Source organism: Allobosea sp. Leaf344 (assembly GCF_001426225.1).
Lineage (GTDB): Bacteria > Pseudomonadota > Alphaproteobacteria > Rhizobiales > Beijerinckiaceae > Allobosea.
The window spans coordinates 309,594-509,553 of sequence record NZ_LMRT01000009.1 but is presented as its reverse complement, the minus strand read 5'-3'; the positions used below and the strand labels follow the sequence as shown (position 1 = coordinate 509,553).

Below are 199,960 nucleotides of genomic sequence, written 5' to 3'. Positions count from 1 at the left end.
GGTAGCTCGTCAGGCTCATAACCTGAAGGTCGTCAGTTCAAATCTGGCCCCCGCAACCAAACAGACCAAATACCCCGTCGCACAAAGCGGCGGGGTTTTTGCGTTGGGCCAGCACGATGCCGGGATCCGCGCGAGGGCGCCACGGGGCGCCTTCAGCCGAGGCGCGAGGCGGGTCGCGCCAGCCCTAAAGCACCGGGCGGCTAACCGATCCGGCCGTCAGTTCTACGCCCCGTCAGTCGCCGGTCTCGGCCGGCGCTTGCGCCGCGAGCTGGTCCTCGTCCAGCCCGGCGCGCCAGAAGCTGACGATCAGATGCTCGTCCTTGTCGGGCCGCATGCGCTGCCGCGCCGCCTTGCGCAGCTCCCGGAAGGCCGCATATTCCGTCGCTACCCAGAGATAGGTGCGGGGCGCTTCGGCCGGCCAGTCCAGTCCCGCGAACGCCTCCTGCAGCAGCGTCGTCGATCCCGGCGCGGCGCCGTCGCGATACAACCAGTGAACCGGCAGGCCGGATGGGGCGAGAAGCGGCTGGCTCTCGCCGGCATCGGCGACCTCGACGAAGGCCTCGCCGGTCGCATCCTCGGGCAGGGTCTCCAGCATGCGCGCCAGGGCCGGCAGGCCGGTCTCGTCGCAGAAGAACAGATAGCGCCCCGCCGCCTTCAGCCCGCCGCCGTTCAGGCCGGCCATGCCGATCACCTGTCCAGGCGTCGCGCCGGCGGCGAAGGCGGAGGCTGGGCCGGCCTGCGCGTGCAGCACGAAATCGATGGCGAGCGTGCCGTCGACGGGGTCGATCGCGCGGATCGTGTATTTGCGGACCACCGGACGCTGTCCCGTCCGCGGCAGCTGCAGCAACCCGCCCTCGATCTGCGGCCAGGCCACCTCGCCCGCCCCGGCCGGCGGGATGAACAGGCTGACATGCAGGGAATCGGGCGAGGCGAAGGGCGCGAGATTCTCGCCGCTGAAGGTGAGGCGGCGCATATGCGGGGTGACGTCCCGGCTCTCTAGAACGGTGAGCAGGCGAAACTCCGGCATGGGCATCGCGTCCAGCCCATCGCCCTCCCAGCTCAGCGCCTGCAGCGCCCCCGGCGGGGCATATTCCGAGAGATGGATGACGATCCCCGCCTTCACCTGCTGGAGCTGTTCGAGGCCCGGCACCTCGACATGGAAGGTGAGCATGCCGGCGTCGATCGTGACCAGAGCCCGGCTGTCGTCATGCTGGATCTCGGTGCGGCCCTCGCCCAGCGGCGTGATCGCAGCGTCATGATGGGCCAGATGGGCGCAGAGCGACGCCACCACGGCTTCGGCCTCGGCCTGTGGCAAGGGAAGGCGAGCGGTCGTCGTATACATGGCTGTCCCTGTCAATGACCAAACGTCACAACGAGTGAAGCCGGATGGTGGGAGCCTGTCAACGGGTCCGTTTTTCGTCATGTGAGCGATGAGCGCCAGAAACTTGACATAGCTTAGTGCTCGGTCAATTCACTTCGATTTGTAATTATTCAAGTCTAAGCGCCGGACCCGGCGAATCTTCTGTCGATGCTCGTGAGAAAGCCGGCTGAATAGATCGATCGGACCCACACCATCGCATTCAAAATCTCGCGCATCGTCAGGCGCCGCCCGCGAGCTGTTGCCGCTCCCGCGCCCGCCGTAGCAAGTCCATCGGCCGGACTGAAGGCAGGACCAAACACTCGCAAGCAACTGCTTCAGCACTCGACAGAACAAGGCTGGGTTGTATCATCCGGTTCGATCTGAACAGGAGAGATCGCATGCGTGCCGGCCTGGTCGTGTTTCTGCTCGCCCTCTTCGCGCATTCCGCCGTGCTGGCCGATACGGCAATCCCGCCGAAGGATGTCGCCGGCAGCGACCTGCCATGGCTCAAGCGCTATGCCGGCGCGATCATCCTGGACTATGCGCAATCGGCCTTCGACGAGGCCGATCTCGTCGCCGGGCCGCTGAAGCCGCGGGAGGGGCGGGATCCGGTCTCCAATAATCTGCTGCGGACGCCGGAAGCGCTGACGACCTTGCAGGGCCGGCGGACGCGTTTCGTCTATCTGCTGCCGGCCGGGCGCAGCCCGCTCGAGGTGACCTCCGGCTATGAGCAGGAGCTGCAGGCGCGCAATGGGCAGACGCTGTTCCAGTGCCGCGAACAGGCCTGTGGCGGCAGCCTCGGCCGCGCGGTCGATTCAGGCGGCGGCGAACAGGGGCTGATCCATCACGTCTTCCCGCGCGACCAGCTGCCGAAAGCGCTCTATTCCGCCGGCTGGTGCGTGCTCACCGCCAGCAATGCCGGCCAGCGCTACCAGCTGATCAAGGCCGATGGCGCCCATGTCGCGATCTTTGCCGCGGAGGTGAAGGCGGCGCGCGACTGCAAGAATTTCGACGGGCGCACCTTCGCCGTGGTGACGGTCGTCGAGGACAAGCCGCGCGAGCAGCGGATGGAGCTCGTCGATGCCCGCAAGATGGCCGGCGACATCGCGGCCCAGGGGCGGGCCGTGCTCTATGGCGTGCAGTTCGACACCGACAAGGCGACGATCAAGCCGGAATCCCGGCCGCAGATCGAGCAGATCGCGGCCTTTCTCAAGGCCGGACCGGGGTCCTTCTACGTGGTCGGCCATACCGACAACCAGGGCAGCCAGGATTACAATCTCGATCTGTCGCGGCGCCGTGCGGCGGCGGTAGCCGAGACGCTGCAGAAGGGCCATGGCATTCCCGCCGCGCGCCTGACCGGGATGGGGGTGGGGATGCTGGCGCCGGTCGCCAGCAATGCCGACGAGGCCGGGCGCAGCAAGAACCGCAGGGTCGAGATCGTCGCACGCTGAGGATAGGGGCCGCGGCGACCGGTCTTTCGGGGCTCAATAGACGTCCGCCTGGTAGCGGCCGGATTTCTTGAGCTGCGCGAGATAGGCCTGCGCCGCATCGGCGGTGCGGCCGCCATGGGCGGCGACGACGTCGACCAGCGCCAGCTCGACATCCTTGGCCATGCGCCTGGCATCGCCGCAGACATAGAAATGCGCGCCCTGCTCCAGCCAGGCGAAGAGCTCGGCGCCGCGCTCGCGCATGCGATCCTGGACATAGATCTTCTCGTCGCCATCGCGCGACCAGGCCAAGGTCAGGTTCGTCAGCAGCCCCTCCTCCTTCATCGCGGTCAGCTCGTCCTCGTAGAAGAAGTCGCTGCTGCGGCGCTGATGGCCGAAGAACAGCCAGTTGCGGCCCGGTGCGCCGGTGGCGCGGCGATCGTGCAGGAAGGCGCGGAAGGGCGCGATCCCGGTGCCGGGACCGCACATGATGATCGGCGTGGCGGGATCGGCCGGGAGGCCGAAGCCATGGGCCCTCTGCACATAGACCGGCACCGCGTCGCCGGGCGCCACCCGCGCGGCGAGATAGGTCGAGGCGACGCCCCAGCGCGGTCGCGTGCCGATCTGGTAGCGCACGGCGTCGACCGTCAGCGAGACGCGCCCGGGGGTGGCGATATGGGAGGAGGAGATCGAGTAGAGCCGGGGCTGCAGCGGATCCAGCGCCTCGACGAAGGCCTCCGGCGAGAGCCGGGCCAGGCCGAATTTATGCAGCGCTCCGAGCACGTCGAGCCGGTCGAGATCGCCATCGGGATCCTCGCCCGCGGCGAGGCGGCGGGCCTTCTCGCGCAGCGCGCCGCCGGTGACATAGGAGATCAGCTGGAACAGCGCGTCAGGCGCCGGCCCGAGCGCGCGGTCAGCGAGCAGCGCCTGGCGCAAGGTGCCGCCGCCGATCTCGGCATCGGGCCGGGCACCGAGCAGGGCGATCACCGCATCGACCAGGCGCGGATCGTTTTGGGGCAGGATTCCGAAGGCGTCGCCGACGACGTAATCGAGCCCGCTCCGGCTGAGATCGAACTCGACATGCCAGGTCTCCTTCTGCGAGCCCTCCCCGTTCAGCCGGCGGCGGGAGAGGAAACGGGCCGGCACCGGCTGTTCGCGGCAGCGGCCGGGTGCGCCGGCCGCCGGAGGCGGCGAAGGCTGCGCGGATACGGTGGCGGGGGCGGCGCCGGTCTCCTCGACCAGCGTCCTGAGCATCCGCAGCGTCTCCTTGCCGCCGGGCGCGCAGAGATTGAGCCTTGTCTCCGTACCCTCGGCGATGGCGGCGGAATAGCTTTCGCAGACATAGCCGCATTGGCCGCAATCCTGCTGCGCCATCGCGGCGAAGAGCCGGCGCGGCAAAGGCTTGCCTTCGGCGAGCTGCATCCGCTCCGGCAGCGCCAGCGACGGGTCGTGCCAGGGCGCGCCATCCTCGGCCTGCGCCATCACCGCGGCGTTCTCGGCCGGGGAGAGAGCCGTCAGGCCGGCATTGTCGAGCGCCAGCAGCCCGGCGAAGAAGCCGTTCAGCCAGGAGCGCTGTTCCTCGCTGAAGGGCGCGGTCTCCGGCAGCACCTGGACGATGGGAGAGGGGGTCTGGAGCGTCATGCCGCCTCTCCGATCTCGGCGATCATCCGCTGCAGCGCCGTGATCTCGTGGCGGCGGGCGAAGGCGACGAAGCTCTCCTCCGGGGTGAGCCGATGCGCCAGCCAGCTCCGCAGGATCGATTCGACCAGAGCCGGGGCGTCCTGCGCCTTCACATCGCTGCAGAGCTCCCGCCCGATCCCGCCATCGACGCCGAAGCCGCCGCCGACGAAGACATGGTAGCCGGGGACCGTGTCGCCCTCCTCGCCGACCGGAATCTTGGCGCCGATCAGCCCGAGATCGCCGATATAATGCTGGGCGCAGGAATTATGGCAGCCGGTCAGATGAATGTTGACGGGGCTGTCCAGCGTCAGCCGCGCCTCGCAATGGGCGGCGATCGCCAGCGCATCCTCCTTGGTGTAGGCGCCGGCGAATTTGCAGCCGGTCGCGCCGGTGCAGGCGATCAGCCCGGCCCGCAGCATGGAACTCTGCGCCGACAGGCCGATCGCCTGGAGATGGGCGAGCACATCCTCGATTTTCTCGTCCGGCACGCCGGAGATCAGCAGGTTCTGCCAGACGGTGAGGCGGATATCGCCGTCGCCCGCCTGCTGCGCGATGGCGGCGAGAACACGCATCTGCGCGACGCTGAGCCTGCCGACCGGCAGCGCCACGCCGATCCAGTTGAGGCCGGGCTGGGCCTGGGCATGCACGCCGATATGGCCGAGCCGGTCATAGACGGGGCGCGGCCCGACGGAGGCGGCCTCGATCCTGACCAGCCTGCGGCCGAGCCGCTCCTCGACGGCGGCGAGGAACCGCTCGAAACCCCAGGAATCGAGCAGATATTTCAGCCGCGACCGGGCGCGATCGCCGCGGTTGCCATGGGCGATGAAGACGCGGACGATCGCATCCGCCACAGTGACGGCGTCGTCCGGCGCGACGATCACCCCGGTGTCGCGGGCGAGGTCCTTGTGGCCGGTGATGCCGCCGAGCGCGAGGCGGTACCAGATCCCCGGCGCGACCGGCCGTCCCTCGCACAAGGCGCCCTCCATCACCTCGATCGCCTGGAAGCCGATATCATTGGTATCCTCCAGCGTCGCGATCGAGCCGGCGCCGTCGAAAGCGACGTTGAACTTGCGCGGCAGCCCGTAGAGCGAGCGGTCGTTGAGGATGTGGTGGTGCCAGGCCCTCGCATGGGGCCGGGTATCCAGCAGTTCCAGCGGGTCGATCCCGGCCGTGGCCGAGCCCGTGACGTTGCGGATGTTGTCGGCGCCGGAGCCTTTCGCGGTCAGGCCGAGATCGGCCAGACCCTCGAGCAGCGCCGCCGCATTCTCCGCCGGGATCTCCCGCACCTGGAGATTGGCGCGGGTGGTGACATGGGCATAGGGCCCGCACAGGGCCTCGGTGAGATCGGCGAGGCCGGAAAACTGCCAGGATGTCAGGATGCCGTTCGGGATGCGCAGCCGGCACATATAGCTGTTCTGCGCCGGGGCGACGTAGAACAGTCCGTGATAGCGCCAGCGGAAATTATCCTCGGGCTTGGGGTAGAGCCCGGCCCGGGCCTGGTCCTTGAAGCGGGCATAGGCGTCGAAAGGATGCTCGGCCGCCTTCCATTTCTCCTGATCCGCGAGCTTGCCGCCGGCCGCGACGGTCCTGGCCTGCGCCTCCAGATGCTCCTTGTCCGGCCCCGCCGGCACGGGCTGCCCGGTGCCGGCGCCGGGCGTACCGCCCAGCGGCCCCAGCCCGCGCGCGGTGCGGGCCGATTGCATGCCGCTCATGAAGCCTTCGAGATAGCGCTTCTGGTCGGGGGTGAAATCGTCGCTCATGCCATTGTCCTTCAGCGGCGCGCATCCCGTCGCGGGGATGGGGCCGGGATCCGTTCCCTGCCGGATGCCGCGGCCGTCACGCCGCCTCGACGAAGCGGTGACGCTCGTAGAGGAATTTCAGCACCGCCTCGCGGGCCGCGATGTAGGTCCGGTCCGAGACCAGCTCGAGCCGCCGGCGCGGCCGCTCCAGCCGGATGTCGAGCACCTCGCCGATGCGGGCCGAGGGCCCGTTGGTCATCATCACGATACGGTCCGAGAGCAGCACCGCCTCGTCGACGTCATGGGTGATCATGATCATGGTGTTGCCGAGCGCGGCGTGGATCTGCATCACCGAATCCTGGAGATGGGCGCGGGTGAGCGCGTCGAGCGCGCCGAAAGGCTCGTCGAGCAGCAGGATCTTGGGTTTCATCGCCAGACCTCGCGCGATGCCGACGCGCTGCTTCATGCCGCCCGAGATCTCGGCCGGGCGCCTGTCCCGGGCATGAGCCATCTGGACGAGATCGAGATTGTGCATGACCCAATCATGCCGCTCGGACCGGGTCTTCTGCCCGGCGAAGACCTTGTTCACCGCGAGGGCGACATTGTCGTAGACCGTCAGCCAGGGCAGCAGCGAATGGTTCTGGAAGACCACGGCACGGTCAGGGCCGGGGTCGCGCACCTCCCGGCCTTCCAGCAGCACGGCGCCGGCGGAGATCGGCGTCAGCCCGGCGACGATGTTGAGCAGGGTCGACTTGCCGCAGCCGGAATGGCCGATCACCGAGACGAATTCGCCCTGGCCGATCTCGAGGCAGATATCGTCGAGCACGGCGGTCGTCTGCGCGCCGCGCTGGAAGCTTTTGTCGACATGGTCGATCTTGAGATAGCTCATGCTCGCCTCCTCAATGGGTCAGGGTGCCGCGGGTGACGATGCTGCCGACCAGCGCGACCAGCCGGTCGAGCGCGAAGCCGACGATGCCGATGTAGATGAGGGCGACGATGATGTCGGAGAGGCGCGAGGAGTTCCACGCATCCCAGATGAAGAAGCCGATGCCGACGCCGCCGGTCAGCATCTCGGCGGCGACGATGGCGAGCCAGGACAGGCCGACGCCGATCCGCAGCCCGGTGAAGATGTAGGGTGCGGCCGAAGGCACCATGATCCTGACGAAGAATTCGAGCTGGTTCAGCCGCAGGACCCGCGCGACATTGCGGTAATCCTGCGGGATGTTGCGGATTCCCACGGCGGTGTTGATGATCACCGGCCAGATCGCGGTGATGAAGATCACGAAGATCGCCGAGGGCTGGCTGTCGCGGAAGGCGGCGAGCGAGAGCGGCAGCCAGGCCAGAGGCGGCACGGTGCGCAGCACCTGGAACACAGGATCCAGCCCGCGCATCGCCCAGACCGACTGGCCGACGAGCGAGCCGAGCAGGACACCGACGATGGCGGCCAGGCTGAAGCCGATGGCGACGCGCTGCAGCGACACCAGGATGCGCCAGCCAAGCCCGATATCCTGGGAGCCGACCCAGTAGAACGGCTCGACGATCAGATCCCTCGCCTCCTCCCAGATCTTGGTCGGCGGCGGCAGCGAGGATTGCGGGCCCGATGCGGCGATCTGCCAGAACAGGGCGATCAGCGCCACCGTCACCAGCGGCGGCAGCACATTGACCAGCACCGTCCCGAGCCAGGGCAGCAGACGCCGCGTCCGGCTCCTGCCGGCGGGCGGGGGCAGCGGAACCACGCCGGGGGGCTTGGCTCCCGGCAGCGCGACGATGGCAGCGCCCGCGGGCGCGTCCTTCAGGGCAGCGTGACCCATCGGGTCCTCCTCTGGTTGGAGCCTTGGCTGGAAGGGGTCGGAGCGCCGGTCATGCTGCCGCCGTCTCCCGGCTCTGCGTGCCGATCCGGCGGATCTCGGGCAGGCAGGAGCCGCAATTGGTGCCGGCGCGGAGCTGCCGGCCGATATCCTCGGCCGTCGCCGCGCCGCTCGCGAAGGCGGCCCGGATCGCCGTCAGCCCGATGCCGAAACAGGCGCAGATCGTCGGCCCGGGATCGACCGCGCCGTCGAGCCGGCGTCCGGCGAGCAGGGCCAGCCGGTTCTCCGGCAGGGCCGCGTCCGAGGCGAAGACCTCGCGGAGCGTGTCCCAGAGCGGGGCCTGGCCCTGCGGCGCCATGAACAATGCCGCGAGCAGCCGGCCCTCGCGCAGCACGGCGCAGCGATAGACTCCGCTCCGCTCGTCGACCATCTCGCTCAGCCCGTCCTCGCCGAAGACGGCGCGGACCGCCGCCATCATCGCGGCGGGGCCCGCGGCGGTGGCGAAGAGCTTGGCCTCGCCGCCCTCGATGGCGAGCTTCGCCCACCAGCTCTCCGCGGGCAAAGCGAAGCCCTGGCGCGACAGCACGACACCCTGGAACGGATACGCCACGGGGCCGATCGAGGCGGGCGTCGCCTTCATCTCGGGCTGGCCGGAAAACGGATCGCAGACCGGCTGGACCGCTGCGCCGATGCGGGCATGGGAAGCCGTCTCGCCGGACCAGTGGATCGGCGCGAAGAGCGAGCCGCGGGGGATGCCGGGATCGAGCGTGACCTTGAGCACCACAGCGCCGAGATCGGTCTCGATCCGGGCGAAACCGCCCTCCGCCAGCTGGAAAAGGGCGGCGTCCTCCGGGTTCACCTGGACGGTGGGCTCGACGATATGCGTGGCGAGGCGCGGGCTGAGGCCTGTGCGCGTCATGCTGTGCCATTGGTCGCGGATGCGGCCGGTGTTCAGGAGCAGCGGCCGGACGGGGCTCGCGGGAGTGGCCAGCGCCGGCACCGCGAGCGCGACCATCGTCGCGCGCCCGTCGGCGGTGAAGAAGCCGCCCTCGGCGAAGAGGCGCGGCGTGCCTTTGGGCCGGCCGGCCGGCATCGGCCATTGCACGGGGTCCAGCGCGTCGTAATCGGAAGCCGACAGGCCGGCATGGGCGCCGATGTCGAAATCGCGCGAACCGTCATTCTCGAAGGCGGAGAGCGCGGCGTGCTCGGCATAGATCTGCCAGGGCCCGTCATAGCTGAAGGCGGCGCCGAAGCCGAGGCGCCTGGCGACCTCGCAGATGATCCACCAATCCGGCCGCACCTCGCCCGGCAGTTCGAGGAAGGCGCGCTGGCGCGAGATGCGGCGTTCGGAATTGGTGACGGTGCCGTCCTTCTCTCCCCAGGCGGCGGCCGGCAGGATGAGATGCGGCCGCGCGGCGATCGTGTCGTTGGAGAGCACGTTCTCGGAGACGATGAACAGGTCGAGCTGGCCGAGCGCGGCCCGGACGCGGTCGGCCTGCGGCAGCGACAGCGCCGGGTTGGTCGCCATCACCCACAAGGCCGCGAGGCGGCGCTCGGCCACCGCCTCCATCATCGCGACGGCCTTCAGCCCCTCGGCCCGCGCCATGTTCGGCGCCTGCCAGAAGCGCGCGACCCGGGCGATCTCGGCGGGTCCATAGCCCATATGGGCCGCGAGCATGTTGGCGAGGCCGCCGACCTCGCGCCCGCCCATGGCATTGGGCTGGCCCGTCAGCGAGAACGGTCCCATGCCGGGCCGGCCGATCCGGCCGCTGGCGAGATGGCAATGCAGGATCGCGGCGACCTTGTCGGTGCCCTGCGCCGATTGGTTGACGCCCTGACTCCAGGCGGTGACCACCGCCTGCGTCGCGCCCCATAGCGCGTAGAAGGCCGCGACCTGATCCGCGCTCAGCCCGGTCCGGGCAGCGACGCCGGCGATGCCGGGCGCCAGAGCGCGGGCATCGGCGAGCGCCTCGCGATAGCCGGAGACGTGCCGGGCGAGATAGGTTTCATCGGTCAGGCCCTGGTCGGCGAGATGCACCAGAAGCCCCGCGAACAGCACGGCATCAGAGCCCGGCCGGATCGCCAGCACCTGGTCGGCGTCTTCGGCGGTCGCGGTGGCGCGCGGATCGATGACGACGACGCGGGCGCCGCGCTGCGACCGGTTCTGCTGGATGCGGCGGAACAGGACCGGGTGGCACCAGGCCGTATTGGATCCGACGAGGACGATCAGATCGGCGCAGTCGAAATCCTCGTAGCTGCCCGGCACCGTGTCGGAGCCGAATACCCGCCGATGGCCCGCCACGGTCGAGGACATGCAGAGCCGCGAATTCGTATCGACATGCGGCGAGCCGATGAAACCCTTCATCAGCTTGTTGGCGACGTAATAATCCTCGGTCAGGAGCTGTCCCGAGAGGTAGAAGGCCACGGCTTCCGGGCCGCTGCGGGCGATGACCGCGCGCAGGCCGTCCGCGACCAGATCGAGCGCCGTCTCCCAGCCGATGCGCCGGTAATCGCCCTGCGGCGTCAGCTGCAGCGGATGCAGCACACGCGATCCCAGCCCCAGCGTCTCGCCCAGCGCCGAGCCCTTGGAGCAGAGGCGGCCGTGATTGGCGGGATGCGCGGGATCTCCCGCGATGGCGGCGCCGCCGCTGCCGTCCGGGCTGGCGAGGATCCCGCAGCCGACGCCGCAATAGGGGCAGGTGGTGCGCGTCGCCGCCGTGGGCGCGGGGATCTGTGCGGAGCTGGACCGGGGGAGCGGGGTGGTGCCGTCCATCTCAGGCCGCCCGTCCCAGGCAATAGGCTTCGCCGAAGGGCAGATCGCTACGGATCGCGGAGATGTCCTGGCCCGAGCGGATCAGCCCGAGATAGAACAGCGCGCCCTGGGTATCGCCGACCAGGATGCAGCCCGCGAGCCGCCCCTCGCGCATCACGAATTTTCGGTAGATGCCGGCCGCCCGGTCGCGCAGCACCAGCGTCTCGGCGCCGTCGCCGGCCTCGGTTTCGCCGGCCGAGAAGACGCCGACGCCGCTGACCTTGAGATTGGTCGCCAGGAGCGAGCCCTGATAGCTCGCCGCCTGCCCGGCCAGCCGCTGCGCCAGCACGCGCGCCTGCTCATAGGCCGGCTCGACCAGCCCATAGACCTGGCCGCGATGCTCGGCGCATTCGCCGATGGCGAAGATCGCCCCGTCGTCGCTCGCCAGCCCGTCATCGACGACGACGCCGCGATTGACGGCGAGGCCCGCCGCTCTTGCGAGATCGACATTCGGCTTCACGCCGATGGCGAGCACGGCGAGATCGGCCGGGATGACGGTGCCATCCTGCAGCGCCACGGCCTCGAGCCTGTCGCCGCCAATGAAGCCAGCCGTGCTGGCGCAAAGGCGCAGGGTGATGCCGCGGGCGGCGATGGCGGAGGCGAGCAGCGCCGCGCCTTCCGCATCGAGCTGCCTCTCCATCAGCCGGTCGACGAGATGCAGCAGCGTCACCCGCCCGCCGGCCCGGGCGAGTCCATAGGCGGCCTCGATCCCGAGCAGCCCGCCGCCGATCACGACGATGCGGCGTCCCTCCACCGCATAGCGGCGCATGGTCTCGACATCGCCGATGTCGCGGAAGGTCGCCACGCCCGGAAGCGTGCCGCCGGGCAGAGGCGGGCGCACCGGCTGCGAGCCCGTGGCCAGCACGAGCTTGCCATAGGGCAGCACGAGGCCGTCGGCGAGGGCGACCGTGCGGGCGGCGCGGTCGATCGACAGCACGGCGCGGCCATACAAGGTCGAGACGCCGCGCTCGCGCCACCAGCCGGCCGGCTTGAGCGCGAGATCGGCCTCATCGATCTCCCCGGCCAGCAGCGGCGACAGCAGCACGCGATTATAGGCCGGCCGTCGCTCCGCCCCGATCACGGCGATGGCGTGCCGCCCGAGCGCGCGCTGGCCGAGCTCCTCGACCAGCCGCGTCGCGGCCATGCCCTTGCCGATGATGATCAGCGGCTCGGCCATCGCCTCAGGCCACGCGCTTGATCTTGAGGGCCTTGAGATAATCCAGCGGGGCGGCGGGATCGAAGCTCATCCCGTCGAAGAAGCGTTCGACGCCGCGGGAATCGCCGGTCGGCGCGCCGGCGATGCCGAGCGTCTTGGCCGCCTCGCGCCAGAGATCGGCGCGGTTCGTCCGGTCGACCAGCGCCTTGATGTCCATGCTCGGGTCGAACTTGCCCCAGCGGATGTTCTCGGTGACGAACCAGCTGTCGAGCGACTTCCAGGGATAGGAGCTCGATCCGCCTTCGCCCCAGAACTTCATCTGCAGCGTGGTGCCCTTCGCCTCGCGGCCATTGCCGTAGTTGATGTCGCCGAGCAGGCGCTTGTTGATGTCGTTGACCGGCACGTTGAACCATTGCCGCCGGCCGACGATCTCGGAGAGTTCCTGGCGGTTCTCGCGCTTGTCGGCCCATTGCTGGGCCTCCATCACCGCCATCAGGATGGCCTGGGTCGCCTTCGGGTTGGCGTCGACGAAATCGGCGCGCATGCCGAGGATCTTTTCGGGGTGACGCGCCCAGAGCTCGCCGGTGGTCAGCGCGGTGTAGCCGATGTTCTGGTTGACGAGCTGCTCGTTCCAGGGCTCGCCGACGCAGAAACAATCCATGGTGCCGACCTTCATGTTCGCCACCATCTGCGGCGGCGGCACGACGATCACCTTGATGTCGGTATCGGGATCGATGCCGCCCGCGGCCAGCCAGTAGCGGATCCAGAGGTCGTGGGTGCCGCCCGGAAAGGTCATCGCCGCCGTGAGCTCCTTGCCGGCGGCCTTCTTGCGCTCGAAGGCCTGCTTCAGCGGCGAGGAATCCTTGCGGACGTCGAGGTCCTTGTATTCGTTGGAGACCGAGATGCCCTGGCCGTCCTCGTTGAGGTTCAGCAGCGTGTACATCGGCAGCGGCTGGCCGTTCTGCATCACCTTGCCGGTGCTGTAGAGATGGGTCTTGGGGCGCAGGATATGGCCGCCATCGATGCCGTTGGCCTTGAAGCCGAGCGCCATGTTGTCGCGTGTCGCACCCCAGCTGGCCTGCTTGGCGATCTCCATGTCGGGCAGGCCGTATTTGGCGTAGAGCCCCTTTTCCTTGGCGATGATCAGCGGGGCGGCGTCCGTCAGCGCGATATAGCCGAGGCGCGTGCCCTTGACCTCAGGGCCCGTCCCCTGCGCGAAGGCGCCGGAGGGCAGAGCGAGCCGGGCGGCGCCGAGCAAGGCCGCCGCGCCGGAGAGCTGCAGGAGCCGGCGCCGACCGAGCGTCCCGGTGGCGGCTTTCGGCTTGGTCTCGACTGGTTTGCGCATCGATCGCCTCTCGGTTGACAATTCGGCCCGGCCAAACGCGAAAACGCCACGCGAAACGCGCCGTGAGGCACTTTTCGACAGCGGCGTTGCTGTGGCTTCCGGTTCGGAGGATGGCGCGGGCAGCGTTGGCCGCGTCGACAGGTGACTTACAAGGATCGTGCCAGCGCCGTTCATTGCCGGGAGAAGCCAGGAATTGCAGGCGCTTGCGCGAAGCCGAGGCGGCAGGCGGGCGATTACCGGCGGCCCGGTTGCACTGCACAAAATCCCGGCAGCGCCTATTTCCGCGGCAAAGCCCTGGTCAGTCGGCGCCATCGGTCCAGGACGCGGCGCGGAACATGGCGCGCGCCTGCGCCGTCATCTCCGGCGAGCGAACGATCTGCCCGGCCTTCTCCATGCCGGAGAGGATCCAGTCGGCATGGTCGGGCCGCGGGCGCAGCGCGTCGCGGTCGAGCCGGATGAAGTTACGGACCTGGCGGGGCGGGCGCCCCGCCCCCTGGAGCAGGCTGCCGGACAGGATCGGCTCCAGCATTGCCACGGGCAGGGCCAGCCGATCGGGCGCGGCGAGGTGGCGGGCGAAGCGGGGCGCATTGGCGGGGTCGCAGGCCCAGTCGCTCGCTCGCAGAATTGCTCTGGTCAGCTTGCCGACCGCCGCGGGCCTGCGCTCGAAATCATCGGCCTGCCAGGCCAGGACCTTGTCCGGGCAGTCGCGCCGCAGATCGGTGCCGGTGTGGAGCATGCAGCCGATGCCGGCGGAGACGGCGGCGGCGTTCCAGGGCGCGCCGGCGCAGAAGCCGTCGACCCTTCCGCTGGCCAGCGCCTCGACCGTCTGCGGCGGCGGCACCACCTCGAAGCGGACGTCGGAGCCGAGGGCGAGCCCGGCCTTCGCCAGCCATTCGCAGAGCAGATAGGTATGGCTGGAGAAGCCGAACACCGCGGCGAAGGTCAGCGGCGGCAGGCCCGAGGCCCGGCGCCGGGCGACCAGCGTCGCCAGAGCGGCGGCGGAGACCGTGGTATCCGCCAGCTCGCCCTCGGCGAGGCGGGCCATTTCCTCATGCCGGCGCAGCGACAGGGTGATGGCGGCTCCGTCGAGATTGAGCGCCAGCGGCACCGCCATCGGCGCCCTGACGCCGCCGAGGCCGAGCGTGGCGGCGATGGCGGCAGGGCCGAGCATATGCGCCGCATCGAACAGGCGGACATTGAGCTTGTCGCGCAGATTCGACCAGGAGACCTCGCGCACCAGCTCGAGATTGAGCCCCTCCGCCTCGGCGAAACCCTCGTCCCTGGCCAGCACCACCAGGGCGCAATCGATCAGCGGCATGAAGCCGACACGCAGATGCAGGGTCATTTCAGCACCTCGGCGGCGGTGATGATCGAGCGGGCGATGTCGACCAGCTTGCGCTTCTCGTTCATCGCGCTGCGCCGCAGCAGCCTGTAGGCCTCGTCTTCCGGCAGGTTCTTGATCCGCATGACGATGGCCTTGGCACGGTCGATGATGCGGCGCTCCTCCAGCTGGGAGCGCGCCTCTTCCAGCTCTTCGCGCAGCTTCTTGAAGGCGTTGAACCGGCTGATGCAGGTCTGCAGGATCGGCTGCATGCGCTCCTTCTTCAGCCCGTCGACGATATAGGCGGAGACGCCCGCCTCGACCGCGGCCTCGATCGAGGCGGAATCGGACTGGTCGACGAACATGGTGATCGGCCTGCGGATGTGGCGGCTGACCAGGAACATGTCGGCCAGCGCGTCGCGGCTGGGATCCTCGAGGTCGATCACCACGACGTCGGGATCGTGCTGCTCGATCGCCGAGACCAGCCCCGTGGTCGCGGAGACGCGCACGAGATCGCGGTACCCCGCCTCGCGCAGCCCTTCCTCGATGATCGCGGCGCGCATCATATTGGCGTCGACGATCAGGATCCTCAGATTCGCCACCATGCCCCGCGCACCGGATTATCGGCTCGCGGCCCGCTATTCAGGAATTGTGCCAGCGCCGGGGCCTGCACGCAGGACGTGCCGGCACGGCGGGCGGCGGCGATCGCCGGGCCGGCCGCAGCCCGCGCCGGCGCCTCATTGCCCGAGATATGAATTGGCGACGACCTGGTCGAACAGGGCCTTCATCGCCTCGGCCAGCCCCTGGTTCGGCGCGACCTCGAAATAGAGATTGGGCGAGGCGCAGCGCTTCATGCTCGGCGCGACCTTGGAAATCCAGGGTGCGATGGTGTTGTTGTACCACCACTCGCCCGTGAGCGGCAGATAGGTGGTGTAGAGGACGGCGATGCGGACGCCACGCTTCTTGAGCACCTCGCAATAGCGCCAGTCGAGCGGTTCCTGGCAGCGATTCTCAGAGAACGGCGCGAGCGGCTCGGTACAGGAGGCGTCATTGGCGTAGTCGGCGACGCCGTCCGAGACCAGATACATCACCTTCTGGGCCTGCAAGGCCTGCAGACCGGCGCCGGGCGTGTCGATGATCTTGTTCATCGCCCGCAAGGCGCTGTTGAAGTCGGTGCAGCGGTCCTGATCGAATCTGTGACGGGGCGTCGCCATCAGTTCGATGCGGCTCGCCTCGGCCCGCACGGCGGCGAGATCGCCGGAGAGGTCCTTGACCGTCGTCAGCCGCTTGCCGGCGCAATTGGGCCCGAGCGTATAGATGCCCATGCGGTATTGCCCGGGGATCTGGGCGGTGGCGCTCGCCTTCTCGGTCAGACGCTGCGCGGCATCGCGCACGACATCGATGCGCAGGGTGACGCCGAGGCGCTTGGCGCGGCGAAACGCATCGTCGGGTTCGCTGAGGATGTGGCAAGCGAAGGCGCAGCCGGTCGCCCTATTCAGCCGGTTGATATCCTCATAGGTCGCGGCGACCCCCATCGAGGGCGAATTGTCGAGCAGCAGGTAAAAATCCATATAGGGCTGGCGGCCGCCCGTGGCGCTCGCGGTCCCGCCGACGCTGATCGCCTCGACGCCGATGAAGGGCGCGAACATGCTGGGAACCGACACCTGATAGCTCGCCTTCGCCTCGCGCGTCGTGCCGCGCTCGCTGATCTGGATCGAGCGGTTGATGCCCTTGACGTCGGCCGCGGCGGCATTGGCGTCGAACAGGGCCTCCGCGGCCCGCCGTGCGGCGGGAATCGGCAGCTTGATCTGCGAATGGCTGACCGCGGCCAGGACGGCGCTGTCGGCGGCGGCGGCGAGCACGGTGCGGACGTTGGACGCGCGGGCATAGTCGATCACGATCCCCGACAGGATCAGGATCGGTATCAGAGCGAAGGCGAAGACCAGAATGACGCTGCCGCGACTTTCAGTCCTGAATTCCCGAATATATGAAATCAGTTTTCGAAGCATCTGTCTCACCCATGTGCAAATATGACGCTACGGCATTTACTTTGCCCATGGGTTAACGGCACGGCGCCGATCGGGACGCGAGCAGGATCCTGTCGCGTTCTGGCGGGGGCGGCGCTAGGGTCGCGGCCTGGTTGGCAGGACGGGGCGAAAAACGTGGCTGTGCGTGCAGGACGGATCCGCATCGGCGTCGGCGGCTGGGTCTTCGAGCCCTGGCGCGATAATTTCTACCCGGAGGGGCTGGCGCAGAAGCAGGAGCTGGCCTTCGCCGCCAGCCGGCTCACCTCGATCGAGATCAACGGCACCTATTACGGATCGCAGAAGCCGGAGAGTTTCGCCCGCTGGCATGCGGAGACGCCGGATGATTTCGTCTTCGCGCTGAAGGGCTCGCGCTACATCACGAACCGGCGGGTGCTGGCTGAGGCCGGACCCTCGCTCGAGAAATTCCTGTCGAGCGGGATCCTCGAGCTGAAGGACAAATTGGGGCCGATCAACTGGCAGTTCATGCCGACCAAGGCCTTCGATCCCGCCGATTTCGAAGCGTTTCTCAAGCTGCTGCCGGCCGAGCGCGAGGGGCGCCCGCTGCGGCACGCCGTCGAGGTGCGCCATGACAGCTTCCGCAACCCGGATTTCGTCGCCATGCTGCGGGAATACGAGGTGGCACTGGTCACCGCCGGGGACAGCGAGTTTCCCGAAATGGCCGATGTCACCGCTGACTTCGTCTATGCCCGCATCATGGGGACGCGCGAGGACGAGCCGGAGGGCTATGCTTCGGCGGAGCTGGCGCGCTGGCTCGCGCGGGCGAAGGCCTGGGCGAAGGGCGAGCCGCCGGAGGGTCTGGATCGGATAGCCCCCGAGACCTTGCCGAAGGCGCCCCGCGATGTGTTTCTCTATGTGATCAGCGGCGCCAAGCCGCGCAACCCGGCGGCCGCGATGGCGCTGATCGAAAGGCTCGGCGCGGGCTGAGATCCGGTTTCAGACCGGATCCTGGCAGACATCGACCCATTCGGCGCCGGTCAGCGCAGCCATGCGCAGCGGCGCGATGCGGATGGCGCTGCGGGTCGAGCCGGCCGCCGGCACGACCTCGTCGAAAGCCTGCAGCGAGACGTCGCAATAGACCGGCAGCGGCCGGGCCAGGCCGAAGGGGCAGACGCCGCCGACGGGGTGGCCGGTCAGCTCCGCGACCTCCTCGGCATCGAGCATGCGGGGCTTGCCGCCGAAAGCCGCCTTGGCCTTGCGATTGTCGAGCCGCGCATCGCCGCGCGCGACCAGCAGCACGACTCGCTCTCCGATGCGCAGCGACAGCGTCTTGGCGATGCGCGCCGGGGCGACGCCATGCGCCGCGGCAGCCAGCGCCACGGTGGCGCTGCTCTCCTGCGTCTCGATGATGGCGATGTCGGGCGCATGGGCTTCGAGAAAGGCCCGGACGGATTCGAGGCTCATCGGCGGGACCCGGTGGCGTAGAGGATGAGGAGGGCGGCGGCGGCCGGCAAGGCGAAGGCGGGCGCAACCAGCCATGCCTCCTGCGCCAGCGTCCCGCCGCCGCGGCGCAGGGAGACGAGCAGCGCCGCGGCGGAGATCAGCAGCCAGAGCGGCAGGAACAGGCGGATCGCATAGGCGATCGGCTGGGGCCGCGCCGCGGCGAGGCGCGGTGCCAGCACAAGCAGCAGGCCGAGCAGAGCGAAGCCGGCGCCGATCAGCTTGAGCCCGCCCATGCCGGCCTCAATGGCGGAAATGCCGGTGGCCGGTGAAGACCATGGCGAGGCCGGCCTCGTCGGCGGCCTTGACGACCTCGTCGTCGCGCATCGAGCCGCCGGGCTGGATCACCGCCGTGGCGCCGGCCTCGGCCGCGGCGAGCAGCCCGTCGGCGAAGGGGAAGAAGGCGTCGGAAGCGACGACCGAGCCCTTGGCCAGCGTCTCGGGCAGGCCCGCCGCCTTGGCGGCCTCGGCCGCCTTCCAGGCGGCGATGCGCGAGGAATCGACGCGGCTCATCTGGCCGGCGCCGATGCCGACGGTGGCGAGGTCGCGGGCATAGACGATGGCGTTGGATTTGACGTGCTTGGCGACGCGGAAGGCGAAGCGGAGATCGGCGAGCTCGCGCTCGCTCGGCTGGCGCCGGGTCACCACCTTCAGCTCCATGTCGTCGACCACCGCATTGTCGCGCGCCTGGGCGAGGAAGCCGCCGGACACGGTGCGCAGCGACAGGCCGCCGCCGCGCGGATCCGGCAGGCCGCCGGTGAGCAGGAGCCGCAGGTTCTTCTTGGCGGCGATCAGGGCGATCGCCTCCTCGTCGGCATCCGGCGCGATGATCACCTCGGTGAAGATCTCGACGATTCTGCGCGCGGCCTCGGCATCGAGCCGGCGGTTCAGCGCGACGATGCCGCCGAAGGCGGAGACGGGGTCGCAGGCGAGGGCGCGCTCATAGGCGCCGAGCAGCGAGGTGCCGGTGGCGACGCCGCAGGGGTTGGCGTGCTTGACGATGACGCAGGCGGCCGCGGCCGCGGGGTCGAATTCCGCGACGCATTCGAAGGCCGCGTCCGTATCGTTGATGTTGTTGTAGGAGAGCTGCTTGCCCTGGACCTGGCGCGCGGTGGAGACGCCGGGCCGGGCTTCCGGCGTGCGATAGAAGGCGGCCCATTGATGCGGGTTCTCGCCATAGCGCAGCGGCTCGGCCAGGGCGCCGCCGAGCGCGCGGTAGCCGGGGGCGGTCTCGCCGAGATGGGCGGCGAACCAGTTGGAGATCGCGGCGTCATAGGCGGCGGTGCGGGCATAGGCCTTCTGCGCCAGCCGGCGCCGCAGCGTCAGGGTGGTCGTGCCCTTCTGTGCCGAGAGCTCGCTCAGCACGGCGTCGTAATCGCCCGCATCGACCACCACCGCGACGTCATGATGGTTCTTGGCGGCGGCGCGGATCATGGCCGGTCCGCCGATGTCGATATTCTCGATGCAGTCGTCATAGCCGCGGCCGGCGGCGACGGTCGCCTCGAAAGGGTAGAGATTGACGACGAGCAGATCGATCGGCGCGATGCCATGGCCGATCATCGAGGCCTGGTGCTCGGGGTCGGAGCGCACCGCGAGCAGCCCGCCATGCACCTTGGGATGCAGCGTCTTGACGCGGCCGTCCATCATCTCCGGAAAACCGGTGAGGTCCGAGACGTCGGTGACCGGCAGCCCGGCTTCGGCGAGGGCCCTGGCGGTTCCGCCGGTCGAGACGAGGGCGATGCCGAGCTTGTGCAGCGCCTGGGCGAAGGCGATCAGCCCGGTCTTGTCGGAGACGGAAAGGAGCGCGCGTTCGACGCGGCGAAGCTCAGTCGGCATCGGGATCAGGGTCCGGGCTTGCTATCGGAAAAGGATTGCGCGCGAGCTACCATGCTGCGCTGCGCAAAGCAAAGCCGGCGCGTCTCAGTGCGCCGTCGCGTCGCCATCCGCTTCGCCCGCCGCGCTCGTTTGCGGGCCCGTGCCGCGGGACGGCAGGGCCAGGCGGCGGAAGCGCCAATGCAGCTGGTGCTGGGCCACGGCGTCGAATTCCACCACCAGCTGGTCGCTGCGGCGCCGGCCGTCCGCCGAGGCGAGGAACAGGCTCTCCTCCAGCGAGATCGGCATGCCCGGCGCCTCGAACAGCCAGATCTCGCCATTGGCCAGGGCCAGCCTCGCGCTGCTCCCCTCCGGGTCCAGCTCCGGCTTCACGCCGGGATGCAGATGGAAGCGCAAGGTGGCCGGCAGCGAGGCCCGCGGCTGGGCAAGGGTGATCTCGTCCTCGCCTGACAGAGAGGCGCCGTCGCGGGCCAGGAGCAGCCGCCTCGTATGCACCGCGCCGAGGCTGCGGCGATAGCCGTCATGGCTTCCCACCCATTCCTGCCCCGCCTCGTTCTCCTGGCGCGCGGCTCTGACATCGGTCGGGCCGGAGACGATGCGCCGTTCGCCAAGGACGAGGCCGAAAACGGCGCTGGAGCGGTCGTCCAGCGTGACCGTGCTATGGGCGGCGGTGGTGCGCGTCGCCTCGCGCAGCTCCGGCGGGCCGAGGCGGCTCGCCCCGCAATTGACCAGGATCCGGCAGGCGCCGCTCGAGAATTCGAAGGAGAGGCAACCGGCATGCGCCTCCACGGAATAGGCCCCGCGCGGCGGGGCGCCGGCATCGACGATGACGACGCTGCGGCCGCAGCTCAGGCGGCTGTAGCCGGAATAGATCGCCTGCTCGACCGGACGGGCGCGGGCATCGTCATAGGCGGCGAGCGTCGCCATCAGATCGGGCGGCGTCGTGCCCATGCCGTTGAACAGAGCGAGGGCGCCGTCGCCGTGCCGGAACAGCCGGAGATGCGGCATCATCCGCTCGACGGCCAGGATCACGCCGCGCGGCGGCTCGAGCCCGCGGGCGGCGAAGGTCTCGCGCAGCGGCAGCAGGTCGAGCAGCACGTCGATCAGCAGGCGGGGGTTGCGGCTGAGATGGCCGCCATCGGGCAGGATCTGCTGGTCGAGCTCGTCCGACAGCGCGAGCTCGTAACGCCGGCGGCGGGAATCGGGGACGTCGAGGCAGATCGTGGCGAAGCAGACCGCGATCAGGCATTGCAGCCGCGCCTGACCCTCGACGGCCCCGGCGAGCATCAGCGTCAGACGGTCGGTCAGCCGCGAGACATGGCGCACGAAGCGCTCGTAGAAGGCGTGATCGGCGCCTTCCAGCAGCAGAGGCGAGTGCGAGAGCAAAGCGATCAGCCGGCGCGAGGCGACCAGCGGGCGGCGGGCGATGAGGTTGCGCTCGCGCCGGCGCGCCATGAAATCCTCGACCAGAGCGCGGGCATTGGCGCGGGCGAGGGCGGTCTCGGCCGCACGGAGATGGCGCAGCCAGCCGAAGCCGTAGAGCGCTTCCGCCCACGCCTCGCTCGGCGGCTCGGCGTCGAAGGGGCTGTCGCCATGGGTGCTCAGGGTGCGGCCGGCGAAGGCATAATAGCCGGAATAGATGTCGGCCGCCGCCGTCGGATCGGCGGTGCGCAGATCATGGGGGGCGAAGAGAAGGCGGGTGGCGGCCTTGCGCCGGAACGGCAGCAGCCTGCGCATCAGGCCGACGCATTGGCCGCGCGTCTTCAGCGCCGCGCGCGCGACGGCAGCCTGGGCCAGTCCCCCTCGCTCAGACCAGACACTCAACGTTCACGCTTGCCCCGTCCCCGGCCATGGCGTCCCCACGCCATGCGAATCCGGAACCGTCATAACCTGATCAGGCGGCTTGCGTAAAATCCGGCCCATCCGGACAGGCGGGGGCTCTCGAAGCGGAGCTGGTGGGGCAGGGTGCGCAGGTCGCCCTGCGGATCGATCGCCTCCGCGAGGCCGCCGATCTCGTCTTGCGTCACGGGCTGGCGCCTGAACTCGGGATGGCGGCCGAGGAAGGCTTCGATCTGCGCCTCACCCTCCTCGCGCTCGAGCGAGCAGGTGCAATAGACCAGCCGCCCGCCGGGGCGGGTCAACCGGGCGGCCGCGTCGAGCAGGCGCGCTTGCAGGGCGACGAGCTTGTCGCGATCCTCCGGCAGCTTGGTCCAGGCGACGTCGGGATGGCGGCGGATCGTGCCGGTCGCGCTGCACGGCGCATCCAGCAGCACCGCGTCGAAGGGTTCGGCCTGCCAGCTCGCGGCATCGGCGGTGACGATGTCGGCGGCGAGGCCGAGGCGCTCGAGATTGGCGCGCAGCCGGCGCAGGCGCGGGCCGGAGCGGTCGACGGCGGTGACATCGGCGCCCGACGCCGCGATCTGCGCGGTCTTGCCGCCCGGCGCCGCGCAGAGGTCGGCGATACGCTCGCCCGGCCGCGGCGCGAGCAGGCGCACAGGCAGGGCCGCGGCGGCGTCCTGGACCCACCAGGCGCCTTCCGCGAAGCCGGGGAGCGAGGTGATGCTTTCGCGCTCGCGCAGCCTGACCGAGCCGGTCGGCAGCAGCAGCCCGTCCAGGCGCGCGGCCCAGAGTTCGGGCTCCTGCTTCACCGAGAGGTCGAGCGGCGGCTCGTCGCGATGGCTGAGCGCGATCGCCGCGGCGACGCTCTCGCCATGTTCGTCGCGCCAGCTGTCGGCGAGCCAGTCCGGCGTGTCCAGGAAAGGATCGGCCGCCTCCGCCAGCACGGCGTCGCGCTCGCGCGCCAGGCGCCGCAGTAGCGCGTTGCCGAGCGAGACATAGCGCGCGGCCTTGGGATCCTCGTGCAATTGCCGGATGGCGAGATCGACGGCGGCATGGTCGGGGACGTCGAGGAACAGGATCTGCGCGGCGGCCGCCACCAAAATCGGCTCGAACAGGCCGGAATTGCGCGGGCTGCCGCGTTCGAGCCGCTGGTTCATGGCGTATTGGATCGTGCCGAGACGGCGGAAGGCGGTGATCGCGATGGCGCGCGCCAGCCCGGCATCGGCCGCGTCGAGCCTGTACTCCGGCGCCACGCGCTCGAAGGTCTCGTCCAGCGCCAGCCGCGCCTTCAGCACCTCGTCGATCAGCCGGGTCGCCAGCCGCCGGGCCGGCAGACCGGGCGCGTCGCTGCGCGGGGTTTCATCACCCGCGGCCGGGCCTGCGCCGCCACTCTTCGCCTGTCCCGCCATGTATCAGCCCCAGGGGCCGCGCTGGCGGCCACCCCAGGGGCCGCCCGGCTGCGGCGGCGCGGCAAAGCCGCCGGCCTGACGCCCGACACCCATGGCGCGCGCCTGCTCCATCAGCGCGGCGATGCGGTTGCCGGTGTCGGGGTGGGTCGAGAAGAGATTATCCATGCCCAGGCCGCTGAGGGGGTTGATGATGAACATATGCGCCGTAGCAGGCTTCGCCTCCGCCGTCTCGTTGGGAATGTGCTCGACCGCGCCGGCGATCTTGGCCAGCGCATCGGCCAGCCAGGCCGGATTGCCCGCGATCTCGCCGCCGAGCCGGTCCGCCTCGTATTCGCGCGAGCGCGAGATCGCCATCTGGATCACCATCGCCGCGAGCGGTGCCAGCACCGAGATCAGGATCTGGACGAGCAGCCCCGGCCGGTTCTCGCGGGAGCCGAACATCATGCCGAAGGTGGTGAGGGTGGAGATCGCGCCGGCCATGGTCGCGGTGACCGTCATCGTCAGCGTGTCGTGGTTCTTGATATGGGCGAGCTCATGCGCCATCACCCCCGCCAGCTCCTCATAGCTCAGGCTGCGCAGGATGCCGGTCGTCGCCGCGACGGCGGCGTTCTGCGGATTGCGGCCGGTGGCGAAGGCGTTGGGCTGGTCCTCCTGGATCAGATAGACCCGCGGCATCGGCATCCCGGCCCGCGCGGCGAGATCGCGCACCATCCCGTAGAGCTCCGGCGCGCTGCGCTCGTCGACCTCCTGGGCGTCATAGGCCGCGAGAGCGAGCCTGTCGGAATTCCAGTAGCTGTAGAGATTGGTCGCGGCCGCGACCGCGAGCGCGATCAGCATGCCGCCGCTGCCGCCGAGGAGATAGCCGACCGTACCAAAGAGGGCGGTCAGGCCGGCCATCAGCATGAAGGTGCGGACATAGTTCATCGAAGATCCCCGTGCTGCGCGAAGCGGGCTTCGGGTCTCCACACCCCTCCCCCCAGGCTCGTTCCGGCCTTATGTGGTGAAGACGATGCCGATCCCGCAAGAGAGCTTCACGAATGAAGGGGCCGCGATGACTTCCGAAGACGCCGAGAGCCCGGCCACCACGCCATCCCCGGAGGCCGCGGCGCCCGAGCCGCTCGTGTCCAAGCCGCCCGTGTCCAAGCCGCTCACGCCCGCGGCCCAGCGCGCCTTGGCGGAGGCTGAGGCGCGGCGCGAGGCGCTCGATGCCAAGACGGCGGAGCTCGCACGCCAGCGCGAGATCAACGGCCGCGGCGGGCTCGATCCCGCGCGCTATGATGATTGGGAGGTCAAAGGCCTCGCCAGCGACTTCTGAGTCCGGCCGCGCCGCAAGGGAGGCGGGCGAAGAGACCCGGTGCCGGCGGATCGTGCCGCCGCCCGGCCTCGCCCGTCCTGCCGATGGCTGGGGATTTATTTCTTGACGAAAAGGTCGAGCTTTCCGTAATGCTCGGCCAGGAGATAATAGAATGTCAGGCGGGATTTCGTCCTGTCGGCCTTCATATGGTCGCAGATCGCCTTGATCGACTGGTCGAGATCGGCGGTCTTCAGGCCGAGTTTCTTCTTCAGGAAGTTTTCGCGCACCCGCTCCAGTTCGCCGGCATCGCTGCAGGCGACATAGCGCGTATCCGGCTTGGCCATGACCAGGGCGTAGGCCTTGGCCATGCCGGCGAAGGCTGCGTCATTGACTGGCTTCCTGGCGAATTTCTTGATGTCGGACAGATGATCCATGGTCGAGCCCCTCTTTGCCTGCACGCTTCCGCGTGGGTGTGCCGTTCATCGCACGCAGAAACGTTAACGCCGTTTCTTGAAGGAGGCGAGGGGGCCTTCGCTCGGCAAAGCCGATTTTTTACCGGCCATCAGTTCAGTTCTGTGGCGGTGTCGCCGCTGCCTCTAGGGCATGACGATGACGGGCGTGCCGAGCCGCACACGCGCATAGAGATCGACGACGTCGTGGTTATGCATGCGGAAACAGCCATAGGAGGCGGCGGAGCCGATCGTGCCGGGTCGATTGGTGCCATGGATGGCGTATTCGCCGCCCGGGCCGAGCCCGATGACGCGCGCCCCCATCGGGTTGCGGGGCGAGCCGCCGGGGATAACGTCCGGCAGGGAGGGCATGTCGCGCTTCACCGAGGCGGGCGGGCTCCAGGCCGGGTCCACCTGCAATTCCTCGACATATTTGACGCCGCGCCATTGCTTGCCGGCCTTGCCGACGGCGACGCTGTAGCGGATCGCCAGCCCCGGAGCCTGGACGAAATAGAGCCTGCGCTCGCCGGTGCGGATGACGATGGTGCCGGGCCTGTAGGGCAGCGGCGCCTCGACCAGTTCGCGCGCCAGCGCCGGGCCGGCGGGCAGCGCCTGAGCGGCGAGCAGGATGGCGCCGGCCAGGAGCGGCGGCACAGAGCGGCGTGTCGGCATGGGACCTCCGAAGCGTCGTGGGAGGGCGATCTGGCGCCGGGCCGGTGAATCCGCGATTGAGCGACATGGTGAAGCGTGGATTCAGGATGAATCCGGGGTAAGGGCGGGGCCGCCAGCCGGCCGAGCCGGCGATGGCGCGTCCACGAGCCTCGGTTCGGCACGCTCATCCGGCGCGGCTTTTCCGGCGGCACGAGGTCTCTCGGAGAATCCGCCGAGGGGGGTATTCAAGCGCAAAAGCTTACGCTAGGTTAGTTTTGGGGCGAGAGAGAGAGGCGGGAGGCTGCCACCAGTTTTAAATTGGAGCAGTTCTCGCCGTTTTTCGGACACAGGATCATGGAGATTGGGCGCGCGATGCGGCGCCGGTTTCGCTGTTGCGCTCGCTAAGCCTTCATTAACCATGCGAGCGCACTCTTGCCCTGTCAGGCCATTGTGTCGTGACCGGCTCGAACGGTCCGATTTCGTCTGTTTACTCTCGTGGCGACAGCCGGGACTGGCGTGTCGAGAGCCTTCGTGACCTCCCGGAAGCGGATGTCGACTTGACAGCTCACGTCTTCATCGACCGGCTGGGCCTGCCGCGCGCGGCCCCGGCCGCGGCCGCGCCGGCCGAACCGCTGGACCAGGGCTGCACGCCCGGGGCCAAGGCGGGGCTGGCGGCCGGGCTGATGCTGGCGCTGCGCTTCGTGCAGGCGCGCTTCCTGTCGATCTGGGGGCTGATCGTGGCGGTGGCGCTGTGTCCGGCGCAGGCTTTCGCCGATTTCGCGGTCTATGCGACGCTCGCCAATTTCATCTCGATCGCTGCGCTGCTGCGGTTCGAGGCGGTGTTCTTCCAGACCAGCGACGGCGTCCGGCTCGGGCGCGCGGTGCGGCTCTCCATCGTGGTCGGGACGGGTTTCCTCGGCAGCGCGGCGCTCCTGCTGCTGGCCGCCGAATCCGCCGGCTGGATCCTCGCCAGCCATGCCGTGCTGTTCCTGCTGTCGCTGGCGGGGCGGACGGTGATGCGGCTCGTTTCGGCCGAAGCGACGGCGGAGGGGGATTTCGCGGCACTCGGCAACGCCAATATCCTGCAGGCGCTGGTCCAGCCGGCGATGATGCTGCTGCTGATCTGGCTGCTCGAGCCCGGCGCGCTCGCTCTGGTCTCCGCCGATGCGATCGGCCATGTCGTCGCCGCCGCCTATCTGATCTGGCGCCGGCGGGCCTCGCTGCGGCGTTTCGTAGCGGCCGCTTCCTGGTCGCTGCCGGAGCTGGCGCGCTCGGCGGGGCGCTGGCGGCTGGCGCCCGGGCTGCTGCTGCCGTCGGCGCTGCTCTCCTTCGGTTTCACGGTGACACCGCTGCTGGCGCTGCCGCTGCTCGGCAATCCGCTGCTGGTGGCGCATGTCGCGCTGGCGATGCGCCTGCTCGACGTGCCGACCCAGATGTTCAACGCGGTCTCGGTGCCGCTGGTGATGTCGCATCTGCGCCATGCTCCCAGGGCGCAACGGCAGATGCGGGTGCGGCTGATCACCCTGGCGCTGCTGGTCAGCGGCTGCGCGCTGTTCGCGGGCATCGGCGCGATGGCCTGGCTGGCCGACCCGCTGCTGGACGGGACGGAGTGGAACGGCGCGGGCTCGGTGATCGCGCTGATGGCGGTGTTCTATACCGGGATCGCGCTGGTGCTGCCGCTCCACGAGATGGCGAGCCTGTCGCGCCGGCCGCAGAGCCCGGTCGCGACCAATGCGATCGCGCTCGTGGTCGCGGCCGCGCTGATCGCCGGCATCGGCAGCTTTTCCTATCTGCTCCTGATCGGCCTCTGCGCCGTCTCGCTCGGCCGGCTGCTCGCCCATGCCTGCTTCGCATGGACGCGGCTGGCGGCGGATGAGGCGCATCAGCCGGGCGGAAGCCTCATTCGCGGCGGATGAGGCGGTCGGCGATCAGCGAGGAGATCAGCCCCGGCTTGAACTCGCGCTCGAGCTTCTCCGGATCGTAGATGCGCTCGACCCAATCGAGGAAGCCGATGCCCTGGGCCGCGCCCTCGCGGCGATAGGTCTCGAAGAAGGCGTCGAGGATCCCGGTCTTGGCGAAGCGGAAATGGCCGTAGCGCAGCGAGAGCTGGCCCATCGCCTCGTCGAGCGAGCGGTTCTCATGGACGAGCAGATAGAGCGCGGCGAAGAAGCCGGCGCGGTCGGCTCCGGATTTGCAATGCACCAGCGCCGGCTCCGGCAGGCTCTCGAAAAACGCCTTCGAGCCGAGGATCGTCTCGCGGTCCGGGGCGCCGCGCGAGCGCAGCACGTAATCGATCAGCGTGACGCCATGCCGCTCGCAGGCCTCGCGCTGCAGCGGCCAGGAGCCGTGCTCGCGCCCACCCCGCAGATTGACGATGGCCTTCACGCCCTTCCGGGCGAAATGCGCGATCTGCGTCGGGGCCGGCTGCGCCGCCCGCCAGAGCCGCGGCGTCACCTGATGCGCGTTGAGATAGGCCATGCGGAAGATGCCGTGATCGACCAGCAGCATGTTGGCCCAGGCCCGCAGGCGGTCGGCGCTGCCGGCCAGCGGCCGGTCCCAGCGCGCGATGCGGGCCATGCGCCTGGCATAGCGCTCTTCGTCAGGGCGCAGGCGGTTCAGCATGGCTGAGGCCCGGCCATGCGGATCAGGTCTGGGATCATGCGACAGCCGATAGCAGCGCGAGGCCCGCCGCGCAAACCGCCGCGGCCCGCCTTGCGCGAAGGTTGGGATTGTCGTCGTCCCGGGAACCACGCATAAGACGCCCGGATCACCAGCCCTGCAACACCCACGGATCGACACCTCATGCGCCTGGACGCCATCTCAATCGGCAAGAATCCGCCGGACGAAGTCAATGTCGTGATCGAAGTGGCGATTGGCGGCGAGCCGATCAAGTACGAGATGGACAAGGCGGCCGGGACGCTGTTCGTCGATCGCTTCCTCTATACGCCGATGCGCTATCCCGGAAATTACGGCTTCATCCCGCATACGCTCTCCGAGGATGGCGACCCCTGCGACGTGCTTGTCGCCAATACGCGGCCGCTGATTCCCGGCTCCTATATCGCCGTGCGCCCGATCGGCGTGATGATGATGCAGGACGAGGCCGGCGGCGACGAGAAGATCATCGCCGTGCCGGTTCCGAAGCTGACCAAGCGCTACGAGAACGTGCATAATTATACCGATCTGCCCAAGATCACCCTCGACCAGATCCAGCACTTCTTCGAGCATTACAAGGATCTGGAACCCGGGAAATGGGTGAAGCTGACCGGCTGGGGCGATGCCGCCCGGGCCAAGCAGCTCATTCTCGAGGCGATGGACCGGGCCAAGGCCGCGGGCTGAGCCCGGGCGCGTCCACGGCCCGGGCGAGGCCGGCTCAGGCGGCGATCGCCTGCGCCAAGGCGACGATGCGCGCCGCCATATCGGCATGCAGCCGCTCGACCATGCGGCCGTCGAGCTGGATCGCGCCCTTATCGGCGTTCTCCGGGCGGGAGAACGCCGCGATGATCGCCTGCGCCCTGGAAAGCTCCGCCTCGTCGGGCGCGAAGACGGCGTTGGCGCCGTCGACCTGGCTCGGATGGATCAGGCTCTTGCCGTCGAAACCGAGATCGCGCCCCTGCGCGCATTCGGCGGCGTAGCCCTCCTCGTCGCGGATGTCGTTGTAGACCCCGTCGACGATGTCGAGCCCATGGGCGCGCGCGGCCAGGATCGCCATGGTCAGCCAGGGCAGCATCGGGGCACGGCCGGGCAGGAACCGCGCCCGCGTCTCCTTAGCGAGATCATTGGTGCCCATGACGAAACAGGCCAACCGGGTCTGCGGGTCATGCGCGGCCGCGGCGATGGCTTCGCAGTGCAGGATCGCCAGCGGCGTCTCGATCATCGCCCAGATGCGGGTCTTCGGATCCGCCCAGAGCCCGTCGAGCTTCTGCCCGATGCGCTTCAGCGTCTCGGGATTCTGGACTTTCGGGATCAGGATCGCATCGGGCCGAGCCTCGGCGGCCGCGGCCAGATCGGCCTCGAACCAGGGGGTGTCGACGCCATTGGTGCGGATCACCAGCTCGCGCCGGCCATAGCCGCCGGTCTTGACCGCGGCGCAGACCTGGTCTCGGGCGTTCGCCTTCGCCTCCGGCGCCACGGCATCCTCGAGATCGAGGATCAGCGCGTCGGCGGGGATCTCACGGGCCTTTTCGAGGGCGCGGGCGTTGGAGCCGGGCATATAGAGGACGCTGCGGCGCGGGCGGATATCGGTCATGCTTCATCTCCTGACGGCGAGAGGGCCGTCCTTCGCTGCACTGCACACTAACAGCACGCAGATGCAACGCCATATCTGCGAAGGTTGGATGAAGGCGCCGCGGATCAGGAGGTCGCGGGCTGCCCGGGCCGCAGGACGAGGCGGACGCGGCGCGTATCCTCGCCCGGCTCGCGCGGCTGCAGCACGAAGCCCAGCTCTTCGGCCAGCCCGAGCATGGCGGTGTTCTCGCTGAAGACGTCGCCATGGATCTCGGCATAGCCGGCCCGCCTGGCATGGGCGATCATCTCGGCGAGCAGCCGATAGCCCAGTCCGCGTCCCTTCATGTCGGAGCGGACGATGATGGCGAATTCCGCCGTCGACCTCTCCGGATCGCCGGCGATGCGAACCACCCCGTAGATCGGCCCGGCGCCATAGGCGGTGCCGGCTTCCACCGCGACGAAGGCCATCTCGCGGTCATAGTCGATCTGCGAGAGTCGCGCCGCCATGTCGTGCTGGAAATGCTTGACCGGGCCGAGAAAGCGCATGCGCAGATCCTCGGGCGTGCAGAGCCTGACCATCTCGCTGATCGGCACCTCGTCCTCGGGCCTGATCGGCCGGAACATCAGCTCCTGCCCGTCGCTGAGGCGGAATTCCTGCTCCAGCTCGGCGGGATAGGGGGTGATCGCGTAGAGCGGCGCCAGCGCCTTGGTTTCCGAGATCACCACGCGGGCGTCGAGCGCGATCAGCCCCTGCGCATCGGCGAGCAGCGGGTTGATGTCGAGCTCGACGATGTCGGGCAGATGGACGGCGATTTCGGAGAGGCGCAGCAGCACCTCCACGATCTGCCCCATCGGCGCGGGCGGGACATGGCGATAGCCGGCGAGCCGCTTGGCGATCCTCGTGCCCTCGATCATGTCCTGCGCCAGCACCGAATTCAGCGGCGGCAGACCGATGCTGCGATCGGCGATCACCTCCGTCGCCGTACCGCCCTCGCCGAACAGGATGATCGGCCCGAAGGTGGGATCGCGGGCGAGGCCGAGGATCAGCTCATGCGCCTGCGGGCGCGACACCATCTGCTGGACGGTGAAGCGCAAATCGCGCGCATCCGGGCGGAGCTTGGCGATCCGCGCCAGCATCTCCTCCGCCGCCGCCCGCGCAGCGGCGCCGGAGGTCAGCCGTAGCGCCACGCCGCCGACATCGGATTTGTGGGTGATGTCCGGGGAATGGATCTTCACCGCGACGGAGCCGCCGATCTCCTCGGCGAAGCGGCCCGCCTCGGCCGGATCCGCGGCGATGCGGGTCGCGACGGTGGGAATGCCGAACAAGGCGAGCAGCCGCTTGGATTCGGGCTCGGTGAGGATGGTGCGGGCATCGCCGCGCACCGTCTCGATCATCGCCTTGGCCTCGTCCACCATGGCTTTGGGGATGGCGACGCCGGCCGAGGGTGTCTCGAGCAGCAAAGTCTGGTTGCGCCGGAATTCCGCGAGATGGCCGAAGGCGCGCACCGCCTGTTCCGGGCTTTCGAAATTCGGGATGCGGTGTTGGCCCAGGATCGCGCGCGACGCCAGGGTGGCGTCGCCGCCGAGCCAATTGGTCAGGACGGGGACCGCGCGATTGCCGTCGACCGCCGCGGCGACGGCCTCGGCCGCTTCCTCGCCCGCGGCGAGCGCGGTCGGGCAATTGAGTACCAGCACCGCGTCGCTGGCCGGGTCGGCCATCACGATCTCCAGCGCCGCGGCGTAGCGGTCGGCCTTCGCATCGCCGAGAATATCGACCGGATTGCCATGCGACCAGGCTTCGGGCAGCACCCGACTCAGGGCGGCGAGCGAGTCCGGGCTCAGCGTGGCGGCTGCGAGCCGGCGATCGGCCAAGGCGTCGACGGCGAGCACGCCGGCCCCGCCGCCATTGGTGATGATGGTCAGCCGGTCGCCATGGACCCGCATGCCGGTGGCGAGGATCGCCGAAGCGGCGAAGAGCTCGTCCAGTTCGCGCACCCGCAGCAGGCCGGCGCGGCGGAAGGCGGCGTCATAGACGGCATCGGCGCCGGTCAGCGCGCCGGTATGCGACATCGCCGCCTTGGCGCCGGCGGCGCTGCGGCCGGCCTTGACGACGAGCACGGGCTTGGTGCGCGCGGCGGCGCGCGCCGCCGACATGAATTTTCGCGCATGGGTGATCGTCTCGACATAGAGCAGGATCGCCCGGGTCGTCGGATCGGTGCAGAGATAATCGAGCATGTCGCCGAAATCGACATCGGCCATGTCGCCCAGCGAGACGACATGGGAGAAGCCGATATCGCGTTCATGGGCCCAGCCCAGCATGGCGGCGATGATCGCGCCGGACTGGCTGACCAGCGCGATATGGCCCTGTTTCGGGGTCAGATGCGCGAAGCTGCCGTTGATCGCGCGCGGCGTGGAGATCAGCCCGAGGCAATTCGGGCCGATGATCCGCATCAGATGCGGACGCGTCGCATCGAGCAGCCTCTGCTGCAGATCGCTGCCGTCGCGCCCTTCGAAGCCGGCGCTGATCACCACGGCGGCGCGGCAGCCGCGCGCGCCCAGTTCCGCGACGATGGCCGGCACACCCTGGGCCGGCGTGGCGATGACCGCGAGATCGGGCGCGACCGGCAGTTCCGCGACCGATCTGTAGCTGAGCGTCGAGCGGATCGCGGTTTCGCGCGGGTTCACGCACATCACCGGCCCGGCGAAGCCGGCCCCCAGCAGATTCGCCGCCAGCACGTCGCCGATCGAGCCGGCGCGGTTGCTGGCCCCGATCAGCGCGATCGAGCGCGGCCGGAAGAAGGCGTCGAAATTCCGGATGCTCATCGCGTGGCGTCTCGTCTGGTTGGGCCGGAAGGGATCTGGCGGGCCAGGCGCCTCGACGGCGCGCCCGCCATGATACAAGCTTTGCCGCCGAAGCCGAGGCATGCGCGATCCGGCGTGCCCCGGGATCGGCGGTCGGGTGGGATCATCGGGGATGGAGGTGACGGTTTGATCTCGTCGCCCCATTGCGGGGCGACGGCTTGGGCCCGTCCGGTGCGGCCTAGTGGCTCATCAGCACCGGCACCGGGCAATCCTTCAGCAGCGACTGGGTCACGCCGCCGAGCAGCCATTCCCGCAGGCGCGAATGTTTGAAGGCGCCGGAGACCATGAGATCGGCCCCGAAGGCCTTCGCCTCGGCCTGGATCGCTTCGGCGACGCCCGCGCTCGGCATGGGCAGCGTCTTGACCGAGACCTTGGCACCGTGGCGGGCGAGATGCGGCGCGAGCTCCGCGCCGGGGATGCGGTCCGATAGATCCTTCTCGCCGGTCACCGAGACGATCACCACCTCCTCGGCCGCGGCGATGAAGGGAATCGCATCGGCGACGGCGCGGGCGGCGGCCGCGCCGCCATCCCAGGCCACCAGCACGCGCCTCGCCGAGAAGCTCAGGCTGCTCGGCGGCACGATCAGCGCCGGGCGGCCGGTCTCGAAGATCGCGGCCTCGATCAAGCCCCGGTCGATCTCCAGCGTGTCGCGCTCGGCATCGAGGATGGCGAGGTCATGGACGCGGGCATAGGCGATGAAGCGCTGGGTCAGGCCGGGATAGAGCAATTGCGGCGCCTCGACCGTGCATGTCACGCCGGCGAGGTCGGCCGTGAAGCGCGCATCATCCGCCAGGCGCTGGGCCAGCCCGGCCATGCGGCGGTTTTCCTTGCCGACGATCTCGGCGGCGAAATCATTGATCAGGGAGGAGGGCACGGCATAGCGGACCGAGGCCGCCTGCAGCGTCAGATGCGCGGCAGCCTGCTGCGCCAGCGACATCGCATAGGGAACCGCCGCGCTGGTTTCGCCGCGGCCTTCCTCGGTGAACACGACCAGAACGCTCTTGATGCTGTCATACATGGGCTGGCTCTCCTGTGTGGGAGGACCATGTCAGATCGCCTTGTCGCAACCTTGCGCTGGATCAATTCGCCTCTGCCGGATTGGTGTGACGCTCTTTTTCAGGACGACAACGCATCGCAGACGAGGTCACCCATGCTTCAGCGCATCACGCTCCATCTCGGCCGCACCGCGGCCCATCCCGAAGGCAGCGCCCGCGACGGCTACGACATCATCGCGCCGGTCGATGCCGAGGGCCATCTCGACGCCGCCGCCTGGCGCAGCGAGCGCGAACGCTGCCGGGTGCGGCGCTTCCGCGCCGGCGAGCCCGATCGTCATGGCTGGCTGGTGCACAGGTCAGGCGGCGCCGGCGGGGCGCATTGGCAGATCGATTACGACGATGCCAGCAGCGACGATGACGAGAGCGCCTTCAAGCTCGACCGCCACCGGATCGCGGTCGGCGAATATCTGTCGATCCGCGGTGCCGACGAGGCGTTCGAGCCGTTCCGGATCGTCGCCATTCATACGCTGACGAAGGCCGCGGCGGCGGGTTGAGCATGCCTATCAAGGCAGGGAGGTCGTCATGACGGGATCGAGCCAGGCCCTGCAGGCGCGTTACGCCAGCATCATGGCGCCGGTGCATCTCGGCCCGGGCGCGGAGAGCGCGGTGGCGCTGGCGGCCGGGCTCGCCGGGCGCTTCTCCAGCCGGCTGATCGGCGTCGCCGCGGAGGATATCGTGCTGCCCTATTACGGGGACAGCGTCGCGGCGCTCGATGCGGTGCTGGTCGAGGAAGCGAAACGCGCCGCCGCCGAGCATCTCGAACAGGCCGAAGTGCTGTTTCGCCGGGCGGCCAAGGGCTGCCCGCTCCAGGAGTGGCGCGCCGCGGTCGATGCCACGCGCCAGCATATGCTGGCCCAGGCGCGCGCCGCCGATCTCGTCGTAATGGCCCGGCTCGGCGCCGCCGACCCCGACCAGGGGCCGATGTCGCTGTCCCCGGGCGATCTCGTGATGGAACTCGGGCGGCCGGTGCTCGTCGTGCCGCCGCATCTCGACCGGCTGGCGGGGCGGCGCGTGATCATCGCCTGGAAGAATACGCGCGAGGCGCGGCGCGCGGTCTGGGACGCGCTGCCCTTCCTGATGCGGGCCGAAGCGGTGATCGTGCTGACCGTCGGGCAGGAGGCGGCGGAGAGCGGCGCGCAGGATGTCTGCGGCTATCTCGCCGGGCACCATATCGCGGCGCGGGCGCTGGCGCGGCCAGGCAGCGACCAGCCGGCGATCGCGGTCCTCGCCGAGCTCGCACGGCAGGAAAATGCCGATCTGATCGTCGCCGGGGCCTTCGGCCATAGCCGCCTGCGCGAATGGATCTTCGGCGGGGTCACCCGCGACCTGCTGCAGGAGACGCCGGTCTGCTGCCTGATGTCGCATTAGCTGCCGGGGCGCCGATCAGGATGCCGTCATCCTGCTGCGCCATGGCGCAGGCGGCGTCGAGATCGGGCGCGGCATGGGCGTGGATCGCATAGAGCGGCTCGCCCGGGGTCACGGCCTCGCCGACCCCGCGCAGCAGGTCGATGCCCGCGCTCTTGTCCAGCGGCGCGCCGGCCCTGCGGGCGATGCCGGCGATGCGCCAGCCATCGATCGCCTGGATCACGCCGCTGGCGCCGGCCCGGACCAGCCGGCTCGGTGCCGCCGGCCGATGCGCCGGATCGCGCGCGCCCTGGGCCGCCACGATGCGCTGCAGCGCCTCGCGCGCCGCGCCCGAATCCAGCAACTGCAGCGCCCGCGCCCGGCCGCGCTCGGCCGTGCCGATCGCCGGGTCCCAGGCGAGGATGCGGGCGGCGAAGGACAAGGCCTTCTCGCGCAGGTCCTGCGGGGCGTCGGGATGGCCTTCCAGCACCCAGAGCACGTCGCGCACCTCCAGCGCCGGGCCGATGCCGCGGCCGATCGGCGCGTCGCCGCGCGTTGGGCAGGCCTCGAGATGCAGGCCGACGCCGCGGCCGACCCGCTCGAACAGAGCGGCGAGCTCGCCCGCCTCCTCAAGGCTGCGCAGCTTGGCCCGCCTGCCATAGGGCAGGTCGACGATGACATGGGTCGAGCCGGCTGTGAGCTTCTTCGAGATGATCGACGCCACCGACCAGCGATTGGAATCGATGCCGAGCGGGCGCGTGATGGCGTTCATCACATCGTCGACGGCGGAATGGTTGAGGCGGCCGTTCCAGGCGATGCAGGCCCGCGCCTGGCCGACGGTGCGGCGGACATCGTCCTCCGTCAGGTCGACCCGGGCCAGCACCTCCATCGCATCGGCGGTGCCAGCGGCGGAGGTGATCGCCCGCGAGGAGGTTTTCGGCATGGCGATGCCATGGGCCGCCACGATCGGCGTGACGATCAGCGTGATGCGGCTGCCCGGAATCCCGCCCATCGAATGCTTGTCGGCGACGATCGGCTCGCCCCAGCGCAGCGCGGTCGAGAAGGCGGTGCGGACGCGGGCGAGCGCCACCACCTCGGCATCGCTGAGCGAGCGGGTCGCGGCGACCAGGAAGGCGGCGATCTCGCTGTCGGGATAGCGGCCCTCGACGATGTCGCGCAGCAGCGTCTCATATTGCTCGAGGCTGAGCTCCTCGCCCCGGATCTTGGCCTGCAAGGCGTCGCGGCTGTGCTGCGGCGGGGTCCGCTTCAGCGAGACGGATGCACCTTCCGGCAGGCCCAGCGCCGAAAACGCCTCCCGCGACAGGCCGAGCTCATGCGGCGCCAGCAGGGTGCCGGCGGCCACGAGATTGACGCGGGCGCGGATGGCGCGGCCGGCGGCCGAGATCTCGACCTTGCCGGGGCCGTCATAATCCGACGCGCCGATGATGCTGTCCTCCGGCAGGAAGGCGATGCGATCGCGCCAGCCATCGATCGGCAACGGCTTCAGGGCGAGGCGGCTCGTCGCCTCCTCGAGCGCCTGCAGCAGGCGCGCCACACCCTCTTCCGGCGTGCCGTCGTTCATCACGGTGATCGCCTCGACGCCGTCCGGCAGCGCGAGCTGGCTGCGCGCCAGCCTCGCGGCGATATCCTCGGGGGTTTCGCGCCCGCGCGCCGCCAGCCGCCGCGCCAGGATCTCGGGCGAGGCGGTGACGACGAGGGCGACGAGGCGCGGGACCTGGCCGATCAGCCGCGACAGGACGGCGCGCGAGCCATTGGCGACGACATGGCGCCCGGCCGCGAGCGCGTCCCGCACATCGGCGCGCAGACCATAGCTCAAGCCATGCGCCTGCCAGGAGACGAGCAGCCCGCCGGCGCGCTCCAGCGCCGCGAAGCCCTCCGTGTCGATCGCCTCGTGAGCCTCGCCGCCCGCATCGGCCGGGCGGGTGATCAGCCGGCGGGCGAAGCTGAACCGCTCATCCTGCCGCAGCACGGCGCGGGCGCCGTCGATCAGCGTGTCCTTGCCCGCCCCGCTGGGGCCGACGATGAAGAACAGGATGCCAGACGGCGTACCACCAGCCATGCGTGCGCTTTCGCCTCAGGCCTCGTCGAGCCCGATATCGACCGCCGGGGCCGATTGGGTGATCTTGCTGGTCGAAATATAGTCCACCCCGGTCTCGGCGATGGCGCGGATCGTGTCGAAGCGGATGCCGCCCGACGCCTCGACCTTGGCGCGCCCGGCGATCAGCGCCACGGCCTCGCGCATCGTCGCGACGGGCATGTTGTCGAGCATGATCACGTCCGCCTCCGCCTCGACGGCCTGCCTGACCTGGTCGAGGCTGTCGCATTCGACCTCGATCTTGGTCAGCACCGGCAGGCTGCGCCGGGCCCGCGCTACGGCGGCCATGACGCCACCGCAGATCGCGATGTGATTATCCTTGATCATGACGCCGCCATCGAGCCCCAGGCGATGATTCAACCCGCCGCCGCAGGTCACCGCATGTTTCTCGAGCATGCGCAGGCCGGGGGTCGTCTTGCGGGTGTCTATCAGCCGCGCAGATGTCCCCTTGATGACATCGATATAGCGCGCCGTCTCGGTGGCGATGCCGGACAGGCGCTGCACGATGTTCAGCGCGGTGCGTTCGGCGGTGAGGATGCCGCGGGCCGGGCCCGACACCAGCAGCAGCGTCGCGCCTGCCTCGACGCGGTCGCCATCGGCCGCGGCGAGTTCCAGCGACAGCGCCGGCTCATAGCGCCTGAACACCGCGGCCGCGACCTCGAGCCCCGCCACGACCATCGGCTCGCGCGCATTCATCCGGAAGGCGCCGGTCTCGCTCGGCTCGATCATGACCTGCACCGTCAGATCGCAAGAGCCGATATCCTCCGCCAGCCAGAGGTCGATCAGCCGCTCGGTCGTGAAACGGTCATACATTCTGGCGCCCCGGCGGCTCCCTCGGGTGGCGGAAGGCAGGCGCAGCCGGGGAGCGATCGGATCGGGCTGGCCTGGAGCTATGTCGTTTGTATACCAACGATGATCAGGGTGGGCTGCGCTGTCAAGAGCCGTGCACGTCACGATGCCAGCGTAGCCCTCGCGCCTTCACGCCAGGACGCGCGAGATTAGGTTTTGCAGAGTTTGCCTCATTTTTCAGTGCGATGCCCAGGATTCAGGCGCAGGCTGACGCGGCCGGAGATCGCCATTGACAACTCGTTTCTACACCAACAAACTCGCCTGACGGTGCGCGATGCGACGCGCCGCCACGGGGCGGCAACGGCCTCCGGAGGTTTTGCATGCAAGAGCCTGCTACGGCTGGCCCCAGGATCGGGCGCGCCGCGGCAGCCCGGTCCGATCGGCGAGCATGGCGCGGCCGGCGCCCGAATCCTGGGGGAGAGCGTGTGATGAAGCGGTTTGCGATCGCGGCGATGCTGGCTTCGGGGCTGGCGGTGGGGACCCTGCCGGCGCTGGCGCAGAGCGGCGGGCTGAAGAAGATCACCCTCTCCGGCGGGTCGGTCGGCGGGGCCTGGAGCGCCGTCGGCACGGCGATCGGCGAGACGATCCGGCGGGAATCGCCCGGGGTGTCCTTCGGCTATGAGCCGGGGCGGGAAGCCGCCAATATCCAGCTGGTCTCGCAGGGCAAGATCGAGCTCGGCATCGCCCATGCGCAGCTCGCCAAGCGCGCCCAGGCCGGCGAGGAGCCGTTCAAGGCGCCGGTGACCAATCTGCGCGCGCTGGCGCTGATCGATCCGATGGCCGCGGTCCAGATTCTGGTGCGCGAGGATTCCGGGATCGACAGCTTCGAATCCGTCCTCGCCGCCAAGAAGCCGGTCCGGGTCGTGCTCAACCAGCGCGGCACGCTGATGGCCGTCACCGGCGAGGAGGTGTTCAAGGCCTATGGCATCACCGCCAGGGATATCGAGGGCTGGGGCGGGCGCATCCATCATGTCGACTACAATGCCGGGCTGGAGATGATGAAGAACGGCCAGGCCGACATCATCATCAACATGCTGGCCTTTCCCTCGGGTCAGATCAACGGCGCGACGCGCGAGATGAAAGTCAGGATGCTCGGCATCAGCCCGGCCGCCAGCGCCAGGCTGAACGGTCTTCTCGGCACGGCGGGGATCACCGTGCCGGCGGGCACCTACCCGTTCCAGCCGGCCGAGATCGCCACCATCACCGGCAGCGTGGTGCTGTTCGCCTCGGCGGAGATGAAGGACGAGGATGCGGCGACGATCGTCGAGGGGATGATCAAGCACTTCCCCTATCTCAAACAGGCCCATGCCATGCTCGCCAAGCTCGAGCCGGCGGATCTGGCGCGGGTCCAGCCGCTGACGCTGCATCCGGGGGCGGAACAGGCCTATCGCAAGGCGGGCCTGCTGAAATAGCGCCGCCCCGTCCCCGCCGCGAGAGCCCGATGAGGCCGCCATGCTGACGCTGCTCCGCCGGCTCGCGCCGGGCCAGTCCCGGGTCCTGCCCGCCGCCGAACAGGGTTTCGTCCATCTCGTCGGGGCGGCGACCGGGCTTCTGCTGCTGGCGATGGCCTTCGGCTGGTATGTCCCGCGCGAGATCGCGCTGTTCCTCTTCCTCGGCGCGGTGCTGAGCCTCGCCTTCCTGACCGCGACCGGACATCCGGGGCGGTCGCGCGGCCGCTCCTGGTGGGCGATCGCGCTCGCCGCCCTGTCGCTCGCGGCCTGCGCCTATTTCATCGCGATGCGGCCGGTCCACGAGCTGCGGCTGCCGATGATCGACGAGCTGACGCCGCTCGACATCGCGGCCTCGATCCTGCTGATCCTGCTGGTGCTGGAGGCGACGCGGCGCTGCATCGGCATGACGCTGGTGACGCTGGTCCTCGTCTTCCTGGCCTATGCGGTGCTCGGCAACAGGCTCACCGGCGCCTTCGCCCATCGCGGCTTCACCACCCAGGAAATGGTCGATCACCTCGTCTTCTCGACCAATGGGCTGTTCGGCCCGGCGCTGGAGGTGGCGGCCTTCCTGGTCTTCGTCTTCGTGGTGTTCGGAGCCTTGCTAGACCGGTTCGGCGGGGCGGATTTCTTCTACGAAATGGCCAACAGCCTGGTCGGCCGGCAGGTCGGCGGGGCGAGCAAGGTCGCCGTCGTCTCCTCGGGGCTCTACGGGTCGATCTCGGGCTCGCCCACCGCCGATGTCGTGACCACCGGCTCCTTCAGCATCCCGCTGATGATCCGCACCGGGACGAGCCGGACGCATGCCGGCGCGATCGAATCCGCGGCCTCGACCGGCGGGGCGCTGCTGCCGCCGGTGATGGGCTCGGCCGCCTTCCTGATGACCGATTTCACCGGCATTCCCTATGCCTCGATCGTGCTGGCGGCGCTGGTCCCGGCGCTGCTCTATTATCTCTCCGTTTTCCTCGCCGTGCATTTCAAGGCGCATCGCGACGGGCTGAAGCCGATGTCGGAGGGCGAGACGCCGCGGCTTCGCGACGTGCTGACGCGTCACTGGATCTATCTGCTGCCGATCGGCCTGCTGGTCTGGGGCGTGCTCAGCCTGAACCGGCCCTCCTTCGCCGGCGCCATCGCCTGCGCGGCGCTGCTGCCGGTCGCGATCCTGCGCGAGCGCTCGCCGCTGAAGCTGGTCAAGGCGCTGTTCTACGGGCTGAGCGACGGGATGAAGGGCATGATCGGGGTCGGTGTCGCCTGCGCGATCGCCGGGCTGGTGGTCGGGACCCTGTCGATGACCGATCTCACCGGGAAGATCAGCTCCGGCCTGTTCGTCATGGCCGATGGCAACCCGCTGCTGACGGTCGTCACCGCCGCCTTCGTGATCATCGTGCTGGGCATGGGCATGCCGACGCCGGCGGTCTACGCCCTGTCGGCGGTGCTGGCGGCGCCGGCGCTGATCGCGCTCGGCATCGAGCTCCTGCCGGCGCATCTCTTCATCGTCTATATCGCCTCGATGTCGGCGATCACCCCGCCCGTGGCCGTCGCCGCCTTCGCCGCGGCCTCGATCGCCCAGGCGAACCCGGTCAAGATCGCGGTCCTCGCCTGCCGCATCGCGATGGTCGCCTTCATCCTGCCCTTCGTCTTCATCTATCACCCGGCTTTGCTGCTGGTCGGATCGGCCGGGACGATCCTGCTGTCGGTGACGCTGGTGGTGGCCGGGGTGGTGGCGCTCAACGCGGCGCTGGAGGGCTATTGCCTGGTCAGGCTGGATGGGCTGAGGCGCGGTCTGCTGCTGGCGGCGGGGCTCGCCCTGCTGCTGCCCTCGGATGCGATGCGCATCGCCGGCATGGTGCTCTTCGCGGCGATGATGCTGTGGCTGCTGGCGAACCGTCGCGCCTCGCGCTCCGTCGCCGTGGCGGGCTGAGCGCGGAAGCCCTGCCGCCGCGAGAACCAGTTCAGCGGATCAGCTTCGACACCGGGCGGAACTGCGGATGGCTGGCGCTGCGCAGCCATTCGAACACCACCATCTCGGTGGTGACGATCTCCGCGCCGTGACGCTGCATGCGCGTGATGGCGGCGGATTTCGACTCCTCCCGGCGCGAGCCCACCGCATCCTGGACGAGATAGACCCGCCTGCGGAAGGAGAGCAGGGTGATCACCGTCTGCAGCACGCAGACATGCGCCTCGCAGCCGCAGACGACCAGGTCGCGCTCGCCCGCCAGGGCGGCGAGGAAGGCGGGTTCGGCGCAGGAATCGAAGCTCATCTTTCTGATCACCGGGCCGCTGCCGGCGAGTTCCGGCACGGTGCCGCCGAGCCCGTCCGGATTCTGCTCCGTCATCAGCAGCGGCAGGCCGAGGAGGCCGGCGGCATCGACCAGGCGGCGCGCATTCTCGAGAACGCGGCCCCCGTCATGGATCGCCGGCATCAGCCTGGCCTGGACATCGATGATGACGAGCGTCGCCTGGCTCGGGCTGATCAGCGGCATAAGCGGTGCCTTCGGCTGCGGGGACGCCATCATGGCACAGAGTGGCGGCCGCCGCACCTGGCTCCCGGCCGGCACCGCGGCGCCTCGCATGGAACCCGGGTGACGCGCGGTCGGTTACCTCCCGCCTCGGGGGTGACATGCGGTTCTTCAGACGACGATGGGTGATTGCTGGGCTCGCCGCCGTGGCCGGCGCCGCGGCCGCGCTGCTCGTCGCCAATCTGGCGCCGGAGCCGCATGAGCTGCAGGAGCCGCTGCCGCATCACCTGGCCTCTTCCGACCAGCAGTTCCGCCTCTCGATGGGAGCGCTGTTCGGCTCGAATTTCATCCCCGGCAACAGGCTGGATTCGCTCGTCAATGGCGAGGAGATCTTCCCGGCGATGCTCGATGCGATCGGCAGCGCGCGCAACACCATCACCTTCGAGACCTATATTTATTGGGCCGGCGACATCGCCAAGCGCGTCGCCGATGCGCTGGCGGCGAAGGCGCGCGAGGGGGTCAGCGTCAAGGTGCTGCTCGATTGGGTCGGCAGCCTCCCGATGGAGGAGGAGCTGGTCAAACGAATGCAGGCGGCCGGGGTCGAGGTGGTGCGCTTCCGCCCGATCCACTGGTACACGCTCGACAAGATCAACAACCGCACCCATCGCAAGCTGCTGATCGTCGATGGCCGCATCGGCTTCACCGGCGGGGTCGGGATCGGCGACGAATGGCTCGGCGATGCGCGCAACCCGCAGGAATGGCGCGATAATCACTATCGGCTGGAGGGGCCGGCGGTGGCGGAGCTGCAGGCGGCCTTCGCCGAGCACTGGATCGAGGCCACCGGCGAATTGCTGATGGGCGATCGCTTCTTCCCCGCCATCGAGCCGGTGGGAGAGACCGGCGCGCAGATCGTGGTGAGCTCGACGCATCAGCGCAACGTCATGCATCTCATGCTGATGACGGCGCTGGCGGCGGCCGAGACGCGGATCCGCATCGCCACCCCCTATTTCGTGCCGGACGAGATCGCCCGGCAGCAATTGCTGGCGGCCCGGCGGCGCGGCGTCGAGATCGAGGTGATCGTGCCCGGGCCCGAGACCGATGCGCGCCTCGTCAGCAAGGCCTCGCGGCATTACTGGGGCGAGATGCTGGAGGCCGGGATCCGTATCCATGAATTCCAGCCGACGATGTACCACGTCAAGCTCGTCACCATCGACGGGCTCTGGGCCTCCGTCGGCTCGACCAATATCGACGAGCGCGCGCTGCGGCTGAACGACGAGGCCAATATCAACCTCTACGACCGGGCCTTCACCGCGACGCAGGACCGGCTGTTCGAGGCCGATCTCGCCCGTTCGAAACCCTATTCGCTGGCGCAATGGCAGGCCCGGCCGCTCTGGCAGAAGGCCTCGGACTGGATGGCGAGCTGGCTCAGCAGCCAGATCTGATCCGCGCCGCGCGAGCGAGAGGGGGGCGGTCCCCGATCGCGGTCACCAGCGATAGGAGAGGGTCGCCTTGCCGGCATAGCCGCTGGTCTTCCTGGCGAATTCGCCGTCGAAGGAGGCGGCGAGCGAGAGCCCATTGCTCCAGGCGGTTTCGGCGGAGGCGCCGACGAGCGCCTTGTTGGCGGGGCATACGCGTTTGGAGATGCTACACAAGCCAAATCCTGGTTGACAACTTCCCCGCCAAGTCGGTCATGCTGACCATGACCACGGCGCCGCTGCGGAGCGAGGAAGGCTCCTTAACGCATCGATCGCAGTGTGCGACGGCCACGAGGAGCCGGCTATGGCAGAAACCACTATCGAATGGACCGACGCAACGTGGAACCCGGTTGCGGGCTGTACCATCGTTACTGCCGGCTGCACGAACTGCTACGCAATGCGGATGGCAGCCCGATTGGAGGCTATGGGTGTCGAGAAGTATCAGGGTCTAACTCGCAAGAGTGGCAGTCGCCGTGTGTGGACCGGCAGGCTGTTTCTCGATGAGCACGCTCTACAAGTCCCGCTGAGGTGGAAGAAACCGCGCCGCATCTTCGTAAACAGCATGTCAGACCTATTTCATCAGGACGTGCCAAGCGAATTCATACAGCGCGTCTGGCAGGTCATGAAGGCCACTCCACACCACACTTATCAGATACTGACCAAACGCCCCGGGCGGATGGCAACAGTCCTGCAGTCGGACGGCTTTTCTGTGCTACCTAACGTGTGGCTTGGCACCAGTGTCGAAGACGACCGCGTTCTTTCCCGCCTCGACGATCTACGCCGCGTACCGGCGGCGATCCGCTTCGTGTCGTTTGAACCGCTAATCGGCTCAGTCAAGAAAGCAGACCTGACCGGCATCGGTTGGGCAATAGTCGGCGGCGAAAGCGGCCCCAGCGCTCGGGTCATGCAGACCGATTGGGTCGACGAGATAGAGCATGCTTGTCGCCGTGACGGAGCGGCATTCTTCTTCAAGCAATGGGGAGGGGTCCAGAAGAAGCGGACCGGCCGTACCTATCGGGGCCGCCTCTGGGATGAACTGCCCGAATTGAGGATATGACGCGCGATCCGTGTGCCAACGGCTACAGCCTTCGGCGCCGGATTGGCCATGGCAAAAAACAGAGAGGCAAGCGGGGCTCCCCGGCCGTTGTAGATGCGGCTCGGAGGAAGTACCGCGCCTTTGAATACTGACTGGAGGCGCCGCTGCACATATGCTTCGATGGCGTTCACGTCTGCCGTCCGTACGCGCGTCGCTTCATCTTCCATCAGACCAAACATATCGGACGGCCTAGGGATGGGCTGATACCAATCCTGTTCCCAGTCCGTGGTGCCGAGCACCGAGTTGAGCATCGCGCGCTTCGTTGCGTCGATCCGAACCTGCTCGCGAGCAGCCTGGCGATACAAGCCCATTAGCGGGAAGAAGCACCACAGGTCTATGGCCTGTGTCCCCGCGACAGCCTCGATAGTCTGCCAGTTCACCTCCATGCCATACGGATCGAGGAACAACAGGCCCCGCATCCCCTTCGGCATGGTCGCCGACCCATGCCACGGCAATCCGCGACAGAGCTTCTGAACAACCTCGTTCGCATCACCTTGGGCCAGCTTCACCTGCTGATCCGGGTAGCTTTCGCGCAGACGCTCAAGAGCAGCGAACCGCCCCGCATCCTTCTCAACCAGAACCATCACCTCAAACGGAGGCTTCGTCTCAAACGCAAGGCGAGCTGATCCTGCGACGGTCACCGTCTCCGGCTCCGCACCCGGCTCCGCAAAAAGAGGAAGGGTGGGCCGAGTTTCCACGCGACCGCCCGAACCTGCAAACGCATCGATATAGGCAAGCACGAAACCCTGATCCTTCAGAGCTGTCGTGTAGGTGGCCATGTACTGGCCAAGCTTGTTCAGCTTCTCATCGGTATGGCGTCCGCCAAAACGATGTTGCTCATCTGCCGACATCGCGGTGCTCCGGCTCACGCGAGTAGAAATAGGTAGGGCACGTTTGGATTGTGCGTTCAACCCTCCGCCATGCGATGTCCACAGCACAAACCTTTGCGTCGTGCTTATGATACTTTCGGAATCTTGCTCGGAGCCGCATCCAACATGTTCCGAGCCTCGTCTTCCCCAGCGGAGGTCAGCTCTGACCGCGCATTCATCGTTTTATTCGAGCAGGATGGCGCCGACCAGCCGGGTGATGACGGCCGCGTTGGGGAAGATGTTGAGACGTCGATCCTGCGCTTGATCTCGCCGTTAAGGCGCTCCAGCGAATTGCGCAGAAATTTGGCGTCCCGGAAGGGATTCGAACCCCTGACCTACGGTTTAGGAAACCGTTGCTCTATCCTGCTGAGCTACCGGGACGCACAGCGTCGCTGTCTATCATGCCGCCTGCCGCGGTTCCAGAGGCTGGCCGCGAGGAAAGTCGGCGCTTCGGCAGCCGGGCGCGGCGGGGCGTCACCCCGCGAAACGGGTGGGGGAAGGCCGTGGGAGCGTTCCAGCCAGGCATCATCGCCAAGCGGCTCGCCACGCTGCTGCTGCTGCTGGCATGCGGGCCGGTCGCGGCTGCTCCCCCCTGTCCGGCCGGCGGAGGCGGCGCCGATGGCGAGAGCGAGGCGGTGCGGCTCGCGGGTGTCGATGCGGCCGGAGACCCGGTTCTGGCCGATGGCCGCGTGCTGCGGCTGGTCGGGATCGCGCCGCGCCAGGACGATGAGGAGGATGCGCGGTTTCGCGCGGCGGTGGAGGCGTGGCGCGGGCGCGCGTTGCGGCTCCTCGTACTCGGCCCTCCCGATCGCTGGGGCCGCCTGCCCGGGCGCCTTCTCGCCGATGCGCCGGCCGACGCTGGCGGGACGGCGGGCGAGGAGGTCGGCGCGGCGCTGGTCGCTGCCGGTGCGGCGCGGCGGCTGGCGGAGCCCGGATCCACGCCCTGTCAGGAGCCGGAGCGCAGCGCCGGGGAGCCGGCCGCGCTTCGGGCCGGCCAGGGCCGCGCGGCGGCGGCCGCGCCGGGCGATGCGGTGGATGGCCATGATATCGCCGCCTTGAAGGTGCAGGCGGGCAGGATCGTGACGCTGACCGGCCGGATCGCCTCGGTGGGGGAACGGTCGCAGCGCACCTATCTGAACCTGTCGCGGCGACGCGGAGAGGCGGCTTCGATCGTGATGTCACGCAGGCTCTGGCGGGAAATGCAGCAGGCCGGCTGGACCGCGGCCCGGCTGGACGGTAGAGCGGTCAGGGCGGAGGGCATCCTGTCCGGCCGGGACGGGCTGCTGCTCGAAATCACGGCGGTTTCGGCTTTGAATGTGATCGACTGACCCAGCATGCTGTCGTTCCAGCCTTTTGCGGTGCGAGATCTCGCCCGACGCCTGGCGGCGCTGGCGCTGCCGGCCCTGCTGCTGCTCGGCTGCACCAGCGACCAGAGCGCGCTGCTGCCGAGCTCGGCCGAGCTCGCGCCCCGCGTCAGCCCGATCCAGCGCGCCTCCGATCGCGAGCATCTGCGCCTGCTCGAGGCGTTCGGCGGGGAGTATCGCGCGCCGGTGGCGCGGGCGGCGCTGGAGACGATCGTGCAGAAGCTCGCCGCCGCCAGCGGCGGCCAGATCGGCAGCTATGAGATCACCATCCTGAATTCGCCGGTGGTCAATGCCTTCGCCCTGCCGACCGGCCGGCTCTATGTGACGCGCGGGCTTTTGGCGCTGGCCAACGACAGCTCCGAGATCGCCTCGGTGGTGGCGCATGAGATCGCCCATGTCACCGCGCAGCACGCGGTGCAGCGGGCGGAGCGCGAAGCGGAATCGGTGCTGGTCAGCCAGGTCGTGTCGCAGGTGCTGAACGATCCGGTCGCGGGCGCGGCGGTGCAGGCGGGCTCGAAGCTCTCCCTCGCCAAATTCTCGCGGCAGCAGGAGCTCGCCGCCGACCAGATCAGCGTGCAGAACATCGCGCGGGCCGGGTTCGATCCCTATGGCGCCGGGCGCTTCCTGGCGGCGCTCGGCCGCAACACCGCTTTCCGCAACGCCTCGCAGGGGCAGAGCGCCGAGGGCCGGCGGCTCGACATCCTCTCCAGCCATCCCTCGACGCCGGAGCGCGTCGCGGCCGTCACTGCCGCCGCCCGGCAGATCGGCGCGCCCGGCATCGGCGAGCGCGATCCGCTGCGCTGGCTCTCGGTGGTGGAGGGGATCGCCTATGGCGACGATCCGCGCGACGGCATCGTGCGCGGCCGGAATTATGTGAACAGCGCGCTGCGCATCGCCTTCACGGCGCCGGACGGTTTTCAGCTCGAGGCGGCCCGCGACATGGTGATCGGCGTCAGCGCCAATGGCGCCCAGGCGCTGCGCTTCGATGCCGTGACGATCAAGCCGGAGCAGACGCTGGAGGCCTATGTCGCCTCGGGCTGGATCGACGGCGTCGAGACCAGCGCGGTCGAGAAGCTCGAGATCGGTGGGCTGCCGGCGGTGGTCGCCACCGGCAAGGGCACGGATTGGAGCTTCCGCCTGGCGGCGGTGCAGGCCGGCAGCCGCGTCTATCGCTTCATCATGGCGGCGCGCAGCGGCTCGGATCCCGAGCGCCCGCTGCGCAGCGTGATCGCCAGTTTCCGCAGCCTCAGCCCCGGCGAGGCGCAGGCGGTCAGGCCGATGCAGATCAGGCTGGTCGCCGCCGCTCCGGGCGACACGCCGGCGAGCATGGCCGCGCGGATGGCCGGGCAGGAGCGCGCGCAGGAGCTGTTCATGGTGCTGAACGGGCTGGATCGCGGCCCGCTCGTCCCCGGGCAGCGCTACAAGATCGTCGCGGACTAGCGAAGACCCGCTGCGCCGCTCAGATCAGCGCGGCGGCGCCCTGGGGGTGGCGGTCGAGCAAGGCGCGCTTCAGCTTCTCCAGCGCGCGGTTCTCGATCTGGCGCACGCGCTCCTTCGAAATGCCGAGCCGGTGGCCGAGCGCGTCGAGGGTGCAGGCCTCCTCGACGAGGCGGCGCTCGCGCACGATCCGCAATTCGCGCTCCGAGAGCACGGCCAGCGCATCCTGCAGCCAGGCCAGCCGCCGGTCGCTGTCGATGCCGTTGCCGACGGTCTCGTCCTGCAGGACGCCCGTATCCGGCAGCAGATCCATGCGCTCGGCGCCGGATCCGTCATCCTCGCCGATTGGGGCGTTGAGCGAGAGGTCGGGGCCCGACAGCCGCGCATCCATCGAGGCGACATCGGCGCGGCTGACGCCGATGCGCGCCGCGATCGCCCCATAGGCGGCGTCGCTCATCCGCTCCTCGCCGCCGCGCGTCAGCCTGGCCCGGAGGCGGCGCAGATTGAAGAACAGCGCCTTCTGGGCCGAAGAGGTGCCGCCACGGACGATCGACCAGTTGCGCAGGATGTAATCCTGCATCGAGGCCCTGATCCACCAGGTCGCATAGGTCGAGAACCTCACCTCGCGTGCGGGTTCGAAGCGGGCGGCGGCCTCGAGCAGGCCGACATGCCCCTCCTGGATCAGATCCGCCAGAGGCAGGCCGTAATGCCGGAAGCGCGTCGCCATCGCGATCACCAGCCGCATATGGGCGGAGGTTAGCTTGTGCATCGCCGCCTGGTCGCCGAGGCCGCGCCAGCGCTGCGCCAGATCCTGCTCCTCCTCGCGTTCGAGGAAGGGCGCCGCCATCGCGGCCTTCACGAAATTGCGATCGACGCCTGCGATCTCACTCATGATCGCCTCCCTTGGCTATGCTGGCCTCGGCTTGTTCAGGCCTGTCTACGGCGGCGATCCGCGACCGGATCACCCGCCGCTGCGCGATGGAGGTGCGAATGGCGCTGGATCGGCGGATCGTCGAACTCTACGACGAATACACGCACAGGCCGCTCGACCGGCGGGTGTTCATGAACCGGCTGATCCTGCTGGCGGGGTCGACGGCGGCTGCGGAGGCGGCGCTGGCGCTGCTCGAGCCGAATTACGCCCAGGCGCAGCAGATAAAACCCGATGACGAGCGGCTGCTCGCCGCGCGGCTGGAGCAGAGCGTCGATGGCGTGATGCTGAAGGGCTATCTGGTCACGCCCCGTGCCCAAGGCAGGCGGGGCGGCGTGCTGGTCATCCATGAGAATCGCGGCCTCAACCCGCATATCGAGGATGTGACGCGGCGGATGGCGCTGGCGGGTTTCATGGCGCTCGGCCTGGATTTCCTGACGCCGCTCGGCGGCACGCCCGCCGATCCCGATGCGGCGCGGGCGCTGTTCGGACAATTGCCCACCGCGCAAGTTGTCGCGCAGGGGCGCGCGGCGCTGAAGCTCCTGGCACAAAGGCCGGATGCGACCGGCAAGACCGGAGCGCTCGGCTTCTGCTGGGGCGGCGGCGCGGTCAACGATCTCGCCGTGGCGGCGCCGGAGCTCGCTGCCGGCGTCGTCTTCTACGGGCGCTCGCCCGATCTCGCTCTGGTCCCGCAGATCAAGGCGCGGCTGCTGATCCAGCATGCGGCGCGCGACACCCGCCTGGTCCAGGCGCTGCCGGATTACGAGACGGCGCTGAAGGCGGCCGCGATCCGCCACGAGATCATCGTCTATCCCGATGTCGACCATGCCTTCCACAACGACACCAGCAGCGAGCGCTACAATGCCGCTGCCGCCCGCCAGGCCTGGGAGAAAGCCGTGGCGTTCCTGGCGGCCGAGATCGGAGCCGCCTGAGGGCGCCGCCCCGCCCGCTGCATCCGCGCCGGCGCGGGTTCGCCGCCGCCGCGAGTCCGGCCTCTCGTTTCCCGGGGAAAAAGCCTTACATAGGGGCTCCGGGTCCGCGCGCCCGCTGAGACTTCGTGCAAAGGGCCGCCGATGCCACCACGCCTCGTCCCGACAGAGAAATCCGCGCGGCCAGCCGCGCCGGCCCGTGAGAACGAATCCCGATTCTGTCGGAGTCAGCGATTCGGGCCCGCTTCGTTCCGGACTCGTTCTGTTCTCTGAAAGCTCTGGCGGGGCTGCTGCGCGGGGACGAGCCTCCGTCGCCTGCCGCCCTGCATGATGATCGGTCGCGTTTCGTGTCAGCACCTCCCGCCTTGCCGTTCCGTTCCCTGCCTCCCGCCGCCCGTGCCAACGGGGTCACGGCGGTGCTGGGGCCGACCAATACCGGAAAGACCCATCTCGCCATCGAGCGCATGGTCGCCCATCCCACCGGGATGATCGGGCTGCCGCTGCGCCTGCTGGCGCGCGAGGTCTATCAGCGCGTGGTCGAGAAGGTCGGCGCCGATGCCGTAGCGCTGGTCACCGGCGAGGAGAAGATCAAGCCGGCGCGGCCGCGCTTCTGGGTCTGCACCGTGGAGGCGATGCCGCGCGACCTGGCCGTCGATTTCGTGGCGATCGACGAGATCCAGCTCGGCGCCGATCTCGATCGCGGCCATGTCTTCACCGACCGGCTGCTGAACCGCCGCGGCCGCGCCGAGACGATGCTGATCGGCGCCGGCACGATGAAGCCGCTGATCGAGAAGCTGATGCCGGGCGTCAACGTGGTGACGCGTCCGCGCCTGTCGCAATTGCTCTTCGCCGGTGACAAGAAGATCACCCGGCTGCCGCGGCGCTCGGCCATCGTCGCCTTCTCGGTGGAGGAGGTCTACGCCATCGCCGAGCTGATCCGCCGGCAGAAGGGCGGCGCCGCGGTGGTGCTGGGCGCGCTCTCGCCGCGCACCCGCAATGCGCAGGTCGAGATCTACCAGTCGGGAGACGTCGATTATCTCATCGCCACCGATGCGATCGGGATGGGGCTCAATCTCGATGTCGACCACATCGCCTTCGCCGCCGACCGCAAATATGACGGCCACCAGTTCCGCCGGCTCAACCCGGCCGAGTTCGGCCAGATCGCCGGGCGGGCCGGGCGGCATCTGCGGGACGGCACCTTCGGCACCTCCGGCCGCTGCCCGCCCTTCGACGCCGAATTGACCGAGGCGATCGAGAGCCATCGCTTCGAGCCGGTGCGGCAGCTGCAATGGCGCAATACCGACCTCGATCTGCGCTCCGTCCAAGGGCTGCTCGACACGCTCAACCTGCAGCCGAGCGAGCAGGGGCTGACCCGGGCCCTGATCGCCGAGGACATGACCACGCTCGAGATCCTGGCCAAGGACCCCGACATCAAGGCTCTCGCCCAGGGCAGGCCGGCTGTGGAACGGCTCTGGGAGGTGTGCGGCCTGCCCGACTACCGCAAGATCGCGCCGATGCAGCATGCCGACCTCGCCTCCACTTTGTATCTGCGCCTGATGCGCCATGGCCGGCTGGATATCGACTGGTATGCCGCGCAATTGGCGGCGCTCGACCGCACCGATGGCGAGATCGATACGCTGTCGGCGCGCATCAGCCAGGTGCGGACCTGGACCTTCGTCGCCAACCGCCCGGACTGGTTACCTGATCCTGAGCATTGGCAGGGGGTTGCGCGTCTAGTAGAGGACAAGCTGTCGGACGCTCTGCACGAGAGGCTCGCCAGCCGGTTTGTCGATCGGCGGACGAGCGTGCTGATGCGTCGTTTGCGGGAGAATGCGATGTTGGAGGCTGAGGTCACCACGGCGGGCGATGTGCTCGTCGAGGGCCAGCACGTCGGAATGCTGCAGGGTTTTCGCTTCACCGCGGACCCGAAGGCCGGCGGGCCGGAAGCGAAGGCCTTGAACATGGCCGCGATGAAGGCGCTGACCAGCGAGATCGAATCGCGCGCGGCGCGGGTTTCGCTCGCCGGGGACGATGCTTTCGTGCTGTCGCATGACGGGCTGCTGCGCTGGGTGGGCGAGCCGGTCGCGCGGCTGGTCGCCGGCGAGAAGGCGATCGAGCCGCGCCTGCGCCTGCTGGTCGAGGAGCATCTCGCCGGCCAGGCCCGTGAACAGGTCGAGGCGCGGCTGCAGCTCTGGCTGAAGAGCCACATCACCAGGCTGCTCGGCCCGCTGCAATTGCTGGAGGCCGCGCCCAATCTGACCGGGATCGCCCGTGGCATCGCCTATCAGGCGGCCGAGGCGCTCGGCGTGCTGGAGCGCGCCAAGGTCGCGGAGGAGATGAAGGCGCTCGATCAGGAGGGCCGCTCGGCGCTGCGCCAGCTCGGCATCCGCTTCGGCGCGTTCCATCTCTACGTCCCGGCGCTGCTCAAGCCGGCGCCGCGGGCGCTCGCGGCCCAGCTCTGGACGCTGAAACATGGCGGGCCGGAGCTGGCCGGGCTGGACGACATCGCCCATCTCGCCGCCTCCGGCCGCACCTCCTTCCCGGTCGACAAGGCCATTCCGAAGGGGCTCTATCGCGCCGCCGGCTACCGCGTCTGCGGCGAGCGCGCGGTGCGCGTCGACATCCTCGAGCGGCTGGCGGATCTGATCCGGCCGGCCATCGCCTATCGTCCCGGGCTGACCCAGGGCACGCCGCCGGCCGGCGCCGCCGATCAGGACGGCTTCGTGGCAACGGGCGCCATGACCTCGCTGGTCGGTTGCGCGGGCGAGGATTTCGGCTCGATCCTGCGCTCGCTCGGCTATGTCTCGGCCAAACGGCCGGGCCCCGCGATCACCGTGCCTCTGGCCGCACCGGCCAAGCCGACCGCAGCGCCGGAGGCCGCGGCCGATCCCGCCGCGGCGCTGAACGAGGCCGGATCCGCCGAGACGGCATCGGCCGAGACGGCAACCCCCGAGGCCACGCCTGCCGAGGCCGCGCCTGCCGAAGCTAAGCCTGCCGAGGCGGGCGAGCTCGCGCCGGAAACGGCCGATGCACCGATCCTGACCGAGGCCGAGATCGCGGCCGAGGCACCTGCCGAGGCTGCTGCGGAGGCTCCTGCCGCCCCCGAGCCCGTGCCGGCCGACATGCTCTCGGCGCTGAAGCCGGCGCCGGAGGAGGCCGTGGCCGCCGAGGAGGCTGCGGTCGCGGGTGAGGCCCAGCCCGCCGCGCCCGAAGCGACCGCCGCGCCCGAAGCGGCCGCCGCGGCCGAAGCGACCGCCGATGCCGAGACCGCCTCCGTGGCGGGCGCGGCCGCCGCGCCGGCGGAGCCGGAGCTGATCGAGGTCTGGCGCCCGCACCGCCATCAGGGCGGCCGCCGTCCGGAGGCGGGCCAGCGCGGCCCGGGCCGCGACGGCGCGGCCGGCGAACGTGCGCCCGGCGGCCGTCGTGGCGATCGTCCCAATCGCGGTCCCAGGCTCGGCGGTCCGCGCCGGGATGAGACGCCTGCCGTCGCAGCCGCGCCCGGCGAGGCTGGCGCAGCCGCGCCACGGCCCGAACGCGAGCCGCGGCGCGATGAGCGGCCCCGCCAGGGCCAGCGCGGCCCGCGGCCAGATCAGGGCCAGGGCCGTCCCGAGCAGGGGCGCGGCCCGCGTCCCGATTTCAAGCGCGATGGCCGCCCCGGCGGACCCAGGCGCGACGAGCGCGGCGCCGGCGAGCGCTTCCAGCCGCCGCCGCGCCCGGTGAACCGCGAGCCGGATCCGGATTCGCCTTTCGCCAAGCTGGCGGCGCTGAAGGCGCAGCTCGAGGGCCGCAAACCTTGAGCTGTCCCGCGCGTTGAGGCGGCAGGGGCGGGGATGCGGCCCCGCTGCGGGGAAGGCAGCATTTGCGACAGGATCGTCAGCGTCTCGACAAATGGCTGTGGTTCGCGCGCTTCGCCCGCACGCGGGCAGCGGCCGTCAGGCTGATCGAGGACGGGCATGTCCGTGTCGAAGGCCGCAGGGTGGAGGCGCCCGCTCACGCGCTCAAGCCGGGCGATGTGCTGACGCTCGCTCTGCCGCACGCGACGCTTGTGGTCAGGCTCGTCGGGCTGGGAGAGCGGCGCGAGGCCTATGAGCTCGCCAGGCTGCTCTATGTGCGGCTGGATGGGCAAGACAGCGGCGATGCGTCGCTTGCGCCTGATGGGAGCGAAGCCTAAACTCGTTTGTATGCATATGAATTTGCCGAAGTGAGGCGGCAAAGTTCGGGCTTGAATCGCGAGCGGCCCGGGGCTTTATGGCAGGCTCGGGCGTGTCGGAAGGACTGGACGGCTATGACGTATGTGGTCACTGAGAACTGCATCAAGTGCAAGTACATGGACTGCGTCGAAGTGTGTCCGGTCGATTGCTTCTACGAAGGCGAGAACATGCTCGTCATCCATCCCGATGAATGCATCGATTGCGGCGTCTGCGAACCGGAATGCCCCGCCGAGGCGATCAAGCCCGACACCGAGCCGGGCCTGGAAAGCTGGCTGCAGCTCAATTCGAAATACGCCTCCTCCTGGCCGAACATCACCCAGAAGAAGGAGGCTCCCGCCGATGCCAAGGCCTTCGACGGCGTGGCCGGCAAGCTCGAAGCGCATTTCTCGCCGAATCCGGGCGAGGGCGACTGAGCCCATCATGCGGCAGGCGCAGAGCCGCCAACCGCATGATGCAGGCCGGGGCGCCGGCCTCCGCGAATCGGCTTTACCTTTGATTCGCCGCGTTTTTTGTGCTATACAATCGGCCCAGTCGCCGCTTTCCCGCATGCCCCAGCGAGGTTGTCACAAATCGGGGCTCCCTAGCTATCGCAATGCTGCAGGCCACCGGCCTTTCCGCCGGAGCGTCTCAGCCTTGTTGCGTGGCCGGAGGCAGGAGGCGCGGCTGAGGGAGCGTGGGCCGGTGGAGTCGATCCGCCTGCCCGGGCAGAGATCCCCGGGCCATCCCGGCCGGGGGGCAGAATCGTGAGGCCGCGCAAGCGGCCCGACCAGGAGTCGTAACGGCATGTCCACGGTGAAGAAAGCTGTTGTGCGCCAGGGGTTCAAGACCGGCGAATTCGTCGTCTACCCGTCCCATGGCGTCGGCCAGATCACGGCGATCGAGGAACAGGAAGTCGCTGGCTTCAAGCTCGAGCTGTTCGTGGTCAGCTTTGCCAAGGACAAGATGACCCTGCGCGTCCCCACCGCCAAGGCCGCCAGCGTCGGCCTGCGCAAGCTCGCCGATGCCGATTCCGTCACCAAGGCCCTGACCACGCTGACCGGCCGCGCCCGCGTCAAGCGCACCATGTGGTCGCGCCGTGCCCAAGAATACGAGGCGAAGATCAATTCCGGCGATCTCGTCGCCATCGCCGAGGTCGTGCGTGATCTGTATCGGTCCGAGGCGCAGCCGGAGCAGTCCTATTCCGAGCGCCAGCTCTATGAGGCCGCCGTCGACCGGATGACCCGCGAGATCGCCGTGGTCGACGACGTCACCGAGACCGAGGCGCTGAAGAAGATCGAAGGGCAGCTGGCGAAGTCGCCGCGCCGCGCCGCCAAGGGCGAGGCCTCCGAGACCGCCGATGGCGATATCGAGAGCGACAATGACGACATCGCGGAAGAGGCCGCCTGAGCGGCGCGAAGTCTTCCATTGAATGAAAAAACCCGGCGGGCGACCGCCGGGTTTTTTTGTCGCGCGCGCGGCTGCGGACCGGCCGGGGCCGAACTCTCAGCCTGTCAGGCGAAGCAGTCGGCCAGCACGTCCGCCGCCTCGTCGGGCGCCTCGACATGGACGAAATGGCCGGCGCTCTCGCAGAAGGTGACCTCGGCCTGGTCGAAATGCTCGTCGACGAAGGCCGCCCATTCGGATTTCAGGATCGGGTCGTGGCGGCCCCAATGCACCCGCGTCGGCTGATGGATCCGGACCGAGGGCGTCGGATGGCCGTCGATGGCGGCGATGCGCAGGGCGTTCTGGCTGCGATACCAGTCGAAGCCGCCGCGCAGATTGCCGGGCTTCATGAAATTATCGACCCACATCTCCAGCGCAGGGGCGAAGGCATCCTTGCGATGGCACCAATGGGTCAGGAAATGCTGGAGATAGAGGCTGCAGGTCTCGCGGCTGGCACCGACCAGCGCTTCCGCCAGCGGCAATTGCTGAAAGGCCTGGTACCAGACCTCGTTGACATGGCCGTCATGGACCCAGCGGCCGCCGACGGTCTGGGTCGGGCAGTTGAAGAAGAGCAGCCGCTCGACCAGCTGCGGATAGCGCCGCGCCATGGCCTGGGCCGCATAGGCGCCGACATCGTGCCCCACCACGCCGATGGAATCGAGGCCCAGCGTCGCGACCAGTGCCGCCATGTCGTCGGCATGGGCATGGGCGCCGACATCGGCCCGGGGCATCGGGGATTTCGCACTGTCGCCGAAGCCGCGCAGATCCGGCGCGATCAGCCGGAATTCGCCGTGGAGCCGGTTCATCAGGGGCAGCCAGGTCGCCCAGAATTCCGGCCAGCCATGCAGGAGCAGGACGGGCGGGCCATCGCCGACTTCCGCCACATGCAGCGTCGTGTCGCGCACCACGATCTGGCGATGCCGCAGTCCGGGCGGCAGGCTGAAATCGCTGGTCAATGGAGGGCACTCCGAGGCGGCTGGCTGCATCGACCGGGAGCATGCGCCCGTCGCTCGCGCTCGGAGGCGGCTCTGCTACCGGGGTCGAGGTGACGCTCCGGCAGCTACGCCCGAATCCCCCGACTCCGTCTCGAGGCTAGACCCCGACGAGTCCCCGCCGCAATCACCTGCGCGAAGCCGGCAGGCGCCGGCGGCGGGTTCTCCACAGCGAAGGGCGGGGCCGGCTCACTCCGCCGCCAGACGCGGCGGCGGATGGCCGGCCAGCGCCTTGGCACTGGCCTCCCCCGGGGATTCCTCGTGGATCGGCTCCCAGGTCGATTCATCCTCGGCCTTGCTGAAGAAGCGGCCGAACAGCCAGGCGGTCAGCTTCGAGAGATCGTCCATCACCGCGTAGAAGGACGGCACGAAGACGAGGCTGAGCACGGTCGAGACCAGAAGGCCGCCGATCACCGCGATCGCCATCGGCGAGCGGAACTCGCCGCCATCGCCGAGCCCGGCCGCGGATGGCAGCATGCCGGCCGCCATGGCGATGGTGGTCATCACGATCGGCCGCGCCCGCTTGCGCCCCGCTTCCAGCAGTGCGGTGGTGCGCGGCTTGCCGCGCGCCTCCTCCTCCACCGCGAAATCGACGAGCATGATCGCGTTCTTGGTGACGATGCCCATCAGCATCAGCAGCCCGATATAGACCGGCATCGAGACCGGCTTGTCGGTGGCCAGCAGGGCCAGCACCACGCCGCCGAAGGAGAGCGGCAGCGAGAGCAGGATGGTGATCGGCTGGAAGACCGAGCCGAACAGCAGGATCAGCACGGCGAAGACCAGCATCAGCCCCGTCGTCATCGCCGTGATGAAGCCCTGCACCACCTCGCCCTGGATCTCGGCATCGCCGGTGGCGGCGATCCAGACCCCGTCCGGCAGGCCGACCTCCTTGACGATCTCGTTGAAGGTGTTCTGCGCCGTGCCGAGCTCGAAGCCGCGCTTGAGATCGGCGCCGATCGTGGCGCGGCGGACGCGGTCATATCGGTTGATCGAGCTCGGCCCTTCGCCGAAGCCGATCTCGGCCACGGCGGTCAGCGGCACCGAGACGCCGCTGGCATTGCTGACGCGCAGCGCCGCGATGTTGCGGATATCGGTCCGAGCCGCTTCCTCGAGCTGCACGCGGATCGGCACCAGCCGGTCGCCGGCGTTGAATTTCGCGAGATTGGCGCCGACATCGCCGATGGTGGCGACGCGCACCGCTTCCGAGATCGCCTCGGGCGTGACGCCGAGATCGGCCGCGGCTTCGAGCTTCGGCGTGACCCGCAATTCCGGGCGGCTCAGCGAGCCGGAGGAGGCGACGTTGAGATAGCCGTCGACCTTGCGCATCCTGGCCTCGATCCGCGCCACCGCCTCGTCCAGCGCCGGCCCGTCCTTGGACAGGATCGAGAAGGCCATCTCGCGCTCGCCGCGCTCGTTGACATACCAGGCCCGCACATCCGGCACCGCCGCGAGCTTGTCGGCGATGACGACCTTGAGGTCCTTCTGCCGTGCCTGGCGCTCGGATTTCGGCAGAAGCTTGATGGTCACCGCGGCGCGGCGGATCTCGCGCTGGCCGGTCGGCGAGGAGCCGCCGAGCACGAAGACCTGGGTGACCTCGGGAATGGTGCGCAGCGCGTCGACGATCCGGTCGCTGGCGACGCGGGTATCCTCCAGCGTGGCGCCGGGCGGCAATTCGACGCTGGCGACGACACGGGAGGTGTCCTCGTCCGGGATGAAACCCGTGGGCAGCATCGCGGTCGCCTGGATCGAGCCCCAGAGAAAGGCGAAGCCGATCACCAGAGTGAGGTAGCGCACGCGCAGCGTGCCGCGCAGCAGGCCGACATAGCCGCGCATCACCAGCCCGTCCTTGGGGTCGGCGTGTTTTACCGGCTTCATCAGATAGGCCGCCATCATCGGCGTGATCAGCCGCGCGACCAGCAGCGAGAACAGCACGGCGACGGCGACGGTGAGGCCGAACTGCCGGAAATACTGGCCGGCGACGCCGCCCATGAAGGAGACCGGCGCGAAGATCGCCACGATCGTCAAAGTGATCGCGATGACCGCCAGGCCGATCTCGTCGGCTGCTTCCATCGCCGCGCGATAGGGCGATTTGCCCATGCGCATATGGCGCACGATGTTCTCGATCTCGACGATGGCGTCGTCGACCAGGATGCCGGTGACGAGGGTGATGCCGAGCAGGCTGACGAGGTTGAGCGAAAACCCCATCAGCTCCATCGCCCAGAAGGTCGGGATCGCCGAGAGCGGCAAGGCGATCGCGGTGATCAGCGTGGCGCGCCAGTTCTTCAGGAACAGGAACACGACGATGACGGCGAGGGCGGCGCCCTCCATCAGCGTCTTCATCGCCTCCTTGTAATTGCCATAGGTGTAGGAGACGGCGTCGTCGATCGACCGGATCTGGATGTCCGGATAGCGCTTGTTGAGATCCGCGATGCGAGCCTCGACCACCTCCTTGACCGAGAGCTCGCTCGAGCCCTTGGAGCGGAAGACGGCGAAGGTGACGACCGGCTGCTTGTCGAGCCGGCCGAAGGAGCGCGGCTCCGATGCGGCGTCCTCGACCCGGCCGAGCTCCTTCAGGCGCACCTCGCGGCCGCCCGACAGGATGATCTTGGTCTCGGCGAGGTCGGCGACGGTGCGGGCGCCGGCCAGCGTGCGGATCGCCTGCTCCTGCCCGCCGATCTCGCCGCGGCCACCGGCGAGGTCGACGTTTGTCGCGCGGATCTGGCGGTTGACCTCGCCCGCGGTGACGCCGAGCGCCAGCAGCCTGTCGGGGTCGAGCGAGATCCTGATCTCGCGGTCGACGCCGCCATAGCGGTCGATGCGGCCGACGCCCTTGAGCCCCTGCAGCTCGCGCGCGACGACGTCGTCGACATGCCAGGAGAGCTGTTCCAGCGTCAGCCCGGGCGAGGAGGCGCCATAGACCAGGATGGACTGGCCTTCGACGTCGATGCGCTGGATCACCGGCTCGTCGATGGTCCGCGGCAGGTCGGCCCGGACCTTGGCGATCGCGTCCTTGACGTCGTTGACCGCGCGGTCGGTGTTCACCTCGAGCCGGAACTCGATGACGGTCTGGGATTGGCCGTCGGTCAGCGTCGACATCACGTGCTTGACGCCCGTGATATTGGCGACGGCGTCCTCGACGCGCTTGCTGACCTGGCTTTCGAGCTCCGCCGGCGCGGCGCCCGATTGGGTGATCGTCACCGAGACCAGCGGCACGTCGATATTCGGAAAGCGGGTGACCGGCAGTTTCGAGAAGGAGAGCAGCCCGAGCACGCACAGCACGAAGAACAGCAGGATCGCGGGGACCGGCTTGCGGATCGAAAAGGCGGAGAAATTGATGTTCACGCGGCTCTCCGTCAGTTCGTCGGCACGGGCGTGATGATGTCGCCGTCGCGCACGAAGGTGCCGGCGCGCGCCACCACCACGGCGCCCTCGTCGAGCCCGGAAGCGATCTCCGCCCGGCCGTCGCCGAGCAGGCCGAGCTCGACCTTGACGGTCTCGACCCGGTTGTCGACCACGCGCTGCACCGTGGCGCCGCTGCGCGCATAGGTAATGGCCGACAGCGGCAGGGTCAGGGCCGTCTTGCGTCCGGTCTCGATCACGCCGCGGGCGAAGGAGCCGAGCGCCACCTGCGGATTGCCGTCGAGCGCGACGCGGACCCGGCCGAGCCGGGACTGGCGGTTCACCTCGGGCGAGATCAGGCGGATCTTCCCGGCCAGCGCCGTGGTGCTGCCCGCCGGGGTGACGGCGACCGGCTGGCCGACGCCGATGCGCGGCAGCTCGACCTCGGCGATGTCGGCTTCGAGCTCGATCGCGCCGTCGGCGATGATCCGGAACAGCGGTTCCGCCGCGGCCATGGCGACGATCGCGCCCAGCCTGGCATTGCGCCGGCTGATCAGCCCGGCGGCCGGGGCCTTGATCTCGGTGCGCTCGAGCTTCACCGCGAGGTCGCGGCCCTGCGAGCGGATCACCGCGAGATCGGCCGTGGCGATGGCGAGGGCCTGGTTGGCCGCGTTCAGCCGCGCTTCGGCCCCGCGCGCCGCGCTGGCGCGCAGATCGAACTGTTCGACGCTGGCATTGCCGCTGTCGCGCAGGGTCTTGGTGCGCTCGAAGGCGTTCTGGGCCTGGACGAGATTGGCCTGCGCCTCGGCGATCTGCGCCCGCGCCTGGGAAATCCCGGCCTCGGCGCGCTGCTGCTGCGCCTCGTTCTGCGTCTTCTGGACTTCCAGCGTCACGCGCGACAGCCGCGCCAGCACCTGACCCGCGGCGACGCGATCCCCCTCCTCGGCGGCGAGTTCGACGATGGCGAGACCATCCACCTCCGGCGAGACCAGCACCTCGTCGCGCGCCACCATCGAGCCCGAGACCACCACGCTCTGCACGATCTCCGTGCGGCGGGCGGGAATGACGGTGACGGAAGGGCCGGCGCTGGCGGCCGCCGGCGTCGGTGCGGGCGTCTGCGCCCGGAGAGCGGCCGTCGGGGCGATCAGGAGGGCGAGCAGGGACAGAGCGAGGCCGGCGCGGCGGGACAGGACGGACATGGAAGCAGCCTTGGCTGGCATGGAATGGGAGACGATCATTCGGCGGCGGCCGCATGGGCGGCCGGCAGGACCAGGATGCGGGCGAGCCCGCGCATGGCCCGGAACAGGGTATCGGCCCCCGCCGCCGGATCGAAATTCGGATCGGCCGCCCGGCGGCAGAAGAAGCCGTCGGCCATCATGAAGACCGCCTGCAGGAAGCTGACGTCGTCGAGATCGGCCGGCAGCTCGCCGGCCTCCTTGGCGCGGGCGATCGCCGAGGCGAGGCCGCCGGCGACGGTGCCGTCGATCGCCGCGCACATCCGCGCCATTTCGGGATTACGCGCCGCCTCGGCCCAGATCTGCAGCGCGATCACGGCCCGCGCCCGGGGCTCCTCGACGAGATGGCGGCGGCCGAGCGTCTCGAGCTGATCGAGCAGCCCGCCCTTGACCGGGTCGAGCCCGGCGAAATCGGCGGCGATCTGGGTCCGGTCGCGCTCCGCCATCCCGGCGATGATCGCGTCCTTGGAGGCGAAGTAGCGGTAGAGATTGCCGGGGCTCATCCCGGCCTCGGTAGCGACGTCGTTCATCGTCGCGGCGTGGAAGCCGGCGCGCGCGAACACCGCCTCGGCGGCATCGAGGATCCGCGTCCTTCGGTCGGCGCCGGGGCTGGCGCCTGCTGGCGGCGTGATCGGTGGCGGCACTGCGTGGTCCCAGTTGAGAATGAACGTTCATTCTCAATGCCTGCCGCAGTGCAAAAAGTCAAGGGACGGCTTCGCGTTCTGGCTTGTCGGCCAAACTCTTGCCATGGCTCACAAATTGCTTGCCTGGTTCCTTGTGGAACCGCATTGTCAGGCTCCGGCGCGTGGCCCCGCCGCCCCGGAGCAGCTCCAGCAATGGTCCTGATGGCACGATGAACGACCAGTCCTTTCGCTTGGCCCCGGCGGGCCCCTGGCGGCCCGCCAAGCCCCGGCGGCGGATGCAGCCGCCGGCGCGCAAGCCGGTGCTGATCGTCCTGCATCAGGAGCAGTCGACGCCGGGCCGGGTGGGGCGGCTGCTGATCGAGCGCGGCTACGGCCTGGATATCCGCAAGCCGCGCTATGGCGACCCGCTGCCGCAGACGATGCGCGAGCATGCCGGCGCCGTCATCTTCGGCGGGCCGATGAGCGCCAACGACCCGGATGATTTCGTCAAGGCGGAGATCGACTGGATCGAAGTCTGCCTGAAGGAGCAGGCCCCGTTCCTGGGGATCTGCCTGGGCGCGCAGATGCTGGCGCGCCAGCTCGGCGGCCGGGTCTACACCCATCCCGAAGGGCGCGCCGAGGTCGGCTATTACCGGCTCGATCTGACCGAGCACGGCCGCCGCCACGCGGGCGAGGCGGGCTTCGCCTGGCCGGAGACCGTCTATCAATGGCATCGCGAGGGGTTCGACTGCCCGCCCGGCGCGGAATGCCTCGCCACTGGGGGCGATTTCCCGGTGCAGGCGATCCGCAGCGGCCCGCGCGCCTATGGCGTCCAGTTCCATCCGGAGGTGACGCCGGCGATGATGTGCCGCTGGTCGGTGCGCGGTCATGAGCGCACGCTGATGCCCGGCGCGCAGCTCCGGCACATGCATCTCAACGGCTGGTACCAGCACGACCCGGCGATCCGGGCCTGGCTCGACGCGTTCCTCGATCATTGGCTCGCGGTTCCGTCCGAGGCGCTGCCGGGGTGAGCCCGCGCAGCGTCCTCGTGCTCGGCGCCGGCATGGTCGGCGTCTCCTGCGCCCTCGCCCTGCAGAAGCGCGGCTTCGCGGTGACGCTGATCGACCGGCGCGAGCCCGGCCGCGAGACCTCCTATGGCAATGCGGGGGTCCTGTCGCGCAGCTCGATCGTCCCGCTCAACAATCCCGCGCTGTTCAGGAGCCTGCCGGCCTATCTCGGCAATCGCAGCGCGGCTCTGCACATCGACTGGCGCCGGCTGATCGGCGAGCCCGGCTGGATGCTGCGCTTCCTGTGGGAGGCGCGCCCCGGCGTGGCGGCGGAGCGGATGGCGGCGCTGGATTCGCTGACGCGCCACACCCTGCCGCTGCATCGGGCGCTGATGCAGGAGGCCGGCATCGGCCATCGCCTGCGCGAGAACGGCACGCTGAAACTCTGGCGGTCGACGCAAGGCCTCGCCAAGGCGCAGGCCGAGCAGGCGATGCTGGCGCGGCACGGCATCGAGACCGAACTTCTGGACCGCCAGGCGCTGTCGGGGCTGGAGCCCAGCCTGCGGCCGATCTTCCCGGCCGGGCTGCTGTTCCCCGGCAATGGCTCGGTGGATTCGCCGGGCGCGGTCGTGGCCGCCTATGCCGCGCTGTTCGGCAGCCGGGGCGGGATCGTCAGGCAGGCCGGCGTCAATGGGGTTCGGCGCGGCGGCGCGGGCTGGCTGGTCGCGACCGACCAGGGCGATATCGCCGCGGAGCAGGTCGTGGTGGCGCTGGGGCCGTGGAGCGCGGATCTGCTGAAGCCGCTCGGGCTGCGCCCGCCGCTCGGGGTCGAGCGCGGCTATCACCGCCATCTCCAGCCGCGCGACGGTGCGGCGCTGCGCCGGCCGCTCTACGATGTCGAGGCCGCCTATTTCATGGCGCCGATGGAGCAGGGCATCAGGATCAGCAGCGGCGTCGAGCTGGCCCATCGCGACGCGCCGGACAATCACCGGCAGATCGACGCGGTGGTGGCGAGCGCGCGCGAAGCGCTGCCGCTGGCGGAGGGAGCCGGCGAGATCTGGCGGGGCGCGCGGCCGACCCTGCCGGATTCGCTGCCGATGATCGGCGAGGCGCCGCGACATCCGGGGCTGTGGCTCGCCTTCGGCAACCAGCATATCGGCTTCTCCACCGGTCCGGTGACCGGGGAGATCCTGGCGGCGCTGATGGCGGGCGAGGCGCCGCCGGCCGATCCCGCGCCGTTCCGGCCGGGTCGCTACCTCGCCTGAGCCGGGAGGAGGCGCCCGGTCAGACCTGGCGCGCCACCATCATCTTCTTGACCTCGGCGATCGCCTTGGCCGGGTTCAGCCCCTTCGGGCAGGCATTGGCGCAGTTCATGATGGTGTGGCAGCGATAGAGCCGGAAGGGATCTTCCAGATTGTCGAGCCGCTCGCCGGTCGCCTCGTCGCGGGAATCGATCAGCCAGCGATAGGCCTGCAGCAAGGCGGCGGGGCCGAGATAGCGGTCGCCATTCCACCAATAGCTCGGGCATGAGGTCGAGCAGCAGGCGCAGAGGATGCACTCGTAGAGCCCGTCCAGCTTCTCGCGATCGACCTTGTCCTGTGCCCATTCCTTCTCCGGCGAGGGCGTGGTCGTCTTCAGCCAGGGCTCGATCGAGGCATGCTGGGCGTAGAAGCGGGTGAGATCGGGGACGAGATCCTTGATCACCGGCATATGCGGCAGCGGGTAGATCGCGACCCGGCCCGCGGATTTGCCATGGCCGGCGCAGTCGTCGATGCCGGTGGTGCAGGCGAGGCCGTTCTTCCCGTCCATGTTCATGGCGCAGGAGCCGCAGATGCCTTCTCGGCAGGAGCGGCGGAAGGTCAAGGTCGGGTCGATCTTCGACTTGATCCAGATCAGCGCGTCCAGCACCATCGGCCCGCAATCGTCGCGATCGACGAAATAGGTGTCGGTGCGCGGATTGGCGCTGTCGTCCGGGTTCCAGCGATAGACCTTGAACTCCGTCAGCCGGGCGGCACCGGCCGGCTTCGGCCAGGTCTTGCCCTCGGTCAGGCGGGAGTTCTGCGGAAGGTTGAATTCGGCCATCTGTCAGATCGTCCTCAATACACCCGCGCCTTGGGCGCGATGTATTCGATGTCGTTCGAGAGCGTGTAGGTATGGACCGGGCGGTCGTCGAGCGTCACGCTGCGGGTCGTATCGTCGATCCAGGCGAGGGTGTGCTTCATCCAGTCCTTGTCGTCGCGGTTGGGATAATCCTCGCGGGCATGGGCGCCGCGGCTTTCCGGACGGTTCAGCGCCGAATCCATGGTGACCACGGCCTGGGTGATGAGGTTGTCGAATTCCATCGTCTCGATCAGGTCGGAATTCCAGACCAGAGACCGGTCCTTGGTGCCGATATCGTCGATGCCGGCCCAGACCTGGTGGATCAGCCTGTGGCCTTCCTCCAGCGTCTCGCCGGTGCGGTAGACGGCGCAATTATCCTGCATCGTCTTCTGCATGCGGCCACGCAGCTCGGCGGTGGAGGTGTTGCCGGCCGCGTTGCGGAATCGGTCGAGGCGGCTGAGAGCGAGATCGGCCGAGTTCTTCGGCAGTTCCGGCTGCTTCTCGCCGGGGGTGACGATCTCGGCGCAGCGCAGGCCGGCGGCCCGGCCGAAGACGACGAGGTCGATCAGCGAGTTCGAGCCCAGCCGGTTGGCGCCATGGACGGAGACGCAGGCCGCCTCGCCGATCGCCATCAGCCCGGGCACCACGGTGTCGGCATTGCCGTCGACCTTGGTGAGCACCTCGCCGTGGAAGTTCGTCGGGATGCCGCCCATGTTGTAATGGACGGTCGGCAGCACCGGGATCGGCTCGCGGGTGACGTCGACGCCGGCGAAGATCTTGGCGCTCTCGGAGATGCCGGGCAGTCGCTCATGCAGGATCTTCGGGTCGAGATGGTCGAGATGCAGGTAGATATGGTCCTTGTTCTTGCCGACGCCGCGCCCGCCGCGGATCTCCATGGTCATCGAGCGTGAGACGACGTCGCGCGAGGCGAGGTCCTTGGCGGAGGGGGCGTAGCGTTCCATGAAGCGCTCGCCCTCGGAATTGGTGAGATAGCCGCCTTCGCCGCGCGCGCCCTCGGTGATCAGGCAGCCGGCGCCGTAGATGCCGGTCGGGTGGAACTGCACGAATTCCATGTCCTGCAGCGGCAGGCCGGCGCGCAGCACCATGGCGTTGCCGTCGCCGGTGCAGGTATGGGCGGAGGTGGCGGAGAAATAGGCGCGGCCATAGCCGCCGGTCGCCATGATCGCCATCTTCGAGCGGAAGCGATGGATGGTACCGTCATCCATCTTGAGCGCGATCACGCCGCAGCAGCGGCCCTCATCGTCCATGATCAGGTCGATGGCGAAATATTCGATGAAGAACTCGGTGTTGTAGCGCAGCGCCTGGCCGTAGAGCGTGTGCAGCATGGCATGGCCGGTGCGGTCGGCGGCGGCGCAGGTGCGCTGGGCCGGCGGACCATTGCCGAAATCGGTGGTCATGCCGCCGAAGGGGCGCTGGTAGATCTTGCCGTCCTCGGTGCGCGAGAAGGGCACGCCCCAATGCTCGAGTTCGTAGACGGCGGCGGGCGCGTTGCGCACGAGATATTCGATGGCGTCCTGGTCGCCCAGCCAGTCCGACCCCTTGACGGTGTCGTACATGTGCCATTGCCAGGTGTCCTTGCCCATATTGCCGAGCGAGGCGGCGACGCCGCCCTGGGCGGCCACGGTGTGCGAGCGGGTCGGGAAGACCTTGCTGATGCAGGCCGTGCGCAGTCCGGCCTGGGAGCAGCCGACCGTGGCGCGCAAGCCCGCGCCGCCGGCGCCGACGACGACCACGTCGAAGGTGTGGTCGGTGATCGGATAGGCCTGGCCAGTATAGGCCGCGGTCGAACGGTTCCTGGTGATCGCCATCGGATCAGCCTCCAAAAGAGAGCTTCAGGATCGCGAAGACGCAGGCGCCTCCCACTGCGATCGCAAAAAACGTATTGGCCATCACGGCGGCGATCTTGAGGCCCTCGTGATGGACATAGTCCTCGATGATGACCTGCATGCCGATCCGCATGTGCACTGCTGCCGATACGGTGAAGAGCAGCATCAGGATCGCCACGAGCGGGTGCGACAGAAGCGCCACCGCCTGGAGATGCGAGCGGCCGAACAGCGAGACGACCACGCCGAGGAAGGCGATCACCAGAATGGCGTTGGCGACGGCGGTCAGCCGCTGCAGCCAGAAATGCCCGGTGCCGGATTTGGCGGAGCCCAGCCCGCGGACGCGGGACAAAGGGGTGCGCATGGTGGAGTTGGACAGCATGATCGGCTCCTCAGCGCGCCGTGAAGGCAATCAGCCAGATGAGCAGGGTCAGCCCGCCCGAGGCGACGACGCTGTACCTGGCCAGGTTCATCCGGGTCTGCGGATCATAGCCCTTGCCGAGGTCCCAGACGAAATGGCGCAGGCCGCCCATCATATGGTGCAGCAGCACGAAGCTGTAGCCGAACAGGACGAGGCGTCCGAGCCAGGAGCCGGCGATGGCCTGCGCGGTTTCGAAGGGGCCGGGGCCGGAGGCGGCGGCGACCAGCCACATCGCCACGAGGAGGCTGCCGCCATAGAGCGCCACGCCGGTGACGCGATGGGCGATCGACATCGCCATGGTCCAGGACCAGCGGTAGATCTGCAGATGCGGCGAAAGCGGACGCGCCGCCTGTTTGACCTCGGCCAAGTGTGCTCTCCGACCTCTGCCGGCCTCTGAAACGGGCCGATCCAATTGGCATCATTCTAGAGTGTAAGGCTCTGTAACGAAACCGGGCCGATGCTGCAATGCGGCGTGTTGGCGGCGGGTGACAAAGATCGGAATCTGTCAGCGCAGCTTGGCGGCGGCGTTTCAGCGCGGGATCAGCGCCCAATAGTCGAAATCCAGGATCACCCCCTCGGCATAGCCCTCGTCCTGCCTGAGCGGGAAATCGGCGCAGGGACGGTTCCGGGTGGCAACGAGACGCAGGCGCAGCGCGCCGAGATCGTCGCGCCCGCGCAGGGCGGCGGTCTCCAGCACCTCGCTCCAGGCGTAGACGGTGTCGCCGGCGAAGAGCGGCGCGACATGGCGCCCGCCATTGACGGCGGCGAGATGGAAGGCGTTGCCGAGCCCGTTGAAGGACAGGGCCCGCGCCAGGCTGATGACATGGCCGCCATAGATCAGCCGCTTGCCGAAGCGGGTCTCGCGCGCGCGATGCCCGTCGAAATGCACCTTCGCCGTATTCTGGTAGAGCCGCGTCGCCAGCTGATGCTCCGCCTCCTCGACCGTCATGCCGTCGCTGTGGTCGATGCGTTCGCCCGGCCGGTAATCGCCCCAGAGATGCGCCGAGCCGGCGAGTAGCCTGTCATAGGCGCTCGCGTCGAGGGGCGGGCAGGCCCGGCCCAACGCCTCCGGCGGCACGCTCCCGGCGAGCTCCGGCACATGCTCGGCCTGCGCCGGCGTGCCCGGGCTGCGCTTGCGCACCAGCACCCAGCGCGCGTAGCTCAGCACCGTGACGCCGTCCTGGTTGAAGCCGGTCGAGCGGACATAGACGATGCCGGCATCGCCGGACGAGGTCTGCTTCAGCCCGATCACCTCCGAGCGCGCGGTGAGCGTGTCGCCGGGGAAGACCGGGGCGAGGAAGCGGCCATCGGCATAGCCGAGATTGGCGACCGCGTTCAGCGAGATGTCCGGCACCGTCTTGCCGAAGACGATGTGGAAGACCAGGAGATCATCGACCGGCGCCGCGGGATAGCCGAGGCCGCGGGCGAAGGCATCGGAGGATTGGACGGCGAAACGCGGGCCGTAGAGCGCCGTGTAGAGCGAGACGTCGCCCGAGGTGACGGTGCGCGGCGTGGCGTGGATGATGGTCTCGCCGAGCCGGAAATCCTCGAAGAAGCGGCCATCATCGGTCTTGGGCGCGGAATCGGGCATGGCTCGTCTCGGGCTGGGCTTCGGGAACACGGGCCGCATTGTGCGTCGCAGCACCGGCCCGCGTCCAGCCTCTCACCCCCCGACGATGGGCGCAGGCGCCTTCAGCCCTGCAGGGCGGCGAGCTTGGCGAGGTCGACATTGGCGCCGCAGATCAGCACGCCCAGCCTCTCGCAGGGTTGCGGCCGGTAGGCGCCGGAGAGCAGCGCGCCGAGCGCCGCCGCGCCGCCCGGCTCCACCGCCAGCCTGAAATCCCGCCACAGCGTCACCTGCGCCGCCGTGATCGCGGCGTCCGGCACCAGCGCGACCTGCTCGACCGTGTCGCGGCAGATCTCGTGGACCAGCGGGCCGACATTGCGGGCGCCCAGCGAATCCGCGGCCACCGATTGCACGGTCACGTCGACCGGGCCGCTGGCCGCCAGCGCCGCATGCAGAGCGCGCGAATGCTCGGGCTCGACGCCGACGACCTTGACCCGGCTGCCGGCGAACCAGGCGGCGATGCCCGAGATCAGGCCGCCGCCGCCGACCGCGACCAGCACCGTGTCGAGATCGGGCTCCTGCTCATGCCACTCGCGGGCGAGCGTGCCCTGGCCGAGGATCGTCTCGATCGCCGCGAAGGGATGGATCTTGAGCGCGCCGCTTTCGGCGACGAACCGGTCGCAGGCGGCCTGGGCATCGTCATATTGCGCGCCGCCGATCCTGACATCGGCGCCGAAGCGGCGGATCGCCTCGATCTTCGCGGCCGGCGAGATCTCGGGAACGAAGATGGTGGCCTTGACCCCGCGCTCGCGCGCCGCGAAGGCCACGGCGGCGCCGTGATTGCCCCCCGAGGCGGCGGAGACGCCGGCCTCCGGCACCTGCAGCGACAGGAGATTGTTGAAGGCGCCGCGCGTCTTGAAAGAGCCGGCATGCTGGAGGGATTCGAGCTTCAGCGAGATATCCGCCTCCGAGCCGAACGCTCCGCTGCCCAGCCGCATCACCGGGGTGACGCGGGCATGGCCCGCTATGCGCGCAGCGGCTTCGGCGATCTGGTCGTGATATCGGGTCATGGGCGCAGCTCTGTGGTCGTGGCCGGGCCGGCCGTCGCGATTCGGACGGCCCGGCGGGCCGGGCAGGAGGGTTCGCCCGAAGAGGCGCCTGCCGATGCGGTCAAGTCAATGGCGCCGCGGGAAGAGGCGGCATGCGGCGCCGCGCTCAGCAGCGATAGGCGACGCCCTTGTAATCCTCGCCCTTCCATTTGATGTCGGCGACGGGCGAGAGCACATGGCTGGCGCCGAGATCGGCGCCGGCCGCCTTGAGCTGGGTCAGCGCCGCGTCGCGGGCCTTGTCGCGCAGCAGCAGGCGGTTCAGCGCGCTGGCGCCGTCGACGTCGCCGACCTTCGTGCAGCTCGCCACCACCGCCTTGTTCTCGGTGACCACGACCTTGCTGACGCGGGATGTGGTGACGGTGCAGGCGGCGAGAGCCAGCAGCGGAAGCAGGAGCAAAGGGCGCATGCGGCGGTTCCTCGATGGCGGCATGGTGGGATTTGCCGCCCATGATCCCCGGACCGGCGGCGATTTCAAGTCGCGGCCGGGGTCATCTCGCCGGCGGGATGCGCGACCGGGCCGCCGAGATGCAGCACCGCCTCCAGCAGCGTGCGCGCATAGGCGGTCCGCGGCGCGGTGAACAGGGCCTGGCTCTCGCCCTGCTCGACCACCTTTCCGTTCTGGAGAACCACCGTGCGTTCGCACATCATCCTGACGACATTGAGGTCATGGCTGACGAAGAGCAGCGCGAGATCGTCCTCGCGGCGCAGCCGGTCGAGCAATTGCAGGATCACGGCCTGGACGGAGACGTCGAGCGCCGCCGTCGGCTCGTCGAGGATCAGCAGACGCGGCCGGCAGGCGATGGCGCGGGCGATCCCGACCCGGGCCTTCTGGCCGCCGGAAAGCTGATGCGGAAAGCGCTCGAGCAGATCGAAGGGCAGCCCGGCCCGGCCGGCGCATTCGCGGACCCGCTCGGTCAGCGCCGCGCCATCCTTCATCGCGAGCAGCCGGCGCAGCGGATGGGCGATGCAGTCGAAAGCGTTGAAGCGCGGGTTCAGACTGTCGGTCGGATCCTGGAAGACGATCTGGATGTCCTTGCGCTGCGTGGAGCGGTGGAAATCGCGCGCCGGCAGCGAGCCGATCGCCTGCCCGTCGAACAGGATCTCGCCCGCGCTGCAGTCGATCAGCCGGCAGACCATGCGCGAGATGGTGCTCTTGCCGGAGCCGGATTCGCCGACCAGGCCGAGGCTCTCGCCGGCGCGGATGGCGAAGGAGACGTCGTCGACCGCGGTCAAACCGTCATAGCGCTTCACCAGATGCTGGACCTCGAGCAGCATCGGCGTGCCGGGCTGGCGGCGCCGCTCGCCGGCCGGGGCGGAGGCCGGCCGAATAGCCGGCGCGTCGCCGCCCTCGGCGGGCGGCGCGAGATCGGCGATGGTCGAGGTCGCGGTCGGCGATGCGGCGACGAGGCGCTTGGTATAGGGGTGCCGCGGGCGGCTGAACAGCTCGTGCGGCGGCGCCTCCTCCACGACCCGGCCCTGCTCCATCACGATCGCCCGCTGGCAGTAGCGGGAGGCGAGGCCGAGATCATGGGTGATCAGGATCATCGCCATGCCGCGCTCGGCAGTGATCCGGGCGACGAGGTCCATCACCGTCTTCTGGGTGGTGACGTCGAGCCCGGTCGTCGGCTCGTCGGCGATCAGCAGCGCCGGCTCGCAGGCGATCGCCATGGCGATCATCACGCGCTGGCACATGCCGCCGGAGAGCTCGTGCGGATAGGCGTCGAGCCGCTTGTCCGGCTCGCGGATCAGCACGGCCTTGAGCAGATCGAGGGCGCGGGCCCGCGCCTCCTGCCGCGAGACCGGCTCATGGGCGGTGATCGCGTCCGCGATCTGGTCGCCGACGCTGCGGATCGGGTTCAGCGCGCCGCGCGGGTTCTGGAAGATCATCGAGATCGCCGCGCCGTGCAGGCTGCGCAGCTGCTTCGAGGAGGCGCGGGTGATGTCCTCGCCCCGGAAGCGGATCGTGCCTGCGGTGATGCGACCGGCGGCATCGAGCAGCCGTGTGATGGCGAAGGCGGTGACGGATTTGCCGGAGCCGGATTCCCCGACGATGCCGAGCGTCTCGCCGCGCGCCACGGCGAGCGAAACGCCGCGGACGGCCTCGACGATGCCGCGCCGTGTCGAGAAGGCGACGTGGAGATCGTCGATGGCGAGCAGAGGGGAGGCCGTGTCGCGCATCGCCGTCACGTCCGCATGCGCGGGTCGAGGATGTCGCGCAGCCCGTCGCCCAGCAGGTTGAAGCAGAGCACGGTCAGCATCAGCGCCAGCCCCGGGAAGGTCACCAGCCACCATTTGCCGGTGGAGATGAAGCGGGCGCCCTCGGCGACCATGATGCCCCATTCCGGCGTCGGCGGCTTGACGCCGAGCCCGATGAAGGACAGCCCGGCCGCGTTCAGGATGGCCCAGCCGAGATTGAGCGAGACCTGCACCGCCATGGCCGGCAGCACGTTGGGCAGGAGGAAGCGCAGCACCACCGAGACATGGCTGTCGCCGCAGGCGCGCGCGGCCTCCACCCAGCCGGCATTGCGGCGGACATTCACCTCGGCCCGGGCGAAGCGGATGTAGAAGGGCAGGTTGATGATGGCGGTGGCGATGACGATGTTCTCGACCCTGTTGCCGAGCGCGGCGACCATCGCCATGGCCAGCACGAAGAGCGGGAAGGCCATCAGCACGTCGACGAAGCGCCCGACATAGCGGTCGAGCCGCCCGCCGGCATAGCCGCACAGCGCGCCGATGACCGCCCCGAGCACGAAGGACAGCGTCACCGCCGAGGCGGCGATCGCCAGATCGAGCCGCGCCGCGACGATCAGCCGGCTGAAGACGTCGCGGCCGAGCTGGTCGGTGCCGGCCCAGTAGCGGGCGCTCGGCGGCTGCAGCGCGTTCGAGACATCCGAGGCGATCGGGTCATAGGGCACGATCGCCGGGCCGATGATCGCCAGCAGGCAGAGGCCGAAGGCGCCGGCCGCGGCGATGGCCGTGACGGGGTTGCCGCGCAGCACCCAGGCGGCGTGGCGCAGGGTCGAGGCGGTCATGAACTCGGCCCTCCCGCGGGATGTCCGGCTCCAATCGCAGAGAGCCGAAGCCGGCCGGTCCAGGATCCCAGGGCGTCAGCGGGGTTCATTCGACGGAGACCCGCGGGTCGGCGATGCCGTAGAGCACGTCGACGGTCAGGTTCACGAGCACGAAGATCGAGGCCATCAGCAGCACGAATCCCTGGACCGGCGCGTAATCGGAGGACAAGAGCGCATCGAGCGCGTAGGAGGCGACGCCCGGCCAGGAGAACACCTTCTCGACCAGGACATTGGCACCCAGCATGGTCGAGAAGACGATGCCGGCGATGGTCAGGACCGGCAGGATCGCGTTGCGCAGCGCATAGGTCACCACGATCTTGCGGCGCGACAGGCCGAGCGAGCGGGCGGTGCGGACGAAATCGCTGCCGAGCGAGGCGAGCATCGCCGCGCGGGTGATGCGGGCGAGAGGGGCCACGACGAAGAGGGCCATGGTCAGGGCCGGGAGGACGAGCTGGCGCGCAGCGGCGCTCCAGCCCTCCCAGTCGCGCGCCAGGGCGAAGTCGATCAGCAGGAAGCCGGTGACCTGCGGTGGCGGCGAGGTGAAGATGTCGAAGCGGCCGGTCGGGTCCGGCGCCCAGCCGAGCAGGTAGTAGAAGGCGTAGATCAGCAGGAGCCCGGAGACGAAGGTCGGCACGCAGACGCCGAGCGCACAGATGAAACGGACGAGGTGATCGATCGCGGAGTTCGGCCGCAGCGCGGCGGCGACCCCGAGCGGAACCGCCGTCAGGAGCGCGATCAGCAGGGCCGAGAAGGTCAGTTCCAGCGAGGCCGGCAGGCGCGAGCGGAGATCGCTGAGAACGGGCTGGCCGGTGGTCAGCGAGCGGCCGAGATTGCCGGAGCCGATATCCCCGAGATAGCGCAGCAGCTGTTCGGGCACCGGTTTGTCCAGCCCCATCTGCTTGCGGATCAGCTCGATCTCCTCCTTGCCGGCGGTGGGGCCGGAGGCGAAGAAGACCGCGGGATCGCCCGGCAGCACGCGCATCAGCAGGAAGGTGAAGACCAGCACGCCGAACAGCGCCGGCAGCGACGAGACGAAGCGCCGGCCGGCGCGTCCGGCGATGGTGGAGAGCTGCGACATCAGTTGCAGTGACCCATGCTGACCAACGAGCCCTCATTGCCGGGAGGCTGCCGCCGGGCGTCCTTGCCCCGCGGCGCGGGCCGGCTCGCGCCGGCCCGGCCCTGCGCTATTTGCGGCTCAGATCGCGGAAGTCGATCTGGCGGTGGAACTGGTAGGTATAGCCCTCGACGCTCGGCTGCATCACTGCGTCCTGGGATGGCTGCCAGAGCGGGATCTGCGGCATCAGCTCGAAATGCCGGGTGTTCAGATCCTTGCCGAGGGCGGCATATTTCGCCTTGTCCTGCTCGAAGCGCGCGGTCTGCGCCCATTCGGTGATCTGCGGATCGTTCAGGGAGGAATAGTTCCAGCGGATCGGGCCGATGTAGAAGTTCCGGTAGAAATAATCCATCGAGGGCAGCCAGGCGACGATACCCTCGGTGAAGAAGGGCAGCTTCTTCTCGTTGATCAGCGTCGACATCTGCGCGTCCGGCAGTTTCTGGATGTCGACCTTGATGCCGATCTTGGCCAGCGATTCCTTGAGCAGCGCGGCCATCGGCTCGGCCGTGCCGGCCTGGCCGACATTGAAGCTGAAGGTGGTGGAGAAACCATCCGCCATGCCCGCCGCGGCGAGCTGCTTCTTCGCCTCCGCCAGATCGGTCTTCACCGGCTGCCTGATCGGGAAGGTCTCGCCGGTCGGCGCCTTGCCGTCGGGCCAGTTCGCGCCGTAGAGCGGCGCGCCGCGGCCGAAGAGGGCCGCCTTGAACATGTCCTCATAGGGCAAAGCGGCGGCGATGGCCTTGCGCACCTCCGGCTTGTCGAAGGGCGGCATCTGGGTGTTGAACGAGACGAAGGTGATGGCGTTGTATTGCGGGGTCGAGACGACCTTGAGCTTGCCCTTCTTCTCGAGATCGGCCGCATCCGTCGCCTGCAGGTCGATGACGATGTCGGCATCGCCCTTCTCGACCAGATTGGCGCGGGTCGCCGCCTCCGGCACCGTCTGGGTGATGATGCGCTTGAAGCCGGCGGGCTTGTCGGCGGATCCGCGGTTCCAGTCGGGATTGCGGCGCAGGATCGTGGTCTCGCCCGGCTTGAAGCTCTCGATGACATAGGCGCCGGAGCCGGCGGTATTCTCCTTGAGCCAGGCCATCGCCCAGGGATCCTCCGGCGTCGCCTTGGATTTGGCGAGCTTGGAGTTGAAGATCACGGGATAGACCACCGCGAGATTGGCGAGGGCGAGCTTGTCCGGCTTGGGCAGCGTGACCTCGAACGTGTGGGGATCGACCACCTTGAACTGGTCGGTGCTGGTCAGGGACCCCGTCAGCAGCTGGCCCTTGGCCAGGGAATTGGCGGAGACGGCGCGGTCCAGCGACCATTTCACATCCTCGGCCGTGACCGGGCTGCCATCGTGGAATTTCGCGTCCTTGCGCAGCTTGAAGGTGATCTTCAGCCCGTCCGGGCTCACCGTGTAGGATTCCGCGAGTTCGCCGTGGAAATTATCGAGGTCGAACACCCATTTCCCGTCGAGCTGCTTGCGCCCGAAGGAGAGCAGCCGGTCATAGGTCAGCAGGCTCAGGCCGAAGGCCTCGCGCGTCGAGCCGGGCATGTTCGGATCGAGCGTGTTGATCGCGGCGCCGGTGACGTGGCGCAATGTCTCCGCGCGCGTCTGTGCCAGGGCCGGCAGCGCCGTGGAGGACAACAACGCCGTGGCGAGCCAGATGGTGTGTGCGATCTTCATGAGCCGATCCCCTGTTGTTGTTGTCCGGGCATATTGGTTCCGTGCGGGACCGGATGCAAGGCGAATGCCATGCCCCTCCCGGGTGGCCTTCATGGGCTGGGTCCGAGGATCGCCTGCGGCACGTCATAGGCCTTGAACGAGGCCCAATGCCGCGCGACATCGGCGGTGAACAGCCCGCGCGTGATCCCGTTGACGAGCTTCGGCACGGCGGTGGTCATGGCGTTGATCGAGGAGCCGGAGGCCCCGAAGCTCATGGTCGAGGCGATGGTGAAGAGGTGGATGTCGGCGATCCAGGGCGTCGTGCCGGGCACCCGCTCGACCAGGGAATAATCATCGGCGAGATAGGGGAAGCGGCCGAGCCGCTCGTCCCGTTCCTCCGCAGGCGGCGTGTAGCGATCGGCCCAGCTGGCGATGTTCGCGGCGAAACGCGCCAGTTCCGGCCGCAGCGAGGCGTCGATGTCGATGCCGGTCGCGGCGATCACGAAATCGACTTCCAGCGGCCCGGACGGGGTGCCGAGCACGACACCGCCCGGCGCGTCGACCGCGCTGAGCACGGGCGCGCCGAGATGCAGGGTGAAGGCCGCGTGCCGGGCGCAGCGATCATAGGTCGCCTGCGGGAAACCCTCGCGCAGGCTCAGCACCGCCTGCATGAAGCGCCAGCGCCAGGCATCGTCGAGATCGCTGAGATGGCGCAGGAAACCCCGGAAGGTCAGCCAGCGATAGGGCTGGATGACCTGGGCCTCGGCGCGGCGGCAGAGCAGATGGACCTGCGCCGCTCCGGCCTCCAGCGCCGTGGCGGCATTGTCGAAGGCCGAGGCGCCGGCGCCGATCACCGCGACGCGCCGCCCGGCCAGCGCCTCGAAATCGATCGCCTCGGCGCAATGGGCGCGGCGCTGCGCCGGCAACGCCGCGAGGACCGGCGGCAGCGTCCAGCCGCCGAGCCCTTCCTGCCCCGTCGCCAGCACGATCTTGCGGGCATGGAGGCGTTCGAGCCCCTCCGCCGTCTTCACCGTCAGCGCGAGCAGGCCCTCGGCCGGGGCGATCTCGACGCATTCCGCCTGGTTGCGCACCGGGATCGCCAGCACATGACGATACCAGTCGAGATAATCCGCCCAATCCTCCTTGGCGATCAGCGACAGCGCAGCCCAGCTGGCGCCGCCATATCTGGCCTCGTGCCAGGATTGGTAGGTGAGGCTCGGAATATCGAGATCGGGCCCGGTAAAATCCTTCGGGCTGCGCAACGTGTGCATGCGGGCATAGCTGCGCCAGGGACCCTCCCGCCCCGGCGCCGCCTTGTCGAGGACGAGGATGTTGCCGACCTGCGAGCGCATCAGCCCGAAGGCGGTGGCGAGCCCGGATTGGCCGGCCCCGACGATGACGACGTCATGAGCCGGCTTGCCGTCGGGCCCGGTCACGGGCTCGAGCCAGGGCGCACGCGGATGGGCGATGCGCGCCAGATCGCTCGCGACGCGGCTTTCCAGCACAGCCAGACCGTCATGCTTCATGATGGGCCGATCTCCCTGTTTCCCGCCCCGCCCGATCCCGATCCCGCGCGCTCCCGAGCCCGCTCCGCGACGTTCACGCCGCCAGCCAGCCGCCATCGACCACCAGCGTCGTGCCGGTGCTGAAGGAGGAGGCATCGCTGGCGAGATAGAGGGCCGCCTCCGCCACCTCCTCGGCCCGCCCGAAACGCTTCATCGCATGGCGGTTGCGCGAGGCCTCCCGCACGGGCTGCGGATCGGCATGACGGGCGAAGCTGCGGCGCAGCATCGGCGTGTCGATCGCGCCGGGCGCGATCGCATTGACCCTGATGCCGTGCTCGGCGAAATCGAGCGCCATCGTCCGGGTCAGGCTCAGGATCGCGCCCTTGGCCGCGATATAGGCGCTGTTGCCGCGCCCGCCCGCCAGAGCCAGCTGCGAGGCGAAGGTGACGATGGCGCCGCTGCCCTGGCGCTGCATGGCCGGGATGACCGCCCGGGCGAACAGCCAGGTCCCGCCGACATTGGCGCTGAACACGGCGTTCCAATCCTCCGGCGTCGTCGTCAGCACGGTGCCGCCGCTGGAGAAGCCGGCGGCGGTGACGAGCACGTCGATGCGGCCGAAGGCTGCGAGGGCTTCGCTCGCGACGCGCTCGGCGAAGCCCGGCTTGCCGACATCCCCGGCATGGATCTGCGGGAGCGGGCCCGTTCCGGCCAACAGGCCAGCGGTCTCCTCCGCCGCGGCCCGGTCCCGGTCGACCAGCACGAGTTGCGCCCCTTCCGCGGCGAAGCGCAGCGCGGTGGCGCGGCCGATGCCGGAGCCGCCCCCGGTGATGATGGCGATCCTGCCGGCGAGTTTCATGACAGAGCTCCCGATGGCTGCCCGCTCGCGCGCCACCAGGCCGCGAGGCCGGCGGCGCTCTCGGCGCATCCGGTCGCGGCGCGCCAGCCGAGATCCTGCGCCAGCCGTGCCACCGACATGGGCGCGCGGTCGCTGTCGCCATGCAGGTCGATGGTCGGCCGCTCCCCCGGCTGCGCCAGGCGGCAGACGAAGCCGGGGAAATTTTCGGCCAGATCCTGCCCCCACTCCAAAGCGGAGAAGCGCCGGCCGGTCGAGACATTGTAGAGGCCATGCGCCAGCTGCGGCGCCGCCGCGACCTGCAGCACCGCCTGCGCGACGTCCGGCGCGTAGATCCAGTCGCGCAGCCCGGGCCGCGCCAGCACGGCCTCCCGCCCCGCGGCCGCGGCCGCCAGGATCTGGCATTGCGGGCTCAAGGTGTCGCGCACCCCCGTCGCGCGTTCCCAGGGGCCGAAGACGCCGCTGAGCCGCAGGCTGACGAGATCGAGCCCCCAGAGCCCGGCCAGCCGTCGGCCGACGCGTTCGCTCGCCCATTTCGTGATGGCATAGAGCCCGACCGGATCGCCCGGGGTCTCTTCGCTCAGCTCCGCTTCGCGGTCGCCGGCCGCACCATAGGCCGCCGCCGAGCTGAGATTGATCACCCGGCGCACGCCGGCCGCCCGCGCCGCCTCGAGGATCGGGATCTGCGCCAGCAGGTTGACGCGCAGGATGGTCTCGGGCTCGGCCGCGTCACGGGCCGAGCCCGCGGTGATCGCCGCGCCCATGATCACGACATCGACGCCCTGCGTGATCGCCTCGGCGACGGATTGCCCGTCCGTGACATCCGCGGCGATGGCGGTCAGCCGTCCGGGAAGCCCGGCGAAGGCGCGGGACGCCGCGGCGGGCAGCGCCGCCCGGTCGAAGATCACGACCTCATGGCCCTCGCGCAGGAAGGCCTCGGCGATATTCAGGCCGACGAAACCGACGCCGCCGAACAGGACAATCTTCAAGATCGCGGGCTCCCCTTTGCCGAGACGGCGAGCTAAGCCGCTGCCGCCGCGCCCGGCAAGCCCGCGGCGCGCGCCCCCATCGGGCGGCATGCAGGCTGCCATGCGGCGGGCCGACCAAGCAAATGCCGAGCCACATTGCGCAGCCGCGCTCTATGGTCTACGCGTCCCGGCCAATACTCGTGCCCGAGCCGCGCCCAGAGGGCGCGTTGCAGGGCCGCGCGGGCCCGTGAGCGGCCGCGCCCTACCCCGAGAGGATCGTCATGGCTCGCAAGAAATCAAAGCCGCTCGATGCGGAGTTCGTCATGTTCGACGTGACCTACACCAATGGGGCGCGGACCTCGAACCGGCGGGTGCCGACCGCGCTGCTCGGCGGTCTCGACGGCGACGAGCCGGCGCGCGACGCGATCATCGAACAGGATCGCGCCATCGCCGAGCGGTCGGGCAAACCGCCGCTCGAGATCGCCACCATCACCCGCTCCGGCATCGTGGAGAAGCCGCCGCGCAAAATGGCCTAAGCTGAATCGGCACAGAGGCTTAGCCTTGCTTGAACTAAATTTCTGACTTCAGCTTGACCGCTCGGCGAGCGTGCATTTTAGTCCCGCAGCCAACTGGGAGGCTGAAAGGATCTACAGAATGAAGATTGTCATCGTCGCGGGCGCACTCGCCCTTTTGGTTGCGGGCTGCCAGACGCGACAGGAATCGCTGATCGACGCGGAGATCACCTGCGAGTCGCAGGGCTTCCGGCCCGGGACCCGGGCCTATCAGCAGTGCCGCTCGGCCAACTACACCGAGAATCGCCGCGCCAATGCGGAGGCCAGCAACGCTGTCGCCGCCGGTGTCGCGGCCGGCGTCATCGGCGGCGCGATCGGCGCGGCCGCCGCGCGGCCCTATTACGGGCGCCGCTACGGCTATTACTACTGGTGATCGCCGGGCCGCAGGCGCGGCGCCGCCGCACCGAGCCAAACGAAAACCCCGCGGCGCAGGCCGCGGGGTTTTTGCTGCTGTGGCCTATGCTCAGCGACGGTTGGAGCTGAGCAGCGAGCCGAGGCAATAGACGGCGAGGCCGAGGCCGACGATCGCGGCCAGAGGCTCCTTCTCGGCGCGATGCATCAGCATGCGCGAGCCGTCCTCGGCGTAATGACGGGCCATGTCCCCATATTCCCGCGCCTGCGAGCCGTAATCGCGCGCCAGGCTGCGGCCTTCATGCGCGGCCGAGCCGGCATAATCGTTGAAGAACCGGCGGACGCGGCCGAAATCCGGCTGGTAACTCTGCCAGGAGGAGTTGCTGCGCGGCGATTCCCGCAGCGAGGCCCAGGCGATCAGCCCCATGCTGATGGCGCCGAGGCCGAAGGCCATCACCGGGTTCTTCTCGATGGCGCGCATCAGCATCTCGCCGCCTTCGCGCGCGGTCGCCATCGGATCGGCCTCGCTGATCGCGTCGCGCGCCTTGGTGTAGCTGTCCTTGACGGTCTCGGAGGCCTTGGCCGCCAGTTCGCTCGCCTTGCCCTGCAGGGTGCTGTCATCGGCGTTCTTCGGCACGTCCGGCGGGAAGGTGTTCATTGTCGCCATGGCTGTTCTCCGGTTCTGGTGGACATCGCGTCGCGCGGGGCCTCATGGAGGCCGCGTCACGACACCCTGGCCAGTGAACGAGCCACGTCCGGATGGGTTCCCAAAGGGCGGGGGAAAGCTCCCGCCGCGCGAATTCGGCGGTTTCGACATCAGCCCGACATGATTGGGTGGGAGATGGGATCGCGAGGCACCAGCTGCGCAGCTACCATCAGGCCTGCGCTGCCACCACCAAGCGGACGCAGACAACACCAAGCAGACGAGAGGGAGAGGCTCATGGACCCACAGCATTTCCAGATCGCACAAGGCCGGGTGATGTCCGATCCCGAATGGATTGCGCTGGAGAGCCTCCAGGAAGACACGAAACACTTCATCTTCGACGATTCCATGCTGGTGACGCTGAAACGGCGGGGCCTGGCCGAGCCGAGCGACGGGCGCTGGCGCGTCACCGCCCATGGCCGCCGGGCTTTGACGGAACGGGCCCGCTGCGCGCAGCGTTGAGCAGGGACCCGAATCGGATCGCCGGAGCAGCATGGCCAAGCCCGTTACCGTGACCATCTCGCATGAACTCGGCCGCGAGGGCGCCGTCGCGCGCCTGCGCGGCGGCATCGACCGCGTCCGCGACAAGCTCGGCATGGCGCGCATGCAGCTGGTCGAGGAAGAATGGCAGGGCGATACGCTGCGCTTCGGCGTCTCCGCCATCGGCTATACCATCCGCGGGACGCTCGAGGTCGAGGAGACGCTGGTCAAGGTTGAGGTGATGCTGCCCTGGCTGCTGGCCGCCTTCGCCGAGAAGCTGAAGATCGGGGTTCAGAAACAGGGTCAGATTCTTCTGGAAAAACCCAAGTCATCCGCCTGATCCGCGGGTTGAAATTGCTCGGATCAGCCGTCATGTTCGCGGCACGCTCCACCCCAATGCCTCCGGAGACTTGATGCATCACGGCCCGCTGATCGCCATTCTCGTCGCGGGCCTGTGCCTAGCCTTCGTCTTCGGAGCCATCGCGCAGCGCCTGCGCATCTCGCCGCTGGTGGGTTATCTGCTCGCCGGCGTGGCGGTGGGTCCCTTCACCCCCGGTTTCGTCGCGGACCAGGCGCTCGCCAACGAGCTGGCCGAGGTCGGCGTCATCCTCCTGATGTTCGGCGTCGGGCTGCATTTCTCGCTGAAGGACCTTCTGTCGGTGCGTGCCATCGCCGTGCCCGGGGCGCTGGTGCAGATCTCGGTGGCGACGCTGCTCGGGCTCGGGCTCGGCCTGGCGCTGGGCTGGACCGTGATCGCGGGGCTGGTCTTCGGCCTCGCGCTTTCGGTCGCCAGTACCGTGGTGCTGCTGCGCGCCCTGCAGGAGCGGCGGCTCGTGCAGACCGACAAGGGGCGGATCGCCGTCGGCTGGCTGATCGTCGAGGACCTCGCCATGGTCCTGGCGCTGGTGCTGATCCCGGTCATCGCCGATGCGATGAACGGGGCGCGGCCGGGCACCGCGGTGCCCTTCGCCGGGCGCTTCGACATCGGCATCTGGGGCGTGCTCGGGCTGACGCTGCTGAAGGTCGTCGCCTTCGTCGCCTTCATGCTGATCGTCGGCCGCAGGGTCATTCCCTGGGTGCTGCACTGGGTGGCGCATACCGGCTCGCGCGAGCTGTTCCGGCTGGCGGTGCTCGCGGTGGCGCTGGGCGTCGCCTATATCGCGGCCAGCCTGTTCGGCGTCTCCTTCGCGCTCGGCGCCTTCTTCGCCGGCATGATCCTGAACGAATCGCCGCTCAGCCAGCGCGCCGCCGAGGAATCCCTGCCGCTACGCGACGCTTTCGCGGTGCTGTTCTTCGTCTCGGTCGGGATGTTGTTCGATCCGGGCATCCTGCTGCGCGCGCCGCTGCCGCTGCTGGCGACGCTCGGCATCATCCTGTTCGGCAAATCCCTGGCGGCCTGGCTGATCGTGCGCGCCTTCGGCCGCAGCAATGGCGTGGCGCTGACGATTTCGGCCTCGCTGGCCCAGATCGGCGAGTTCTCCTTCATCCTGGCCGGGCTCGGCGTCAGCCTGGCGATCCTGCCGGAACAGGCGCGCGACCTGATCCTGGCCGGCGCCATCCTGTCGATCCTGCTCAATCCCGTCTTGTTCGCGCTGGTCGACCGCTTCGCCGCCGAGGCGGCCGCCAAGGCCCGGCCGCCGCATCAGGCGGCGGAGGCGGAGGCCGTCGCCGCCGAGCCGGAGCGCGACATCGTCCCGACCGGGCTGTCCGACCATATGGTCGTGGTCGGCTATGGCCGGGTCGGCGCGCTGCTCGGCGCGGGGCTTCTGGCGCAGAACGATCCGGTGCTGGTGATCGAGGAGCAGCCGGAGGCGGTGATGGCGGCGCAGAAGGCCGGGGCCGAGGTGCTGGTCGGCAATGCGGCCGATCCCGTCGTGCTGGCCGCGGCCGGGCTGGCGCGGGCGAAGCGGCTCTTCGTCGCCATCCCCGAGAGTTTCGAGGCCGGTCAGGTCTGCGAGCAGGCCCGTCATGATCACGCCGGGCTGCCGATCATCGCCCGCGCCCATTCCGAGGCGGCGGTCGCGCATTTGACTCGCTGCGGCGCGACGCAGACGATCATGGGCGAGGCCGAGATCGCGCGCGCCATGCTGGCGCTGTGCCGGGCTCCCGCCGGCGCCGCCGCGCCGGATGGCGGAGGCGGGGAGACGCCGGGATGAGCTGGCAGGATGGCGCAGGATTGCTCGGTTTCGTGCTGGCCTGCCTGGCGGTGGCGAGTTCGGGCGCGATCTTCCGGCCGGGCGCCTGGTATGAGAGCCTGCGCAAGCCGTGGTGGCGCCCGCCGAACTGGCTGTTCGCCCCGGCCTGGACCGTCCTCTACATCATAATCGCGGTTTCGGGCTGGCTCGTCTGGCGCAAGGCCGGGTTTGCCGGCGCCGCTCTGCCGCTCGCGGTCTATGGGGTCCAGCTGCTGCTCAACGCCGCCTGGTCCGGCTTCTTCTTCGGGCTGCGGCGGATGGATCTCGCCCTCGCCGATGTCGCCCTGCTCTGGCTGTCGATCCTCGGCCTGATCCTGCTGTTCGCGCCGATCGACGGGCTCGCGGCCTGGCTGCTGGTGCCCTATCTCGCCTGGGTCAGCTTCGCCGCCTTCCTCAACTGGACGATGCTGCGGCTGAACCCGCAGGCCGCCGCCGCCTGATCAGGCGGCGGCTCCGGCCGCCAGCGCCGCGAAGCGCCGGGCGATCACCGGATTGTCCGGCGCATGCGGGATCAGCGTCGGCGCGGGAATCGTCTCGGCGAAATGGCAGGCCACCTTGGCGCCGCTCGGCAGCGGGCGCAGCTCCGGCTGCTCGGCGGAGCAGCGCGGCTGCGCATAGGGGCAGCGCGGATGGAAGGTGCAGCCCGATGGCGGCTTCAGCGGGCTCGGCACGTCGCCCTGCAGCACCGGCCGCTCGCGCCGCAGGCCCGGGCTCGGCAGCGGCGCCGCGGCGAGCAGCGCCTGGGTGTAGGGATGGCGCGGTTGATCATAGAGCGTCGTCTTGTCGGCGATCTCGACGATGCGGCCGAGATACATCACCGCGACGCGCGTCGCGATATGCTTCACCACCGCCAGATCATGGGCGATGAACAGATAGGACAGGCCGAACTGCGCCTGCAGATCCTGCAGCAGATTGACCACCTGGGCCTGGATCGAGACGTCGAGCGCCGAGACCGGCTCGTCGCAGACCACGAGATCGGGCCGCGTCGCCAAAGCCCGGGCCACGCCGATGCGCTGGCGCTGCCCGCCCGAGAATTCATGCGGGAAACGCTCGGCATGCTGCGGACCGAGCCCGACGACCTTGAGCAGCTCCTCGACCCGCGCGGGGATCTCGGCCGGGGTCGCCAGCCTGTGGAGCAGCAGCGGCTCGGCCAGGATCTGCGAGACCGAGAGCCTGGGATTGAGCGAGGCGAAAGGGTCCTGGAAAATGATCTGCATGCGCCGGCGCAGCGCCCGCAGCTCGTGCTTGCCGAGCGCCAGAACATCCTCGCCATCGAAGCGCAGCTGGCCGGCGCTGGGCTCGATCAGCCGCAGGATCAGCCGGCCGGTGGTGGATTTGCCGCAGCCGGATTCGCCGACCAGCGCCAGGGTCTCGCCGCGCTCGACCTTGAAGCTGACTCCGTCGACGGCCTTGACCGTGCCGGTGGAGCGGCCGAACAGCCCGCCGGACAAGGTGAAATGCTTGGCGAGGCCGGAGACCTCGAGCAAGGGGGCGCTCATCGGCCGGCTCCTGCCTGCGCCGGTTCCGCGCGGGAACCGGCGAGCGTCTGTTCGATCGGGGCGCGCCAGCAGGCGGCTTCATGCCCGGGGCCGAGCGGGCGCAAGGGCGGCTCCTCCTGGTGGCAGCGGGCGATGGCGAGCGTGCAGCGCGGCGCGAAGCGGCAGCCGGCCGGCATGGCGTCCGGGGCCGGGACCATGCCCTCGATGGTCTGCAGCCGGTCGCGATCCTCGTCCAGCCGCGGGATCGAGGCGAGGAGGCCGAGCGTGTAGGGGTGCTGCGCATCGGCGAACAGCGTCCTGACATCGGCGCGCTCGACGATCCGGCCGGCATACATCACCACGACGTCGTCGGCGGTCTCGGCGATGACGCCGAGATCATGGGTGATCAGGATGATGGCGGTGCCGAGCCTGGTCTGGAGATCGCGCATCAGGTCGAGGATCTGCGCCTGGATCGTCACGTCCAGCGCCGTGGTGGGCTCGTCGGCGATCAGCAGCTGGGGGTCGCAGGCGAGCGCGAGCGCGATCATCACGCGCTGGCGCATGCCCCCCGACATTTCATGGGGGAAGGAATCGACGCGAGTCTCGGGCGAGGGGATCTTGACCAGCCGCAGCATCTCGATGGCGCGGGCCCGGGCCTCCGCCTTGCCCATGGCGCGGTGGCGGCGCAGCCCTTCGACGATCTGCTCCCCGACCCGGTAGACCGGGTTGAGCGAGGTCATCGGCTCCTGGAAGATCATCGCGATCCGGGCGCCGCGGATCTCCTCCATCTCGGTGCGGGTCTTCTTCAGCAGATCCTCGCCCTCGAACAGGATTTCACCGCCGGCCCGGATTCCCGGCGGTTCCGGCACCAGCCCCATGATCGACAGCGAGGTGACGCTCTTGCCGCAGCCGCTCTCGCCGACGACGCCCAGCGTGCGTCCGGGACGGACGGAGAAGCTGACGCCGTCGACGGCGCGGTAGAAGCCGCGCTCCGTCCTGAAATGCGTCTTGAGATCGCGCACCTCGAGGATCGGGGCGCGCGGATCGGCATCCTGCTGCACGGGCCGCTCCATTCAGGCCTTGCCCGCCGGGAAGGTGAGGGGCGAGATCTCGAGATGGTCGCGCTTGGCCCAGTCGAGCTCCTTGACCTTCGGCTCGGCGCGGCGCTGCGCCTCCTCGAGCTCGGCCGCGGCGCTGGCGTAATCCATGGTCAGGACCTTGCCGTTGTCGACCACGGTGACGCCGTCGACGATGACCGTGGTCACGGCGCGCTCGCCGGCGGCGTAGATCAGACTGCGGATCGGGTCGCGCAGCGGGCGCATCATCGGATGGGTGACGTCGACGAGCACGATGTCGGCCTTGGCGCCCTTGGCGAGCCGGCCGATATCGTCACGCCCCAGCGCCTTGGCGCTGCCGAGCGTGGCGGCGTTGAAGGCGTCGGAGGTGCGCAGGTCGAAGACGTCCTCGGCCATCATCCGCGAGCCGATGCAGACCGCGCGCAGCTCCTCGAGCATGTGGTGGGGATAGGTATCGGTGCCGATGCCGACATTGACGCCGGCGGCGACATATTGGCCGAAGCTCTGCATGGCGATGCCGCGGCGCTGGAAGACGATCGGGCAATGCGCGACATTGGTCCCGGTCTCGACCAGGCAGCCGAGATCGTCAGTGGCCGGCCATTTCACCGAGCTGTGATGGTCGAGGAAGATGCCGTGGCCGATGATCGAGAAGGGGCCGAGCACATCGAGCGATTCTAGCCATTCCACCGGGGTCATGCCGTGGCGGCGGGTGATCTCGTGGAACTCGACGACGCTCTGGGCGGCATGGATCTGGAAGGGCAGCTTGCGCGCCTCGGCCTCGGCATAGCTGGCCTGGATCAGCTCCGGCGTGCAGGTGTCGATCTGGGAGGGCGAGACCATGCCCGAGAGCCGGCCGGAATCGTCGGCCGCCACCCTGTCGAGCAGTTTCATCGCCTCGGCCATGGCCTTCTCGCCGGCCTTGGCGTCCCATTCATATTTCGCGAGATGGCCATTATCGGTGTACCAGCGGGCGGAGCGGTACATCGGCGAGAAGACGCCGCGCAGGCCCGAGGCCTTGAAGGTCTCGAACCAGCCATCCCAGGCGACCGACATGTCGACCAACGTGGTGACGCCGGACATCAGGAGCTCGGAATAGGTGACCTGGGCACAGGGCTTGATGCCCTGGGCATCGCAGCGGAACAGCGGCATGAACTCGTAGAGCGCGGTGCCGTACATTTTGGGGCTGCCGAGCTCGTCGTTCCAGCCCTTGGTCATCGCCTCGGAGGAGGGGTGGGAATGGATGTTGACGAGGCCCGGCATCACCATCTTGCCGCGCCCGTCGATGGTCGAATCCGCCTTGCCCCCGTAGCTGCCGCCGACATGGATGAGCCGGTTGTCCTCATAGGCGACGTCGCCGTCGCGGAGATAGACATGGCCCTTGGCCTTCGCGTCATAGGCGACGATCCAGCTGGCGTTCTGGATAAGCGTGATGGTCATGGCAGGCTCCGGCATCTGGCGGCAGGCGAAAGGGATCGGCGCTTCCCCTCCCCGTGCGGGAAGGGGCGAGGGATCGATGGCTGCCGCCCGGCTCTCGGCGCCGGGCGGGCTTGGTGGCGCGTGCCGGCGATAGGGTTCCGGCCTCGGCGCCTGGTCTCAGCCCCTCCCCGCGGGCGGGGAGGGAGCCGGGATCAGCGGATGAACTTCAGGTCGAGGCCCTTGTAGAGACCGCAGCCATAGATGTTGTGCGCCTTGAAGGGGGCGAGCTTGGCCGAAGCCGCGATCTTCATCGGCTCATGATAGAGCGGCAGCCAGACGGCGGCCTCATGCACCTTCTTCAGCACCTCGCCATAGGCCTGGGCACGGTCCTTCTCGTTGAGCGCGGTGATGCCCTTGTTGAGCAGCTCGTCGGTGGCCGGGTCCTTCCAGTTCATGCGGTTGGGCGTCGGGGCGTTGGCCGAGGGGAAGTAGAGGTTGAGCGCGTCGCCGGCCGAGATGTAGGGGAAGCTCATCCCGAACATGTCGAATTCCTGCGTCGCGAGCTTGCCCCAGGCGATGGTCGCGTCGAAGAGCTGGATGCGCAGATCGACGCCGATCTTGCGCAGATCGCCCTGGATCGCCTCCATCAGCTTCTGCCAGGTCGAGCCGGTGAAGCCGTAGACCACGGGCGAGAGCTTCTTGCCGTCCTTCATGCGGAAGCCGTCGGCACCCTTCACCCAGCCGGCGGCGTCCAGCACCTTGTTGGCCTCCTCGACATTGGTCTTCAGCGGCGTCACCGCCTTGTTCCAGTCCAGCGCCTCGGTGGAGATGTAGCTGTAGGCCGGCTCGACCTCGCCGAAATACAGGTTCTCGGCGATCGCCTTCTGGTCCACGGCCATCACCATGGCGCGGCGGACGGCCGGGTCGCTGACGCCTTCCTTGTCGATCTTGAAGCCGACGAAATAGGTCCAGAAGGCTTCCTTGGATTCGATCAGCTTGAGGTTCCGGTTGGCGCGCAGCTGCGCCATGCCGGAATAGGGCACGTATTGCGTCACCTGGGTCTGGCCGGTCATGGCGGCGGCGAGGCGGGTGTTCTCCTCCGGCACGATGCGCCAGACCACCTCCTCGATATGGGCCGGGCCGGTATTCTCATAGACCGGCGGGCCCCATTTATAGGCGGCGTGGCGCTTCAGCCGGAATTCGTTGCGCGGCTTCCAGTCACCCCAGCAATAGGGGCCGGTGCCGTTGAAGCCCTTGACGCCGAAATCGGCGCCGAGCGCCTCGACATTGGCCTTGTCGATGATCACGGCGAAGCTCTGGGTGAGCTGGTAGAGCAGCTCCGAGAACGGCGCCTTGAGCTTGTATTCGACGGTATAATCGTCCGTGGCGACGACATCCTCGATCTTGCCGGCGCGCCAGGCGACGGGCGAGCGGGTCGCGGGGTCGATCCAGCGCTTGATCGAATAGACCACGTCCTGCGCCGTCAGCTTCTTGCCGTCGCAGAACTGGACGTCGTTGCGCAGCTTGAAGGTATAGGTCTTGCCGTCGGGCGAGGCGGTCCAGCTGCTGGCGAGGCCGGGCTTGATCGTCGACATGTCGTGGTCGAGCGAGACCAGCGTGTCGGCCATCATGAACAGCACCTCGGAGGCGGCGCGCGCCGTCGAGCGATGCGGGTCGTAGCGGTCGCTGTCGACCTCGCGGACGATGGTGATGCTGGCATTGTTGCCCTGGGCCAGCGCCGGGCCGGACAAGGCGCCGAGCCCCAGCAGTGCGCCGGCCGCGATGGATGTCAGATGTTTCACGCTCGTTCTCCCCTTTTTTGCAGTCGTCGACGTCGTTGAAACAGCGGTTCAGGTGTTGCGCAGGCGCGGATCCAGCACGTCGCGCAGAGCATCCCCCAGCACATTGGCACAGAGCACGATCAGCACGATGGCGAGGCTCGGCAGCATCGAGATATGCGGCGCGAAGAACAGCGAATCGCGCCCGAGCGAGGCCATCATGCCCAGCTCCGCTTCCGGCGGCCGCACGCCGAGGCCGAGGAAGGAGAGCGCCGCGCCGATCAGGATGATCTGCCCGAAGCGCAGCGTCAGGAAGACGAAGACCGAGGACAGGCAGTTCAGCGCGAGATAGCGCCAGATCAGGGTGCGGTCGGAAAGGCCGACCGCCCGGCCGGCCTCCATGTAATCCTGCCCCATCACCACCACGGCGGCACTGCGGGTGATGCGGGCGACGTCTGGAATCGTCGCGATCGAGAGCGCGATGACGATGGCGGTGAGGCCCGGCCCGACCACGGCCGCCAGCGCCAGGCCGAGCAGGATGGCCGGGAACGACAGGAGGATATCGGCGAAGCGCATCAGCCAGGGGTCGAGCCGCCGGTAATAGGCGCTGATCAGCCCGACCAGCGCGCCGAGCCCGCCGCCCAGGATGACGGAGGCCAGCCCCATCAGCAGCGTCAGCCGGGTGCCGTAGAGCAGGCGCGAGACCATGTCGCGGCCCTGGCCATCGGTGCCGAGCCAGTATTGCGGCAGCGAGCCCTCGCTCCAGACCGGCGGCAGGAAGGGCCGGCGGGTGGTGTTGTAGGGGTCGAACGGCGCCAGCCACGGCGCCAGCACGGCCGCGACCGAGATCAGCGTCAGGATGATGGCGGCCGCGAAAGCCAGCCTGTCCCGGAAGATCCGCCGCAGGATCGGGGAGCCGCCGCGGCGGCGGGCCGGGGGCGCGAGGACCGGGGAGGCGACGTCAGCCATGTTTCTGCACCCGCGGATCGAGAAGCGCGTAGAGCATGTCGACGATGAGGTTGATCGTCAGGAAGGCGAGCGCCAGCACCAGGATGGCGCCCTGGGCCAGGGGAAAATCGCTCGCCAGGATGGCGCCGACGGCCAGCCGGCCGACACCCGGCCAGGAATAGATCGTCTCGGTGACGACGGCGCCGCCGAGCAGATAGCCGGCCTGCAGGCCGATCAGCGTCACCACCGGGATGAGCGCGTTGCGCAGCACGTGTTTCAGCACGACCGTGCGCTCCGCCAGGCCCTTGGCACGGGCGGTGCGGACATGGTCGGCATTCATCACCTCGAGCGCGGCGGTGCGCGTCATCCGGGCGATCGGCCCGATGAAGATCAGCCCCAAGGTCAGCGCCGGCAGCGCGATCGAGGCCAGGCCGCTCAGGCTCCAGAGCGGGCCGCCGCGGCCGATGAAGGGCAGCAGCTCCCATTGATAGCCGACATATTGCATCAGGATCAGCCCGATGAAGAACACCGGGGTGGAGACACCGGCGACCGAGATCGCGATGACGAGGCGGTCGAGGAAGCGGCCGCGGTTGACGGCGGCGATGGTGCCGAGGGCGATGCCGACGGGGATGGCCCAGACCAGGCAGGCGAACATCAGTTCCACGGTGGGGCCGATCGCCTCGCCGAGCTCCTGCGTCACGCTGGTGTTGGAGATCAGCGACAGCCCGAGATCGCCCTGCAGGACGCGGCTCATATACAGAGCGAACTGGATGAAGATCGGCCGGTCGAGGCCGAGGTCCTTGCGGATCTCGGCGACGAGCTCGGGACTCGCCGTCGGGCCGGCGATGATCGCGGCCGGATCGGCCGGCACGAGCTGGAGAAGCAGGAAGCCGAAGAGCAGCACCCCGAACAGGACGGGCACCGACAGTGCCAGGCGCGAGGCGACATGGTTCAGCATGAGGCCGGCCCGATCCCCGGCTGCGCTCGCTTCATCGGCTGCATCACCCTTCCGCCTCGTAGACGACCCTGCCGTCGATGATCGTCAGGTCGCAGCGGGTTTCATGCAAGAGCTGTTCCGGGGTCGCCTGCGAGAGATCGCGAGAAAACACCGCGATGTCGGCGGCCATGCCCGGCAGCAGCCGGCCGCGATGGTTCTCGCACCGGTTCACATAGGCGCCGAAATCCGTATAGGCGGCAATGACTTCGTCGATGGTCATGGTCTGGTTGGGCCCGACCACCGTGCCGCGCGAGGTCTTGCGGGTCAGCATGGTGTAGATGTTGGGCCAGATATTCGCGTCGCAGACCGGCGCGTCGGAGGAGGCGGCGGGCTTCATCCCGGCCTCCATCCAGTCGCGCATGGGATAGCTCGCATGCACCCGCTCCGGCTCCAGCACCGAGAGATAGAGATCGCCGAAATCATAGATGAAGACCGGCTGCGGCACGGGCTCGACGCCGAGCTTCGCCATCCGCGCGATCTGCTCGGGCGTGTTGAAGCCGCAATGCTCGATGCGGTGGCGGCGCTGCGGATCGGGATGCTGCGCCTGGGCGTGCTCCATCGCCGTCAGCGTCTGCTCGATGGCGGCGTCGCCGATGGCGTGGACGGCGAGCTGATAGCCCATCGCGTGGTAGTCGCGGGTCAGCGCATCCATCGCGCTGTCCTCGAGGCAGAAGATGCCGCTGGTCTCCGGCTCGCCCAGATAGGGTTCGCTCATCGCGGCGGTGCGACCGCCGGCCGAGCCGTCGGTGAAGATCTTGACCGGGCCGACGCTCAGCCAGTCGTCCCCGGCGCCGGTCACCAGCCCGTCGGCATAGCATTGCGCGACGATGCCGTTATGCCCGCCGAGCAGGCAGAGATTCGTGCGCACCGGCAGGCGGCCCGTGCGCTTGGCGGTGCGGTAGGCGGCGACCTCCCGGTAATGCGAGCGCATGCCGACGGCGGCGTCCATCACGCTGGTGATGCCGAACTGGTTGCAATAGCGCCCGGCCCGCTCGATGGCGGCGACGAGCTCCTCGTCGCTCGGGTCTGGGATGACCTTCTTGATCGGGTCGCGGCCATTCTCGGCCATCAGCCCGGTCAGCGAGCCGTTGACCTGCTCGATCGCGCCGCCGGCCGGGACCGGCGTGCTCTCGTCGATTCCGGCGAGCTTCAGCGCCAGCGAATTGGCGACGGAGAGGTGGCCACAGGCGCGCACGATATAGACCGGGTTGTCGGGTGCTGCACGGTCGAGCTCGGTGCGGTGCGGGTGGCGCTTCACATCCAGCTCGAAATGATCGTAGCCGCGCGCCAGAATCCATTCGCCGGGCTTGGCCTTGGCGGCGCGCTCGGAGATCATCTGCAGCAGCCCGTCGAGCGTGCGCACGAAGCGCGGGCGGATGTCGAGCTCCGCCATGCTGAGGCCGAGCGGCAGCAGGTGGAGATGCGCCTCGTAGAGACCGGGGGTGGCGGTGCGACCTTTGAGGTCGATGATGCGGGTTTGCGGGCCGATCAGCGGCTCCATCTCGGCCGGGGTGCCGGTCGCCAGCACCTTGCCCGACCACAGCGCCACGGCGCTGGCATAGCCTTCCTTCAGGCCGAGATAGACCGGGCCATTGACGAGGACCGTATCGGCCCTGGGTAGTGCGACCATGATTTGGTTCCCTCCGGGACCAAATCATGGCAGCGGCAGACAGTCACGGCAACGTGTCGATCGCGCGAAAATTCGGCAGCTTCGCGCAATGATCGATCAGGCCATCTCGAAGCGGATGTCCTGGGCGCCTTCCCACAGCGTCTTGCGACCGAGCGTGTAGAGGTTCTCCAGCCCGCCGGTCAGGGTGATGAAGTGATTGCCGGCGAGCTGGCCCATCTTGCTGGCGAAATGCACGCCGCCATAGGCGAGCAGGATCTCGGTTTCGCTGATCCCGCCGGGATAGAGGATGATCTGCCCGGGCGCGGGATAGCTGGTGTGGTTCTCGTAGCCGACGCCGAAATCGAGGTCGCCGAGCGGCATCCAGACGCCTTCGCCGCTCCAGCGCACATGCACGATCTTGCTGACGAACGGCATCTGGCGGAGGAAGGCCGCGCAGGTCTTGGGCGCCGCCTCCATTTCGAGCTTGCCCTCGAAGCTGAAGGGGCCGGCGGTGACGATGAGCTTTGGCATGGGTCCTCTCGGGTCTCGGTTCGGGGCTGCATCCGCTTCTGGCACCTTTGCGGGCGTCTCGGCAATCGCGGCGCCGCTTCAGGTGAAGGCGGTTTTCAGGTCGAGCGTCTCGCGGCTGCCGATCGCGGCGTAATGGCGCTTCAGCCAGCTCCTGGCGGCTTTGCGGCCGATGTCGCGCAGCCGCAGCAGGAAGTCCCATTCGGCGTTGAGCCGCGAGGAGGAGGTGAGCTCGCCAAGCGCCTTGCCGCCGTCGATCCGGTGCATCAGCACGCGCTTGTACTCGTCGGTCGGCAGCTTGCCGGCATCGACCAGGCGGTTGACGAAATCGATGGCGCGCAGCTCGCGCAGGAGCGAGGCGTTGAAGGTGATCTCGTTCAGCCGGTCCTGGATGTCGCGCGCCCGGGTCGGCAGCTTGCGCCGTTCGAGCGGGTTGATCTGGACCAGCAGGATGTCGTCGCAGACCGCTTCGTAGAACAGCGGGAACAGCGCCGGATTGCCCATATAGCCGCCGTCCCAATAGGCGTCCTTGCCGATCTCGACCGCCTGGAAGACCATGGGCAGGCAGGCGGAGGCCATCAGATGGTCCGCCGTCAGCTCCGGCCGCTCGAAGACGCGGATCTTGCCCGTCCGGACATTGGTGGCGGCGATGAAGAGCTTGACGCCGTCGCAGGCGCGGACCTTGTCGAAATCGATCAGGTCCGAGATCACCCCGCGCAGCGGGTTGATGTTCAGCGGGTTGACGTCATAGGGGCTGGCGACCTTCGAGAACAGCTCGAACCAGAGCATGCCCGGCGGCGTGCCGGCGCTGTTGCCCCAGGCGCCCAGCATCGTGTCGATCAGCGATCGTTCGGAACCGCCATAGTTGCCGTCGACGCTGATCGCGCGCCAGAACGCCTCGAGCTTGGTGCGGGCGCCGTCGATCCCGCCCTCGATCCAGCCCTCGCTGAGCACGACGGCGTTGATCGCCCCCGCGCTGGTGCCCGACAGCGCTTCGATGGCGAGGCGCCCATCCTCCAGCAGCGCGTCGAGCACCCCCCAGGTGAAGGCGCCATGCGCGCCTCCGCCCTGCAAGGCGAGCGAGACCGTCTTTTCCGCCTTGGGGCCGGCGAGGCCCCGGATCGGGGCGCTGCGACGGCGACCGGTCACGCCGCGGTCCAGCCGCCATCCATCGGCAGCGTCGTGCCGGTGATCGACTTGGCGGCGTCGGTGCAGAGGAAGACGGCGAGCGCCGCCACCTGCTCGACCGTGACGAATTCCTTGGTCGGCTGCGCGGTCAGCAGCACGTCGTTGATCACCTGCTCCTTGCTCAGCCCGCGGGCCTTCATGGTGTCGGGGATCTGCTTCTCGACCAGAGGCGTCCAGACATAGCCGGGCGCGATCGCGTTGACGGTGATGCCCTTGGTCGCCACCTCCAGCGCCACGGTCTTGGTGAAGCCGGCGATGCCGTGCTTGGCCGCGACATAGGCGCTCTTGAAGGGCGAGGCGACGAAGGCATGGGCGGAGGCGGTGTTGATGATCCGGCCCCAGCCCTTCGCCTTCATCTTGGGCAGCGCGGCACGGGTGGCGTGGAAGGCGGAAGACAGGTTGATCGCGATGATCTGATCCCATTTCTCCAGCGGGAATTCGTCGACGGGGGCGACGTGCTGGATCCCGGCATTGTTGACCAGGATGTCGACGGCGCCGAACTCCCGCTCGGCGAGGGCGATCATCCCGGCGATCTCGGCCGGCTTGGTCATGTCGGCGGGGGAGAAGGCGACCGCGACGCCGAACTCGCTGGCCAGGCCGGCGCGCAGCGCCTCGGCTTCAGCCTCCGGCATGATGCCGTTGATGACCAGATTGGCGCCTTCGGCGGCCAGCGCACGGGCATAGGCCAGGCCGATCCCGGAGGTGGAGCCGGTGATGGCGGCACAGCGATCTTTTAGAAACATGAGCGTCAAAGCTCCTGACAGGGGAGAGAAAAATGCTTAAGTTCCGGGCGAGCAGGCGGGCTGGCCCGCCTTCCCCAGATGGATGTCGGCAGGTTGCCCGATGTCTCATTGCAACGCAACATGAGCCGCATGCACGCCGACAGCACCGACCCTCACCGCCCCCATCAGCATCGCGAATCCGCCCGTGCGGATGCGCATCAGGGGGAGTGTCGGCACGCCCATGATCATCGTCACCATGCGGCGCAGGCGCTGGAGCGGGCGGAGCGCGTCTGCCGCGAGCGCGGCCTGAGGATGACCCCGATCCGGCGCAAGGCGCTGGAGGCGCTGCATGGCGACCACCGGCCGATCGGCGCCTATGACCTCGCCGACCGGATCTCGCCCGCCGGCGGCCGGCGCCTGGCGCCGATCTCGATCTATCGGGCGCTGGATTTCCTGGTCGAGCAGGGCTTCGTGCACCGGCTCTCCTCGCGAAACGCCTTCATCGCCTGCCTGCACGGGCATGGCGCCGATGATGTCGTCGCCTTCCTGATCTGCGAGGCCTGCGGCGGCGTCGACGAGGATTCCTCGCCGGCGATGAAGCAGGCGGTGGGGCTGATCGCGCAGGAGCGGCGCTTCGCGCCCTCGCATCAGGTGGTCGAGATCGTCGGGCTCTGCGAGCATTGCCGCAACGGCGCCAACAGCGGGAAGCGGGCATGAACGAGCGTGTCGCACCGGCCTGCCTGCCGGAGGTGGCCGGGCCGCAGCCGCGGCGGATGACGGTCCCGGTCGCGGTCGGCTCCGTCATCGTCGGCGGCGGCGCGCCGATCGTCGTGCAGTCGATGACCAATACCGACACCGCCGACATCGCAGGGACGGTGGCGCAGGTCGCGGCGCTGGCCCGCCAGGGCTCGGAGCTGGTCCGCATCACCGTCGATCGCGACGAGGCGGCGGCGGCCGTGCCGCATATCCGCGAGAGGCTGGAGCGGATCGGCGTCGAGGTGCCGCTGGTCGGCGATTTCCATTATATCGGCCACAAGCTGCTGGCGGAGCATCCGGCCTGTGCCGAGGCGCTGGCGAAATACCGCATCAACCCCGGCAATGTCGGGTTCAAGGACAAGAAGGACCGGCAATTCGGGCAGATCGTCGAGCTCGCGATCCGGCATGGCAAGGCCGTGCGCATCGGCGCAAACTGGGGCTCGCTCGACCAGGAGCTGCTGACGGTGCTGATGGACCGGAACGCGCTCTCCGCCACGCCGCTCGATGCGCGGGCGGTGATGCGCGAGGCGATGGTGCAGTCGGCGCTGCTGTCGGCGCAGCGGGCCGAAGAGATCGGGCTCGCGCGGGACCGGATCATCCTCTCGGCCAAGGTTTCCGGGGTGCAGGATCTGATCGCCGTCTACCGCATGCTGGCGGAGCGCGCCGATTACGCCATCCATCTCGGCCTCACCGAGGCGGGCATGGGCTCCAAGGGCATCGTCGCCTCCTCGGCGGCGCTCGGCATCCTGCTGCAGGAGGGGATCGGCGACACGATCCGCTTCTCGCTGACGCCGGAGCCGGGCGGCGACCGGACGCTGGAGGTCAAGGCGGCGCAGGAATTGCTGCAGACCATGGGTTTCCGCGCCTTCGTGCCGCTGGTCGCGGCCTGCCCCGGCTGCGGACGCACGACCTCGACGGTGTTCCAGGAACTGGCGCGCGACATCCAGAGCTGGATCTCCAGCTCGATGCCGGAGTGGAAGACGCGCTATCCCGGTGTCGAGACGCTGAACGTCGCGGTGATGGGCTGCATCGTCAACGGCCCCGGCGAATCCAAGCACGCCGATATCGGCATCTCCCTGCCCGGGACAGGGGAGGCGCCGGTGGCGCCGGTCTTCGTCGACGGGCGCAAGGTCGCGACCCTTCGCGGGGCGGGCATCGCCAATGAGTTCAAGGCGATGGTCGATGATTACGTGGCGCGCCGCTACGGCCTCGGCGGGGGTGCCGCATGAGACGGCTCGCCGGGCTGTGGGCAGCCCGGCTTTGCGCCGGCTTCGACACGTGATACAGCCCGCGGCCTTTCGCTGCATCGCAGCATCCTCGGAGTTCCCGCATGGGGCACGATAATCAGGATCGTCCGGACCAGACCCGTCCGGAGGATCACCGCTCCGGTCTCGACGACGGCCATGGCGGTAGCAGGCCTTCCCATTCGACCGGCAGCTATGCGGCGCTCGCGCTGGGTGCGCTGGGCGTGGTCTATGGCGATATCGGCACCAGCCCGCTCTACGCGCTGCGCGAGACCGTGCTCGCCGCGACCGGCTCCGTCGCCGGTGGCCATGGCGGCGCGGTCGACATCGCGCTGACGACGGCGGTCCCGCGCGAGGTGATCATCGGCGTGCTGTCGCTGATCCTGTGGTCGCTCGTCATCGTGGTGACGCTGAAATACGTCGTGCTGCTGCTCTCGGCCGATAATAACGGTGAGGGCGGCACGCTGACGCTGGTCGCGCTGGCGCAGCGGGCGCTGGGCCGGATGCGGGGCGGCGTGGTGCTGTTCCTCGGCATGGCCGGCGCCGCGCTGTTCTACGGCGATGCGGTGATCACCCCGGCGATCTCCGTGCTCTCGGCGGTGGAAGGCATCAAGCTGGTGACGCCGGCGCTGGAGGACTATGTCGTCACCATCGCATCCGGCATCCTGATCGCGCTGTTCCTGGTGCAGAGCCGGGGCACGGCGAAGGTCGCGAATTTCTTCGGGCCGCTGATGCTGATCTGGTTCACCGTGCTGGCCGGGCTCGGCATCTATCACATCGCCGACGATGTCGGCGTCTTCGCCTCGATCAACCCCTATTGGGGCGTGCGCTTCTTCTACGACCATCCCGGCGTCTCGCTCGCCGTGCTGGGTTCGGTCTGCCTGGCGGTGACGGGGGCGGAGGCGCTCTATGCCGATATGGGGCATTTCGGCCGCGGGCCGATCCGCAGCGCCTGGATCTTCATGGTGTTTCCGGCGCTGTGGCTCAATTATCTCGGCCAGGGCGCGCTGATCCTCTCGGACCCCACCGCGATCGACAATCCCTTCTACAAGCTCGCGCCGGAAGGCCTGATCCTGCCGCTGGTGGTGATGGCGACGATGGCGACCATCATCGCCAGCCAGGCGGTGATCACCGGGGCCTTCTCGCTGACGCGCCAGGCGATCCAGCTCGGGCTGCTGCCGCGGCTGGAGATCCGCCACACCTCGGAGACCACTTCGGGCCAGATCTACATCCCGCGGGTCAACACCCTGCTGCTCGTGGTGGTGCTGGTGCTGGTCTGGACCTTCCGCACCTCCTCCAACCTGTCGCACGCCTATGGCATCTCCGTCTTCGGCGCGATGATGGTGGATTCGCTCCTGGCCTTCATCGTGATCTGGAAGGGCTGGCGCTGGGGGCTGCTCGCTACCATCGCCGTGGTCACCCCGTTCCTGATCATCGACATCGCCTTCGTCTCGGCCAATCTGCTCAAGCTGTTCAGCGGCGGCTATGTGCCGGTGCTGCTCGCCATCATCCTGATCGCGCTGATGTGGACCTGGGTGCGCGGCACCAAGATCCTCTTCGACAAGACGCGCAAGACCGATGTGCCGCTGCTCGAGCTGGTGGGGATGCTGTCCAAGAGCCCGCCGCACCGGGTCAAGGGCATGGCCGTCTTCCTGACCAGCGATCCCGAGACCGCGCCCGCCTCGCTGCTGCATAATCTGAAGCACAACAAGGTGCTGCATGAGCGCAACGTGATCCTGACCGTGCGCTCCGCCGATACGCCGCGCGTGACGGACGAGGAGCGAGTCCGGCTGTCACGCATCACCGATGATTTCTGGCGCGTCGAAATGGTCTATGGCTACATGGAGAGCCCGAACGTGCCCAAGGGCCTCGCCATCCTGCGCAAACAGGGCTTCAAGTTCGACATCATGTCGACCTCGTTCTTCCTGTCGCGCCGCTCGATCAAGGCCTCGCCGCAATCGGGCATGCCGGTCTGGCAGGATAATTTCTACATCAGCCTGACCAAGAGCGCGACGGACGCGACGAGCTTCTTCCAGATACCGACCGGGCGCGTCGTCGAGGTCGGCACCCAGGTCACGGTCTGAGCCGCGCCTCACCGCCTGCGCCGATGCCGGCTCAGTCCAGCCGGGCCGAGCCTTCCGGCTTGGCGCGGACGCGCTCGCGATACAGGAGGTAGAGCCCCGAGGCGATAACGATGGCGGCGCCGCCGAAGGTCCAGCCATCCGGGAACTGGCCGAACACGAACCAGCCGAGCAGGATCATCCAGACGATCTGCGAATAGATGAAGGGCGCCAGCACGGTCGCCGGCGCGAGCCGGTGGGCGAGGATCAGCAGCCAATGGCCGAAGCCGCCGAAGACGCCGGTGGCGAACATCACCAGCCAGGGCAGCCAGCCCTCCGGCGTCGACCAGAACCAGGGCAGCAGCGGCAGCACCGCCAGCGTGCCGGCGACGCCCGAATAGACCATGGTGGTCTCCGGCGGATCGACCGTGGAGAGCATGCGCGTCGCCAGGGAGTAGAAGGCGTAGCAGATGCAGCCGCCGACGCTCAGAAAGGCCGCCGGATGCATGCCGCCGAGGCCCGGGCGGGTGATGACCAGCACGCCGAGGAAGCCGATGACGATCGCGACCAGCCGGCGCGGCCCCGGCCATTCGCCGAGCAGCGGGCCCGACAGCAGCGCCACCAGCAGCGGCGTCGCGAACATGATCGAGACGGTCTCGGCGAGCTGCAGATATTTCAGCGCGAAGAAATTCAGCGCGGTCGAGCCGAGCAGGAGCAGCGAGCGCAGCATCTGCAGCTTCAGCCGCCCGGTGCGCAGAATGCCGGGATGGCTGATCGGGTTGAGCAGCGCCAGGACCAGGATCATGCTGCCGGCATAGCGGGCGAAGACGACCTGGAGCGGGTCGACCACGCCGGCGAGCCATTTGGCGCTGGCGTCCAGCATAGCGAAGAGCAGGACGGCGCCGCACATCAGGCCGATGGCCAGCAACCGGTTGCGGGCGGTCTCGGGCGGAAGGGGGAGGGCGGCTGGCAAGGACCGTTCCGTCATGCGTGAGGAGTATGACGGACGAGGTTTAACCGATTATCCTGCCTGAACAGTCAAGCTGCGCATGAGCTCCATGCGCCGATCAGGAGTCGCTGTCGATCTCTTCCGCCTCGCCATCGGCCTCCTCGACCTCGGCGCCGGCCTTGGACAGACCCTTCGCCGCCTTGCGCAGGAGCTTGCGCAGCTGCTTGCGCTCTTTCGCGTCCAGCCGCTCCAGGAGTTCCTCCTCGACCTGGTTCCAGACCGCATCGAGCGTCGCAGCCGTCTTCTGCCCGCTTTCGGTCAGCGCCACCTGGACGAGGCGGCCATCGCGATTGCCGCCCTCGCGCGTGACAAGGCCCTGGAGCGACAGGCGGCCGATCGTCTTGGAGACGGTGGGCGGCTTCACCCGGAGCAGGGCCGCCAGCTCGCCCATCGTCATCGGCGCGGCCTGCAGCGCCTTCAGCGCCTGTTCCTGGCCGGGAAACAGTCCGAGCGCGTTGAGCCGCTCGCCCATGCGCGCGCGGTGAAGCCGTGCGGTGACGAGGAGGGCCCGGCCCACGCTCTTCTCCAGCGATTTGGTCATAAGCCGGTCCTCGCTAATCGTTGCCCTGTTCGTTCGCCGGCTGTCAGATTACGTGTCCGCATGACAGGCTGATGACGATAGGGCAAGAGGAGAATCATAAACTGCGCAATCGCCGGCCGATCCGGTCGAGAAAGGCGGCTCGGCTGGAAGGGGTCGAGCGGTTCATGTCGTAATGGGCGAGATAGAGCGGCCTCGCGGCGGGGTGGCAGACCGCGCGCAGCGCGCGGCGGACGATCTTGCGCGGCGGATCGCCCATCAGCCAGGCGCGCCAGCGCGTGCCGCCATAGGTGGTGACCGCGACGAGCCTGCGGATGTTCCAGAGATTGGGCCGGACCTTGCCATCGACCAGTTTGAAAGAGACGCCCGGGAGGAAGACCCTGTCGAAGAACCCCTTGAGGATCGCGGGATAGCCGAAATTCCAGACTGGGAAGCACAGCACCAGCGCCTCCGCAGCCTGCAGCCTGCGGACATACTCCGCGACCGGGGCGGTATTACCGGCGAGGTCGTGATAGCCGACGCGTTCCTGCCGGCTGAGCACGGCCTCGAAGCCCTCGGCATAGAGGTCGCAATCATCGACCTCGTGGCCGGCCTCGCGCAGGGCCCGCAGCGCGGCGGCATGCAGCGCCGCGCCATAGCTCGCTGGGTCGGGATGGGCGTAGAGCAGAAGGACCCGCATCGCCTCAGCCGATGCCCGCTTCCGACAGGCTGCGGAACAGGAAGGTCTTGCCCGAGCGGTAATCGTAATCCGGATCCTCCCAGGCGATCATCTTGCCGGGATTGAGCAGGCCCTGCGGATCGGCCTCGCGCTTGAAGGCGAGCTGCGCCGCGTCGGTCTGCTTCATGCCGCCTTCCTCGAGGGTATAGCGGTGCGGATTGAAGATCGGCGCGCCCATCTCCTCGTGGATCGCCATGATCTCCTCCAGCCGCTCTTCCGAGGTGAAGCGCACCAGAGGCAGGCCGAAACAGGTGACCTTGCCGTCGAAGCGGACGAATTCGAGATGGCAGAGCACCTCGTCGCCGAAGCGGGCATGGATCCGGTCGACGAGATCGACCTGGTCCGGGAACGGGTACAGGACCTGGAGATAGGTGATGCTCGGGTCGACGCGGAGGGCGCGCAGGGTGGTGTGGTTCCAGCCGAGCTCGTAGCCCGGCGGCAGGCCTTTGGCATCCTCGGGCGAGAGCCGGTCCGAGCGCATCAGCAAGGCGGCGCCGCTGAAGCGCCTGGCATAGGCGAGGAGAGAATCGACCGCGAAATCCGCCGCCATGACGATGACGACATGGCTGTCGCGGGGCAGGAATTTGCGGTGGCGCAGCAGGTAGTCGTGCGGGGCCGGCGCGGCGATGACGCTGAGGTTCTTGAGCGCCAGCCCGTCCTGCTCGCCGAGCCGGTTGGCGAAATCGGTCGCGGCGCGGAGCGTGTCGAAGCCCAGGATCACGTCGACCCACTCATAGGCCGGGGCGAGCGGCATCTCGACCTCGGTGATGATGCCGTTGGTGCCATAGGCATGGGCGACCTTGTGCAGATCCTCGCCCGTCAGCTCGAGGATGCGCGGCGTCGCCTCCATGGTCGCGACCTTGAGCCGGATGATGTTGCCCCAGTCGCGCAGCCCGCCCCATTTGATCGAGCCGACACCGCCGGACCCGCCGGCGATGAAGCCGCCGACGGAGGCGGTCTGGTAGGTCGAGGGATGCAGGCGCAGCTCCTGCCGGGAATGGGCGCGGGTCTGCTCGTCGATCCTCGCCATGATCGCGCCGGGCTCGGCGACATAACGGCCGGGCGCGATCGCGGTCACGGCGTTGAAGCCGGCGAGATCGAGCAGCACGCCGCCCGCGAGCGGCATGGCCTGGCCGTAATTGCCGGTGCCCGTGCCGCGCGGCGTCACCGGGATGCCGAGCGCATGGCAGGCGGCGAGCGTCTCCAGCACCTGCGCCTCGCTGGTCGGCGAGACGATGATGTCGGCGGTGACATGGTCGAGCTGGCGCTTCAGCGTCGGCGAATACCAGAAGAAGTCGCGGCTCTTCTGCTTGACCAGCGCCGGATTGTCCTCGGTGCGGATGCCGTTCAGCCGGCTCTTCAGGGCAGCGATGTCGTAGCGGGCGCTCATGCGTTCGGGCTCATCAGATGGTCGAGTTCGCGGTAATCGGGCAGGGTGCGGTCGATCGCGCGACCCCCGACCAGCACGGTCCGGTCGGATTGCGGGCGGGCGAAGAGCTCGGTCCAGTCGCGGGCGCGGGTGAGGATCAGCCCGGCCGGGCCGCCGGGCGCGAGCAGCCCCGCCTGCCCGAGCCCCATGATCGCGGCGGGGGCGCGGGCGACGCCGCAGCACCAATCGGGCCCGGCATGATCGAGCTGGAGGATGCGGGTGCCCTCGCGCAGCACCTCGATCAGGTCGAGATCGCCATAGGCGTAGAACGGGTCGCGGGTGTTGTCGGAGGCGATCATCACCGGCACCCCCGCCGCGGCGAGTTCGTGCATCGCGGTGACGCCGCGCCAGCGCGGGGTGCGGCCGGGCTGGCGATCCTGCAGATACATGTTGCACATCGGCAGCGAGACCACGGCGATCCCCGCCTCCTTGACCTTGGCGATGATGCGCGCCTCGTCCTGCGGCTCCTGCAGCGCGAGCGAGCAGCAATGCCCGCACAGGATCCTGCCCTGGAAGCGGTGGCGGCGCGCCGCATCGGCGATGTGCTCGAGCGAGCGGGCGGTGGGGTCGTTGGTCTCGTCGACGTGGAAATCGAGGTCGAAACCATTGTCGATGGCGGTACGGAAGACGATGTCGAGCGCCGCGTCGAGCTCCGGGATCATATAGGAGACGCAGCCGAAGATGCCGTCGCCATGGCGCCGCACCGCCGCCGCGACCTCGCTCACATGGGCTGCGTCCAGCGCGAACTGGATGCCGAAGAGCGGCGTCGCCTGCAGCGCGATCCGATCCGCCCATTCCGCCCTGAGCTCGGCCAGCACCGGCCAGGAAATGCCGATCTGCTTGCCGAGCGAATCGATATGGGTGCGGATCGCGCCGGTGCCATGGGCGAAGGCGCTGCGCAGCCCGAATTCCATGCGGGTGCGGACATCCCGCGCCGACCAATTGGCCTCGCGATCGGCCATCACGCTGTTCAGCGCGCCCATGAAGCTGCCGTCGGGATTGCGCCGGCGCGGCCAGATATGGCCCTTGTCGAGATGGACATGGATGTCGACCAGGCGGGGCAGCACGATGCCGCCGTCGAGATCGAGCGAGGCGGCATCGTCCGGCGCCTCCGTCCCGGCCGGCAGGACAGAGCCGATCAGCCCGTCGGCGATCGCGATATCGACCAGAGCGAAGCCGTCGCGATCGGCCGCCAGAGCGGCGGCATCGGTCAGGCAGCGCGGGATGCGGGCATTGCGGAGGCGGAAGGCGGGGTCGGGCGGGAGCGCTGCAAAACCGGTGGTCACGTCGTGCGTCTCTCGCTGCTCGGACTGAAGGACTGGCGTAACCGCCACAATGTCGGGCGGCAAGGGCGGAAGGCAAGAGCTCGGGGCAGAGCTCGCCTCGCCGCGCGGCGTGCAAGCAAGAGCGGTGCCGGCGGCCTCGCCGAAGCTTGCCCTGCCGCGCCCGATCGCGCATGAGGGCGGCGAGCAGCCGGAAGGGGTTTGGCCATGGCGGAACAGGCGCGCATCATCGACGGCAAGGCGGCGGCGGCGGCGCTGCGGGCGCAGATCGGGCAGGAGATCGCCGCGATCAAGGCCGCCACGGGCCTGGTCCCCGGCCTGCACGTCGTGCTCGTCGGGGAGGATCCGGCCAGCCGGGTCTATGTCAACTCCAAGGAAAAGCTCGCCGCCGAGATCGGCATGAATTCGGCCGTGCATCGCCTGCCGGCGGAGACCAGCGAGGCCGAGCTGCTCGCGAAAGTCGCGGCGCTGAATGCCGACGACAGCGTCGACGGGATCCTGGTGCAGCTGCCGCTGCCGCCCCAGATCGATGCCGACCGGGTGATCGACGCCATCGACCCCGCCAAGGATGTCGACGGTTTCCACTTGGTCAATGTCGGCCGGCTGGCCTCCGGCCGGGCGACGCTGATCCCCTGTACGCCTCTGGGCTCGATGCTGCTGCTGAAGCAACTGCTGCCCTCGCTGGCGGGGCTGGAAGCCGTGGTGATCGGCCGCTCGGCGATCGTCGGCAAGCCGATGGCGCAGCTGCTGCTGCAGGCCGATTGCACGGTCACCATCGCCCACTCCCGCACCAAAGACCTGCCTGGCGTGGTCCGGCGCGCCGATCTCGTGGTCGCGGCGGTGGGCCGCCCGCTCTTCGTCAAGGGCGACTGGATCAAGCCCGGCGCCACCGTCATCGATGTCGGGATCAACCGGCTGCCGGATGGCAGGCTGGTCGGCGACGTCGATTTCGCCGAGGCGGTCGCGGTGGCCGGGGCGATCACGCCGGTGCCGGGCGGCGTCGGCCCGATGACCATCGCCTGCCTGCTGCGCAACACGCTGACGGCGTTTCACGCCCGCCGCGGCGACGGCGCCCGGGCCTAGCGTCCGACCGCCGGCCCGAAGACCAGGAAGCGGCGGCGGTCGAAGCCGGCCGCCCGCAGATCCTCATCGGCGATGGTCATGGCCACATCGATCAGCGGCGGCTCGCGCCGCGTCGCCAGGAGCTCGCCGATCTGTCCCTGGGCGCGCGGCAGATCGAGCGCGTAATCGATGACCAGCACCGCGGCGGCCTCGGCCAGCGCCAGCAAATGCGGCGGGGCCGCCGCCGCGCTGCCGAAGGGGCGCAGCGACAGGCCGAGCAGAACCAAGGCGAGATCGGGTTCCGGCTCGAGCGCGACCGTCTGCAGCTTGGCGGGAATGTGACGGACCCGGCAGGGACGGCCGTTCAGCATCTCCGCGCCGAAGTCCGGGATCTTCGGGTCGATCACCGTCACGCTATCGGGCGCATGATGCAGGAAATGCGTCAGCGGCAGGCCCGCCCCGCCGATCTCGACGATGTGCCGGCAGCCGCGCACCGCATGGGCGGCGAGGACCTGGCGAAGACAGGCCGCTTGTCCCGACAGATGCGGCAGCAGCACGCCGGCCGGCGCGTCGCGCCCATCGGCCGGGCCGGGCTGCGCGCTGGCCTTTGTGCCGGCGCTTGCATATGGTCCGCCCGCTTTCATTCCCGTCCTTCCCAGCCCCGGCATGACCCAGACCACGCCCCCGGACGCCTTCTACGACATCCTGCGCGGCGTCGCAGCCCTGACCGGGAACCCGATCGTCGGCGATCTCGCGCGGCTGGTGGCGGAGGAGATGCCGGCCGAGCTGTGGATCGCCTTCAACCACAAGCAGATCGGCTCGAAGCGCTGGCTGGTCGATGCGCTGGCGCAGGTGCTGCCGCGCCCGCAGGGCCCGGTCTGGGTGCTCGGCGCCTGGTATGGCGTGCTGGGCGCGATGCTGCTCGGCGACGAGCGGCTCGCGATCGGCGAGGTCGTCAGCCTCGATCTCGATCCGGCCTGCGCGCCCGTGGCCGAGAGGCTGAACCGCCGCCACCTCGCCGCGGGACGGTTCCGGGCGCTCACCGGCGACATGATGGCGCTGGATCTCGCGCGGCAGCAGCCTGCGCCCGGCCTCGTCATCAATACCAGTTGCGAGCATCTGCCCGATGTCCCGGGCTGGCTCGCGCGGCTGCCGGCCGGGCTGCCCGTGCTGCTGCAATCCAATGATTACGTGCGCGAGCCGGACCATCTCAGCTGCGTCGCCTCGCTCGACGCCTTTACGGCGCAGGCGCGGCTGAGCGAGGTCTGGTTCGCCGGCGAGCTGGCGACCCGCAACTATACCCGCTTCATGCTGATCGGGCGGCGATGAGCGCGCCCGCCCCGCGCCTCGCCATCGCGATGAAGGGCTATCCGCGCCTGTCGGAAACCTTCATCGCGCAGGAGCTGCTCGGCCTGCAGGAGCGCGGGCTGTCCTTCGCGATCTGGTCGCTGCGCCAGCCGACCGATGCCGACCGGCACCTGATGCACAAGGCGATCACCGCGCCACTGCATTACCTCCCGGAATATCTGCGCGACGCGCCGAAGCGGGTGCTCAGGGGGGTGTTCGGCGCGCTCCTTCGCCCGGCGCTGCCCCGGCTGCTCCTGGTCTTCCTGCGCGACCTCATCCGCGACCCGACGCGCAACCGTCTGCGACGCTTCGGCCAGGCGCTGGTGATGGCGCATGAGCTGCCGCCCGGTACCGCGCATCTCCACGTGCATTTCCTGCACACGCCGGCCTCGGTGGTGCGCTATGCCGCGCTGCTGCGCGGGCTCAGCTGGTCGTTCTCGGCCCATGCCAAGGATATCTGGACGACGCCCGATTGGGAGAAGCGCGAGAAGATCGCCGCCGCCGCCTGGGGCGTGACCTGCACGCGCGACGGGCATGGCGAGCTGATGCGCCTGTCGGACGGTGCGCAAAAGGTGACGCTGCTCTATCACGGGCTCGATCTGCGGCGCTTTCCGGATCCGCCGGTGCGTCCGCCTCGCGACGGCGCCGATCCGGGCGAGCCGGTGCGCCTGCTCAGCATCGGCCGGGCCGTGGCCAAGAAGGGCTTCGACGATCTGCTGGCGGCGCTGGCGCTGCTGCCGACGGGGCTGCATTGGCGGCTGGTCCATATCGGCGGCGGCGAGCTGATGGCGTCGCTGAAGCGGCAGGCGCAGGTACTGGGCCTGGCGGATCGGATCGAATGGCGCGGGGCGCAGGCCCAGGAGGCGGTGATCGCGGCGCTGCGCGAGGCCGATCTCTTCGTGCTGCCCTCGAAGCAGGCCGGCGACGGCGATCGCGACGGGCTGCCCAATGTGGTGATGGAAGCGGCGAGCCAGGGGCTGGCGATCGTGGCGACGCGCTTCGCCGGAATCCCGGAATTCGTCACCGACGGGGTCGAGGGGCTGCTCGTGCCGCCCGGGGATCATGCGGCGCTGGCGCGGGCCCTGGCGGCGCTGATGGGCGCGCCGGCGCGCCGGCAGGCGCTCGGCGCCGCGGCGCATCGGCGGCTGGTCGACGATTTCGCGGCCGATGCCGGGCTCGACCGGGTGCATCGCGCTTTGCTGCGCGCGCTGGCGGAGGCCGGCTGATGGCGCGCATCCTGATCGCGGTGACGCATCTGCTCGGCAGCGGCCATCTGGTGCGCTCCGGCCATCTCGCGCGCGCGCTGGCCCAGGCCGGTCACGAGGTCATGGTGGCGAGCGGCGGCATGCCGTTGCGGCCGATGCGAGACGAGCCCTTCGGCTTCCTGCAGCTGCCGCCGGTGCGGATCGAGGGCGTCGCCTTCGGCACGCTGCTCGACGAGGCGGGGGCGCCGATCGACCGGCAGCGGCGGGAGAGCCGCATCGCGCAACTCGTCGCGCTGGCTACGCGCTTCCGGCCCGATTGCGTCGTCACCGAGCATTTTCCGTTCGGGCGCCGGCAATTGGCGGAGGAGTTCCTGGCGCTGATCGAGGCCGCGCGGCAGGCGAATCGCGCGGTTCTCGTACTGGCCTCGGTGCGGGATGTGCTGGTGACGCCGCGCCCGGACAGGGTGGCGCAGGCGCATGAGCGTCTGGCCGATCTCTATGATGGCGTGCTGGTCCATGGCGATCGCCGCTTCCTGCCGCTCGATCGCTCCTGGCCGGTCGCGCCGGAGCTGGCCGAGCGGCTGCATTACACCGGCTATCTCGATCAGCCCGCCCCCCGCGACGCCGCTGCCGCCACAGCCGAGAGCGGCGAGATCCTGGTATCGGGCGGCGGGTCCGGCGCCGCCTTGCCGCTCTTCGAGCTCTGTCTGGAGGCGGCGCGCCTGCTGCCCTCGCGCCGCTTTCGCCTGCTGGCCGGCCGCGGCCTCGAGGCTTCGGCCTTCGCGCGGCTGCAGAGCCGGGCGCCGGCCCATGTGCTGGTGGAGTGGGCGCGGCCGGATTTCCCCGCGCTGCTTGCCTCCTGCGCGCTGTCGATCAGCCAGGCCGGCTATAATACGGTGCTCGACCTGCTGCGCGCCGGGAGGCCGGCCATCGTCGTGCCCTTCGATGCCGGCAACGAGACCGAGCAGGCGATGCGGGCGAGGGCGATGGCGGAGGCCGGGCTCGCCTCCTGCCTGCGTCTGGACGGGCTCGACCCGGAGGCGCTGGCGGCGGAGGTGGAGCGGCAGCTGGCAATCCGCCCGACCCCGGCGAGGATCGACCGCGACGGCGCGGCGGGTGCGGTCGCCGCCATGGCGCGGCTGCTGCGAAACCGGCGGACGCCGCTCGCCGCCGAGGCCGCCACCTAGGCGCGGCCGGCGCGCCGGCAAGGCCGGTTCCGCCATGCGGGCATGCCTTGCGCGTATTGCCGCCTCCGTGCTTTGCGAATTGCCGGTGCCGGTCTTTCGCACTAATGAAGAGAAACAAGCCTCCCCTATCGGTCGGCCAAGGGACACCGGATGATCGCCCGGCTCACGGTCCTGCGCCCGGAGACAGAATGATGACGATGAAAACTGCCGCGGGCCTGCCCGACATCAAGCTGTCGGTGCGCCAGACCTTCGGGATCGATACGGATCTGGAAGTGCCGGCCTATTCGCAGCCCGAAGAGCATGTGCCCGATCTCGACCCGGATTACCGCTTTGACCGCGACACCACGATCGCGATCCTCGCCGGCTTCGCGCATAACCGCCGGGTGATGATTTCGGGCTATCACGGCACCGGCAAATCCACCCATATCGAGCAGGTCGCCGCCCGGCTGAACTGGCCCTGCGTGCGCGTCAATCTCGACAGCCACGTCTCCCGGCTCGATCTCGTCGGCAAGGATGCGATCGTCCTGAAGGAAGGCAAGCAGATCACCGAATTCCAGGACGGCATCCTGCCCTGGGCGCTGCAGAACAACATCGCGCTGGTCTTCGACGAATATGATGCCGGCCGTCCCGACGTGATGTTCGTGATCCAGCGCGTGCTGGAGCAGTCCGGCAAGCTGACGCTGCTCGACCAGAAGCGCGTCATCCGCCCGCATCCGGCCTTCCGTCTGTTCGCCACCGCCAATACGGTCGGTCTCGGCGATACGTCGGGCCTCTATCACGGCACGCAGCAGATCAACCAGGGCCAGATGGACCGCTGGTCGATCGTCACCACGCTGAACTACCTGCCGCACGACAACGAGGTGGCGATCGTGCTCGCCAAATCGAAGCACTACCAGACCGCGCCGGACGGCAAGGACATCATCAACAAGATGGTGCGCGTCGCCGATCTGACCCGCAACGCGTTCATGAACGGCGATCTCTCCACCGTGATGAGCCCGCGCACGGTGATCACCTGGGCCGAGAACGCCGCGATCTTCGGCGATATCGGCTTCGCCTTCCGCGTCACCTTCCTGAACAAATGCGATGAGATGGAGCGGACGCTGGTGGCCGAGTTCTACCAGCGCTCCTTCGGCAAGGAACTGCCGGAAAGCGCCGTGAACGTGGTGCTGAGCTGAGGTCGCATGGTTACGCTCCAGCGCGAGACCGATGTCGCCGAGACGCGCGAGGCCGTGCTGAACGGCCTTTCCGCGCATAATGCGGCGGTGGTCGGGCCGCGCAACGGCGTGCCTCTGGCGCTGAGCCTGCGCGACGATGAAGGCGCCGTCATGGGCGGGCTGGTCGGCGAGCTGAAATGGGAGTGGCTGCACATCGATCTGCTCTGGATCGACGAACGCCATCGCGGCGCCGGCCATGGCGAGGCGCTGCTGGCGATGGCGGAGCAGGCGGCGCGGGAGAATGGGGCGCGCGGCGTCTATCTCAGCACGATGAGCCTGCAGGCGCCGGGTTTCTATCCGAAGCAGGGCTATCGCGAATGCGGCGTGATGGAGGATTATCCCGTGGCCGGCCACCGCATCCATCATTTCGCGAAGGCGCTATGACCCTCTCCAACCGCAAGCCAGGCCAGCCCAAGGAAGCCCCGGTCGAGCCGCTGAAGCGGGCGATTTCGGGGGCGATGAAGGCGATCGCCCGCAAGCCGGAGATGGAGATCGTCTTCGCCGCCGACAAGCCCTCGCTGGTCGGCGAGCGGGCCCGCCTGCCCGAGCCGCCGCGCAAGCTGACGGCGCAGGACGTCGCCGTGCTGCGCGGGCATTCCGATGCGATGGCGCTGCGCCTCGCCTGCCACGACGCCGCCGTGCATCGCCGCGCCGCGCCGGAGGGGGACGCCGCCCGCGCCGTGTTCGACGCGGTGGAGCAGTCGCGGGTGGAATGCGTCGGCTCAAGGCGGATGGCGGGCATGGCCGGCAATATCACCGCCATGCTGGAGGATCGCTATCATCGCGGCGGTCGCTACGAGGAGATCACCGACCGGGCCGACGCGCCGCTGGAAGATGCGCTGGCGCTGATGGTGCGGGAGCGGCTGACCGGCCTGCAGCCGCCCAAGGCCGCGCAGAAGATCGTCGATCTCTGGCGCGAGACGATCGAGGCCAAGGCCGGTGCCGATCTCGACCGGCTGTCCGGCTCGGTCGAGGATCAGCGCGCCTTCGCCCGCACGGTGCGCGACATGCTCGCTTCGCTCGACATGGCCGAGCAGACCAGCCAGGGCCAGGATGACGAGCAGGACGAGGACGACAAGGACCAGTCCTCCGACGAAGAGCAGCAGCAGGACGGCGAGGCCGAGCAGGAAAGCGCCGGCGAGCGCTCCGAGGTCGAGGTCAGCGACGACGCCACCGAAGAGCTGCAGGAGGGCGCGTCGGAAGCCTCCGACGCCCCGGCTGGGGATTGGGACGAGGAGGACGACGCCTCCGAATCCGAGGAGGCGGGCGAGGCCCCGCGCCCGCGCGAAAGCAAGCAGAACGACCGGCCGACCACCGATTACAAGCCCTACACCGTCAAATACGACGAGGTGGTGACGGCCGAGGAGCTCTGCGACGCCGAGGAGCTGACGCGGCTTCGCGCCTATCTCGACAAGCAGCTCGCCCATCTCCAGGGCGTCGTCGCGCGGCTCGCCAACCGGCTGCAGCGCCGGCTGATGGCGCAGCAGAACCGCTCCTGGCAGTTCGACCTGGAGGAGGGCGCGCTCGATCCCTCGCGCCTGCCGCGGATCATCATCGACCCGTTCCAGCCCCTGTCCTTCCGCCAGGAATCGGACACGAATTTCCGCGACACGGTGGTGACGCTGCTGATCGACAATTCCGGCTCGATGCGCGGCCGGCCGATCACCGTGGCGGCGACCTGCGCCGACATCCTGGCCCGCACGCTGGAGCGCTGCGGCGTCAAGACCGAGCTCCTGGGCTTCACCACCCGCGCCTGGAAGGGCGGGCTCTCGCGCGAATCCTGGCTGCAATCGGGCAAGCCGGCCAATCCGGGGCGCCTCAACGATCTGCGCCACATCATCTACAAGGCCGCGGACGCACCCTGGCGCCGGGCCCGCAAGAATCTCGGGCTGATGATGCGCGAGGGGCTGCTGAAGGAGAATATCGACGGCGAGGCGCTCGACTGGGCGCATAAGCGCATCCTGGCCCGGCCGGAGCAGCGCAAGATCCTGATGGTGATCTCCGACGGCGCTCCGGTCGACGATTCCACCCTCTCGGTCAATGCCGGCAATTATCTCGAGCGCCATCTGCGCCACATCATCGCCGAGATCGAGACGCGCTCGCCGGTGGAGCTGATCGCGATCGGCATCGGCCATGACGTCACCCGCTATTACCGTCGCGCGGTCACGATCGTCGATGCGGAGGAACTGGGCGGGGTGATGACGGAGAAGCTCGCCGAGCTGTTCGAGGAGAACACCGAGGCCGGCAGCCGCAGCGCGGGCAAGCGCCGGGCTTCGTGAGCGCCGCATGCGCCTGAGCCGCCGCGCCATGCTGGGCGGGCTGGCCGCCGCGGCCGCCGGGCCGGCCCTGGCCCAGGCGCCGGAGCAGCCGGTGATCGCGCTGTCGATCGCGGCGCGGCCGATCCAACATTTCGAGGCGCGCAGCCCGGAGAAGAGCCGCTTCGGCCAGCTCGTCTTCCGCGGCGGGCTGGTGATGAGCGGCAGCCACCCGCGCTTCGGCGGGCTGTCCGGGCTCTGGCGGTCGGCGGACGGCGCCGCGCTGGTCGCGGTCACCGATAACGGCTTCTGGCTGACGGCGCGGCCGCGCTACGAGGATGGCCGGATCGCCGGGCTGGAGGAGGCGCAGCTGGCGCCGATCCTGGGCAGCTCCGGCCGGCCTCTGCACCGCTCGCGCTATTACGACACGGAATGCCTGGCGATGGCCGATGGCGTCGCCTATCTCGGCGTCGAGCGGACGCATGACATCCTGCGTTTCGACTGGGCGCGAGAGGGGATCGGCGCCCGTGCGCGGCCGATGGCGGTGCCGCGCGAATTGAAGGCGCTGCCTGGCAACCGGGGGATCGAGGCGCTGGGCGTGGTCCCGCGCGGCCACAGGCTGGCGGGGGCGCTGCTCGCCGTCTCCGAACGCTCGGGGGCGGAGGAGGCGCCGACGCTGGGCGCGCTCATCGGCGGGCGCGAGCCCGGCCTGCTGCAGCTGCGCCGGCATGACGGCTTCGACATCACCGACCTCGCCTTCCTGCCCGATGGCGATCTCCTGCTGCTCGAGCGCTGGTTCAAGCCGCTGCGCGGCGTGGGGATGCGGATCCGCCGAATCGCCGGCGAGACGGTGCAGAAGGGCGCGATGCTCGACGGCCCCTATCTGATCGAGGCGGATCTCGGCCAGGAAATCGACAATATGGAAGGGCTCAGCCTGCATCGCCGGGAGGGCCGCACCGTGATCACCCTCGTCTCCGACGATAATTTCTCTTTCCTCCAGCGCAATCTGCTGCTCGAATTCGAGTTGAGCTGAGCCGGCGACGATCGAGCCGTTCCACCCTGTCGCCTTCAGCCCGCCTTAAGCCTGCCGCATGGTCGGGCTGCGATGTTAGGACTTTGCTGCGGATTGCCAGGTGAGGCTCGCGATGGCCTGCATGGCGGGTCGAGGCGCAAGCCGGGAGAAACGCGATATGGCCAGACTGCTTCGTCTAATCCTGAAGCTCGGGGCGCTGTTGGCTCCGGTCCAGGCACGGCCTGTGCCGGTGCCGGTGCGCGTGCGGCCCCAGGACCGGCGGCCGCGCTGACGGCGCGAGGCTTTCCATCGCGTGAGCCTTCTGAGATGCTGTGGCCGGTCGGGAGGTCGCGGCATGCTCGGTCACATTTCCTTCGGCGTGCGCGATCTCGGAGCCGCGATCGGCTTCTATGACGTCGCGCTGGCGCCGCTCGGCCTGGTCAGGGTGTGGACGGCCAAGGATGCGGCCGGCTACGGGGTGCGCGGCGGCGGCGATGTGCTGGCGCTGAAGCAGCGCCCCGCCGCGGCGCCGCCCGGCGCCGGCTTCCACCTCGCCTTCAACGCCGAGACCCGCGCAGCCGTCGACGCGTTTCACGCAGCCGCGCTGGCCGCGGGCGGCAGAGACGACGGCGCTCCCGGGCTGCGCCTGCATTACGGCCCCGATTATTACGCCGCCTTCGTCCGCGACCCCGAAGGCTGGGCGCTGGAAGCCGTCTGCCGCGAAGGCGTCGACAGCGCGGACGACCCCCCGGGGGAGCCCGGAGGGTTCGATCGCGCCGACGAGGCGGGAGAGGTCGGGGACGGGTCCTGAGCCGCTCCCTCCGTCGGGTCGTGGGCCATGCCGGCGCTCAATAGATGCTGCAGACCCGGCGATGGCCGACGACCTCGCCATAGCGGTTGAAGCGCTCGACCAGTTCGCAGCGGCGCACCGGGGCATCCTCGACATAGACGGGCTCGGCATAGGCGCTGCGGCTGGCCGCGAACAGGCCGCCCAGCGCGATCCCGCCGATCACACCGGCGGCGATGGCGCCGCCATGGCCGTGCCAGCGCGGGCGGGCTTCGGCGCCGCCGGCCAGCAGCGCGGTGGAGAGGGTGAGGGCGGTGAAGGCGGCAGCGGCGGTGCGGGTAAGGCGGGTCATGATCTCTGCTCCTGGCGCTCGGCGGAGGCGAACCATTCGCGCTCCATGCCGATTGGTCGCGGCAGGCGGCAAACAGGTTCACGGCGGCAGGATTATTTTTCGCAGCGCGCTCAATATTTGAGGACGAGGCCCCGGTGTGGGGCCGGCAGCGTCCCGGCTTCGCCCGGCGCGACATGATAGCCATAGCGGCCATGGAGGCTGCGATAGCTGCCGCCGATCGGCCATTCATAGGCCGGGGCGAAGATCCAGCAGCGCAGCCGTAGCCGCTCGCTCTCGTTTTGCGCCTCGGCACAGGCGGCGAAATGCGAGCGCTGCCAGAAGGCCGCCGCCGGAGCGGGCGACAGCAGAGGCAGGCCGGCAATGGCTGTGAGCAGGATACGCAACGCGACAGAACCCGGGGCCGGGTTGGCCCGGCGCGATTGCAGCAGAAAAGCCCTGCGAAACTCCTAAGCCCGGTACCGCCCGCCCCGTACCGCGGTCAGGCGGTCGCGTCGCCGGCCGATGCCGCGATCAGCGCGGCGATCAGCTCCGGCTTTCTCACCTGCGGCGCGGGATAGGCGCGCCGGCTATGGGCGAGCCCCAGCCCGAGCAGGCTTTCCGCCCATTTGGCGCAGAGCGCGGCGGGGGTGAGCAGCGGGACCGGAAGCTGCGCCGCCAGCGCCGCGGCGCGCGGCTGCGGATGATCCGCCAGGCAGATCGCCTGGGCGCCCGCGGCGAGCACCTGTCGGCAGGCTTCCAGGAGAGTGTCATCGCTCGCGGCGGCGCAGGGGGCGATGCCGGCACATTGCGCCGACAGCCCGTAATCATGCACCAGCCGCGCCGCCCGCTCGCGGCCCTGCTCCGGCGTTACGATGCCGAAGCGGCCGCCGAGCGTCAGCGCATGCAGCATGGTGCCGCGCCCGCCCGTGACGACGGGGATGTCCAGCAGGGAGCGCAGCGCGCCGACGCCGTAATCCCCGAAAGCGGGCAGGCAGAGTGCGTCGAACCCCTGCTCCTGCGCATCCTGGCCCGCGGCCATCACGGCGAGATCGGCCAGCGACCAGTCCTGCGCGCTGGCGCGCTCGCGCGGCGCGCCGGGGATCGTGCGGATCGTCAGCTCGGTCGCGGAATCGAGACCCTGTGGCGGGTCCTCGTCCTCCAGATCCTCGAAACGCAGCATCAGGATGCGTGGCATGGCGCGCTCCTTCAGGCGCCGGCTGCCGCCGCCATGGCGCGCAGGCGTGCCAGGGCCGGCTCGGCGGGGGCGGGATGGGCGAGGCGGCTCTGGGCGAGCTTCAGCCGGATGGCGGTATCGGCCAGGCGATAGGTCAGCGGCCCCGGATTGATGATCGGCACCGGCAGCCGCGCGGCGAGATAGGCATGTGCCTCGTGCATCGTCGTGGAGCCGAGGATGATGACATCCGCCCCGTCCTCATGGATGCAGGCCTGTGCCGCCGCGAGCAGCGCGGGGAAATAGGCGTCTTCCTTGCCGGCGAGCAGGCTCTGATTATCGGGCTGCAGCCCGGCCGAGCGCAGCGAGGCGCATCGGGCGGCGAGGCCGAGTTCGGCCAGGGTCTTGGTGTAGAGATGGCGCCAGCGATCCCACATGGCCAGGATCGAGAAGCGCTCGCCCAGCATCAGCGCGGCGAGCATGGCGTGGCGGCCGGGACCGATCACCGGGATGTCGAGGATCGCGCGCAGCTGCGAGACGCCGGAATCGCTGACCGTGTCGATGCAGACGGCGTCGAAACCCTCCTCCTGCGCGGCGATCCCGGCTTCCATGATGCCGATATCGGCGAGCACCGCATCCTGCTGGCTGACGTAATTCGCCGGCGCGATGCGGACCGGGCGGAACTCGAAATCGAGCCCGTCCCCCAGCTTCACCGCGCCGAGCTGGGCGCGGCGCCTGGCGAGATTGTCCGCATCCATCGGGAAGGGGACGATCACCAGCACCTTCGGCATCGGATGCGCTCCTCTCGAAGCCGGTTCAGGCGCCGCGGATCTCGGAGATCATCTCCGCGACGCCGGCGACACGGCAGACCGGGCGCAGGGCCGCGATCGCGGTCTCATGCGTCTCCGGGGTGAAGGCGGCGCAGCCATCGGACAGGACGATGGTCTCGAAATCCCGGACATGGGCGTCGCGCACCGTGGAGGCGACGCCGCCATTGGTGACGATGCCGCCGATGATCAGCTTGTCGATGCCGCATTTGCGCAGCACCCACTCCATCCGCGTCTGGTAGAAGGCGGAATAGGCGATCTTCTCGACCGTCAGATCGGCCGGCTGCAGCTCGTCGACCAAAGCATGGCCCCAGCCGCCGGGTGCGAAGTCGCCCTTGCCGAGAAAGGGCCGCAGCTGGCGCAGATGCGGCGAGATGATCGGCTCGCCGCCCTTGGCCGGGACCAAGGTAAACTGGGTGGAGACGAACCAGCCGCCGGCCCGGCGGATCGCCTCGGCCAGCGGCGCGATGCGGGCGGGCAGCGCCGCGATTTCCGGCGCGCTTTGTCCGGCGCGGCCATAGGCGCCGTCCCTGTGCAGGAAATCATTCTGCAGATCGACCGTCAGCAGCGCCGTCCGCGCGAGAGGAATGTTCGATCCGCTCATTGACCGCGCTCCACGATGACGTTGCCGAGGGCGTCGATGCGGGCGACGAGGCCGGGATCGACCACCGTCGTCGCATCGGGCTGTTCGAGGATGGCGGGGCCTTCGAGCCTCGCTCCCACGGGCAGATCGAGCCGGGCATAGACCGTGGTCTCGTGCCAGCCGCCCGCGAACCAGACGGGCCGCGTTCCGCGCCGGGCCGTCTCCAGCGAGGCATCGGCGCCGGGTGCCAGGGCGGAGAGGTCGAAATGCGGGCGCCGGCCGATCGCCGCGGTGCGCAGATTGACGATCCGGGCCGGGACGCCCTCCAGCAGACGGCTGAACGAGGTCCTGTAGGCCTGTTCGAAGGCGCTGCGGATCACCGTCTCGCTGACGCCGGTGCTGTCGCCGGCGACCGACAGCGGCAGCGGCACGGGGACGGTGTGGGTCTGCCCGAGATAATGCATGTCGAGCTCGAAGACGAGGTCGATGCGCTCCACCGCGAGCCCCGCCTCTTCGACCACGGCGCGGGCCTGGCGCGCCTCCGCGACCATGCGGCGGTCGAGCGCGGCGGCGTCGAGCCCCTCCAGCGCGAGATTGACCGTCTGGACCTGGTCATGGCGGATATCGGCGATGACGCAGCCCAAAGCCGAGGTGACGCCGGGATAGCGCGGCACCAGCGCCGCCTTGAGCCCCACCTCATGGATCAGCGCACCGGCATGGAGCGCGCCGCCGCCGCCGAAGGGCACCGCCGCGAATTTGCCGGGGTCATGGCCGCGCTCGATCGAGACCAGCCTGATCGCGCCGGCCATTTTGGCGTTGGCGATGCGCACGATGGCCTCGGCCGCGACCATCACGTCGAGCCCGAGCGGGCCGGCGACATGGGTCGCGATCGCCCTCCGCGCCGCCTCGACGTCGAGCCGCGCCAGCTTGCCGCCGATAGGCCGCGCGGCATTGATGCGGCCGAGCACGACATTGGCGTCGGTCAAGGTCGGGCGGGTGTTGCCCTGGCCGTAGCAGACCGGGCCGGGGCGCGAGCCCGCGCTTTCGGGGCCGACCTGGAGCAGCCCGCCCGCATCGACATGGGCGATGGAGCCGCCGCCGGCGCCGATGGTGGTGATCTCGATCATCGGGGTGCGGATCACCAGCCCGAAATCGATGGTGGTCTGCGCCGCCAGCGCCGTCCGGCCGCCGACGACGAGCGAGACGTCGAACGAGGTTCCGCCGAGATCGCCGGTGATGACGTCGGGAAATCCCGCGGCCTCGGCGATCGCCGCCGCGGCGATCACCCCCGCGGCCGGGCCGGAGAGGGCGGTCCGCACCGGCAGCCGGCGCGCGGTGAGCGTCGACATCACCCCGCCATTGGATTGCACGATATGGAAGCGACCGCCGAAGCCCTCCGAGGCGAGAGCGTCGTCGAGCTTGCCGAGATAGCTGCCGACGACGGGCTGCAGATAGGCGTTGAGCGCGGTGGTGGAGGTGCGCTCGAATTCGCGGATCTCGGGCAGGATCTGGCTCGAACAGGCGATATGGGCGTTGGGCCAGACGGAGGAGGCGGCTTCGAGCGCCGCGAGTTCGTTAGCCGGATTAGCATAGGCGTTGACGAAGACGATGGCGAGGGACTCGCAGCCGGCAGCGGCCAGGCTGCGGGCGGCCTCGCGGACCTGGTCGACGTCGAGCGCCTGGCGGATCGTGCCGTCGGCGAGCGTGCGCTCATCCACCTCCAGCCGCAGGTCGCGGTCGATGACCGGCACGAAATCGCCCCAGAGACCCCAGGTATGGCGGCGATCGCGGCGGCGCATCTCCAGCACGTCGCGGAAGCCACGCGTCGTGATCAGCCCGGCGCGGGCGCCCTTGCGCTCCAGCAGCGCGTTGGTGCCGACCGTGGTGCCATGGACGACGGAGGAGAGATCGGCGATGGCCCCGAAGACCTTCAGCCCCTCCAGAAAGCCGACCGCCTCGTCGCCGCGGTTGGAGGGCACCTTGGCGGTGCGGAATTGCTTTGCCGGCTCGTCATAGAAGAAGAGGTCGGTGAAGGTGCCGCCGACATCGACGCCGACGATGCAGCCATTGCGGTTCACGAGCGGGGCGTTCATGCCGCCTGACCTTTCCGCAGGGCGGCCGTCGCCGCCGGATCGAGATGGCCGGCCTCGGTCGCGACCACGCCATACGCGGCCCGGGCCGCTTCGGCGCCGACATAGCCGAGGCGGACATCGCGCGCGACCAGCTCGGGATCACGCAGCCGCGGATCGCCCCAGCCGCCGCCGCCCGGCGTTTCCAGCCGCACGGCCCGGCCGGCCGGGACCGGGACGCCGGTCACCTTGGAGACCAGCGGCGGGGAGGAGCGGCCCTGCTCGCTCTCCCAGCTGAAGCGGTTGAGCGCCGCCGGCCCGCCGCCGGCGACGCCGAAGGGCGCGACCTTGCCGCGCTCGCCGAGCAGGAAGACCTCCGCGTCCGACAGCGCCTCGATCTCGTAGACGGCGCCGAGCCCGCCGCGATGGCGGCCGGCCCCGGCCGAATCCGGCCGCAGCGCCCATTGCCGGAACAGCACCGGATAGCTCGCCTCCAGGATCTCGGCCGGCGGGATGGTCGCGGTCGAGATCGGGTTGTTGGCGTGGTTCAGCCCGTCGCTCTCGGGATTGCCGCCGAGACCGCCGCCGAAGAAGGAGAACATCACCCAGCGCTGGCCATTGCCGCGATGGCCGGAGAAGGACAGCGCGTTGATCGTGCCGAAGGGCGCCGCCGTGGCGCGGGCCGGATCGGCCTTGGCGAGCGCGCCCAGCATCACGCCGATCAGCCGCAGGATCGTCTCGGTATAGCCCGCCATCGGCTTCGGCGCGGTGGCGCCGAGCAAAGTGGTGTCGGGGATGACGAAGCCGATCGGCCTGAGGCAGCCGGCATTGGCCGGAACATCGGTGAAGACGTGCTTCAGCGCGACATAGCAGGCGGCGACGGTGGTGGCGTAGGAGATGTTGATCGGCCCCTGCGCCGGCGGCGAGGAGCGCGAGAAATCCAGCACCATCCGGTCGCCCTCGATGGTCAGGTCGAGCGCGACGGTCAGCAGATCGTCGCTGATGCCGTCATTGTCGAGCACGTCCTCGAAGGCGTAGCGCCCATCGGGAAGGGCGCGGATGGCGCTGCGCATCAAGGCTTCGGCGCGTTCGGAAAAGGCGTCGAAGGCGGTCGCCAGCGTCGCCGCGCCGTAATCGTCGAGCAAGGCGCCGAGCCGGCGCTCGCCGAGGTCGAGGGCGTTGAGCTGGCCGTTGAGATCGCCCCAATTCGACATCGGCACGCGCGAATTGGCGGCGAGGAGATCGACGATGTCCTGGTTCAGCCGCCCGGCCGTGAACAGCTTGACGGGCGGGAAGCGCACACCCTCCTGATGGCTCTCCGTCGCCTTGGGATTGTAGCCGCCGGGGACATTGCCGCCGATGTCGAGCCAGTGGCCGACGGAGGCGAGCCAGCAGAAGAGCCGCCCGTCGCGGAAGATCGGGCGCACCAGCCGGAAATCATTGAGATGGGTGCCGCCCTGATAGGGGTCGTTGAACAGGAAGGTGTCGCCGGGTTCGAGCCCGCCGTCGCGCGCGACCTTGTCGATCACCGCCTTCACCGCGAAGGCCATCGCGCCGACGAAGATGGGCAGGCCGTTGGCGCCCTGGACCAGGGTGTCGCCGGTGACCGCGTGGTAAAGCCCGTGGCAGGCGTCGCGCGCCTCCGCGATGATCGGGTTGAAGGCCGAGCGGAACAGCGTCGCGTCCATCTCGTCGGCGATCTGCTCGAGCCGCCCCTTCAGGACGGCGAGGGTGACGGGGTCGATGTCGCTCATGCCGCGTCATCCGTCGCGGGCTTCGGCGCGGCCGTCGCATCCTCATAGCTGCGGCCGCGTTCCAGCATTTCCGGCGTGCCGATCAGGGCGTTGAGCGCGGTGAAGTCGAACATGCGCTCGCGGAAAGGCTCGTTGGTGCCGTGACGGCGCAGCGAGCGGTAATAGTCGCGGGCGGTGTGGGCGAGCGCGCGGACGATGCCGCCCGGGAAGATCACGATGCTGAAGCCGAGCGCTCCGAGTTCCTCGGCGGAGGCGAGCGGCGTGTCGCCGCCCTCGACCATATTGACCAGGAGCGGCCGCGACGCGCCGAGCGCGCCGGTGATCGCGGCGAGCTGCTGGCGCGAGCGCGGCGCCTCGACGAAGAGCACGTCTGCCCCGGCCTCGGCATAGAGCGCGGCGCGGTCGATGGCGCTGTCGAAGCCTTCCACGGCGACCGCATCGGTACGGGCGATGATCAGCGTGTCGCGGCTGTGGCGCGCGTCGACCGCAGCCCGGATCTTGCCGGCCATCTCGCCGGCGCCGATCAGGCTCTTGTCCTGGAGATGCCCGCAGCGCTTGGGCATGGTCTGGTCTTCAATCTGGATGGCGCTGGCGCCGGCGCGCTCGAAGGCGCGGACGGTGCGCTGCACGTTGAGCGCGTTGCCATAGCCGTTATCGGCGTCGACGATCATCGCCGTCGGCACACGGTCGCGGACCAGGGCGATCACCTCGGCGACCTCGCTCATCGAGACCAGCCCGATATCGGGCCGTCCGAGCCGGGTATAGGCGATGGCGGCGCCGGAGAGGTAGACCGCCTCGAAGCCGGCTTCGGCCGCCAGCGAGGCGGTCAGCGCGTCGTAGATACCCGGCGCGACGACAGGCCGGCCCTGCGTCAATCTCTGTTTCAGGCTCATCTCATCTATCCCGGAGCGGTGGCTCGGCGATCAGGGCCTCGAAACCGGAGAGGCTGTCGGCCTGCTCCAGTGTCGCGACGGCGTGGCTTAGGGCGCGGGCATGGCGCTCTCCCCAGACGGGGATGGCGAGTTCGAGGAATTTGGCCTCGATCTCCTCCGGCGCGTAGGGGTCGGAGGCGTCGCCGCGATTGGTGAAGGTCTCGCCGCGCAGCACCGTGCCGTCGGCGAGGTGGATCGCCACGCGCGCCGGGCGCCGGTCGGGCAGCATCGCGCTCAGGGCCGCGTCCTCGGCGACGCCGACCTTCAGCGCCAGGGCGCGGATCGCGGGATCGGCGAGGGCCGCGGCGCGGAAGGCCGGCACCGTCGCCGCGCCATGGACGATGGTGGTGGCGATGGCGAAGGGCAGCGAGAATTTCGCGCCGAGCATGGTGGTCGGGGCGGGCGCGTCGAGCTGCGCCGCCATGGCGTAGGATCGCACCTCGATCCGCGCGATCCCCGCGGGATCGAGCGGCCCATGCGCGGCGAGCAGAGCGGCGACGACGTCGAGCGCGCCATGGGTGAAGCGGCAGGCGGCATGGCGCTTGAAGTAGTTGCGCTGGATGTCCCAGCGGCTGCCGAGCTGCTCCAGCATCGCCTCCGGCGCGAAGCGCTCCGCCAGGACGGCGCCATAGACGCTGCGCACGCCATCGCTCTCGGCGGTGAAGCCGCAGGCGACGAGATCATGCGCGGCCAGCCCGTTGCGCGCCGCGATGCCGGCATAGGCGTTGCGCACTGTCGCCCCTTCCAGCATGGCGCGCAGGCTGGCGCCGGTGGAGAGCGGGGCGGCGAGCGAGATGGTCGAGGCGAGGGCGGCGGCGGCGGCGGCGTCGAGCTTCGCCACGGCGAGCGCGGCACCGACGGTGCCCCAGGTGCCGTGCGGATGGATCGTCGGACGCAGCCGCGAGGCGGCGCCGATACGCGCGCCGATCTCGTAGCCCAGCACGAAGGCGGAGAGGAATTCGCGGCCGGCGACATCCGCCAGAGGCCGCGCCGCCAGCAGCGCCGGCAGGACATGGATGCCGGGATGGCCGCGGGCGAAGCTGTTGCCCTCGTCGAGTTCGAGCATGGTGCCGGCGACGCCGTTGACGAAGGCGGCATCCGAGGGCTGGAGCCTCAGCCCGGCCCCGATGGCCGGGCAGGCGCCGCCGCGGCGGGCTAGCCTGGCGGACAGAGCCCGCGTCTCCGGCTCCTGCATGCCGGCAGCGATGGCGCCGAGGCAATCGAGCAGCACGAGCCGGGCCTGGGCCGAAAGCTCCGGGTCGGAGAGGGAGAAGCTTTCGGCGAATTCGCCCCAGCGCGCCAGCCAGGCGGGAGGTGGCTCGGCCAGCAGCACCGAGGCGGGGATGAGGCCCTGGGTGAGGACAGCCATGCGCTACAGCCCCAGATAGGCGCGCTTGAGGTCGGGATTGGCGGCGATGTCGGCGGCGGGGCCGGACAGGGTCACTGCGCCGTTCTCGACGATATAGGCGCGCGCCGCGATCTCGAGCGACTGCACGACATTCTGCTCGACCAGCATGATCGGCATGCCCTCGCGGTTGAGCCGCAGGATCAGCGCGAACATCTCCTCGACCAGCAGCGGCGACAGGCCGAGCGACGGCTCGTCCAGGATCAGCAGGCGCGGCTCGGCCATCATGCCGCGCCCGATCGCCAGCATCTGCTGCTCGCCGCCCGACAGCGTCCCGGCGGCCTGGGCCACGCGCTCGCGCAGACGCGGGAAGGTGGCGAAGACGCGCTCCAGATTGCGGGCCCGGTTCGGCCGGGCACGGCGATAGCTGCCGAGCTCGAGATTTTCCCGGACATTCATGTTGGGGAAGATCTTGCGGCCTTCCGGGACATGGATCAGCCCGGCCTCGACGATCGCCGCGGGCGAGGCCCCGGCGAGCTCGCGACCGTCGAAGACGATCCTGCCGGCGCTGGCGGGCAGGACCCCGGAGAGAACCTTGTTCAGCGTCGTCTTGCCGACGCCGTTGGAGCCGAGCACGGCGACGATCTCGCCCGCGCCGACCGCGAGATCGATGCCGCGCAGCACCTCGACGCCGCCATAGCCGGCCTTGAGCCCCGCGACCTCAAGCATGGGAGGCCTCCAGGCGCAGCCGCTCGGCCGCGCCGCGCCCGAGATAGGCCTCGACCACGGCGGGATCGGCGCAGACCGAGGGCGGATCGCCCTGGGCGATCAGTTTTCCCTGCGCCAGCACATGGACGTGCTCGCAGAGATTCATCACCGCCTGCATCACATGCTCGATCATCAGGATGGTGACGCCCTCGTCGCGGATGGCGCGGATCACGGGGACGATGTCGCGGATCTCGGAGGGGTTCAGCCCCGCCAGCACCTCGTCCAGCAGCAGCAGCTTCGGCTCGGTCGCCAGTGCGCGCGCCAGTTCCAGCCGCTTGCGCCCCGCGACGGTGAGGCTGGCGGCCGGCTTGTCGAGATCGGCGCCGAGCCCGACGCGCTGCGCCACCGCCTCGGCCCGCCGATGCGCCTCGCTGGCGGAAGCGTGGCGGAGATAGGCGCCAACCGCGATGTTCTCGCGGACGTCGAGCCCGGCGAAGGGCTGCACGATCTGGAAGGTGCGGGCGATGCCGCGCGCGGCGCGGCGATGGGTCGGCATCGCGGTGATGTCGTCGCCCTCGAAGCGGACGCTGCCGGCGGTGGGGGTCAGGAAGCCCGCGATCACCGCGAAAAGCGTGGTCTTGCCGGCGCCGTTGGGGCCGATCAGCCCGACGATCGCACCCTTCGGCACCGAGAAGGAGGCGCCGCCGACGGCGACGAGCCCGCCGAAGCGCATGGTGATGTCGCGGACCTCCAGCATCACGCGGTCTCCCCGCTGCGGCGGGATTTCGGCCGCAGTTTCGCGAGCAGGCCGAGCACGCCGCCCGGTGCGAAGGCGACGACGAGGACGAGCACGCCGCCATAGACCATGAGGTCGATGCCGGGCACCCGGCCGGCGAAGGCCTTGGTCGCCTCGCCGAGGCCGTGCAGGGTGAAGGCGCCGATGATCGGGCCCAGCACCAGCCCGCGGCCCCCGACCATCGCCGCCAGCAGCGCCTCGACCGAGATCCAGACGCCATAGGCGATCTGCGCGTCGATATAGAGGAAATACTGCAGATACAGCACGCCGGCCGCCGCGGTCATCGCGCCCGAAATGGCGATCGCCCGCAGCTTGACGCTGAGCACGTCGACGCCCAGCGCCTTCGCCGCATCCTCGTTCTCGCGCACCGCGACGAGCTGCGCGCCGAAGCGGGTCGCCGCGATGCGCAGCGAGATGATCAGGCCCAAAGCGACGAAGCCGAGGGCCAGCCACAGGAACTGGGCGCGGCTGGAGAATTGCAGATTGGCGAAGCCGAGATCGAGCTTGAGCAGCAGCCCGGCCGCGCCCCCGGTGAAGCCCATGGCGTTGGCGAGGATGCGCAGCACCTCCGCGAAGGCCAAAGTCACCAGCGCGAAATAGGAGCCTCGCAGCCCCGCCCGGAAGCTGAGGAAGCCGATGACCCAGCCGACCAGCGCGCCCATGGCGATGCCGGCGGCGAGCCCGGCCCAGGCATTGACGCCGAAGCGCAGCTGCAGCAGCGCCGAGACATAGGCCCCCGTGCCGAAAAACGCGGCATGGCCGAAGGAGGATTGGCCGGCGACGCCGCCGAGCAGGTTCCAGCCCTGCGCCGCGAGCGCGATGATCAGCACGAAGACGATGAAGTTCAGCGCCGCATTGGAGGCGGTGAGCAGCGGCGCCACCGCGATGGCGGCGAGCAGCAGCGCGATCCACAGGGCGGTGTGGCGGGTCATGCGCGGGCTCCGAACAGGCCGGTCGGGCGGAAGAGGAGCACCAGGATGAAGATGATGAAGATGCCGATCTGGCCCAGGCTTTCGCCCAGGAACAGTCCGCAGAGGCTCTCCACCACGCCGATCACCAGCCCGCCCGCCAGCGCGCCCGGGATCGAGCCCATGCCGCCGAGCACGACGATGGTGAAGGCGACGAGCACGAAGGCGCCGCCGACGCGCGGATTGACGTAGAAGGTCGGCATCAGCAGGCAGGCGGCGATGGCGAGCGTGGCGCAGCCGATGCCGAAGGTCACGGCATAGACATGGCGGACGTCGATGCCGACCAAGGCGGCGCCGAGCTTCTCCTTGGCGACGGCGCGGATCGCCTTGCCGATATCGGTGCGCGCCAGCAGCAGCCAGAGCAGGATGGTGACCGCGAGGGCGCCGGCGAACCCGTAGAGCCGCGCCTGCGACAGCAGCAGCGGGCCGAGCTCCACCACCTGGAAGGAGTAGTCGGTGGCGAGCGAGCGCGTATCGGAGCGGAACAGCGCGAGCAGCCCGTTCTCGATGATGATGGCGAGGCCCAGCGTCACCAGCAGAATGTTGCCGTCGTCGCCATGGCTGGCCGGGCCGATGACGTAGCGCTGCAGCCCATAGCCCAGCGCGAAGAACAGCGGCGTCAGGGGCAGGATGGCGAGATAGGGGTCGACGCCGAGGAAGGCATGGATCGCCCAGACGGCGAACATCGCCGAGGTCAGCAGCGCGCCATGCGCGAAATTGATGATGTGCAGCACGCCATAGACCAGCGTCAGCCCGAGCGCGACGAGCGCATAGACCGCGCCGGTCAAAAGCCCGTTCAGCATGGCTTCGGCGATGATGGGCAGCGGATAGGTCACGTGGAGCGTCGAGGTCCCTGGGCGCGCGCGGGAATGTCGGCCCCTGCCGCTTCCGGCGGCAGGGGTTCAGGACAATGGGACCGGCCTGGGCCGGCCGTCGTGGCGTCAGCCGCGGACCGGGAAGACCGGCTTGGCGTCGGCGAAGGCTTCCGGGAAGACGACCTTGATCTGGCCGTCCTGGACCTGGGTCGAGACCGGGGCGGCGCCCATGTTCTGGCCGTTTTCGAAGCGCGTCGGGCCATAGGGCATGAGATGCTCGGCGAAGGTCGAGCTGCCGAGCGCGGCGATGATCTTGGCGCGATCGGCCGCCCCGGCGCGCTCGATCGCATCCGCCAGCAGGCGGACGGAGGAGTAGTTCAGCGGCGTGTTGTAGTTCCAGATCTTTCCGGCCGCCTCGACCCGCTTCTGCAGCTCGGCGTTCTTCGGGTTGCGCGGATCATGCCAATGGTTGCAGTCCATGATCTTGTCGGCCGCCTCGGGGAACTCCTTGACGAAGCGCATGTTGGAGGCGGCGCCGTTCAGCACGGAATAGACCGCCTTCGGCCGCACGCGCTGCTGCTGCATGGTGCGGGCGAGCAGCACGGTCTCGCCGTAATAGGTCGAGGGGATGACGAGGTCCGGGTTCAGCGAGCGCAGCCGCAGCACGACGTTGGAGAGATCGCGCGAGGGGGTGGGGATCGCGATCGTCTCGACGATCTCGAAACCGTGCTTGGGCAGCTCGGTCGCCATCAGCTTGGCGAGGCCGGAGCCGAACAGCCCGTCCTCATGCACCAGCGCCACCGTCTTGGTCGCCTTGCCGGCGGCCTCGTTGATGCGCACCAGGTTTTCGATCGCGGATTTGGTGCAGATGCCGAAGCCGGGGGCGAAGCGGAAGGTGTTCTTCAGCCCGCGCGAGATGATCTGGTCGGAGACGCCGACATCGACGAGATAGGGCAGATCATAGCGCGAGGCGGCCTGGGAGGCGGCGAGGCAGATCGGGCTGGCGAAGCCGCCGACGATGGCGACGACGCCCTCGCCCTGCATGCGCTCGACCTCCTGGACGCCGGCTTCCGGATTGGAGCGGGCATCGCCGAAGACCATTTCCAGCTTGGCGCCGCCCAGCGATTTGATGCCGCCCGCGGCATTGACGTCGGCGATCGCCAGTTCGGCACCGGTGCGGCCGAATTCGCCATCCATCGCCAGTGCGCCGGTGACGGGCTGCAGGATGCCGATCTTGATCGTGGCCGGGGCCTGGCCCCTGACGATCGAGGGGGCGGCGATCCCGGTCAGGGCCACGGCGCCGCCCTTGAGCAGGGTGCGGCGGTCAAAGCGGGTGTTCATCTCGTTCTCCTCTGTCGCTTGGCCGGTCGTTTTGTGCCGGCGCGTTGAAGTCGTCGTCTCGTGCGGGGCTCGGGCGAGCCCCCTCGTCAGGGCTCAGCCATTGAACCCGTCACCCATGCCGCGCGCGGCCTCGAAGGCTCCGCTCTCGGACGTGCGGCCGCGGCTCGGAACCGGCGACCAGCGCCGCGCCCGCGCGCCGCCGGCCCGCTCCAGCTCCATCTGGAAGGAATAGCGATCCGGCCGGTAGAGCGCGTGGAGATGCTCGACGCCGTCACCGTCCGGACCGAAGACGACGCGCGTCAGCGAGAGCAACGGCGAGCCGATCTCGAGGCCGAGCGCCTCGGCGATATCGGGGCTAGCGAGGGAGGCGCCGATGGTCTGGCTGGCGCGCTGCACCACGACGCCGGAGCGCTCCAGCAGCGAGAGCAGCGGCATCGAGGCGAGATCGGCCTCGGAATAGGAGATGCCGATGCGCTCCGGCACATGGGTGACGAGGTAGGAGAAGGGCAGCCCGTCGATCATCCGCACGCGGATCGAGCGCTGGACGCGCTCGTCGGGCGCGAGGCGCAGCGCCTCGACCAGCGCCTCGCTCGCCTTGACATAGCTGAAGGCGAGCAGCCTGACCTCGGTGCGGCGGCCCATCTCGACGAGATGCGTCAGGACATTCGAGAAATCGGCGACCACGGGCGCGCTGGTGCCCTTGCCGCTGACGAAGGTACCCGAGCCCGGCCGGCGCTCGATCAGCCCGTCGGCCGCCAATTGATCGAGCGCGCGGCGCACCGTGACCCGCGAGACGTTGTTCTGCGCCGCCAGCATCGGTTCGCTCGGCAGGCGCGCATGCGGCCTGTCCTCCCCCGTCAGGATGCGATCCCTCAGGAGAAGATAGAGCCTGCGCGCCTTCAGGGGTTCGACGCTCGACATCGCGCTCCTTGTCTGCCTCAGGCTTGAGACAGTAACCTGTCTTATAGAAAACACAGCTTTGGTTGCTGTCAAGCGCCCTCCGGGCGCCCTGGCTGCGCCCAGGGCCGGCGCTCCCGATCGGCCGCCACGAAATCCGCGATCGCCTGGACATGGCTGAGGGTCAGGTCGATATCGTCCCAGCCATGCAGCAGCTTGGTGCGCCAGACCGGGTCGATGGCGAAGCCGCAGCTGAGATTGCCGAGGATGATGCGCTGCTCCGCCAGATCGACCACGATGTCGCGGGCGCCCTCGGCCAGAGCCGCGAGCAGGGCCTCGCCATCTTCGTCGGAGACCTGCGCCGGCAGCAGCCCGTTATTGACGGCGTTGGCGGCGAAGATGTCGCCGAAGCTCGGCGCGACGACACAGCGGAAACCGTAATCGACGAGCGCGTAGACGGCCGCCTCGCGCGAGGAACCGCTGCCGAAATTGCGGCGCGACACCAGGACCTCGGCGCCCTGGCGCTCCGGCCGGTTCAGCGCGAAGCCGGGGAGAGGCTGCCCGGCGGCATCGAAGCGCAGATCATGCAGGAGATAGCCGCCATAGCCCTCGGCGCGGGAGCGCTTCATGAAGCGGGCGGGGATGAGCTGGTCGGTATCGACCCCGGTGAGCGGCAGGGGGCAGGCGCGGCCGGAGAGGCGGGTGAAGGCCTGCATCAGCCGCGCCCTTGCATCAGCGGGCGCATATCGGTCAGCCGGCCGGTGACGGCGGCGGCCGCGGCCATGGCCGGCGACATCAGATGGGTGCGCGAGCCCGGGCCCTGCCTGCCGCGGAAATTGCGGTTGGTGGTGGAGGCGCAGCGCTCGCCCGGCGGCACGAGATCGCCGTTCATGCCGACGCACATGGAGCAGCCCGCGGCCACCCAGTCGAGGCCCGCTTCGGTGAAGATGCGGTCCAGCCCCTCCTCCTCGGCCTGCCGCTTGACCTGGGCGGAACCGGGCGAGACCAGCCCGGGAACGCGGGCCTTGCGCCCGGCTAGGATGGCCGCGGCGGCGCGCAGATCCTCGATCCGGCTATTGGTGCAGGAGCCGATGAAGACCCGGTCGATCGTGACATCCTCCAGCCGCTGTCCCGGGCGCAGCCCCATATAGGCGAGCGCCTCGCGAATATGGGCGGCGCGGCCCTCATCGCCGGCGCGCTCGGGATCGGGCACGCTCATGGTGATCGGCAGCGCGTCCTCCGGGCTGGTGCCCCAGGTCACGGTCGGGGCGATCCGGCCCGCATCCAGCGCGATCTCGCGGTCGAAGATCGCGTCACCGTCGCTGGCGAGCGCCAGCCAATCCGCGGCGGCCCGGTCGAAGGCCGCATCGCGCGGCGCATAGGGCCGTCCGCGGAGATAGGCGAGCGTGGTCTCGTCGGGCGCGACCATGCCGCAGCGCCCGCCGGCCTCGATCGAGAGGTTGCACAGCGTCAGCCGCCCCTCCATCGACAGGGCGCGGATCGCCGAGCCGGCATATTCGATGGCATGTCCCGCCGCCCCATCCGCGCCGATCGCGGCGATGATCGAGAGCGCGATGTCCTTGGCCGCGATGCCGGGGGCGAGCGCGCCATCGACCGTGATGCGCAGGCGCTTCGGCCGCTTCTGCCACAGCGTCTGCGTCATCAGCACATGCGCGACCTCCGAGGCGCCGATGCCGAAGGCGAGCGCGCCGAAGGCGCCATGCGTGGCGGTGTGGCTGTCGCCGCAGACCATGGTCAGGCCCGGCAGGGTCAGCCCCTGCTCGGGGCCGACGACATGGACGATGCCCTGGCCGGGATCGTCGAGGCCGAAGAGCCTGAGGCGGTGGCGGCCGGCATTGTCGCGCAGCTGCACGATCATGCCGCGGATCGCCGGGTCGATCCGGTCGAGATCGCGCTCGCGCGTCGGAACATAATGGTCCTCGATGCCGAAGGTCAGGTCCGGCCGGGCCAGTTCCGTGCCGCGCGCCTTAAGCTTGTCGAAGGCGTGGAAGGAGCCCTCATGCAGGAAATGCCGGTCGATCCAGAGCAGGCACTGCCCGTCCTCGCGCTGCACCACGACATGCGCGTCCCAGACCTTGTCGAACAATGTGCGCGGGCTGGCGCTGCCGGTCATCGATCCACCATCTCGGAAACCCGGGCTGCAAGCTAGTGCGGCTCCTGCGATCAGGCAACTTCTTGTTTTAAATCTAATACAGGATACGGTGCCGATGTGGGCGGATGCGGCTGAGGGAGTGCCGGGTGAGCAGGGTTGTGCGCGTCGCGGAACGGGCGTTTCCGCTCGCTGTGCCGGTCGTCGTCATTGGCGCTGGTGCGGCCGGTCTGATCGCGGCGCTGACGGCGCGGGAGGCCGGGGCGGAGGTGCTCGTCCTGGAGCGGGATTCGCTGCCGCGGGGCTCGACCGCTTTGTCGGCCGGGCTGGTCCCGGCGGCCGGCACGCGCTGGCAGAAGGCGGCGGGGATCGCCGACGATTCCGCGCGCTTCGCCGGCGACATCATGGCCAAGGCGAAGAACGAGCCCGATCCGGCCATCGTCGCGCTGGTCACGGACCAGGCCGGGCCGGCGCTGGAATGGCTCGCCGACCGGCACGGGCTGTCCTTCTCGGTGATCGCGGATTTTTCCTATCCCGGCCATTCCGCGCGCCGCATGCATGGGCTGCCCAGCCGCTCCGGCGAGGAGCTGATCGACGCGCTGCGCCAGGCCGCGGAGCTCGCGGGCGTCGATCTCCTCTGCGAGGCGCAGGTGACGACCTTATACGCCGACGAGACGGGCCGCGTGCTGGGGCTGGGCTTCAGCCGCCCGGACGGCACGCAGGAGGAGATCGGCTGCATGCAGCTCGTGCTGGCCTGCAACGGCTATGGCGGCAACAAGGAGCTCGTCGCGCGCCACATCCCGTCGCTCAAGGAGGCCCTGTATTTCGGCCATCCCGGCAATCAGGGCGAGGCGGTGCTGTGGGGCCAGGCGCTCGGGGCCGCGACGCGCCATCTCGGCGGCCACCAGGGCCATGGCTCGGTCGCCCATCCCGCCGGCATCCTGATCACCTGGGCGACGATCACCGAGGGCGGCGTCCAGGTGAACCGCCTGGGGCGGCGCTTCTGCGATGAATCGCGCGGCTATTCCGAGCAGGCGGCGGAGGTGCTGAAACAGCCGGATGGGATCGCCTGGACGCTGTTCGACAGCCGCATCGCCGGGGTCGCGCGGCAATTCGAGGATTTCAAGCGGGCCGAGGCGATGGGCGCCATCCTCTCCGCCGGCGACTGGGCCGAGATGGCGAAGCGCATCGGCGTGCCCGAGCAGGCGCTGGCGGAGACGATGCAGGCGCTCGCGCAGGGCAAGGAGACGGGCGGCCGCGACGCGTTCGGCCGGGAGCTGACCGGGCTGCGGCAGCTCGAACCGCCCTTCCTCGCGGTGAAGGTGACCGGCGCGCTGTTCCACACCCAGGGCGGGCTGGTCATCGACCGGATGGCGCGCGTGCAGGATGCGGTGGGCAGGGCGATGCCCAATCTGTTCGCGGCGGGCGGCGCCGCCTGCGGCGTCTCCGGCTCCGGCGCGGAAGGCTATCTCTCCGGCAACGGGCTGCTGACGGCGGTGGTGCTCGGCCGGATCGCCGGTCATGCCGCAGCGCTCGCGCAAGCCGATCCGGAGTGAGCCCAGATCCGGCGGAGCAACCGGGCCCCGGATCGCCGCGGTTTTGCTTCAAATGCCTTCGGTTTCCCTAGGGAAGCGGCAAGAGCCGCCGGCTATTATGGCGGCATGCACAATGGCCTCGTCACCGCTCTGGTCTTCGCCATGCTGCTCGCCGCCGACATCGTCGCGGCCGAGGGACGCTACAGCCTTGCCGCCGTCAGGAGCGCACAATCGCTGGGCTCGGAGGTGACGCAGCAGGTGGTGCAGTTTTACGTGCGGTCGCTGCGTCAGATCCGAAGCTGACGCCTCAGCTGGATTCGTCCGACCAGCGCTCCTGCGCCTCCTCGGCCGGGACCAGCAGCGTGATGCGCCGCTCGTCGACGCCGCTGACCAGAGCGATGTCGAGGTAATGGTGGACACCGCCCGAGGCGGGATCGGAGCGCTTCAGCTTCATCAACTGGCCGGAGAGACCGTCGACCGTGCCGACATGGCCGCCATCGGAGCCGACCACCTCGAGCCCCTCCCGGATCTTTTCCACGAACATCATGCTGGAGCCTCCCTGCGCGAGCGGAGGGAACAGCGGCGCGACAGGAAGGTTCCCCGGGGGTGGAGCCTCGGCGGTGGAGCCTCGGCGGTGGGGCCTCGGGCTCGCGGCGCGCCGGCCATGGCGCCGGACCGCCCATTGACGGAGGAGAGGACCATGCATGCGATCGATCCCGGGATGCAGCGCTGCATCGAGACCTGCCTGGCCTGCTACCAGACCTGCCTCGGCATGAGCACCGGCCATTGCCTGGAGATCGGCGGCGAACATGCCCGCCCCGATCACATCAGGCTGATGCTGTCCTGCGCCGAGACCTGCCGGACGGCCGCGCATCTGATGCTGCTCGGCACCCGGCACCACAAGCATCTCTGCGCCGAATGCGCCGATATCTGCGAGGATTGCGCAAGCGATTGCGAGCGGCTGGGCGGCATGGAGGAATGCGTCGAGGCCTGCCGGGCCTGTGTCGAAAGCTGCCGCGAGATGGCGAAATAGGGGATCTGTGTCAGCTCGGCGTGGGAGAGGCGCGTCGGGCGGCCTTATCAGCTAAAGGCGAAACGAGTGGCGGACAGGGAGGGATTTGAACCCCCGATACCCTTGCGGGTATGCCGCATTTCGAGTGCGGTGCATTCAACCACTCTGCCACCTGTCCGCGGTCGCGCTCGGTCGAAGCGGGCTGGTTACTACACGCGGGCCGCCGGGGAGACAAGCCTCGTGATCGCGCGCTTTCAAGCAACCGTCACAAATTTCGCCGCCGGCGGCCAAAACTCTTGACCGGAAGCGCGCCTGCGCCTAGTGAGCCTCGTCCGGCGTGGGGAAACCCGCGCCCGATCTCTTTTGGCGCCGGGACGTCAGCCTTCGGGCCGCCCGCGCCGACAAGAGCGACACACCACGCAACCGACTGCCAAAAAGCCGTCCCGCGTGCGCCTCCCCCGAGGAGGTTCGCGACAGGGCGGGGCTGAACATGGAGAACAATGATGTTCGCAGTCATCAAAACCGGCGGCAAGCAGTTCCGCGTCGCCGCGAACGATGAAATCACCATTGCCAAGCTCGTTGGAGAGCCTGGCGACACCGTCGCCTTCGGCGAGGTGCTGATGCTGACCGATGGCGAGAAATCGACCGTCGGCGCGCCCTTCCTGAGCGACATCACCGTCGCCGGCGAGATCGTGAAGCAGGCCCGCGGCGAGAAGGTCATCGCCTTCAAGAAGCGCCGCCGCCAGAACTCGAAGCGCAAGCGCGGCTTCCGCTCCGAGCTGACCGTGGTGCGGATCACCGACATCCTCACCGGCGGCCGCAAGCCGGAGATGAAGAAGGGCGCCGCTGCGGTGGCCGCCGTCTCCGCCGCGTCCGAGACGGTGAAGCCGAAGGCCGAGAAGAAGGCCAAGACCGAGACGAAGAGCGAAGGCCTCGACGCCTCCAACCTCTCGCTGATCTCGGGCGTCGGCCCGACCATCGAGAAGAAGCTGCGCGCCGCCGGCATCACCTCCTGGAACGACATCGCCGCCTGGAGCGAGGCCGACGTCGCGAAATGGGACGAGGAGCTGAAGCTGCGTGGCCGCGCCACCCGCGAGGAATGGGTGGCCCAGGCCAAGGATCTCCTGGCCGGCAAGCCCCCGCGGGCGAAGGCCGACCAGGCGGAACAGGCCTCCGGCGAGGACTACTGACACCGATCGTCAGGCGTCGTTTCGGTTTCATCTCCGGGTCGGCTGGCTTTTGCCGCCGATTCGGGTTACAGAGCACGTAGAAGTTTCGAGGTAGGGCGTTATGGCTCACAAAAAAGCAGGCGGTTCGTCCCGCAACGGTCGCGACTCCGAGAGCAAGCGCCTCGGCGTGAAGAAGTTCGGCGACCAGGCTGTCGTCCCCGGCAACATCATCATCCGTCAGCGCGGCACGAAATGGCATGCCGGCGCCAATGTCGGCATGGGCAAGGATCACACCCTGTTCGCGCTGACGAATGGCCGCGTCCGATTCATTACGAAACTCGGCCGAGCTTTCGTGAACGTAGTCCCGGCCCAAGAGGCCGCAGAATAAGACGGCGGATAGGGTTTTCCTCGATCCGCCGGTTCCACCGAACCGGATCGGATCGAAGGGCAAGACCCTCCAGGGGTTTCCCAAAGGTCAAGGAAAAGGGGAGGTGGGCACAAGTCCAGCTCCCTTTTTCGTTTGCGCCGACGGAGAGACCCATGTTCCCGGAATTGACCCGCGACGATGTTTTCCGGCTCGAGACCCGCCGTCTCTGGCTGCGCTGGCCGCGCCTGGCCGACGCCACGGCGATCCTGCGCCAGGCGGGCGAGAAATCCGTGGCCGAGATGACGGCCTCGATCCCGCATCCTTATCCGGTCGAGGCGGTCGAACCCTTCATCTTCGGCGCCCGCAAGGGCAATGCGCTGGGCGATCACCTCGTCCTGGCGATCACGCCGCGCGCCCGGCCCAATGAGCTGATCGGCATGATCGGGGCTCATCACAAGGCCAATGGCACGCCCTTCATCGGCTATTGGCTGGGGCTGCCGCATTGGGGCAAGGGCTATGCGACGGAGGCCGTGCAGGCGCTGACCGACACGCTCTTCACCCTGCTCGACATCAAGGCGCTCGAGGCGGATGCGCGGGTGATCAACCCCGCCTCCCGCCGGGTGCTGGAGAAGTCGGGCTTCCGCGCCGAGGGGTCCTTCCTGAAGGCGCTGCCGGCGCGTGGCGGGCTGTTTCCCTGCGAGCAGTACAGGCTCGACCGCTCGACCTGGGCGGCCCTGAAGAGCTGGGGATCGAGCGGCTGGGCACATGCGCCCGATCTCGGCGAGGAGGCGGCGGAGCCCGGCCCGGCGGCGCCTTCATCCAGTGAGGCCTGCCCCGCGTAGACCGAAGGCCCCGGCGCTGTCCGGGGCCTTTTTCGTCGTTCGGAGGCTGCAAGATGATCTCCCGCCGCGTCGCGCTCACCCTGTCGCTCGCCCTTCTCCTGCCCGCCTGCGCGACGCGGCCCGGCTTCGACGCGATGCCCGATGCCAGGGGCATCGTGCTGGAGCGGGATTTCGCCGGCCGCAGCTATGCCAAGGGGACGTTCACCAACCGGCTGACCGGGGCGACGCGCGGTCTGACGGTGGTGCTGGGCGGGCGGGTGCGCGGCGATACGCTGACGCTGCGCGAAGCCTTCAGCTATTCCGATGGCGAGCGCGACGTGAAGACCTGGGTGTTCCGCCGCACCGGCCCGGGCAGCTATGTCGGCACGCGCGAGGATGTGGTCGGCGAAGCGGTGATACGCAGCGAGGCCGGCGGCGTGCGCCTCTCCTATGAGGTCGATCTGCCGACCGGCTCGGGCCCGGTGCGGGTGCGTTTCGAGGATGTGATCGAGCGCAATCCGCAGGGCGTCATCGTCAACCGCGCGATCGTCTCGAAATTCGGCGTGCCGCTCGGCGATGTCGATCTGGTCTTCGCGCGCAGGCCCCTGCGCTAGCGAGGAAGGCACGGCCGACTGTCGCCGGCTGCGCCCAGTCGTTGAGAAGTCCCGCCGCGGCGAGGCGGAGGAACCGGCGGGGCCGGTGCCTCGCCCGGATGGCGACGATGCCCGCTCAGCGGACGAAGTTGCCGCCGAGCTCGTCGTCGATATGGACGCGGATGATCTCCTCGAAACTCGATTCCGCCTTGAAACCGAGCGCCGGGGCGCGGGTCGCCTCGAAATCGCGCGGCCAGCCCGCGACGATCCCGTCGATCACCGGATCGGGCACGCGCTTGATCCGGGCGACGACGCCCTCGCCGGCGACCTTGCGCAGCGCCTCGATCTGTTCGGCCACCGTGCAGGCGAGGCCGGGCATGGTCAGCGCCCGGCGCGGGCCGATCGCCGCGGTGTCCATGGTCGCGGCGTGGATCAGGAAGCCGACCGCCGAGCGCGGCGAGGCGTGCCAGTGCTTGACGGTCTCGGAGACCGGCAGCACCGCCTCGACGCCGTTGAGCGGCTCGCGGATGATGTTGGAGAAGAAGCCGGAGGCGGCCTTGTTCGGGGCGCCGGGGCGCACGCAGATCGTCGGCAGCCGGATGCCGACGCCATCGAAGAAGCCGCGGCGCGTATAGTCGCAGAGCAGCAATTCGCCGATCGCCTTCTGCGTGCCGTAGCTGGTCAGCGGCGTGGTGTGGAACTCATCGGCGATCTTGTCATGGAAGGGCGCGCCGAACACGGCGATCGAGGAGGTGAAGACGAGGCGCGGCTTGTAGCCGTCGCCGATCGCGCGGATCGCGTCGAAGAGATAGCGGGTGCCGTCGAGATTGATACGATAGCCCTTGTCGAAATCGGCCTCCGCCTCGCCGGAGACGATCGCGGCGAGATGGACGATCAGCTCCGGCCGGGAGGCGACGAGCTTCTCCGCCTCGCCCGGCACCGACATGTCGGAGACGACCGCCTCGAAGGCGAAGGGCGCGCCCTCTGGCTTCTCTGCGGCCACGACGTCCTGCGCCGTGATCTTGTCGACCGGCCGGCCGCCGAGCTGGCCGTCCCTGGCCAGGCGCTGGATGAATTTGCGGCCGACCATGCCGGCGCCGCCGAGGACGAGGATATGCATCGCGTATCTCCCTGGTGTTCTTCTCGTGCTCAGAGAGCGAAGCCGCCATCGGCGAGGTGGATCTGGCCGGTGGTGTAGCTGGCCTCGTCCGAGGCGAGATAGACGGCGAGCCAGGCAATCTCCTCCGCCGTGCCGAGCCGGCCCATCGGCTGCCGGTCGATGAAGGCCTGGCGGGCGGCCGCCTCGGAGGTCTTGCTGGCGGCGGCGAGGTCCTTGATGCGCTGGTCGAGCGAGGGGGACTGGATGGTGCCGGGGCAGATGGCGTTGGCGCGCACCCCCCGCTTGATGAAATCGGCGGCCACGGCCTTGGTCAACCCGATGACGGCGGCCTTCGTCGCACCATAGACATAGCGGTTGGGAATGCCGCGGACCGAGCCCGCTCCCGACGCGATATTGACGATCGAGCCGCCGCCCTTGGCCAGCATGGCGGGCAGGAAGGCCTTGATCGTACGGTGCATCGACTTGACGTTGAGATCGAAGGAGAACTCCCAGGCCTTGTCGTCGCACTCCAGCACCGTGCCGTGATGCACATAGCCGGCGGCGTTGACCAGGATGTCGATCGGCCCGACCTTCTCGGCGAAGGCCTCGACCGCGCGGCTGGACAACACGTCGAGCTTGCGCTTCTTCGCCTTGGGGATGCCGTCGAGCAGGGCGACGTCCTTATCCGTCGCATAGACCGTCGCGCCCTCGGCCACGAAGGCTTCGGCAATGGCCCGGCCGATGCCCTGGCCCGCGGCCGTCACCACCGCGACCTTGCCCTTCAAACGTCCCGCCATCGTCGTTCTTCCCTTGGTTCAGCCGGCTTTGCCGAGTGCTTTGCGCATATGGACCAGCCGCCGGTCGGCCCGGTCCTCGTGATGGGTGATGCCGTAGCCGAGATGCTCGTACCAGCCGATGCGCTGGGTGAGCCTGCTATTGGTGTAGAGCGTGACGGCGTCGTAGCCGAGCGCCGCTCCGCGCTCCTCGGCGAAGCGCATCAGGGCGGTGCCGAGCCGGCGGCCGCCCGCCTCCGGCGCGACCGCGATGCTCCAGACCTGGAAGATCGCCGGCTCGATCTCGAGCACGAGGGCCGCCTCCAGCCCCGCCGGACCATCGACCAGCCAGACCTCGTGCTCGGCGACGATCTCCGCGTAATCGGCGATGCGGGGCAGAGAGGGGACGCCGATGATGCCCTCATTGGGGGTATAGGCCGCGTTCTTCAGCGCCAGAATCGCCGGGATATCGGCCATCGAGGCGCGGCGCAGCTTCATCTGGCCGGCGCTGGCGACAGGCTGGTTGAACGAGGCGAGCGCCTGTTTCTGGCGCCCTTCCGCGTCGAAATTCTCCGGTGCCAGCCAGCGCTTAAAGCCACGGGCGCGCACCGGCCATTCGTGATCGAGGATCGAAAACCAGGCGGTGTCGCGGTTTTGGCCCTTCACCACCATGTGCTGGCGGAACAGCCCCTCATATTGGAAGCCGAAGCGCAGCGCCGCCCGTTTCGAGGGCTCGTTGAGGTCGTTGCATTTCCATTCGAAGCGGCGATAGCCGAGCGAGAAGCCGTATTCACCACAGAGATAGATCGCCTCGGTCGCCGCCCGTGTGCGCTGCAGAGCGGGGGAATAGGTGATGTAGCCGACCTCGAAGACGCCGTGCTCGGGCCGGATCTCCATCAGCCAGAGATGGCCCTTGGCCTTGCCGTCGGCGAGGTCGACCACCGCATAGGGCACGATCCCCGGCTTGGCCTGCATCATCGCCAGCAGCGCGCCATAGGCCTCCCGGCTCTGCGGCGGATCGGCCGGCATCCATTGCCAGATCCGGTCATGGCCCTGGTTCGCGGCCCAGATATCGTCGAGATGGCGGGCCGGATCGATCGGCTCCAGCCGGCAATAGCGCCCCTCCAGCGTCCTGGCGGGCGGGAAGGGCGGGGGCTGCCAGCCGGGGGCGAGGCTGTTTACGGGCAGGCTCATGCTCCGGGCTCCCGCCAGCTCGCGAGATCGGTCTCGACGGTCCAGCCCGGGCCGAGCTCCGCCTTAACGGCCTCGGCGATGGCGGCACCCTCGGCCTCCCAGGCGAGCTGCTGAACGGCGTCGGGAAAGCGCGAGCGCGCCTCGTCATCCTCGTCGTAGATGGCGTCGAACTGGTCCATCCAGGCCTCCAGCCGGTCGGCCAGCTCCTCGGAGAGCGCGACGTCCTCGGCCTCGACGGGTTTGCGCCGCCCCTTCGCGTCGAGCAGCCAGAGGCCGCTGCGGCCCAGCCAGGCGGGCGCGATCAGCAGGGTCCCGCTCATGAGCGCGCCTTCAGATCGTCGCCGAAAAAGGGGTTCAGCGGAGACGACGCGCCATTGGCGGCAAAGCCGGCAAAGCTGCCCTCATCCCGGATCAGCCGCGTCGCTTCGATGAAAGCGGCCCAGGCCGCCCGCGCCAGCGCGCCGCCGATCGAGATGCGACGCGTGCCGAGCGCGGCGATATCGACGACGCGCAGGCCGAAATCGCCATAGACGAGGGTGTTGACCGGCTTGCCGTCCGCAGCCGCGACGATGGTCGCGATGTCGTCGCTGGTCTTGGGGCCGGGAGCGTAGAGCACATCGGCCCCCGCCTGCGCATAGGCGGCGATGCGGCGCACGCTTTCGGCGAGCGGGTCGGGGTGGCCGGTGAGGAAGCATTCGGCCCGGGCCGTGAGCAGCACGCCGGAGCCGGTCTCGTCGATCGCGCGCCGCGCCGCCCTGACCCGCTGCACCGCGAGGTCGAAGGGGTAGAGCGGGTCTTCGCTGCGCCCGGTCGCATCCTCGATCGACAGCCCGGCGACGCCGGTGGCAACGCAGAGCTTCACATTGGCGGCGACGCCATCGGGCGTATCGGCGTAGCCATTCTCGAAATCGGCGTTGATCGGCACGTCCGGCACCGCATTCACCATCTCCGCGATATGGGCGAGCATCATGTCGCGCGGGACATCCTGGTCCGCCCGGCCCTGGGTGAAGGCGAAGCCGGCGCTGGTCGTGGCGAGCGCCTGAAAGCCCTGGCCGCGCAGCCAGCGTGCGGAGCCGATGTCCCAGGGGTTCGGCATCACGAAGCAGCCGGACTGGTGAAGCGCTCTGAACCGGTCGATCAGCTGCGGGGAGACCATATTAAATCGTTTCAAAACGGAGTGATCCTATCGGTGGCGCATAGTGTCGAGGCGCGTGGCTTTTGTCAGCCCGCTTTCTGCGCGCGTGTCGCCGGACCCCGTTGCGCCAGTGGAATGGCGGGGCGAGCTCCGCGCCCGGCCGCCTGCACTTGCCCCTCGCGCCGCGCTGGCTTAACCCCGAACCACCCATCCCCGATTGTCCCGCCGCATGACAGCCTCACTGACAGATCGTTACGCAGCTCTCGTCGAGGCTGGCGCCATCGAGCGCGATCCGGCGCAGGTCGCGGTGGTGAAGCGGCTGGCCGCGCTGGCGGAGAGGCTGGCGACGCGCCGGCTGGCGCGCAAGAGCAGCGCGCTCGGCTGGCTCTTCGGCGGCAAGTCCCGCAGTGTCGAGCCGATCAAGGGGCTCTACATCTGGGGCTCGGTCGGGCGCGGCAAGACCATGCTGATGGATCTGTTCTACGAGGCCGCGCCGCTGCCGCAGCGCCGCCGGGTGCATTTCCACGCCTTCATGGCCGATGTGCACGCCCGCATCCACGCCTATCGCCAGCGGCTGAAGAGCGGCGAGGTCAAGGATCCCGACCCGATCGGCCCCGTCGCGGCCGCGCTGGCGGAGGAGGCGCGGCTGCTCTGCTTCGACGAGTTCACGGTCACCGACATCGCCGATGCGATGATATTGGGCCGGCTGTTCACGGCGCTGTTCGATGCCGGTGTGGTCGTGGTCGCGACCTCGAATGTCGAGCCGTCGCGGCTCTATGAAGGCGGGCTGAACCGGGCGCTGTTCCTGCCCTTCATCGCGCTGCTGGGCGACAGGGTCGAGGTGGTGAAGCTGGAGGCGCGGACCGATTTCCGGCTGGAAAAGCTCGGCGGCGCGCCGGTCTATCATGTTCCCGCCGATGCGACGGCGCGCGCCGCGCTGGACCGCGCCTTCGCGCGGCTCAGCGGCACGGCGCGGGGGCAGGCGCTGGTGCTGCCGGTCCAGGGGCATGAGCTGCGCATCCCGCAGGCGGCCGGCGGCGTGGCGCGCGCCTCCTTCGCCGATCTCTGCGCCCATGCCTATGGCGCCTCGGATTATATCGCTCTGGCCCAGCGCTTCCATACGCTGGTGCTCGACGAGATCCCGGCGATGACGCAGGACCAGCGCAACGAGGCCAAGCGCTTCATCATCCTGATCGACACGCTCTACGAGCATCATGTGAAGCTCGTGGCCTCGGCCGCGGCCGAAGCGACCGGGCTCTATACGGCGGCCCAGGGTCGCGAGGCGTTCGAGTTCGACCGCACGGTCTCGCGGCTGATCGAGATGCGCTCGGACGATTATCTCGCTCTGCCGCATGGGCGCGCCGATTCCGCCGCGAGCGGGCAATCCTCCGGGTTGGTCGAGACATGAGCGGCGCCCGGCACGCCAGCCCGGCTTTCTATGCCCCGCGCAGGGCGGGACGGTGATCACGCCGATGCGCGAACCGAGCGAGACCCGCATCCTCTCGGTCGCCAGCGAGCATCTGCGCCAGCACGGGCTGCGGCGCTTCACGGTCGTGGCCGTCGCCGAAGAGGCGGGCATGACGCATGCCAATGTCTATCGCTATTTCCCCTCGCGCGCGGCGCTGGTCGATGCGGTGGTCGATGTCTGGCTGAAGGCGACGGAGCGCCGCCTCGCCGATATCGCGGACGGGCCGGACCCGGCCGACGACAAGCTGGAACGGCTGATCCTGGCGCTGGCGCGGGCGAACCGCGATCTTCTCGCGGAGGAGCCGCATCTCTTCGCCGCGCTGTCGCAGGCCGTCGCGAAACGTCATGCGATCAGCCGGCGCAACCGCACGCGGGTCAGGGCGCTGTTCGAGCGGGTGATCGACGAGGGGATCGCGTCGGGCGCCTTCGAGCCGCGCGACCGTGACCGCGCCATCGCCTTCGTCATCGACGCGACGCATCGCTTCATCCATCCCGCCGCGCTGGAGCTCGAGGCGGATGTTCCGCAAGCCTCGGTCGACGCCAGGCTGTCGACGCTGATCCGCGTCGCCCTGCGGGTGCTGGGCACCGGGATCGTCTAAAATAACTGCTACAAATTACAAATTTTGAAGATTGTCATTGCCGCTGTTTTGGTCATTGCCCGGTGCAGCGACCGTCTTCTGCTCCCCAACCCCTTGAAACCATTGACGCTACGGCCCCATCTGAAGCGGCGCCCGGGTCGCGAGGAGTTTATAAACCCTGTTTCATGCAGGGTTGCGGCAAAAGGGCGGTTTGGGCCAAAGAAACCCACGGTTTTGGCCGGGGAACCGGCTTTCGCGCAGCGCCAGGACGAAGGACTCAGCAATGGCCCGCAAGAAGATTGCCCTCATCGGCGCCGGTCAGATCGGCGGCACGCTCGCCCATCTCGCCGGCCTCAAGGAACTCGGCGACGTCGTGCTGTTCGACATCGCCGAGGGCATCCCGCAGGGCAAGGGCCTCGACATCGCGGAATCCTCGCCGGTGGACGGCTTCGACGCCGGCTACAAGGGCACCAATTCCTACGAGGACATCAAGGGCGCGGACGTCATCATCGTCACCGCCGGCGTGCCGCGCAAGCCGGGCATGAGCCGCGACGACCTGATCGGCATCAATCTCAAGGTCATGAAGGCGGTCGGCGAGGGCATCCGGCAATATGCCCCCAAGGCCTTCGTGATCTGCATCACCAACCCGCTCGACGCGATGGTCTGGGCGCTTCAGAAATTCTCCGGGCTGAAGCCGAACATGATCTGCGGCATGGCGGGCGTGCTCGATTCCGCCCGCTTCCGTCACTTCCTCGCCGAGGAGTTCCAGGTCTCGGTCAAGGACGTCCAGGCCTTCGTGCTCGGCGGCCATGGCGACGACATGGTGCCGCTGGTCCGCTATTCCGGCGTCGCCGGCATTCCGCTGCCCGACCTCGTCAAGATGAAGTGGACGACGCAGGAGCGGCTGGACGCGATCGTCGAGCGGACCCGCAAGGGCGGCGGCGAGATCGTCAACCTGCTGAAGACCGGCTCGGCCTTCTACGCGCCGGCGGCCTCCGCCATCGCGATGGCCGAGAGCTATCTCAAGGACCAGAAGCGCGTGCTGCCGGCCGCCGCGGCGCTGAAGGGCCAGTATGGCGTGCGTGACATGTTCGTCGGCGTGCCGGTGGTGATCGGCGCCAAGGGCGTCGAGCGCGTCGTCAAGATCCGGCTCAACAAGGCCGAGCAGGAGATGCTGTCGAAGTCGGTGGCTTCGGTGCAGACCCTGATCGACGCCTGCAAATCGATCGATTCGTCGCTGGCGTGACCTGCCGCGAATGGCGCATGGCGGGTGGCTGAAGCGGCCCGCCTGACACCCATTCGCCCTGCGCCAATCGCACTCGCTTCCGAAGGAAAGACACAGATGAACATTCACGAATATCAGGGCAAGGCGGTGCTCAAGGAGTTCGGTGCGCCGGTCTCCGCCGGGTTTCCGGCTCTGACCGTCGCCGAAGCCGTCGAGGCGGCCAAGAAGCTGCCCGGCCCGCTCTTCGTCGTGAAGTCGCAGATCCATGCGGGCGGGCGCGGCAAGGGCAAGTTCAAGGAGCTCGGCCCCGACGCCAAGGGCGGCGTCCGCCTCGCCAAATCGGTCGAGGAGGTCGAGAGCCACGCCAAGGAGATGCTCGGCAACACGCTGGTGACGGCGCAGACCGGCGAGGCCGGCAAGCAGGTCAACCGGCTCTATATCGAGGACGGCTCCGACATCGCCAAGGAGTTCTACCTGTCGGCGCTGGTCGACCGCGAGACCTCCCGCGTCGCTTTCGTGATCTCCACCGAAGGCGGCATGGACATCGAGGCCGTGGCGCATGACACGCCCGAGAAGATCGAGACCTTCTCGGTCGATCCCGCCACCGGGATCATGCCGCATCACGGCCGCGCCATGGCCCGCATCCTCGGGCTCTCGGGCGATCTCGCCAAGCAGGCCGGCACGGTGCTGACCCAGATCTACAACGCGTTCATGGCCAAGGACATGGACATGCTGGAGATCAACCCGCTGATCGTGACGACGCAGGGGCAGATCAAGTGCCTCGACGCCAAGATCTCCTTCGACTCCAACGCGCTCTACCGCCACCCGGAGATCGTCGCGCTGCGCGACACCACCGAGGAGGACGAGAAGGAGATCGAGGCGTCGAAATACGACCTCGCCTATATCGCGCTCGACGGCACGATCGGCTGCATGGTCAACGGCGCCGGCCTCGCCATGGCGACGCTCGACATCATCCAGCTCTACGGGGAATCGCCCGCCAACTTCCTCGATGTCGGCGGCGGCGCCAGCGAAGAGAAGGTGACGGCGGCGTTCAAGATCATCACCGCCGATCCGAAGGTGAAGGGCATCCTGGTCAACATCTTCGGCGGCATCATGAAGTGCGACGTCATCGCGCGCGGCGTGATCGCGGCGGTCAAGGCGGTCGGCCTGCAGGTCCCGCTGGTGGTGCGCCTGGAAGGCACCAACGTCCAGGAAGGCAAGGACATCATCTCGTCCTCCGGCCTCAACGTCATTCCGGCCGATGATCTCGACGATGCCGCGCAGAAGATCGTCGCCGCGATCAAGAAGGCCTGAGGAGCAACCATGTCCATCCTGATCGACAAGAACACCAAGGTCATCTGCCAGGGCTTCACCGGCAAGAACGGGACCTTCCACTCCGAGCAGGCCATCGCCTATGGCACGCAGATGGTCGGCGGCACTTCGCCAGGGAAGGGCGGCTCGCTCCATCTCGGCCTGCCGGTCTTCGACAGCGTGCACGAGGCCAAGCAGAAGACCGGCGCCACGGCCTCCGTCGTCTATGTCCCGCCCCCGGGCGCGGCCGATGCGATCTGCGAGGCGATCGACGCGGAGATCCCGCTGATCATCTGCATCACCGAAGGCATTCCGGTGCTCGACATGGTCAAGGTCAAGCGCTCGCTGATCGGCTCGAAGTCGCGGCTGATCGGGCCGAACTGCCCGGGCGTCGTCACGGCCGGCGAAAGCAAGATCGGCATCATGCCCGCCAACATCTTCAAGCCGGGCTCGGTCGGCATCGTCTCGCGCTCCGGCACGCTGACCTATGAGGCGGTGTTCCAGACAACGCGCGAGGGGCTGGGCCAGACCACGGCGGTCGGCATCGGCGGCGACCCGGTGAAGGGTACGGAATTCATCGACATGCTCGAGATGTTCCTGGCCGACGACAAGACCGAGTCGATCGTGATGATCGGCGAGATCGGCGGCTCGGCCGAGGAGGATGCGGCGCAGTTCATCAAGGACGAGGCCAAGCGCGGCCGCAAGAAGCCGATGGTCGGCTTCATCGCCGGCCGCACGGCGCCTCCGGGCCGCCGCATGGGCCATGCGGGCGCGATCATCTCGGGCGGCAAGGGCGGCGCCGAGGACAAGATCGCGGCGATGGAAGCGGCCGGGATCCGGGTCTCGCCCTCGCCGGCGCGCCTTGGAAAGACCTTGGTCGAGGTGTTGAAGGGCTGAGATTCCAGCCCCTCCCGCCTCGCGGGAGGATTGGCGACGGGGCGGCGGCGCCTGGCTCACCGGGCGGGTCGCCCCCATTCCTGCCCCTCCCCTCGGGGAAGGGTCAGGTCGCGGTTCCGATACGAAGCATTCTGAAAGGCAAAGGCACCATGGCTCGCCAGGATATCAACGAGGCTCTCGCGCAGACGGGTTTCCTCTATGGCGGCAACGCGGCCTATATCGAGGATCTCTATGCCCGCTACCAGGCCGATCCGAAATCGGTCGACGAGCAGTGGCAGGGCTTCTTCGCCGGGCTGAAGGACGAGGGCTCCGCCATCGTCCAGAACGCCAAGGGCGCCTCCTGGAAGAAGCCGAACTGGCCGATCACCGCCAATGGCGAGCTGATCTCGGCGCTCGACGGCAATTGGGCCGTGGTCGAGAAGATCGTCAGCGACAAGCTCTCGGGCAAGGCCAAATCGGCCGGGGCGGCGCTGAGCGCATCGGATGTCCAGCAGGCGACGCGGGATTCCGTGCGGGCGCTGATGCTGATCCGCGCCTATCGCATGCGCGGCCATCTCCACGCCAAGCTCGATCCGCTCGGCATCGAGACGGTGAAGGATCCGGAGGAGCTCTCCCCCGCCGCCTTCGGCTTCAGCGACGGCGACCTCGACCGCAAGATCTTCATCGACAACGTGCTCGGCATGGAATTCGCCACCGTGCGCGAGATGGTCACCGTGCTGCAGCGGACCTATTGCAACACGATCGGCATCGAGTTCATGCATATCTCCGATCCGGAGCAGAAGGCCTGGCTGCAGGAGCGGATCGAAGGCCCGGACAAGGAGATCGCCTTCACCCGCGAGGGCAAGCGCGCCATCCTGAACAAGCTGGTCGAGGCCGAGGGCTTCGAGAAGTTCATCGACCTGAAATACACCGGGACGAAGCGCTTCGGGCTCGATGGCGGCGAGGCGCTGATCCCGGCGCTGGAGCAGATCATCAAGCGCGGCGGCGCGCTCGGCGTGCGCGACATCGTCTTCGGCATGGCCCATCGCGGCCGCCTCAACGTGCTGACCCAGGTGCTGGGCAAGCCGCACCGGGCGCTGTTCCACGAGTTCAAGGGCGGCTCCTTCGCCCCCGACGACGTCGAGGGTTCGGGCGATGTGAAGTACCATCTCGGCGCCTCCTCCGACCGCGAATTCGACGGCAACAACGTCCATATCTCGCTGACCGCCAACCCCTCGCATCTCGAGATCGTCGACCCCGTGGTGCTCGGCAAGGTCCGCGCCAAGCAGGACCAGTTCGGCGACATCGTCGAGCGCTCCAAGGTGCTGCCGCTGCTGCTGCACGGCGATGCCGCCTTCGCCGGCCAGGGCGTGGTGGCGGAATGCCTCGGCCTGTCCGGGCTGAAGGGCCACCGCACCGGCGGCTCGATCCACTTCATCATCAACAACCAGATCGGCTTCACCACCTATCCGCGCTATTCGCGCTCCTCGCCCTATCCGTCCGACGTGGCGAAGATGGTCGAGGCGCCGGTCTTCCACGTGAATGGCGACGATCCGGAGGCGGTGGTCTTCGCGGCCAAGGTGGCGATCGAGTTCCGGCAGAAATTCCACAAGCCGGTGGTGGTCGACATGTTCTGCTATCGCCGCTTCGGCCATAACGAAGGCGACGAGCCGGGCTTCACCCAGCCGCTGATGTACCGCAAGATCCGCGGCCACAAGACGACGCTGGAGCTCTACACCGCCAAGCTCGAGGCCGAGGGCGTGATCCAGCCGGGCGAGGTCGAGGAGATCCGCGCGGCCTGGAAGGCGAAGCTCGAGGTCGAGTTCGACGCGGGCCAGACCTTCAAGCCGAACAAGGCCGATTGGCTGGACGGGCGCTGGGCCGGGATGAAGGCGATCCGGGCCGACGAGGACGATCCGCGCCGCGGCGCCACCGGCGTCCCGGCCGAGGTGCTGAAGGACATCACCGACAAGATCACCACCGTGCCGGCCGGCTTCAACGTCCACCGCACCATCCAGCGTTTCCTCGACAATCGCCGCAAGGCGGTCGAGACCGGGCAGGGCATCGATTGGGCGACCGCCGAGGCGCTGGCCTTCGGCTCGCTGCTGCTCGACGGCAATCCGGTGCGCCTCTCCGGCCAGGATTGCGAGCGCGGCACCTTCTCGCAGCGCCATTCCGTGCTGATCGACCAGGAGACGGAAGCCCGCCACACCTCGCTGAACCATATCCGCGACGGCCAGGCGCGCTACGAGGTCATCAACTCGATGCTCTCGGAAGAGGCGGTGCTCGGCTTCGAATACGGCTATTCGCTGTCGGAGCCGAACGCCCTGACCTGCTGGGAGGCGCAGTTCGGCGATTTCGCCAATGGCGCCCAGGTCGTGTTCGACCAGTTCATCTCGTCGGGCGAGCGCAAATGGCTGCGCATGTCGGGCCTGGTCTGCCTGCTGCCGCATGGCTATGAGGGGCAGGGGCCGGAGCATTCCTCGGCGCGGCTCGAGCGCTTCCTGCAGATGTGCGCGGAAGACAATATGCAGGTCGCCAATTGCTCGACGCCGGCCAGCTATTTCCACATTCTGCGCCGGCAGCTGAAGCGCGATTTCCGCAAGCCGCTGATCCTGATGACACCGAAATCGCTGCTGCGCCACAAGCGCTGCGTCTCGACGCTGGAGGAGCTGGCGGAGGGCTCGACCTTCCACCGCGTGCTGCATGACGATGCCGAGCGCGGCGCGTCCGAGACGAAGCTGGTGAAGGACGGCAAGATCCGCCGGGTCGTGCTCTGCTCCGGCAAGGTTTATTTCGACCTGCTGGAGGAGCGCGAGAAGCGCGGCATCGACGATGTCTATCTCATGCGCGTCGAGCAGCTCTACCCGTTCCCGCTGAAGTCGCTGGCGCAGGAGCTGTCCCGCTTCAAGGCCGCCGACGTGGTCTGGTGCCAGGAGGAGCCGAAGAACATGGGCTCCTGGACCTTCGTCGAGCCCTATCTCGAATGGGTGCTCGGCCATGCCGGATCCAAGGTCAAGCGGGCGCGCTATGTCGGGCGCCCGGCCTCGGCCGCGACCGCGACCGGCCTGATGTCCAAGCACCTCGCCCAGCTCAACGCGTTCCTGGACGAAGCCTTCGCAGCCTGACCAGACGCCACACACGACCCGCATCAGAAGAGGCCTGACAATGGCGACCGAAATCCGCGTACCCACTCTCGGCGAATCCGTCTCCGAGGCGACGATCGGCAAATGGTTCAAGAAGCCCGGCGACGCGGTGAAGGCCGACGAGCCGCTGGTCGAACTGGAAACCGACAAGGTGACGCTCGAGGTCAACGCGCCGGCCTCCGGCGTGCTCGGCGAGATCGTCGCCAAGGAAGGCGAGACGGTCGGGGTCTCGGCCCTGCTCGGCATGATCTCGGCCGGTTCGGGCGCCGCCGCGGCGCCGACGGCGAAGACCGAGGACAAGGCCGTGGCCCAGGCCTCCGGCCAGGCGGGGGCGGAGAGCTCGGCCGCGGCGCAGAAGCAGGCGGGCGAGGTCGCCGGCGACAGCCAGATCAGGCCCGCCGGCAAGGCCGCCGATTCCGGCCCGGCCGTGAGCCGGCTGGCCGCCGAGAGCGGTGTCGACCCCGCCAGCGTCAGCGCCTCGGGCAAGGATGGCCGCGTCACCAAGGGCGACATGCTGGCGGCGATCGCGACCGGCGGCGCGGCGGCTCCGGCTCCGGCTGCGGCCGCGCCGGTGCAGATGCGCGCGCCCTCGGCGCCGGACGATGCGTCCCGCGAGGAGCGGGTCAAGATGACCAAGCTGCGCCAGACCATCGCGCGCCGGCTGAAGGAGGCCCAGGCGACGGCCGCGATGCTGACCACCTTCAACGAGGTGGACATGTCGGCGGTGATGAACCTGCGCAACCAGTACAAGGACGTGTTCGAGAAGAAGCACGGCGTGAAGCTCGGCTTCATGGGCTTCTTCGTGAAGGCCTGCGTGCAGGCGCTCAAGGAGATCCCCTCGGTCAATGCCGAGATCGACGGCACCGACATCGTCTACAAGAACTACTACCATGTCGCCGTCGCCGTCGGCACCGACAAGGGGCTGGTGGTGCCGGTCGTGCGCGATGCCGACCAGCTGTCGATCGCCGGCGTCGAGAAGGCGATCGGCGTGCTCGGCAAGAAGGCCCGCGACGGCTCGCTCAAGATCGAGGACATGCAGGGCGGCACCTTCACCATCTCGAATGGCGGCGTCTACGGTTCGCTGATGTCGACGCCGATCCTGAACGCGCCGCAATCGGCCATTCTGGGCATGCACAAGATCCAGGAGCGGCCGATGGTGGTCGGCGGCCAGATCGTGGTGCGCCCGATGATGTATCTCGCGGTCAGCTACGACCATCGCATCATCGACGGCAAGGAGGCGGTGACCTTCCTCGTCCGCATCAAGGAGGCGCTGGAGGATCCCGCGCGCCTCGTGCTGGATCTCTGATCGCGACGCTTTCCGGCCCGGGCCCGTCCCGGGCCTTCCACGCTACCCGTCCGGCGTCCCAGCTCGGGATGGCCGGGACGAGCCCGCGCTAAACGGGCGATTGAGAGGCTCTCGTCATGTCCTATGATCTCGTCGTCATCGGCACCGGCCCCGGCGGCTATGTCTGCGCCATCCGGGCCGCCCAGCTCGGCCTCAAGGTCGCGGTGGTGGAAAAGCGCAAGACCCATGGCGGGACCTGCCTGAATGTCGGCTGCATCCCGTCCAAGGCGCTGCTGCATGCTTCCGAAATGTTCGCCGAGGCGGCGCACACCTTCCCGAGCCTCGGCATCGCAGTGGGGACGCCGACGCTCGATCTCAAGCAGATGATGGCGCATAAGCAGGAAACCGTGGACGCCAACGTCAACGGCGTCGCCTTCCTGCTGAAGAAGAACAAGATCGAGGCCTTCCATGGCCTCGCCAGCATCCCGGCCGCCGGCAAGGTCGAGGTCAAGGCCGAGGACGGCACGGCCAAGACGCTGGAGACGAAGGCGATCGTCATCGCCACCGGCTCCGAGGCGACGGGGCTGCCGGGCGTGACCATCGACGAGCGGGTCGTCGTGACCTCCACCGGCGCGCTCGAGATCGGCGCGGTGCCGAAGGAGCTGCTGGTCGTCGGCGCCGGCGTCATCGGGCTGGAAATCGGCTCGGTCTGGGGCCGGCTCGGCGCCAAGGTCACGGTGGTCGAATATCTCGACCGCATCCTGCCCGGCATGGATGGCGAGGTCGCCAAGCAGTTCCAGCGCATCCTGGAGAAGCAGGGGTTCAGCTTCCATCTCGGCGCCAAGGTCACCAAGGTCGAAACCGGCGCCGGCGGCGCGAGCGTGACGGTGGAGCCGGCCGCGGGCGGCGAGGCGAAGACGCTGAACGCCGATATCGTGCTGGTCGCGATCGGGCGGCGGCCGAATACGGACGGGCTCGGCCTCGATCAGGCCGGGGTCGCCACCGAGCGCGGCCGTGTCGTCATCGACGAGCATTTCCGCACCAATGTCGCGGGCATCTACGCCATCGGCGACGTCGTGCGCGGCCCTATGCTGGCGCACAAGGCCGAGGATGAGGGCGTCGCGGTCGCCGAGATCATCGCCGGTAAGCACGGCCATGTGAATTACGACGCCATCCCCGGCATCGTCTACACGGCGCCGGAAGTCGCGGCGATCGGCAAGACCGAGGAGGAGCTGAAGGCGGCGGGCGTGGCCTATAAGGTCGGCAAGTTTCCCTTCACCGCCAATGGCCGGGCGCGGGCGATCCGCCACACCGACGGCTTCGTCAAGGTTCTGGCCGACGCCACCACCGACCGCGTGCTCGGCTGCCACATCATCGGCCCGCATGCCGGCGACCTCATCTCGGAGGTCGCGGTGCTGATCGAATTCGGCGGGTCGTCCGAGGATCTCGCCCGCACCTGCCACGGCCATCCGACGCTGTCGGAAGCGGTGAAGGAAGCGGCGATGGCGGTCGAGAAGCGGCAGATCCACATCTGACCGCCCGGCGCCTGCGGCCGCGCGCTCTGCGGCGGCGGCGCAGGGACTTTATCACTCCGGCTGCTTCGGCGGGTTGCGCCGGCGCGGCTTGCGGGCCGGGGCCGGAGCGGGCGGCTCGTCCGCCACCACCTCCAGCGCCGGTTCGGTGTCTTCGGCTGCCGGCGCGCTCGCCCCGATCGACACCGACCCCCTGTCGTCCTCGTCCCGGTCCGCGAGCTCCGGCGCGCTGGCGAAGCCATAGGCCGCCATCGGCTTCTCCCGCCCCTTGATCGCGATCTTGAGCGGCGTCGTGCCCCGGTAGAAGCGGCCGCTGGTGCGGATCGTCTCCTCGGAGACCACGACATCCGCCAGAACCCGCCGCGTCGCGGCCTCGAGCTGGCTCGCGATCATCACGGTCTCGCCGACGGTGATGTCGCGATGGCCCAGAATATCGTTCTCGACGGCGCCGATGATCGCCTTGCCGGTATGGACGCCGATGCCGATGCGCAGCGGCAGCGGCAATGCGGCGCCGAATTCGCGGTTCAGCGCCTCCACCGCGCGGATGATGTCGGCCGTCGCCGCGATCGCCGATTGCGCGGCGCGCGCCGCCGTTCCGTCCAGGCCGAAGACGGCCATGAAACCGTCGCCATAGAAGGCGTCGATCCGCCCGCCATGCGAGGAGACCGCCTGCGCCATCTCGTCGAAGAAGCGGTTCAGCAGGTCGAGCAGCTCCTGCGGCAGCTGCCGCTCGGAGAGCGCAGAGAAGGCGCGGAGATCGCCGATCACCACGGTGAGGCTGCGCTTGCCGGCGCGCCCTTCCGGCTCCGCCTCCCTCACCGCCGAGCTGGTCAGGCGCGAGGCCAGCAGGATCTGCACCTGGATGTCGTCGCGCGGCCTGATCTGGCAGGCGAGACGCACCTTGTCGGGCGCTGCGATCCGGCGCAGCAGGCGGGCCTCGGGGCCGTTGGGCGCCGGCAGCCTGTCGCCACCGTCCACGACCAGCACGCGGCAGGTGGCGCAGCGCGCCCTGCCGCCGCAGAGGGCGGCATGGGGAATGCCGAAGCGGCGGAACAGCTCCAGCACCGTCGGCCCCGGCGTCACCTTGCGCACGCCATGGCCGACGAAGCGCACGGCGATGGAGCGCGAGGTGCGCACGCGGATCTCGCGCAGCGCGACGAAGCCGATGAAGAAGGCGACCATGCCGAAGAAGGAGGCCTTCGCCCAGAAGACGTTCTGGTTGAACATCGCGATCTGCGCGCTGCTGTAGCTCTCCGGCGGCAGATTGAGCCTGGCCGCCTCGCGCCCCGCGACCGCGAAGCCGATCAGCGCGAGGATCGGGATCAGGATCGCGGCCAGCAGGAACGGGTCGCGCCAGCGCAGATAGGTCTCGCGGGTGCGCAGCGAGAAATGCAGCCCGATGATGCCATGCACCCAGACCAGGATCAGCAGGAGGGTCTGCGAGGTCGCGAGCCCGGGCCAGAGCCGGCGCACCACCGCCTGGTAGCTCTCGTCCTGGGCGAAGAAGCTCGCCATCACGCGGGTGCCGACGATATGGTCGACGAGGAAGACCGGGATCAGCACGCCCAGCCCGATCTGCAGCATTTCCCGCACCGGCATGCGGAAGGTCCGGCGCTGCGCCACGCGCACCATGGCGAAGAGCGGGTGGACGATCAGCGCGCCATAGAGGGCGATGGTGCCGATCCAGGATTGCCAGACCCAATGGCGCCAGCTCTGCACCGCCTCCATCGCCTCGATGCCGGCGATGCCGACGGCGTGGTTGAGAAAATGGGTGGTCGCGAAGGCGAGCAGGATCATGCCCGAGGCGAAGCGGAGGTCGCGGCTCCAGGAGGAGACCTGGTCCATTCCGCTGCCGAAGGGTGCGCTGCGTCCGGTCCCCGCCGGTTGCGACAGGCTCATGCCGAAACAGCCGCCATCAATGCACCTTCTCGTTTTCCAGCACGTGCCCGGCCAGGCGGTAGAGCCGGGCCGCGAGGTCGCGCGCGATCGCCATCCCGAAATCCGGGACGGTCTGCAGCAATTCGAGGAAGAGGTCCTTCGGCAGCAGCAGCGCCTCGACCTGGCTGGTCGCGCGGATGTCGCCGAGATAGGTCTGGCCGCTCAGCAGCGGCACGTCGCCGATGATGCTGCCGGATTGGAAGGCGAAGCCGCCGCCTTCCTCCTCCGCATCCGGGCGCAGCATCTCGACATCGCCGCGCAGGATCAGCAGCACGCCCTCCGGCTCCTCGCCGCGGGTGATGATCGTCGCGCCCGGTGCGAATTTCAGGCGCTCGCCCATCAGCGCCACCAGCTTCAGCCGCGGCCCCGGCAGGCTCCGGAACAGCGGCAGCTGGCCCAGGCAGGAAATATCCGTCTCCAGCGTCATGGTCGCGCCTCCATCTGCAGGCTCGCGCGGGCCGGGGGCGGCGGCGCTGCCTCCTCCTCCTCGCCCGGCCTCTCGTCGAGCTCCACCATGCCGATCGGTCCCTGGAAGATCACCTTCGGCACGATGCCGGCCGCGAGATTAGCATCGGACAGCAGAAGAAAAAGCGTCATACCCGCGCAGTGTTCCCGCAGCCGCGCGATCACGCCGGCGGGATCCTTCGCGGTGCCCAGCAGCGCGGTGATGTCGAGCACGGCGACCTGCGGGGATTTGATCAGAGCCTGGGCCAGCGGCACGGCGAGCTTGAGCCGCGCCGGCAGATAGCGGCCGCGCAGGCCGGTATCGGTGTTCAGGCCGATCCGGTAGAGCTCGTCCTCGAGCCCTTCGCGGGCGAGCGCCGAGCGGACGATGGCGGCGACCTTCTTGCCGGCGTCGGCGACGCCATAGCCGATGCGGCCGAACATCAGATTGTCGCGCAGGCTCGCCCCCGTCATCACCTCGTCGGGATCGTAGAAGGCGACATCCTCGCCCGCATCAGCCGGGAGATGCGCCTTGAAACTGGCCCGCGCCCGCAGGATCCGCGCCCGCAGCCTGTCGTCCAGCAGGTTCAGCCGGTGCTTGGGCTCGACATAGCCGAGCGCCAAAGCGACGAGGTCGCGCTCGACGTCGCGGTCCATCGGGCTGCGCATGTCGTGCTTGTCGAGGATCTCCGAGAGCTCGGACAGCCGCTCGAAATTGATGTCGGCGCCGAAGGAATAGCGCTCGAACAGGGCATGGCCCTGCGGCAGCCCGGCGAAGATCTCGACCACGGTCGCGACGATGCGCTGGCCGACCTGGAGCAGGGGCTCGACCAGCGATTCCGCGTTGAGGATCGCGTTGGCATAGGGCTCCAGCAGCAGGGTCTCGTTGGCGAAACGATCGCCCATGCGCGCGCCGAAGATCAGATTCTCGCAGACGGTGGCATTGTCGTTGTAGCGCTCGGGGTCGAAGGTCTCGATCAGCCCCTGCAGCTTGCTGCGGGCGAGTTCGGCCGCGACGGCGCGGCGCGCCTCGACGATCTGGCGCTTGGCGCTGTCGCGCAACGTCGCCACCACCTTGCCGTCCAGCCCGAGCTCATAGACGTCCTGGGAGCAGCCCAGCACGTCCAGCACCTGGCGGATATGCGCCTCGAGCGAGGCCGGGTCGCTCAGCCCCGCCCCCTCGTAATCGGTCCAGTCCGCCTCGAAGGCGAGCGGCGTATTGCCGGATCTGACCGCCTCGAGGAAGCGCCGGTGCTCCTGCGTGCTGAGCTTGCCGGCAGGCGCGGCCTTGGGGCGGCGCCGCTTGAGCGGCAGCAGGATGTTGTCGCGCAGCGAGCCGGCGATGATCTCGGCCTCGCTCCCGGCATAGCCGATCAGATGGCTCGCCCGCTCCACCGAGAGCCGCGAGAGATTATGCCCGTCGATGGTGATGCGGCCGGTATAGCTCATCGCCTGGCGGCCGAGGATGCGGCCCAGCACCTCGCGCGCGCCGCCGGGCGGGCCGATCAGCGCGACGACGCCCGGTCGGGTGAGGTGCAGCGTCAGGGGCGCGAGCAGAGGCTGGCCACGATTATCCAGCATCTGGACGCTGTCGAGGCGCAGCTCGCCCTGCTCGGGCAGGCGCTGGACGCCGTCGGCCTCGTCCAGCACCACCGTCTCCGGCGTGTTGAACTGGGTGATGACCTGTTCGTATTTGATGGTGACGTCGTTGCGCTGCTGATCCCAGTCGATCAGCTCCTTGATCGGCGGCGGCAGGTCGCGATAGGCGGCGATGACAGCGACCAGCTGGCCGATATCGAGCCGGCCCTGCAGCGCGAAGAAGCCGCCGACGGCGTAGAAGAAGAAGGGCGTGATCTGCGCCAGCAGGTTGTTGAGGAATTTGACCGCGAATTTCCGCTTGTAGAGCGCGTAGCGGATGTCGAAGAGCCGGCCGAGGCGCCCGGCGATGTCCGACTGCATGTAGATCGTGGCGCCATGCCCCTGGATCGTCGGCCCGGCATCGACGATCTCGCCGATGCGCCCGGCCAATTGGCGCGAGGCGAGCTGGCGCTCGCGGCCCAGACGCAGTTGCTCCTTGCGCAGGATGGGGATGATGATCGCCTGCATGATCACGATCACGAGAGCGATCGAGCCGAGCCACAGGCTCTGCATCAGGATGAAGGCGAGAGCTGTGAGCGCCTGGCTGAGCAGGAAGACCGGCTGGATGAAGGCGTCGCCGACGAAGCCGCCGATCGGCTCGACCTCGTCCTTGATCATGCTGGCGACTTCCGCCGGCTTGACCGCCCTGATGTCCTCGGGTCGGAAGCGCATGAGCTGGCTGAACAGATCATAGCGCATCCGCCGCAGCATGCGCTCGCCGAGAATGCCCTTGCGCACGTTGATGACGTATTTGAAGGCGCCGTTGATCAGCACCAGCACCAGGAAATACAGGCTCAGCCCGAGCAGAAGCCCGAGCTGGCCGACCTGGAAACCGCTGAAGAGCGTGTAATCGAGCCCGCCCAGCCAATCCGGCAGGCGCAGATGGAAATCGAGCAGGGTCGCGGTCGACTGGCCGTTCTTGAAGGCGCCACCCTGGATGGCGTCGTTGACGATGCGCTTGGGCACGTCGAAGGACGCCCAGTAGAAGGGGATCGAGGCGAGGATGATCAGCAGGACGGCGATCTGTTCGCCGCGGCTCTTCTGCCAGACATAACGGAAGAGATGGGGCTCCAAGGGCGATCCTGTCCGGCTGCGCCACCATCGGGGACGGGGCGCTTGCCGGCTATATGTGTGTCAGCTTCGGCTGCAGCGCAATCCGGCCCTCGCTTGCCCGGCTCCCCGGCCCATGGTTCGATTGCACGAGCCGGAGGAACCGATGCCGTTATTCGCAAGCCATCTCGTCGTGACGACCCTCGCCGCGCTGCTCGTCCTGCCGGCTCTGTCTGGCGCAGGCGCGACGACCGGCGCGGCCGATCTCGTGCTGCGGGATGATTTCGAGGCCGGCCGCTTCTCCCGCGAAGGCGGGCTCTACTACAAGGACAATGCCGAGCAGCGCGCCGGCCGCGTCGCCTTCGAGAAGCGCGGCGCCCATAGCGGGGAGGGCGTCCTCACCCTGACCCTGCGGCCTTTGTGCAAGCAGGGGCAGTCCGGCTGCAGCGAGCGCGCCGAGGTCTGGGAAAGCCCGCAGGTGCTCGCCCCCTACGACCGCACCGTCTGGTATGGCTTCGCCATGCGCCTGGACGCGCCGGTTCCCCAGGACGACAAGCGCTATGTGATGGCGCAGTGGAAGCGCGAGATCATCCCGGGCGCGGAGGGCGACTATTCGCCCTTCCTGGCGCTGCGGCTGTTTCGCGGCAAGCTCGGCGTCACCGTCGAGACCGACCGGGTGGAGAGCTACAGGATCGGCGGGAAGGAGCGCCCGCAAGGCTGCCTGCCCGGGGAGGCACGGGTGCTGGACCGGCCGAAGGCGCGGCAGACACGCGCGCTGGTCGCGGTCGAGGCGGGCAGCAGGGCCGAGGACTACCCGGATTACTTCAACGCCTGTGCGCCGGCGATCCGCGTGGTGCGCCATGGCGATCTGCCCAAGGCGGGGGATGGCTGGATCGACCTCGTCTTCCGCTCGAGCCCCGGCCCGCAGGGCGGCGGGCAGATCGAGGTCATGGCGGCGGGCATCCATGTCGCCACCGTCACCGGCAAGATCGGGCATCAGGGCCCCGGGCTCGACCAGAACCAGTATTTCAAATTCGGCCCCTACCGGGCGCCCGCGCCCGGGCAGTGGAGCGTCAGCTTCGATGATTTCCGCCGCGGGCCCAGCTGCGCCGACGTCATCAGGCTCGGCCGCTGCCCGCAGGAATGAGTGGCCAGTCGCCGGCTTGTCATAGATCATTGGCAGGTCGCGGCTTAAATCCTCTAATTGGCCGAGACTGCCGGAAACCTCGCGATCGGATGAGCGTTAGCCCCTGAGATGGACATCCTGCGGATCAGCGACCTTCGCATCGGCTTCACCGTCCATGGTTTGGCGCGGGAGGTCGTGAAAGGCGTCAGCCTGCGGGTCCTGGCCGGCAAGACCGTGGCGCTGGTCGGCGAATCCGGCTCCGGCAAATCGGTGATCTCCCAGGCGATCATGGGGCTGCTGCCGCGCAATGGCGGCGTGACCGGCGGCGAAATCCTGTTCCGCGACCCGGCGAGCCCGGAGGACTGGACCGATATCGCCAGGCTGCCGGCGGAAGGGCGCGAGATCCGGGCGCTGCGCGGCGGCCGGATCGGCATGATCTTCCAGGAGCCGATGTCCTCGCTCTCGCCGGTGCACACGATCGGCAACCAGATCGAGGAGGCGCTGCAGCTGCACCGGCCCGTGCCGCACAAGCAGGCGAGGGCGCAGATCGAGACGATGCTGGGCCGGGTCGGCTTCAAGGATCCGGTGCGCGCCTTCGGCTACTACCCGTTCGAACTGTCCGGCGGGCTGCGCCAGCGCGCGATGCTCGCCATGGCGCTGATCTGCCAGCCGGCGCTGCTGATCGCCGACGAGCCGACGACGGCGCTCGACGTGACCATCCAGGCGCAGGTGCTCGACCTGATGCGCGATCTCCAGGCCGAGATGGGCATGGCGATCCTGCTGATCACGCACGACCTCGGCGTCGTCGCCAACATGGCCGACGAGGTGGTGGTGATCTATCACGGCGAGATCACCGAGAGCGGCCCGGTCGAGGACATTTTCAGGCGGCCTCGCCACCCCTATCTCAAGGCGCTGCTCAAGGCCTCGCCGCATTTCGACATGGCCGAGGGCGAAAGGCTGGTGGCGCTGCGCGAGGCGCGGCCGCGCCCCGTGGTGGCGCCGCGCCAGGTCCTGCCCGATGCGGCGCCGCTGCTCAGCGTCCGCAATCTCAGCAAGGCCTATGTTACCGGCTCCCGCAAATTCTTCGGGAAGGGCACGCTCGCCGTGGTCCAGGCCGTAGACGATGTCGGCTTCGACATCCGCCGCGGCGAATGCCTGGGGCTGGTCGGCGAGAGCGGCTGCGGCAAGACCACCGTCAGCAAGATCATCATGCGGGCGGTCACGCCCGATAGCGGCGAGATCGTCTTCGACGACGGCGAGGAGCGCGTCGACATCACCGCGCTGGAGGGCGAGGCGCTGCGCCGCTTCCGGCCGCGGGTGCAGATGATCTTCCAGGATCCGGTCTCGTCGCTGTCGCCGCGGATGACGGTCCAGAACATCCTGCGCGAGCCGCTGGTCATCCATGAGCGCGGCAATGCGGCGGAGCAGAGCGAGCGGGTCCGCGCGCTGATGGAGGATGTCGGGCTCGATCCGCGCTTCCTGAACCGCTATCCGCATTCCTTCTCGGGCGGGCAGCGCCAGCGCATCGGCATCGCCCGCGCGCTCGCGCTCGATCCGGAGCTGATCATCTGCGACGAGCCGGTCTCGGCGCTGGACGTCTCGGTGCAGGCGCAGATCCTCAACCTGCTCAAGGACCTGCAGGCCGAGCGCGGCTTGACCTTCCTGTTCATCTCCCACAACCTCGCGGTGGTGAACTACATGGCCGACCGCATCGCCGTGATGGCCAATGGCCGGATCGTCGAGATCGCCCCGCGCCACGCGCTGTTTTCGAGGCCGGTGCATCCCTACACCCAGGCGTTGCTGAAATCGGTGCCCTTCGCCGATCTCGACCGGAAGCTCGACTTCAAGCTGGTGGCGCCCGGGGGCGCCTCGGATTCGCGGCATTGGCAGCCGGAATTCCGCGAGCAGCCCGGCGGGCCGGCGCTGGCCCATCAGCCGCTGGGGGATGGGCATTACGTGCTGGCGCAGAGCGGCGCCGATCTCAGGGAGCTGGCCTGATGAGGGACGGACTGACGCGCCGCCATCTGCTGAGGACGGGATCGGCCGCTTTGCTCGCGGGGGCCGCCTTGCCGCGCGGCGCGCAGGCGCAGGACCGGCCGGATTTCCTGATCGACAGCCCCTATTTCAAGGCCGATGTCGAGGCGGGTCGGCTGCCGCTCGTCGATATGCGCGTGCCGCTGCGCCCGCGCATCGTCACCGTCTCCGGCCCGGACCGCGAGCCCGGACGCCATGGCGGCACGTTGCGCATGCTGATGGGCGACCAGCGCGACATCCGGATGATGACGCTCTACGGCTATACCAGGCTCGTCGGCTACGACGCCAATCTCGACCTCGCGCCGGACGTGCTGGAAAAGGTCGAGGAGAGAGATGGCCGGATCTTCACGCTGACCCTGCGCGAAGGGCATCGCTGGTCCGATGGCGCGCCCTTCACCAGCGAGGATTTCCGCTATTGGTGGGAGGATGTCGCCAACAACCCGCGGCTCTCGCCGGGCGGGCCGCCGCAGGCGCTGCTCGCCGCGGGCAAGCCGCCGGTCTTCGAGGTGCTGTCGCCGACCGAGCTGCGCTATAGCTGGGCCGAGCCGAACCCGGTCTTCCTGCCGGCGCTGGCCGATGCGCAGCCGACCTATATCTGCATGCCCTCGGGCTATCTGCGCCAGTTCCATGAGCGCTATGCCGACAAGGTGACCCTGCAGGCCAGGGTCAAGACCGCCCGCGTCAAGGATTGGGGTTCGCTGCACGAGCGGATGTCGCGGATGTACCGGCCGGAGAACCCGGACCTGCCGACGCTCGACCCGTGGCGCAATACGACGCCGCTGCCGGCCGAACGCTTCACCTTCGTCCGCAACCCCTATTACCACCGCATCGACCAGCAGGGCCGGCAATTGCCCTATATCGACGAGGCGACGCTGACGATCGGCACCGCCTCGCTGATTCCGGCGAAGGCGGCGGCCGGGGAAAGCGATCTGCAGGCGCGCTATATCCGCTTCGACAACTACACCTTCCTGAAGGATGCCTCGCGGCGGATGAAATTCGAGGTGAAGCTGTGGAAGCGGGCCGAGGGGTCCTCCTTCGCGCTGATGCCGAATCTGAACGTCATCGACCCGGTCTGGCGCGCCCTGAACCGCGATGTCCGCTACAGGCGGGCCCTGTCGGTGGCGGTCAACCGCGAGGACATCAACAAGGTCATCTTCTTCGGCCTGGCCAAGACCAGCGGCAATACGGCGCTGCCGGAAAGCCCGCTCTATGATGCGACGCTGGCGCAGCTCTGGACGCAGCACGACAAGGATCTCGCCAACCGCCTGCTCGACGAGATCGGCCTGACGAAGCGCGACCGCGAGGGCGTGCGCCTGCTCGCGGATGGGCGCAGGCTGGAATTCACCGTCGAGACGGCGGGCGAGAGCACCGAGGAGACCGACATCCTCGACCTCGTGAAGCAGGATCTGATCGAGGTCGGGGTGAAGATCTATCCGCGCTCCACCCAGCGCGACGTGTTCCGCCGGCGGATCATGGCCGGGCAGACGATCATGTCGGCCTGGTCGGGCATGGACAACGCCCTGGTCTCCTCCGACATGGAGCCCAATGCGCTCGCCCCGACCTCCGGCTCGCAGTTCAACTGGCCGCGCTGGGGCCAGTTTCTCGAAACCGGCGGGCGCGAGGGCGAGGAGCCGGACATGCCGGGCGCCGAGGAGCTGGTCCGGCTCTACAAGGAGTGGCGCAGGAGCGAAACGCGGGAGCAGCGCCGGGCGATCTGGCGCCGCATGCTGACGATCAATGCCGAGCAGCTCTACACGATCGGACTGATCAACGGCACGCTGCAGCCGGTCGTGGTCGCGCAGACGCTGCGCAACGTCCCCGAGCGGGGCCTCTACAGCTTCGAGCCCGGCGCCTTCTTCGGCCGCTACATGCCGGATACGTTCTGGTTCGACACCGAACAGGCAAAGGTCTGAACCCGGTGCTGCTGCAATATATCCTCAAGCGCATTCTGGTGATGATCCCGACGCTGTTCGTCACCAGCGCGCTGATCTTCACCGTGATCAACCTGCCGGAAGGCGATTATTTCGAGACGCTCGCCGCCGAGATGCAGGCGCAGGGCGAGAAGGCCGATCTGTCGCGCATCGAGTTCCTGAAGCGCGAATACGGCTTCGACAAGCCGCCGGTGGAGCGCTATTTCCACTGGGTGGCGGGGCTGCTCCAGGGCGATATGGGGTATTCCTTCGAATATCAGCGCCCGGTGCGGGATATCGTGGGCGACCGGCTTTTCCTGACCATGCTGGTCTCCTTCGTCACCATCATCTTCACCTGGGTGGTGGCTTTCCCGATCGGCATCTATTCCGCCACGCATCAGTATAGCTGGGGCGATTACGGGCTGACCTTCCTCGGGCTGATCGGGCTCGCGGTGCCGCATTTCCTGCTGGCGCTGGTCTTCATGTATTTCGCCAATGTCTGGTTCGGCACCTCGATCGGCGGCCTGGTCGATCCGCAATATCTCAACCAGCCGATGAGCTGGGCGAAGTTCACCTCGATCCTCGAACATCTCTGGATCCCGGTGATCATCATCGGGGCCGGGGGCACGGCCGGGATGATCCGGGCTGTGCGCGCCAATCTCCTCGACGAGCTGCAGAAGCAATATTACGTCACCGCCCGCGCCAAGGGCCTGCCGCCGGGCAAGGCGCTGCGCAAATACCCGCTGCGCATGTCGCTCAATTTCTTCGTCTCCGACATTGGCGACATCCTGCCCTCCATCGTCTCGGGCGCGGAGATCGTCGCGATCGTCCTGTCGCTGCAGACCACGGGGCCGCTGCTGATCCGGGCGCTGCAGGCGCAGGACATGTATCTCGCCGGCTCCTTCCTGATGTTCCTGTCCTTCCTGACGGTGATCGGCGTGCTGGTCTCCGATATCGCGCTGGCGATCCTGGATCCTCGCATCCGCCTGCAGGGAGCCGCGACCAAGTGAACCGGACCCTCGACAGCGCGGGCCGGCAGCCGGGCCTTCCGCAAGACGGCGCGCCGCTGCCGCACACCGCCTCGACCGCGCCCTTCGAGCCCTATGCGACGGAGGCGATGACGCCGGAGCAGGAGCGCGTCTATCTCGCCTCCCAGACACGGCTGATGTGGTGGAAATTCCGCCGGCACAAGCTGGCGGTGATCTCGGGCGTCGTCATCCTGACGATCTATGCCATGGTGATCATCGCCGAGTTCCTGGCCCCGTACCATTACACCACGCGCAACACCGATTTCATCCGCGCGCCGCGCCAGGAGGTTCACCTCTTCCACGAAGGCAGCTTCATCGGCCCCTTCGTCTACCCCTATGCGCAGCGCATCAACATGGAGAATTTGAAGCGCGAATATGATGTCGACCGGACGCAGCCGCAGCGGCTGCGCTTCTTCTGCCGCGGCGAGCCCTATGAGTTCTGGCGGCTGGTCCCCGGCAATCTGCATCTGGTCTGCCCGGCGGAGGGCGGCACGCTGTTCCTGCTCGGCACCGACCGGCTCGGGCGAGACATGCTCTCCCGCATCCTCTATGGCGGGCGCATCTCGCTCTCGATCGGGCTGATGGGCGTCGCGGTCTCCTTCGTGCTCGGCATCATCATCGGCGGCATAGCCGGCTATTACGGCGGCAAGGTCGATCTGGTCGTGCAGCGGGTCATCGAGATCGTGCAGTCGCTGCCGCATATCCCGCTATGGCTGGCGCTGGCGTCGATCATGCCGCCCTCCTGGAGCCCGCTGCTGGTCTATTTCGGGATCACGGTCATCCTCGGCCTGATGGATTGGACAGGCCTCGCCAGGGCGGTGCGCTCCAAGCTGCTCTCGCTGCGCGAAGAGGATTACGTCGTCGCGGCGCAGCTGATGGGGGCGAAGCCGGCACGGATCATCGGGCTGCATCTGGTGCCCGGCTTCATGAGCCACCTCATCGCCTCCGCCACCATCACCATCCCCAAGACCATTCTGGGCGAGACGGCGCTGAGCTTCCTCGGGCTCGGCCTGCGCCCGCCGATCACCAGCTGGGGCGTGATGCTGAACGAGGCGCAGAACGTCAATGTGGTGGCGCTCTACCCCTGGCTGCTCTATCCGGTGGTGCCGGTCATCTTGATCATCCTCGCCTTCAATTTCCTGGGCGACGGGCTGCGGGATGCCGCCGACCCCTATCGCTGACGGCGCGGGATACCGACCCCTGCAGATCGCCTTTCACACGCCGCTGAACCTGTTCGATGACGGGCGCATCTCCGGGGACCGGCTGATGGCGCGGCAGATCGCGGCCGCGCTGGCGGCGCTGGGCCACAGGGTGGAGCCGGTGTCGCAGGCGCGCTCCTATCTGCGCGAGCCGGCGCCCGCGCTGCTGGACGAGCGGCTGGCGGAGGCGCGGCAGCGGCTGGCGGAGCTCGAAGCGCAATGGCGGGCCGGCGCGGCCCGGCCGCAGCTCTGGTTCACCTATCACAGCTATTACAAGGCGCCCGATCTGCTCGGCCCTCAGGTCGCGCGCGTTCTGAAGATTCCCTATGTCGTCGCCGAGGCCAGCGATTCCGAGGGCCGCGCCGCGGGACCCTGGGCCCGGCACGTCGCCATGGCCCGGGCGGGCTTCGCCGCCGCCGATCTGCATCTCTGCTTCACCGAGCGCGACCGGCAGGGGATCGCGCCCCATCTCGGGCCGAAGGCGCGCCTGCTGGCCTTTCCGCCCTTCATCCTGGAGGCCGGGCCGATGCGCCGCGCCGCGTCGCCCGATACGCCGCCGCGCCTGATCTGCGTCGCGATGATGCGCCCGGGCGTCAAGCTGGACAGCTACCAGGCGCTCGGCCGGGTGCTCGCCGGCGCGCTGCGGCATGAGTGGAGCCTGACGATCATCGGCGACGGCCCCGAGCGGGAGGCGGTGCAGCGCGCCTTCCAGGCGATCCCGCCGGCGCGGATCGACTGGCGCGGGGCGCTGCCGCATGAGGCGGTGGCCGAGGCGCTGGCGCAGCACGACCTCTTCATCTGGCCCGGTCTCGGCGAGGCCTATGGCCTGGTCTATCTCGAGGCCCAGGCGGCCGGGCTTCCGGTGCTGGCTTTCGCCAGCGGCGGCGTGCCGGAGACGCTCCTGCCGGGCGAAACCGGGCTTCTCGCGCCGGAGCGGGACGAGCGAGCTTTGGCGGCGGCGCTCGACCGGCTGCTGGGCGACCCGGCGCTGCGGGCGCGGATGGGGCAGGCCGCCGCCGACCATGTCCGCAGCGCGCGGATGCGCGACTCCGCCTGCCGCATCCTGGCCGAGGGTTTCGCGATGATCGGGGCCGGGCGCGAGGGCAGGCCGGCATGAGCGCCGCCGTCGACGCGCTGCTGGCCGAGCTCGATTTCCGGGCGGCTGCGGGGGATCCGCCGGTCCGGCTCTGGCTGCGCGACGACGACGCCAGCGCGCCAGGCCCGGCGCTGAACCGCCTCGCCGCCCTGGCCGAGCGCTTCGCGCTGCCGGTGCTGCTCGCCACCATTCCGATGCTGGCGACACCCGCCCTCTCCGCGGAGCTCGCGGGCAAGCCGATCCTGCTGCCCTGCCAGCATGGCGCCTGGCACCGCAACCACGCGCCGGCCGGGGGGAAGAAGAGCGAGTTCGGGGCGGAGCGCCCCTGGTCCGCGGTCGCGGCGGAGCTGCGTGCCGGCCGGCAGCGCCTGTCGGAGCTGTTCGGCGAGAGGCTGCTGCCGGTCTTCGTGCCGCCATGGAACCGCATCGACCCGCAGCTGGCGAGCCGGCTGCCGGAACTGGGTTTCACCGGCCTCTCCTGCTTCCGCGGCTTCCGCCTCGGCGCGACGCCCGGGCTCACCGTCGCCAATACCGATCTCGACATCATGGATTGGCAGGGCGGGCGCATCGGCCGCAGCCTCGACGCCATGGCTGCGGAACTGGCCTTGCTGCTGGCCGCGCGGCGCGGCGCCGCCGAGGCCCGCCCGGCGCTCGGCCTGCTGCTGCACCATCTCGATCACGACGATGCCGGCTGGGCCGCGCTGGAGGGGCTGCTGCTGCTGCTGACCCGCCATCCCGCCATCGCGCCCGCCGATCCGCGTGCGGTTTTCGGCCTCGGGCCCGGCGGGCACCCCTAACGGCAACCGGCTTGGTTCGGCTTCAACATCAGGCTATAAGATTTTTTATTGAAGATTTCGTCCTCTCTCAGAGGTCGCCAGGCCTTGCTCCGGAGGGCGAAGCGTTCATGCCTTTCAATGTCGTGGATCTTCCCCGTGCGGAGCGGGCGCCGCGGGACCCGCTGGCGCCGCGTGTCCTGATCTACAGCCACGACACCTTCGGCCTCGGCCATATCCGCCGCTGCCGCGCGATCGCCAACGCGCTGGTCGCGATCTATCCTCATATATCAGTGATCATCGTCTCCGGCTCCTCGGTGATCTCCAGTTTCCAGTTCGGGGACGGCGTCGATTACGTCCGCATTCCCGGCGTCGAGAAGCAGAGCGACGGGCGCTACGATCCGCATCATCTCAACCTCGATCTCGACGACACGATCCGGCTGCGCTCCGACATCATCAAGACGGTGGTGCTCTCCTTCGACCCGGATGTGGTGATCGTCGACAAGGAGCCGATCGGCCTGCGCGGCGAGCTCCTGCCGGCGCTGGAGATCCTGCGGCGGCGCGGGGCGCGGATCGTGCTCGGCCTGCGGGACGTGCTCGACGAGCCCGCCAAGCTGCATGAGGAGTGGCGCCAGAGCGGCGCGCTCGAAGCGCTGGCCGACACCTATGACGACATCTTCATCTACGGGCTGGAAAGTGTCTACGCCCCGCTCGCCGGGCTGCCGAACCAGCACCTCTTCGCCGACAAGATCCAGTATACCGGCTATCTCAAGCGGGCGGTCCCCAGCCCGATGCCGCCGAACCGCTATCCCCGCATCACCAAGGAGCCCTTCATCCTGGTGACGCCCGGCGGCGGGGGCGACGGTGCCGGCGTCATCGACTGGGTGATCTCGGCCTATGAGGCCGATCCGACGATCCCGCTGCCGGCTTTGATCGTGTTCGGCCCGTTCATGTCGCGCGAGAGGCGCAAGGGTTTCGCCGAGCGGATCGCGCGGATACCGAAGCTCGAAGGGCTCGGCTTCGAGCCGCGTCTCGAGCTGCTGATGAACCGCGCCCACTGCGTCGTCGCGATGGGCGGCTACAACACGTTCTGCGAGATCCTCTCCTTCGACAAGCCGGCGCTGATCGTGCCGCGCGTCAAGCCGCGGCTGGAACAGGCGATCCGGGCCGAGCGCGCCGATGCGCTGGGGCTGATCGACGTGCTGCTCGACCCGTCGCAGAATGGCGGCGCGCCGCGCGACCCGCTGGTCATGGCCGCGGCTTTGCACGCTTTACCGAAGCGCCTGCCGCCCTCCCAGGCCTTCGTCCCGAGCCTGCTCGACGGGCTGCCGGCGATCGGGCGCCTCCTGGCGGCGGATCTCTCCGCCCCGGTCCGCGGCAGGCTGCGCGATAGCGGCACCGCCGCCGTCGGAAGCTGAACCCTCGCCCCCCGGGGCGCATCGCTCATGCGCCGGCCGGCAGGGCTGCGGATGAGGCATGGACAAGCCTCTGCAATGCTCGCAATATATCAGGGCATAGCCGATGCTTCGCCGGGCAGGGCGGGGCGGCAGAGGAGATGACGCCATGGCCCAGCTGCATTTTCGCAACTTCAGCCTCCTCGAACCGGATCATGGCGAGCTGCGGCCGGGATATGAGCTGATCGTCGAGGGCGAGACCATCCGCGAGGTCTCGGACAAGCCGCTGAAGCCGGCCGAGGCCGAGGTGATCGATTGCGGCGGGCGCACGCTGATGCCGGGGCTGATCGACAGCCATGTCCATGTCTTTCTCTCCGAGGTCTATATCCGCACGCTGGAGAGCATGCCGCTGACGCTGATGACGGCGCGCGCCGTGCGGCTGATGAAGGGCATGATCGACCGCGGCTTCACCACCGTGCGCGATACCGGCGGGGCCGATTGGGGCATCAAGGAAGCGGTGGAGAGCCGCGACATCCCGGCGCCGCGCCTGTTCATCGCCGGCGCCGCGATCGGGCCGACCGGCGGCCATAGCGATCCGCGCCGCCGCACGGATTTCGGCGCCCGCTGCCATTGCTGCAACGCCATGGCCTATACGATGAACGTCTCCGACGGCGTCTCCTCCGTCCGCAAATCGGCGCGCGAGCAGATGCGGCTGGGCGCCGATCACATCAAGATCATGATGTCGGGCGGCGTCGCCTCGCCCTATGATCCGCTGGATTCGCTGCAGTTCTCGCTGGATGAGGTGCGCGCCGCGGTGGAGGAGGCCAAGGCCTTCGGCCGCTATGTCTGCGCCCATGCCTATACCCCCGAGGCGATCACCCGTGCCGCGCAATGCGGGGTGAGGGCGATCGAGCACGGCAATCTGATCGACGACGCCAGCGCCAAGCTGATGGCCGAGAACAAGATGTTCCTGACCGCCAATCTCGTCGCCTATTACGCGATGAAGGAGCGCGCGGCGGAGTTCGGCATGAATGCCGACATGCTGGCAAAGAACGACCTCGTCATCGATGGCGGCCTGCGCTCCCTGGAGATCTGCAAGCGCGCCGGCGTGCCCGTCGCCTATGGCAGCGATCTCCTGGGCCAGCTGCAGGTCGACCAGTCGCGCGAGTTCCTGCTGCGCAGCGAGGTGCTGTCGCCGATCGAGATCATCCGCTCCGCCACCACCGTCGGCGCGCAGCTGCTGCGCATGGAAGGCAAGCTCGGAACGCTCCGCGAAGGTGCTTTCGCCGACATGATCCTGGTCGATGGCGACCCGCTGACGAATCTCGGGCTGTTCCAGGAGCAGGGAAAATATCTGTCGATGATCATGAAGGGTGGCGTCTTCCACAAGAACACGCTGCATTGACCTGTGGAACGGGTGTGGCCGGGCGAGGCCCGCGCTCTGAGTGGCTCGCTCTTGGGCGGGATCGGGACGGTCGCTCAAAAACGAGGCTGCCGAGGCGGATATTCAAACAGAAACGGTCTTGACTGTTTGTAAGTTGGCCGATCCAATATCTACCGTAACGTCATTTTTCGGCCTGCGGGCCGGAGCAGAGCGGGGCAGGTGAATGGCAGGAGCACGGGTTTGAGCACGGCGTCACGCTCCGGTTTCGGTCGTCTCGCGCTCAACGGGGCCGCGGGGCTGTCGCTGGCCTTCATCCTGATGCCGCTGTTCTTCGTCACCTGGCTGGCCTTCTTCCGCGAGGAGATCCCCTCCTTCCCGCCGCAGGGCTATTCGCTGAAATGGTTCGCGGCGGTGCCGGGCAACAAGCCCTTCGTCGACGGGTTCATCCTCAGCCTGCAGGTCGGGATCCTCGCCACGCTGATCGGGCTGGCGCTGGGCGTGCCGGCGAGCCTGGCGCTGGTGCGCCACCGCATCGTGCTCGGCCCCGCCGTCAACACGCTGCTGCTGCTGCCGCTGGTGATGCCGGGCATCGTGCTCGGCACCTCGCTCTACGTCTTCCAGATCGAGACCGAGATCGCCACCGGCCTGCCGGTGCTGGGCTCCGTCGCCGGGCTGATCGGCGCGCATACGCTCGTCGTCGTCCCCTGGGTGGTGCGGCTGGTGACGGCGAGCCTCGCCGGCTTCGATCGCACCATCGAGGAAGCCGCGCAGAATCTGGGCGCCGGCCCGTTCACCACCTTCTGGCGCGTCACCCTGCCGAGCATCCGGCCGGGCCTGGTCGCCGCCGGGCTGTTCGGCTTCGTCACCTCGTTCGGCAATCTCGAAATGAGCCTGTTCCTGGTCGGCCCGGGGCGTACGACCCTGCCGATCGCGATCCTGCAATATCTGGAATGGAAGATCGATCCGACCGTCGCGGCCGCCTCGCTGATCCAGATCGTCCTGATCGGCGCCGCGATGATCGTCACCGACCGCTATGTCAAACTGAGCCGGGTGGTCTGAAACGTGGCGCGTCTGTCGATCGAGCATCTGCGTAAATCCTATGGCGATCTCACCGTCGTGGACGATGTCGCCATCGACATCGCCGATGGCGAGTTCCTGGTGCTGCTCGGACCCTCCGGCTGCGGCAAGACGACGACCTTGCGCATGGTCGCGGGCTTCGTGCCGCCGAGCGCCGGGCGGATCACGATCGGCGAGCGCGACGTCACGACCCTGCCGCCATGGAAGCGCAATTGCGGGCTGGTCTTCCAGAGCTACGCGCTGTTCCCGCATATGACGGTCGCGGAAAACGTCGCCTTCGGCCTGGAGATGCGCAAGGTCGCGCCGGCCGATCGCGCTCCCCGGGTCGCCGAGGCGCTCCGGCTGGTGCAGCTCACCGGTTTCGACGGGCGCTATCCGCGCCAGCTCTCCGGCGGCCAGCAGCAGCGCGTGGCCCTGGCCCGCGCCTTGGCGATGGAGCCGGATGTGCTGCTGCTCGACGAGCCGCTGTCGAATCTGGACGCCAAGCTGCGCCAGGAGGTCCGCGTCGAGATCCGCGAATTGCAGCGCAAGCTCGGCCTGACCACGATCATGGTCACCCATGATCAGGAAGAGGCGCTGACCATGGCCGACCGGCTGGTGGTGATGGAAAAGGGCAAGGTCCGGCAGATCGGCTCGCAGCGCGAACTCTATGAACGCCCGGCCGACCGCTTCGTCGCCGGCTTCATCGGCCGCAGCGCCTTTCTCGACGGCGAGAGCCTCGCGCCCGGCCGCTTCGTCAGCGCGGGCGGGCTCCACATCGCCTGCGCGGCGGCGACCGGGCAGGGCGGGGCGACGCTGGCCCTGCGGCCGGAACGGATCGCGGTCGGGAGCGATGCCGCGGGGCTCGCGAACCGTTTCGAGGCGAGGGTCGAGCACGCGGCCTATCTCGGCGCGCTGATCGACATCCATGTGCGGCTGTCGGAGCAGGACCAGATGCTGCTGCAATTGCCGAACCGCCAGGGCTTCGCCGAGCCGCGCCCTGGCGATAGCATCACCATAGGGTGGGCCGAAGACGCCGGGCTCGTCTATGCGCTCGAGAGCTGAAATCCGGATTCCAGGCGTCCAACAGGGGAGATAAGACATGACCAAGATCGACAGGCGCGACCTGCTCAAGACGCTCGCGGCCGGAGCCAGCGCGGCCACGTTCGCCCCGGGTCTCGCCGGCTCCGCCTTCGCCCAGTCGGGCGGCAAGGTCGTCGTCGGCACCTGGGGCGGCGATTACGCCCGACTCCTGACCAAGAACATCGAGGAGCCGCTGCTGAAGCCGAAGGGCGTCGAGGTGGTGCAGGACCAGGCCGGCGACGCGCCGCGCCGGGCCAAGATGGTCGCCGAGCGCCGGCTGCCGCGCGGTACCGTCGATATTCACGGCCTCTCCGCCGCGAACATGTTCGAGATGAACGAGGCCGGCGTAGTCGAGCAGCTCGACTACAGCAAGATCCCCAACGCCAAGAACCTCATCCCGGCGATGAAGTATCCCTATGGCGTCGGGCACATCTATTCCGGCAACGTCGTGATCTACAATCCGAAGATCATCAGCCCGGCTCCGAAGGGCTTCAAGGATTGGCTCGACCCGAAATGGGGCAGCAAGATCGGCTTCATCGACATCCAGTACCAGTCGATCATCATCGCCGCCTCGATGGCCGCCACGAACGGCCAGAGCATGAACGACCTCGACAAGGCGAAGGAGGTGCTGATGGCGGTCAAGAAGGCCGGCGCCCGCGTCTACCCGACCAACGAGGCCTTCGCCCAGGCGATGAAGAACGAAGAGGTCGGCATCAGCGCGATCTGGAAGGCGCGCGTCGTGCAATGGCAGAATGCCGGCATCCCCTGCGAGGCGGTGTCGCCGGTCGAGGGCATCCCGGCCTATGTCTCCGGCTTCGTCATCCCGAAGAACGCGCCGAACAAGGACAATGCCTACGCCTATCTCAACGCGATGCTGGAGAAGGCGCCGCAGGAGGCCTTCGCGGTCGATATGGGCTATAACGGCACCGTCACCGGGCTGAACGTGGCGGCCGACCTGCAGAAGCGGATCGGCTTCACGCCGGAGGAAGAGAAGCGCCTGAAGGATCTCGACTACGCCTTCCTCGCCAAGAACGACGCGGCGATGAAGGAGTGGTGGGACAAGGTCTTCAAGGCCTGAGATGAGCGCCACCGCTCCAGAAGCAGTCGCGGGCGCGCGCACCGGCCTGGCCGGGGCGCTCGTCGTGCCCGCGACGATCTTCGTCGCGATCGGGCTGCTCGGCCCGATCGCGATCCTGTTCCGCTATTCGCTGAACCAGTTCATCCCCGGCCAGTTCATGGTCGACGGGCTGACGATCGAGAATTACGTCAAGTTCTTCACCGACGGCTATTATCTGAACGTGCTGGTGCGGACCGTCCGGGTCGCGGTGATCTGCACGATCGCCTGCCTGATCATGGGCTTTCCGCTGGCCTATGTGCTGGCCCGGATGACGAGCCCGCGCAAGAACCTGCTGATCATGCTGGTCGTGCTGCCGCTCTTCGTCGGCAATGCCGTGCGCGCCGCCGGCTGGATGGCCGCCTTCGGCAGCAAGGGCGCGCTCAACGCCTCGCTGATCGGGCTCGGCCTGATCGACCAGCCGCTGGAGATCATGTTCACCGAGAATGCGGTGCTGATCGGCATCGTCGCGGTCAATCTGCCCTTCATGGTGCTGACCTTGCAGAGCGTCATCGAGGGCATACCGCGCCATGTCGAGGAGGCGGCCTTCAGCCTGGGGGCGGGCCCGATGGCGATGTTCCGCCGCGTGCTCTGGCCGCTGGCGCTACCGGGCATCCTGGCGGGGACGATCCTGACCTTCATCCTCGCGATGAACGCCTATGCCACGCCGGTGCTGCTGGGCGGGCCGAAATTCCAGATGATGGGACCGCTGGTCTATGGCCAGTTCGCGCAGCAGAACAACTGGCCCTTCGGCGGCGCGATCTCCTTCATCCTGATGACCGCGACCATCGTGCTGACGGTGGCGGCGCATCTGATCGTGCAGCGGCGCTACCGCTGAAGGGGGCTTTGCATTCGCTTCGCCCGGCCCGTCGGGGGCAGGCCGCGGCGCCGGCGATCTCCCTGCGGCAACCCGGCGCCGACCGGCCAGCCCTCCAGGCTGGCCAAGAGCGGCGCAGCGCATTAGATGGGGACCATGAGCATCTCAGGTTCACTCGTCCCGGTCGCCGTCGGCGCAGTCGCCGTCGTGCTGCTGCTCGGTCTCATCAACATGTTGCGCGGGGGCAGCCCCGGAACCTCGCAGCGCCTGATGCGTCTGCGCGTCATCCTGCAATTCATCGCCATCCTGGTCATCCTCGGCGTGCTGTGGTGGCGCAGCGGTTGAGGGAGATCAAGGCGGCGACGTTCCATCGCGTTCAGGCAAACCGTTGAATCGTTTCGGCGATTCGGCGCGGTCTCCGGCCGGGCAGGGCTGCCGCCGCAATCCCGCCATATTCTCGTCACGAGTGTCTGCGCTTCACTAACGCCCTCGCCGGCCCGCCGGTGGTCAACAGAAATTGGCTCATGCTTCGCGTCGCGTCGTTCATCCTCGCCGGTCTCGTGCTCGCCTCGCCCGCACAGGCGCAGTCGCAGCCGCTCCCGGCAGGTGTATCGAGCTACGCCCCGGCGACCGAGATGGGGCCCGTATCCTGGGAAACCCGCATCGGCGCCGCCGCCGCCAACCCGACCGGGCGCGAGAGCGGGCTGCTCAATTTCAGCGGCGAGATCCTGACGCCGCGGGTGATGAGCTTCGGCGACCGCGTCTCCTCGGCCTTCGTGCCACGCTTCCACATCGGCGCCAGCGCCAATTTCAACGGCACGCGCTATGCCTATGCCGGTGCGACCTGGACCGTCGATCTGAGCAAGACCGTCTTCCTCGAGGCGAGCCTCGGCGCCGCGCTCAACGACGGCAAGACGGGGCCGATCATTCCCGAGAACCGGCTGGCGCTGGGCTGCAACAGCGGCTCCCGCGAGGCCGCGGCGCTGGGCGTGCGGCTGAACGATCGCTGGAGCCTGGTGGCGACGCTGGAGCATTTCGGCGCGGTCGGCTGCTCCGAGCGCGACCGTCCCAAGGGGCCGGCCAATATCGGTGCGCGGCTCGGCTACAGCTTCTGACGCCTCGCGTTTTTGCGTCTCCGGCCCCTTCCGTTGCGCCGGCGCCGCGCTATAACCGCGGCATGGTCATTCTCAACCGCATCTATACCCGCACCGGCGACGACGGCTCGACGGCGCTGGCGACCGGCAAGCGCCTGCCGAAATTCGATCTGCGCGTCCAGGCCTATGGCACCACCGACGAGACCAATGCCTGCATCGGCATCGCCAGGCTGCATTGCGCCGGCGAGGATGCGGATCTCGACGCGATGCTCGGCCGCATCCAGAACGATCTCTTCGATCTCGGAGCCGAGCTTGCCTCGCCCGATACCGGGGAAAAGCTGAGCTGGGAGCCGCTGCGGATCGTGCAGGGCCAGGTCGAGCGGCTGGAGCAGGAGATCGACAGGCTCAACGCCGATCTCGGCACGCTGCGCTCCTTCGTCCTGCCCGGCGGCACGCCGGCGGCGACGCATCTGCATCTCGCCCGCACCGTCAGCCGGCGCGCCGAGCGGCTGATGGTCGAGCTGGCACAGACTGAGGGCGAGGCCGTCGCGCAGCCGGCGCTGAAATACATCAACCGCCTGTCGGACTTCCTGTTCGTCGCCTCGCGCTATCTGAACGCCAAGGCCCAGGGCGACGTGCTCTGGGTGCCCGGACAGAATCGCTGAAATGTTCATGCCGCTGCATGACGGGGTGCCGATGCGCTTCCTGCGTGCGCCCTATGTCACCTACGGCCTGATCGTCATCTGCTGCTGCGTCTTTCTGGCGCTGCTGTTCCGGCACGGCGAGGCCCAGATCGCGGTGGCGGCCGGTTTCGGGATGATCCCCTCGGTGCTGTTCGGCACGGCGATGCTGCCGCCCGAACTGCTGCAGGCCCCGGTCTGGGTGACGCCGTTCAGCTCGCTCCTGCTGCATGTCGGCCTCGCGCATCTCGCCGGAAACATGCTGTTTCTCTGGGTCTTCGGCGACAATGTCGAGGATGCGATGGGGCATCTGCGCTTTCTCGGCTTCTTCCTGCTCTGCGGCCTCGCCGGCGCGCTCAGCCATGCCTTCATGAATCCGGGCTCGGAACAGCCGCTGATCGGCGCCTCCGGCGCGATATCGGGCGTCATCGCCGCCTATCTGATGCTGCATCCGCAGGTCCGGATCTGGGGCCTCGCCTTCAAATGGATCCCGCTGCGGATCCCGGCCGTCTACGCGCTCTCGGCCTGGATCGCGCTGCAGCTGATCTCGGCCCTGCTCGACCCGCAGGGCAGCGTCGGCTGGTGGGCCCATCTCGGCGGGCTCGTGGCGGGGGCGGTGCTGACGCCGCTGATGATCCAGCGCGGGGTGACGCTGTTCGGCCGGGTGGCGCAGCCATGACCGCGGCATGGCCGCGACCATGACCCGCCGGCGCTGCGGGCCGGCGCGGCTTTGACGGCGTTGACAAGCGCAAACGGGCGTCGCTACGGTCCCACCGCATTCCAGCCGAGAGCCGCAATGCCGCTATCCTGCCGCCGCTGCGGCGCGGCCTGACGCGCTTCTCTCCTGAACGGTGATTTGACGATGAAGATCCTTGTGCCCGTCAAGCGGGTTGTCGACTACAATGTGAAGATCAGGGTCAAGGCCGACGGCTCCGGCGTCGAACTCGCCAACGTCAAGATGTCGATGAACCCATTCGACGAGATCGCCGTCGAAGAGGCGCTGCGGCTGAAGGAAGCCGGCAAGGCGACCGAAATCGTCGTGGTCTCGATCGGCCCGGCCCAGGCGGCCGAGACGATCCGCACCGGTCTCGCCATGGGCGCCGATCGCGGCATCCTGGTCAAGGTCGACGGCGTGGTCGAGCCGCTGGCGGTCGCCAAGCTGCTGAAGAAGCTGGTCGAGCAGGAGAGCCCGAACCTCGTTATCCTGGGCAAGCAGGCGATCGACGATGATTGCAACCAGACCGGCCAGATGCTGGCGGCCCTGCTGGGCTGGCCGCAGGGCACCTTCGCCTCGAAGGTCGATCTGGCGGCCGACAGCGTCGACGTGACGCGCGAGGTCGATGGCGGGCTGCAGACGGTGACGCTCAAGCTGCCGGCGATCGTGACCACGGATCTGCGCCTGAACGAGCCGCGCTACGCCTCGCTGCCCAACATCATGAAGGCCAAGAAGAAGCCGCTCGACGAGACCAGCGCCGAGACGCTGGGCGTCGACGTCACCCCGCGCCTCAAGGTGCTGAAGACGACCGAACCGCCGGGGCGCTCCGCCGGCATCAAGGTCGGCTCCGTCGCCGAACTGGTTTCGAAGCTCAAGAACGAGGCGGGAGTGCTCTGATGGCCACGCTGCTGATTGCCGAACACGACAACACCGCCGTCAAGGACGCGACCAACAAGGCGCTGACCGCCGCCAAGGCGCTGGGCAAGCCCGTGCATGTGCTGGTCGCCGGGGAAGGCGCCGCCGCCGCCGCCGCGCATGCGGCCAAGCTCGACGGGGTCGAGAAGGTGCTGCTCGCCGAGGCCGCGATCTACGGGCATAATCTGGCCGAGCCGCTGGCGGCGCTGGTCGCCGGGTTGGCCGCGAATTACGACGCGATCGTCGCCCCCTCTACCACCACCGGGAAGAACGTTCTGCCGCGCGTCGCCGCCCTGCTCGACGTGATGCAGATCTCGGATGTGATGAAGGTGGTCTCGCCGGACACGTTCGAGCGTCCGGTCTATGCCGGCAACGCGATCCAGACCGTGCAGTCGGCCGAGGCGAAACTGCTGCTGACGGTCCGCACCGCCTCCTTCCAGGCGGCGGGCGAGGGCGGCTCCGCCCCGGTCGAGAGCATCGCCACCGGCGAGGATCCGGCGCTGTCGAGCTTCAAGGGCGAGGAGGTCGCGAAATCCGACCGGCCGGAGCTCGCTTCGGCCAAGATCATCGTTTCGGGCGGGCGCGCGCTCGGCTCGGCCGAGGCCTTCGCCAAGGTGATCGAGCCCGTCGCCGACCGGCTCGGCGCGGCGATGGGCGCCTCGCGCGCCGCGGTCGACGCCGGCTATGCTCCCAATGACTGGCAGGTCGGGCAGACCGGCAAGGTCGTGGCGCCGGACCTCTATGTCGCGGTCGGCATTTCCGGCGCGATTCAGCATCTCGCCGGGATGAAGGATTCCAAGGTCATCGTCGCGATCAACAAGGATGAGGAAGCCCCGATCTTCCAGATCGCCGATTACGGGCTGGTGGGCGATCTCTTCGCCCTGATGCCGGAGCTGGAAGCGGAGCTCGGCAAGATCGGCCGCTGAGCGCCGGCAGCTGCTAGGATCGGCGGCATGCGCCGCTGATTCGTGCGGCGGATCATTGGCTTACGAGGCCGTCCAGGCGGGCGGCCTCCGCGCTGCGGATCGTCCGCGGCGCCACGGAGATGGACCAGACCATGTCGGACCAGGCGATCAGGACGATCGGCATCATCGGCGCGGGCCAGATGGGCAACGGCATTGCCCATGTCGCCGCGGTGGCCGGCTTCGAGGTCAAGCTGCATGATCTTGCCGAGGAGCGGATCAACACCGCGCTGGCGACGATCGACGGCAACATGGCCCGGCAGGTCGCCAAGGGGGCGATCGGCGACGAGATCCGCCGCGTCGCCATGTCCAAGATCACCCCGGCGCCGACCCTGGACGGGCTCGCGGAATGCGATCTGGTGATCGAGGCCGCGACCGAGAACGAGGAAACCAAGCGCAAGATCTTCACGGCGGTCTGCCAGCACATCAAGCCAGAGGCGATGCTGGCCTCCAACACCTCGTCGATCTCGATCACCAGGCTGGCGGCCGCGACCGACCGGCCCGAGCGCTTCATCGGCATTCATTTCATGAACCCGGTGCCGCTGATGCAGCTCGTGGAGCTGATCCGCGGCATCGCTACCGACGACCAGACCTTCGAGCTGGCCAAGGAGTTCGTCGGCAAGCTGCACAAGACCGTCTCGGTCTCCGAGGATTTCCCGGCCTTCATCGTCAACCGCATCCTGCTGCCGATGATCAACGAGGCGGTCTACACGCTCTATGAAGGTGTCGGCTCGGTCGAGGCGATCGACACCGCGATGAAGCTCGGCGCCAATCATCCGATGGGCCCGCTGCAGCTCGCCGATTTCATCGGCCTCGATACCTGCCTCTCCGTCATGCAGGTGCTTCATGACGGGCTGGCGGATTCGAAATACCGGCCCTGCCCGCTGCTGGTGAAATATGTCGAGGCCGGCTGGCTGGGGCGCAAGACCAAGCGCGGTTTCTACGATTATCGCGGCGAAAAGCCGGTTCCGACGCGGTAAGTGGGGCAGTCGGCAGTCGGGAATAGGCAGTCGGATACTGGAGCGACGGCCTACTGCCCATTGCCTATTGCCCGGTTTTACCCCGGCCCTTCACATTGCTGTCGTCTCGCGCTTACACTGATGAGGTGACGGGATTCGTCCCGTACCGATCAGCGGAGGTGCGGCGGATTTGACGGCGCATGTGATGCATCCGATGGCGTCGCCGGATGGTTGTCCGGCTCTGGTCCTCAACGCCGATTTTCGGCCGCTGAGCTACTATCCCTTGTCCCTCTGGAGCTGGCAGGACGCGATCAAGGCGGTGTTCATGGACCGCGTCAACATCGTCTCGGAATATGATACGGTGGTGCGCAGCCCGAGCTTCGACATGAAGCTGCCCTCGGTGGTCTCGCTCAAGACCTATATCAAGCCGTCGCGCACCCCGGCCTTCACCCGCTTCAACGTCTTCCTGCGCGACCGCTTCTCCTGCCAATATTGCGGGGTGCGCGAGGATCTGACCTTCGACCACGTCATCCCCCGCTCCAAGGGCGGGCTGACCACCTGGGAGAACGTCGTCGCCGCCTGTTCGCCCTGCAATCTGCGCAAGGGCGACAAGATGCCGGCCTCGGTCGAGATGTTCCCGGCCCAGAAGCCCTTCGCGCCGACGGTCAACGACCTGCATCGCAACGGCAAGATGTTCCCGCCGAATTATTTGCACGAGAGCTGGCTGGATTATCTCTACTGGGATTCCGAGCTGGAGCCGTGAGCGGCGCGGTCAGGCGCCGGCCAGCGCAGCGGCGCGCAGCCGGCGCAGGCCGAGCAGCGCCAGGCCCAGCAGCGCCAGCGAGGCGAGCGCGTTCCAGCCGGCGAGGGACAGGCCGAGAAACCGCCAGGCGGCCTCGGTGCAGGAGACGACGCGGACGCTCTGCAACTGCTTCATGAAATCCTGCATGCCGGCGGCGGCCGGGGCGGGGGCGCCGCCGCAGTCGTTCGGCCCCGCGAACCAGCCCCATTCCACCCCGGAATGATAGATGCCGAGCCCGGTGCTCCAGAGCATCAGCGCCGCCAGGACGAGCAGCGCCGCGATCTGCGCCCAGCGCGTCCTGGCGAACAGGGCCGCGACGGCGGCGAGCCCGATCGCGGCGTAATGCGGGGCGCGCTGCTCGAGGCAGAGCTTGCAGGGCTTCAGCCCGACGACCAGCTCGAAATACCAGGCGCCGGCGATCAAGGCGAGGCTGGCGAGGCCGATGGCGAGGATCAGGCGGCGCGGATGATCGAGAAGCATGGGCATGGCGGCGGCCTCGGCGGAGCGATGAGCGATGCATGCGCCGCCCGGCGTGGCGAAGGCAAGGCGTAACCCGCAGCCTTCCGCCGGAAACGGCCCGTCTCGTCCGGCTGCCGTCACCGGCTGGCGGCCATGCTCATAGCTTGTTTACTTTGATGAACAAAAGATTGGCCACGATAAGGTCCGATTCGCCGTTCAGCATTGTCGCGTTCTGCCATGGAGGATTCTGATGAAGCGAGCTCTTCGGGAGCGAATGCTGGCGCCCTCCCTGGCCGGATCAGTGCTGGCGCTGTCGCTCGCGGCCGCGGGTGCCTCGGCCGCCTCGCTCGACGCCAAATATGATGTCACGCTGCTGGGGCTGACGCTGGGCACGGCGACGCTGTCGGGCGGGATCGAAGGCAGCGCCTATAAGCTCGACGTCGCCGCCAAGCTGACCGGGCTGGTCGGCGGGCTGACAGGCGGGCGCGGCTCCGGCAGCGCCACCGGCAATCTCGAGAGCGGCAAGCCGACCCCGGCGACCTTCGCCGTCAGCTCGGCCAATTCCAGCGAAAGCCGCACCGTGCGCATGGCCTTGGACAGCGGCCGGGTGGCCGCGCTCGACATCGCCCCGCCGATCGACGCCAAGCCTGATCGCGTGCCGCTGAACGACGGGCACCGGCGCAATGTGCTGGACCCGCTGAGCGCCTTCCTGATGCCGGTCAGCGGCAAGGGCGGTTCGGCCGCGGCCTGCAACCGCACTTTGCCGATCTTCGACGGCGCGGCGCGCTACGACATCAAGCTGAGCTATTCCGGGACGCGCGACGTCCAGATCGACGGATATAGCGGGCCGGTCGCGATCTGCCAGGCGCGCTATGTGCCGATCGCCGGCCACCGGGCGCTGCGGCCGAGCACCAAATTCATGGCCGAGAACCGCGACATCAACACCTGGCTCGCGCCGGTGGCGGGCACGAATCTGATGGTGCCGGTGCGGATCTCGGTGAAGACGATGGTCGGGACGGCCGTCATCGAAGCCTCGAGCTTCCGCGTCGATCCCGGCGCGACGGCAACCGCCAAGCGCGACTGAGCCGCCGGCTCGGTCTTCGGCCGGCGGCGCTCGCAATCCGTCGGGATTCCAGGCCCCCGGCACGGCACGGGCTTGGCCCCGCGCCGCGTCATGCCCATCTCCATTGCCCTGACCGAGCTGTGGGCCTACTGAGGCGCTATGAAATTTCTCGACCAGGCGAAGATCTATGTGAAGGCGGGTGATGGCGGCGCGGGCTGCGTCTCCTTCCGGCGCGAAAAATTCATCGAGTTCGGTGGCCCGAACGGCGGCGATGGCGGGCGCGGCGGCGATGTCGTGATCGAATGCGTGCAGGGCCTCAACACGCTGATCGACTTCCGCTTCCAGCAGCATTTCAAGGCGAAGATCGGCGGCCATGGCATGGGCGCCGACCGTCACGGCGCCAATGGCGCGCCGGCGGTGCTGAAGGTGCCGCCCGGAACGCAGGTCTTCGACGAGGATGGCGAGACCCTGATCGCCGATCTCACCGAGCCCGGGCAGCGCTTCGTCTTGTGCAAGGGCGGCAATGGCGGCTTCGGCAACGCCTATTTCAAGACCTCCACCAACCAGGCGCCGCGCCATGCCAATCCCGGCCTGCCGGGCGAGGAGCGCTGGGTCTGGCTGCGGCTGAAGCTGATCGCCGATGCCGGGCTGATCGGCCTGCCCAATGCCGGCAAATCGACCTTCCTCGCCACGGTGACGGCGGCCAAGCCCAAGATCGCGGATTATCCCTTCACCACACTGCATCCCGGCCTCGGCGTGGTGCGCGTCGATGGGCGCGAAATGGTGCTGGCGGATATTCCGGGGCTGATCGAGGGCGCCCATGAGGGGCATGGGCTGGGCGACCGCTTCCTCGGCCATGTCGAGCGCTGCCGCGTGCTGCTCCACCTCGTCGAGGGCACCAGCGAGCATGCCGGCAAGGCCTACAAGACCGTGCGCAACGAGCTGGCCGCCTATGGCGAAGGCCTCGACGAAAAGCCCGAGATCGTGGCGCTGTCGAAGGCGGATGCGCTGTCGCCGGAGCTGCTGAAGGAGCAGGTGGCAAGGCTGAAACGCGCCGCCAAGCGTACGCCGATCGTGCTGTCCTCCGCTTCCGGCCTCGGCGTGGAGGAGGCGCTGCGGGCGCTGTTCAAGGTCGTCGATGCCGCGCGGGCCGAGGAGACGGCGCAGAACGCTCCGATCGAGGAGGCCGGCTGGCGGCCCTGATCCCGCGGCGTCAGGCGGGGGTTTCGGCCTCCGGGCGCAGCGGGCCGCGCTTCGCGAAGCGCGACAGCGCGAAGGCGAGCAGCAGCAGCGACAGCGGCAGGCAGAAGACATAGCCGAGCTGGCCGAAGCCGAGCGCGCCGCTGACGCCGCCGACGAAGAACATGCCGACCACCCGCAGCAGGATGGCGAGCTTGGCGCGGTCCGCCCGCACCTTCGTCCGCTCGGGCTCGTCCGGGCGATTGCGGTAGAGCAGCTTGCCGAGCTCGATCCCGATATCGGTGACCATGCCGGTGAGATGGGTGGTGCGCATGCGCGCCCCGGAAATCTTGGTGATGGTGGCGTTCTGCAGCCCCATGATGAAGCAGAGCAGCGGCGCCGCCAGCGCCATCAGCGCCGGCCATTGCCGGCTGGCGGAGCCGAGCGCGCCGAAGGCCAGCAGCAGCAGCGCTTCCAGCGCGATCGGATAGGCGTATTGCCGCGTGCGCGCATTGCGCCGGCCCCAATTGATCAGCAGAGCCGAGCAGGCGGAGCCGGCGGTGAAGCTCACCAGCGCCACCAGCCCGCCGCCGACCAGCCCCAGCGCCCCCAGAGCGAGATTATCGGCGATGGCGGAGACGACGCCGGTCATGTGCGAGGTGTACTCGCCGACGGCGAGAAAGCCGCCGGCATTGATCGCGCCGGCGACGAAGGCCAGCATGGTGCCTAGGATCAGATCGGTCGTGGCGCTGCGGCGATGGGCGACGGCCGAGCGCAGCACCCTGATGCGGCGATGCAGCCGGCCGCGGCTCATCGCGCCGGCTCCACCGGCGCCCCGGCCGATCCCGGTCCGGCCCGCTCGCGCAGCCGGACACCGCGCCCGCCCTGCGTGCTCGCCATCCCTTCGCCGATCAGCTCGATCCCGGCCAGGTCCAGCGCCTCGACGACCTTCATCAGGCTGTCGACGATGCCGCGGACATGGCCGTCGCTGGCCTCCATGCGCTGGATCGTCGGCACGGAGACCCCGGCCAGCCGCGCCAGCGTCTTCTGGTCAATGCCGAGCAGGGCGCGGGCGGCGCGCATCTGGGCTGCCGTGATCACGTGCAGGCTCCCGCTGAGAGTTCCGCCATCGAGACTGATGTTTCAGATATGAGTCGTCAAGTCATGGCCGTTTCAGCGCCGGCATGCTGCGCATGCCCCGCGGCGCTCAACCCTCGACGAATTGCAGCCGGTGAAGCCTGGCATAGGCGCCGTCGCGAGCGATCAGCTGGTCGTGGCTGCCGGTCTCGACCACCTTGCCCTCGTCGAGCACGACGATCAGATCCGCCTCGCGCACGGTGGAGAGGCGGTGGGCGATGACGAGGGTGGTGCGGTTCTTCATCAGCCGGGACAGGGCCTGCTGCACCAGCCGCTCCGATTCCGTGTCGAGCGCGCTCGTCGCCTCGTCGAGCAGCAGGATCGGGGCGTCCTTGAGGATGGCGCGGGCGATGGCGATGCGCTGGCGCTCACCGCCGGAGAGCTGCGAGCCGCGTTCGCCGACGGGGGAATCATAGCCGCGCGGCATCGCCATGATGAAATCATGCGCGGCCGCGTCCTGCGCCGCGGCGATGATCTCGGCCTCGCTGGCGGAGGGGCGGCCGAACAGGATATTGGCCCGGATCGTATCGTCGAACAGCACGACATCCTGGCTGACGACGCCGATCTGGCTGCGCAGACTGGCCAGGGTGACCTCGCGCAGATCCTGCCCGTCGATCTCGATACGCCCGGCGCTCGGATCGTAGAGCCGCGGCACCAGCGCGAGCAGGGTCGATTTGCCGGAGCCCGAGCGGCCGACGAGCGCGGTCATCTTGCCGCCTTCCGCGACCAGATCGATGCCTTCGAGCGCGCGGGAATCGTCGCGGTAGCGGAAGCGCAGGGCCCGGAAGGCGACCTCGCCCGCCCCCACCCGCAGCGGCGCGGCCCCCGGCTTCTCGACGATCGTCGGCTGCTCGTCGAGCAGGGCGTAATAGCGCTTCAGCGAGGCGCCCGCCTCCTGCACGATGGCGTTGAGATTGCCGAGCGACCGCATAGGCTGCGCCGCCAGCAGCAGCGCCGAAACATAGCCGGTGAAATCGCCGACGGTCGAGCCGCCCGAGGTGATGCGCACGCCGATCGCGGCCAGCACGCCGGCCACCGCCATGCCGCCGCCGATCTCCAGCAGCGGATCGAGCCGGCCGCGGGCATTGGCCGCCTTCATCTTGAGGCCGCGGATCGTCTCGAAGGCCGTGGCGGCGCGCGCCTTCAGATAGGGCTCGAGCGAATCGGTCTTGGCGGCGCGGGCGCCCTGCAGGCTCTCCGTCACCAGGCTCGCCATCAGCCCGGTCTGCTCCTGTTGCGACATCGCCATGCGACGCAGCTTCTTGCCGATGCGGCCGATCGGCTGGGCGACGATGGGCGCGATCAGCAGCACCACCAGCGTCATCTGCCAGTCGATCCAGAGCATGGCGCCGACCAGCGCGATGGCGGTCATGACGTCGCGGACCGCGATGTTGATCAGCCGCGTCAGCGCCTCCTTGACGAAGGTGAAGTCGGTGGTGAAGCGCTGGGTCAGGGAGGCGGGGTTCTCGCGCTGCAGCTGGCCGAGATCGGCGTCGATCAGATGCGCATAGAGCGCCGTCTGCATATCCGCCTCGATGCGGCTGACGACGCTGTTGGTCATCACCGTCTGGGTCAGCAGCGAAAACCCCTTGATCGCGGTGACGATCACCACCACCACCGCGACGGCGTTGACGACGCCGATCTCGATGCCGATCGATTTCGAGACCAGCCGCTCCATCCGCCGCACGAAACCGGTCGCTTCCGCCGTGGCGGGGTCGGCGAAGGCGTCGAAGGCGGCCTTGATCAGCAGCGGATAGAAGCTCGTCGTGGCGGCGATGACGACGACGAGGCCGAGGATCATCGCCATCTGCGGCAGGTATCGCCGGACCTGCTCGCGCCAGACGCGGGCGAAAAGCGCGAAAGTGTCGTCGGAAACGCGGCCGATCTTCATGGCGCGGGGCGTATCATGACAATCGGCGAGTGGCGAGGGGCGAGTGGCGAGGGGGGCGAGTGAGGAACGGCGGCCACTCAGGTCTTGCTCGCGACACGAAGCTGGCGTCCGATAGGCGCCGTTCCGATTCAGCAGAGTGCCCTTGCCCATGCCCATGCCCCCGCCGGCCCAGATCGGCCAGAGTTTCCATGAGATCGACACGCCGGCTCTCGTTCTCGACCTCGATGCCTTCGAGCGCAATCTCGTCGCCATGGCCGCCTTCACCCAGGCGCATGGGGTCAGGCTGCGCCCGCATGCCAAGACGCATAAGAGCCCGGAGATCGCCTTGCGGCAGATCGCCCATGGCGCCGTCGGGCAATGCTGCCAGAAGGTTTCGGAGGCGGAGGTGCTGGTGGCGGGCGGCGTCACCGATGTGCTGGTCTCCAACGAGATCGCGGGCGCCGCGAAGCTCGACCGGCTGGCCAGGCTGGCGCGCGAGGCGCGGATCGGGCTCTGCGTCGACCATCCCGACGGGGTGCGCGAGGCGGCCGAGGCGGCCGCCCGCAACGACGTCATCCTCGACGTGCTCGTGGAGATCGATGTCGGCGGCCGGCGCTGCGGCGTGGCACCGGGCGAGGCCGCGGTGCGGCTGGCCGAGGCGGTGGCGCGCAGCAACACGCTGCGCTTCAAGGGCATCCAGGCCTATCACGGCACGGCGCAGCATATGCGCTCCATCGACGAGCGCAGCGAGGCGATCGAGCGTGCCGGGCTGAGCGCGCGCAACACGGTCGATCGCCTGGCGCAGGCCGGGCTGAATTGCGAGTTCGTCAGCGGCGCCGGCACCGGCACCTTCGAGATCGAGACGCAATCGGGCATCTGGAACGAGATCCAGGCCGGATCCTACATCTTCATGGATGCCGATTACGCCCGGAACCGGCAGGCCAATGGCGAGCCCTTCCGCAGCTTCGAGCACGCGTTGTTCATCCTGGCCGGTGTGATGAGCAAGCCCGTGCCCGATCGTGCCATCGTCGATGCCGGGCACAAGGCGGCGGCGATCGATTCCGGGCTGCCGATTCCGTTCCGGCGCGAGGGCGCGGTCTATACCAAGCCATCCGACGAGCATGGCGTGCTGACCGGCGATCCCGCCGCCTTGCCGCATCGTGGCGAGCATGTGCTGCTGGTGCCGGGCCATTGCGACCCGACGGTCAATCTTCATGATTGGTATGTCTGCGTCCGCGGCATGCATGGGCCGGACGCCCATGTCGAGGCGCTCTGGCCGGTGGCGGCGCGCGGCGCCCTGGGCTGAGCGCCCCGGCGGCCGGCAGGGGGGTCAGGCCCGGTCGCGGCCGGCATCCCCGGCGGGATCGAGCAGGAAGCGGCCGATCGCGCCCTGGATGCCGACGGCCTTGCCGGCGACGTCGCGGGCCACGTCCAGCGCACCGGCAGCCGCCTCGACGGCGCGGTCATTGCTCTCGTTGAGGCGATGCAGCTGGCCCGCCACCTCCTTGAAGCCGCCGGCGGCGTGGACGACCTTCTCGGCGATCCCGAGGGTCAGCTGCTTCTGCCCTGAGATGGCGGAGCCGACCGAGGCCGCCAGCCCGCTCAATTCGCCGACGGAGTCGGCGATGACCGCGACGGCCTCGACGGCCTCGCGGCTGGCGGCCTGCATCGCCAGGATCTGCGCGCGCGCATCCTGCGTCGCCTTGCTGGTCTGGGTCGAGAGCGCTTTCACCTCGGTGGCGACCACGGCGAAGCCACGCCCGGCCTCTCCGGCGCGCGCGGCCTCGATCGTGGCGTTCAGCGCGAGGAGGTTGGTCTGCCGGGCAATCTCGCCGATCGCGTCGAGAATGTCGCTGATCGCCTGGGAGGCCGAAGTCAGATTGGCGATGGTCTGGTTGGTGCTGGCCGCATTGCTCGCGGCCTGCCGGGCGACCTCGGCGGATTGGTGGGAATGCCGGTCGACGGTGGCGAGCTCCGAGACCAGCCGCTCGGTCGCCTCGGCGACGGTCTGGGCGCGATCGGCCGCCGCCTGGGCGGTCTGATTGAGCCTCTGCGAATCGATCTGGGCGGTCTGGATCGATTCGGTGACCACGGCGGTGTTCAGCTCGAGCTCCCGCGTCGCCAGCGCCAGCTGCGCGACCTCCTCGCCGATCCGGCCGTCGAGATCGCAGGCCAGCTGGAGCAGCGTCGATCCGGCCGCGGCGGGCGCGGGGGGCGGTGCGACGGGCTGGATGCGCAGCGCCAGCGCGAGCCGGCTGATGTCTCGATCCTGCTTCAGGCCTGCCCGGGCCCGGAGCAGCCCGGCCTCGTCATCCTGTTCGAGGCATCGCGCCAGCTCCGCCAGAGCGGCGTCGCGACGCTGCCGCTGCTGCAGCAGAGCGCCCGCCAGGGCGGCCGCTATCAGGCAGGCGGCGAGCGGCGCCCGGCCGAGACCCTCGAGCCAGCCGGCCGGCATCAGCCCCAGCGCACCGAGGCCGAGGCCGCAGAGCAGAGCCGGCATCCAGCGATGCAGGGTCGCTCCGCTCATGAGCGGGTCCGCGTAGCCGGGCCGGCAGGCGTCCCGCCGGCGGGAGCGGTGGCGACGAGGGGAACTGCAACAGGTTGCATCGATCCAATCCGAGGCGGAGATCAGAGGCGCGACGATACGCAGCCATGTCATGTTTGAAATGGCGCCGATCAGAACAACAAACGGTAAATTGCGAAAACGGATCTTGTCGATTGAGCAAGATGCGTTCAGTTTTTACATTATTATTTGCAGTGTTGCCGTGATGACCTAGGCAGCTGAAGCTTGCGGACTAGTCCATCTGGACTATGAGTCCGCATCCGGAGACCTGATTCGTCTGTGGGTCAGGTGCGTGTGCCGTCAACCGGGATCGAGAAGGAGCGCTTGACCTGGCCGAGCGCGAAGCTCGATTCGATCGAGGCGACATTCTCCAGCCGCGTCAGCTTGTCCTTCAGGAAGCGCTCATAGGCGGCGAGGTCGCTGACGATGATGCGCAGCAGATAGTCGCGGGGGCCGGTCATCAGGAAGCAATCGGCGACCTCGGGCCAGCGCGTCACGGCGGCGGCGAAACGGTCGAGCTCCTCCTCGCGCTGCCGTTCCAGCTTGATCGAGGCGAAAACGGAGACGGGCAGGCCGAGCTTGTCCTGGTCGACCACGGCGGCGTAACCCTTGATCACGCCGGCATCTTCCAGCAGCCGGACGCGCCGCGCACAGGGCGAGGGGGAGAGACCGACCCGCGCGGCCAGATCCTGAATGCTCATCCGGCCATCGGCCTGCAGGGCCTGCAGCAGGCGGCGGTCGATCTCGTCTAGGCGGTGTTCTGGCATAATTCGGCACGCTCCCCGGCCATCTTAGCGGAAAACACCAATCGGTGAAGCGGCGAGCCCGATCTTTGGCTGCCAACAGCGTGGCCGGCATGCTTGATTGGGGCGGACCAGCCCGAGAGTGACATGATGACCGATCCGCGCCTCCCCGTTCTCGCCGAGCTCGAGAAGAAGATCCTGTGGCTCGCCTCCTGGACCATCCACAACGCCAATCATCTGCGCGGCAACGAGGACGGGATGAAGGTCGGCGGCCATCAGGCCTCGTCGGCCTCGCTCGCGACGATCATGACGGCGCTCTACATGGCGGCGCTGAAGCCGCAGGACCGGGTCGCGGTGAAGCCGCACGCCTCGCCGATCTTCCACGCGATCAACTATCTCATGGGGCTGCAGACCCGCGAGAAGCTCGAGAATTTCCGCGGCTACAAGGGCGCGCAGAGCTATCCCTCGCGCACCAAGGACATCGACGACGTCGATTTCTCGACCGGCTCGGTCGGGCTGGGCGTGGCCCAGACGCTGTTTTCCTCACTGGTGCAGGATTACGTGAAGGCCCATGGCTGGGCGGCGGAGCGGCCGGAAGGCCGGATGGTCGCGCTGATCGGCGATGCCGAGCTCGACGAGGGCAATATCTTCGAGGCCCTGATGGAGGGCTGGAAGCACGGGCTGCGCAACACCTGGTGGGTGATCGACTACAACCGCCAATCGCTCGATGCCGTCATCCGCGAAGGGCTCTATGACCGTTTCGAGCAGATGTTCCGCAATTTCGGCTGGGACGTGGTCACGCTGAAATATGGCTCGCTGCAGCAGGCAGCCTTCCGCGAACCGGGCGGGCAGCGGCTCAAGGCCTGGATCGACGCCTGCCCGAACCAGCTCTACTCCGCCTTGACCTTCCAGGGCGGCACCGCCTGGCGCCGGCGCCTGATGGATGATCTCGGCGATCAGGGCCCGGTCACGCAGCTGATCGAGGCGCGCTCCGATGCGGAGCTGTCGCGGCTGATGTGCAATCTCGGCGGGCATGACCTGCCGAGCATCCTGGAGGCCTTCGAATCCATCGACCACGACCGGCCGGTCTGCTTCCTCGCCTATACCGTCAAGGGGTTCGGCCTGCCGCTGGCGGGGCACAAGGACAATCATGCCGGGCTGATGACGAAGGAGCAGATGGAGGGCTTCCGCGCCGCCAACCGCATCCGCCCCGGCCATGAATGGGATCTGTTCGAGGGGCTCGAGCTGCCGGAAAGCCAGTTGCGCACATTCCTGGCCGAAGTCCCGTTCTTCGCCCGCGGACGGCGGCGGATGTCTGCCGCGACGCTGCCCGTGCCCGAGCGGCTGGAGGCCGGCATCCAGCCGGTGATGTCGACGCAGATGGGCTTCGGTAAGGTGCTGGACGAGATCGCCAAGCGGGGCGGGCCGCTGGCCGACCGGATCGTCACCACCGCGCCGGACGTGACGGTGTCGACCAATCTCGGCCCCTGGGTCAATCGCCGCGGCCTGTTCGCGCGCGCCTCGATGGCCGACACCTTCAAGGACGAGCGCATCCCCTCGATGCAGAAATGGGAGTTCTCGCCGCAGGGGCAGCATATCGAGCTCGGGATCGCCGAGATGAACCTGTTCATCACCCTGTCGGCGCTGGGCCTGTCGCATGAGATCTTCGGCGAGCGGCTGATCCCGATCGGGACGCTGTACGACCCCTTCATCTCGCGCGGGCTCGATGCGCTGAACTATGCCTGCTACCAGGATGCGCGCTTCATGGTGGTGGCGACGCCATCGGGGGTGACGCTGGCGCCCGAGGGCGGGGCGCATCAATCGATCGCAACGCCGCTGATCGGCATGAGCCAGGACGGGCTGTGCGCCTTCGAGCCGGCCTTCGTCGACGAGCTCGCGGTGATGATGCGCTGGTCCTTCGCCTATATGCAGCGCCATGGCGAGAGCGAGGCGCAGATCATGGATCCCGCCGAGACGAGCTGGCTGCGCGACGAGACCGGCGGCTCGGTCTATCTGCGGCTGTCGACGCGCCAGCTCGAGCAGCCGAAGCGGGAGATGACGCCGGAGCTGGAAAAGGAGATCATCGACGGCGCCTATTGGCTGCGCCGGCCCGGGCCCAATGCCAGCGTCGTCATCGCCTATAGCGGGGCGGTAGCGCCTGAGGCGATCGCGGCGGTGGGCCTGCTGGCCGAGGACCGGCGCGATGTCGGGCTGCTCGCCATCACCTCGGCAGACCGGCTCAATGCCGGCTGGCAGGCGGCGGAGCGGGCTCGGCAGCGCGGCCAGCACGACGCGACGAGCCATGTCGAGCGGCTGCTGGGGCCGCTGTCACGCGATTGCGGGATCGTCTCGGTGATCGACGGCCATCCGGCGACGCTGGCCTGGCTCGGCAGCGTGCATGGCCATCGCCAGAAGGCGCTGGGTGTCGAGCATTTCGGCCAGACCGGCACGGTCGCCGATCTCTACCGGCATTTCGGGATCGATGCGAACGCGATCGTCCATGCGGCGCAGGCGGCGGCGCCCGGCCGGCCGGTGCGGCACCTCAAGGCGCTGCCCTGAGCTGCGGGCCGCTCAGAAGCGCGGCGTGGCGAAGGTGCCGGCGAAGGGGTTCGGCCCGCTGGCGAAGCGGCCGGGCAGGGTGCCCTCGCCATAGAACTCGCCGGTGCTGGCATAGACGGGGCTGGCGACGACATGCTGCGTGACGTAGCGGCTGAGCGAGCCGACCGCCACGACATTGCCCGCGTCGAAATAGCTGCGCTTCTGCACCGTGACGCGCAGCGGCCCCTTGCGGCTCTGCGCTTCGGCCGTAGCGATGGCGACCGTCGATGCCGCGGCCGTCAGGGCGAGGAAGGCGGCGAGGCGCGTGAGCGAACGCATGGAGGGTCTCCGGAGCAGCGACGAATGCGACAGTGCGAGGTCTTCAGCATAGTCCCACGCAGTTAACGAATTGAGCAGCCCTCCGGTTCACTGGCAAGTGACGTTCACTGGCAAGTGACGATCACGGGCGCGGCGCCGGATTTCGCTCGGTCGCGACGGCGGTGCGGGTGCGCAGCGGCGGCGCGGAGCCGGCCGGATCGAGCCAGGAGGTCTTGCGGCCGGCGGCGGAGAGCCTGGTCGGTGCGCAGGCGGCATTGCGCTTGAGTTCGGTGCGGGCGAAGGCGGCGCGCAGCACCAGGTCCTCGCCGGCGCTGCGCAGATCGATCCTGTCGATCAGGCAGGTGAGCTGCTGCCGGTCGGCCGGCCGCGCCGCGGTTCCGCACCACCAGCCGCTGAGCGCGAGCGGGACGCCGTCGGCCTGTTTGCGGAAGGCGATGCAGGCGCGGCCCTCGCTCTCCCCGGCGAGGGTCACATCCGCCGTCTCGACCGAACCGAACCGGGTGGCAAGCCCGGTGGCGAGACTGCTGCGGCGGACGGAGAGCCCGCGCCCGGCCGCCTCCCGCACCAGGCCGATGACGAAGGGCTGCAGGGCCGCTCCGGCGCCCTCATGGTCAGGCTGCAGGCGCAGATGGAGATGCGGCCCGGGTTCCTCGAAGCCGCCGACATCGAGCCGGTCCTGGCGCTGGCGGCCATCGCCGCTCTGATAGGCTTCGATCCGCGCCGGGAGCCCGTCGAATTCCGGCGAGTCCAGCCCGAACATCGGCACCGGACGCGGGATTCTGATCCAGCTCTCGCCGGCGGTGGCGGGACGCGGCTCAAGCCGCACGTCGCGGAGCGGGCGCGCCGCCGGCTCCTCGACGATCGCGCCGGCGAGCATCGTGTCCTCGGTGCCGCCGGAGACCGAGGCGGCGAGCCAGGTCGCCAGCCCGATCCCGGTCAGCGCCGCGAGGCCACGCCAGGCGAGATTGCCGCCGAGCCCGACGAGCCGGTTGCGGCAGAGCTGGCGCACCAGCCGCAAAGCGCCGGCCAGCCCGTGCTCGACGGCATCGGCGGCGCGGATCAGCAAGCCGATCCAGTCGAGCCGCAGCACGACGAGGCCGGCCTGCCCGAGGCGCCGCAGCAGCGCGGCCGCGGCCGTGGCCAAAACGGGGAGGGTGGGCTCGAGGCCGAGGCGCAGGCGCGCCAGCAGAGGGGAGATGACAGGCTCGGACACTTCGCTTTCCCGCATGGCGCCCCCGGTCGCTCGGGAGGGGGTGCCTCGGGCGGCAGTCTCGGGCGGGGAGGCTCCTGTCCGGTTACCGGGCGCAGCCAATCGCGAGACAGCGTGAATCGCCGGTAATCAGGCAGGGTTAACGGCGGCGCCGGGCGGCGGGAGATTGACTTTTTCCCGGCTTGGGTGTTCTGAGGGGGACGAAAGATGGCCCTGCGGCAGTCTTTCGGCGCGACTGCTCCCAGCCCTGCGGGAATTGGCCCTGTGATCTTCGGTCTGACGACGAAACGCACGACCAAAACGGCGACCGGCACCGTCCGGACGCCGCGCTGACGCTGTCGCCTCGGTTCCGGGCCCTCCCCCCCGGCGGGGGCTGATGCCGGACCGCCTCTCCCAGTGAGGCGGCAGGCGCCCCGGGGGAGACCAACCGGCTATCCAAAGGAACATGATCATGGGCTTCAAGGTCGCGATTGTCGGCGCCACGGGAAATGTGGGCCGCGAGATGCTCGATATCCTGGCGGAGCGCGCCTTCCCGGTCAGCGAAGTCGTGGCGCTGGCGTCCTCGCGCTCGATCGGCACCGAGGTGTCCTTCGGCGACAGGACGCTGAAGTGCAAGGCGCTCGAGCATTATGATTTCTCGGACACCGATATCTGCCTGATGTCGGCCGGCGGCGAGATTTCCAAGGAATGGTCGCCCCGCATCGGCCAGCAGGGCGCCGTCGTCATCGATAATTCCTCGGCCTGGCGGATGCATCCCGACGTGCCGCTGATCGTGCCCGAGGTGAATGCCGCCGCCGCTGCCGGCTTCAGCAAGATGAACATCATCGCCAATCCGAATTGCTCGACCGCGCAGCTGGTGGTGGCGCTGAAGCCGCTGCATGACCGCTTCGGCGTCAAGCGCGTGGTCGTCTCGACCTATCAATCGGTCTCCGGCGCCGGCAAGGACGGGATGGACGAGCTGTTCAACCAGACCCGCTCGGTCTTCTCGGCCGGCGAGATCGTCACCAAGAAGTTCCCCAAGCGCATCTCCTTCAACCTGATCCCGCATATCGACGTCTTCATGGAGGACGGGTTCACCAAGGAAGAATGGAAGATGATGGCGGAGACCAAGAAGATCCTGGATCCGAAGATCAAGCTGACCGCGACCTGCGTGCGCGTGCCGGTCTTCATCGGCCATTCCGAGAGCGTCAACATCGAATGCGAGAAGCCGGTGACCGTCGAGGAGGCGCGCGAGGTGCTGCGTGCGGCGCCCGGGATCCTGGTCGTCGACAAGCACGAGCCCGGCGGCTACATCACCCCGCATGAAGCGGCCGGCGAGGACGCGACCTATATCTCGCGCATCCGCGAGGACAACACGGTGGAGAACGGCCTCGCCTTCTGGTGCGTCTCCGACAATCTGCGCAAGGGCGCGGCGCTGAACGCCGTGCAGATCGCGGAGGTTCTGATGAACCGCAAGCTGATCCAGCCGCGCAAGCAGGCCGCCTGATCGGCCCGTGACCGGCGGGCTTTCGCCCGCTTCGACGCCTCTGAAGCCGGCGAAGCGGCGGAGCCCAGAACCGAGCTCCCCGCCGCCGGCGCTACGGCGCGGCCCGCCCGCATCGATCGTGCCATCGACGATCGCTGCATGCGGGCCGTTCCGGTTTTGCGCGACGGGTTCGGCGGTTATCGATTAAGCTCGCCCGCATCTCCAGCCGTAGCGGTCGCTTGCCAGATCTGATCCGTCCCGATCCAACCATGCCTCCCGACACACCCCGCGATGCTTTGCCGGCGTCGCTGCGGCGGGATGCGCCGCTGCGCGGGATCGGGCTGACCCTGCTCTCCACCATCTTCCTGTCGACCGCCGACATCACCTCGAAATTCCTGGCCGGGCACGTCCCCGCGCTGCAGATCACCTGGCTGCGCTATGTGTCCTTCGCCGTGATCATGCTGCTGCTGGTCTGGCGGGCCGGCGGGCTGGCGCGGTTGCGGACGAGCCGCCCGGTGCTGCAGTTCTTGCGCGGGCTGTGCGTGGCGATGGCCTCGATCCTGTTCGTGATGTCGCTGAAATACCTGCCGATCGCCGATGCGGTGGCGACGAGCTTCGTCACGCCGCTCTTCGTCACGGCCCTGTCGATCCCGCTGCTCGGCGAGAAGGTGGGCTGGCGGCGCTGGACCGCGACGCTGGTCGGGCTCGCCGGCGTGCTGATCGTGGTCAGGCCGGGCGGCGCGGCCTTCCAGCCGGCCTCGCTGCTGCCCGTGGCCTCGGCGCTGGCCTGGGCCTGCGGGCTGATCGTCACCCGGCTGATGAGCAACACCGAGAGCCCGCTGACCACGCTGACCTATTCCGCGCTGATCGGGCTCGTCATCGTCAGCCTGCTGCAGCCGCTGTCCTGGCAGGCGCTGACCGGCCAGACCGTGATGCTGGGGATCCTGATCGGGGTCTTCTCGACGATCGGTCACTGGATGGTGATCGCCGCCTTCCGCTATGCCGACGCCTCGGTGCTGGCGCCCTTCTCCTATGCGCAGTTGCTCTTCGCGTCGCTGTTCGGCTTCATCCTTTTCTCGGTGCTGCCGGATGTCTGGGTCGTGGTCGGCGCCGTCGTGATCGCCGCGTCGGGGCTCTATATCGCGCATCGCGAGCGCGTCCGGGCGCGGATGGCGCTGGGCGTCCACGCGGATTGACCGGCCTCGACGACCGGTCCCGCCCCTGAGATACCAGCGATCCCTCGCATTCCTGCGGGGTCGGGAGCGAGCCATGCGCCGCGCGATGCGCCTGCGGCATGGCGTCCCCCTCGGCCCGCGCTCGGCGGGAGCGATTGACTCATCCCGGGCTTTGGGGCAATTATGATAGCAATATCAGTAGTTTAGATGTTTTCTAAACTACGGGCCGGGTCACCGGAGCTAGTTGGAAGGCGCTTGCAATGACCGTTTCGTCCATCAAGGACTTCAGCCGAGCCGTCACCCCCGCGGACCACATCCCCTGGCCGCAGAAGAGCCCGTCCTCCTGCCCGATCAGCGCGGTGCGGACCCGGCTGCGGCTGGCGGGGCTGCGGCCGACGCGGCAGCGCATGGCGCTGGGCTGGCTGCTCTTCGCCAAGGGCGACCGGCATGTCAGCGCCGAAATGCTGTATGAAGAGGCGCTGCGCGCTCGCGAGCCGCTTTCGCTGGCCACCGTCTACAACACGCTGCGCCAGTTTTCCGAGGCCGGGCTGCTGCGCCAGGTCTCGGTCTCCGGCCCCAAGACCTTCTTCGACACCAATGTCTCGGAGCATCATCATTTCTACAATGAGGATGATGAATCCGTCGTCGACATCCCGGGCTCGACCATCCAGGTGGCGGGGCTGCCGGAGGCGCCGGAGGGGATGGTGATCGCCTCGGTCGAGGTGATCGTGCGCCTGCGCCGCGCGGATGGCGGGGAGGTCGTCAAGAAGGTCGCCGGGGGGCAGCACGCGTGATCGTCTGCTCCTGCAATGTTCTGTCCTGCAGCCAGATCAGGGGCACGATCGCCCCGGACGGCTCCGGGCCTTCGACGGCGGGGGAAGTCTATGGCTGCCTGGGCTGCAGCCCCGATTGCGGGCGCTGCGCCCAGCAGGTTCGCGCCATCCTGGCGGAGGCCCGCGCCGCCTGCGCCAGCCATTGCGCATCCTGCGCCAGCCGCGACATCGCCTGCGCCGTCCATGTGCAGATCGGCGTGATGATGGAGGGGCTGGATAGCGAGCAGAACATCGCCGCCTGACCTTGCGTCATTTTTGTCGGGAACAGCGAGATTCCCTCTTCCCTTTCGGTTCGACCCCCACTAGCTTAGGATCATTCTAAACTAGCTGGGAGCGACCCCGATGAAGGGCGACAAGAAAGTCATCGAATATTTGAATCGGGGGCTGCGCTCCGAACTGACGGCCATCAACCAGTATTGGCTCCATTACCGGATGCTAGATAATTGGGGCCTGAAGGACATGGCCAAGACCTGGAAGAAGGAATCGATCGAAGAGATGGTCCATGCCGACCGTTTTGTCGACCGCATCCTGTTCCTCGAAGGTTTCCCGAACATGCAGAAGCTCGATGCGCTGCGGATCGGCGAGAACGTCAAGGAGGTCATCGAGGCTGATCTCAAGGCCGAGATCGAGGCGCGTGCGCTCTACCAGGAAGCTTCGACCTATTGCCGTGAGGTGCATGACTACCCGTCCGAGGAGCTCTTCCGCAATCTGATGAAGGATGAGGAAGGGCATATCGACTTCCTCGAGACGCAGCTCGAACTGATCACCCGGATCGGGCTGGAGCTCTATACGCAGAAGCATATGGGCGAGCTGGACCATTAGGCGCTCCCGACCCGGGCGCGCCGACCTTGGCGGCGCGCGGATCCATGCGATTGCGCGCGCGTGGCGCAGGGGTTTTGCGGAAGCAGCGCCGAGCGCTGCCGCGAGCGCCTGCGCACCTGCAGGCGCTCCGGCGCCTCTCCACACCGCATGGCGCGCAAAAAATCACGCGCGGCCGACATGCTGATGTCACCATCGCGGCCGACAAGATTGCGATGAAACCGCCCCGCCAGACCCCGTATCTCGCCTGCTATTGCCTGCTGCGCGCGGGCGAGAGCATCCTGCTGCAGCGCCGCCGCAACACCGGCTATCTCGACGGCCAGTGGGGGCTGCCCTCCGGCCATGCCGATGCGGGCGAGGATGCGCTGGCCGCCGCCTCGCGGGAATTGCGCGAGGAGACCGGGCTATGCGTCGATCCCGCCGCCTGGCGCCTGGTCTGCGCCATGCATCGCCGCACCAGCCTGACGATCATCGACCTGTTCTTCACCACGGACCGGGTCGACGGCACGCCGCGGATCCTCGAACCCGACAAATGCGACGGCCTCGCCTATTTCCCCCCGGACCAGCTGCCGCAGCCGCTGATCGGCTATGTCGCCGTCGCGATCGGCTGCCTGCAGGGCCGGCAGACGCCCCACGGGCGCTACCACCAGGAAGGCTGGGCCTGACGGGCAGGGAGGGCGCGGCGGCAGCAGGGGCAGGGGCGAGGGTGTGGGAAGGGCCTTGGTGGAGCTGAGGGGATTCGAACCCCTGACCTCTGCAGTGCGATTGCAGCGCTCTCCCATCTGAGCTACAGCCCCAAGGCGCTGGCCTTCTAGGCCGTGCGTCGCGTGGATGTCAATCGCTTCCGGTGCCGCCGCGGGACTTTCAGCGTCCTGTCATGAAGCCGGGCGATGATCGCCACTCCCGCCTTTCCGGATGGTCATGCGCCACCCGCTGCGACATGAGGAAGATCGATGCGTGCCGTTCTCGATGTGGTGATGCTCGCGCTGAACATCTACACATGGCTGCTGATCGCCTCCGCCGTGATGAGCTGGCTGATCGCCTTCAACGTCATCAATACCGGCAATCAATTCGTCGCCTCGGTCTGGGAGTTCCTCTACAAGATCACCGAGCCGGTTCTGCGGCCGATCCGCAACATGCTGCCCAATCTCGGCGGCATCGACATCTCGCCGATCATCCTGCTGCTGCTGATCTTCTTCATCGAGCGGATCATCCAGCTCTATCTCTACCCGATCGCCTTCTGAGCCGCAGAGGGCGCGGTGAGCTCGCCCTGGAGCGCCTCCGCGGAGGGGGTGCGGATCGCGGTGAGGCTGACGCCGCGGGGCGGGCGCGACGCGCTGGACGGGGTCGAGTGTCTGGCGGATGGCCGCTGCGTGCTGAAGCTGCGGGTGCGCGCCGCGCCGAGCGAGGGCGAGGCCAATGCCGCGCTGCTGCAGCTGATGTCGCGGCTGCTCGACCTGCCGCGCTCGCGGATCGCCTTGGTGCAGGGCGCCAGCGCGCGGATCAAGACCCTCGCCGTCGCTGGCGATCCCCTGCTGATCGGGGCGCGGCTGGAGGCGCTGCTGGCGACTGAGCGGGCGCGCGGGGCGCCGCCGACTTGACGAAACCGCTCCGCTCCTGTTCGACAGGCGCATGGACACTCCGACGCCTTCCTTCCCGTCCCGGTTGACCGAGGGCTATCGCGCCTTCCTCGACGACCGTTTCGCGCGCGAGCAGAAGCGCTATCAGGAACTGGCCGAGACCGGGCAGACCCCCAAGATCATGCTGATCGGCTGCTGCGATTCGCGGGTCGCGCCCGAGACGATCTTCGATGCGCGCCCCGGCGAGTTGTTCGTGGTGCGCAACGTCGCCAATCTCGTCCCGCCCTTCTCGCCGGACGACCAGCTGCACGGCACCTCGGCGGCGCTGGAATATGCGGTGCAGGCGCTCAAGGTCGAGCATATCGTGGTGATGGGCCATGGCCGCTGCGGCGGCATCCGCGCCTTCGCCGACGATGCGCAGCAGCCGCTCTCGCCCGGCGACTTCATCGGCAAATGGATCACCCTGATCGGGCCGGCGGCGGAGCGGACCGGAGGCCGCGGCCGCAACGAGATGCTCGAGGATTACGTCGAGCGCCTGGCGCTGGCCTCGATCCTGCAATCGCTCAAAAATCTCAGGACGTTCCCCTGCATCAGCATCCTCGAGAGCAAGGGGCGGCTGCAGCTGCACGGGGCCTATTTCGCGGTCGCCTCCGGCGTGCTGATGCTGCTCGATCCCGCGACGGGGCAGTTCGTGCCGGCGGTCGGCGACATGCCGAAGAAGCTGCGGATGATCCGCTGCGACGAGGCCGCCGCGGAGTAGGGCTCCTTCTCGCGACGCAGCCGCGCGAATCGGCGCCCGCCAGCTGAATTTCCTGCCGCGCCCCCGATGACGCCGGGCTCGGCTTGCGCTAGATTGGCCGCTCCGATCACTGCATTTTTCGAAGCTCCATGTTCGACCGCCGCAAGCCTCCCGCCGCCCAGCCCTTCGTCACCCACGAAAACATCGGAGCCAAGGTCAAATGGTTCGACCCCGAGAAGGGGTTCGGTTTCGCTTCACCCGCCGATGGCTCCGGCGACGTTTTCCTGCATGTCTCCGCCCTCGGACCGCTCGACCAGCAGGATCTGCAGCCGGGCGCCACCATCATCGCCGATCTCGGCGAGGGCCGCCGCGGCCTGCAGGTCGTCGCGGTTCACGAGATCGACGCCTCGACGGCGCAGCAGGCGGCCCCGCGCGGCGAACGCGCCCCGCGCCCCTTCTCGCCGCGCCCGCCGCGCGATGATTTCGGCGGTGGCGGCTATGGTGGCGGCGGCTATGCCGATCGCGGCGACCGCGGCGGCTTCGGCGGCGGCCGCGACAGCAGCCCGATGGAGGGGCCCTATGACGGGGCCGTGAAATTCTTCAACACCGAGCGCGGCTTCGGCTTCATCGCGCCCGATCGCGGCGGGCCCGACGTCTTCCTGCATGTCAGCTCGCTCAGCCGCAGCGGCCTGCAGCCGCCGATGGATGGGCAGCGCGTGCGCTTCTCCATCCGTTCCGGCAAGAAGGGCCCCGAAGCGGCCGATGTGAGCTTCATCTGAGGCCGGGCGACCCCGGCTCCGCGCGGAGGAGGCCCGCCGGCGCGCGGGCCTTTTTCATGCGCGGCCGCCGGGGTGTCAGGGCATCCCGACGCGACAGGGCTCGGCCAGCTGATGCGCAACCCCGCTGCTCTCCCCCGCGCGCGCCCTGGCGCTCCTCACCGTCATTGCGAGCTTAAGCGAAGCAACCCAGCGGCGCCGGGTGAGCCTCTCACCCCCTGGGTTGCTTCGCTTCGCTCGCAATGACG

General features: G+C 68.7%; 184 protein-coding genes, 3 tRNA genes and 2 pseudogenes. 88 read left to right on the top strand and 101 right to left on the bottom strand.

The window, feature by feature from the left end; all coding sequences use genetic code 11:
- Nucleotides 1-232: 232 nt before the first annotated feature.
- Nucleotides 233-1,342: a siderophore-interacting protein gene (locus tag ASG72_RS08415; protein ID WP_056710969.1), complete on the bottom strand. Its 1,110-nt coding sequence runs from the start codon at nt 1,340-1,342 to the stop codon at nt 233-235.
- Between the two features lie 416 nt (nt 1,343-1,758).
- Here ASG72_RS08415 and ASG72_RS21250 point away from each other — a divergent pair, with 416 nt between their 5' ends.
- On the top strand, nt 1,759-2,811 hold the full coding sequence (locus tag ASG72_RS21250) for an OmpA family protein (RefSeq protein ID WP_056710967.1): 1,053 nt from the start codon (nt 1,759-1,761) through the stop codon (nt 2,809-2,811).
- Nucleotides 2,812-2,844: 33 nt separating this feature from the next.
- Here ASG72_RS21250 and ASG72_RS08405 read toward each other — a convergent pair whose 3' ends face one another.
- From ASG72_RS08405 to ASG72_RS08360, 10 genes are all read right to left on the bottom strand, one after another.
- The gene (locus tag ASG72_RS08405) at nt 2,845-4,428 is read right to left on the bottom strand and encodes a sulfite reductase subunit alpha (RefSeq protein WP_056710965.1); all 1,584 of its coding nucleotides are present in this window, start codon (nt 4,426-4,428) and stop codon (nt 2,845-2,847) included.
- Nucleotides 4,425-6,227 carry a NirA family protein gene (locus ASG72_RS08400; RefSeq protein WP_056710963.1) on the bottom strand — a complete coding sequence of 601 codons (1,803 nt, stop codon included), beginning with the start codon at nt 6,225-6,227 and terminating at the stop codon, nt 4,425-4,427. The genes ASG72_RS08405 and ASG72_RS08400 overlap by 4 nt, the downstream gene beginning before the upstream one ends.
- 76 nt (nt 6,228-6,303) lie before the next feature.
- Entirely contained in the window at nt 6,304-7,095 is a 792-nt protein-coding gene (locus ASG72_RS08395) for an ABC transporter ATP-binding protein (protein ID WP_056710960.1), read from the bottom strand.
- A 10-nt stretch (nt 7,096-7,105) separates the two neighbouring features.
- Nucleotides 7,106-8,017 (bottom strand): nitrate ABC transporter permease, encoded by a 912-nt coding sequence (gene ntrB, locus ASG72_RS08390; protein WP_056710958.1) that lies wholly within the window; start codon nt 8,015-8,017, stop codon nt 7,106-7,108.
- A 49-nt stretch (nt 8,018-8,066) separates the two neighbouring features.
- The gene (locus ASG72_RS08385) at nt 8,067-10,787 is read right to left on the bottom strand and encodes a nitrate reductase (protein WP_082540191.1); all 2,721 of its coding nucleotides are present in this window, start codon (nt 10,785-10,787) and stop codon (nt 8,067-8,069) included.
- A 1-nt stretch (nt 10,788) separates the two neighbouring features.
- Nucleotides 10,789-12,003 (bottom strand): FAD-dependent oxidoreductase, encoded by a 1,215-nt coding sequence (locus tag ASG72_RS08380; RefSeq protein ID WP_056710956.1) that lies wholly within the window; start codon nt 12,001-12,003, stop codon nt 10,789-10,791.
- Between the two features lie 4 nt (nt 12,004-12,007).
- Nucleotides 12,008-13,327, bottom strand: a complete 1,320-nt coding sequence (locus ASG72_RS08375) for a CmpA/NrtA family ABC transporter substrate-binding protein (RefSeq protein ID WP_056710954.1) — start codon at nt 13,325-13,327, stop codon at nt 12,008-12,010.
- Between the two features lie 298 nt (nt 13,328-13,625).
- Nucleotides 13,626-14,672, bottom strand: coding sequence for a CmpA/NrtA family ABC transporter substrate-binding protein (locus tag ASG72_RS08370; protein ID WP_056710952.1), 1,047 nt, complete (start codon nt 14,670-14,672; stop codon nt 13,626-13,628).
- The gene (locus ASG72_RS08365; RefSeq protein WP_056710951.1) at nt 14,669-15,253 is read right to left on the bottom strand and encodes an ANTAR domain-containing protein; all 585 of its coding nucleotides are present in this window, start codon (nt 15,251-15,253) and stop codon (nt 14,669-14,671) included. Before ASG72_RS08365 ends, ASG72_RS08370 begins: the two co-directional genes overlap by 4 nt.
- A 132-nt stretch (nt 15,254-15,385) precedes the next feature.
- Entirely contained in the window at nt 15,386-16,657 is a 1,272-nt protein-coding gene (locus ASG72_RS08360) for a pilus assembly protein TadG-related protein (RefSeq protein WP_056710948.1), read from the bottom strand.
- 153 nt (nt 16,658-16,810) lie between these two features.
- Here ASG72_RS08360 and ASG72_RS08355 point away from each other — a divergent pair, with 153 nt between their 5' ends.
- On the top strand, nt 16,811-17,620 hold the full coding sequence (locus ASG72_RS08355; RefSeq protein ID WP_244488739.1) for a DUF72 domain-containing protein: 810 nt from the start codon (nt 16,811-16,813) through the stop codon (nt 17,618-17,620).
- A gap of 9 nt (nt 17,621-17,629) precedes the next feature.
- Here ASG72_RS08355 and ASG72_RS08350 read toward each other — a convergent pair whose 3' ends face one another.
- The 6 genes from ASG72_RS08350 to htpX all read right to left on the bottom strand — a co-directional run bounded on the left by ASG72_RS08350 (nt 17,630) and on the right by htpX (nt 24,138).
- Nucleotides 17,630-18,097, bottom strand: coding sequence for a YbaK/EbsC family protein (locus ASG72_RS08350; protein ID WP_056710944.1), 468 nt, complete (start codon nt 18,095-18,097; stop codon nt 17,630-17,632).
- Entirely contained in the window at nt 18,094-18,369 is a 276-nt protein-coding gene (locus ASG72_RS08345; RefSeq protein ID WP_056710942.1) for a hypothetical protein, read from the bottom strand. Before ASG72_RS08345 ends, ASG72_RS08350 begins: the two co-directional genes overlap by 4 nt.
- Nucleotides 18,370-18,376: 7 nt before the next feature.
- A complete protein-coding gene (gene purH, locus ASG72_RS08340; protein WP_056710940.1) occupies nt 18,377-19,969 on the bottom strand; it encodes a bifunctional phosphoribosylaminoimidazolecarboxamide formyltransferase/IMP cyclohydrolase in 1,593 nt (530 codons plus the stop codon).
- A gap of 84 nt (nt 19,970-20,053) precedes the next feature.
- Nucleotides 20,054-21,790 carry a heparinase II/III family protein gene (locus tag ASG72_RS08335; protein WP_156395856.1) on the bottom strand — a complete coding sequence of 579 codons (1,737 nt, stop codon included), beginning with the start codon at nt 21,788-21,790 and terminating at the stop codon, nt 20,054-20,056.
- 59 nt (nt 21,791-21,849) lie between these two features.
- Nucleotides 21,850-23,214: an RsmB/NOP family class I SAM-dependent RNA methyltransferase gene (locus ASG72_RS08330; RefSeq protein WP_082540189.1), complete on the bottom strand. Its 1,365-nt coding sequence runs from the start codon at nt 23,212-23,214 to the stop codon at nt 21,850-21,852.
- A gap of 3 nt (nt 23,215-23,217) precedes the next feature.
- On the bottom strand, nt 23,218-24,138 hold the full coding sequence (htpX, locus tag ASG72_RS08325) for a zinc metalloprotease HtpX (RefSeq protein WP_056710936.1): 921 nt from the start codon (nt 24,136-24,138) through the stop codon (nt 23,218-23,220).
- A 127-nt stretch (nt 24,139-24,265) separates the two neighbouring features.
- On the opposite strand from htpX, the gene ASG72_RS08320 reads away from it, so the two are divergent.
- On the top strand, nt 24,266-24,529 hold the full coding sequence (locus tag ASG72_RS08320) for a DUF1674 domain-containing protein (protein ID WP_082540206.1): 264 nt from the start codon (nt 24,266-24,268) through the stop codon (nt 24,527-24,529).
- Nucleotides 24,530-24,624: 95 nt separating this feature from the next.
- Here the strand turns inward: ASG72_RS08320 and ASG72_RS08315 are convergent, their stop codons facing one another.
- Together ASG72_RS08315 and ASG72_RS08310 are read right to left on the bottom strand one after the other, a co-directional pair.
- Nucleotides 24,625-24,942, bottom strand: a complete 318-nt coding sequence (locus tag ASG72_RS08315) for a DUF2853 family protein (protein WP_056710934.1) — start codon at nt 24,940-24,942, stop codon at nt 24,625-24,627.
- A 162-nt stretch (nt 24,943-25,104) separates the two neighbouring features.
- Nucleotides 25,105-25,629 carry a L,D-transpeptidase gene (locus ASG72_RS08310; protein ID WP_056710932.1) on the bottom strand — a complete coding sequence of 175 codons (525 nt, stop codon included), beginning with the start codon at nt 25,627-25,629 and terminating at the stop codon, nt 25,105-25,107.
- A gap of 536 nt (nt 25,630-26,165) precedes the next feature.
- Between ASG72_RS08310 and ASG72_RS08305 the strand changes: the two genes are divergently transcribed.
- Nucleotides 26,166-27,524, top strand: coding sequence for a hypothetical protein (locus tag ASG72_RS08305; RefSeq protein ID WP_056710931.1), 1,359 nt, complete (start codon nt 26,166-26,168; stop codon nt 27,522-27,524).
- Here ASG72_RS08305 and ASG72_RS08300 read toward each other — a convergent pair.
- The gene (locus ASG72_RS08300) at nt 27,508-28,230 is read right to left on the bottom strand and encodes a sulfur transferase domain-containing protein (RefSeq protein ID WP_056710929.1); all 723 of its coding nucleotides are present in this window, start codon (nt 28,228-28,230) and stop codon (nt 27,508-27,510) included. The two genes, ASG72_RS08305 and ASG72_RS08300, sit on opposite strands and share 17 nt — an antisense overlap.
- A 180-nt stretch (nt 28,231-28,410) precedes the next feature.
- On the opposite strand from ASG72_RS08300, the gene ppa reads away from it, so the two are divergent.
- A complete protein-coding gene (gene ppa / locus ASG72_RS08295) occupies nt 28,411-28,944 on the top strand; it encodes an inorganic diphosphatase (RefSeq protein ID WP_056710927.1) in 534 nt (177 codons plus the stop codon).
- A 34-nt stretch (nt 28,945-28,978) separates the two neighbouring features.
- Here the strand turns inward: ppa and ASG72_RS08290 are convergent, their stop codons facing one another.
- From ASG72_RS08290 to ASG72_RS08280, 3 genes are all read right to left on the bottom strand, one after another.
- Entirely contained in the window at nt 28,979-29,854 is an 876-nt protein-coding gene (locus tag ASG72_RS08290) for a CoA ester lyase (protein WP_056710924.1), read from the bottom strand.
- 104 nt (nt 29,855-29,958) lie between these two features.
- Nucleotides 29,959-32,655, bottom strand: a complete 2,697-nt coding sequence (locus ASG72_RS08285) for a GNAT family N-acetyltransferase (RefSeq protein WP_056710922.1) — start codon at nt 32,653-32,655, stop codon at nt 29,959-29,961.
- 217 nt (nt 32,656-32,872) lie between these two features.
- Nucleotides 32,873-33,712: a universal stress protein gene (locus ASG72_RS08280; RefSeq protein ID WP_056710920.1), complete on the bottom strand. Its 840-nt coding sequence runs from the start codon at nt 33,710-33,712 to the stop codon at nt 32,873-32,875.
- A gap of 132 nt (nt 33,713-33,844) precedes the next feature.
- Between ASG72_RS08280 and ASG72_RS08275 the strand changes: the two genes are divergently transcribed.
- Nucleotides 33,845-34,243: a hypothetical protein gene (locus ASG72_RS08275; RefSeq protein ID WP_056710917.1), complete on the top strand. Its 399-nt coding sequence runs from the start codon at nt 33,845-33,847 to the stop codon at nt 34,241-34,243.
- 28 nt (nt 34,244-34,271) lie between these two features.
- Entirely contained in the window at nt 34,272-35,117 is an 846-nt protein-coding gene (locus ASG72_RS08270; RefSeq protein WP_056710915.1) for a universal stress protein, read from the top strand.
- On the opposite strand, the gene phnN is transcribed toward ASG72_RS08270, so the two are convergent.
- Together phnN and nadC are read right to left on the bottom strand one after the other, a co-directional pair.
- On the bottom strand, nt 35,065-37,173 hold the full coding sequence (gene phnN, locus ASG72_RS08265) for a phosphonate metabolism protein/1,5-bisphosphokinase (PRPP-forming) PhnN (protein ID WP_056710912.1): 2,109 nt from the start codon (nt 37,171-37,173) through the stop codon (nt 35,065-35,067). The two genes, ASG72_RS08270 and phnN, sit on opposite strands and share 53 nt — an antisense overlap.
- A 15-nt stretch (nt 37,174-37,188) precedes the next feature.
- Nucleotides 37,189-38,022 (bottom strand): carboxylating nicotinate-nucleotide diphosphorylase, encoded by an 834-nt coding sequence (gene nadC / locus ASG72_RS08260; RefSeq protein ID WP_056710910.1) that lies wholly within the window; start codon nt 38,020-38,022, stop codon nt 37,189-37,191.
- A 464-nt stretch (nt 38,023-38,486) separates the two neighbouring features.
- Here nadC and ASG72_RS08255 point away from each other — a divergent pair, with 464 nt between their 5' ends.
- Together ASG72_RS08255 and ASG72_RS08250 are read left to right on the top strand one after the other, a co-directional pair.
- Nucleotides 38,487-39,470, top strand: coding sequence for a TAXI family TRAP transporter solute-binding subunit (locus ASG72_RS08255; protein WP_056710908.1), 984 nt, complete (start codon nt 38,487-38,489; stop codon nt 39,468-39,470).
- 40 nt (nt 39,471-39,510) lie between these two features.
- The gene (locus ASG72_RS08250) at nt 39,511-41,427 is read left to right on the top strand and encodes a TRAP transporter fused permease subunit (protein ID WP_056710906.1); all 1,917 of its coding nucleotides are present in this window, start codon (nt 39,511-39,513) and stop codon (nt 41,425-41,427) included.
- Between the two features lie 31 nt (nt 41,428-41,458).
- On the opposite strand, the gene ASG72_RS08245 is transcribed toward ASG72_RS08250, so the two are convergent.
- Nucleotides 41,459-41,989 carry an isochorismatase family protein gene (locus ASG72_RS08245; RefSeq protein WP_056710904.1) on the bottom strand — a complete coding sequence of 177 codons (531 nt, stop codon included), beginning with the start codon at nt 41,987-41,989 and terminating at the stop codon, nt 41,459-41,461.
- Nucleotides 41,990-42,150: 161 nt separating this feature from the next.
- Here ASG72_RS08245 and ASG72_RS08240 point away from each other — a divergent pair, with 161 nt between their 5' ends.
- Nucleotides 42,151-43,407, top strand: coding sequence for a phospholipase D-like domain-containing protein (locus ASG72_RS08240; RefSeq protein ID WP_200939911.1), 1,257 nt, complete (start codon nt 42,151-42,153; stop codon nt 43,405-43,407).
- Nucleotides 43,408-43,449: 42 nt separating this feature from the next.
- Here the strand turns inward: ASG72_RS08240 and ASG72_RS20650 are convergent, their stop codons facing one another.
- Complete coding sequence (locus ASG72_RS20650; RefSeq protein ID WP_156395855.1) at nt 43,450-43,617, bottom strand: hypothetical protein; 168 nt, start codon at nt 43,615-43,617, stop codon at nt 43,450-43,452.
- Between the two features lie 127 nt (nt 43,618-43,744).
- Here ASG72_RS20650 and ASG72_RS20285 point away from each other — a divergent pair, with 127 nt between their 5' ends.
- Complete coding sequence (locus ASG72_RS20285; RefSeq protein ID WP_082540205.1) at nt 43,745-44,497, top strand: DUF5131 family protein; 753 nt, start codon at nt 43,745-43,747, stop codon at nt 44,495-44,497.
- Here ASG72_RS20285 and tcmP read toward each other — a convergent pair.
- Together tcmP and ASG72_RS08230 are read right to left on the bottom strand one after the other, a co-directional pair.
- Nucleotides 44,452-45,387, bottom strand: coding sequence for a three-Cys-motif partner protein TcmP (gene tcmP, locus ASG72_RS08235; RefSeq protein ID WP_056711092.1), 936 nt, complete (start codon nt 45,385-45,387; stop codon nt 44,452-44,454). The genes ASG72_RS20285 and tcmP overlap by 46 nt on opposite strands.
- A 322-nt stretch (nt 45,388-45,709) precedes the next feature.
- Nucleotides 45,710-45,786 (bottom strand) — tRNA-Arg (locus tag ASG72_RS08230).
- Nucleotides 45,787-45,908: 122 nt separating this feature from the next.
- Between ASG72_RS08230 and ASG72_RS08225 the strand changes: the two genes are divergently transcribed.
- On the top strand, nt 45,909-46,733 hold the full coding sequence (locus ASG72_RS08225) for a hypothetical protein (RefSeq protein WP_056710901.1): 825 nt from the start codon (nt 45,909-45,911) through the stop codon (nt 46,731-46,733).
- A gap of 6 nt (nt 46,734-46,739) precedes the next feature.
- On the top strand, nt 46,740-48,209 hold the full coding sequence (locus tag ASG72_RS08220; RefSeq protein WP_082540186.1) for a M48 family metalloprotease: 1,470 nt from the start codon (nt 46,740-46,742) through the stop codon (nt 48,207-48,209).
- A 19-nt stretch (nt 48,210-48,228) separates the two neighbouring features.
- Here ASG72_RS08220 and ASG72_RS08215 read toward each other — a convergent pair whose 3' ends face one another.
- On the bottom strand, nt 48,229-49,098 hold the full coding sequence (locus ASG72_RS08215; RefSeq protein WP_056710899.1) for an RNA polymerase factor sigma-32: 870 nt from the start codon (nt 49,096-49,098) through the stop codon (nt 48,229-48,231).
- Between the two features lie 98 nt (nt 49,099-49,196).
- Between ASG72_RS08215 and ASG72_RS08210 the strand changes: the two genes are divergently transcribed.
- From ASG72_RS08210 to ASG72_RS08190, 5 genes are all read left to right on the top strand, one after another.
- Nucleotides 49,197-50,066 carry a dienelactone hydrolase family protein gene (locus ASG72_RS08210; RefSeq protein ID WP_244488738.1) on the top strand — a complete coding sequence of 290 codons (870 nt, stop codon included), beginning with the start codon at nt 49,197-49,199 and terminating at the stop codon, nt 50,064-50,066.
- 461 nt (nt 50,067-50,527) lie between these two features.
- A complete protein-coding gene (locus tag ASG72_RS08205) occupies nt 50,528-53,860 on the top strand; it encodes a helicase-related protein (RefSeq protein WP_082540204.1) in 3,333 nt (1,110 codons plus the stop codon).
- A 62-nt stretch (nt 53,861-53,922) separates the two neighbouring features.
- On the top strand, nt 53,923-54,234 hold the full coding sequence (locus tag ASG72_RS08200; RefSeq protein WP_056710895.1) for a S4 domain-containing protein: 312 nt from the start codon (nt 53,923-53,925) through the stop codon (nt 54,232-54,234).
- 114 nt (nt 54,235-54,348) lie between these two features.
- Nucleotides 54,349-54,687, top strand: a complete 339-nt coding sequence (gene fdxA / locus ASG72_RS08195; RefSeq protein WP_056710893.1) for a ferredoxin FdxA — start codon at nt 54,349-54,351, stop codon at nt 54,685-54,687.
- A 370-nt stretch (nt 54,688-55,057) separates the two neighbouring features.
- Nucleotides 55,058-55,660 carry a CarD family transcriptional regulator gene (locus ASG72_RS08190; RefSeq protein ID WP_056710891.1) on the top strand — a complete coding sequence of 201 codons (603 nt, stop codon included), beginning with the start codon at nt 55,058-55,060 and terminating at the stop codon, nt 55,658-55,660.
- Nucleotides 55,661-55,764: 104 nt separating this feature from the next.
- On the opposite strand, the gene ASG72_RS08185 is transcribed toward ASG72_RS08190, so the two are convergent.
- From ASG72_RS08185 to ASG72_RS08170, 4 genes are all read right to left on the bottom strand, one after another.
- Nucleotides 55,765-56,652 (bottom strand): alpha/beta hydrolase, encoded by an 888-nt coding sequence (locus ASG72_RS08185; RefSeq protein WP_244488737.1) that lies wholly within the window; start codon nt 56,650-56,652, stop codon nt 55,765-55,767.
- Nucleotides 56,653-56,877: 225 nt separating this feature from the next.
- Nucleotides 56,878-60,030, bottom strand: a complete 3,153-nt coding sequence (locus ASG72_RS08180; RefSeq protein WP_056710886.1) for an efflux RND transporter permease subunit — start codon at nt 60,028-60,030, stop codon at nt 56,878-56,880.
- A gap of 11 nt (nt 60,031-60,041) precedes the next feature.
- Nucleotides 60,042-61,226: an efflux RND transporter periplasmic adaptor subunit gene (locus ASG72_RS08175; RefSeq protein WP_162246210.1), complete on the bottom strand. Its 1,185-nt coding sequence runs from the start codon at nt 61,224-61,226 to the stop codon at nt 60,042-60,044.
- 35 nt (nt 61,227-61,261) lie between these two features.
- Nucleotides 61,262-61,906 carry a TetR/AcrR family transcriptional regulator gene (locus ASG72_RS08170; protein WP_082540184.1) on the bottom strand — a complete coding sequence of 215 codons (645 nt, stop codon included), beginning with the start codon at nt 61,904-61,906 and terminating at the stop codon, nt 61,262-61,264.
- Nucleotides 61,907-62,181: 275 nt separating this feature from the next.
- On the opposite strand from ASG72_RS08170, the gene ASG72_RS08165 reads away from it, so the two are divergent.
- On the top strand, nt 62,182-62,916 hold the full coding sequence (locus ASG72_RS08165; RefSeq protein WP_056711085.1) for a glutamine amidotransferase: 735 nt from the start codon (nt 62,182-62,184) through the stop codon (nt 62,914-62,916).
- On the top strand, nt 62,913-64,157 hold the full coding sequence (locus tag ASG72_RS08160; protein WP_244488736.1) for an FAD-dependent oxidoreductase: 1,245 nt from the start codon (nt 62,913-62,915) through the stop codon (nt 64,155-64,157). Before ASG72_RS08165 ends, ASG72_RS08160 begins: the two co-directional genes overlap by 4 nt.
- A gap of 19 nt (nt 64,158-64,176) precedes the next feature.
- Here the strand turns inward: ASG72_RS08160 and ASG72_RS08155 are convergent, their stop codons facing one another.
- The 14 genes from ASG72_RS08155 to ASG72_RS08090 all read right to left on the bottom strand — a co-directional run bounded on the left by ASG72_RS08155 (nt 64,177) and on the right by ASG72_RS08090 (nt 79,122).
- Nucleotides 64,177-64,974 carry a succinate dehydrogenase iron-sulfur subunit gene (locus ASG72_RS08155; RefSeq protein ID WP_056710882.1) on the bottom strand — a complete coding sequence of 266 codons (798 nt, stop codon included), beginning with the start codon at nt 64,972-64,974 and terminating at the stop codon, nt 64,177-64,179.
- A gap of 14 nt (nt 64,975-64,988) precedes the next feature.
- The gene (sdhA, locus tag ASG72_RS08150; RefSeq protein ID WP_056710880.1) at nt 64,989-66,821 is read right to left on the bottom strand and encodes a succinate dehydrogenase flavoprotein subunit; all 1,833 of its coding nucleotides are present in this window, start codon (nt 66,819-66,821) and stop codon (nt 64,989-64,991) included.
- Nucleotides 66,822-66,825: 4 nt separating this feature from the next.
- Nucleotides 66,826-67,218: a succinate dehydrogenase, hydrophobic membrane anchor protein gene (sdhD, locus tag ASG72_RS08145; RefSeq protein WP_056710878.1), complete on the bottom strand. Its 393-nt coding sequence runs from the start codon at nt 67,216-67,218 to the stop codon at nt 66,826-66,828.
- A 10-nt stretch (nt 67,219-67,228) separates the two neighbouring features.
- A complete protein-coding gene (gene sdhC, locus ASG72_RS08140; RefSeq protein ID WP_056710876.1) occupies nt 67,229-67,624 on the bottom strand; it encodes a succinate dehydrogenase, cytochrome b556 subunit in 396 nt (131 codons plus the stop codon).
- Nucleotides 67,625-67,786: 162 nt separating this feature from the next.
- A complete protein-coding gene (locus ASG72_RS08135) occupies nt 67,787-68,848 on the bottom strand; it encodes a MaoC family dehydratase (RefSeq protein ID WP_056710873.1) in 1,062 nt (353 codons plus the stop codon).
- A 101-nt stretch (nt 68,849-68,949) separates the two neighbouring features.
- Nucleotides 68,950-69,894: a threonine/serine dehydratase gene (locus tag ASG72_RS08130; RefSeq protein WP_056710871.1), complete on the bottom strand. Its 945-nt coding sequence runs from the start codon at nt 69,892-69,894 to the stop codon at nt 68,950-68,952.
- Between the two features lie 145 nt (nt 69,895-70,039).
- Entirely contained in the window at nt 70,040-70,339 is a 300-nt protein-coding gene (locus tag ASG72_RS08125) for a hypothetical protein (RefSeq protein ID WP_156395854.1), read from the bottom strand.
- Between the two features lie 65 nt (nt 70,340-70,404).
- Complete coding sequence (locus ASG72_RS08120) at nt 70,405-72,111, bottom strand: ABC transporter ATP-binding protein (protein ID WP_056711081.1); 1,707 nt, start codon at nt 72,109-72,111, stop codon at nt 70,405-70,407.
- Between the two features lie 5 nt (nt 72,112-72,116).
- Complete coding sequence (locus ASG72_RS08115; protein ID WP_056710867.1) at nt 72,117-72,965, bottom strand: ABC transporter permease; 849 nt, start codon at nt 72,963-72,965, stop codon at nt 72,117-72,119.
- A gap of 85 nt (nt 72,966-73,050) precedes the next feature.
- Nucleotides 73,051-74,082 (bottom strand): ABC transporter permease, encoded by a 1,032-nt coding sequence (locus tag ASG72_RS08110; RefSeq protein ID WP_156395853.1) that lies wholly within the window; start codon nt 74,080-74,082, stop codon nt 73,051-73,053.
- 106 nt (nt 74,083-74,188) lie between these two features.
- The gene (locus ASG72_RS08105) at nt 74,189-75,796 is read right to left on the bottom strand and encodes an ABC transporter substrate-binding protein (protein WP_056710863.1); all 1,608 of its coding nucleotides are present in this window, start codon (nt 75,794-75,796) and stop codon (nt 74,189-74,191) included.
- An 89-nt stretch (nt 75,797-75,885) separates the two neighbouring features.
- Nucleotides 75,886-77,301, bottom strand: a complete 1,416-nt coding sequence (locus ASG72_RS08100) for an NAD(P)/FAD-dependent oxidoreductase (protein WP_056710861.1) — start codon at nt 77,299-77,301, stop codon at nt 75,886-75,888.
- A gap of 73 nt (nt 77,302-77,374) precedes the next feature.
- Nucleotides 77,375-78,136: an SDR family oxidoreductase gene (locus ASG72_RS08095; RefSeq protein WP_056710859.1), complete on the bottom strand. Its 762-nt coding sequence runs from the start codon at nt 78,134-78,136 to the stop codon at nt 77,375-77,377.
- The gene (locus ASG72_RS08090; protein WP_056710857.1) at nt 78,133-79,122 is read right to left on the bottom strand and encodes an NAD(P)-dependent oxidoreductase; all 990 of its coding nucleotides are present in this window, start codon (nt 79,120-79,122) and stop codon (nt 78,133-78,135) included. Before ASG72_RS08090 ends, ASG72_RS08095 begins: the two co-directional genes overlap by 4 nt.
- 260 nt (nt 79,123-79,382) lie before the next feature.
- Between ASG72_RS08090 and ASG72_RS08085 the strand changes: the two genes are divergently transcribed.
- Together ASG72_RS08085 and ASG72_RS08080 are read left to right on the top strand one after the other, a co-directional pair.
- Nucleotides 79,383-79,637: a hypothetical protein gene (locus ASG72_RS08085; protein WP_056710855.1), complete on the top strand. Its 255-nt coding sequence runs from the start codon at nt 79,383-79,385 to the stop codon at nt 79,635-79,637.
- Nucleotides 79,638-79,755: 118 nt separating this feature from the next.
- The gene (locus ASG72_RS08080; RefSeq protein ID WP_056710853.1) at nt 79,756-80,046 is read left to right on the top strand and encodes a hypothetical protein; all 291 of its coding nucleotides are present in this window, start codon (nt 79,756-79,758) and stop codon (nt 80,044-80,046) included.
- 90 nt (nt 80,047-80,136) lie between these two features.
- On the opposite strand, the gene ASG72_RS08075 is transcribed toward ASG72_RS08080, so the two are convergent.
- On the bottom strand, nt 80,137-80,691 hold the full coding sequence (locus tag ASG72_RS08075; protein WP_156395852.1) for a hypothetical protein: 555 nt from the start codon (nt 80,689-80,691) through the stop codon (nt 80,137-80,139).
- 273 nt (nt 80,692-80,964) lie between these two features.
- Between ASG72_RS08075 and ASG72_RS08070 the strand changes: the two genes are divergently transcribed.
- From ASG72_RS08070 to ASG72_RS08055, 4 genes are all read left to right on the top strand, one after another.
- A complete protein-coding gene (locus ASG72_RS08070) occupies nt 80,965-81,189 on the top strand; it encodes a hypothetical protein (protein ID WP_156395851.1) in 225 nt (74 codons plus the stop codon).
- 31 nt (nt 81,190-81,220) lie between these two features.
- The gene (locus ASG72_RS08065) at nt 81,221-81,547 is read left to right on the top strand and encodes a polyhydroxyalkanoic acid system family protein (protein ID WP_056710847.1); all 327 of its coding nucleotides are present in this window, start codon (nt 81,221-81,223) and stop codon (nt 81,545-81,547) included.
- Nucleotides 81,548-81,620: 73 nt separating this feature from the next.
- The gene (gene ybaL / locus ASG72_RS08060; protein ID WP_056710844.1) at nt 81,621-83,363 is read left to right on the top strand and encodes a YbaL family putative K(+) efflux transporter; all 1,743 of its coding nucleotides are present in this window, start codon (nt 81,621-81,623) and stop codon (nt 83,361-83,363) included.
- Nucleotides 83,360-83,842: a TspO/MBR family protein gene (locus tag ASG72_RS08055; protein WP_056710842.1), complete on the top strand. Its 483-nt coding sequence runs from the start codon at nt 83,360-83,362 to the stop codon at nt 83,840-83,842. Before ybaL ends, ASG72_RS08055 begins: the two co-directional genes overlap by 4 nt.
- Here the strand turns inward: ASG72_RS08055 and ASG72_RS08050 are convergent, their stop codons facing one another.
- The 10 genes from ASG72_RS08050 to ASG72_RS08005 all read right to left on the bottom strand — a co-directional run bounded on the left by ASG72_RS08050 (nt 83,843) and on the right by ASG72_RS08005 (nt 95,163).
- Nucleotides 83,843-84,901: a dipeptide ABC transporter ATP-binding protein gene (locus ASG72_RS08050; protein WP_056710840.1), complete on the bottom strand. Its 1,059-nt coding sequence runs from the start codon at nt 84,899-84,901 to the stop codon at nt 83,843-83,845. It lies immediately after the preceding gene.
- A complete protein-coding gene (locus ASG72_RS08045; protein WP_244488735.1) occupies nt 84,898-85,941 on the bottom strand; it encodes an ABC transporter ATP-binding protein in 1,044 nt (347 codons plus the stop codon). The genes ASG72_RS08050 and ASG72_RS08045 overlap by 4 nt, the downstream gene beginning before the upstream one ends.
- Nucleotides 85,942-85,953: 12 nt before the next feature.
- The gene (locus ASG72_RS08040) at nt 85,954-87,393 is read right to left on the bottom strand and encodes an amidohydrolase family protein (protein WP_056710836.1); all 1,440 of its coding nucleotides are present in this window, start codon (nt 87,391-87,393) and stop codon (nt 85,954-85,956) included.
- A 191-nt stretch (nt 87,394-87,584) separates the two neighbouring features.
- Nucleotides 87,585-89,174, bottom strand: a complete 1,590-nt coding sequence (locus ASG72_RS08035; RefSeq protein WP_200939909.1) for an ABC transporter substrate-binding protein — start codon at nt 89,172-89,174, stop codon at nt 87,585-87,587.
- Between the two features lie 48 nt (nt 89,175-89,222).
- Nucleotides 89,223-90,119 carry an ABC transporter permease gene (locus ASG72_RS08030; RefSeq protein ID WP_056710834.1) on the bottom strand — a complete coding sequence of 299 codons (897 nt, stop codon included), beginning with the start codon at nt 90,117-90,119 and terminating at the stop codon, nt 89,223-89,225.
- Nucleotides 90,112-91,056, bottom strand: a complete 945-nt coding sequence (locus ASG72_RS08025; protein ID WP_056710832.1) for an ABC transporter permease — start codon at nt 91,054-91,056, stop codon at nt 90,112-90,114. The genes ASG72_RS08030 and ASG72_RS08025 overlap by 8 nt, the downstream gene beginning before the upstream one ends.
- Before the next feature lie 43 nt (nt 91,057-91,099).
- The gene (locus ASG72_RS08020; RefSeq protein WP_056710829.1) at nt 91,100-92,725 is read right to left on the bottom strand and encodes an amidohydrolase; all 1,626 of its coding nucleotides are present in this window, start codon (nt 92,723-92,725) and stop codon (nt 91,100-91,102) included.
- A 96-nt stretch (nt 92,726-92,821) separates the two neighbouring features.
- Nucleotides 92,822-93,235, bottom strand: a complete 414-nt coding sequence (locus tag ASG72_RS08015; protein ID WP_056710828.1) for a DUF3830 family protein — start codon at nt 93,233-93,235, stop codon at nt 92,822-92,824.
- 78 nt (nt 93,236-93,313) lie between these two features.
- Nucleotides 93,314-94,381 carry a patatin-like phospholipase family protein gene (locus ASG72_RS08010; protein WP_056710827.1) on the bottom strand — a complete coding sequence of 356 codons (1,068 nt, stop codon included), beginning with the start codon at nt 94,379-94,381 and terminating at the stop codon, nt 93,314-93,316.
- Nucleotides 94,378-95,163, bottom strand: a complete 786-nt coding sequence (locus ASG72_RS08005; protein ID WP_056710826.1) for a 3-hydroxybutyrate dehydrogenase — start codon at nt 95,161-95,163, stop codon at nt 94,378-94,380. Before ASG72_RS08005 ends, ASG72_RS08010 begins: the two co-directional genes overlap by 4 nt.
- A gap of 129 nt (nt 95,164-95,292) precedes the next feature.
- Between ASG72_RS08005 and ASG72_RS08000 the strand changes: the two genes are divergently transcribed.
- From ASG72_RS08000 to ASG72_RS07990, 3 genes are all read left to right on the top strand, one after another.
- Entirely contained in the window at nt 95,293-95,859 is a 567-nt protein-coding gene (locus ASG72_RS08000; RefSeq protein WP_082540202.1) for a Fur family transcriptional regulator, read from the top strand.
- On the top strand, nt 95,856-97,127 hold the full coding sequence (gene ispG, locus ASG72_RS07995; protein ID WP_056710825.1) for a flavodoxin-dependent (E)-4-hydroxy-3-methylbut-2-enyl-diphosphate synthase: 1,272 nt from the start codon (nt 95,856-95,858) through the stop codon (nt 97,125-97,127). Before ASG72_RS08000 ends, ispG begins: the two co-directional genes overlap by 4 nt.
- A 101-nt stretch (nt 97,128-97,228) precedes the next feature.
- Complete coding sequence (locus tag ASG72_RS07990) at nt 97,229-99,226, top strand: potassium transporter Kup (protein WP_082540183.1); 1,998 nt, start codon at nt 97,229-97,231, stop codon at nt 99,224-99,226.
- A gap of 31 nt (nt 99,227-99,257) precedes the next feature.
- On the opposite strand, the gene ASG72_RS07985 is transcribed toward ASG72_RS07990, so the two are convergent.
- The 5 genes from ASG72_RS07985 to ASG72_RS07965 form a co-directional block, all read right to left on the bottom strand.
- On the bottom strand, nt 99,258-100,175 hold the full coding sequence (locus ASG72_RS07985) for a DMT family transporter (protein ID WP_244488734.1): 918 nt from the start codon (nt 100,173-100,175) through the stop codon (nt 99,258-99,260).
- Between the two features lie 94 nt (nt 100,176-100,269).
- Nucleotides 100,270-100,752 carry a MarR family transcriptional regulator gene (locus ASG72_RS07980; RefSeq protein WP_056710820.1) on the bottom strand — a complete coding sequence of 161 codons (483 nt, stop codon included), beginning with the start codon at nt 100,750-100,752 and terminating at the stop codon, nt 100,270-100,272.
- 94 nt (nt 100,753-100,846) lie between these two features.
- Nucleotides 100,847-101,428: an NAD(P)H-dependent oxidoreductase gene (locus ASG72_RS07975; protein ID WP_056710819.1), complete on the bottom strand. Its 582-nt coding sequence runs from the start codon at nt 101,426-101,428 to the stop codon at nt 100,847-100,849.
- A gap of 4 nt (nt 101,429-101,432) precedes the next feature.
- Nucleotides 101,433-102,857, bottom strand: a complete 1,425-nt coding sequence (locus tag ASG72_RS07970) for an FAD-binding oxidoreductase (protein ID WP_056710817.1) — start codon at nt 102,855-102,857, stop codon at nt 101,433-101,435.
- Nucleotides 102,854-104,182, bottom strand: coding sequence for a cytosine deaminase (locus ASG72_RS07965; RefSeq protein ID WP_056710815.1), 1,329 nt, complete (start codon nt 104,180-104,182; stop codon nt 102,854-102,856). Before ASG72_RS07965 ends, ASG72_RS07970 begins: the two co-directional genes overlap by 4 nt.
- A gap of 204 nt (nt 104,183-104,386) precedes the next feature.
- Between ASG72_RS07965 and folD the strand changes: the two genes are divergently transcribed.
- Complete coding sequence (gene folD, locus ASG72_RS07960) at nt 104,387-105,262, top strand: bifunctional methylenetetrahydrofolate dehydrogenase/methenyltetrahydrofolate cyclohydrolase FolD (protein ID WP_056711073.1); 876 nt, start codon at nt 104,387-104,389, stop codon at nt 105,260-105,262.
- Here folD and ASG72_RS07955 read toward each other — a convergent pair.
- Complete coding sequence (locus ASG72_RS07955; protein WP_056710813.1) at nt 105,259-105,885, bottom strand: hypothetical protein; 627 nt, start codon at nt 105,883-105,885, stop codon at nt 105,259-105,261. The genes folD and ASG72_RS07955 overlap by 4 nt on opposite strands.
- Before the next feature lie 22 nt (nt 105,886-105,907).
- Between ASG72_RS07955 and ASG72_RS07950 the strand changes: the two genes are divergently transcribed.
- From ASG72_RS07950 to ASG72_RS07915, 8 genes and pseudogenes are all read left to right on the top strand, one after another.
- The gene (locus ASG72_RS07950; RefSeq protein ID WP_056710811.1) at nt 105,908-106,570 is read left to right on the top strand and encodes a hypothetical protein; all 663 of its coding nucleotides are present in this window, start codon (nt 105,908-105,910) and stop codon (nt 106,568-106,570) included.
- Nucleotides 106,567-107,814: a glycosyltransferase gene (locus ASG72_RS07945; RefSeq protein ID WP_056710809.1), complete on the top strand. Its 1,248-nt coding sequence runs from the start codon at nt 106,567-106,569 to the stop codon at nt 107,812-107,814. The genes ASG72_RS07950 and ASG72_RS07945 overlap by 4 nt, the downstream gene beginning before the upstream one ends.
- Nucleotides 107,814-108,980, top strand: coding sequence for a glycosyltransferase (locus tag ASG72_RS07940; protein WP_056710808.1), 1,167 nt, complete (start codon nt 107,814-107,816; stop codon nt 108,978-108,980). Before ASG72_RS07945 ends, ASG72_RS07940 begins: the two co-directional genes overlap by 1 nt.
- A gap of 188 nt (nt 108,981-109,168) precedes the next feature.
- Entirely contained in the window at nt 109,169-110,155 is a 987-nt protein-coding gene (gene cobS / locus ASG72_RS07935; protein ID WP_056710806.1) for a cobaltochelatase subunit CobS, read from the top strand.
- 6 nt (nt 110,156-110,161) lie between these two features.
- A complete protein-coding gene (locus tag ASG72_RS07930) occupies nt 110,162-110,578 on the top strand; it encodes a GNAT family N-acetyltransferase (protein WP_056710803.1) in 417 nt (138 codons plus the stop codon).
- Nucleotides 110,575-112,473: a cobaltochelatase subunit CobT gene (cobT, locus tag ASG72_RS07925; RefSeq protein ID WP_056710801.1), complete on the top strand. Its 1,899-nt coding sequence runs from the start codon at nt 110,575-110,577 to the stop codon at nt 112,471-112,473. Before ASG72_RS07930 ends, cobT begins: the two co-directional genes overlap by 4 nt.
- Nucleotides 112,474-112,480: 7 nt before the next feature.
- Nucleotides 112,481-113,482 (top strand): esterase-like activity of phytase family protein, encoded by a 1,002-nt coding sequence (locus ASG72_RS07920; RefSeq protein WP_056710799.1) that lies wholly within the window; start codon nt 112,481-112,483, stop codon nt 113,480-113,482.
- Between the two features lie 334 nt (nt 113,483-113,816).
- Nucleotides 113,817-114,176 (top strand): annotated as a pseudogene (locus ASG72_RS07915) (VOC family protein); the annotation flags it as partial.
- Between the two features lie 133 nt (nt 114,177-114,309).
- Here the strand turns inward: ASG72_RS07915 and ASG72_RS07910 are convergent.
- The 17 genes from ASG72_RS07910 to leuC form a co-directional block, all read right to left on the bottom strand.
- Complete coding sequence (locus tag ASG72_RS07910; protein ID WP_056710797.1) at nt 114,310-114,600, bottom strand: hypothetical protein; 291 nt, start codon at nt 114,598-114,600, stop codon at nt 114,310-114,312.
- 110 nt (nt 114,601-114,710) lie between these two features.
- Nucleotides 114,711-114,983 (bottom strand): hypothetical protein, encoded by a 273-nt coding sequence (locus tag ASG72_RS07905; RefSeq protein WP_056710795.1) that lies wholly within the window; start codon nt 114,981-114,983, stop codon nt 114,711-114,713.
- Between the two features lie 95 nt (nt 114,984-115,078).
- On the bottom strand, nt 115,079-115,774 hold the full coding sequence (locus tag ASG72_RS07900) for an aspartate/glutamate racemase family protein (RefSeq protein WP_056710792.1): 696 nt from the start codon (nt 115,772-115,774) through the stop codon (nt 115,079-115,081).
- A gap of 11 nt (nt 115,775-115,785) precedes the next feature.
- Entirely contained in the window at nt 115,786-116,541 is a 756-nt protein-coding gene (locus ASG72_RS07895; RefSeq protein ID WP_056710789.1) for an aspartate/glutamate racemase family protein, read from the bottom strand.
- Nucleotides 116,542-116,566: 25 nt separating this feature from the next.
- Entirely contained in the window at nt 116,567-117,181 is a 615-nt protein-coding gene (locus ASG72_RS07890; RefSeq protein WP_056710787.1) for a cysteine hydrolase, read from the bottom strand.
- Nucleotides 117,178-119,253 carry a hydantoinase/oxoprolinase family protein gene (locus ASG72_RS07885; protein ID WP_082540181.1) on the bottom strand — a complete coding sequence of 692 codons (2,076 nt, stop codon included), beginning with the start codon at nt 119,251-119,253 and terminating at the stop codon, nt 117,178-117,180. Before ASG72_RS07885 ends, ASG72_RS07890 begins: the two co-directional genes overlap by 4 nt.
- The gene (locus tag ASG72_RS07880; RefSeq protein WP_056710785.1) at nt 119,250-120,983 is read right to left on the bottom strand and encodes a hydantoinase B/oxoprolinase family protein; all 1,734 of its coding nucleotides are present in this window, start codon (nt 120,981-120,983) and stop codon (nt 119,250-119,252) included. The genes ASG72_RS07885 and ASG72_RS07880 overlap by 4 nt, the downstream gene beginning before the upstream one ends.
- A complete protein-coding gene (locus ASG72_RS07875; protein ID WP_056710783.1) occupies nt 120,980-121,876 on the bottom strand; it encodes an isocitrate lyase/PEP mutase family protein in 897 nt (298 codons plus the stop codon). Before ASG72_RS07875 ends, ASG72_RS07880 begins: the two co-directional genes overlap by 4 nt.
- 1 nt (nt 121,877) lies before the next feature.
- The gene (locus ASG72_RS07870) at nt 121,878-123,284 is read right to left on the bottom strand and encodes an MmgE/PrpD family protein (protein WP_056710780.1); all 1,407 of its coding nucleotides are present in this window, start codon (nt 123,282-123,284) and stop codon (nt 121,878-121,880) included.
- Between the two features lie 3 nt (nt 123,285-123,287).
- Nucleotides 123,288-123,989: an ABC transporter ATP-binding protein gene (locus ASG72_RS07865; protein ID WP_056710778.1), complete on the bottom strand. Its 702-nt coding sequence runs from the start codon at nt 123,987-123,989 to the stop codon at nt 123,288-123,290.
- Nucleotides 123,982-124,725: an ABC transporter ATP-binding protein gene (locus ASG72_RS07860; RefSeq protein WP_056710776.1), complete on the bottom strand. Its 744-nt coding sequence runs from the start codon at nt 124,723-124,725 to the stop codon at nt 123,982-123,984. The genes ASG72_RS07865 and ASG72_RS07860 overlap by 8 nt, the downstream gene beginning before the upstream one ends.
- Nucleotides 124,725-125,696, bottom strand: a complete 972-nt coding sequence (locus tag ASG72_RS07855) for a branched-chain amino acid ABC transporter permease (RefSeq protein ID WP_056710774.1) — start codon at nt 125,694-125,696, stop codon at nt 124,725-124,727. Before ASG72_RS07855 ends, ASG72_RS07860 begins: the two co-directional genes overlap by 1 nt.
- The gene (locus ASG72_RS07850; protein ID WP_056711069.1) at nt 125,693-126,535 is read right to left on the bottom strand and encodes a branched-chain amino acid ABC transporter permease; all 843 of its coding nucleotides are present in this window, start codon (nt 126,533-126,535) and stop codon (nt 125,693-125,695) included. Before ASG72_RS07850 ends, ASG72_RS07855 begins: the two co-directional genes overlap by 4 nt.
- A 138-nt stretch (nt 126,536-126,673) precedes the next feature.
- Entirely contained in the window at nt 126,674-127,888 is a 1,215-nt protein-coding gene (locus tag ASG72_RS07845; RefSeq protein ID WP_056710773.1) for an ABC transporter substrate-binding protein, read from the bottom strand.
- Between the two features lie 93 nt (nt 127,889-127,981).
- On the bottom strand, nt 127,982-128,809 hold the full coding sequence (locus tag ASG72_RS07840) for a GntR family transcriptional regulator (RefSeq protein WP_056710770.1): 828 nt from the start codon (nt 128,807-128,809) through the stop codon (nt 127,982-127,984).
- Nucleotides 128,810-128,877: 68 nt separating this feature from the next.
- Nucleotides 128,878-129,501, bottom strand: a complete 624-nt coding sequence (gene leuD, locus ASG72_RS07835; protein ID WP_056710768.1) for a 3-isopropylmalate dehydratase small subunit — start codon at nt 129,499-129,501, stop codon at nt 128,878-128,880.
- Nucleotides 129,501-130,919 (bottom strand): 3-isopropylmalate dehydratase large subunit, encoded by a 1,419-nt coding sequence (leuC, locus tag ASG72_RS07830; protein ID WP_056710766.1) that lies wholly within the window; start codon nt 130,917-130,919, stop codon nt 129,501-129,503. The genes leuD and leuC overlap by 1 nt, the downstream gene beginning before the upstream one ends.
- 125 nt (nt 130,920-131,044) lie before the next feature.
- Here leuC and ASG72_RS07825 point away from each other — a divergent pair, with 125 nt between their 5' ends.
- Together ASG72_RS07825 and ASG72_RS20645 are read left to right on the top strand one after the other, a co-directional pair.
- Nucleotides 131,045-132,451, top strand: coding sequence for an FAD-dependent oxidoreductase (locus tag ASG72_RS07825; RefSeq protein ID WP_244488732.1), 1,407 nt, complete (start codon nt 131,045-131,047; stop codon nt 132,449-132,451).
- A gap of 105 nt (nt 132,452-132,556) precedes the next feature.
- The gene (locus tag ASG72_RS20645) at nt 132,557-132,733 is read left to right on the top strand and encodes a hypothetical protein (protein WP_156395850.1); all 177 of its coding nucleotides are present in this window, start codon (nt 132,557-132,559) and stop codon (nt 132,731-132,733) included.
- A gap of 4 nt (nt 132,734-132,737) precedes the next feature.
- Here ASG72_RS20645 and ASG72_RS20990 read toward each other — a convergent pair whose 3' ends face one another.
- Nucleotides 132,738-132,977, bottom strand: a complete 240-nt coding sequence (locus ASG72_RS20990) for a DUF2171 domain-containing protein (RefSeq protein ID WP_162246209.1) — start codon at nt 132,975-132,977, stop codon at nt 132,738-132,740.
- 153 nt (nt 132,978-133,130) lie between these two features.
- Between ASG72_RS20990 and ASG72_RS07815 the strand changes: the two genes are divergently transcribed.
- Complete coding sequence (locus tag ASG72_RS07815; protein ID WP_056710758.1) at nt 133,131-133,463, top strand: four-helix bundle copper-binding protein; 333 nt, start codon at nt 133,131-133,133, stop codon at nt 133,461-133,463.
- A gap of 67 nt (nt 133,464-133,530) precedes the next feature.
- On the opposite strand, the gene ASG72_RS07810 is transcribed toward ASG72_RS07815, so the two are convergent.
- Nucleotides 133,531-133,620: transfer RNA gene (locus tag ASG72_RS07810), tRNA-Ser, on the bottom strand.
- Between the two features lie 325 nt (nt 133,621-133,945).
- On the opposite strand from ASG72_RS07810, the gene ASG72_RS07805 reads away from it, so the two are divergent.
- The 4 genes from ASG72_RS07805 to ASG72_RS07790 all read left to right on the top strand — a co-directional run bounded on the left by ASG72_RS07805 (nt 133,946) and on the right by ASG72_RS07790 (nt 136,413).
- Nucleotides 133,946-134,632, top strand: a complete 687-nt coding sequence (locus ASG72_RS07805; protein ID WP_056711065.1) for a 50S ribosomal protein L21 — start codon at nt 133,946-133,948, stop codon at nt 134,630-134,632.
- A gap of 100 nt (nt 134,633-134,732) precedes the next feature.
- The gene (gene rpmA, locus ASG72_RS07800) at nt 134,733-134,999 is read left to right on the top strand and encodes a 50S ribosomal protein L27 (RefSeq protein WP_056710756.1); all 267 of its coding nucleotides are present in this window, start codon (nt 134,733-134,735) and stop codon (nt 134,997-134,999) included.
- Between the two features lie 152 nt (nt 135,000-135,151).
- The gene (locus tag ASG72_RS07795) at nt 135,152-135,820 is read left to right on the top strand and encodes a GNAT family N-acetyltransferase (RefSeq protein WP_082540179.1); all 669 of its coding nucleotides are present in this window, start codon (nt 135,152-135,154) and stop codon (nt 135,818-135,820) included.
- Between the two features lie 53 nt (nt 135,821-135,873).
- Entirely contained in the window at nt 135,874-136,413 is a 540-nt protein-coding gene (locus tag ASG72_RS07790; RefSeq protein WP_056710755.1) for a DUF3833 family protein, read from the top strand.
- A gap of 115 nt (nt 136,414-136,528) precedes the next feature.
- On the opposite strand, the gene denD is transcribed toward ASG72_RS07790, so the two are convergent.
- From denD to ASG72_RS07765, 5 genes are read right to left on the bottom strand one after another with little or no spacing between them, the layout of a single operon-like run.
- Nucleotides 136,529-137,512, bottom strand: a complete 984-nt coding sequence (gene denD, locus ASG72_RS07785; RefSeq protein ID WP_056710752.1) for a D-erythronate dehydrogenase — start codon at nt 137,510-137,512, stop codon at nt 136,529-136,531.
- A 29-nt stretch (nt 137,513-137,541) separates the two neighbouring features.
- Nucleotides 137,542-138,288, bottom strand: coding sequence for an SDR family oxidoreductase (locus tag ASG72_RS07780; RefSeq protein WP_056710751.1), 747 nt, complete (start codon nt 138,286-138,288; stop codon nt 137,542-137,544).
- A gap of 18 nt (nt 138,289-138,306) precedes the next feature.
- Nucleotides 138,307-139,458, bottom strand: a complete 1,152-nt coding sequence (locus ASG72_RS20275; RefSeq protein ID WP_082540178.1) for a GNAT family N-acetyltransferase — start codon at nt 139,456-139,458, stop codon at nt 138,307-138,309.
- Nucleotides 139,455-139,778 (bottom strand): hypothetical protein, encoded by a 324-nt coding sequence (locus tag ASG72_RS07770; RefSeq protein ID WP_056710749.1) that lies wholly within the window; start codon nt 139,776-139,778, stop codon nt 139,455-139,457. The genes ASG72_RS20275 and ASG72_RS07770 overlap by 4 nt, the downstream gene beginning before the upstream one ends.
- Nucleotides 139,775-140,614 (bottom strand): isocitrate lyase/phosphoenolpyruvate mutase family protein, encoded by an 840-nt coding sequence (locus ASG72_RS07765; RefSeq protein ID WP_056710747.1) that lies wholly within the window; start codon nt 140,612-140,614, stop codon nt 139,775-139,777. Before ASG72_RS07765 ends, ASG72_RS07770 begins: the two co-directional genes overlap by 4 nt.
- Before the next feature lie 208 nt (nt 140,615-140,822).
- Between ASG72_RS07765 and zapE the strand changes: the two genes are divergently transcribed.
- The 8 genes from zapE (at nt 140,823) to lpdA (ending at nt 152,016) form a co-directional block, all read left to right on the top strand.
- The gene (zapE, locus tag ASG72_RS07760) at nt 140,823-142,001 is read left to right on the top strand and encodes a cell division protein ZapE (protein ID WP_056710744.1); all 1,179 of its coding nucleotides are present in this window, start codon (nt 140,823-140,825) and stop codon (nt 141,999-142,001) included.
- Nucleotides 142,002-142,065: 64 nt separating this feature from the next.
- Nucleotides 142,066-142,659 carry a TetR/AcrR family transcriptional regulator gene (locus tag ASG72_RS07755; RefSeq protein WP_056710742.1) on the top strand — a complete coding sequence of 198 codons (594 nt, stop codon included), beginning with the start codon at nt 142,066-142,068 and terminating at the stop codon, nt 142,657-142,659.
- A gap of 262 nt (nt 142,660-142,921) precedes the next feature.
- Nucleotides 142,922-143,884 carry a malate dehydrogenase gene (mdh, locus tag ASG72_RS07750; protein ID WP_056710740.1) on the top strand — a complete coding sequence of 321 codons (963 nt, stop codon included), beginning with the start codon at nt 142,922-142,924 and terminating at the stop codon, nt 143,882-143,884.
- Between the two features lie 96 nt (nt 143,885-143,980).
- Nucleotides 143,981-145,177 carry an ADP-forming succinate--CoA ligase subunit beta gene (sucC, locus tag ASG72_RS07745; RefSeq protein ID WP_056710739.1) on the top strand — a complete coding sequence of 399 codons (1,197 nt, stop codon included), beginning with the start codon at nt 143,981-143,983 and terminating at the stop codon, nt 145,175-145,177.
- Between the two features lie 9 nt (nt 145,178-145,186).
- Nucleotides 145,187-146,071 carry a succinate--CoA ligase subunit alpha gene (gene sucD / locus ASG72_RS07740; RefSeq protein WP_056710737.1) on the top strand — a complete coding sequence of 295 codons (885 nt, stop codon included), beginning with the start codon at nt 145,187-145,189 and terminating at the stop codon, nt 146,069-146,071.
- Between the two features lie 149 nt (nt 146,072-146,220).
- Nucleotides 146,221-149,178, top strand: a complete 2,958-nt coding sequence (locus tag ASG72_RS07735) for a 2-oxoglutarate dehydrogenase E1 component (protein ID WP_056710735.1) — start codon at nt 146,221-146,223, stop codon at nt 149,176-149,178.
- 40 nt (nt 149,179-149,218) lie between these two features.
- Nucleotides 149,219-150,502 (top strand): 2-oxoglutarate dehydrogenase complex dihydrolipoyllysine-residue succinyltransferase, encoded by a 1,284-nt coding sequence (gene odhB, locus ASG72_RS07730; RefSeq protein WP_056710732.1) that lies wholly within the window; start codon nt 149,219-149,221, stop codon nt 150,500-150,502.
- Nucleotides 150,503-150,618: 116 nt separating this feature from the next.
- Nucleotides 150,619-152,016 carry a dihydrolipoyl dehydrogenase gene (gene lpdA, locus ASG72_RS07725; protein ID WP_056710730.1) on the top strand — a complete coding sequence of 466 codons (1,398 nt, stop codon included), beginning with the start codon at nt 150,619-150,621 and terminating at the stop codon, nt 152,014-152,016.
- Between the two features lie 51 nt (nt 152,017-152,067).
- Here lpdA and ASG72_RS07720 read toward each other — a convergent pair whose 3' ends face one another.
- The 3 genes from ASG72_RS07720 to ASG72_RS07710 are packed head-to-tail and all read right to left on the bottom strand — an operon-like array spanning nt 152,068 to nt 157,107.
- A complete protein-coding gene (locus tag ASG72_RS07720; RefSeq protein WP_156395848.1) occupies nt 152,068-153,912 on the bottom strand; it encodes an adenylate/guanylate cyclase domain-containing protein in 1,845 nt (614 codons plus the stop codon).
- Nucleotides 153,913-153,928: 16 nt separating this feature from the next.
- Nucleotides 153,929-154,378: a cyclic nucleotide-binding domain-containing protein gene (locus ASG72_RS07715; protein ID WP_056710726.1), complete on the bottom strand. Its 450-nt coding sequence runs from the start codon at nt 154,376-154,378 to the stop codon at nt 153,929-153,931.
- Nucleotides 154,375-157,107 (bottom strand): ABC transporter ATP-binding protein/permease, encoded by a 2,733-nt coding sequence (locus tag ASG72_RS07710; protein WP_056710724.1) that lies wholly within the window; start codon nt 157,105-157,107, stop codon nt 154,375-154,377. The genes ASG72_RS07715 and ASG72_RS07710 overlap by 4 nt, the downstream gene beginning before the upstream one ends.
- 142 nt (nt 157,108-157,249) lie before the next feature.
- On the opposite strand from ASG72_RS07710, the gene ASG72_RS07705 reads away from it, so the two are divergent.
- From ASG72_RS07705 to ASG72_RS07605, 21 genes are all read left to right on the top strand, one after another.
- Nucleotides 157,250-158,230 (top strand): heparin lyase I family protein, encoded by a 981-nt coding sequence (locus ASG72_RS07705; RefSeq protein WP_056710722.1) that lies wholly within the window; start codon nt 157,250-157,252, stop codon nt 158,228-158,230.
- A gap of 108 nt (nt 158,231-158,338) precedes the next feature.
- The gene (locus ASG72_RS07700) at nt 158,339-160,207 is read left to right on the top strand and encodes an ABC transporter ATP-binding protein (protein WP_056710721.1); all 1,869 of its coding nucleotides are present in this window, start codon (nt 158,339-158,341) and stop codon (nt 160,205-160,207) included.
- Nucleotides 160,207-162,156, top strand: a complete 1,950-nt coding sequence (locus tag ASG72_RS07695; RefSeq protein ID WP_056710720.1) for an ABC transporter substrate-binding protein — start codon at nt 160,207-160,209, stop codon at nt 162,154-162,156. The genes ASG72_RS07700 and ASG72_RS07695 overlap by 1 nt, the downstream gene beginning before the upstream one ends.
- A gap of 8 nt (nt 162,157-162,164) precedes the next feature.
- Entirely contained in the window at nt 162,165-163,163 is a 999-nt protein-coding gene (locus ASG72_RS07690; protein WP_056711063.1) for an ABC transporter permease, read from the top strand.
- Nucleotides 163,160-164,362 carry an ABC transporter permease gene (locus ASG72_RS07685; RefSeq protein ID WP_056710717.1) on the top strand — a complete coding sequence of 401 codons (1,203 nt, stop codon included), beginning with the start codon at nt 163,160-163,162 and terminating at the stop codon, nt 164,360-164,362. Before ASG72_RS07690 ends, ASG72_RS07685 begins: the two co-directional genes overlap by 4 nt.
- Nucleotides 164,340-165,497, top strand: a complete 1,158-nt coding sequence (locus ASG72_RS07680) for a glycosyltransferase family 4 protein (RefSeq protein WP_056710714.1) — start codon at nt 164,340-164,342, stop codon at nt 165,495-165,497. The genes ASG72_RS07685 and ASG72_RS07680 overlap by 23 nt, the downstream gene beginning before the upstream one ends.
- Nucleotides 165,494-166,273: a hypothetical protein gene (locus ASG72_RS07675; RefSeq protein ID WP_056710713.1), complete on the top strand. Its 780-nt coding sequence runs from the start codon at nt 165,494-165,496 to the stop codon at nt 166,271-166,273. Before ASG72_RS07680 ends, ASG72_RS07675 begins: the two co-directional genes overlap by 4 nt.
- Before the next feature lie 107 nt (nt 166,274-166,380).
- Nucleotides 166,381-167,667: a hypothetical protein gene (locus ASG72_RS07670; RefSeq protein WP_082540177.1), complete on the top strand. Its 1,287-nt coding sequence runs from the start codon at nt 166,381-166,383 to the stop codon at nt 167,665-167,667.
- 145 nt (nt 167,668-167,812) lie between these two features.
- Nucleotides 167,813-169,048: an amidohydrolase family protein gene (locus ASG72_RS07665; protein WP_056710711.1), complete on the top strand. Its 1,236-nt coding sequence runs from the start codon at nt 167,813-167,815 to the stop codon at nt 169,046-169,048.
- Between the two features lie 219 nt (nt 169,049-169,267).
- On the top strand, nt 169,268-170,086 hold the full coding sequence (locus tag ASG72_RS07660; protein WP_244488731.1) for an ABC transporter permease: 819 nt from the start codon (nt 169,268-169,270) through the stop codon (nt 170,084-170,086).
- 3 nt (nt 170,087-170,089) lie between these two features.
- Nucleotides 170,090-171,148 (top strand): ABC transporter ATP-binding protein, encoded by a 1,059-nt coding sequence (locus ASG72_RS07655; RefSeq protein WP_056710709.1) that lies wholly within the window; start codon nt 170,090-170,092, stop codon nt 171,146-171,148.
- Between the two features lie 37 nt (nt 171,149-171,185).
- Nucleotides 171,186-172,244 (top strand): extracellular solute-binding protein, encoded by a 1,059-nt coding sequence (locus ASG72_RS07650; protein WP_056710707.1) that lies wholly within the window; start codon nt 171,186-171,188, stop codon nt 172,242-172,244.
- 1 nt (nt 172,245) lies between these two features.
- A complete protein-coding gene (locus tag ASG72_RS07645; RefSeq protein WP_056710705.1) occupies nt 172,246-173,118 on the top strand; it encodes an ABC transporter permease in 873 nt (290 codons plus the stop codon).
- Nucleotides 173,119-173,253: 135 nt separating this feature from the next.
- Nucleotides 173,254-173,442 (top strand): twin transmembrane helix small protein, encoded by a 189-nt coding sequence (locus tag ASG72_RS07640; RefSeq protein ID WP_056711056.1) that lies wholly within the window; start codon nt 173,254-173,256, stop codon nt 173,440-173,442.
- A 179-nt stretch (nt 173,443-173,621) separates the two neighbouring features.
- Nucleotides 173,622-174,212, top strand: coding sequence for a hypothetical protein (locus tag ASG72_RS07635; RefSeq protein WP_056710703.1), 591 nt, complete (start codon nt 173,622-173,624; stop codon nt 174,210-174,212).
- A 62-nt stretch (nt 174,213-174,274) separates the two neighbouring features.
- Nucleotides 174,275-174,856, top strand: a complete 582-nt coding sequence (locus ASG72_RS07630) for a cob(I)yrinic acid a,c-diamide adenosyltransferase (RefSeq protein WP_056710701.1) — start codon at nt 174,275-174,277, stop codon at nt 174,854-174,856.
- Between the two features lies 1 nt (nt 174,857).
- A complete protein-coding gene (locus ASG72_RS07625; RefSeq protein ID WP_056710699.1) occupies nt 174,858-175,550 on the top strand; it encodes a rhomboid family intramembrane serine protease in 693 nt (230 codons plus the stop codon).
- A gap of 183 nt (nt 175,551-175,733) precedes the next feature.
- Nucleotides 175,734-176,483 (top strand): electron transfer flavoprotein subunit beta/FixA family protein, encoded by a 750-nt coding sequence (locus ASG72_RS07620; protein ID WP_056710698.1) that lies wholly within the window; start codon nt 175,734-175,736, stop codon nt 176,481-176,483.
- Entirely contained in the window at nt 176,483-177,427 is a 945-nt protein-coding gene (locus ASG72_RS07615) for an FAD-binding protein (RefSeq protein ID WP_056710696.1), read from the top strand. The genes ASG72_RS07620 and ASG72_RS07615 overlap by 1 nt, the downstream gene beginning before the upstream one ends.
- Before the next feature lie 131 nt (nt 177,428-177,558).
- Nucleotides 177,559-178,443 (top strand): 3-hydroxybutyryl-CoA dehydrogenase, encoded by an 885-nt coding sequence (locus tag ASG72_RS07610; protein WP_056711054.1) that lies wholly within the window; start codon nt 177,559-177,561, stop codon nt 178,441-178,443.
- 184 nt (nt 178,444-178,627) lie between these two features.
- A complete protein-coding gene (locus ASG72_RS07605; protein WP_056711053.1) occupies nt 178,628-179,185 on the top strand; it encodes an HNH endonuclease in 558 nt (185 codons plus the stop codon).
- A gap of 9 nt (nt 179,186-179,194) precedes the next feature.
- Here the strand turns inward: ASG72_RS07605 and ASG72_RS07600 are convergent, their stop codons facing one another.
- Complete coding sequence (locus tag ASG72_RS07600; RefSeq protein WP_056710694.1) at nt 179,195-179,710, bottom strand: disulfide bond formation protein B; 516 nt, start codon at nt 179,708-179,710, stop codon at nt 179,195-179,197.
- Between the two features lie 223 nt (nt 179,711-179,933).
- Between ASG72_RS07600 and ASG72_RS07595 the strand changes: the two genes are divergently transcribed.
- Complete coding sequence (locus ASG72_RS07595; protein WP_056710692.1) at nt 179,934-180,767, top strand: DUF3108 domain-containing protein; 834 nt, start codon at nt 179,934-179,936, stop codon at nt 180,765-180,767.
- A 138-nt stretch (nt 180,768-180,905) separates the two neighbouring features.
- Nucleotides 180,906-181,949 carry a GTPase ObgE gene (gene obgE, locus ASG72_RS07590; RefSeq protein ID WP_056710689.1) on the top strand — a complete coding sequence of 348 codons (1,044 nt, stop codon included), beginning with the start codon at nt 180,906-180,908 and terminating at the stop codon, nt 181,947-181,949.
- A 67-nt stretch (nt 181,950-182,016) separates the two neighbouring features.
- Here the strand turns inward: obgE and ASG72_RS07585 are convergent.
- The 3 genes and pseudogenes from ASG72_RS07585 to ASG72_RS07575 all read right to left on the bottom strand — a co-directional run.
- A pseudogene (locus ASG72_RS07585) lies at nt 182,017-182,643 on the bottom strand (YoaK family protein); the annotation flags it as partial.
- 92 nt (nt 182,644-182,735) lie between these two features.
- Nucleotides 182,736-183,026: a helix-turn-helix transcriptional regulator gene (locus ASG72_RS07580; protein WP_056710683.1), complete on the bottom strand. Its 291-nt coding sequence runs from the start codon at nt 183,024-183,026 to the stop codon at nt 182,736-182,738.
- A gap of 106 nt (nt 183,027-183,132) precedes the next feature.
- Nucleotides 183,133-184,953, bottom strand: a complete 1,821-nt coding sequence (locus ASG72_RS07575) for an ATP-binding cassette domain-containing protein (RefSeq protein ID WP_056710680.1) — start codon at nt 184,951-184,953, stop codon at nt 183,133-183,135.
- Nucleotides 184,954-185,101: 148 nt separating this feature from the next.
- Here ASG72_RS07575 and ASG72_RS07570 point away from each other — a divergent pair, with 148 nt between their 5' ends.
- Nucleotides 185,102-186,238: a DSD1 family PLP-dependent enzyme gene (locus ASG72_RS07570; protein ID WP_056710678.1), complete on the top strand. Its 1,137-nt coding sequence runs from the start codon at nt 185,102-185,104 to the stop codon at nt 186,236-186,238.
- Nucleotides 186,239-186,262: 24 nt separating this feature from the next.
- Here ASG72_RS07570 and ASG72_RS07565 read toward each other — a convergent pair whose 3' ends face one another.
- Together ASG72_RS07565 and ASG72_RS07560 are read right to left on the bottom strand one after the other, a co-directional pair.
- Entirely contained in the window at nt 186,263-187,459 is a 1,197-nt protein-coding gene (locus tag ASG72_RS07565) for a methyl-accepting chemotaxis protein (protein ID WP_162246208.1), read from the bottom strand.
- A gap of 320 nt (nt 187,460-187,779) precedes the next feature.
- Entirely contained in the window at nt 187,780-188,262 is a 483-nt protein-coding gene (locus ASG72_RS07560; RefSeq protein WP_056710673.1) for an Lrp/AsnC family transcriptional regulator, read from the bottom strand.
- Nucleotides 188,263-188,388: 126 nt separating this feature from the next.
- Here ASG72_RS07560 and ASG72_RS07555 point away from each other — a divergent pair, with 126 nt between their 5' ends.
- Nucleotides 188,389-190,797: a transketolase gene (locus ASG72_RS07555; RefSeq protein ID WP_056711051.1), complete on the top strand. Its 2,409-nt coding sequence runs from the start codon at nt 188,389-188,391 to the stop codon at nt 190,795-190,797.
- A gap of 12 nt (nt 190,798-190,809) precedes the next feature.
- Here the strand turns inward: ASG72_RS07555 and ASG72_RS07550 are convergent, their stop codons facing one another.
- Entirely contained in the window at nt 190,810-191,115 is a 306-nt protein-coding gene (locus ASG72_RS07550; protein WP_056710671.1) for a hypothetical protein, read from the bottom strand.
- 121 nt (nt 191,116-191,236) lie between these two features.
- Entirely contained in the window at nt 191,237-192,328 is a 1,092-nt protein-coding gene (locus ASG72_RS07545) for a hypothetical protein (RefSeq protein WP_056710669.1), read from the bottom strand.
- Nucleotides 192,329-192,776: 448 nt separating this feature from the next.
- On the opposite strand from ASG72_RS07545, the gene ASG72_RS07540 reads away from it, so the two are divergent.
- The 6 genes from ASG72_RS07540 (at nt 192,777) to ASG72_RS07515 (ending at nt 197,282) form a co-directional block, all read left to right on the top strand.
- The gene (locus ASG72_RS07540; protein ID WP_056710667.1) at nt 192,777-193,811 is read left to right on the top strand and encodes an aspartate-semialdehyde dehydrogenase; all 1,035 of its coding nucleotides are present in this window, start codon (nt 192,777-192,779) and stop codon (nt 193,809-193,811) included.
- 248 nt (nt 193,812-194,059) lie between these two features.
- Nucleotides 194,060-194,986, top strand: coding sequence for a DMT family transporter (locus ASG72_RS07535; RefSeq protein ID WP_056710665.1), 927 nt, complete (start codon nt 194,060-194,062; stop codon nt 194,984-194,986).
- Nucleotides 194,987-195,225: 239 nt separating this feature from the next.
- Nucleotides 195,226-195,759, top strand: a complete 534-nt coding sequence (gene irrA, locus ASG72_RS07530; protein ID WP_082540175.1) for an iron response transcriptional regulator IrrA — start codon at nt 195,226-195,228, stop codon at nt 195,757-195,759.
- On the top strand, nt 195,756-196,040 hold the full coding sequence (locus tag ASG72_RS07525; protein WP_082540174.1) for a (2Fe-2S)-binding protein: 285 nt from the start codon (nt 195,756-195,758) through the stop codon (nt 196,038-196,040). The genes irrA and ASG72_RS07525 overlap by 4 nt, the downstream gene beginning before the upstream one ends.
- 100 nt (nt 196,041-196,140) lie before the next feature.
- Entirely contained in the window at nt 196,141-196,620 is a 480-nt protein-coding gene (gene bfr, locus ASG72_RS07520; RefSeq protein ID WP_056710663.1) for a bacterioferritin, read from the top strand.
- 212 nt (nt 196,621-196,832) lie between these two features.
- Entirely contained in the window at nt 196,833-197,282 is a 450-nt protein-coding gene (locus tag ASG72_RS07515; RefSeq protein WP_056711047.1) for an NUDIX domain-containing protein, read from the top strand.
- A gap of 56 nt (nt 197,283-197,338) precedes the next feature.
- Here the strand turns inward: ASG72_RS07515 and ASG72_RS07510 are convergent.
- Nucleotides 197,339-197,414: transfer RNA gene (locus tag ASG72_RS07510), tRNA-Ala, on the bottom strand.
- Between the two features lie 156 nt (nt 197,415-197,570).
- On the opposite strand from ASG72_RS07510, the gene ASG72_RS07505 reads away from it, so the two are divergent.
- The 4 genes from ASG72_RS07505 to ASG72_RS21400 all read left to right on the top strand — a co-directional run bounded on the left by ASG72_RS07505 (nt 197,571) and on the right by ASG72_RS21400 (nt 199,715).
- Nucleotides 197,571-197,861 carry a YggT family protein gene (locus ASG72_RS07505; protein ID WP_056710661.1) on the top strand — a complete coding sequence of 97 codons (291 nt, stop codon included), beginning with the start codon at nt 197,571-197,573 and terminating at the stop codon, nt 197,859-197,861.
- A 15-nt stretch (nt 197,862-197,876) separates the two neighbouring features.
- On the top strand, nt 197,877-198,218 hold the full coding sequence (locus tag ASG72_RS07500) for a DUF167 family protein (RefSeq protein WP_056710659.1): 342 nt from the start codon (nt 197,877-197,879) through the stop codon (nt 198,216-198,218).
- A 31-nt stretch (nt 198,219-198,249) separates the two neighbouring features.
- Nucleotides 198,250-198,957 carry a carbonic anhydrase gene (locus tag ASG72_RS07495; protein WP_056710657.1) on the top strand — a complete coding sequence of 236 codons (708 nt, stop codon included), beginning with the start codon at nt 198,250-198,252 and terminating at the stop codon, nt 198,955-198,957.
- A gap of 128 nt (nt 198,958-199,085) precedes the next feature.
- Nucleotides 199,086-199,715, top strand: coding sequence for a cold-shock protein (locus ASG72_RS21400; protein ID WP_056710655.1), 630 nt, complete (start codon nt 199,086-199,088; stop codon nt 199,713-199,715).
- Nucleotides 199,716-199,960: the final 245 nt, after the last annotated feature.

Bases quoted from the DNA above. Each gene is read 5' to 3' on its own strand.
- ASG72_RS07920 (WP_056710799.1), top strand. From the start codon at position 112,481: ATGCGCCTGAGCCGCCGCGCCATGCTGGGCGGGCTGGCCGCCGCGGCC.
- ASG72_RS07865 (WP_056710778.1), bottom strand. From the start codon at position 123,989: ATGCTTGAGGTCGCGGGGCTCAAGGCCGGCTATGGCGGCGTCGAGGTG.
- ASG72_RS07990 (WP_082540183.1), top strand. From the start codon at position 97,229: ATGGGGCACGATAATCAGGATCGTCCGGACCAGACCCGTCCGGAGGAT.
- ASG72_RS07645 (WP_056710705.1), top strand. From the start codon at position 172,246: ATGAGCGCCACCGCTCCAGAAGCAGTCGCGGGCGCGCGCACCGGCCTG.
- ASG72_RS08050 (WP_056710840.1), bottom strand. From the start codon at position 84,901: ATGAGCGCCCCCTTGCTCGAGGTCTCCGGCCTCGCCAAGCATTTCACC.
- ASG72_RS07635 (WP_056710703.1), top strand. From the start codon at position 173,622: ATGCTTCGCGTCGCGTCGTTCATCCTCGCCGGTCTCGTGCTCGCCTCG.
- ASG72_RS07910 (WP_056710797.1), bottom strand. From the start codon at position 114,600: ATGACCCGCCTTACCCGCACCGCCGCTGCCGCCTTCACCGCCCTCACC.
- ASG72_RS07790 (WP_056710755.1), top strand. From the start codon at position 135,874: ATGATCTCCCGCCGCGTCGCGCTCACCCTGTCGCTCGCCCTTCTCCTG.
- ASG72_RS08070 (WP_156395851.1), top strand. From the start codon at position 80,965: ATGGACCCACAGCATTTCCAGATCGCACAAGGCCGGGTGATGTCCGAT.
- ispG (WP_056710825.1), top strand. From the start codon at position 95,856: ATGAACGAGCGTGTCGCACCGGCCTGCCTGCCGGAGGTGGCCGGGCCG.
- ASG72_RS07975 (WP_056710819.1), bottom strand. From the start codon at position 101,428: ATGCGGGTCCTTCTGCTCTACGCCCATCCCGACCCAGCGAGCTATGGC.
- ASG72_RS08130 (WP_056710871.1), bottom strand. From the start codon at position 69,894: ATGACCCGATATCACGACCAGATCGCCGAAGCCGCTGCGCGCATAGCG.
- ASG72_RS07640 (WP_056711056.1), top strand. From the start codon at position 173,254: ATGAGCATCTCAGGTTCACTCGTCCCGGTCGCCGTCGGCGCAGTCGCC.
- ASG72_RS08405 (WP_056710965.1), bottom strand. From the start codon at position 4,428: ATGACGCTCCAGACCCCCTCTCCCATCGTCCAGGTGCTGCCGGAGACC.
- ASG72_RS07675 (WP_056710713.1), top strand. From the start codon at position 165,494: ATGAGCGCCGCCGTCGACGCGCTGCTGGCCGAGCTCGATTTCCGGGCG.
- ASG72_RS08155 (WP_056710882.1), bottom strand. From the start codon at position 64,974: ATGGCCGAATTCAACCTTCCGCAGAACTCCCGCCTGACCGAGGGCAAG.
- ASG72_RS08255 (WP_056710908.1), top strand. From the start codon at position 38,487: ATGAAGCGGTTTGCGATCGCGGCGATGCTGGCTTCGGGGCTGGCGGTG.
- ASG72_RS07595 (WP_056710692.1), top strand. From the start codon at position 179,934: ATGAAGCGAGCTCTTCGGGAGCGAATGCTGGCGCCCTCCCTGGCCGGA.
- ASG72_RS07855 (WP_056710774.1), bottom strand. From the start codon at position 125,696: ATGACCCGCCACACCGCCCTGTGGATCGCGCTGCTGCTCGCCGCCATC.
- rpmA (WP_056710756.1), top strand. From the start codon at position 134,733: ATGGCTCACAAAAAAGCAGGCGGTTCGTCCCGCAACGGTCGCGACTCC.
- sucD (WP_056710737.1), top strand. From the start codon at position 145,187: ATGTCCATCCTGATCGACAAGAACACCAAGGTCATCTGCCAGGGCTTC.
- tcmP (WP_056711092.1), bottom strand. From the start codon at position 45,387: ATGTCGGCAGATGAGCAACATCGTTTTGGCGGACGCCATACCGATGAG.
- ASG72_RS07715 (WP_056710726.1), bottom strand. From the start codon at position 154,378: ATGACGCTGGAGACGGATATTTCCTGCCTGGGCCAGCTGCCGCTGTTC.
- ASG72_RS07575 (WP_056710680.1), bottom strand. From the start codon at position 184,953: ATGAAGATCGGCCGCGTTTCCGACGACACTTTCGCGCTTTTCGCCCGC.
- ASG72_RS07565 (WP_162246208.1), bottom strand. From the start codon at position 187,459: ATGAGCGGAGCGACCCTGCATCGCTGGATGCCGGCTCTGCTCTGCGGC.
- nadC (WP_056710910.1), bottom strand. From the start codon at position 38,022: ATGTATGACCGTTTCACGACCGAGCGGCTGATCGACCTCTGGCTGGCG.
- folD (WP_056711073.1), top strand. From the start codon at position 104,387: ATGGCGGAACAGGCGCGCATCATCGACGGCAAGGCGGCGGCGGCGGCG.
- ASG72_RS07505 (WP_056710661.1), top strand. From the start codon at position 197,571: ATGCGTGCCGTTCTCGATGTGGTGATGCTCGCGCTGAACATCTACACA.
- purH (WP_056710940.1), bottom strand. From the start codon at position 19,969: ATGCCGACTGAGCTTCGCCGCGTCGAACGCGCGCTCCTTTCCGTCTCC.
- ASG72_RS08400 (WP_056710963.1), bottom strand. From the start codon at position 6,227: ATGAGCGACGATTTCACCCCCGACCAGAAGCGCTATCTCGAAGGCTTC.
- ASG72_RS08105 (WP_056710863.1), bottom strand. From the start codon at position 75,796: ATGAAGATCGCACACACCATCTGGCTCGCCACGGCGTTGTTGTCCTCC.
- ASG72_RS07885 (WP_082540181.1), bottom strand. From the start codon at position 119,253: ATGAACGCCCCGCTCGTGAACCGCAATGGCTGCATCGTCGGCGTCGAT.
- ASG72_RS08350 (WP_056710944.1), bottom strand. From the start codon at position 18,097: ATGAGCCTCGAATCCGTCCGGGCCTTTCTCGAAGCCCATGCGCCCGAC.
- ASG72_RS08015 (WP_056710828.1), bottom strand. From the start codon at position 93,235: ATGCCAAAGCTCATCGTCACCGCCGGCCCCTTCAGCTTCGAGGGCAAG.
- ASG72_RS08095 (WP_056710859.1), bottom strand. From the start codon at position 78,136: ATGAAACTCGCCGGCAGGATCGCCATCATCACCGGGGGCGGCTCCGGC.
- ASG72_RS07550 (WP_056710671.1), bottom strand. From the start codon at position 191,115: ATGCGTTCGCTCACGCGCCTCGCCGCCTTCCTCGCCCTGACGGCCGCG.
- ASG72_RS08395 (WP_056710960.1), bottom strand. From the start codon at position 7,095: ATGAGCTATCTCAAGATCGACCATGTCGACAAAAGCTTCCAGCGCGGC.
- ASG72_RS08315 (WP_056710934.1), bottom strand. From the start codon at position 24,942: ATGGATCATCTGTCCGACATCAAGAAATTCGCCAGGAAGCCAGTCAAT.
- ASG72_RS07495 (WP_056710657.1), top strand. From the start codon at position 198,250: ATGGACACTCCGACGCCTTCCTTCCCGTCCCGGTTGACCGAGGGCTAT.
- ntrB (WP_056710958.1), bottom strand. From the start codon at position 8,017: ATGGGTCACGCTGCCCTGAAGGACGCGCCCGCGGGCGCTGCCATCGTC.
- ASG72_RS07895 (WP_056710789.1), bottom strand. From the start codon at position 116,541: ATGCCGAAGGTGCTGGTGATCGTCCCCTTCCCGATGGATGCGGACAAT.
- ASG72_RS08330 (WP_082540189.1), bottom strand. From the start codon at position 23,214: ATGGCGGGACAGGCGAAGAGTGGCGGCGCAGGCCCGGCCGCGGGTGAT.
- ASG72_RS07970 (WP_056710817.1), bottom strand. From the start codon at position 102,857: ATGAGCGCCCGCTACGACATCGCTGCCCTGAAGAGCCGGCTGAACGGC.
- ASG72_RS07880 (WP_056710785.1), bottom strand. From the start codon at position 120,983: ATGAGCGACATCGACCCCGTCACCCTCGCCGTCCTGAAGGGGCGGCTC.
- ASG72_RS08030 (WP_056710834.1), bottom strand. From the start codon at position 90,119: ATGGCTGACGTCGCCTCCCCGGTCCTCGCGCCCCCGGCCCGCCGCCGC.
- ASG72_RS08055 (WP_056710842.1), top strand. From the start codon at position 83,360: ATGAGCTGGCAGGATGGCGCAGGATTGCTCGGTTTCGTGCTGGCCTGC.
- ASG72_RS08165 (WP_056711085.1), top strand. From the start codon at position 62,182: ATGCAGCCGCCGGCGCGCAAGCCGGTGCTGATCGTCCTGCATCAGGAG.
- ASG72_RS07600 (WP_056710694.1), bottom strand. From the start codon at position 179,710: ATGCCCATGCTTCTCGATCATCCGCGCCGCCTGATCCTCGCCATCGGC.
- ASG72_RS07620 (WP_056710698.1), top strand. From the start codon at position 175,734: ATGAAGATCCTTGTGCCCGTCAAGCGGGTTGTCGACTACAATGTGAAG.
- ASG72_RS07980 (WP_056710820.1), bottom strand. From the start codon at position 100,752: ATGACCAAATCGCTGGAGAAGAGCGTGGGCCGGGCCCTCCTCGTCACC.
- ASG72_RS07860 (WP_056710776.1), bottom strand. From the start codon at position 124,725: ATGCTGGAGGTCCGCGACATCACCATGCGCTTCGGCGGGCTCGTCGCC.
- ASG72_RS07875 (WP_056710783.1), bottom strand. From the start codon at position 121,876: ATGAGCCTGAAACAGAGATTGACGCAGGGCCGGCCTGTCGTCGCGCCG.
- cobS (WP_056710806.1), top strand. From the start codon at position 109,169: ATGATGACGATGAAAACTGCCGCGGGCCTGCCCGACATCAAGCTGTCG.
- ASG72_RS20275 (WP_082540178.1), bottom strand. From the start codon at position 139,458: ATGAGCCTGCCCGTAAACAGCCTCGCCCCCGGCTGGCAGCCCCCGCCC.
- ASG72_RS08320 (WP_082540206.1), top strand. From the start codon at position 24,266: ATGACTTCCGAAGACGCCGAGAGCCCGGCCACCACGCCATCCCCGGAG.
- ASG72_RS08215 (WP_056710899.1), bottom strand. From the start codon at position 49,098: ATGAGTGAGATCGCAGGCGTCGATCGCAATTTCGTGAAGGCCGCGATG.
- ASG72_RS08220 (WP_082540186.1), top strand. From the start codon at position 46,740: ATGCTGTCGTTCCAGCCTTTTGCGGTGCGAGATCTCGCCCGACGCCTG.
- mdh (WP_056710740.1), top strand. From the start codon at position 142,922: ATGGCCCGCAAGAAGATTGCCCTCATCGGCGCCGGTCAGATCGGCGGC.
- ASG72_RS08370 (WP_056710952.1), bottom strand. From the start codon at position 14,672: ATGACCCTGCATCTGCGTGTCGGCTTCATGCCGCTGATCGATTGCGCC.
- cobT (WP_056710801.1), top strand. From the start codon at position 110,575: ATGACCCTCTCCAACCGCAAGCCAGGCCAGCCCAAGGAAGCCCCGGTC.
- ASG72_RS07870 (WP_056710780.1), bottom strand. From the start codon at position 123,284: ATGGCTGTCCTCACCCAGGGCCTCATCCCCGCCTCGGTGCTGCTGGCC.
- ASG72_RS08120 (WP_056711081.1), bottom strand. From the start codon at position 72,111: ATGCGCGACACGGCCTCCCCTCTGCTCGCCATCGACGATCTCCACGTC.
- ASG72_RS07850 (WP_056711069.1), bottom strand. From the start codon at position 126,535: ATGCTGAACGGGCTTTTGACCGGCGCGGTCTATGCGCTCGTCGCGCTC.
- ASG72_RS08125 (WP_156395854.1), bottom strand. From the start codon at position 70,339: ATGCGCCCTTTGCTCCTGCTTCCGCTGCTGGCTCTCGCCGCCTGCACC.
- ybaL (WP_056710844.1), top strand. From the start codon at position 81,621: ATGCATCACGGCCCGCTGATCGCCATTCTCGTCGCGGGCCTGTGCCTA.
- ASG72_RS07805 (WP_056711065.1), top strand. From the start codon at position 133,946: ATGTTCGCAGTCATCAAAACCGGCGGCAAGCAGTTCCGCGTCGCCGCG.
- ASG72_RS07515 (WP_056711047.1), top strand. From the start codon at position 196,833: ATGAAACCGCCCCGCCAGACCCCGTATCTCGCCTGCTATTGCCTGCTG.
- ASG72_RS08110 (WP_156395853.1), bottom strand. From the start codon at position 74,082: ATGTCGCAGCTCTCCACCATCGCCGGACGCGCCGGCCGGCGCTTCGTC.
- ASG72_RS07700 (WP_056710721.1), top strand. From the start codon at position 158,339: ATGGACATCCTGCGGATCAGCGACCTTCGCATCGGCTTCACCGTCCAT.
- ASG72_RS08365 (WP_056710951.1), bottom strand. From the start codon at position 15,253: ATGGTGGCGAATCTGAGGATCCTGATCGTCGACGCCAATATGATGCGC.
- ASG72_RS08040 (WP_056710836.1), bottom strand. From the start codon at position 87,393: ATGACCATCACGCTTATCCAGAACGCCAGCTGGATCGTCGCCTATGAC.
- ASG72_RS07840 (WP_056710770.1), bottom strand. From the start codon at position 128,809: ATGTCGAGCGTCGAACCCCTGAAGGCGCGCAGGCTCTATCTTCTCCTG.
- ppa (WP_056710927.1), top strand. From the start codon at position 28,411: ATGCGCCTGGACGCCATCTCAATCGGCAAGAATCCGCCGGACGAAGTC.
- ASG72_RS07795 (WP_082540179.1), top strand. From the start codon at position 135,152: ATGTTCCCGGAATTGACCCGCGACGATGTTTTCCGGCTCGAGACCCGC.
- ASG72_RS07815 (WP_056710758.1), top strand. From the start codon at position 133,131: ATGCATGCGATCGATCCCGGGATGCAGCGCTGCATCGAGACCTGCCTG.
- ASG72_RS08000 (WP_082540202.1), top strand. From the start codon at position 95,293: ATGCACGCCGACAGCACCGACCCTCACCGCCCCCATCAGCATCGCGAA.
- ASG72_RS08415 (WP_056710969.1), bottom strand. From the start codon at position 1,342: ATGTATACGACGACCGCTCGCCTTCCCTTGCCACAGGCCGAGGCCGAA.
- sucC (WP_056710739.1), top strand. From the start codon at position 143,981: ATGAACATTCACGAATATCAGGGCAAGGCGGTGCTCAAGGAGTTCGGT.
- ASG72_RS08290 (WP_056710924.1), bottom strand. From the start codon at position 29,854: ATGACCGATATCCGCCCGCGCCGCAGCGTCCTCTATATGCCCGGCTCC.
- ASG72_RS08100 (WP_056710861.1), bottom strand. From the start codon at position 77,301: ATGAAGCATGACGGTCTGGCTGTGCTGGAAAGCCGCGTCGCGAGCGAT.
- ASG72_RS07555 (WP_056711051.1), top strand. From the start codon at position 188,389: ATGACCGATCCGCGCCTCCCCGTTCTCGCCGAGCTCGAGAAGAAGATC.
- ASG72_RS07955 (WP_056710813.1), bottom strand. From the start codon at position 105,885: ATGAAAGCGGGCGGACCATATGCAAGCGCCGGCACAAAGGCCAGCGCG.
- ASG72_RS07735 (WP_056710735.1), top strand. From the start codon at position 146,221: ATGGCTCGCCAGGATATCAACGAGGCTCTCGCGCAGACGGGTTTCCTC.
- ASG72_RS08250 (WP_056710906.1), top strand. From the start codon at position 39,511: ATGCTGACGCTGCTCCGCCGGCTCGCGCCGGGCCAGTCCCGGGTCCTG.
- ASG72_RS08190 (WP_056710891.1), top strand. From the start codon at position 55,058: ATGTCCACGGTGAAGAAAGCTGTTGTGCGCCAGGGGTTCAAGACCGGC.
- ASG72_RS07670 (WP_082540177.1), top strand. From the start codon at position 166,381: ATGCCTTTCAATGTCGTGGATCTTCCCCGTGCGGAGCGGGCGCCGCGG.
- ASG72_RS07930 (WP_056710803.1), top strand. From the start codon at position 110,162: ATGGTTACGCTCCAGCGCGAGACCGATGTCGCCGAGACGCGCGAGGCC.
- obgE (WP_056710689.1), top strand. From the start codon at position 180,906: ATGAAATTTCTCGACCAGGCGAAGATCTATGTGAAGGCGGGTGATGGC.
- ASG72_RS07615 (WP_056710696.1), top strand. From the start codon at position 176,483: ATGGCCACGCTGCTGATTGCCGAACACGACAACACCGCCGTCAAGGAC.
- ASG72_RS07900 (WP_056710792.1), bottom strand. From the start codon at position 115,774: ATGCCACGCATCCTGATGCTGCGTTTCGAGGATCTGGAGGACGAGGAC.
- ASG72_RS20990 (WP_162246209.1), bottom strand. From the start codon at position 132,977: ATGATGTTCGTGGAAAAGATCCGGGAGGGGCTCGAGGTGGTCGGCTCC.
- ASG72_RS07680 (WP_056710714.1), top strand. From the start codon at position 164,340: ATGCCGCCGACCCCTATCGCTGACGGCGCGGGATACCGACCCCTGCAG.
- ASG72_RS07605 (WP_056711053.1), top strand. From the start codon at position 178,628: ATGCATCCGATGGCGTCGCCGGATGGTTGTCCGGCTCTGGTCCTCAAC.
- ASG72_RS08360 (WP_056710948.1), bottom strand. From the start codon at position 16,657: ATGCTTCGAAAACTGATTTCATATATTCGGGAATTCAGGACTGAAAGT.
- htpX (WP_056710936.1), bottom strand. From the start codon at position 24,138: ATGAACTATGTCCGCACCTTCATGCTGATGGCCGGCCTGACCGCCCTC.
- ASG72_RS07695 (WP_056710720.1), top strand. From the start codon at position 160,207: ATGAGGGACGGACTGACGCGCCGCCATCTGCTGAGGACGGGATCGGCC.
- ASG72_RS08005 (WP_056710826.1), bottom strand. From the start codon at position 95,163: ATGTTTCTAAAAGATCGCTGTGCCGCCATCACCGGCTCCACCTCCGGG.
- ASG72_RS07650 (WP_056710707.1), top strand. From the start codon at position 171,186: ATGACCAAGATCGACAGGCGCGACCTGCTCAAGACGCTCGCGGCCGGA.
- sdhD (WP_056710878.1), bottom strand. From the start codon at position 67,218: ATGCTGTCCAACTCCACCATGCGCACCCCTTTGTCCCGCGTCCGCGGG.
- ASG72_RS07560 (WP_056710673.1), bottom strand. From the start codon at position 188,262: ATGCCAGAACACCGCCTAGACGAGATCGACCGCCGCCTGCTGCAGGCC.
- odhB (WP_056710732.1), top strand. From the start codon at position 149,219: ATGGCGACCGAAATCCGCGTACCCACTCTCGGCGAATCCGTCTCCGAG.
- ASG72_RS07665 (WP_056710711.1), top strand. From the start codon at position 167,813: ATGGCCCAGCTGCATTTTCGCAACTTCAGCCTCCTCGAACCGGATCAT.
- ASG72_RS07540 (WP_056710667.1), top strand. From the start codon at position 192,777: ATGGGCTTCAAGGTCGCGATTGTCGGCGCCACGGGAAATGTGGGCCGC.
- ASG72_RS08080 (WP_056710853.1), top strand. From the start codon at position 79,756: ATGAAGATTGTCATCGTCGCGGGCGCACTCGCCCTTTTGGTTGCGGGC.
- bfr (WP_056710663.1), top strand. From the start codon at position 196,141: ATGAAGGGCGACAAGAAAGTCATCGAATATTTGAATCGGGGGCTGCGC.
- sdhA (WP_056710880.1), bottom strand. From the start codon at position 66,821: ATGGCGATCACCAGGAACCGTTCGACCGCGGCCTATACTGGCCAGGCC.
- ASG72_RS08380 (WP_056710956.1), bottom strand. From the start codon at position 12,003: ATGGCCGAGCCGCTGATCATCATCGGCAAGGGCATGGCCGCGACGCGG.
- ASG72_RS08310 (WP_056710932.1), bottom strand. From the start codon at position 25,629: ATGCCGACACGCCGCTCTGTGCCGCCGCTCCTGGCCGGCGCCATCCTG.
- ASG72_RS07535 (WP_056710665.1), top strand. From the start codon at position 194,060: ATGCCTCCCGACACACCCCGCGATGCTTTGCCGGCGTCGCTGCGGCGG.
- ASG72_RS20285 (WP_082540205.1), top strand. From the start codon at position 43,745: ATGGCAGAAACCACTATCGAATGGACCGACGCAACGTGGAACCCGGTT.
- ASG72_RS07720 (WP_156395848.1), bottom strand. From the start codon at position 153,912: ATGAGCCTGTCGCAACCGGCGGGGACCGGACGCAGCGCACCCTTCGGC.
- ASG72_RS08345 (WP_056710942.1), bottom strand. From the start codon at position 18,369: ATGGGCGGGCTCAAGCTGATCGGCGCCGGCTTCGCTCTGCTCGGCCTG.
- ASG72_RS07705 (WP_056710722.1), top strand. From the start codon at position 157,250: ATGCCGTTATTCGCAAGCCATCTCGTCGTGACGACCCTCGCCGCGCTG.
- ASG72_RS21400 (WP_056710655.1), top strand. From the start codon at position 199,086: ATGTTCGACCGCCGCAAGCCTCCCGCCGCCCAGCCCTTCGTCACCCAC.
- ASG72_RS07630 (WP_056710701.1), top strand. From the start codon at position 174,275: ATGGTCATTCTCAACCGCATCTATACCCGCACCGGCGACGACGGCTCG.
- ASG72_RS08280 (WP_056710920.1), bottom strand. From the start codon at position 33,712: ATGTATGACAGCATCAAGAGCGTTCTGGTCGTGTTCACCGAGGAAGGC.
- ASG72_RS07770 (WP_056710749.1), bottom strand. From the start codon at position 139,778: ATGAGCGGGACCCTGCTGATCGCGCCCGCCTGGCTGGGCCGCAGCGGC.
- ASG72_RS08275 (WP_056710917.1), top strand. From the start codon at position 33,845: ATGCTTCAGCGCATCACGCTCCATCTCGGCCGCACCGCGGCCCATCCC.
- ASG72_RS08205 (WP_082540204.1), top strand. From the start codon at position 50,528: ATGGTCGCCCATCCCACCGGGATGATCGGGCTGCCGCTGCGCCTGCTG.
- ASG72_RS08115 (WP_056710867.1), bottom strand. From the start codon at position 72,965: ATGACCGCCTCGACCCTGCGCCACGCCGCCTGGGTGCTGCGCGGCAAC.
- ASG72_RS21250 (WP_056710967.1), top strand. From the start codon at position 1,759: ATGCGTGCCGGCCTGGTCGTGTTTCTGCTCGCCCTCTTCGCGCATTCC.
- ASG72_RS08285 (WP_056710922.1), bottom strand. From the start codon at position 32,655: ATGAGCATCCGGAATTTCGACGCCTTCTTCCGGCCGCGCTCGATCGCG.
- ASG72_RS07765 (WP_056710747.1), bottom strand. From the start codon at position 140,614: ATGGTCTCCCCGCAGCTGATCGACCGGTTCAGAGCGCTTCACCAGTCC.
- ASG72_RS08210 (WP_244488738.1), top strand. From the start codon at position 49,197: ATGGCGCTGGATCGGCGGATCGTCGAACTCTACGACGAATACACGCAC.
- ASG72_RS07570 (WP_056710678.1), top strand. From the start codon at position 185,102: ATGCCCATGCCCCCGCCGGCCCAGATCGGCCAGAGTTTCCATGAGATC.
- ASG72_RS07890 (WP_056710787.1), bottom strand. From the start codon at position 117,181: ATGAGCGGATCGAACATTCCTCTCGCGCGGACGGCGCTGCTGACGGTC.
- ASG72_RS08245 (WP_056710904.1), bottom strand. From the start codon at position 41,989: ATGCCGCTGATCAGCCCGAGCCAGGCGACGCTCGTCATCATCGATGTC.
- ASG72_RS07625 (WP_056710699.1), top strand. From the start codon at position 174,858: ATGTTCATGCCGCTGCATGACGGGGTGCCGATGCGCTTCCTGCGTGCG.
- ASG72_RS08135 (WP_056710873.1), bottom strand. From the start codon at position 68,848: ATGCCCGATTCCGCGCCCAAGACCGATGATGGCCGCTTCTTCGAGGAT.
- ASG72_RS08300 (WP_056710929.1), bottom strand. From the start codon at position 28,230: ATGCTGAACCGCCTGCGCCCTGACGAAGAGCGCTATGCCAGGCGCATG.
- leuD (WP_056710768.1), bottom strand. From the start codon at position 129,501: ATGCAGGCCTTCACCCGCCTCTCCGGCCGCGCCTGCCCCCTGCCGCTC.
- ASG72_RS07940 (WP_056710808.1), top strand. From the start codon at position 107,814: ATGGCGCGCATCCTGATCGCGGTGACGCATCTGCTCGGCAGCGGCCAT.
- ASG72_RS07950 (WP_056710811.1), top strand. From the start codon at position 105,908: ATGACCCAGACCACGCCCCCGGACGCCTTCTACGACATCCTGCGCGGC.
- ASG72_RS08270 (WP_056710915.1), top strand. From the start codon at position 34,272: ATGACGGGATCGAGCCAGGCCCTGCAGGCGCGTTACGCCAGCATCATG.
- ASG72_RS08025 (WP_056710832.1), bottom strand. From the start codon at position 91,056: ATGCTGAACCATGTCGCCTCGCGCCTGGCACTGTCGGTGCCCGTCCTG.
- zapE (WP_056710744.1), top strand. From the start codon at position 140,823: ATGACAGCCTCACTGACAGATCGTTACGCAGCTCTCGTCGAGGCTGGC.
- ASG72_RS08385 (WP_082540191.1), bottom strand. From the start codon at position 10,787: ATGGACGGCACCACCCCGCTCCCCCGGTCCAGCTCCGCACAGATCCCC.
- fdxA (WP_056710893.1), top strand. From the start codon at position 54,349: ATGACGTATGTGGTCACTGAGAACTGCATCAAGTGCAAGTACATGGAC.
- irrA (WP_082540175.1), top strand. From the start codon at position 195,226: ATGACCGTTTCGTCCATCAAGGACTTCAGCCGAGCCGTCACCCCCGCG.
- ASG72_RS08020 (WP_056710829.1), bottom strand. From the start codon at position 92,725: ATGGTCGCACTACCCAGGGCCGATACGGTCCTCGTCAATGGCCCGGTC.
- ASG72_RS07755 (WP_056710742.1), top strand. From the start codon at position 142,066: ATGCGCGAACCGAGCGAGACCCGCATCCTCTCGGTCGCCAGCGAGCAT.
- ASG72_RS07845 (WP_056710773.1), bottom strand. From the start codon at position 127,888: ATGAACACCCGCTTTGACCGCCGCACCCTGCTCAAGGGCGGCGCCGTG.
- ASG72_RS07945 (WP_056710809.1), top strand. From the start codon at position 106,567: ATGAGCGCGCCCGCCCCGCGCCTCGCCATCGCGATGAAGGGCTATCCG.
- ASG72_RS08065 (WP_056710847.1), top strand. From the start codon at position 81,221: ATGGCCAAGCCCGTTACCGTGACCATCTCGCATGAACTCGGCCGCGAG.
- phnN (WP_056710912.1), bottom strand. From the start codon at position 37,173: ATGGCTGGTGGTACGCCGTCTGGCATCCTGTTCTTCATCGTCGGCCCC.
- lpdA (WP_056710730.1), top strand. From the start codon at position 150,619: ATGTCCTATGATCTCGTCGTCATCGGCACCGGCCCCGGCGGCTATGTC.
- denD (WP_056710752.1), bottom strand. From the start codon at position 137,512: ATGCATATCCTCGTCCTCGGCGGCGCCGGCATGGTCGGCCGCAAATTC.
- ASG72_RS20645 (WP_156395850.1), top strand. From the start codon at position 132,557: ATGCACAATGGCCTCGTCACCGCTCTGGTCTTCGCCATGCTGCTCGCC.
- ASG72_RS07780 (WP_056710751.1), bottom strand. From the start codon at position 138,288: ATGGCGGGACGTTTGAAGGGCAAGGTCGCGGTGGTGACGGCCGCGGGC.
- ASG72_RS08085 (WP_056710855.1), top strand. From the start codon at position 79,383: ATGGCTCGCAAGAAATCAAAGCCGCTCGATGCGGAGTTCGTCATGTTC.
- ASG72_RS07610 (WP_056711054.1), top strand. From the start codon at position 177,559: ATGTCGGACCAGGCGATCAGGACGATCGGCATCATCGGCGCGGGCCAG.
- ASG72_RS08375 (WP_056710954.1), bottom strand. From the start codon at position 13,327: ATGCGCAAACCAGTCGAGACCAAGCCGAAAGCCGCCACCGGGACGCTC.
- leuC (WP_056710766.1), bottom strand. From the start codon at position 130,919: ATGACCGGCAGCGCCAGCCCGCGCACATTGTTCGACAAGGTCTGGGAC.
- ASG72_RS08175 (WP_162246210.1), bottom strand. From the start codon at position 61,226: ATGTCCGTCCTGTCCCGCCGCGCCGGCCTCGCTCTGTCCCTGCTCGCC.
- ASG72_RS08075 (WP_156395852.1), bottom strand. From the start codon at position 80,691: ATGGCGACAATGAACACCTTCCCGCCGGACGTGCCGAAGAACGCCGAT.